The sequence below is a fragment of the Streptomyces drozdowiczii genome (assembly GCF_026167665.1).
GTDB lineage: Bacteria > Actinomycetota > Actinomycetes > Streptomycetales > Streptomycetaceae > Streptomyces > Streptomyces drozdowiczii_A.
This window is the reverse complement of record NZ_CP098740.1, coordinates 1087794-1318479: the sequence shown is the minus strand read 5'-3', so window position 1 is coordinate 1318479 and position 230686 is coordinate 1087794. Positions and strand designations below refer to the sequence as shown.

The following is a 230686-nucleotide window of genomic DNA, read 5'->3' as shown; positions in this document are numbered from 1 at the left end:
TGAAGGCGTAGCCCCAGCCGTTGGTCTCCGTGTAGTCGTAGCCCCAGACACGCGGGTCGTACAGACCGGACGGCAGCCGCCAGTCGCCCTTGGCGTCCTTGCCCTGGAAGAAGCCGGCCTTGTCGTCGAACAGCTCCACGTAGTCGCGGGCCCGGTTCATGAAGTACTCGGACTCGTCCTTGTAGCGCTGCTCGTGCGTCTTCTTGTAGAGCGCCTCGCCCATCTTGGCGATGCCGTAGTCGTTGACGTAGCCCTCCATCGACCAGGACATGCCCTCGTGGGTCGTGGTGTCGGCGTACCCGGTGAAGGGGGACGTCTCCATGCCCTTGCGGCCCACGCCGGAGGACGGCGGGACGACCGTCGCGTTCTTCACGGCCGCGTCGTACGCCGCCTTCGCGTCGAAGTCCACGCCCTTGACGTACGCGTCGGCGAACGCCACGTCCGAGGAGGTGCCGGTCATCAGGTCCGCGTAACCCGGCGAGGACCAGCGGGAGATCCAGCCGCCGTCCTTGTACTGCTGGACGAAGCCGTCGACCATCTCACCGGCCTTCTCGGGCGTCAGCAGCGAGTACGCCGGCCAGGTCGTCCGGTAGGTGTCCCAGAAGCCGTTGTTGACGTACACCTTGCCGTCCACGATCTTCGCGCCGGTGTGCGTCGGGGTGTCCGAGCCGGTCTGCGGCGAGAAGGGGGAGGCGTACTTGTCCTTGCCGTCCACCCGCTCGGACCCCGAGTTCGGGTAGAGGTAGAGCCGGTACAGGCTGGAGTACAGCGTGGTCAGCTGGTCGGCCGTGGCGCCCTCGACCTCCACCTTGCCCAGCAGGTCGTCCCAGGCGTCCTGCGCCTTGTCCTCGACCCGGCCGAAGGAGCGCGAGGCGGGGATCTCGGCGGCCAGGTTCTTCTTCGCCTGGTCGATGCTGATCAGCGAGGTCGCGAGGCGCAGGTTCACCGTGCGGTCCTTGCCCGCGTCGAAGCTCAGGTAGCCGGATACATCGTCACTACTGCCTCCGCCGCCGCCCGAGAGCTTGCCGCTCGCGGTGACCGGCGCGTCGAAGACGCCGTACACGAACAGCCGCGTCGCCCCGGTGGAGCCGCCGCTCTTCACGTCCGAGAAGCCGGTGAACGAGCTGGTCGCCGGATCGAGGGTGAGCCCGCCGTCGTTGGAGACGTTGTCGAAGACGATGCTCGCGTCCTTGCCCGGATACGTGAACCGCATCCGCGCCGCGTGATCGGTCGGCGTCATCTCGGCCTTGAGGCCGTTCTCGAACGTCACGCCGTAGTAGTGCGGCCGCGCGGTCTCGTTCTCGTGCTTGAACGGCAGCGCGCGGGCGGTCCGCGAGGCGTCCGGGGTGCCGGAGGCCGCCGACGGCATCAGCTGGAAGGTCTGCCGGTCGCCCATCCAGGGGCTGGGCTCGTGGCTCGCGGCGAACGCCTGGAGCGTGGGCAGGTTGTCCTCGTTGTTGCCCCGCGCGTAGTCGTAGAGCCAGCTGGTCGAGCCGGCGTTGGTGACCGGCGTCCAGAAGTTGAACCCGTTGGGGACGGCCGTCGCGGGGAAGTTGTTGCCGCGCGAGAAGGAGCCGCTGGAGTTGGTGCCCCGGATGGTGGAGGCGTAGTCCGAGAGGTGCGCCTTGCGCCTCTCCGGCTTCGTGGGCGCGATCTTCAGGTCGTCGATCCAGCCCTGGAACTTGGCCGTGCCCTTGGGGGAGTCGTACGCGACCAGGATGCGGTCGATCGTCTTGCCCGCCGCGACCGTGCCGATGCCGGCCTCGACCTTGTTCCACTGGTTGACGTAGAGCCGCTTGGCGTCCGCCTGGCCCTGCGGCGTCAGCAGCCCGCCGTTGGTGTCGGTGGCGTGCAGGTCGCTCAGGTAGGTGCCGTCCGTGAAGGCCAGGTCCACCGCGACGTGCGTGGCCGGGTAGGACAGGTCCGTCTCGCCCATCTGCGGGTAGACCAGGTAGGACAGCTCGGTGTCCCGCTCGACGCGCGTGTTGACGTCGAACACCTTGTTGTACGAGTACGCCCGGCCGTCCGCCTTGTGGGTGCCCGCGTACCGCAGCGCCTTCTTGCCCGTGAAGCCCGCGCCGGACTTGGCGGTGGGGGAGCCGGAGGGGCCGTTGCTGATCTGCGTGAGCATGTCGGAGGGCGCGGGGGCGGAGGTGTCGCCGTCGGAGAACTGGACGTCGGCGAGCTGGGTGGCGTCGGTGGCGCCGTTGTTCTTGGTGATGTTCAGGCGGAAGTGCTGGTACGCCTTGTCCGCCTCGAAGTCGTACGACTTGGTCTGGAAGCGCTCGCTGAAGGTCTGGCCGGTCCGGGTGTCCAGGTCCGTCCAGGTCTTGCCGTCGTCGGAGCCCTGGAGCGTCCAGTCCTTGGGGTCGCGCTCGTCGTGGTCGTCGGCGGAGGTGAGCGCGTACGTCACGACCTTCACCGGCTCGGTGAGGTCGAACTCCAGCCAGGCGGTGGGCTCGAACGACAGCCACTTCGTACCGGATTCGCCGTCCACGAGGTTTTCCTTCACCTCGCCGCCGCCGGTGTTCTCGTCGCTGGCGCGGACGTCGGTGACCCGGTCGGTCACATTGCCCGGTATTCCGGAGGAGAATCCGCCATCGACACCCGATGACCGCTTCTTTCCGTCAGGGCCCTCTTCCACTGAATTGCGCCAGTCCGGCTGCTTTTCGTCTTCTTCGAAGGACGTGCTGAACGTCCGTTCACCCGTGGGCCTTTGGCCTCTCGGGCCAGACCCGGCCGATTGAGCGGCGGCCGCCGTGGGGGCTGTCACGACCAGGACCAAAGAGGCCGCGATCAGCGCTGCCGTGCTGCTTCGTCTCGTACGAGAACGGTGTCGGGGGTGCATGCCGAGCCATTCCTCCCGGGGAAGTGTGCGCTTGGACAACGTTGTCAGAAGATGCGCAGGAACAAGTAGGGAGGCAAGTGGCTGATGGTGTCAAGGGAGTTGGATCGGGGCCACCGCCGAATCGACCGGAATGCGGAAATCGTTACATCCGAAGGAGGGTCCGGAGTGTCGAGGTATCCGCGAGGTCTCAACTCGGGAAAGACTGCCGTGCAACCTTGCTTTCGATCTTGCTCAGTTGGCGGCAAGTGGACTATACCTGTCGGCGTCCGCACAGCTGGTTCACCGGTTGTGCGGCTGGGGGACACGGGGGCAGGACAACGCGACGCCGCAGGTGCGTCGGCTGTTCGGTCCCCCGGCGCCCCCCACGGCAATCGTTAGCCTGAAATCTGTACCACCCAAGCGCAACTGACCGCGGTGGCGGGGCCCTTCGCTGAGGCGAATTACGACGGGGCGACCGGTACACACCGCCTGAGTCCTGGAGAAGGCGAGGACTTGAGCATGGGATCCACCTCCGCCCACAACAATGAGGGCCTTGGCCGTCGCGATGTGATCAAGCGTTCTGCCGCACTCGGTCTGATCACCGTTCCGACCATGAGCTTCCTGTCCGCCTGCGCGAGCGGCGACAGCGGCGGCGACGAGCCCGTCAAGAAGGGCAAGACCAGCGCGAAGAACCCGCTGGGCGTCAACGAGAGCGCCGCGCTCGACGTGGTCATCTTCAACGGCGGATTCGGCGACCAGTACGCCAAGGACGCCGAGAAGAAGTACGGCGAGGCGTTCCCGAAGGCCAAGGTCAAGCACACCTCGACGCAGAAGATCCAGTCGCAGCTCCAGCCGCGCTTCAACGGCGGCACCCCGCCGGACCTGATCGACAACTCGGGCGCCGAGCAGATGGACATGGGTGTCCTCGTCGGCAAGAAGCAGCTGCTCGACCTGACCCCGCTGATGGACGCCCCGTCCTACGACGACCCGAACAAGAAGGTCCGCGACACGCTGCGTCCGGGCGTCCTGGAGATGGGCCAGTTCGAGGGCGACCCGGTCTGGATCATGTACTACGCGTACACCGTGTACGGCGTGTGGTACTCGCAGACCAACCTGGAGAAGCTGGACGCGGAGTACCCCGAGACCTGGGACGACATGCTCGCCCTCTGCGCCAAGGCGAAGAAGCAGGGCATCGCGGGCTGGACGTACGCCGGTAAGTACCCGTACTACCTGCCGTTCTCCCTCTACCCGTTCATCGCCAAGATCGGCGGCCGGGAGGTTCTCGACAAGATCGACAACCTGGAGCCGAACGCGTGGAAGGACCCCGCCGTCAAGGCGGCCTTCGAGGCGTACTACGAGCTCTACAAGAAGGGGTACATCCTCAAGGGCACCCCGGGCCTGACCCACATCCAGTCGCAGACCGAGTGGACCAAGGGCAAGGCGCTCTTCATCCCGAACGGTTCGTGGGTGGAGAACGAGGCGGCGCCGACCACGCCCAAGGACTTCAAGATGATGGTCGCGGCCCCGTCCAGCCTGGACTCGTCCGACAAGATGCCCTTCGGCACCATCTGGGCGTCCGGCGGCGAGCCCTTCGTCGTCCCGGCCAAGGCGGCCAACCCGCAGGGCGGCATGGAGCAGCTGCGCATCATGCTCTCCGAGGAGTCCTCGAAGAACTTCACCAAGCAGGTGAAGTCGCTGAGCGCCTTCAACGGCGGCACCGACGGCCTGACCCTCTCCACGGCCATGCAGTCCGGTGTCGACGCGCTGAAGAAGGCCGGCGACAACGTGGTGAACCCGCGCCTCCAGGACTGGTACGTCAAGCTCCAGAAGGAGCAGATCGGCACCGCCGGTCTCGGTGAGATGATGGCGGGCCGCCTGACCCCGGCCGAGGCCATCAAGAAGATCCAGGCCTACGCGGACGCCGCGGCCAAGGACCAGTCCATCAAGCACTACAAGCACCAGTGAGCAACCGTCACCAGCGGCGGCACCCGCGGAAAGATCGGGGTCGGTAAACGATGCAGCACGGCAAGTACCGGTTCATTGTGGGGTTCCTGGTAGTCCCCTTGGTGTTGTATGCGGTCTTCGTCATCTGGCCGTTCATCCAGGCCATCTACTATTCCTTCACGGACTGGACCGGACTGAGCCCCGACTTCAAGATGGTCGGCTTCGGCAACTACTCCAGGATGCTGAAGGACGACATCTTCTGGAAGTCGCTCCAGCACAGCGTGATTCTCGTGCTGGTGCTGCCGCTGGTGACGCTGGGCCTCGCGCTCTTCTTCGCCTTCATGCTCAACGTCGGAGGCCGTCGGCGTAAGAACGCCGCGGTCGCCGGCGTGCGGGGATCGGGCTTCTACAAGATCGCCTATTTCTTCCCGCAGGTCCTGTCGATCGTCATCGTCGCCCTGCTGTTCCAGTTCGCGTACAACCCGCGTTCCGGCATGATCAATTCGGCGCTCGAGGGCATCGGCCTGGACTCCGTCCAGCCGGAGTGGCTGGGCGATCCGAACCTGGCGCTGATCTGCGTCATGGTGGTGCTGGTCTGGTCGACGGTCGGCTTCTTCGTCGTCCTCTTCTCGGCCGGAATGGCGTCCATTCCCAAGGACTTCTACGAGGCCGCGCTCCTGGACGGGGCGAACCGCATCACGACGTTCTTCAAGATCACCGTCCCGCTGCTCTGGGACACCATCCAGTCGGGCTGGGTCTACATGGGCATCCTGGCCCTCGGCGTCGAGGCGTTCACGGCCGTCCAGGTCATGACGGTCGGCCCCGGCGGTCCCGACTACTCGACCTCGATCCTGCCGCTGTACGTCTACCAGACCGCCTTCCGCGACGGTCAGGCCGGATACGCGACGACGATCGGTGTCGGACTGCTCATCGTCACCATGGCGTTCGCCGCCGTCGTGATGCGGCTGGGCCGGCGCGAGCGGCTGGAGTTCTGATGCCGCGCTTCCCGGGGCGCGTTCCCCGGACCCCCAGCAGGCAAGACAGCCCGGCCGCGGCGGCCGGCTCGACAGTAGTACGAGGTGAGCACGCGTGAAGGCCACTGAAACCCCTCCCGCGGTCGCGGCGACGGATCCGGCCCCCGTGTCCAAGTCGCCCGCCCCGGCGGGCAAGGAGAAGAGCAGCGAGGGGAAGACCCTCAACGTCTTCTCGCACGGTGTGCTGATCATCTGGGCGATCCTGGTGGTGCTGCCGCTGCTCTGGGCGATCATGTCGTCGTTCAAGACCGACGACTCGATCCTGTCGACGCCGTGGAAGCTGCCGGACAAGCTCCACTTCGAGAACTGGTCGCGCGCCTGGAGCCAGGCGCACATGAGCGATTACTTCTTCAACACGATCGTCGTGGTGGGCTGTTCGCTGATCGGCACGCTGCTGCTCGGCTCGATGGCGGCCTATGTGCTCGCCCGGTTCGACTTCCCGGGCAACCGCTTCATCTACTACCTGTTCATCGGCGGGATGAGCTTCCCGATCATCCTGGCGCTGGTCCCGCTGTTCTTCGTGATGAACAACATGGGGCTGCTGAACACGCGGCACGGGCTGATCCTGGTCTACATCGCGTACTCGCTGCCCTTCACCGTCTTCTTCCTCACCTCCTTCTTCCGGACGCTGCCGGGGTCGGTGGCGGAAGCGGCGATGATCGACGGGGCCTCGCACACCCGGACGTTCTTCCAGGTCATGCTGCCGATGGCCAAGCCCGGCCTGATCAGCGTCGGCATCTTCAACTTCCTCGGCCAGTGGAACCAGTACATGCTGCCGACGGTGCTGAACACCGACCCGAAGTACCGGGTGCTCTCGCAGGGCCTGGTCGAACTGGCAAGCAGCCAGGGCTACAAGGGCGACTGGTCCGGCCTCTTCGCCGGTCTGGTGATGGCGATGCTGCCGGTCCTCGCGGCCTACATCATCTTCCAGCGCCAGGTGGTGGCGGGGCTGACCGCGGGAGCGGTGAAGTAACGCCCCGTACACCCTGAACGCACTTCACGAACAAGCGAACCGCCCGCCGGCATCCCAGCCGGCGGGCGGTTCGTCTGCGTACGGGGGAGTTCGCCCGGGGGCGGGGTGGAGGAGCGGTGCTCATCGGTGGCTCCGACTGCTCAAGGTCTTGACGGGGCCCGCCGGAAAACGGTCAGCTTAGAGTTCACATGTTGGAGAATATGGCAGGAGTGAGTGAGTCGATGGAGACTCCGGGGTCGCAGACGTCTCTGCATCGCGCCAACCTTGAGCGGGTTGTCCGCGCCGTACGCATGGCTGGTTCGCTCACCCAGGCGGAGATCGCCAGGAGTACGGGTCTCTCCGCGGCCACCGTCTCCAATATCGTTCGCGAACTGAAGGAAAGCGGCACGGTCGAGGTGACCCCCACCTCGGCGGGCGGCCGCCGGGCCCGCAGCGTCTCGCTCAGCGGCGACGCGGGCATCGTGATCGGCGTCGACTTCGGCCACACCCACCTGCGCGTGGCCGTCGGCAACCTGGCCCACCAGGTGCTCGCCGAGGAGTCCGAGCCGCTGGACGTCGACGCCTCCTCCGCCGAGGGCTTCGGACGGGCGGAACAGCTGGTCAACCGGCTGATCGAGACCACCGGGATCAGCCCCGGCAAGGTCATCGGGGTGGGCCTCGGTGTACCCGGCCCGATCGACGTCGAGTCCGGCACCCTGGGCTCCACGTCGATCCTGCCGGGGTGGACGGGCATCAACCCCAGCGAGGAGCTCGCCGCCCGCCTCGGCGTGCCGGTCTACGTGGACAACGACGCCAACCTCGGCGCCCTGGGCGAGCTGGTGTGGGGGAGCGGCCGGGGGGTCAGGGACCTCGCGTACATCAAGGTCGCCAGCGGGGTCGGCGCCGGTCTGGTGATCGACGGGCACATCTACCGGGGCCCGGGCGGCACGGCCGGCGAGATCGGCCACATCACCCTGGACGAGTCGGGCCCGGTCTGCCGCTGCGGCAACCGCGGCTGCCTGGAGACCTTCACGGCCGCCCGCTACGTCCTGCCCCTGCTCCAGCCCAGCCATGGCCCCGATCTCACCATGGAGCGGGTGGTCCAGCTGGCGCGCGAGGGCGATCCGGGGTGCCGGCGGGTGATCGGCGACGTCGGGCGCCACATCGGCAGCGGGGTGGCCAACCTGTGCAATCTGCTGAACCCGAGCCGCGTGGTGCTGGGCGGCTCGCTGGCGGAGGCCGGGGAGCTGGTCCTGGGGCCCATCAGGGACTCCGTGTCGCGTTACGCCATCCCCAGCGCGGCCCGGCAGCTCTCCGTGCTTCCGGGGGCCCTGGGGGCCGTGCGGAGGTGCTGGGCGCCCTGGCGCTCGTGCTGAGCGAGATGGGGGATTCAACCCTTTTGGAGAGCACCCTCCCCGCGGCCACTCCTGCCTTCACTTAGATAACGAATGGCACCGTTGTCATCTCGTTAAGGATTTACTCCTTGACGCCGCCCCCGCGGCCGAGTTGACTTCCAGCCACCTCGGCCGCGACGTTGCGGCCTCGTCAGGGAGGCAAACCCCCAATGAACGCAATGACGCGACGCATCGTCATAGGCACGGCCGCCGTTTCGATGGCCGTCTCCCTCGCCGCTTGCGGCAAGGCCGGCGACGACAAGAAGGACTCGGCGGACTCGGGCAGCAAGACCAAGATCGGTCTCCTGCTCCCGGAGAACAAGACCGCCCGCTACGAGACGCTGGACAAGCCGCTGTTCATCGAGGCGGTCAAGAAGGACTGCGCCGACTGCGAGGTCGTCTACAACAACGCGGCCGGTGACGTCGGCCAGCAGAAGCAGCAGTTCGAGCAGCAGATCGCCGACGGCATCAAGGTCATCGCGATCTCCTCGGTCGACGCCGAGAAGTCCGCCGCCTGGGTCGAAGCCGCGCACAAGAAGGGCGTCAAGGTCGTCGCGTACGACCGCGCCATCGCCGGTGCCGACGCCTACGTCAGCCACGACAACGAGAAGATCGGCCGCCTCCAGGGCCAGGCCGTCCTCGACGCCCTGGGTGCCAAGGCCGCCAAGGCCAACCTCGTCATGATCAACGGCGACGAGAAGGACCCGAACGCCGGTCTGTTCAAGAAGGGCGCCCACGCGTCCCTCGACGGCAAGATCAAGATCGCCTACGAGGCGTCCGGCGAGTGGGACCCGAAGATCGCCGGCGAGAAGATGACCGCCGCCATCTCCTCGGTCGGCAAGGGCAAGATCGACGCCGTCTACTCCGCCAACGACGGCATGGCGGGCGGCATCATCACCTCGCTGAGCAACGCCGGCATCAAGGACATCCCGGTGGGCGGCCAGGACGCCGAGCTCCCCGGCATCCAGCGGATCATCGCCGGTACGCAGACCTTCACGATCTACAAGTCGCCGAAGCAGCTGGCCCCCGCGGCCGCCCAGTTCGCCGTCAACCTGCTCCAGGGCAAGGACATCGGCGCCCAGGGCGAGACGGACGGCGTTCCGTCCACGCTGCTCGAGCCGACCGTGGTGAACAAGGACAACATCCAGTCCACCGTGATCAAGGACGGCATCTACAAGGTCGCCGACGTCTGCGTCAAGGACATCGCCGCCAAGTGCACCGCGCTGGGCATCAAGTAGTCCCTCCTCGCGCCAGGGCCGGCCGGCCCTGGCGCGTGCGGGTCTGATTCCGCCCCGCACGGCGGAATCCGCCCGCCCCCCATGACTGTCCGGCCCCGGCCGGCTCACACCCCGCTTCCGGCCGGGTGCCGGACACTCTCCCCCCCAGTGCTTCCCGTATGTCGACGCTGCCCTCGCGGCGCGGCGTCTCCGCCGGTCAGGCGGCACATCCCCGCCGGTCAGGCGGCGAAGGAGATGGTTCACGTGTCACAGACGCCCGTGCTGGCGTTGCGTGGAGTCTTCAAGCGATTCGGAGCGGTCCAGGTCCTCTCCGGTGTCGATCTCGAAGTCCACGCCGGAGAAGTGGTCGCCCTCGTCGGCGACAACGGTGCCGGAAAGTCCACGCTGGTCAAGACGATCGCCGGCGTGCACCCCATCGATGAGGGCGTCATCGAGTGGGAGGGCGCGAAGGTGGACATCAGCCGTCCGCACGACGCCCAGAACCTCGGCGTCGCCACCGTCTACCAGGACCTCGCGCTCTGCGACAACCTGGACGTCGTCGCCAACCTCTTCCTCGGTCGCGAGATCAAGAAGGGCGGCGTCCTCGACGAGGTCGCCATGGAGAAGCGGGCCCAGGACCTCCTGTCCACCCTCTCCATCCGCATCCCCAGCGTCCGCATCCCGGTCGCCGCGCTCTCCGGCGGTCAGCGCCAGGTCGTCGCCATCGCCCGCGCCCTGGTCGGCAACCCCAAGATCGTGATCCTGGACGAGCCCACCGCGGCCCTCGGCGTCGAGCAGACCGCGCAGGTCCTCGACCTGGTGGAGCGGCTGCGCGAGCAGAACCTCGGCGTCATCCTCATCAGCCACAACATGGCCGATGTGAAGGCCGTGGCCGACAAGGTCGCCGTGCTGCGACTCGGCCACAACAACGGCGTCTTCCCCGTGGCCACGACCAGCCACGAAGAAATCATCGCCGCGATCACGGGCGCCACGGACAACGCCGTGACCCGCCGCAAGTCGCGCAGCGCGGAGGCATCCAAGTGAGCAACACCAACGAGACCTCGGCCAAGATCCCGGCCCAGGCGGAGACCACCGAGGCCCCCGAGACCACCGAGGCCCCCGCGGCGGCCGAGGGCGCGGTGCGGGTCGTCGACCCCCGGCTGCTCGTCCGCGAGCAGGGCTTCAAGGGCTACTGGACCGAGTTCAAGCGCAAGGTGCGCTCGGGCGAGATCGGCTCGCTGCCCGTCGTGGTGGGCCTGATCATCATCGGCATCGTCTTCCAGGCCGAGACCGGCAACTTCCTCACCTCGTACAACCTCGACCAGATCACGCTGTACGCGGCGGGCCCCGGCATCATGGCCGTCGGCATCGTCTTCGTCCTGCTGCTCGGCGAGATCGACCTCGCGGTCGGCTCCGTCGCCGGTCTCGCGGGCGCGGTCTGGGCCGTCCTCGGCTCGGACATGCCCGACGGCCTCGCCATCCTGCTCGGCATCCTGTCCGGCACGGTCATCGGCGCCTTCCACGGCATCGTCTTCGCCAAGATCGGCGTGCCCGCGTTCGTCGTGACCCTGGCGGGCTTCCTGGGCTGGGCCGGCATGCAGACCTGGGTGATGGGCGAGAAGTCCACCATCACCACCCCGCTCGGCAGCTTCGTCCGCGACCTGACCAGCTACTACTTCGAGGACGTCGCCGCCGCCTACGGCCTCGCCATCGTCGTGATCGTCGCCTTCTACCTCACGCAGCTGCGCGACGCCCGGCGCCGCAAGGCCGCCGAGCTGCCGGCCCGCCCGCAGAGCGAGATCATCCTGCGCACCGCGCTGCTCGCGATCCTGTCGCTCCTCGCCGCGTACGCGTTCAACCAGGAGCAGGGCCTCCCGCTCTCCCTGGTGATCTTCCTCGCGATCCTGGTCATCACCGACTTCGTGCTGCGCCGCACCACGTACGGCCGTCAGGTCTTCGCGGTCGGCGGCGGCGTCGAGGCCGCGCGCCGCGCCGGTATCAACGTCTCCTGGATCCGCATCTCGGTGTTCATGATCTCCGGCACGCTCGGTGCGGTCGGCGGCCTCTTCCTGGCCTCCGCGACCGGCGGCGCCGACCGCTCGCTCGGTGGCGGCAACCAGCTGATGATGTGCATCGCCGCCGCCGTCATCGGTGGTACGTCCCTGTTCGGCGGACGCGGCAAGGTCTGGTCGGCGCTCCTCGGCATCCTGGTCATCCAGTCGATCGTCCAGGGCCTCAACCAGATGAACCTGTCGTCCAACGCGATCCAGTACATGATCACCGGTGCGGTCCTCCTCATCGCTGTGATCATCGACTCGGTGTCCCGCAAGACGCAGAAGACCGCCGGGCGCGCCTAGCGGCCCGGTCGCGACACGCAACACCGCAGGCCGCGCGCCGTACGCACCACCCGCCGGAGCCCGGCGCCCCCACGGAGGGCGCCGGGCTCCGGCACGTACCGGCACGGAAGGGGCAGCACGCCCCGACTCCCGCTTCGGGGGGAGGCCGTTAGACTCATCGGATCGGCATGCTCGACCAGCACAATCGCAAGGAGGCACGGTGACTCAGCCGCGCGAAGCGCGTCACGCACGGGCGGTGGTGGGCGACGGATGGGATCTGCTGACCCGCATCGGCGGACCGCGTGACCTCGACCGGCTCACTCCCGAGCAGCTGGACCAGCTCGCCGAGGAGATCCGGACCTTCCTGGTCGACGCGGTCTCCAAGACCGGCGGACACCTCGGACCCAACCTCGGCGTGGTCGAGCTGACCATCGCCCTGCACCGGGTCTTCGACTCGCCGAAGGACAAGGTCCTCTTCGACACCGGCCACCAGAGCTACGTGCACAAGCTCCTCACCGGCCGCCAGGACTTCAGCAGGCTCAAGAGCAAGGGCGGCCTCTCCGGCTACCCCTCGCGCGCCGAGTCCGAGCACGACGTCATCGAGAACTCGCACGCCTCGACCGTCCTCGGCTGGGCCGACGGCCTCGCCAAGGCCAACGAGGTCCGCGGCAGGGACGACCACGTCGTCGCGGTCATCGGCGACGGCGCCCTCACCGGCGGCATGGCCTGGGAGGCGCTGAACAACATCGCCGCCGCCAAGGACCGCCCCCTCGTCATCGTCGTCAACGACAACGAGCGCTCCTACGCGCCCACCATCGGCGGCCTCGCCAACCACCTGGCCACCCTGCGCACCACCGACGGCTACGAACGCTTCCTGGCCCGCGGCAAGGACCTCCTGGAGCGCACCCCCGTCGTCGGCAAGCCGCTCTACGAGACCCTGCACGGCGCCAAGAAGGGCCTGAAGGACTTCATCGCCCCGCAGGGCATGTTCGAGGACCTCGGCCTCAAGTACGTCGGCCCCATCGACGGCCACGACATCGAGGCCCTGGAGTCCGCCCTCCAGCGCGCCAAGCGCTTCGGCGGCCCGGTCATCGTGCACTGCCTCACCGAGAAGGGCCGCGGCTACACCCCCGCCCTCCAGGACGAGGCCGACCGCTTCCACGCCGTCGGCAAGATCCACCCCGACACGGGCCTGCCCGTCGCCACCTCCGGCCTCGACTGGACCTCGGTGTTCGGCGAGGAGATGGTCAAGCTCGGCCACGAGCGCGAGGACATCGTCGCGATCACCGCGGCCATGCTCCAGCCGGTCGGCCTGACCGGCTTCGAGAAGGAGTTCCCGGACCGGATCTACGACGTCGGCATCGCCGAGCAGCACGGCGCGGTCTCCGCGGCCGGCCTCGCCACCGGCGGCCTCCACCCGGTCTTCGCGGTGTACGCCACCTTCCTCAACCGCGCCTTCGACCAGGTCCTGATGGACGTCGCCCTGCACAAGTGCGGGGTCACCTTCGTCCTGGACCGGGCCGGGATCACCGGCACCGACGGCGCCTCGCACAACGGCATGTGGGACATGTCGATCCTCCAGGTCGTGCCCGGCCTGCGGATCGCCGCCCCGCGCGACGCCGACCAGGTCCGCGCCCAGCTGCGCGAGGCCGTCGAGGTGGACGACGCACCCACGGTCGTCCGCTTCTCCAAGGGCGCGGTCGGCCCCTCGGTCAAGGCAGTCGGCACGGTGGGCGGCATGGACGTGCTCCGCGAGCCCGGCACCGCCCGGCCCGACGTGCTCCTCGTCTCCATCGGCGCGCTGGCCCCGATGTGCCTGGAGATCGCCGACCTGCTCGACGCCCAGGGCATCTCCACGACCGTCGTGGACCCCCGCTGGGTCAAGCCCGTGGACGAGGCCCTGGCCCCGCTCGCCGCGCGCCACCGGGTCGTCGTCACCGTCGAGGACAACAGCAGGGTCGGCGGCGTCGGTTCCGCGGTCTCCCAGGCGCTGCGCGACGCGGACGTGGACGTACCGCTGCGCGACTTCGGCATCCCGCCGGTCTTCCTCGACCACGCCTCCCGCAAGGAGGTCATGGCCGAGATCGGGCTGACCGCCCCGGACATCGCCCGCCAGGTCACCGGCCTGGTCGCCAAGCTGGACGGGCGCTACGAGCCGGGCGCGGAGGACCGCACCGTCGCGGAGCGCGTCCGGGACTGACCCGTAGCGAATCGGCCGAACGGGCCGGTCGGACCACCCGTAACGGGTGGTCCGACCGGCCCGTTCGCGTGAAATCCGGCCGCGGCAGGCGTGCCGCGCAGGAGTGGTGGGGCCGGGTCCGGAACATGGCACGCACGACGAGTGCGTGGAGGTACGCCGGTGAGCACGCAGCAGGACCTGCCCCGAGCGGGAACGGGCTGTTCAGGACCAAGACGGTCGAGCAGTCCATCCGCGACACCGAGGAGCCGGAGCACGCCCTCAAGAAGTCACTCTCCGCCCTCGACCTCACGGTCTTCGGGGTCGGCGTCGTCATCGGCACCGGCATCTTCGTCCTCACCGGCAAGGTCGCCAAGGAGACGGCGGGCCCGGCCACCGCCCTCGCCTTCGTCGTCGCGGGCGTCGTCTGCGCGCTGGCGGCCCTGTGCTACGCGGAGTTCGCGTCCACCGTGCCGGTCGCGGGGTCCGCGTACACCTTCTCGTACGCCTCGCTCGGCGAACTGGTCGCCTGGATCATCGGCTGGGACCTGGTGCTGGAGTTCGCGCTCGGCACGGCGGTGGTCGCGGTCGGCTGGTCCGGTTACGTCCGCTCGCTGCTCGACAACGCGGGCTGGCACCTGCCGGACGTGCTGGCCGGGCCGGACGTGGCGGACGGCTTCGGCTTCGACATCCTGGCGTTCGCCCTGGTGCTCGTCCTGACCGTGATCCTGGTGCTGGGCATGAAGCTCTCCGCCCGGGTCACCACGGTGGTGGTCGCCGTCAAGATCGCGGTCGTCCTGATCGTCATCATCGCGGGCCTGTTCTTCATCGACACCGGCAACTACTCGCCGTTCATCCCCCCGGCCGAGCCGCAGCCCTCCGGGTCCGGGTTCGACGCCCCGCTGGTCCAGCTGATCTTCGGCTACGCCCCGACGAACTTCGGCGTCATGGGCATCTTCACCGCCGCCTCCATCGTCTTCTTCGCCTTCATCGGCTTCGACGTCGTCGCCACGGCCGCGGAGGAGACGAAGCTGCCGCAGCGCGACATGCCGCGCGGCATCCTGGCCTCGCTCCTCATCTGCACCGTGCTCTACGTCGCCGTGTCGATCGTCGTCACCGGCATGCAGCACTACACCGAACTCTCCGTCAGCGCCCCGCTCGCCGACGCCTTCAAGGCCGTCGGGCACCCCTTCTACGCGGGTGTCATCAGCTTCGGCGCGGCCGTCGGCCTCACCACGGTCTGCATGATCCTGCTGCTCGGCCAGACCCGGGTGTTCTTCGCGATGAGCCGCGACGGCCTGCTGCCGAGGTTCTTCTCCAAGACGCACCCGCGCTTCCACACCCCGTACCGGCCGACCATCCTGCTCGGTGTGATCATCGCCGTCGTCGCCGGGGTGACCAGCATCAACGAGCTCGCCACGCTGGTGAACATCGGCACCCTCTTCGCCTTCGTGGTCGTCGCCCTCGGCGTCATCGTGCTGCGCCGCACCCGCCCGGACCTGCACCGCGCCTTCCGCACGCCGTGGGTGCCGCTGGTCCCGATCGCGTCGGTGGCCGCCTCCGTCTGGCTGATGCTCAACCTGCCGGCCGAGACCTGGCTGCGGTTCGCGGTCTGGATGGTCATCGGGGTCGTCATCTACTTCGCGTACGGCCGCTCGCACAGCCGGGTCAACCGCGAACGGGCCTGACCCTCAGGCCCCCGGCCGCACCGTACGCGGCCCCACGCACCGCGCCCCGTGCGCCTCGACCCGCCGGCGCAGCTCCCGGTCCGCGGTGACGACGACGCAGGGGCGCGGCGCGGCCTCCGCGGCAAGCTCCGCGATCAGGTCGTCACCGCTGCCCGGGGCCGCCTCCACCCGCACCCCGGGAACGGGCGCGACGTCCCGGGCCCGCCCCTCCACCACCAGCACCAGCTCGACGGGGCCGGGCGTACCGGGCAGGCCGTCGGAGGCGTAGGGCACCAGCGCGTCGCGCAGCTGCTCGGCCGCGCCCCGCCGGTCGCGCCACCAGCCGTCCGGGACGGATCCGACGACATTGGCGGCGTCGACGATCACCAGGGGCAGCGGATTCGACATGGGGCCACCCTGTCATGTCCGAGGTGTGCCGAAGTGCCGCGCAAGCGGTGCGGACGCGGTGATTCCAAGGGTTCGAACGGTGATTCTATGATGGGTGCTCCCCGCCTTCCGGATGCCGGTCGTGACACAAAGCCGCAGATCGGGGGCGGACCATCACGGAAGGAAGACGCCACGACATGCGAGTCAGGTCGAGACGTGCCCAGGGGAGCGCCTCGGGCAAGGGCGACGACGCCCTGCGAGACGTCGAAAGCACCCGTGGGACCGGCGAGACCCCGGTCGACGGACACTGGCTCGTACGTGGCAAGGACGGCAGGCTCACCGCCTACGCCCGCAACGAGGACGGGCTCCTGCGCTGGACCGAGGAGCGCCCCGGCGGCCCCGGCTGGGAGGGCCCCGACTTCTTCCCGGTCCCGGACCTGACCCACCTCGGCCTCGCCCAGGGCCCGGACGGCTACGTCCACTTCATCGGCCGCCGCACGGTCCACGGCGACGAGGAGCAGCCGCAGGTCGACCTCGTGCACGCCATCCAGTACCAGACGGGCCGCCCGGTCACCGCGTGGCGGACCGTGGGCAATCCGTACAAGGACGGCGACGAGCGCGCCGCGCGCATCGGCCCGCCGGCCGCCGCCGTCGCCCCGACCGGCATGGTCCACGTCTTCGTCCGCAACGCCAACGGCGGCATGATGCTGCGCCGCGAGGCGAAGAACGGCAAGTGGGAGGGGTGGAAGGACCTCAGGGGCACCCTCGGCAAGGAGACGATGGCCGTCGCGGTCGCCGAGTCGGGCCGCATGGAGCTCCTGGTCCCCGGCACCAACAAGGCCATGCGGTGGGCCCAGGCCGAGCCCGGCGGCGCCTTCCAGAAGGGCGACAACCTCACCGTCAAGATCGCCGGCGGCGCGGTGAGCGTGCTGGAGACCGCGCCCGACCGCAACACCTTCTACTGGACCGACGCCACCACCGGCACCCTGGTCGCCCACCGCCTCGACACCCCGCCCATCACGATCGGGGACACCCCGGCCGACGGCCCGGTCGCCGTGCTCCGCGCCGAGCTGGACGACTACGACTGCACGGTGCTCGCCCACCGCACCCGCGACGGCCGCGTGCTGCTCGCGGCCTGCGGTACGGAGAACGAGGCGGGCGGCCTGTGGTGGGCGGCGACGGGCGAACGCACCTCGGCGCCACCGGCGTTGGCGCTCGACGGCCAGGGGCGCGTGGTGCTCGCGATGATCGGCGAGCGCGGCGGGCTGTACGTGGCCCGGCAGAACGACGAGCCCGGGCTCGCGCTGGGGCCGGCCCAGCGGGTGTGAACCACCACGGCCCCGGGAGCGTTCCCGGGGCCGTGGTCGTGCCGTCCCGGTCAGCCCTGGCCGAGCGCCGGGGACTTCTTGGCGGACTCGGGGATCGGGGTGTCCTCGCGGATCGCCTTCCACAGCGCGTCCGCCCGCGACTTCACGGCCACGACGCGGTTGTGGTCGATCTTGTCGTACTCGACGGGGAGCATGACCGTCTCCATCGTGTCCGGGTCGACCCCGTTCATGGACCGGGCGAACTTCGCGAGCGAGGTGAGCGAGGCCAGCTCGTCGTCGGTGGTCAGGGCCGCCGTCGCGGAGTTGGCGATCTTGTAGGCGCTCGTCGGGCTGCCGAGCAGGTCCTGGCTCTTGACCTCCTTGAGCAGCGCCATCAGGAACTGCTGCTGGAGGCCGATGCGGCTGAGGTCGGTGCCGTCGCTGAGGCTGTACCGGGTACGGACGAACTTCAGGGACTCGGTGCCGTCGAACTTGTGCGGTCCGGCGTCGACGTTCAGCCCGGTCTTCTTGTCGTGGATGGGCTCCTTGACGTCGATGTTCACGCCGCCGATGGCGTCCACGAGCCCCTTGAACCCGGCGAAGTTGATCTCCAGGTAGTGGTCGATGCGCACCCCGGACATCTTCTCGACGGTCTTGACCACACAGGCCGGACCGACCTGCGAGTAGACCGAGTTGAACATCACACGGTCCTTGCCCGCCACCGTGGATCCGTCGCCCTTGGTGCAGTCGGGCCGGGTCACCAGGGTGTCGCGCGGGATGGACACGGCGACGGCCTTGTCCCGGCCCTCCGGAATGTGCACGACGAGCGCCGTGTCGGACCGCGCCCCGCTGACTCCGACCGCGCCGCCCAGCTTCTTGTTCTCCGCACCGGCCCGCGAGTCGGACCCCAGGACCAGCAGGTTCTGCCCGCTGGTGGGCAGCTTCTCGGGCCGGTCCTCACCGAGCGCCTTGTTGATGTCGACGCCCTTGATGTTGCCGTTGAGGTGGCTCCAGAACCACCACGCGGTACCGCCTGCGGCGACGACGAGCACCAGGGCCGAGACCAGGATCACCCGTCGTATGCGCTGGCCCCGCGTCCGGACACGCTTGCGCCCGCGGCGGCGGGGGGTCTCCGGGGAGCTCCCCTGGCCGGGGGCGGTGTCGTCTTGGCTCATCCTGAGTGAGTCCTCACAGCTTGTGGCCTGGTCAGGGCGCAGGTGATGGGGGTGGGACTCGGGTGGGGGGTGGAGCCGGTCCTCGTTTTCCCGGGATGAGAACTATAAACAGTCGATCAGGTGTACGTACGAAGGCTGTGGCGTAACTGTGACAGACCGGGCGGTCCGGGGCGGGGTGTTGCTGACCGGTCGAGGGCGAAAACGATCATGTATGACGGAATCCGGCGGACATCGCAGCACTATGGGTGGATTTCCTGACCGGGGCGAGAGTGCATATCTTCTTGTGAGCCGGGATGTCCATCAGCCCGGCTCCACACACGAGGGGGCGCAGCGCATGGCACGCAGAGGGGAGCGCCGGTCGGAGCGCCGCCGGCCGGCACGCGACCGCGTGCGCACGGCCCGGGCCGGTGACGCGGGTGGCGTGGCGATCGTGGTCGCGACGCCGGGGGACGCCGTGGAGCCGCTGGCGCTGCAACGGCCGGCCGGTCCGGTGGTCGACGTCGTCTGTGCCCAGCCCGGCACTCCGGACGAACGGGCCGCGTTCGGCCGTGCCGTGGCCGAGGCCGCGGCACGCGGGGTCCGGGTGGCGGACGAGCCCTGGGTGATCGACGCCGAACCGGGCAAGATCACCGCTTCCGTGCTCGACGCCCTCCGCGAGCTGCGGCCGCTGCTGGTGACCACCCTGGACCCGGACCCCGGGCACTCCTCGATCGACCTGGAGGCCAACCGCCCGGTCGTCACCGAGCCGCCGCTGCGCGGCAGCGTGGCGCGTGCCACGGTCTCCGCCGCGCGCACCTACCAGCGGGAGTGCGGGACCCCGGTGTTCGTCCGGTGCCATCGTGCCGGGGCGTCGGCCTCGCTGGGGGTTCGTGCGAGTGCCCGTCACCCGCTGCCGCTGCGCTGGCTCGTCAGGGGGTGGACGGGCGGCTCTCCGCCTACCTGCCGTCGGCGGCCGGGGTGCTGCGCTGGACCGAGGCCCGCGCGGGCGCCGACGAGTGGACCGGTCCCGAACTCCTCGACGGACCCGACCTGCTGCCCGGCCTGGACGTCGTCCAGGACGCCCAGGGCTATGTGCACCTCTTCGGTCTGCGCCGCCGGAAGCGCCCGGACGGCGAGAGGTTCGTCGAGATGGCCCACGCGACCCAGTACCAGAGCGGGCGCCCCCTGGGCCCCTGGCACTCCGCGGGCAATCCGCACGGAAACGACCCGGCCAAGAGCCGCCAGGCCGGTTTCCCCGCCGCGGCCTTCGACGCCGAGGGGGGCCTCCACGTCTTCGTGCGCAACGTCGGCCACAGCATCAGTACCCGACGCCAGGGGGCGGACGGCCGATGGAGCGCCTGGCAGCACCTGCGCGGCGTCATGGTCGCCGACGAGCTGGTCGCGCTCACCGGTGACGCGGGGGTCCCCGAGGTCTGGGCCCGGGTCAGGGACGCGGCCGCGGCCGTCCGGTGGCACCGCGCGACGCCGGGAGGCGAGTGGGCGGCGGACGCCACGGGCGCGGTCAGCCCGGCCCCCGGCAGCCTGTCGGCGGCCCCCGAAGCGGGGACTGTGCGCTACCGGTACGCGGGGAGCAACGAGGTCTGCGTGCAGGTGCCGGGGGCCGGTGCGGTGAGCCTGGGAGGGCCGGACGGTACGGGGCCGGTGGCCGGGGTCGCCGGTGTGGACATCCAGGGCTGGGACTGCACGGTGCTGGTGCGGTCGGGGGAGTCCGGTGCGTGCCTGGTGGGCGCGCACGCGGACGGCCGGCCGGAGAGCGGCGTGTGGTGGTTCGACGCGGGGGAGACCTCGGTGGTGCCGCCGGCCGTGGCGGTGGACGGCCTCGGCCGGGCGGTCGTCGCGGTGCTGGGGGACGACGGGCGGCTGAGGATCACCCGTCAGGTGCAGGGGGACGCCGGCCTCGTCTTCGCCCGGTGGACCGTGGTCGGGGAAGGCTGACCTGTGGCCCGGGGGCGGTCGCGCGAGCCTGCCTGATCATGATTGATGGTTTCGGGATCAACCTTGATCTTGGTAGGGTCTAATCCTGTCTTTATGTGGATCACAGGTGAAGCTCCTGTGTCCATTATGTGAACGCCCCTTGATTGCGACTTTTTGCAGGCCGATGGGGCCGCGTTGACCGCGTGAGTCGTGTTTGTCTGAGGGGTTATGGGGAAGCTGTCGCTGCGCGCCGTTCAGAAGCTGACATGCAAGAAGCGCGATGCATGGTGGACCGTCCTGCTGGTCGACCCCGTCGCCACGCGCATGCTGATCGGGATGGCCAAGTTCAGATTCATCACCCCGAACCGCGTCACCTGGTCCGCTCTCTTCGTCGGCCTCGGCTCCGCGTACTTCTTCCTCAAGGGCGACACCCCCTCGCTCGTCATCGGGGCGGCCCTCTACCACCTGAGCTTCATCCTCGACTGCATCGACGGCAAACTCGCCCGCCTCAAGGGCAACGGCACCGTCTTCGGCGGCTGGCTCGACTACGTCTTCGACCGCATCCGGGTCCTCTTCTGCGCGCTCGCCCTGATGGGCGGCCAGTACCTGCGCACCCACAACGAGCTCTACCTGCTCGCCGCCCTGGCCGTCGTCTTCCTCGACATGCTCCGGTACGTCGACGCCCTGCAGATCTACAAGATGCGCATGTCCATGCGCATGAAGATCGAGAAGGTCACGCTGGAGCGCAAGGCGCTGGAGGACGAGCAGGCCCGGCGGGAGGCGGCCGAGACGGCCGACCAGCCCAAGGTGGTCTTCATCGAGGACCTGCTCCGGGAGAACCCGGGCGTCGAGGCCGAGGTCCTCAAGCAGCAGGCCGGTGAGGTGGTCGACCTGCACGCCCAGTTCCGCAACCGCTTCCCCTGGTACACGCGGTTCCGCCAGGCCCTGCTGCGCAGCCGCATCCGGCCGCACCTGATCAGCGGCATCGAGTTCCAGATGTTCATCTTCATCGTGGCGCCGCTGATCGGCCAGATCCTCTGGACGACCGCGATATCCGCCGCCGCGCTCGGCCTGTTCGAGCTCGTGATCATGTACAAGTTCTGGCTGTCCACCCGTGACTTCACGCGGCTCATGGACGAGCTCGCCACCGAGCCCTCGCAGGCCGGCGTCATCGCCGAGCACCTGCACCGCGGACGCCACCGCAGGGGCGGGGACGCCGCCGACGAGCAGGCCCAGGCCCTCACCGAGAAGTTCCCCCTGCCCGAGCAGGACGACGACCTCGGCTTCCAGCCGTACCCCCGGCCCTACACACCGCACCCGTCCGACATCGAGACGCAGCAGCTCCGCGCGCTGCCCTACTGGGCCGAGAGCGAGGGGTCCGTCCGATGACCTCGCCCGCCGACCCCTCGCTGTACACCGTGACGATCGTGGTGCCCGCCTACAACGCGAGCGCCACCCTCGGCCGGGCCCTCCAGTCCGCACTGGCCCAGACGCACCGCGCCGTCGAGGTGATCGTCGTGGACGACGCGTCGGCCGACGGGACCCTCCAGGTGGCACGCGAGTTCGCGGCCGGCGACCGCCGCGTCCGGATCGTCGAACGCCCGCAGAACAGCGGCGGCGTGGGCGCGCCCCGCAACAACGGCATCATGGCCGCGACCGGCCAGTACGTGATGTTCCTCGACGCCGACGACGAACTGCCCCTCAAGGCGTGCGAGACCCTGGTGGCCTCCGCGGTCGCCACCGGCGCGGACATCACCGCCGGGCGCGCGCTCCGGGTGAACCTCGCCAAGGACGAGATCACCATCTGGCAGCCCCAGCTCTACGGGACCGACCGCGCGGTCGACGGCGGCCTGCGCGCCATGCCCGACCTGCTGCAGGACCCGATCGCGGCGGCCAAGCTGTACCGGCTGGACTTCCTGCTCAACCATGGCATCCGCTTCCCCGAGGAACTCTTCTTCGAGGACACGTACTTCTCGACCGTCGCCTGGTACTCCGCGCGTTCCGTCACCCTGCTCGCCGCCCCCGTCTACCGGTGGATCTGGGAGCGCGAGACCGACACCCCCTCCATCACCAACCGGCGCGGGGAGCTGCGCAGCATCCGGGACCGGGTCCTGGTGCACCAGTACGCGGACGCCTTCCTCATCCAGCAGGGCGAGCAGGAGCTGCTCGCCCACAAGGCCGCCAAGTTCCTCTCGCACGACCTGCGGCTGTACACCCCCGAGCTGCGCACGGGCGACGCGGAGTTCCGGGCAGGATTCGCCGGCTTCGTGGCCCCGTACCTCCGCACGCTGCCGTCCGAGGTCTACGACCTGTGCGGGCCCCTGGAGCGCGTACGGGCGTTCTGCCTGATGCACGGCCGGGTGGACCTGGCGCTCAGCGTCTCGGACTACGCCCAGCGCCGCAGCGTGCTCAGCTCCGACCTGGTGCGCCGGGACGACAAGGTCTACTGGTCCGCCGCGCTGCTCGGCCGGCCGGACGCCGAACGCTTCCTGGACGTCACCGACCTCGACCTGACCGGCAACAGCCTCTCCGACTCCCGGCTGTTCAACCAGGCCACCCTCGTGGAGATCCGGGACAGCACCCTCCACGTCACCGGCTACATCCGCAACCAGTTCGCCAGGGTCGGACCGAAGGACAAGCTGGAGCTCACCGCGGTGCTCCGCCGCCGCAGCACCAAGGCCGACCACTCCTTCGAGGTGACCGGCGTGGACGTGGACGAGGAGTTCATCCGCTACCACACGACGGTGGACCTGGCCGCCACCCTGGGCGCGGCCGACCGGGCGGGCAACTGGAACCTCTTCGTACAGCTGCGGCACGGCGGGGAGCGGGCCACCACCACCGTCGCGGTCACGGGCCTCGACATCGCGCGCGAGCGCTACCACGGGCCCCGGGGCACGTACGAGATCTACGAGACGGTCAGCGGCAATCTCGCGCTGCGCCCGGAGACGACCGAGCAGCAGACCGTCGACCGCCCGCGCGGCACCCCCTGGCTGTGGTGGCAGAACAGCCCGGCCGCGGAACCGGCGACCGTCCCGGAGTCGTACGAGGCCGCAGTCGTGGTGCACTGCCACAACGACGAGTACCACCTCTACGAGTTCCTCAGCTCCCTGCTCGCCCAGCGCGAGTTCGCCGCGGTCCAGGTGATCCTCGTCGACGACGGCTCCACCGACGCCACCTCGGAGCAGCTGGCCCAGTTCGCCGCGTACCACGGCAACGTCGAGGTCGTCCCGCAGATCAGGCTCGGCGCGCGCTCCAGCTACGACAACGGCCTGCGCTACGTGCACGCGCCGTACGTCATGTTCACCAGCGCCCAGGACATCCTCGGCGAGAACTGCCTGGGCCGGCTGGTGGCCGCCGCCCGCCGGTGCGACGCCGACGTGGTGGTCGGTGACCAGGACAACTTCCCCGGGCCGCGCAGCAGCGCGGACGCGCCCTGGAAGCGCTACTTCGGAGCCGACGCGCCCCGCGTCGAACGGCTGCACAAGGCGCCCTACCTGATCTTCTCCGCCGAGCTGGGCACCAAGCTGTTCCGGACCTCCCTGCTGCGCCGGTACGCCCTGCGCACGGGCCACGGCCCCGGCTACGAGGGCGCCTGGCTCACCGTGCCCGCCCTCCTGCACGCCGGTACGGTCACCACCGCACCCACCGCCACCTCGTTCGCCCGCGACCCCGAGCGACGGGACTCGCTCTTCGACCTGGCCTGGAACGACCCCGTCAAGACCCAGGAACTCATCCGCCTCTGCCGCCACGTCATCCGGCTCGCGGAGCGGCTGGACGACCGGGCCGGACGGCTGGCCATGCGCTTCGTGGTCCGCTCCATGCAGCCGCACCTGCGCAACATCCACCGGATCATGAGCCGGGCGGAGATCGCCGGGATCTTCCCCGCCCTGGTCGATGTCTACCGGCCGATACCCGACGATCTGATCCTCCAGTACGCGGGCGTGCCGATGTCGCGCCTCCAGCACCACGCCGTGCGCACCGGCAACTTCGAGCTGTTCTGCGACCCGCACACCAAGCCCGCCTACCTGCCCCGGCTGTTCGTCGACGACGACGGGCTGCACCGCCGCCTCGACGCGGACCGCACGCCGACCGCGCTGCTGCGGGTGGACCGGCAGAAGGCCGTCCTGGAGACCTTCGTCCCCGACGGCGACCACCTGCACTTCGAGGGGCTGCTCGTCCTCTCCGGAGTCGACATCGCCCAGTTGTTCGGCAACCGCCTGGAACTCGTCCTCGGCGACGGCCACCGGGAGACCGCCCTGCCCATCGAGCAGGTCTACCGCCGCGACCGTTGGCGCGCCCGCAAGGAACAGGACTGGTACGCGGGCTGGCGGGCCACCGCCCGCCCCGGCGACCTCGCCTCGCTCTCCAACAAGAATCTGACCCTCCGGGTCCGTGTCCACGACGCGGAGCGCAGCCACGACATCGCCGTCGAGGCCCGCCAGATGCTGCACCGCTTCAAGGGCGTGCACCGGTCCGGCCGGTCGCGGGTCCGGCTGAGCATCGCCGCCGACGAGTCCGTGACCCTGCGCCGGATCACCGGCCCGCTCCGCAAGGCGGGCCACCGGCTCCGCCGCCTGCGCGAGGAGGTGCGCAACTCGCTGCCCGGCCGGTCCGGCTGGCGTACCCGGCTGCTGTACTGGCTGACGTATCCGCGACTGCACCGCAAGAACATCTGGATCATCGGCGAGCGCGAGGACACGGCCCAGGACAACTCGTACCACCTGTTCAAGTGGATCAGGGAGAACGAGCCGAAGCGCAAGGTCTTCTACGCGATCAACGGCGACGCCGAGGACCGCGCGAAGGTCGACCACCTCGGCCAGGTGGTCGACCGCCTCTCCTGGAAGTACCGCGCCTACCTGCTCCACGCCAGCAGGCTGATCAACGCCTACGACCTGGAGGCGTACCTCGGCTTCCCGGGCCTCTCGAAGCGGGCCTTCCTGCGGGGCTACGGCGACCTGCTGCGCTACAAGCGCGTCTTCCTCCAGCACGGCGTCGTCTACAACGACGTCGTGCAGTCCATCCACGCCCAGGTCACCAACGTGGACATGGTCCTCACCACGGGCCGCAGCGAACGCGCCTACTACGCCGAGCACTGCGGGTACGGCTACGACCGCGTGGCCGCCACCGGACTGCCGCGCTACGACGCGCTCAAGCCGATCGACGGCCCGCGCAAGGTCCTGGTCATGCCCACCTGGCGCCGCGACATCGTGGCCCCGTCGTACAACAAGGCGGCCAAGCCCGAGATACCGTTCGCCGCGTCCGAGTACTACCGCTTCTTCTCCGCGCTGCTCCGGGACGAGAGGCTGCTCAAGGCCCTCCAGTACTACGGCGTGGAGCTTGAGTTCATGCCGCACTACGAGATCCGCCCGTACCTGAAGCACTTCCGGATCGACCACCCGTCGATCACCGTCTCCTCGACGGGCCGGGACGTGCAGCTGGCCATGCGCGAGTGCGCCATGCTCGTCACCGACTACTCGTCGGTGTTCTTCGACGTCGCGTACATGGGCAAGCCGATCGTCTACACGAACTTCGACGACGAGGCGTTCTACAGCAAGCACTACAAGCGGGGCTACTTCGACCTGGCCCGCGACGGCTTCGGCCCCGCCTGCGGGACCGTGGACCACGCGGTGGACGAGATCATCGCCTCCATCGCCCGCGGTTTCGAGGTCGAGCCCGAGTACCGCCGCCGCGCCGAGGAGTTCTTCGTGCTGCGGGACACCAACAACTGCCGGCGGGCCTTCGACGTCATCGACACGATGAACGCCACCGCGGGCGGCGACCCGGGCCGGATGTCGGTGCCGCTCGTGATGGGGCGGCCGGGGGAGCAGGAGCGCGAGCGCGCGTGAGAATACGGGCGGGGGAGCCCGGGGCTCTCCGCCCCGAATTCCCCCGCCCGTTCCCTCAGTCCAGTGTGATGCTTCCGGCGGCGGCCGAGAACAGGGACCCACCGGTGCTCAGCGAGATATAGACCTCGTACACGCCCGGTGCGGCCTTTTGCAGATCGACGCCCTTGTACCCCGACGTCGCGAAATAGGCGAAGTCGTAGTTCCCGAAATCGCCCCGCCGGACGTGCTTGCGGATCGCCGCCGCCTTGCTCGACATTCCGAGCCGGAACGAGTGCGTGGAACCCTGGCCCTGGAGCACCAGATAGTACTGGCCGTGCCCCCGGTCGCCCGCCTCGATTCCATGGACGAAGAGCGCGCCCTCCACATGGAGCGTCCGGTCCTTCAGCCAGGAGGATTCCAGCGAGAAGACCGTCTCCGGTGAGAACTGGCCGACAATGGGGCGGCGTATCAGACGGACCCGCTTTCCGTCCCCGATCAGAACAGCCTCATTCCCACCGACCGGCCGCCTGATGTCGAAGGGGCGGCGAGCCACCAGAGCGGTCCGCCTGTCTATCCCCTCGGCCGGACTCGTCACACGCACGGAAAGGTTGTACGTACCTACCGGGAGCCCCTTCATGGAGATCCCCGAAGGCGATTCCGGCTCGAACCCCCCGTTGGGGTAGTCGCAGGAGAACCGGTCGAAGTACTGGCTGTACAGGTACTTCGCCTCGGTCGTGGCCAAGGGGTATTCGAAGTGACGGCTCCCGCTCTCCATGATGAGGCTCTTGGTCGTCATGGAATGCGAATAAGGAGACTCCCCGGGTATGAAAGCGTCTCCGGAGAGGATGATGTTCGCGCCGCGGATGTCCTGTTTCTTCACCACGGCCGTCAGCGCGTCCGATGCCCGCACCTCGTACAGGTAGGACTGCCGCTCCATCTCGTTGACCTGCTGTTTGCCGTTCTCCACGAACCCCAGCCGCGGGTCCGCCCCCTCCGTGAGGGCCGACAGCACACCGGCGATGAGCGGCATGTTGTATCCGGACACCTCGCCGTGCTGGCGCACCATCGGGGAATCCGTGCGGATAAAGTTGAAGTTCTCGCAGGCCCAGAACAGCTGCAGGTGCGGGTTGATCTCCGTCTCGTACTGCTCGTCGGCCTCGGAGGTGAACAGGTAGATGTTGTGGCCCTGACCACCGCGTGCCTTGAGCATGTCCGGCACGGCGCCGTCGAGCACATCCACGTTCTGCTGCGGCATCGATTCGCCCAGCATGTACTGACCCGTCACCGGCCTGTCGCGCACATAGCTGCCGATCAGGAACTGCGGCACCACGGTGACGATATTCCGGTATCCGTACCGCAGGCCGTAATAGAGAGCCGCGCTGCCGCCCTTGGAAACGCCCAGGAGGCTCACCCGGTCCCGGCCGAGCCCGAGACGGGCGAGTGTGCGCTCGATGACTCCGGCAACCGACGCCTCGATGCCGAAATCCATGTTCCGGCACATGTAATAGCTGTAATGGCCGTCGAAGTCGTCCCGAATCCACAGGATGTTCGCGCGCAGCTCCATCAGGGATTTACCCGCGAAATGATAACCGTTGGGCGCGCCGAGCCCGGAGAACACGACGATCAGGTGCTGGGCGTCACCATCGGCCGGCCGGAATCGGTACTCGACGGGAAAAGGACCCGAGGTGTCCGTCTCGGTGACCACCCGGCGCCGGTCGGTGGCCGCGCGATTCGGAACGAGAGGAGGAAGTGCTGTGGTCATCGAGATACGCTGCCTGCTCCTGTGTGATTCCGGACACGGCCCCCGACGGAAGCCGTCCGAGTCTATCCGGCCCTCGCGCCACCAGTCGAGCCCGAATTCATCACGAATGGCCCGACCGGTCTCGGACGCGTTGTTGATAGCATCCGAACCGTCATATGGCTGGTATCCAAGGCGAATCCCCGCGCGGTGCCCGGACAGAGCCCTGTTCGTTGTCCGGGGGCAGGGGAGTGGGACATGAACGGACGACGGGCCGCGCGGACACCGGCGCTCCTGCTCGCCCTCCTGACGGCCGCGTGCACCGCGCGGACCGGTGCGGCCCCGGACGACGGCGGGGCGAGGGCGACCCACCCGTCCGCGGACAGCGCGCAGCCGGCGGAAGACCTCCCCGACGGCATCACGTTCCGGCAGTCCGTGCGCAGGCTGGCCGACGGCAAGCCGGTCCGGGTCAGTGTGCTCGCCGTGGCGCCGGACGCCCGGGCCGACGTCCGCACCGAGCACGGCAGCGCGGTGGCGACGACCGACACGGTCTTCGACCTCGCCCGCAGGGCCCATGCGGTCGCCGCGGTGAACGGCACCTACTTCGACTCGGACTCCGCGCGCTACAAGGGCGACCCCCTCGGCATCTACGTCTCCGACGGCGCCTTCCTCAGCGAGGCCACCAACGGGCGCACCGCCCTCGTCCTGCCCCGGCGCGGCGAGCGCCCCCGGATCACCGAGCTGCGGTCCGCCACCTACGTCACCTCGTCCGACGGTGCCCGCGCGGTCGTGGACGGCACCGACCGGGTGCCGGGGCGGATCGTCGGCTGCGGGGGCGTCGGCGGGGACCGGCGCACGGACACCGGCGCACTGACCGTGGACCCGCTGCCCGGACGCGTCTGCTCCGACCCGGACGAACTCGTCGACTTCCCCGCCCCCTGGGGTGCCCGCACCCCGGCCGCCGGCCGGCACAGCGTCGAGGTGGTGCTCGACGCGAAGGGCACCGTGAAGACCGTGCGCAGCCCTTCGGGCGGCAAGGTCCCCGCGGGCTGGCGCACCCTGGTGGGCACCGGGTCCGCGGCCGGCTGGCTCCGGGAGCACGCCGCCGAGGGCCGCACCCTCACCGTGGAGTCCCGGGTGACGGACCCGGAAGGCCGGACGGTGGACACCTCCGGCGCCTCGGTCGTCGGAGCCGGACCCGCGCTGGTGCGCCACGGCCGGGTCTGGATCAACGCGGCGGCCAACGGGGTCTCCAAGGCGGCCGTCAGCAGCCGGTCGCCCCGCACGGTCGCCGGCATCCGGCCGGACGGAACCCTCCTGCTCGTCGTGTTCGACGGCCGCCGGCCGGGCGTCAGCGAGGGGGCCACCCTCACCGAGGCCGCCGGAATGCTGGTGGACCTGGGCGCCGAGGACGCCATCAACCTCGACGGCGGCGGGTCGAGCACCATGGTGGTCGGGGACAAGGTCCGCAACAGCCCCTCGGACCCAGGGGACACGGACGAGGCGCGCCAGCGCAAGGTCTCCAACGCGATCGTCGTCGTCCCGCGCAGCCCGGCCCCCTGACGCCGGGTACGGGAACGGGCCGTACGGATCGATCCCGTACGGCCCGCCGCCCCTGAGGCGAATGCCCTGCTACGCCGGAACGCTCGCCACGCCCGCCGCCAGGAACTTCTTCCCGTTCACGCGCTCCGAGACGCCCTCGCGGTCCAGGTACGGCGTGATGCCGCCCAGGTGGAAGGGCCAGCCGGCGCCCGTGATCAGGCAGAGGTCGATGTCCTGGGCCTCGGCCACGACGCCCTCGTCCAGCATCAGGCCGATCTCCTGGGCCACCGCGTCCAGGACGCGGTCGCGGACCTGCTCCTCGGTCAGGACGGTGTCGCCCTGCTTGAGGAGGGCGGCGACCTCGGGGTCCAGCTCCGGCTTGCCGGAGTCGTAGACGTAGAAGCCGCGCTTGCCGGCCTTCACGACGGCCGCCAGGTTCTCGGAGACGGTGAAGCGCTCCGGGAAGGCGCGGTTCAGGGTCTCGGAGACGTGCAGGCCGATCGCCGGGCCGACCAGCTCCAGGAGCACCAGCGGGGACATCGGCAGACCGAGCGGCTCGATGGCCTTCTCCGCGGTCTCGACCGGGGTGCCCTCGTCGATGACGTTCTGGATCTCGCCCATGAAGCGGGTGAGGATGCGGTTGACGACGAACGCCGGGGCGTCCTTCACCAGCACCGCGGTCTTCTTCAGCTTGCGGGCCACACCGAAGGCGGTGGCCAGCGAGGCGTCGTCCGTCTGCTCGCCGCGCACGATCTCCAGGAGCGGGAGGATCGCGACCGGGTTGAAGAAGTGGAAGCCGACGACCCGCTCGGGGTTCTTCAGCTTCGACGCCATCTCGGTGACCGAGAGGGACGAGGTGTTGGTGGCGAGGATCGCGTGCGCCGGGGCGACCGCCTCGACCTCCGCGAACACCTGCTGCTTGACGCCGATCTCCTCGAAGACCGCCTCGATGATGAAGTCGGCGTCGGAGAAGCCCTCCGCCTTGTCCAGCACACCGGAGACCAGGGCCTTCAGGCGGTTGGCCTTGTCCTGGTTGATGCGGCCCTTGCCGAGCAGCTTCTCGATCTCGGCGTGGACGTAGCCCACACCCTTGTCGACGCGCTCCTGGTCGATGTCGGTCAGCACGACCGGCACCTCCAGGCGGCGCAGGAAGAGCAGGGCGAGCTGGCTGGCCATCAGGCCCGCGCCCACCACGCCGACCTTGGTGACCGGGCGCGCCAGGTTCTTGTCCGGGGCCCCGGCCGGGCGCTTGGCGCGCTTCTGGACCAGGTTGAAGGAGTAGATCCCGGACCGCAGCTCGCCGCCCATGATCAGGTCCGCCAGGGCCTGGTCCTCGCGGTCGAAGCCGGCGGACAGGTCGCCGTCCTTGGCCGCGGCGACGATCTCCAGCGCGCGGTAGGCGGCCGGGGCCGCACCGTGCACCTTGGAGTCGGCGATGGCCCGGCCGCGCGCGACGGCCTGGTCCCAGGCGTCCCCGCGGTCGATCTCGGGGCGCTCCACCGTGACCGTGCCGTTGAGCACGCCCGCCGTCCAGACGAGGGACCGCTCCAGGAAGTCCGCGCCCTCGAAGAGCGCGTCCGCGATGCCGAGCTCGAAGACCTGCTTGCCCTTGAGCTGGCGGTTCTGGTTCAGCGAGTTCTCGATGATCACCGAGACCGCGCGGTCGGCGCCGATCAGGTTCGGCAGCAGCACGCAGCCGCCCCAGCCGGGGACCAGACCGAGGAAGACCTCGGGCAGCGAGAACGCCGGCAGCGCCTTGGAGACGGTGCGGTACGAGCAGTGCAGCCCGACCTCGACGCCGCCGCCCATCGCCGCGCCGTTGTAGTACGCGAACGTGGGCACCGCGAGACCGGAGAGCCGGCGGAAGACGTCGTGGCCGCCCTTGCCGATGGCCAGCGCGTCCTTGTGCTCCTTGAGCAGCTCGACGCCCTTGAGGTCGGCGCCGACCGCGAAGATGAACGGCTTGCCGGTGATGCCGACGCCGGTGATCGCGCCGTCGGCGGCCTCCTTCTCGACCTGGTCGATCGCGGCGTTCAGGTTCGCCAGCGACTGCGGTCCGAAGGTGGTCGGCTTGGTGTGGTCCAGGCCGTTGTCCAGCGTGATGAGGGCGAAGCGCCCCGCACCGGCCGGCAGGTCCAGGTGGCGTACGTGCGCCTGGGTGACGACCTCGTCCGGGAACAGCTCGGCCGCACCCTTCAGAAGCTCGGTGGTGGTGCTCACTTGTCGCCTCCGGCGTTCTCGAAGTGCGGGTTCTCCCAGACGACCGTGGCGCCCATGCCGAAGCCGACGCACATGGTCGTGAGGCCGTAGCGGACCTCGGGGTGCTCCTCGAACTGGCGGGCCAGCTGCGTCATCAGCCGGACGCCGGAGGAGGCCAGCGGGTGACCGTAGGCGATCGCGCCGCCGTACTGGTTGACCCGGGCGTCGTCGTCGGCGATGCCGTAGTGCTCCAGGAAGGCCAGCACCTGTACGGCGAACGCCTCGTTGATCTCGAAGAGACCGATGTCCGAGATGGAGAGACCGGCCTGGGCGAGGGCCTTCTCGGTGGCCGGGATCGGCCCGTAGCCCATGACCTCCGGCTCGACGCCCGCGAAGGCGTACGAGACGAGGCGCATCTTGACCGGGAGGCCCAGCTCGCGCGCGACGTCCTCGGCGGCGAGCAGCGAGGCGGTGGCGCCGTCGTTGAGCCCCGCGGCGTTACCGGCCGTGACGCGGCCGTGGGCGCGGAACGGGGTCTTCAGGTTGGCCAGGGACTCCATGGTGGTGCCCGGGCGCATCGGCTCGTCGGCGGTGACCAGGCCCCAGCCGGTCTCACCGGCCTCCGCGTTCGTGCGGCGCACCGAGACCGGCACCAGGTCCTGCTGGATCTTGCCGTTGGCGTACGCCTTGGCGGCCTTCTCCTGCGACCGCACCGCGTAGGCGTCGGCGCGCTCCTTGGTGATCGTGGGGTACCGGTCGTGCAGGTTCTCCGCGGTCATGCCCATGAACAGGGCGGACTCGTCGACCAGCTTCTCCGACACGAACCGCGGGTTCGGGTCCACGCCCTCGCCCATCGGGTGGCGGCCCATGTGCTCGACACCGCCGGCGACGACGACGTCGTACGCGCCGAAGGCGATGGAGCCGGCCGTCGAGGTGACGGCGGTCAGGGCGCCCGCGCACATGCGGTCGATGGAGTAGCCCGGGACGGACTGCGGCAGACCCGCCAGGATGCCGGCGGTACGGCCGAGGGTCAGACCCTGGTCACCGATCTGCGTGGTCGCGGCGATGGCGACCTCGTCGATCTTCTTGGGGTCCAGGTCCGGGTTGCGGCGCAGCAGCTCCCGGATGGCCTTCACGACGAGATCGTCGGCGCGGGTCTCGTGGTAGATGCCCTTCGGGCCCGCCTTGCCGAACGGGGTGCGGACGCCGTCTACGAAGACGACGTCCCGGATGGTACGAGGCACGATGGCTCTCCTCCAGGGTGCGGGATGGCACTGCTGCGGGGCGCGCCCGGAGGCACGCCGCTCCGGTCATGCTACTTGCGGGTAACCAGACTGCCCACCCCCTGGTGCCGGAGCGGCGAAGGTCACACGCGGAAACTGCCCGGAGAGCACCCCTCCGCACACGGCGAATGGCCCGGACGGACTCGTTTTCGAGTCCGTCCGGGCCATTCCCGCTCCACGCGGGACCGCGCGGAACGTGGCGTGATTACGCCCCTGTCCTATGCCGTTACGCGGCCGACGTGCCGTTACGAGGGCTGTGTGAGCGCCCGGTACAGCAGCGGGGCCACCTGCTCGATCTGCCAGTGCCGCGCGCCGTACCCGGCGAGCGCCGACTCCACCGTCTCCGGCGTCGGGTTCTTCGGCGGCTCCCAGCAGACCCGCCGCACCGTGTCCGGCGTGATCAGGTTCTCCTGCGGCAGGTGCAGCCGCTCCGCCAGCGCGGAGACCGCGGCGCGGGCCGCCGAGAGCCGGGCGGCGGCGGCCGGGTCCTTGTCGGCCCAGGCGCGCGGCGGCGGGGGGCCCGCGAGGGCCTGGCCGGGCTGCGGCAGCTCCGTGTCGGGCAGCGCCTTGGCCCGGTCCACGGCGGCCTGCCACTGCTCCAGCTGGCGCCGGCCCATGCGCGGACCGAAGCCGGTGAGGGCGGTCAGCGCCTGCGTGTTGGCCGGAAGGGCGAGCGCGGCCTCGATGATCGCCGCGTCCCCGAGCACCTTGCCGGGCGAGATGTCGCGCCGCCGGGCGATCTGGTCCCGGGCGTTCCACAGCTCCCGGACCACCGCCATCTGCCGGCGGCGGCGGACCTTGTGCATCCCGGAGGTGCGGCGCCACGGGTCCTGGCGCGGGGGAGCGGGCGGCGCCGACGCGATGGCGGAGAACTCCTCCTGGGCCCATTCCAGCTTGCCCTGCCGGTCCAGCTCGTCCTCCAGCGCGTTGCGCAGGTCGATGAGGAGCTCGACGTCGAGCGCGGCGTAACGCAGCCAGGGCTCGGGGAGCGGGCGGGTGGACCAGTCGACGGCGGAGTGGCCCTTCTCCAGCGAGTAGCCGAGGACGTTCTCGACCATGGCGCCGAGGCCGACGCGCGGGAAGCCGGCCAGCCGTCCGGCGAGCTCGGTGTCGAAGAGCCCGGTCGGCGTCATCCCTATCTCGCGCAGACAGGGCAGGTCCTGGGTCGCCGCGTGCAGGATCCACTCGGTGCCGCGCAGGGCCTCGCCCAGCCCGGACAGGTCGGGGCAGCCGACGGGGTCGACGAGCGCGCTGCCCGCCCCGTCGCGGCGCAGCTGGACGAGGTAGGCGCGCTGGCCGTAGCGGTAGCCGGACGCCCGCTCGGCGTCCACGGCCACCGGGCCCGAGCCGGCGGCGAATGCGGCGATCACCCCGGCCAGGGCGTCGTCGGACGCCACCACCGGCGGAATGCCCTCGCGCGGTTCGAGCAAGGGGATCGGCGCCGGGGCGACGTCGTCCGGGGGAGCGCCCCCGGTGGTTCGCAGTGATGTGTCTGCTGCGGTCTCTTGGGCGTCGGTCACGCGTCAAGGGTATCCGTGTGTGCACGGCGGCTGCCGACGGAACGTTCCGTCGGCAGCCGCCGTGCACATAATCCAGCCGGATCCATGCGCCGGCCGGGGCGGGGTGTCAGTGGATGATGCCCGTCCGCAGGGCCACCGCGACCATGCCGGCGCGGTCGCCGGTGCCCAGCTTGCGGGCGATGCGGGCGAGGTGGCTCTTCACGGTCAGGGCGGAAAGCCCCATGGAGACACCGATGGCCTTGTTGGACTGGCCCTCGGCGACGAGCCGCAGGACCTCCACCTCGCGGCCGGACAGTTCGCGGTAGCCGCCCGGGTGGCTCGGGGTGCCGGGGGGCCGGCGGTGCATACGGGCGGCGGTGGCGCCGATGGGGGCGACGCCGGGACGGGCCGGGTGGCCGATGTTGGTACGGGTGCCGGTGACGACGTAGCCCTTGACGCCGCCCGCGAGGGCGTTGCGCACGGCGCCGATGTCGTCGGCGGCGGACAGGGCGAGGCCGTTGGGCCAGCCGGCGGCTCGGGTTTCGGACAGCAGGGTCAGCCCGGAACCGTCGGGCAGGTGGACGTCGGCTACGCAGATGTCGCGCGGGTTGCCGACGCGGGGACGGGCCTCCGCGATGGACGACGCCTCGATGACGTCACGAACTCCGAGTGCCCACAGATGGCGGGTGACGGTGGAACGGACGCGCGGGTCGGCCACGACGACCATGGCCGTCGGCTTGTTCGGGCGGTAGGCGACCAGGCTTGCGGGCTGCTCGAGGAGAACGGACACCAGGCCTCCTGGGGAGTGGCGGGACGGGCCGGCTCGGGGATGAAGCCGGGGCGAACCGTGCTTGAAGGGTCATTGACTCCTTCGGCAGCAGACCCCTGCTCCTTTAGGGGAAGATCACGATTTGTTGAGTAACAATTCGGGCAAATGGGGTGTTCGGTCGATCCGGGAGGGTGTTTTCCGCTGGCCGAAAGTGATCGCATGACACGGCGTCACGGAAAATCGCACGACCCGACGGCACGAAAAGCGGGGCGGCCCGGAGGCCGCCCCGCTCGTCCCGCTCACGGCGGGGCTACGGCCCCTGCGGGCCCCGGCGCTGTGGGAGCGTGACCACCGCCGCGTCGAGAGGGCCCGACGGCGGCAGGCCCGCGATCTGGCAGAGCAGGTCCCCCCACGCGACCAGGTGCGCCGCCGCGTCCGGCGCCCCGCCCAGGCCCTCGCGCGGGGTCCAGGAGGCCCGGATCTCGATCTGCGTCGCGGGGCGCCGGGTCTCCAGCGCGCCGAAGTAGTGCGAGCCCGCCATCGTGACGGTGCCGCCCGCCTCCCCGTAGAACAGGCCGCGGGCCTCCAGCGCGCCCGTCAGCCAGGACCAGCAGACCTCGGGGAGCAGCGGGTCGGCGGCCATCTCCGGCTCCAGCTCGGCCCGGACCAGGGTGACGAGCCGGAAGGCGCCCTGCCACGCCTCGTGGCCGGCCGGGTCGTGGAGCAGGACGAGCCGCCCGTCCGCGAGGTCGTCCTCGCCGTCGACGACCGCCGCCTCCAGCGCGTACGCGTGCGGGGCGAGCCGCTTCGGCGGCCGGGTCGGCTCCACCTCCAGCTCGGGACGGAGCCGCGCCGCGCGCAGCGCGTCCACCGCCGAACGGAACGCGGACGGGACGGCACCACCCTCCGCGCCGTCCGTGCCGTCAGCGCCATCGGATTGACCGGAGATGTGTCCCTGAGCCGCAGCCATGCGGGGAAGAGTAGGCGGAACGGGAGCTCCGCGCGCGGAAGGACACCCGTGCGGGGCCGGGCTCGTTGCCCACGCGTGCGAAGATTCTGTGCGTGAGTGCCAACGACCGCCCCTCCGGGCCGCAGACGAAGACTTCCGCCACCTACGACTCGGCGTTCCTCAAGGCGTGCCGGCGCGAGCCGGTCCCGCACACGCCGGTCTGGTTCATGCGCCAGGCGGGGCGCTCGCTGCCCGAGTACCTGAAGGTGCGCGAAGGCATCCCGATGCTCGAGTCCTGCGCGATGCCGGAGCTGGTCGCCGAGATCACGATGCAGCCCGTCCGCCGCCACAAGGTCGACGCCGCCGTCTACTACAGCGACATCGTCGTCCCGCTCAAGGCGATCGGCATCGACCTCGACATCAAGCCCGGCGTCGGCCCCGTGATCGCCGAGCCGATCCGCACCCGCGCCGACCTCGCCCGGCTGCGCGACCTGACCCCCGAGGACGTCCCGTACGTCACCGAGGCCGTCCGGCTGCTCACCGCCGAGCTGGGGGAGACCCCGCTGATCGGCTTCGCGGGCGCGCCGTTCACCCTCGCGAGCTACCTCGTGGAGGGCGGGCCCTCCCGCAACCACGAGCACACCAAGGCCATGATGTACGGCGACCCGGAGCTGTGGGCCGACCTGCTCGACCGGCTCGCCGAGATCACCGGCGCCTTCCTCAAGGTCCAGATCGAGGCGGGCGCCTCGGCCGTCCAGCTCTTCGACTCCTGGGTCGGCGCGCTGGCCCCCGCCGACTACCGGCGCTCCGTGCTGCCCGCCTCCGCGAAGGTCTTCGACGCCGTCGCCGGGTACGGCGTCCCCCGCATCCACTTCGGCGTCGGCACCGGGGAACTGCTCGGCCTGATGGGCGAGGCCGGGGCGGACGTCGTCGGCGTCGACTGGCGGGTGCCGCTCGACGAGGCCGCGCGCCGCGTCGGCCCCGGCAAGGCGCTCCAGGGCAACCTCGACCCGGCGGTGCTCTTCGCGCCGACCTCCGCGGTGGAGGCCAAGACCCGGGAGGTGCTGGACGCGGCCGCCGGTCTGGAGGGCCACATCTTCAACCTGGGCCACGGCGTCATGCCGAACATGGACCCGGACGCGCTCTCCCGCCTCGTCGAGTACGTCCACACCAGCACCGCCCGCTGAACCGCGCGGAGGCGGGCGCCGCTCAGTCGGTGCCCGCCTTCCGCAGCACCGACACGGTCTTGCGGGCCGCCACCAGGACCGGGTCCCAGACCGGCGAGAACGGCGGTGCGTAGCCCAGGTCCAGGGCGGTCATCTGCTCGACCGTCATCCGGGCGGTGAGCGCCACCGCCGCCACGTCCACCCGCTTGCCCGCGCCCTCGCGGCCCACGATCTGCACGCCGAGCAGCCGGCCCGTGCGGTACTCCGCGATCATCTTCACCGTCATCGGCCGTGCGTCCGGGTAGTAGCCGGCCCGGCTGGTCGACTCGATCGTCGCCGTGACGTACCGCAGGCCCACCGCCCGGGCGTCCTTCTCGCGCAGCCCGGTCCGCGCGATCTCCAGGTCGCACACCTTGCTCACCGCCGTACCCACCACGCCGGGGAACGTGCCGTAGCCGCCGCCGACGTTGGAGCCGATGACCTGGCCGTGCTTGTTGGCGTGCGTGCCGAGGGCGATGTGCCGGGTGTGGCCCGCCACCAGGTCCAGGACCTCCACGCAGTCGCCGCCCGCCCAGATGTTCTCGTGCCCCTGGACCCGCATGGCCAGGTCGGTGAGCAGCCCGCCGTGCGGCCCGAGCGGCAGTCCGGCCTCCCGGGCGAGCGCCGTCTCCGGCTCGACGCCGATGCCGAGCACCACGATGTCCGCCGGATAGCTCGCCCCGTCCGTGACGACCCCGGTGACCCGGCCGTCGTCGCCGGTCCGGATGGCGGTGACCGCCGCCCCGTTCACCGTGGTGATCCCGAGCCCGTCCATCGCGTCGTGGACCATGCGCCCCATGTCCGGGTCGAGCGTGGCCATCGGCTGCTCGCCCCGGTTGAGGACGGTCACCTCGAAGCCGCGCTTCAGCATCGCCTCGGCCATCTCGACGCCGATGTACCCCGCCCCGACGACGACCGCGCGCCGGCCCTCCGTCCGGTCCAGGCTGTCCAGCAGCGCCTGCCCGTCGTCCAGGGTCTGCACCCCGTGCACCCCGGCCGCGTCCATGCCGGGCAGGTCGGGGCGGACCGGGCGGGCCCCGGTGGCGATGACGAGCTTGTCGAACCCGGTCCAGTACCTCTCGCCGGACTCCCGGTCCAGGGCGCGCACCCGCCGCCCCGCCACATCGATCTCCGTCACCTCGGTGCGGGTGCGCAGGTCGATGTCGCGGGCCCGGTGCTCCTCGGGCGTACGGGCGATGAGGTCGTCCCGCTCGGTGACGTCGCCGCTGACCCAGTACGGGATGCCGCACGCGGAGTACGAGGTGAAGTGGCCCCGTTCGAAGGCGGTGATGCTCAGTTCGTCCGGGCCCTTGAGCCGCCGCGCCTGGGACGCGGCGGACATGCCCGCCGCGTCCCCTCCGATGACCACCAGTCGTTCCGCCGCCATGCCGGTCCCTCCGAACGTCTCCGAAAGGGCCCACGCTACGGCGCGGGCAGCCCCGGTGGCGTACTCACTCGCCCTTCGCGCCCCGGCGGCGGTGTAGCAGCCGCCACAGCACGGCCAGGAGGGCCGCCACGGCGAGGAACGGGGCCGCGGCGCCGACCGCCATCGCCAGCCAGCGCAGCATCGTCAGGAAGGCGTGCCAGCCCCCGGCGACGGCGTCCGGGAAGCCGGCGTCGTCGTCGGCCTCGGCCGCCGTCTCCGGCTCCACCAGGTCGAGCGTGACGGTCGCCAGCGTCGTACGGTCCTTCAGCGACGCCTGCTGCGCGAGCAGCGACTCCAGCTCGGCCTGACGGCTGCTCAGCTCCCCTTCCAGTGTGACCACATCGGCCAGTTTGTCGGCCCGGTCCATCAGCTCGCGGACCCGCGCCACGCTCGCCCGCTGGGTGGCGATCCGGCTGTCGGTGTCCACCACCTGATCGGTGACGTCCTTGGCCGCCGAGGTACGGGAGACCAGCTTCCCCGCCCCGGACAGCTCCCGCAGCACCTCGTCGTACGCCTCCTGCGGGACGCGCAGCACGAGGTGAGCGGACTCCCGCGTGGCGTCGATCCGCTCGGTGGTCTCCTTCTCGACCAGCCCGCCCGCGCCCTGCGCCGCCGCCCGGGCGTTGGCGGCCGCCTTCGACGTGTCCTTCACCTCGACGGAGAGCGATGCGGTGCGGATGACATGGGTCGCGGACGGTTTCGGGTTCTTACGTGTCCGCTCCGGCCGCTCCGCGTCGGCCGCCGGCGCACCGGCCTTGCCGCTCTTCTGCTGTTGCGCCCCGGCGACGCCCCGGTCGGCGCTCGCACTCGAATCCTCGCCGGACGCGCCGCAGCCGCTCAGCGCGAGCACGGCGGCCAGCAGCACGGCGGCCGGTCCGGACACGCGCCTGCCGGTGCGTACGAAAGGTGCTCCTCGCATAACTGTCCCCCCAGGACGGGTGATTGATGTCGGCGGTGGGACGTGCGAAAGGGTGCGCGCGGACCCGGTCATCCGGTTTCGAACCGGTCACGGTCGGGACTCGGAACCGGTTTGAGAGAGTGGAGCCATGCAGCCATCCACACACCGCGCGGACCGGGCCCCCCGCCATGTCGTCGTCATCGGCGGCGGCATCGCCGGACTCGCGGCCGCCCACCGGCTCGTCGGCGCCGGGCTGAGGGTCACCGTCCTGGAGGCGACCGACCGGCTCGGCGGCAAGCTCATGACCGGAGAGGTCGCCGGGGTCCGGGTCGACCTCGGCGCCGAGTCCATGCTCGCCCGCCGCCCGGAAGCCGTCTCCCTGGCCCGGGCCGTGGGCCTCGGTGACCGCCTCCAGCCGCCCGCCACGGCCACCGCCGCGCTGTGGACGCGCGACGCGCTGCGCCCGATGCCCAAGGGCCATGTGATGGGCGTCCCGGGCGACCCGTCCGTCCTGGGCGAGGTGCTGTCGGCCGAGGGGCTGGCCCGGATCGCCGAGGACCGCGAACTGCCCCCGGTGGCGGTCGGCGAGGACGTCGCGGTCGGCGCGTACGTCGCGGACCGGCTGGGGCGCGAGGTCGTGGACCGGCTGGTGGAGCCGCTGCTCGGCGGGGTGTACGCGGGCGACGCCTACCGGATCTCGATGCGCGCCGCCGTACCGCAGCTCTTCGAGGCCGCCCGGGAAGGCGGCTCCCTGCTCGACGGGGTCACCCGGCTCCAGGAGCGGGCCGCCGCCCGGCAGCAGACCGGGCCCGTCTTCCAGGGCATCGAGGGCGGCATCGGCACCCTGCCCGGGGCCGTGGCCGACGCCGTGCGCGCCGGGGGCGGCGAGATCCGCACCGAGACGCCCGTGCTGGGCCTGGCCCGTACCGCGGGCGGCTGGGACATCCGCACGGACACCGGGGTCGTCTCCGCCGACGGCATCGTCCTCGCCGTGCCCGCCTGGTCCGCCGCCACGCTGCTCGCCGCCGAGTCACCGGGGGCGTCGGCCGAGCTGGCCGGCGTCGAGTACGCGTCGATGGCACTGGTCACCATGGCGTTCCGGCGCTCCGACGTGACCGGCACGGCCTTCGACGGGCGCTCCGGCTTCCTCGTACCGCCGGTCGACGGGCACACCATCAAGGCCGCCACCTTCTCCACGCACAAGTGGCAGTGGGTCGCCGACGCGGCCCCGGACCTCTTCGTGCTGCGGACCTCGGTCGGCCGGTACGGCGAGGAGGAGCACCTGCACCGCGAGGACGTCGAGCTCGTCGGCGTATCGCTGCGCGACCTGGCCGCCGCGACCGGACTCACCGCCCACCCCGTCGCGACCGAGGTCACCAGGTGGATCGGCGGACTGCCGCAGTACCCGGTGGGCCACCTCACCCGGGTCGCCCGCATCCGCGACGAGGTCGCCAAGCTGCCCGCGCTGCGGGTGTGCGGCGCGGTGTACGACGGGGTCGGCATCCCGGCCTGCGTGGCGAGCGCCCACCGGGCGGCGGACGAGATCGCCGGGGACCTCGGAGGGGGTCCCACCGGGGAGATCATCGCCACGCCGACCCTGGTTCAGGGCACTCGGAGCGAGGCGGGACAATAGCCGTATGAGTGCACCCGAGACTGCGACATCAAGCAAGGCTCCGAACGCCGGCAAGAAGGCCAAGGACCTCAACGAGGTCATCCGCTACACGCTGTGGTCGGTCTTCAAGCTGCGCGACGTCCTGCCCGCCGACACGGACCGCGCGGCCGTGGCCGGTGAGGTCCAGGAGCTGTTCGACCAGCTCGCCGCGAAGGACATCACCATCCGCGGCACGTACGACGTCTCGGGCCTGCGCGCCGACGCCGACCTCATGATCTGGTGGCACGCGGAGACCGCGGACGAGCTCCAGGAGGCGTACAACCTCTTCCGCCGCACCCGGCTCGGCCGCCACCTGGAGCCGGTCTGGTCGAACATGGCGCTGCACCGCCCCGCCGAGTTCAACAAGTCGCACATCCCGGCGTTCCTCGCGGACGAGACGCCGCGCAACTACGTCAGCGTCTACCCCTTCGTGCGCTCGTACGACTGGTACCTGCTGCCCGACGAGGACCGCCGCCGCATGCTCGCGGACCACGGCAAGATGGCCCGCGGCTACCCCGACGTGCGCGCCAACACCGTCGCCTCGTTCTCGCTCGGCGACTACGAGTGGATGCTGGCCTTCGAGGCGGACGAGCTGTACCGCATCGTGGACCTGATGCGTCACCTCAGGGCCTCCGAGGCGCGGATGCACGTCCGCGAGGAGGTCCCCTTCTACACCGGCCGGCGCAAGTCGGTCGCGGACCTGGTGGCCGGGCTCGCGTAGCGAGCGGGCTTCCGACCACCCCAACCCGGAAGATCAGACGGCGGGCATACGGCACCTCGTGCCGTCCGCTGGTCCAGCGACACCGGGTTCGGCTCAGCGGTGCGGCGCGCTTCCCGCGCGCCGCACCGTTTGTCATTCGCGGCTGCCCAGCAGCTTCCGTCCGCCCGATCGGCTGGTCAGCGCCGCCCGCAGCGCCGGGTCGTCCACCGCGTCCACCCCGCGCACCGCGACCGTCACCAGCGTGTCGCCCGCCGCGCCGTCCCCCGGCACCGCGCACGCCGCCAGCAGCCGCCGCCCGTCCGGGGAGGCCCACGCGCCGTAGGGGTGCGCCTCGACCCGGGCTATGGCCAGGCACCCCAGGGTCAGGGCCAGCGGCAGCGCGAACCACACCGGCATCGGGGCCGTGCCCCCGCCGTCGGGCGCGAGCAGGGCGGCGGCGCCCAGCGCGGCCACCAGCAGCGCCGCCCCGCGCACCGCCCGCACCGCCGAGGCGACGTCCGCCCCGCGCGGGACCGCCAGACCGGCCGCGACGAGCCGGTCGGCCACCGCGCGTACGGCATCGGCCGCGGCGGCCGACGCGCGCACCGGCGCTATCGGCGACTGGCCCTCCGGCCCTATGGCCCGGATCACGGTACGTTCCACCTCGTCGCGGCCCTCGGGGTCCACGACCGTGGCCCACCCGGTGTGCGCCAGCAGCAGCCGGCGCCGCAGATGCATGGAGACCAGCGCCAGGTCGGCGACCCGGCCCGGCCCGCCCGCCAGGAACGCCGCCTCGTACAGCGTGAGTTGCCGTCCGCGCCCCCCGGTCGCGGCCACCGGCCGCCGGGCCGCGCGGGCACCGGCGAGACAGAGCCGGGCGCAGGAAAGACCCGCCGCACCCCATGCGACCAGCAGCAACAGAAACGGCACCATGCCGGTGTTCTATGCCAGGGCCGCCCGTGGCGCCATAGCTCGTCCAGTAAGTGGACGGCCGTCTCAGGAACTGCTGCCGCAGCTCGACCCGCCACCGCAGCTGGAACCGCCGCCGCAGCTGCTGCCGCCCCCGCAACTCGATCCGCCCCCACCGCAGCCGCTGCCGCCGCCACAGCTCGACCCGCCCCCGCAGCCCGAACCGCCGCCCCCACCGCAGCTGCTGCCCGAGGAGCTGCCGCAGCCGCCGCCCGGACTCGCCCCCGCACACCACACGGCCGGCGCGACCAGCAGCGCCGAGGAGCCGTACGGGGTGTACGAGGAGGCGGTGGGCCGGGTCCGGGCCGCCGCGATCAGGTGCGTCCGCAGCTCCGGGTCCGGGACGCCGCGCAGCCCCCGGGTCGCCACCAGGAACCCCGGATCGGTCCGGTGGGCGTGCGCGGCCCCGAACTCCGCCGCCGCCCTGCGCCCCGCCCGGGTGATCCGGGACCGGGCCACCGCCGCGCAGACCAGGCCGGACACGAAGCCGATGACGACGGCCGGGATCATCGCCACCGCGAACGGGTAGCTCCAGCCCGCACCGTCGTCGCCCTCCATGAACCGGGCGATGGCCATACCGATGGTGACCGGGCCGGACGCGAGACACAGAAGCGTCTGCAACAGGCCCCAGATGCGCCACCTGGCACTCGCCCCGGGCGGGGCCAGCAGTCCGCGCGCCGCGAGACCGTCGCCGGTCTCCTGCACCGCCGGATGCCGCATCACGGCCGCCCGCAGCGCCGGCAGCGCCCCGCTCGGCGCGGCCGCCAGCTCGTGCAGCACCGCCCGCTCCACCGGGTCGTAGGCGACCGGCCGGAGCACCGCCACGATGCCGGGCCCGCCGATGGCCAGCCGCCCGTCCGCGTGCATGGCGGCCAGCGCGGTGTCGACCACCCGGCCGGGCCCGCCGTTCAGGAACGCCACCTCGGACAGGTCGTGCGCCGGACCGCCCACCCCCGGCGGGACCGGGCCAGGCCGACGATCAGCACGGTGAACGAGGCGATCACCGCGAGCGTGAGGAACACCAGCATCCCGTCCATGCCGGTCACCGCCCCACCAGTACGGAGCGGGCGGCCCGGGCCAGCCGGGTCGCGCGGCCGGGCGGCCGGGGTGCGGCCCGGTCCCGCCACCACCGCGTCAGGCGGCGGCGGGCCGCGTCGTCCGCCGGGCGGCCCCCGATGAGCAGGTGCTCGGCGAAGTCCAGGGCGTCGCGCCGGTATCCCGCCGCCATGGGCCGCGCCCCGGCGTACGCGAGGAACGCGGCCCGGTAGCCGTCGCCCAGGATCTCCGGCAGCTCGGGCGCCACCTTGGCCACGACATCGGCGCGCTTCGCGGCCAGGGCCCGGCCCTGCACCCGGAGCCGGGCCGCGTCGAACCCCTCCGGCGCGGGTGTACCGGCGACCAGGGCGGACAGCAGGGCGGTCTCGGCCACCGCGACCCCGTCCCGTACGGACTCCGCGACCGCCGGGGCGGACGGCACCTCCCGGGCGGTCCAGGCGGCCGAGGCGCCCCCGCCCTTCTCCAGCACCCCACGGATCGCGTCCAGCTCGCCCGCCAGCTCACCGGCCGGCGGGAACGCCTCGTCCCGCTCCAGCAGCACCCCCGGCGGGTCCACCCGGGAGCGCAGCTCCGCCAGCACGTCGAGCACCGGGGCGGTCACCGGGTGGGCGTGCGTGTCGTGCCACACGCCGTCCTTCTCGACCCCGCCCGCCACATGCACGTACGCGATGGCCTCCACCGGCAGCCCGTCCAGCGCGGCCGCCGGGTCCTCGCCCCGGTTCACCCGGTTGGTGTGCAGATTGGCCACGTCGATCAGCAGCCGCACCCCGGTCCGCTCGACCAGCTCCGCCAGGAACTGCCCCTCGGTCAGCTCCTCGTCCGGCCAGGAGATGAGCGCCGCGATGTTCTCCAGCGCCAGCGGCACCGGCAGCGCGTCCTGCGCGATGCGCACGTTCTCGCACAGCACGTCCAGCGCCGCCCGGGTGCGCGGCACCGGCAGCAGATGACCCGCCTCCAGCACCGGCGACCCGGTGCGCGCCCCGCCCGCCCGTACGAAGGCGATGTGCTCGGTCACCAGCGGCGCGCCGAGCAGTGTCGCCCGGGCGGCGAGGTCCGCGAGCTTGCCCGGGTCGGGGCGGTCGGCGCCGCCGAGGCCCAGCGAGACGCCGTGCGGGATCACGGTGACCCCGCGCTCCCGCAGACGTACCAGGGAATCGGGCAGGTGGTCGGCGCAGAGGTTCTCCGCGACCGCCTCCACCCAGTCGATCCCCTCCAGCGCCTCCACCTCACCGGCGATCTCCGGCCGCCAGCCGATCCCGATACCCAGCCTCATACCGTCCCCCATGTCGCTTCCCCCTCGTTCCGTGCAGGGGTGATGGCCCCGGAGCGCGGTCCCGAATCCGGAAGGGGAGACGTTCAGAGCTTCATTTGAGGTTCCGCGGGCCCTCGCTCCGCTCAGCGGCGGCGCCGCAGCGCCGGATGGTCGGCGACCACCGTGCACGACCCCGGGGCGATCTCCGTGAAGCCCGCGTCCCGTACGACCGGCAGCCCGCTCACCGTCAGCTCCGCCCAGCGGCCCGGCTCCGCCGTGGCCACCGAGAGCGGGAACCCGGCCTCGCGCCACGCCTTGCGCTCCGTCTCCGACAGCTCCCACCAGGCGAGCTGCGCCCCGTGCCCGACCTGCGCCATCTCCTTCCCGGCCGACATGCCGAGGTCCGGGTTGAGCCAGAGCACCGGATGCGCCGGGTCGGGCGCGGCGGGCGGCTCCGGGTCGTCCAGGTCCGTGCCCGACACCTGGAGCTTGGCCAGCTCCTTCGGCCAGCCGTCCAGGGGGACCGGCGGGAAGACCCGCACCTCCGCCTCCTCGCCCGTCACCGTGATCCCGGGCAGGGCCGACGCCTTGCGCCACTCCGCGCCCCGGGCCCGCCGGACCACCTTGCGGATGCGGGCGTCCTGCCAGTCCCGCATCACCCGCGCCCACTCGCCCTCGCCCACCGACCGCTCGTCGGACAGCATCACGAGCACCGCGCGGGCGGCCGTGCGCAGGGCGTCGGTGCGGGCCGGGGGCGCGGCCTTCTCGATGTGCACCACCAACGGCAGTACGTACTGCGGTGCTTCGTCCCGGTCCGTGCGCTCGGACCGGAAGGGGCTGTCCACCGGCACGGAGGCCGGCTCGGCGGACGGGGACGCGGGGATGTCGTTGCTGCTCACCCGCCCAGTCTGCCAGCCGCCCCGGACACCGTTCTTGGCGGAACGGAGGGCTCCGGGCGAGGATGCCGTCCATGAAGAGCGATCTCTTTTCCAGCGAGCACATGGCCGAGCAGGCGACCGTCCCCGGGATGACCCTCCAGAACGCCAAGTCCATCAAGTACGCCGTCAACGGGGAGATGCACGCCCGCCAGGGATCGATGGTCGCCTTCCGCGGGAACCTCCAGTTCGAGCACAAGAGCCAGGGCATTGGCGGCCTCCTCAAGCGGGCGGTCACCGGCGAGGGGCTGCCGCTGATGGCCGTGCGCGGCCAGGGCGAGGCGTGGTTCGCGCACGAGGCCGCGAACTGCTTCATCGTGGAGATGGAACAGGGCGACGCCCTCACCATCAACGGCCGCAACGTCCTGTGCTTCGACGCCTCGCTCGCGTACGAGATAAAGACCGTCAAGGGCGCCGGGATGGCCGGCGGCGGCCTCTTCAACAGCGTCTTCACCGGCCACGGCAAGCTGGGCCTGATGTGTGACGGGTATCCCATCGTCATCCCCGTCACCCCGCAGCAGCCGGTCTTCGTGGACACGGACGCCGTCGTCGGCTGGAGCGCCCAGCTGAACACCTCGCTGCACCGCTCGCAGAGCGTCGGCTCGATGATCCGGGGCGGTTCGGGCGAGGCCGTCCAACTGCGCCTGGACGGGCAGGGGTTCGTGATCGTACGGCCCAGCGAGCTGAAGCCCGAGAAGGCGTCGTCCCACTGAGCACCGGTACGGAGGTCCTGCGGCTGCGGGGAGCCGGGCGGCGGTACGGGCTCACCACAGGCCCCTGGGTGCTGCGCGGGCTCGACCTCGTCCGCGTCGAGGGCGCCAACGGCACCGGCAAGTCCACCCCGCCGCCGTGACGGCCGCCGCGTTCGCGCTCGTCTGCCGGCTCACTTCGGTACGGGGCTGAGTAGGCTCGTACGTATGAGTGAGGAATCGGGGCCCTACTGCGAGACGCCGCCCGCCGAGTCGCCGGAGCGGGCCGAGGGGCCGCCGTACGCCGAGTGCGTGCTGTGCCGGAAGCCGACCGAATACGCCGAGTCGGTCAAGGGGATCACGCTGTGCCCGGTGTGCGAGTGGCAGGAGGCCCAGCGCACGGCCTGCTCGGGGTGAGCCCGTTCAGCCGGCCATCAGCTCGGACACCTTGACGAAGCGGTATCCGCGCTTCCGTAGCTCCGGCACGACCTGGCGGACCGCGTCGGCGGTGACCGGCGCCGCGCTGCGGGTGCAGTGCATGACGACCAGCGAGCCGGACCGCACCCCGTCGAGCACCTGCTCGGCGACCGCGTCCGCGTCCGTCGCGAAGGCGTCGCCGCTGACGACGTCCCACTGCACGGCGGTCACCTTCTCCGGCCCGAGGGCGCGCAGCGTGGCGTCGTCGTAACAGCCGCCGGGGAAGCGGAAGTACGGCACCACATTGCGGGCGCCGGCCGCCCGGATCGCCCCGAAGGCCCGCTGGACCTCCTCGCGCACCGTGCCCTCCTCCACCGTCGGCAGCCCGTAGCAGGGCGTGGTGAACGCGTAGTGGCTGTAGGAGTGGTTGCCGATCTCGAAGAGGGGGTCGGTGCCGATGGAGCGGGCCTGGTCCGGATACTCCTCGGCCCAGCGCCCGGTCATGAACACCGTCGCGGGCACCTTCAGGCGGCGCAGCAGGGCGATCAGTTCCGGGTTGTCGAAGTGCTCACCGGCCGCCGCGCGCGGCCCCTCGTCGGCCGTCATGTCGGCGTCGAAGCTCAGCGCGACGACCTTCGCGGCGCGCTGCGGCCCGCGCATGAAGACGGGAGTCAGGCCGCCGGGGCCGGGGGCCATGGCGGGGGGCTTTCTCGCGGGCTTCTCCGTGGCGTGCGGGGCGGGCGGCCGTTCGACGGCGGTACGCGTCGGCTGGGCCTGGCCGCAGCCGACGAGTACCGCACCCAGCACCCCCAGTGCGGCTGCCTTATGCGTAAATCCGATCATTTCCGGAAGGTAGCCGACCGGCCGGAGGGTGCGCGGGGGCGGCGCGCTAGACCGGCGGCGCCCCACGCAGATGGCGCATCAGCTGTTCCAGGGCCGCCCAGCTCTCGGCGGTCTCGCCGTCGCCGAGCGGGTAGTAGTAGCCCGGTCGGCCCCCGGGACCCACCCGCACCGGCGCCGCCTCGAGCGGAGTCCGCGAGGCGGTGTCGCGCCCCACCTCGGCCACCTCGGCGGAGCCGAGTGCGAAGGAGTACGGGAGCGGGGGGCGTTCGAAGCGGGGCGGGGCGTTCAGGTCGCGGCGGCCCTCGGCCAGCTGGCACAGCATGGTCCGCAGCCCGTGCCGGGTCACCAGCTCGTCGGCGAGCCCCGGCAGCGCGTCCAGGGCCGGTGACTCGTCGGGGCCGTAGCCGAGGACGAGGGTGATGTCCTCCTCCACCCCGTCCGAGGTGCGGTTCACCTGGAGCGTGGCGACGGCGGGGCGGTCCGGGCTGCCCACGGCCACCAGCCAGGTCGGCCGGGGCGCGCGCTCGTACGCCAGGTCGGTCAGCCGCCGCCGCGACCAGGTGAGCCCTGCGGGCTCCGAGGTCCCCCAGCCGGCCGGGGGCGCGCCGGTCAGCGCCTCCCAGGCGGCCTCCAGGGCGCCGCCGAGCACAAGGTCGGCGGTGGGGCGGTGCACGGTCCGGAGCGAGATGACGAGCTGCCGCTCACCGGCGGGCCCGGCCTCGGTGAACGCCTCCGCCACCGGGGTCTGCCCGTCCTCGCGGCGGTCCGGTGCGAACGTGTCGTCCTGCCAGCGGAGTACGGCGCCGGTCAGCCCGTCGTAGTAGCCGCAGCGCTCGTCCTGGACGACCCAGCGGGAGGAGGTGGACTGGAGCAGCAGCCGCGTCGGCAGGGAGAGCGTGCAGTGGGGCGGGGTGACGATCTGGAGCGACCGCTCGCTCTCCACGGTGGCCCGCAGCGCCTCCGTCAGCCAGCTCGTCATGGGGACGACCGGGCGGTCCTGGAGGACGACGGCCGCCTTGTCGGTGAGCATGTCGACGGCGGGCTGCGCGGCGGCGGGGGAGGGCACGGCCGTGATGCCCGAGACGTCGAGGGGCGGGCGGCGCCGGTGGTGCCGGGGGCGTCGGCCGGCCAGACCCTGCCGCCGAGCAGCAGCGTGAGCCGCGCGGCGAAGGCCCCGGCCAGCTCCTCGGCCCGGTCCACCCCGGCGGCGGCCCGCGCCTCGACCCACCACCAGGGCCCGTCCCCCTCCGGCGCGGCCTCCGCCCCGAGCAGCCGCACGGCCTCCCCGGGCACCTGGATCAACAGCGGCACCTCCACGGACACGAGCGGCCGCCCCTCGTCGTCGCACAGCTGCACGACGGCCCCTTCCCCGGTCGTCCCCACCCGCAGGTCGGGCCCGCCGGCGAGCAACCCGGCCAGCACACTGAGCGAGTCGGGCATCCGCCGGGTGAGTGCGACGACGTCCTGGGTCATGCGGGGTCCTTTGGGTGTGGTGGGGTTCGATGACGCGGACCTGGCCGCCGCGCTCGGCGATCCAGGCCACGATGTCGGGGCCGGTGAGCTTCCGGGTGCCCTCGCCGCCGACCACCGTGACCGGCCCGAAGGCCGTGCCGGTAAGGCCGCGTACGAGCGTGGTGTCGTCCACGGTGACCTTGAACGTGTTGTGGAACAGGACGGCGTCCGTCAGGTCCGCGCCCCGCAGGTCGACGTGGTGCAGCGAGGCGCCCATGATGCGCGCCCCGCGCAGGCTCGCCCCCGACGCGTCGACATCGTGGAGTGACGCCCTGACCATGTCGGCCCGGTCGAGCCGGGCGGACCGGAGCACGGCCCTGTCGAGCTTGGTCCGGACGAGGTCGGCCCCGACCAGATTCGCCCCGGTCAGGTTCGCCCCGCTGAGGTCCGCACGGTAGAAGGACGCCGACTCGAATTCCACGCCCGCCAGCACCGTGTCGATGAGCCACGCGCCGGAGAAGTCGCCGTCCGAGAGACCGGCGCCCCGGAAGTCGTGCCCGATGCCGTACAGGGCGTAACTCGCGTCATCGAGCCATTCTCTGAGCTGCCGCGCCGCCGCCGGGTCGGCGGGGAACGCGGCAGGCTGCCAGGGAACCGACTCGCTGGACGGCGTCTCCGTCACCGCGAGCCTTCGAACGCCTCGCGGACTTCCGTCCGTACGCGCTCGACGCGGTCGTGTTCCTGGTCCAATCGGTCCTCTTCCTCGAACTAGCCCGGGGGCATCGGCTGTTCCGGCGCATCGCCGAACAGATAGTCGTACATGTCCCGAAGGTAGGCGTGCAGGGTCTCCCGGTCGGGGAACTCGATGTCGGTCAGCCGTTCGTACTCGGCGGGGCCGAAGTTCTCATCTGCCATGATCTGCTCGAATCCGGAGCGGATCAAGTCAATGTAGGAGTCGCTGAAGCTCCACAACGTGGGCCTCAAGTCGCCCAGGATTTCATATCCGCGCTCAAGATCGAGTTGAGTTCTGAAGAAATTTCTGAAGTCCGGGTCCGTTTGAATCGGCTCGCTCAAGGCGTACCTACCGCCGGTCGGCGCGGCGGGATCACCTGAACCTGCCCGCCGCGCGCACTGATCCAGGCTTCGAGTTCCGCACCGCCCACTTGGTGCGAGGAGTCGTCGCTGATGACGGCGATCGGCCCGAATACCGTGCCCGTCAAGCCGCGAAGAACTGTAGTGTCGTCGACCTTGATCTCGAAGTAGTTCTCCTCGACCACGGCATCGGACAGGTCGCTGCCCCTCATGTCGGTGTCGAGCAACTCCGCACCGATGAAACGTGTTCCGCGAAAACTGGCTCCCCTTGCGTCCGCGTCGGACAACGAGGCCCCGACCATGTCCGCTCCGTCAAGCACTGCCGACCGGAGAACGGCCTTGTCAAGGTTCGTCTTCACCAGGTCCGCCGCCGTCAGGTCCGCGCGTGTCAGGTCCGCCGACTGGAGATCGGCACGGTAGAAGGAAGCTCCGACGAGCCGTACACCGACGAGGATGGCGTCGGTGAACCAGCAATTCGAGAAATCCCCACCCGAGAGGTCCGCGCCCCGGAAATCTCGTTCCATCCCGTTGAAGTTGTAGCAGGCGTTGCCGAGCCACTTCTCCAGCCGACGGGCTGCATCCGCCTCGACAGGGAAAATGGCTGGGCTCCAGCTCCGAGGAATATCGGCTGGCATGATCACCTGTATATATTGGTGAGGGTGGGAGTCGCTCGCGACAGGTCTATTCGGGAGGCAGCGGCTGTTCCGGTGCGTCGTTGAAGAGGTAGTCGTACATTTCCCGCAGGTAGGTGTGCAGTGTCTCCTTGTCGGGAAACTCGATATTGGTGAGTCGCTCGTATTCTGCGGGTCCGAAATTTTCGTCCGACATGATCTGCTCGAAACCCGAGCGGATGAAATCCACGTAGGAATCTCTGAAGCTCAACAAGGTGGGCCTCAGTTCGCCGGTGTTCTCGTATCCCCGCTCGAGATCAAGGTGAGCGCTGAAGAAGTTCCTGAAGCGCGGGTCGGATGTAATGTCCACTGCGGGTTTGCTCCTCATGGATAGCGGCCGGGTGCAGGATTGGCGTACATGGTGTGCAGGCGGTATTTTCCGTTGGGCATCAAATGGTAAACCGGTCGAATGGTTCCGCCTTCGAAGTCAACTGGTTTGAATTTGTCGATGTTGGCAGGGTCGCGATAATAGCCTGTGAACCTGTCGTAGGCGTCGGGGCCGAGTACATCCTCGATCGGTGTCTCTATCGCATCTTCGCCTGTCCGTTCCATCTCGGCGCGGAAGTATGCGTCGGCGCGCACCATGTCTTCTGCGTTGTCAAAGCGTGTTGCGAATGCGCCGACCCGGTGAGCGCGCCCACTCACACCATCCGTAGTCGTGCCGGTCAACGGGTCGATGTTGTTTTCGGACTTGACGAGTCCTGGGTAGGCCGAGTTCGGCCCGTACATCTTCGGGTTCCCGTTGCTATCGCGGAGCACCGTGCCCAGTCGGTCCACGAGGGCCTGGTCGTCCGGGGTGAGATGGCGGCCTGGTGCGTGGCCCTCGCCGCCCTGTCGATCGTCCAGTTCCTTGATGCGCTCGGCAACCTTGGGGTCCACCGGTTTCCCGGCAGCGGTGGTGTCAGTCGCGCCATCCTGGCTGCTTGTGTCAGAGCCGTTGGCATCATGGTGAGACCCGCTTGACGCCGTGCTGTCGGTGTCGCCGCCGCCCGGCGTCTCGCCGCCGTCGCCGTGGCCGGTCGGTTCGTGGCTGCCGTGGCCACCGCTGCCATGGCCCCACCCCCGTGGCTCGCAGGCGTATGCGACCCTCCACCCCCGCCCGACCCCGTCGGATGCTCCGTCACATGCCCGCCCGTGGACGGGGTCGTGTGGTGCGTCGTGCCCTCCGGCGAGGAGTGCGGCGGCTTCGCGGAGTTCTCCACGCGGCTCGGGCCCCCCGCGCCCTCCAGGACCTTCCCGTGGTCCGGGACGCGCTCGTGCGTGTCCGGGAGTTCGTTCTTGTGGGGCTCCGGGACCGGCTCGGTGTCCGGCACGGGGTTGCCGTGTTCGTCGCGGATGACCGCGTCGTCGCCGACCACGCGGGGGTTGCCGTTGTGGTCGGTGTAGTGGAAGCCGGGGGTCTCGGTCGTCGGGTGCGGGGCCGTGCCGGACGGGGCCGTACGGGCCATGTCGTCCACGCCCGCGGAGCCCGCCCTCAGGCTCTCCATCAGGTCGCCGACCTTGATCTTGGTGACGCCCGCCGCCTTGCCGAGGTAGCTCATCGGGTCGACCAGCGTGCCCGCCCTGCCCGCCACCGACGCCGCGTCCGCGACCACGCCCAGCTTGCCGGCCTTGCCCAGCTTCAGCAGCGAACCGGAACCGATGGTCACCACGTTGAACAGCACCGAACCGAAGGCGCGTGACGGGTCGTGGCCCCACTCGTCCCACGCGACCAGCGACTTGCCGAAGTTGCGCAGGGCCGCCTTCTGGCGGTCGCTGTCGCTGTGGTCCGCCGGGCCGAACATCTTGTCCATCGCCCAGTCGTACGGCGTCATGATGTACGCGCTGATGCCGCCGAAGACGTCCCCGATGCCCGACCAGGTCTTCTTGAAGTTGTCCCAGTCGAAGACGTTGACCATGCTGCCGAGGCCCTTGATCGTGCCCCAGACGCCGTCGACGAAGAAGCCCTTCAGCGCACCGCCGACGTTGTCCTTCGTCCACTCCCACGCGGCCCGCAGGCCCGTGTACTCGCGCTCGTCCACCGTGCCCCACGGCGTCTCACCGGCGTCCTTGACGTCGTCCGCCTTGAAGCCGTACATCCCGGCCTTGTGCGAACCGTCGTCCACGACGAAGTGCGTCCCGCCCACCAGCGCCGTGATCTTGTTGGCCGCGTCGCGCTCGGCGCCCTGGAAGGCCACCCACGTCGTGCCGACCTCGTGGACCAGGCGGGCGTTCTCGTCGATCTTGTCCTGGTCCTGCTGCCAGTCGTCGTCCCTGTTCTCCGCGACGAACCGCGCCGCGTCCTCCCGGAGCCGGTTCATCCGGGCCACTAGCGGCCGGGCCGCCGTCGCGAAACCCGAGAGCGCCCCGCTCACCGACTCCAGCTTGTCCGCGAACGCGTCCGCCTTGTCCCGTACCGGAATCGTGGAGTCGAGCAACTCCTCCTGCTCCGGGGCGTCATAGACCGGGTCCAGCGCCTGGAAGGCCTTGTGGACGTCCTTGCCCGTGGTGCGGATGTCGGAGGCGGTCGTCTTCAGCGTGGCCGCGTGCTTCTCCAGGGCCTCCAGATTGCCGGTGAAGAAGGGGACCTTCGCCAGGTCGATCACTTCTTGGGACCCTTCCCCTTCAGCTCCTCCGGGGTCGGCGCCTTGGAGTACTGCTCCTGCTTGTTCTTGGCCATGTCCAGATCGCCCGCGAGGTACGCCTCAGTGGCGAGCCGCGCCCCCGTCATGGACTTCGCCGCCCGCACCGGAAGGAACTTGAGGTCGTCGAGCGTGTGCTCCTGGAACTCCTGCAACGCCTGGGCCACCGGCCCGAACGCGCCCCCCTTAGGGATCTCGGTCCCGCCCAGCACCATCGTGCCCGCCGAGGTCGCCGACCCCACCAGGTCGTCGTTGTAGGAGGTGAACTCCTTCTCGAACTCCCCGCCGACCTCGGCGGTATTCTTCAGGACTCGACGAACCCCGTCCGGGTCGATGTCCCACTTGGTCACGGTGCCCCCCCCGTCAAGAATCGCTTCCGCTGAGCGTCCGGGCGCCGGCGCGCCGAAGCGCGGGCGCACCGAAGCACACCCCGCCATCCTGCACCGGCACACCCGGATGGATCAAACCCCATGTTGCCGTCTGCAAAGACGCGGCGGGGTGCGCCGCGGTTCCGCTCAGTACGTCAGCGCCACGGACCCGTGATCGCGAACGTGGTGCCCGGTGTGTAGACGTTCACGTACATCGTCCCGTAGTCCGGTGCGAACGTGACGCCCGCGAACTCGCCCCACTCCGGTTCCTCCGGCGTCCCGATGTTCTGCCGGCCGCGCGCCATGGGGTAGACCTCGCCGCGCCGGGTCAGGCCGAACACATGCTGGGCGCCGCCACCGTCCTCACAGACCATCAGGCCGCCGTCGGGGGCCAGGGTGATGTTGTCGGGGACTCGCCGGGGAGCTGGAGGTCGGTGTCCGGGCCGAAGACGATGACCAGGGTGAGCCGGCGGCGGTGCGGGTCGTAGCGCCAGACCTGCCCGTAGTGGTCCGCCGCCGAGCCCTCGTCGCGGTGCGCGAAGCTGGAGACGAAGTAGACGGACGAGCCGCCCCAGTAGCAGCCCTCCAGCTTCTGGCCGTGCGTGATGCCCTTCCGGCCGAAGTCCTGGAAGCGGATGGGGGTTTCGGCGGCCTGCGGGTCCGGTACGGGCACCCACTCGACGCCCTCGAACACCGTCCCGGTCTCCCGCACGGCCGAGAGGTCGGGCACCCCCGGCACCCGCATGGCCTCCAGCCGGCCGCCCGCCCGCAGCGAACCCGTACCGCCCAGCGGCTTCTTCGGCAGGAAGCGGTAGAACAGCCCGAAGGGCTTCTCGAACGCGTCCTCCGTCTCGTACACCGTCCCGTCGCGCGGATCGATCGCGACGGCCTCGTGCTGGAAGCGGCCCATCGCGGTCAGCGGCACGGCGCCGGTGCGGCGCGGATCGGCGCCGTCCACCTCGAAGATGAAGCCGTGGTCCTTGGTGTAGCCGTTGGTGCCGGCCTTGTCCTCGGTCTCCTCGCAGGTCAGCCAGGTGTTCCACGGGGTGCGCCCGCCCGCGCAGTTCACCGCTGTGCCGGCGATGGCGACGCGCTCGGACAGCACCCGGTTGTGGCCGTCCAGCTCCAGGGTCGTACAGCCGCCCTTGCCCATCGGGTCGTACGTCAGCCCCTCGACCGCGGGCACCGGAATCGCGGCGTCCACCCGGTTCTCGTGATTCCGGACCAGCCGTACGTGCCCGCCCCGGCCGCCGAACGCGGCCATGCCGTCGCAGTGGCTGGGCACCTGGCCCTCGCCGGAGCGGAGCCGGTCGCCCTCCCGGGACAGCACCCGGTAGTGGAAGCCCTTGGGCAGGTCGAGCAGGCCGTCCGGGTCCGGCAGGAGCGGGCCGTAGCCCTCGTGGCCGCGTGCGGCGGAGCTGCCCGCGAAGAGTTCGGTGAACGCGCCGGTGAAGGCGATCGAGACGGCGGCGCCCGCGGCAAGAACGTTCCGCCGGGAGGCGGTGGGACGAGGTGCGACAGACATGGGCAACTCCCTGCTGGGGGACAGGTGACATGGCTTCGTCAAGAGCAGCCTTGCCCATCCGAGGCCATCCGTGAACGTTGTCACGCCACGCTTTACGGACCCGCGCCGACGCTCCGGGGTAGGGCCGGACGGAGACCGCGGCCGGTGTGAAACAGCTGTGTCCCCGGACCGGCGGCCCGGGGACACAGCGGGAGAGCGATCAGCCGAGCGACGCGCTCAGGGTGATCGTGGTGCCGGAAAGCGCCTGGCTGACCGGGCAGTTGGCCTTGGCGTCCTCGGCCGCCTTGACGAAGTCGGCCTCGTCGAGGCCCGGCACCTCGCCGACGACGGTGAGGTGGATGCCGGTGATGCCGGTGCCGGGCTGGAAGGTGACGTCGGCCTTGGTCTCCAGCCGGGCCGGCGGAGTGCCGGCGCCGCTCAGGCGGTGCGAGAGCGCCATCGAGAAGCAGCTGGAGTGGGCCGCGGCGATCAGCTCCTCCGGGCTGGTCTTCCCGTTCGCCTGCTCGGCGCGGGACGGCCAGGAGACCGGGTAGTCGCCGATCCCGGAGGAGTCGAACGTGACGACGCCCGAGCCCTCGGCCAGATTGCCTTCCCAGACCGTGTGAGCCTGACGCGTGGTAGCCATGCTGGTTCCCTTCGAACGGAATGCGCGGTGGTACGGGGACGGCGGGACACCGCGTCGTGCGCCGCCGGTGGTACGTCCTTACGCCCCCGAACCTACTGCGCCACCAGCCCCTTCGCGTCACGCGCCAGCGCCGTGAGACGGGAGATCGCCCGGAAGTACTTCTTCCGGTACCCGCCGTTCAGCATCTCGTCGCTGAACAGCCGGTCGAAGGGCAGTCCGGCGGCGAGGACCGGCACCTCCCGGTCGTACAGCCGGTCGGCGAGCACCACGAGCCGCAGCGCGGTCGACTGGTCGGGCACCGCCCGCACCTCGGTCAGGCACACCGCCTTCACCCCGTCCGTCAGCGCTCCGTACCGGCTGGGGTGGACGCGGGCCAGGTGGTCGAGGAGTGCCGGGAAGTCGTCCAGGCTGGCGCCCGGCGTGGCGTACGCGGCCTTGGTGACCTGCTCGTCCGAGAACGGCGCCGGGGCCTCGGGCAGACCGCGGTGGCGGTAGTCCTCGCCGTCGATGCGCAGCGGGCGGAAGTGCGCGGACAGGCCCTGGATCTCGCGCAGGAAGTCGGCGGCGGCGAACCGGCCCTCGCCGAGCTTGCCGGGCAGCGTGTTGGAGGTCGCGGCCAGCGCCACGCCCTCCTCGACCAGCCGGCTGAGCAGCGAGGAGACCAGCACGGTGTCGCCCGGGTCGTCCAGCTCGAACTCGTCGATGCACAGCAGCCGGTGCCCGCTCAGCGTCCGCACGGTCTGCTGGAAGCCCAGCGCGCCCACCAGGTTCGTCAGCTCCACGAAGGTGCCGAAAGCTTTCAGCGAGGGCGCGGCCGGGGTGGCGTGCCAGAGCGAGGCGAGCAGATGGGTCTTGCCGACCCCGTACCCGCCGTCGAGATACACCCCGCGCGGGCCGGACGGCTTGGTCTCCGCCTTCCGGCCGAACCACTTGCGCTTGCCGGAGCCCGAGGCGTGCGCCCCGCCGAGCCCGGCGGCGAAGTCGCTCAGCACCCGGACCGCCTCGGTCTGGCTCGGCTGGTTCGGGTCGGGGACGTACGTATCGAAGCGCACGGAGTCGAAGCGCGGCGGCGGCACCATCTCGGCGACCAGACGGTCGGCGGGGACGTGCGGCTCGCGGGCGCACAGGGACAGCGGGGCCGTTTCGGCTATGGGGCTGGACCCCGGCACGGCGTGGGAGGACGACACAACCGTCAAGCTTACGACCCGTGCCAGACTGCCGGACATGCGACGCCTGTTCCCCGTGACCGACCTGACCGCGGCCGACACCTCCGGCGAATGGAGCCTGGACCGCCTCGCCGACGCCTACGCCTACCCTGCCGCGGACGGCCCCTGGCTGCGCGCCAACATGGTGTCCACGCTGGACGGGGCCGCCCAGCACGACGGCCGCTCGCAGCCGATCTCCTGCGAGAGCGACATGCGGATCTTCGGCACCCTGCGCGGCCTCGCCGACGTGGTGATCGCGGGCGCCCAGACCGTACGCCAGGAGGGTTACCGCCCGGCCAGGGCGCGGGACGCCTTCGCGGCGCGCCGGGCGGCGGCCGGGCAGACCCCGGCCCCGGCCGTCGCCGTGGTCAGCGGCAGCCTGGACCTGGACTTCTCGCTCCCGCTCTTCGTCTCGCCGCTGGTCCCGACGCTCGTGCTGACCGGTGCGGGCGCGCCCCCGGACCGGATCGCGACGGCCCGGAAGGCGGGCGCCGAGGTGGTGATCGCGGGGGAGGGCTCGCGCGTCGACCCGGCCCGCGCCGTGCGGGAGCTGGCCGACCGGGGGCACCGGCGGCTGCTCACGGAGGGCGGGCCCCGGCTGCTCGGCCAGTTCGTGGCGGAAGGCGTGCTGGACGAGCTGTGCCTGACCGTCGCGCCGCTGCTCACGGCCGGTGACGCCCAGCGGATCGCGGGCGGGCCCGCCGTCGAGGTGCCGAAACGATTCGCCCTGGCCTCGCTGCTGGAGGAGGACGGCTTCCTCTTCACCCGCTACCGCCGGCCCTGAGGCCCCGCCGCACCCGTACGCCCCAGAGCTCTCCCCGTACGCCCCGTGCGGTGGCAATGAGCGGAATATCATGTTCCGGTTAGCGTTCCGTGGGCAGAATGGATCTCGCAGACCCCGTGCGAGCGCGGGGAAGGATGGTTTCGGCAGCGACCGGCGAACGGTCGCTGAAGAGAAGGGCTCCGTGGTGTTCACCAGCGTTTTGATGATCGAGAAGGCCCTCACCGCCGGGGACGTCGAATTCGTCACCACCCTGCACGGGGAGGAGCGCACCTCCTTCGTCGTCCTCATGCAGCCGCGCGGCGACCAGGCGGACGTCCTGCTGCGGGCCATCGACGACCTGGCGATGGGCGAACTGAAGGAAGCGGCCCGCGAGAGCGAGGAGCCCGAGGGCAGGAGCGCCAGGGAGTCGGCCGGGCTCGCCCTCGAAGTGTCCCTGGAGGCCCTGCGCCAGGCGGGCTCCGAGGCCGTCGGCCAGGTGATCGAGAGCCACCCCCTGGACAAGCTCACCTCGGTGGTCGAGGAGTCCCGGGCCGACGAGGTCATCGTGCTGACCGCGCCCCACTACGTCGAGGAGTTCTTCCACCGCGACTGGGCGTCCCGCGCCCGGCACAAGGTCGGCGTCCCGGTGCTCAAGCTCTTCGCGCACAGCGAATAGGCTGGGAGTCCCTACCCGTACGCACCTGGGAGAGACACGTATGGCACCCGGCATCCCCGCCGCCATGGAACGACCGCACTTCATCGGCATCGGCGGCGCCGGAATGTCGGGCATCGCCAAGATCCTCGCCCAGCGCGGCGCGAAGGTCGCGGGCAGCGACGCCAAGGAGTCCCCGACGGCCGAGGCGCTGCGCGCCCTGGGGGCGACCGTCCACATCGGGCACGCCGCCGGGCACCTGGCCGACGACGCGAGCTGTGTGGTCGTCTCCAGCGCCATCCGCGCCGACAATCCGGAGCTGGTGCGCGCCGGGGAGCTGTCGATCCCCGTCGTGCACCGCTCCGACGCCCTGGCCTCGCTGATGGGCGGGCTGCGCTCCATCGCGGTGGCCGGCACCCATGGCAAGACCACCACCACCTCGATGCTGGCCGTTGCCCTGAGCGAGCTGGACCTCGACCCCTCGTACGCCATCGGCGGCGACCTGGCCGGGCCCGGCACCAACGCCACGCACGGCGAGGGCGACATCTTCGTCGCCGAGGCCGACGAGAGCGACCGCAGCTTCCAGAAGTACGACCCCGACGTCGCGATCGTCCTCAACGTCGAGCTGGACCACCACGCGAACTACGCGTCGATGGACGAGATCTACGAGTCCTTCGAGACCTTCGCCGGGAAGATCGTCCCCGAGGGCACGCTCGTCGTCTCCGCCGACCAGTCCGGCGCCGTCGAGCTGACCCGCCGGGTCCGCGAGGCGCTGCCCGCGCTCACCGTCGTCACCTACGGCGAGTCGGAGACCGCGGACGTGCGCGTCCACAAGATCGCCCCGCGCGGCCTGACCAGTGAGGTCACGGTGATCCTGGGCGGGAAGTTCCTCACCTTCACGGTGTCCGTGCCCGGCCGCCACTACGCGCTCAACGCGGTCGCCGCCCTCGCCGCCGGCATCGCGCTCGGCATCCCCGCCCACAACCTCGCCTCGGCCCTCGGCACGTACACCGGGGTCAAGCGCCGCCTCCAGCTCAAGGGCGAGGCGGCCGGCGTCCAGGTCATCGACAGCTACGCGCACCACCCCACCGAGATGACCGCCGACCTGGAGGCCATGCGCGGCGCCGTCACCGACGCCCGCCTCCTCGTCGTCTTCCAGCCGCACCTGTTCTCGCGCACCCAGGAGCTGGGCACCGAGATGGGCCAGGCCCTCGCCCTCGCCGACGCCTCCGTGGTCCTGGACATCTACCCGGCCCGCGAGGACCCCGTCCCCGGGGTCACCAGCGCCCTGATCATCGACGCCGCGACCGCCGCCGGGGCCGACGTCACCGCCGTCCACGACAAGGACCGGGTCCCCGAGGTCGTCGCGGGAATGGCGACCCCCGGCGACCTCGTTCTCACCATGGGAGCGGGCGACGTCACCGACCTCGGCCCGCGAATCCTGGACCACCTGTCGAGCTGAAGGAGCCACCGTGCCGTACGACGTCGAGAAGCCGGACGAACAGTGGCGGGAGGAGCTCACCCCCGCCGAGTACGCGGTGCTGCGCAAGGCCGGCACCGAGCCCGCGTTCGTCGGTGAGTACACGGACACCAAGACCGAGGGCGTCTACTCCTGCCGGGCCTGCGGCGCGGAGCTGTTCCGCTCCGACACGAAGTTCGAGTCGCACTGCGGGTGGCCGTCCTTCTACGACCCGAAGGACACCGACGCGGTCGAGCTGATCCAGGACCGCAGCCACGGCATGGTCCGCACGGAGGTCCGCTGCGCCCGCTGCGGCTCGCACCTGGGCCACGTCTTCGAGGGCGAGGGCTACCCGACCCCGACGGACCAGCGCTACTGCATCAACTCGATCTCACTGCGGCTGACGCCGGACGCCTGATCCCGCTGGACAGGCCCTAGGTGTATTGACCACCAGCGTTAACAACGCTCGTGGTCAATACACCTAGGGCGTGTCCGCGAACCAGGAGCGGCCCTGGGCCCAGTGGGTCACCCAACCGAGGAAACCAGGCGTGCCCGGCATCAGGGACACGCCTGGTCGGGTGCCGAAGGGTATCGCGCCGTTCTCGTCGATCAGCCAGACGTGACCGCGCTGCGGACCGGTGACGATCAGGTGCCAGTACATGCCGCAGCCATCGGTGCCCAGCAGCAGTGAGCCGTGGTCGTACACGGGGGCTGCCAGGTCTTCGAACTCCTGATCGGACAGAGTCGCCTCGTCGTCCTCCGCCTCCCACAGCCACGCCGTCGTGAGAGGAAAAGGTTCTGCAAGCAGGCGCTCGGGGCGGTCCGAGCCCCAGTCCTCGGGCGTTTGCGCGAGGGGCAGCAGACCGTAGTAGGGCGGCCCGGCGCGCAGTCCGTCGCTGACCTCCGCCACGAATGTGCGGTACGGCTCCGGAAGCAGGATGCCGTGTTCCTCCTCGAAGGACCGCACCGCGACCGAGCCGATGGGCGGCAGCGCCTCGGGACGGGACAGGAAGATCTCGCGAAGGGCGGCCAACTCGGCTGGGTCACAGGCTTCCGTGTTCATGCCGATCATCATGCAAGGTCCGACAGAGACGGCCTAGAGGCGGCAGCTAATCTCCATGCCGTCGCCACGGGGAAGGTGACGCTGTGGTAGCCGTTGGCCGTGGCGCGCACATGGGCCAGGTAGGTGGCGAGATCGTCGGCCACGACGAGGGTGCCAGGAGCAAGGCGCGGCTCGAGAAGCTGAAGGACGGGCAGGCACAGGTGTTTCCAGCCGTCGAGGAACAGGAAGCCGCTCCGTGCCCTCCCGCCCGCCATGCTGTTGCCGTCAGGCGGTGTAGGCGCCCGCGTCGATGTCCTCGATGAGGCTGGGGCCGCTGGGCTGCCAGGACAGCAGCTGCCGGGTGGTCGTGCTGGTGGCGGTCATCGTCGACGCGAAGAAGTGCCCGACGAACCCGAAATGGGGCCCGGCGTCCTCGGGTGCGACGGAGACGACCGGAAGGCCGAGGCTGCGGCCGATGGCTTCGGCGATCTCCTTGGTGGTGACGCTCTCCTCGGCCACGGCGTGCAGACGCGTGCCGGCGGGGGCCTGTTCCATGCCGAGGCGGATGAGGCGGGCGGCGTCGGTGCGGTGCACCGCCGACCAGGTGGTGGATCCGTCACCGATGTAGCCCGAGGCGCTCTGCTTGCGGGCGGCGGCGGTCAGGAAGTTGACGAATCCCCAGTCGCCGCGGCCGTGCACGCTCGGCGCGAAACGTACGATCACCGTCCGCACGCCCTGGGCGACGTAGTCGAGGGCGAGGTTCTCGCTGCCGCCGCGGTTGGAGTCGGGACCGACGGCGGGTGAGGCGTCGTCCTCGGTGGCCGGCCGGCCCTCCACGAGACCGGACAGCGCGGACGCGACGAGCAGGGGCCGGTTGCTCCCGGCCAAGGCGTCCCCGAGCGCGGCGACGGCGGCGCGCTCGGCGCGGTCGGACTCCGCCGGGTTGCCCCAGTCGTGCTTGTTGGCGAGATGGATGACGGCGTCGGCGTCGGCCGCGCCGCGCCGCAGAGCGTCGAGGTCGTCGAGGTCGCCGCGCAGAGCAGCCGCGCCCTTGGCGGTCAGCTTCTGCTCGCCTTCCGGCGACCGGGTCAGACCGACGACCTCGTGGCCGGCGGCGAGGAGCTCGTCGACGACGGCGGATCCGATCCAACCGGTCGCTCCAGTGACAAACGCACGCATGAGCGTGGCCTCCTTTGCCCCCTGCGGGGGCTGTTGCGGGTGATGAGATGAGGAATCACCCCGGGCACGGCGTTGGCCGTACGGCGAACGGGGTGGCTGCTTCGCGCTAGAGCCGCGCTGCTTCGCGGCCGCGGCGGGCGCCTGCGACAACGAGGGCTCCTGCGAACAGGACGATGAGGGCAGCGGCACGCAGGGCGGTGTCGGCTCCGTGGGTGAAGGCCTGGCTGATGGCGGTGTGGTCCGACGGTGCGAGGGTGAGCGCTTCCTTGACGGTGCGCGGGACGGGCGAGTGTGCCTGGAGCGCCGCGGGGAGGCTGTGGGTGAAGCCGGCGGTCAGGATGGTGCCGACGACGGCCACGCCCAGGGCGCTGCCCAGTTCTCGGGTCGCCGACTGCAAGCCTCCGGCGATACCGGCCCTCTCCACGGGCAGGGCCGAGGCGATCTGCGCGGTCAGGCAGGGGGCGGCCAGCATGATGCCCAGACCGATCACGACCAGCGCGGCCGCGTAGACGGGGTAGGCCATGGTGGAGGCGTAGGAGAGCCAGATCAGGCCGGCGCTGCCCAGCAGGAAGGCCACAGCGAGTGTGGCGGCGGCTCCGAAGCGGCGTATCAGGGAAGGCACGTAGCGGGTGCCGACCAGTAGGGGGATGGTCAGCGGCATGATGCCGAGGCCGGTTTGCAGGACGGAGAATCCGCGGCCGTACTGCAGCAGTGAGGCGTTGACGTAGAAGAGGCCGAAGTTGCCGAAGAAGACGACCGTCATGCCGAGGCTTGCGCTGCTGAGTCCGGGGTTTCGGAAGAGCCGGGGGTCGAGCATGGGGTGTGCGACGCGCAGTTCGACCAGCACCCAGCTCACGCCCAACACCACGCTGACGGCGAAGGCGGTGAGCACGACGGCACTGCCCCAGCCCTGTTCCGGTCCTTCGATGATGCCGATGAGCAGGGCCACCACGGCCGCCACGAACAGCAGGGTGCCCGGCAGGTCCAGGGTGCGTTCGTGACGCGGGCTGCGCGGCGCTGACCGTGCCGCCCAGGCCAGGCAGGCCGCGGCGGTGACCGCGACGGCGATGAACAGAGTGCGCCAGGACCCGGCGGTCAGTACGGCACCGCCCCCGACGTTGCCGACGACCCCGCCGATACCGGAGGCCGCCGCCCAGACGGCCAGGGCGTGGGTGCGGCGCTCGGGGCGGTGGCGTGCAGCAGGATGCCGACGCAGTTGGGCAGGACGCACGCGGCACCGAGGCCGGTGACCGCGCGGCCGATCAGCATGACGGCCACGTTCGGCGCGGTGGCCGACACGATGGCCCCGGCCGCGAATACGGCGAGCCCGGTCAGGAGGGTTCCCTTGCGGCCGAGCTTGTCGCCGGCCGCGCCGGCGGGGATGACCAGGCAGGCGAAGATCACCACGTAGGCGTCGACGATCCACAGCAGGTCCGACGAGGTCGGCCGCAAAGCACTCGCCGCCAGTTCGGGAACGGCCAGGTTGATCGCCGCGACGAAGCCGACCACCAGGGCGGTGCACACGCTCATGCACGCGAGGACCGGCCCGGACCTCTGTATCGGGCGCGCAGGACTTTCCAGCGCGGTGGAAGCCATGGCTCTCATTCCTTCTCGGATTCGGTGAACGGAGCACGGCGCAAAGCGCAGGTCGGAGGGTTCGAGAAACATTATTTCGAGGCACCGTGCACCGTAAAGCTAACACATGTGGGACACGGTGTCTCGTTTATAGTGGGGCCATGGTGGAGAGCAACGGCCGGGGACGGCCACGCAGCGAGAGCGCACGGACCGCCGTGCTGCACGCCGTCGACGACCTCCTGGTCGAGGTCGGATACGCGGCACTGACGATGAAGGGCATCGCTGAGCGGGCGGGCGTGGGCCGCCAGACCGTCTACCGCTGGTGGTCGAACAAGGCGGAGGTGCTGTACGAGGCGAGCGTGCTCGACGCCCAGCACGAGCTCGCGGCGCCCCTGAGCGGAGATGCCCGCGAGGATGTGAGGGCCTACCTCGACGCTCTGGTCACCTTCTTGACCCGTTCCCACGCCGGGGCGGCTTACCGGGCCCTTCTGGGAGAGGCGCAGCACGATCCGGACGTCGCCCTCCTGCTGGCCTCCCGCGACGTCCTCGAAGACAGTGCGGCAGGGGTCGTGGACGCCGTACGCACGGCCAGTGGCACGACCCTCTCCACCCAGCAGGCGACCGCGCTCCTGATCGGGCCGCCCTTCTTCCGCATCCTGTCCGGCCATGACGCGAGCGACATCGACACCGGGACTCTGGCCGACCGGTTCATGCGGGTTATGGGCTGTCCCTGACCAAGGCAACAGGCCGCACCCGTACCGGATCCGCCTGATCGGCTGCCCAGCACCACCGAAGGACAAGGAAGAACCCCATGACAGAGCTGCTGGGCTTCATCGCGGCCTCCCTGCTCATCATCGTGGTACCCGGCCCCGACCTGGCTCTGCTCCTGGGCAATACCGCCAGATCCGGTCAGCGCGCCGGAGTCGCGACAGCTGCGGGGATCATGCTCGGCCACGCCGTTCTGGCCGCGGCCGCCGTGGCGGGGCTCACGGCTTTGTTGACCGCCTCGGAAATCGGCTATGCGGCTGTGCGCCTGGCCGGCGCCTTCTACCTCATCCACCTCGGGCTCAAAGCCCTGATCGGATTCGTCCGCATGCGGCGCAGCAGTGCCGAGAGGAGAACGGCCGGCCACGACGCCCGGCCCGCCCGGGCGGTGACGGGACGCACCATGCGCGTCTGTGTGCGGCAGGGACTGATCAGCAACCTTTTGAATCCCAAGGTGGCGGCCTTCTACCTGTCACTCTTTCCCCAGTTCGTCCTGCCGGGAATGAGCACGACCGCGAACCAGAGCACGCTCGCGGGCGTCTTCTGGGTCCTGTGCCTGCTCTGGTTCGCGCTGGTGCTCACGCTCCTCGCCCGCATCAGGGCCCTGCTGCGCCGTCCTGGCGTCGAGCAGGGCCTTGCCGGAGTGTCGGGCGTGAGCCTGATCGGCCTCGGGACCGCTCTGGCTCTGCGCGGCTGATCCCGCGCCCAGGGCCTTTCGTTTGGATCAGGCTAGGCCCGCCGCACCCGCCCCGCGAGGCGGCGGCCCAGGCGGCCCAGGGTGCCGCGCTCGCGGCGGTTCCAGTCGCGGAAGGCGTCCGCCCGGCCGCTGCTGCCCGAGCGGGCGACCGCGTCCGCGACCGCCGCCACCCGGTCCGCGGGCAGCCCCCGCACCACCGGACGCAGCACCTCGTCGAGGAGCCCGGCGGCGGCCTCGGTCCACGTCGCGCCGGCGTGCGGGTGGGCCGTCCACACGGTGAAGCAGTCGGCCGCGTAGGCCGGGTCGGCGGCCAGCCGGGCCCGGACGCCGTCACCGCGCGCGGTCCGGGCGTAGGCGGCGATCAGGTCCGCGTCCCCGCTCCGCACGAGGGCGTACAGCTCCTCGTCGGGCCGCTCCGGCGCCAGCAGCCGCCCGGCCACCGCGTCGCACGCCTGCCCGAGCACGCCCGGCTCCACCGGCTCCGCCTCCGCGCGCAGCGCCCGCACCCGTTCGGCCCAGTCCGGCTCCGCCGCGCCCGAACGCACCTCGTCGGCGAATTCCAGTAGCTGGAGCGCCGCGCGCACCCGGCCCCCGGTCTCCTGCGGGAAGCCGCGCAGCAGGTCGTGGGCCAGCTCCGGGGCCGCCCCGTCGTCGGCACCGGCCGCGAGCGCGGCGGCCACCAGGAGCGACCAGGTGCCGGCCGCCCGGTGCGCGTCCGAGGTCGCCGCCTCAAGGAGCTGCCGGGCCTCGGCGGCCGTCGGCGCCTCCTCGTCCCAGACCAGGCCCACCGCCGTCCGCAGCACCAGCGGCTCCGCAAACGGGGAGACTCCGCCCGCCCGCAGGATGCGCTGGAGCGTCGCGACCCGGTCGTCGCCGCAGTCCGTCCTGGCCTCCGGCGCCCCGGCGCACATCCGCAGATGCGGCAGCGCCTGCGTGCCGGTGAACGGCAGCGGCACCCGGCTCAGCAGCCGCGCCACGTCGGCCGGGTGGTCCGGCGCGATCCGGTCGAGCGCGCCCAGCAGCGCCGTGCGCACATCGAACTGTTCGTCCATCAGCTCGAGCAGCGCGGGCGCCCAGCCCGGGGCGCCCTCCTCACCGCCCGTCAGCAGCGCGGGCGCGAGCCGGTCCACCACGGAGGGCAGCAGCTCGGCGCAGTCCACCCCGAGCAGCCGGGCCACCCGCAGCAGCTGCACCGTACGGGCCACGTCCAGGCCGACGCCCGCACCGCCCAGCTCGGTCACGATCTCGGGCCCCAGCACCCCGGCGACGGCCGCGCCCTCCGGGCCGCTGAACGCGGTGCGGCCGGGCAGCTCCAGCGAGCCGTTGCCGCCGCGCACCGCCTCGGTCACCAGCATCGCGGCGAGCGGGGCGGTGGTCGTCGCGGGGGAGCGGCCGTCGAGCGCCGCGAACAGCCGCCCGGCGGCGTCGAATTCGGGCCCCGAGCGGTCGTCGGTACCGGGCGCGGTCAGCGCCTCGACCAGCCGGCGCGTCCGGGCCCCGTCCAGGGCGTACGGCCGCTCGGCGGCCCAGTCCGCGGCCGCCGCGCGCTCCTCGGTGCCGAGCGGTATGCCGGCGCACAGGGCCGTCACCGCCAGCGGGCCCGCCGCGAACGGCTCCCCGGGCAGATCGGCGGCCTCCCGGAACAGCTCCGGCGCCCGGCCGCGCCAGACCCGGGCCGCCGTCTCGGCCCAGATGTCGCCGACGGGCCCCTCCGGGCGCGGACCGGTGCACAGGTGCACGCGCAGCCCGGAGTCCGTCAGCTCCTCGGCGTCCTCGGGCAGCACCCCGACCACCCGCTGCGCGGCCTCGCGGGGCGGCGGGTGTACGTGGTGAAGGTCAGCTGCTCGGCGAGCCCGTCCGGCAGGGCGAGCCCGGCGAGCGCGATCCACCGGGCGACGTCCGCGCTCTGCCGCTCGGCCAGCACGACCCGCTCGGGCCCGTCCGGGCCGTGCAGGCGGCGCAGGTCGGACAGCACACCGGCGAGCCAGGGGCCGCGCGAGACGGCGAAGTCGTTGAGCGCCTCGCGCTCCCGGGCCTCGTGTCCGGCCGGGGCGGGCAGCGCGGCGAGCGGGCCGGGCAGCGGGCGGTCCGGCGTCGCGGCGGCCCAGCGGGCGGACCGGCAGGCGGTGAGCGGGAGGGTGCCCTCGGGGAGCCGGGTGCCGGGGGGCAGGTGGACCGCGTGGGCGTGGAAGCGGACGGCGGAGGTCCGGGGGGAGCGCACCGCGACGGTCCGGGCCAGCAGCCCGCTGCCGTCGGAGAGCACGCTGAAGCTGTACGCCTCGGGCAGGGCGCGCAGGGCGGTGTCCGTGAGCCGGTCCGGTGTGCCGCGCGGCGCCTCGTACGCCAGCAGCGGTCCCGCCTCGGTCAGCACGGACGCGGGTATGGAGGGGTCGACCGAGGTGAAACGGGCGGCGGTCGGCCCGTCCTCGCTGGTCCCGTCCCCGTCCGCGGAGGTGTAGTGCAACTGCGCGAGGCTCATGCGTCGGCTCTCTTCGTCCCTGCCTGAAGATCCCCTGCCACCCGCACCCGCCCTCGCGGTGGCAGCGCCGTCCCGGCAGAGAGCGGCGACCCCGGCGGGGAGTGCTCCGCAGTCGCTGGGGCGACGCTATCAAGGAGCGACACGCCCTTGTGCCCCTGCGGGCCGGAAGCCCGGGGGCGCGGGACCGCCGCCGGGTCGCGCGGTCCGCCCGCGATCTGCGGGACCCTGCGCGAAACCGGCGCCGAAAAGAGAGGTCGGCCCGTTCCCGCCCCCTCCGGCCCTCCGCGGCAGCGTGACTGAAAGCATCTGCCCATGGACATGGACACGTTCGCGGACCGACTGGACGCCGGGTGGGCATGGTGGGATGCGGCCGTCGAAGAGGCACAGCAGGGGCGGTGGGTCCGTGACGCCGTGGAGCGGCAGGTGATCCTGGACATCGGCGCCGCCACCAACCCACTTCATGGTGGGCGGGCGGCCCCGTTCACGGAGGACTCGTGGCACGTACGCCTGGGGAGGATCGCGAACTGGGCCGGAGTGCTGCGGCTCGCGGCCCGGGCGGGCGGCTGGGTGCTCCAACCGGTCGTCGGGCGGAATCCGCCGCCCCGTGCCGGAATGGCCGCATTGCTGTCCGGTATCTACGTGGTAGCCGAGCAGGGAGAGATCTGGATGGGCCGGCTCTTGGCGGGCGAACTGCCTCCGGAGTACGAGGTGTCCAAAGCCGAGGCGTTCTTCAACGGGCCCGGATCCGTCGAGGACCTGGAGCTCTTCTTCTACGACTGAGAGGCCGTCGGGGACCGCCGGAGACCGTCGTTGAATACGGCAGCGGGCCGCCCGGCCCCGGTAACCCGGAATTCATCCGAGGCCGAGTACCGGGCGGCTACCCCTGTCCGGTCACCGCCCGAGGGTGACTTCGGCTCAGACGGATTGCGGGTGACCGCCGTCGCCCTCGACCACGAGCCGGTCGGTGCCGGGAGCTTCTGCCCCCTCGACCACGGTCACATCGACCACTCCGTCACCGGTGGTGTCGAACTGGTAGAGGTCGGCTTTGCCGTCACCGGTGGTGTCCGTCATCCACACGTCGGGCCTGCCGTCTCCGTTGGTGTCGGCGCTGAGGAGGACATGGTGCTCGTCTCCCTGCGTAGGAACCACTTCCGCACTTCCCTCATTGGCGTCCATGAACGCCGGTTGCCCCTGCGCCGCCTTCCGAAACCGCGGCGTACGCAGGCGGTCGGCCGGGCTACTCGAAGCGCGAGATGTCGCCGGCTCCCCGGCGTACGATCTCCAGCTCGCCGCCCGAGAAGTCGATGACCGTCGTCGGCTCCGTACCGCAGTCGCCGGAGTCGATGACGATGTCCACCTCGTGGTCCAGGCGCTCCTTGATCTCCCAGCCCTGGGTGAGGGGTTCGGCCTCGTCGGGCAGCAACAGCGTGCTGGAGAGCAGCGGTTCGCCCAGCTCGCCCAGGAGCGCCTGCACGACCGGGTGGTCGGGGATGCGGACGCCCACGGTCTTCTTCTTGGGGTGCAGCAGCTGGCGCGGCACCTCCTTGGTGGCCGGCAGGATGAAGGTGTACTGGCCGGGCGTCGACGCCTTGACCGTACGGAACACGTCGTTGTCGATGTGCACGAACTGCCCGAGCTGGGCGAAGTTCTGGCACATCAGCGTGAAGTGGTGGCGGTCGTCGAGGTTGCGGATCGCCCGGATGCGGGACAGGCCGTCCCGGCTGCCGAGCTGGCACCCGAGTGCGTAGCAGGAGTCCGTCGGATACGCGACGAGCGACCCGGAGCGGATGCTTTCGGCCACGTTGGTGATGGTGCGCTGCTGGGGATTTTCGGGGTGTACGTCGAAATACTTCGCCATCCGGCGAGTCTACGGCCGGGTGCGCGAACGGTTCCCGGGGAAGCGGATTGTCCGGCGCCGGGGCGGGCAGGACAACCGTTTCGAGTGGCGGCCGCCGCTCAAACCTTCCGGCCGCTTCCGGCCGCGCGATGCTCGTTGTGCATCATGCATGATACGTGCATCGTGCACACATTCCGTGGTATATGTGTACAGAGAGGTCGCCGGCCCGGTGGGGGAGGCGCACCGCAGTCGTAGGGAGCCGTGCGTGGACATGCCTGTGGACCGGATCGAGTTCGAGACGATGCTGCTCGGCCGGCACATGAGCCTGCTCACCTCGCGCGGCGGCGGGCGGCTCGACCGGAGCGCGTACATCCTCCTCAGCCGCATCCGGGTCCAGGGCCCGATGTCGATCGGCCAGCTGCACGACGCGTTCGGCCTCGACACCTCGACGCTGAACCGGCAGACCGCCGCGATGCTGCGGGCCGGAGTGGTGGACCGTATCGCCGACCCGGACGGCGGGATCGCGCGCAAGTTCGTCATCACGGACGAGGGCGAACGCCGCCTCGACAAGGACCGGGCCGAGAACCGCGAGGGGCTGCAACGGGTCCTCGCCGAGTGGACCCCGGAGGAGGCCGCCCGCTTCGCGGACGACCTGGCCCGCCTCAACCGCGACATCGAACGCCTGGACGGACGGCCCTGGCCGCGCGACTGAGCCGTACGGCGGAAGCCGCACACGGTGTGAAGCGGAGCTGCGGTCCCGCTTAAGAAAACCTCGATGGACCTGGGGCGCGGGGTACGGCAGATTTCTCCGTGACGGCGGAGGATGGTGCGCGGCAGCCGGAGCGAGCGCGCTGCCATGCCGTCCCTCTCATCCTTCCCCGGGCCGCAGGCTTCCTCAGGCATGCCCCCGGCCCGGGGAGCTCAACGCCGTACAGGGAGCCGCAGCCGTGAAGGCACTCGTGAAGCAGAAGGCCGAGCCCGGGCTCTGGCTGATGGACGTCCCCGAGCCCGAGACCGGCCCCGGCGACGTACTGATCAAGGTCCTGCGCACCGGCATCTGCGGGACCGACCTGCACATCCGCAACTACGACGGCTGGGCGCAGCAGGCCATCACCACCCCGCTCGTCCTCGGCCACGAGTTCGTCGGCGAGGTCGCCGCGATCGGCTCCGACGTGGTGGACATCGCCGTCGGCGACCTGGTCAGCGGCGAAGGCCACCTCGTCTGCGGCAAGTGCCGCAACTGCCTGGCCGGCCGCCGCCACCTCTGCCGCTCCACGCTGGGCCTCGGCGTCGGCCGCGACGGCGCCTTCGCCGAGTACGTCGCGCTGCCCGCCTCCAACGTGTGGGTGCACCGGGTCCCCGTCGACCTCGACGTCGCCGCGATCTTCGACCCGTTCGGCAACGCCGTGCACACCGCGCTGTCCTTCCCGCTGGTCAGCGAGGACGTCCTGATCACCGGTGCGGGCCCGATCGGCATCATGGCCGCCGCCGTCGCCAAGCACGCCGGCGCCCGCAACGTCGTCATCACCGACGTCAGCGAGGCCCGCCTCGAACTGGCCCGCAAGGTCGGCGTCAGCCTGGCGCTCAACGTCGCCGACTCGACCATCGCGGACGGCCAGAAGGAGCTGGGCCTGCGCGAGGGCTTCGACATCGGCCTGGAGATGTCCGGCCGCCCCGAGGCGATGCGCGACATGATCGCGAACATGACGCACGGCGGCCGGATCGCCATGCTCGGACTCCCCTCCGAGGAGTTCGCCGTGGACTGGGCCCGGATCGTCACCTCGATGATCACGATCAAGGGCATCTACGGCCGCGAGATGTACGAGACCTGGTACGCCATGTCCGTCCTGCTGGAGGGCGGCCTCGACCTCGCCCCCGTGATCACCGGCCGGTACGGCTACCGCGACTTCGAGGCGGCCTTCGACGACGCGGCGAGCGGGCGCGGCGGCAAGGTCATCCTCGACTGGACCGTCTGACCTCCTCACCTCTTTAAGGAACCGGCATGTTCGACTCCGTACGCGACGACCTGCGCACCACCCTCGAAGAGATCGAGGCGGCCGGGCTGCACAAGCCCGAGCGCGTCATCGGCACCCCGCAGTCCGCGACCGTGGCCGTCACCGCCGGGGGCCGCCCCGGCGAGGTGCTGAACTTCTGCGCCAACAACTACCTGGGCCTCGCCGACCACCCCGACGTGATCGCCGCCGCGCACGAGGCGCTGGACCGCTGGGGCTACGGCATGGCCTCGGTCCGCTTCATCTGCGGCACCCAGGAGGTCCACAAGGAGCTGGAGCAGCGGCTCTCCTCCTTCCTGGGCCAGGAGGACACGATCCTCTACTCCTCCTGCTTCGACGCCAACGGCGGCGTGTTCGAGACGATCCTCGGCGCCGAGGACGCGGTCATCTCCGACGCCCTCAACCACGCCTCGATCATCGACGGCATCCGCCTGTCCAAGGCCAAGCGCTTCCGCTACGCCAACCGCGACATGGCCGACCTGGAGACCCAGCTCAAGGAGGCGTCCGGGGCCCGGCGCCGGCTGATCGTCACCGACGGCGTCTTCTCCATGGACGGTTACGTCGCACCGCTGCGCGAGATCTGCGACCTGGCCGAGCGCTACGACGCCATGGTCATGGTGGACGACTCGCACGCCGTCGGCTTCGTCGGCGCGGGCGGACGCGGTACGCCCGAGCTGCACGACGTGATGGACCGCGTCGACATCATCACCGGCACCCTCGGCAAGGCGCTCGGCGGTGCCTCCGGCGGTTACGTCGCGGCCCGCGCCGAGATCGTCGCCCTGCTGCGCCAGCGCTCGCGCCCGTACCTCTTCTCGAACTCGCTCGCCCCGGTCATCGCCGCCGCCTCCCTCAAGGTCATCGACCTGCTGGAGTCCGCCGGCGAGCTGCGCGAGCGGCTGAACGCCAACACCGCGCTCTTCCGTACCCGGATGACCGAGGAGGGCTTCGACATCCTGCCCGGCGACCACGCCATCGCCCCCGTCATGATCGGGGACGCGGCGAAGGCAGGCCGGATGGCGGAGCTGCTCCTGGAGCGCGGTGTGTACGTGATCGGGTTCTCGTACCCGGTCGTCCCCCAGGGCGCGGCCCGCATCCGCGTCCAGCTCTCCGCCGCGCACTCCACGGCGGACGTGAACCGCGCGGTCGACGCGTTCGTCGCCGCGCGCGCCGAGCTGGAGGGCTGAGGACGGTCCCAGGACGGTCGCGGGGGCGGTCAGGGCGCCCCCGCGACCTGGGACAATAGGTCACATGATCGATGCCCGGCGGCTGCGCGTGCTGCGCGCCGTGGCGGACCACGGCACGGTGACCGCCGCGGCCGCCGCCCTGTACCTGACCCCGTCCGCCGTCTCCCAGCAGCTCGCCGCCCTGGAGCAGGAGACCGGCCACCGGCTCGTGGAACGCGGCTCGCGCGGGGCCAGGCTCACCCCGGCCGGCGAGATCCTGCTCACCCACACCAACGCGGTCCTGGCCCAGCTGGAACGGGCGGAGGCCGAGCTGGCCGCGTACGGCTCGGGCGAGGCCGGTACGGTCACGGTCGCCGCGTTCGCCACCGGCATCGGCCTGGTGCTCGCCCCCGCCATCGCCGCGCTGAGCCGGACCGCCCCCGGCATCAAGGTCCGCGTCCAGGACGCGGAGGGCGACGCGAGCGTCCCGATGGTCCTGGACCGCCAGGTCGATGTCGCCGTCGCCGTCGAGTACCGGGGCGCCCCAGGCGAGGACGACCGCCGCCTCACCCGCGTCCCCCTCTACTCGGAACCGTTCGACGCGGTGCTCCCGGTGGGGCACCGGCTGGCCGGCCAGGAGCAGGTGGCCGTCGCCGAGCTGGCCAAGGACGCCTGGATCGGGCCCTACCCCGGCAACCCCTGCCACGACGTGGTGGTCCTGGCCTGCGAGTACGCCGGATTCGCCCCGAACCTCGAACACTCCTCGGACGACTTCCACGCGGTCGTCGCCCTGGCCGGCGCGGGGGCCGGAGTGGCCCTGGTGCCGCGCACCGCCCTCCAGGGCATGCCGCTGACCGGCGTGGTGGTCCGCCCGGTGCGCGGGACCGCCCCCACCCGCCGGGTGTTCGCGGCGGTCCGCCGGGGCGCGGAGGCCCACCCGCTGATCGCACCGGTCCTGGAAGCGCTGGCGGGCGCGGCGGGCTGAGGGGCGGACCCCGCCCCCGTCACGCCGGCTGGAGCAGGTCCCAGCGGTTGCCGTACAGGTCCTCGAAGACCGCGACCGAGCCGTAGGGCTCGTGGCGCGGCTCCTCCAGGAAGCGCACCCCGGCCGCCGTCATCCGGGCGTGGTCGGCGTCGAAGTCCTCCGTGTGCAGGAAGAAGCCGACCCGGCCGCCGGTCTGGGCGCCGACGCTCGCCGCCTGCGCCTCGTCCTTGGCGCGGGCCAGCAGCAACCCCGTACCCCCGGTACCGCGCGGCCGCACCACCACCCAGCGCGAGCCGTCGCCCCGGTCGGTGTCCTCGACCAGCTCGAAGCCGAGGGCGCCGGTGTAGAAGGAGAGGGCCTCGTCGTAGTCGCGGACGACCAGCGTGACCAGGGCGATGTGCGGCATGGAACTCCTCGCGGTGCGGCAGGGCGGCAGGGCGCCGGCCCCGGGCGCGACACTATCCGCATGGACCTCCCCGACCTCACCGCCCGCGCGCACCGCCTCGCCCGCACCGGCGGTCGGCGCGTCCTCGGCATCGCCGGGCCGCCCGGAGCCGGCAAGTCGACCCTGGCCGGGCGGATCGCCGAAGCGCTCGGCCCGCTCGCCGCCCTCGTCCCCATGGACGGCTTCCACCTCGCGCAGGCCGAACTCGAACGGCTCGGGCGGGCGGACCGCAAGGGCGCGCCCGACACCTTCGACGCCGCCGGATACGCCGCCCTCCTGCGCCGGCTGCGCGCCCCCGAGCCCGGGACCGTCGTCTACGCCCCCGCCTTCGACAGGTCCCTGGAGGAACCGGTCGCCGGGGCGATCCCCGTACCCCCGGAAGTCCCGCTCGTCATCACCGAGGGCAACTACCTGCTGTACGGGGACGGGCCCTGGGCCCCGGTGCGCGGGCTGCTGGACGAGACGTGGTACTTGGACCCCGACGACGCGGTCCGCGTGCCCCGGCTCGTCGCGCGGCATGTGCGGTACGGGAAGGCGCGGGCCGACGCCGAGCGCTGGGTGGCGCGGTCCGACGAGGCCAACGCCCGGCTCGTCGCGGCCGGCCGCGACCGGGCCGACCTCGTCGTCCGGTGACCCGTTCGCGCGCGCACCGGCGGGCGGGCAGGATGAGAGGGCCGTTCCGCGCCGTCAGGAGGACCCGCATGTCCACGAACCAGCCCGCGCCGTTCACCGCCGACGACTATCGGGCCCGGATGGCGCGGGCCGCCGACACCGCGGCAGCCGCCGGGCTCGCCGGGGTGCTGGTCGCGCCGGGGCCCGACATGGTCTACCTGACGGGCTACGCGCCGCCCGCCGACACCGAACGCCTCACCCTCCTCGTCCTCGCGGCGGACCGGGACCCCGTCCTCGTCGTACCGACCCTGGAGGCACCGGACGCGGAGAAGGCCGTCGGCGCCCCGGCCATGACCCTGCGGGACTGGACGGACGGCAAGGACCCGTACGAGGTCACCGCCCCGCTGCTGGACGGGCGGGGCCGCTTCGGGATCAGCGACAACGCCTGGGCGATGCACCTGCTCGGCCTCCAGCAGCGGCTGCCCGACAGCTCCTACGCCTCGCTCACCCAGGCGCTCCCGATGCTGCGCGCGGTGAAGGACGCCCACGAGCTGGAACGGATCGCCGCCGCCGGGGCCGCCGCCGACGCCACCTACGAGGAGATCCTGAAGGTCCGCTTCGCCGGCCGGAAGGAGACCGAGGTCGCCGCCGACCTCGCCCGGCTGCTCACCGAGCACGGCCACTCCCAGGTGGACTTCACCGTCGTCGGCTCCGGCCCCAACGGAGCCAACCCGCACCACGAGGCGGGGGAACGCACCATCGAGCACGGCGACATGGTCGTCCTCGACTTCGGCGGCCTCAAGCACGGCTACGGCTCCGACACCTCCCGTACCGTCCACGTCGGCGAGCCCACCGCCGAGGAGCAGCGGGTCCACGACATCGTGCGCGAGGCGCAGCAGGCGGGCTGCGCGGCGGTGCGCCCCGGTGTCGCCTGCCAGGAGATCGACCGGGCCGCCCGCGCCGTCATCACCGAGTTCGGCTACGGGGAACGCTTCATCCACCGCACCGGCCACGGCATCGGCGTCACCACCCACGAACCGCCGTACATGATCGAGGGCGAGGAGCAGCCGCTGGTGCCCGGCATGTGCTTCTCGGTGGAGCCCGGCATCTATCTGCCGGGCCGGTTCGGCGTCCGCATCGAGGACATCGTGACCGTCACCGAGGACGGCGGGCGCCGGCTCAACGCCACCGCCCGCGAACTCGCGATCGTGGAGTGACGCCGGTCAGTCGTCGGCCAGCACCACGCAGGACTCCGGCGGCAGGTGCAGCATCCCGTCCGGGCCCGGCGGGTCCACCGGCAGCCACGCGGCAAGCACCCGCCCCGGACCGCCCCGGTGCCGCCCGTTGCCCAGCGGGATCGCGGCCGGCTTCGCGTCGAGGTTGACCGCGATCCGCAGGTCGCCCCGGCGCACCGCGAGCCACCGCGCCCCGTCGTCGTACGCGGCCTTGACGCTCGCCAGGTCCGGGTCGCGCAGGTCCGGCAGGGTGCGGCGCAGGGCGATCAGCTCGCGGTACCAGGCGTACAGCCGGGCGTGCGGCTCGCGGTGCAGCTCGTCCCAGTCCAGGCAGGAGCGCGCCCGGGTGGCCGGGTCCTGCGGGTCCGGGATGTCCTCCTCCGCCCAGCCGTGCGCCCCGAACTCCCGCCGCCTGCCCGTGCGTACGGCCTCCGCCAGCTCCGGGTCCGTGTGGTCGGTGAAGAACTGCCACGGGGTGCGGGCGCCCCACTCCTCGCCCATGAACAGCATCGGCGTGAAGGGGCCGGTCAGCACGAGGGCCGCCGCGCAGGCCAGCAGCCCGGGGGAGAGGGAGGCGGCGAGCCGGTCGCCGAGGGCCCGGTTGCCGATCTGGTCGTGGGTCTGGGCGTAGCCGACGAAGCGGTGGGCGGCGCTGCGGGCGACGTCGACGGGGCGGCCGTGCGTACGGCCCCGGAAGCTGGAGTACGTGCCGTTGTGGAAGAAGGCGCTCGTCATCGTCTTGGCGAGCCCGGCCAGCGGGGCGGCCGCGAAGTCCGCGTAATAGCCCTGCGATTCGCCGGTGAGCGCGGTGTGCAGGCAGTGGTGGAAGTCGTCGTTCCACTGCGCGTGCAGCCCGAGCCCGCCCTCCCCGCGCGGGGTCGTGGTGCGCGGGTCGCACAGATCGGACTCCGCGATCAGCGGCAGCGGGCGCCCCAGCTCGGCGGAGAGCGCGTCGGCCGCCGCGGACAGCTCCTCCAGATACGTCAGCGCCCGGGTGTCGGCCAGGGCGTGCACCGCGTCGAGCCGCAGCCCGTCGAGCCGGTAGTCCCGCAGCCAGGCGAGCGCGCTGCCCAGCAGATACGCCCGCACCTCGTCCGAGCCCGGCGCGTCCAGGTTGACCGCCGCGCCCCACGGGGTGTGGTGCGTCTCGGTGAAGTACGGGCCGAACGCGGGCAGGTAGTTCCCGGACGGGCCCAGGTGGTTGTGGACGACGTCCAGGACGACGGCGAGCCCGAGCCCGTGCGCCGTGTCGACAAAGCGCTTGAGTCCCTCGGGCCCGCCGTACGGCTCGTGGACGGCCCACAGCGACACCCCCTCGTACCCCCAGCCGTGCACCCCCGGGAACGGGCAGACCGGCATCAGCGACACATGGGTGACCCCCAGCTCCGCGAGATGGCCGAGCCGGGCCGCCGCCGCGTCGAACGTGCCCTCGTCCGTGAACGTGCCGATGTGCAGCTCGTACAGGACCGCCCCGGGCAGCTCGCGCCCCGCCCACTCCGAGCGCCAGGCGTACGCGTCGTGGTCGACCACCGCCGACTCGCCGTCGGGGCCGTCCGGCTGGCGGCGCGAGCGGGGGTCGGGACGCACCGGACCGCCGTCCAGGGCGAAGCCGTACCGGTCGCCGTCCCCGGCCTCCGCCTCGGCGGTCCACCAGCCGGGCCGCTCCGGATCGGGCTCCATGGGCCGCAGTTCGCCCGCCAGCCGCAGCGCGGCCGACCCCGCGTCGGGTGCCCATACCTCGAACAACATGCAGCACTCCCTCGGTCCCGGGGCCGTGCGCCCCGGGACCATCGTGCTACGAGGACGCGGCGCCCGTCAGGCGTCCCACACCATGTCGAAGGCGCGCTCGAAATTGACGTAGCCCAGCCGGGCGAACGCCTTCGCCATCGGCACGTTGCCCAGATCCGTCGCCGCCCGGATGCGCTCGACCCCGTCCTGCGCGGCCAGTATCCGCGTCCCCTCCGCGAGGATGTCGTCGATGTAGCCGTGACCGCGGTGGGCGGGCAGCACACCGATGTACGCGATGATCGGGTTGTAGCTGTTGCGGGCCGGGATCACGAAGCCGACCGGCTCGCCGTCCGGGAGTTCCGCGATACGCCACCACTCACGGGGCGTGGCGTACCCGGCCAGCTCCTCGTCGTAATGCTTCTCGGCGGCCAGACGCGGCGTCAGGCCGGACGCCAGGTCCGCCTGCCCGTGCGCGTCGAGGGTCCCCTCCATCACGGGCATCATCAGCGCGAGCAGGTCCTCGCGCCCCTCCACCGCCCGGAACCGCAGCCGCCCGCTCGCGGCCGGCACCGGAGTCCCCGCGCGCCACTCCAGGCGCAGCCGCTCCACGAGCATCCGGGCGCCGGTGCGCTCCATGACCCGGATCCGGGCCTCGACGGCCTCGCGGACCGCCGGGTCCGCACGCCAGTCGGGCGGCACGAACCGCCCGTACTCGGGGCGCGGCGCCCCGGCCGGGACCACGGCGGCCGTCGCCGTTTCGACCAGGCGCAGCCCGGCCTCCTCGCGCTCGGCGGGCGGCAGGGTGTCGTCCAGGTCGAAGAAGTCGAGCAGCAGCGGCGCCGCGCCGTCCCTGCTCCACCAGGCGATCCGCGCGACCACGCGGTCGCCGCGCAGCGCCACCCACATCCATTCCGGGCGGCGGCGACCGGTGTCGAGGTCGTCGGCCAGCTCGTGGTCGAGGACGTAGGGCAGTTCGAGGAAGAGTTCCAGCTCCTCGGGGCCGGTCAGCGGACGGATGGTCAGATCGAGCGGTGCGTCGGGCACTGAACTCCAAGGACGAAGGGGCGCGTCACGGCGTTCTCCGGACGGCAGCGGCCGACCCTAGCAACGTTCCCCACGGGTCGCCCCTGGTTATCCGGTGCAGGTCAGAGGGGCCGGAAACCGGGGTTCTTCTGGACACCCCGGTGCCGTCGGACCGACAATCGAGCCGTGACGTCCCCGTTCGAGTACCACACGCCCACCGCGCGCCTGTCCGACGCGCAGCGCGACCGTGTTCTCGGTGTGCTCAGGGAGGGCGCCGCCCAGGGCAGGCTCTCCCAGGACACCTTCATGCAGCGCATGGAGGTGGCGCTGACGACCAGCCGCCCCGAGGAGCTGGAAGCCCTCACCAAGGACCTGGAACGCGAAGGCCGTTGGTCGCGGCAGCTGCTGCGCGTCGTCGGCGGGGTCTCCGGCTTTCCCGAGCGGGTGCGCCGGGCCTGGCGGGCGGAGCGGCTGCCCAAGCTGCTGCTCCCCGCCCCAAGCCCGCACCCCCTGCTCATCGGCCGAGACCCGGGCAACGGCCTGCGGCTCAGCCACGAGACCGTCTCCCGGATGCACGCGGAGCTGACCGCCCACGGCGACCGCTGGCTGCTGCGGGACCTCGGCTCGACCAACGGCACCTGCGTCAACGGGCAGCGCGTCACCGGCACGGTCCCGGTGCGCGAGGGGGACCAGGTGAGCTTCGGCCGCATGATGTTCCGCCTCTCCGCGCCGGCCCTCCGGCCGCCCGCGTAGGTCCGGCTTCCGGGTGCGCTGCGCCATGGAACCGCTCGCGGACGGCGACCCGTTCCTCGGCCCCGTGTCACCTGAACGGCCGCGCGCCGACTGCGACGCGACCGTTCAGGTGATGCCCTGAGGGGGACCGCGCCGTTCACCGGCGTACCGACTCGCCCGGGGGAACCGCCATGCAGGCAGACGCGCCCCGAGACATACCGGCCCCGACCACCTCGCCCGAGCCACGGGCCCGCGCCACCCGATCCGCCAGGTCCCGCAGGACCGGCAGGCCCTGCACCGGGCCCAGCCTCCTCGCGCGCGGCGCGGCCCGGGACCCGTACCGCTTCTACCGGATGCTGCGCGAGCAGTACCCGCTCAGCTACGACGCGCCTCTCGGCGCCTGGCTGGTCAGCCGGTACGACGATGTGACCACCGCCCTCACCGACCCCCGGTTCACCGGCTTCCCGCAGGACGGGGCGCCCCGGGGCGGGCCCGCGCCGCTCGGCCTGTGCCACGGCAGCCCGCGCTGTCTGCCCGCCGACCGCTACACCGTGGTGACCGGCACGGTCCCGGACCGGCTCGCCGACCGCGTGGAGCGCACCGCCTATGTGCTCGCCCGGCGCATCGCCCGCTCCTCCCGGGCCGACCTGGTCGAGGAGTTCTGCCGCTGGCTGCCCGCCGCGCCGGCCGGTGACGGGCCCTGCGCCCGCGACACCGCGCTGCGCCGGACCGTGCTGGCCTCGCTCCTCGCCAACCTGCTGGACGACCCCGATCTGCTGGCCGCCCTGCGCATCGAGCCCGCGCTCACCGGCCGGGCCTGGACGGAGTCGCTGCGGCGGGACCCGCCGGTCCAGGTCGTCCTGCGCCGCACGGTCTCCGAGGTCGCCCTCAGCGGCGGCACCCTTCCCGCGCGGGCGCCCGTCGCCTGCCTCGTCGGGGCCGCCGCGCGCGACCCGGGGCGGTTCGCGGCCCCGGACGCCTTCGACCCGTTCCGCCCGGACCAGGACCGCACGCTGACCGGCCCGGCGGGCTGCCCGGCCGTGGCGCTCAGCCGCCTGGAGGCCGAACACGGGCTGCGCGCCCTGCTCGACGCGATGCCCCGGCTCCGCTGGGCGGAGGGCTTCCGCCCGGCCGCCACGGGGCTGCTCACGCGAGGACCGCGCTCCCTCCTGGTCCGACCGGGCTGAGCCTCACCCCCGTACCAGCAACGCCACCGGCCGGTCCGCGAACAGTTCCGCCATCTCCGCCGTGCCGCCCGTGAACTCGCGGCCCGGCGCGAGGAGGTCCCGCCACACGCCGTCGTCCGGCAGGGCCAACCGCGTCCCGCGCCAGCCGCCCGACTCGGCGAGCCGCAGAGACAGCCGGGTCACCGCCGTCACGACCTCGCCGGACCGGCAGAAGGCCACGCAGTTCGAGGCCGCCGGGCCCGAGGCGCGCAGCGGGGCGTACGTGCCCGACTCGCCGAACACCGCGGGCCGCTCCCGCCGCAGCCGCAGCGCCGCCCGCGTCAGCTCCGCCTTCTCGTCGGCGGGCGCGTCCGGCGACGGCTCCGCGAACGGCCGCCGGTTGTCCGGGTCGACCAGCGCCAGATAGGCGCGCTCGGTGCCCTGGTAGAGGTCCGGCACCCCCGGCATCGTCAGGTGCACCAGCGCCGCGCCCAGCGACTGCGCCCGCACATGGGCGGCGAGCGGGGCGGCGAATTCCTCCACGAGGGACCGCACGGGACCGGTGTCCGCGGCGGGCCCGGCGGCGACGAAGTCCGACGCCAGCCGCTCGTACACCGGATCGGGCTCCGTCCAGCTCGTGAACAGCCCCGACTCGCGCACCGCCTTCAGCAGCGCCGGCTCCAGCCGCGCCGCCCGCTCCTCCGCCGGCATGCCCGCGCAGCCGACCGCCGTCTGCCACGCCTGCCAGGCCAGCTGCGGATCGGGCGCGGCCTGGGCGGACCGCCCGAGCCCCGCCACCAGACCTGCCCACCGCCCCGGGCACTGGGACAGCACCGCGATGCCCGCCCGCACCTCGGCGCTGCGCTTCGTGTCATGCGTCGTCAGGGCCGTCCCGGTGGCGGGCCAGTCGCGGGCGATGCGGGTGCAGAAGGCGTGGAAGTCCTCCGGCTCGACCGCCGGGTGCCCCGGGTCGCCGCCCACCTCGTTCGCCGAGATCAGCGGCAGATAGCGGTAGTACGCGGTGTCCTCGACCGCCTTCGCGCGCAGCGCGGACGAGGTCTGCGCGAACCGTGCGCAGAACGCCTCCCGGTCCCCGCCGCCACCGAGCCGCCCGAGCGCCAGGTCCCGCACCACGTCGACGGCCGACGCCTCGTCGCGTACCGCGAACGCCGCCTTGGCGTCGCTCACCGCCGTCGCGTCGAGCGTCGCCTCGGCCGCGTCGGTGCAGGGGCCGCCCGCCGTCACGTACGGGCGGTAGACCGGGACGCGAACCAGCAGCTCGCGGACGGCGGTGCGCAGCGCCCAGGGGGCGTGGTCGCGCAGCGCGGGGTCCCCGGCGCAGATCCGGGAGGCGAGGCGGGTCAGCACCTCGGTCTCCGCCGCCAGTTCATGGGTGACGACCCGGTACGCGGCCCGGCGCACGGTCGCCGCCCAGTGACCGCCCCGGTCGTCGGCCGGGGACGCCGCCTCGCGGTAGTGGCCGAGCAGCTCGGCGGCGCCCTGGGGGTCGGTGAAGAGGCCGTCGATCCGGTACAGCGCGTCGTAGCCCGTGGTCCCGGCGACGGCCCAGCCGCCCGGCAGCGGTTCGGCGCCGGTGAGGATCTTCTCCACCACCGTCCACACCCCGCCGCTCTCCTCGGAGAGCCGTTCCAGATAACCGGCCGGGTCGGCGAGGCCGTCCGGGTGGTCGATGCGCAGGCCGTCCACCACCCCGTCCCGGACCAGTTCGAGGATCTTGCCGTGGGTGGCGGCGAAGACCTCCGGGTCCTCCACCCGCACCCCGATCAGCTCCGAGATGGTGAAGAACCGCCGGTAGTTCAGCTCGGTGCGGGCCAGCCGCCACCAGCCGAGCCGGTAGTGCTGGGCGTCCAGCAGCTCCGGCAGCGGGAGCCCTGCGGTGCCCTCACGGAGCGGGAACTCCTGCTCGCCGTAGCGCAGCACCTCGCCGTCGACCCGCATCCGCGCCAGCTCGTCGCCGATCCGGCCGCCCAGCACGGGCAGCAGCACCCGCCCGTCACCGGCCGCCCAGTCGATGTCGAACCAGCGGGCGTACGGGGAGTCCGGGCCCTCGCGCAGCACCTCGCGCAGGGCGTGGTTGTGGACGGGGTCGGCCGCCATGTGGTTGGGCACGATGTCCAGGACCAGGCCGAGCCCGTGCTCCCGCGCGGTGCGCGCGAGCCGCCGCAGGCCCTCCTCACCGCCCAGCTCCTCCCGTACCCGGCCGTGGTCGGTGACGTCGTAGCCGTGCCGGGAGCCCGGCACGGCTTCCAGGACCGGGGAGAGATGCAGATGGGAGACGCCGAGCGAGGCGAGGTACGGCACGGCGTCCTCGGCGGCGCGGAACGGGAACTCCGGCTGGAGCTGGAGCCGGTACGTGGCGGTAGGCGTCATGGAAAGCTTCGTACCCACATCGGGGCCGCCTCTGTCACCCCGCCGGGCACAACGCCACGACGGGGTGACAAAGGCGGCCCTGTGCGACCGGTCAGGCCGGGCGTTGCAGCACCACCATGCTGCGGCCCACCAGCGTCACCCGATCGCCCGCCGCCACCTTCGGCCCGGCCCCGGGCAGCACCCCGGCCGGGCGCGCGGTGTCCACCACGGCGTGCCACTGCCGGCCGTGGTCGACGGGCACCGCGAATTCCAGGGTCTCGGCGCTCGCGTTGAACATCAGCAGGAACGAGTCGTCGGAGATCCGCTCCCCGCGCGGCCCCGGCTCCGAGATGGCGCTCCCGTTCAGGAACACCGTCAGGGCCTTGGCGTGGGCGGCCTGCCAGTCCCGCTGGGTCATCTCCTGGCCCTCGGGCGTGAACCAGGCGATGTCGGACAGCTCGTCGTGCGTGCCCTCCACCGGGCGGCCGTGGAAGAACCTGCGGCGGCGGAAGACCGGGTGGTCGCGGCGCAGCCACACCATCGCCCGGGTGAACTCCAGGAGGCTCATGTCCTGGGCCCCGCCGTCCGGCCCGTCGTCCTCGTCCCCGCCGTCCTCGCCCACCGCGGCGGCGGGCTCGGGCCAGTGCACCCACGCCAGCTCGTTGTCCTGGCAGTAGGCGTTGTTGTTGCCCTGCTGGGTGCGCCCGAACTCGTCGCCGTGGCTGAGCATCGGCACGCCCTGCGACAGCATCAGCGTGGCGATGAAGTTGCGCATCTGACGCTCGCGCAGCTCCAGCACCTCGGACCGGTCCGTCTCGCCCTCGGCGCCGCAGTTCCACGACCGGTTGTGGCTCTCGCCGTCCCGGTTGCCCTCGCCGTTGGCCTCGTTGTGCTTGTCGTTGTACGAGACCAGGTCGTGCAGGGTGAAGCCGTCGTGGCAGGTGGTGAAGTTGATCGAGGCCAGCGGGCGCCGCCCGTCGTCCTGGTACAGGTCCGAGGACCCGGTCAGCCGCCCGGCGAACTCGGCCAGCGTCCGGGGCTCGCCCCGCCACAGGTCGCGGACCGTGTCCCGGTACTTGCCGTTCCACTCGGTCCACAGCGGCGGGAAGTTCCCCACCTGGTAGCCGCCCTCGCCCACGTCCCACGGCTCGGCGATCAGCTTGACCTGGCTGACCACCGGGTCCTGCTGCACCAGGTCGAAGAAGGACGACAGCCGGTCCACCTCGTGGAACTGCCGGGCCAGCGTGGCCGCCAGGTCGAAGCGGAAGCCGTCCACATGCATCTCGGTCACCCAGTACCGCAGCGAGTCCATGATCATCTGGAGTACGTGCGGCGACCGCATGAGCAGCGAGTTCCCGGTGCCCGTGGTGTCCATGTAGTACCGCTGATCGTCGGTCAGCCGGTAGTACGAGGCGTTGTCCAGCCCCCGGAAGGACAGCGTGGGCCCCAGGTGGTTGCCCTCGGCGGTGTGGTTGTAGACCACGTCGAGGATGACCTCGATGCCCGCCTGGTGCAGGGCGCGCACGGCCTGCTTGAACTCCAGGACCTGCTCGCCCCGGTCGCCCCAGGAGGCGTACGCGTTGTGCGGAGCGAAGAAGCCGATCGTGTTGTAGCCCCAGTAGTTGGCGAGCCCCGCGTCCGCGAGGCGGTGGTCCTGCACGAACTGGTGCACCGGCATCAGCTCGATCGCCGTGACGCCCAGCTCCGTCAGATGGGCGATGATCTCCGGATGCGCCAGCCCGGCGTACGTGCCGCGCAGCTCCTTCGGCAGCCCCGGATGGAGCATCGTCAGGCCCTTCACATGGGCCTCGTAGATCACCGTGCGGTGGTAGTCCGTACGGGGGCGCCGGTCGTCGCCCCAGTCGAAGTACGGGTTCACCACGACCGAGCTCATGGTGTGCGGGGCGGAGTCGAGGTCGTTGCGCGCGTCCGGCTTCCCGAACGGGTAGCCGTAGACCGCCTCGCCCCACTTGATCTGCCCGGACACCGCGCGGGCGTACGGGTCGAGGAGCAGCTTGGCGGAGTTGCACCGGATGCCGTGCTCCGGTTCGTACGGTCCGTGCACGCGGAAGCCGTAGCGCTGACCGGGCATCACCCCGGGCAGATACGCGTGCCGGACGAACGCGTCGGTCTCTCTCAGCTCCACCGCCGTCTCGGAACCGTCGTCGTGCAGCAGGCACAACTCGATTCGGTGGGCGGCCTCCGAGAAGACCGCGAAATTGGTCCCGGCGCCGTCGTACGTGGCACCGAGCGGGTACGCCTGTCCCGGCCACACCTGCATGGATTCGACTCTTCCCGTCCTGCCGCGGTCGCCCTGGGGAATGCGGGCCGCCTCTCCCCGGGCCAGATCTTCCCCGAAAGAGCCTCCCTTACCTAGGACGTCGGCCGGTCGGTCAACCTCGTGCCTCTCCGTGTCGCCCGGATCCGGCCTCCTGGCGCACCCCCGTCCGAGCTGTCCGGTTCGCGGTCCTCACTGGGGTGTTTAATCACTATGAATCCGCTCACTCCCGTCGAACCCGCCGACCGGAACAGGTTTGATTCCATGGGGAGTTGGTAAAGGAGCCTGCGCATCCGGCTGCACCGGCTCCCGCTCCCGGAGTACCCTTCCTTGATCGTTGGTGGGGAGTGGAAGGCGGTGCGTGGGTGAGCTCGGGAGGGTTCGAGCTGCCCCCGGGTGACGCGGGTCACGAGGGGACGTGGCCGAGGTCCCGCCCGGGGCGGTATCGCTGGCACAGCCCCTGGAGATCGGTGCGGAGCTGGACTGGGACGCCGACGCCTGGAGCGAGGTGCGCACGCGCGCCCAGAGGGCCGGGCGCGCCTATATCTGGCTGAATCTCGTCGAACAGCGGCTGCGCGCCGTCGTCGCCGCGGTGCTGCGGCCGATCTACGAGCCCGTCCACGGCGAGGACTGGGTGGTGGCCGCCGCCGGGCCCGCCGGACAGGAGTGGGTGCAGCGCGCGGTCGCCGTGCGCGAGGTCTCCCGCCGCAAGGGCTATCTGCTCGACCCGGCCGACGACAACGTCCTCAGCTTCCTCACGCTGCCCCAGCTCCGCGAGCTGATGGTCCAGCACTGGCCTTGCTTCGAGCCGTACTTCGACGACCGCCGCGATGTCGAACTGGCGCTCGATGAGCTGGAGGTCGCGCGCAACGTCGTCTCCCGCAACCGCGCGCTCAACGAGGCGGTGCTCGCCCAGGCGGAGCGGGCCTCGGCCCGGCTCCTGGAGATGCTGGGCAGCGGCGCGGGGGTGCCCTCCGCGGACCGGCTGCCCGTCGACGCGGTCGAGGAGCTGGTCGGCGACCGGTACGCGGACGTGGTCTCCGTCCACTCCGACCGGGTGCGCCTCCAGCGCCAGCTGCCCGCCGAGGACCTGTTCGGCGGGGCCCGCCGGCTCGACGCGATCGGCATCGGGCTCAACCTGCTGGTGCAGAACTTCTCCGGACGCCGCCTCATCCGGCTCGCCGAGTCGGGCTGCCGGATCCGGCTGCTCTTCATCAACCCGGCCAGCAGCGCGGTCAAGCGCCGCGAGCGGGAGCTCGGCCTGAAGAAGGGCGAGCTGAGCCGGGCCGTCGAGATGAACATCCTGCACACCCGCCGGGTGCGCGCCAAGCTCCGCGACCCGGACGCCTTCCAGATCCACGTCTTCGACGAGACCCCGCGCTTCACGGCCTACCTGGTGGACGGCGACGGGGCCGACGCGGTCGGGGTCGTCCAGACCTATCTGCGCCGGGCGCGCGGCATGGAGGCACCGGTGCTGGTGCTGCGCGGCGGCGGGCGTGCGGTGGTCCGGGCGGGGCAGGGTTACGAGCACGGGCTGTTCGAGACGTACCGCGAGGAGTTCGAGTCGGTGTGGGCGGACTCCCGGCCGGTCTCCTGAGCGGCGTTGTCAGTGGCCCGTGCGAGGGTGGTCGTCATCCGGGGGAGCACCATGAAGGAGGTACGGGATGAGCTGGCACCGGCACGCGCTGGTCGGCTTCGATCTGGAGACGACGGGGACGGACCCGCTGGAGGCCCGGATCGTCACGGCCGCGGTCATCGCGGTGGACGACCGGGACGGTGAGCCGACCGCCCGGCACACCTGGCTGGCCGACCCGGGCATCCGCATCCCCGCCCAGGCGTCCGCGATCCACGGCATCAGCAGCGAGCGGGCCGCGTCGGAGGGCCGGCCCGCGCGCGAGGTGGCCGACGAGATCGCCGACACGCTGGCCGGCTACTGGCGCCGGGGCGTCCCGGTCGTCGCGTACAACGCCGCGTTCGATCTGACGCTGCTCACCGCCGAGTTGCACCGCCACGGGCTGCCGCCGCTCGCCGACCGGCTGGACGGCGCGCCCGTCGGCCCCGTCATCGACCCGTACACCATCGACCGCGCGGTCGACCGCTACCGCAAGGGCAAGCGGAATCTGGAGGCGGTCTGCGTCGAGTACGGCGTGGTGCACGGCGGCGCCCACGACGCGACGGCGGACGCGCTGGCCGCGGTCCGCGTGGCGTACGCGATAGCCGCCCGCCACCGCGTGGTGGCCGAACTCCCGGCGGACGCCCTGCACGCCCGCCAGATCACCTGGCACGCGGAGTGGGCGGCGGACTTCCAGAACTTCCTCCGCCGCAAGGGCACCCCGGACGCGGTGGTGGACGGCCAGTGGCCGGTACGACAGCCGGTCCGCACGAACGCCTGACCCGCGTGTGTCCTCAATCGCCGGACGGGCTCGGGTTTCTGCCCGGGGCCCGGACGTCGGCGCCATCAAGCCCGTCCGGCGATTGAGGACACAACGCTGGTCCGGCGCGCCGGGCACCCCAGCCGACTCAGAACGGATACCACCGCACCGAGGGGTCACCCTCCCGCAGCGACGCCACCCGGCGCCGGAACTCCGCGAGAGCGGCACCGTTCGACGGCGCATGCTGTGCCACCCACGCACAGCTCGCCGTCTCCCGCGCCCCCCGCAACACCCCGCACCCGTCCCACTCCCGGACATCCCACCCGTACGCACCGGTGAACGCGTCATACGCGTCCGCCGCCAGCCCGTACCGGTCCCGGGACAGCGCCAGGACCACCAGATCGTGTTCGCGCAGATCGGAGGAGAAGGTCTCCAGGTCCACCAGGACCGGCCCGTCCGGGCCGACATGGACGTTGCGCGCCAGCGCGTCCCCGTGGATCGGACCCGGCGGCAGATGCGGGACCAGCGCCGCGGCCGCCGCCGCGAAACCGTCGCGCCGCTCGCGCAGATACGCCGCGTCGGCCGGATCGATCGCGTCGCCCGCCAGCCGCAGCCACCGCTCGACGCCGCCCAGCAGCTCCCGGCGCGGCAGCGCGAAGCCCTCCGGCACGGGCAGCGCGTGGACGGCGGTGAGCAGCGGCGCCAGATCGCGCGGCTCGGCGGGCCGCACCGCCTCTGGCAGCCGGTGCCACACGGTCACCGGATGGCCCTGGACCAGCCGCGCCCCGTCCTCGGCGGCCCGCACGGCGGGGACACCGGACGCCGCGAGCCACCGGGCGACGGCCACCTCGCGCTCGGCCCGCTCCAGCAGCTCGGGGTGGCGCACGGCGTCCCGGCCGACCTTGACGACGAGGCCGTCGGCCGTGAACACCGCGTTCTCGCCGAGCGCCAGCAGCTCCGCGCCCCCGGGGAACCCGGCGGCGACCAGCACCTCGCGCGCTTCCATCTCGTTCATGGTCCGATTTTCGCATCCGCGCAGCTCGCCTTGACGAACCGGCGGCCCGTCAGCACGATGACGGAGGCCACCTGAGCGGCCGGAACGGCAAGTAGCCGGTCGAACGACGCAAAGGGGGCGTAAGCATGACATTGGCGAGTGCAACCGCACGGGCCGGGCGCGACGGACCGTCCGGCAAGCACACCGACGGGCGGCTCGACCGGGGCGCCGGGACCTGGTTCCTGGTGCTGCCCGCCCTCATCCCGATCCTCGTCCTCAGCGTCGGCCCGCTGCTCTACGGCATCGCGCTCGCCTTCACCGACGCCCAGTCCGGCCGCACCCGCGCCACGCAGTGGATCGGCACGCTGAACTTCCAGGACCTGCTGCACGACGGACTGTTCTGGGAGTCGTTCCGGATCGGCCTGGTGTGGGCGGTCGGCGTCACCGTCCCGCAGTTCGTCCTGGCCCTCGGCCTCGCCCTGCTGCTCAACGAGAACCTGCGGATGCGCTGGCTGGCCCGGGCCCTGGCGATCATCCCGTGGGCGATGCCCGAGGTCGTCGTCGGCATCATGTGGCGCCTCGTCTACAACCCGGACGCCGGCATCCTCAACGAGACCATCCGCGACCTCGGGCTCGGGGACGGCCGAGACTGGCTCACCGGGCTCGCGACCGCGCTGCCCGCCGTGATCGTCGTCGGTGTCTGGTCCGGCATGCCGCAGACCACGGTCGCCCTGCTGGCCGGGCTCCAGAACACCCCGCACGAGCTCCACGAGGCCGCCGCGCTGGACGGGGCGGGCGCCTGGCGCCGCTTCCGTACGGTGACCTGGCCCGCCATCAGACCGGTCGCCCTCTCCATCACCGCGCTCAATTTCATCTGGAACTTCAACTCCTTCGCCCTGGTCTACGTCCTGACCAACGGCGGCCCCGGCGGCCGCACCCGGCTGCCGATGCTCTTCGCGTACGAGGAGGCGTTCCGCTACGGGCAGTTCGGCTACGCCGCCGCGATGGGCTGCGTCATGGTCGCGGTGATCTCCGTGATCCTCGCCGTGTATCTCGCCGGGCGGCTCAGGGGAGGCGACGACCGATGAGCATGCGTACCAAACGGTCCGTGCGCGCCGGGCAGTACGCGGCGCTGCTGTGCTACCTGGTCTTCCTCGCGTTCCCCTTCCTGTGGCTGATCTCCACCGCCTTCAAGCCCGCCCCGGAGCTGGGCTCCCTGCACCCGACCTGGATTCCGCAGCACCCGACGCTGGACAACTTCCGGCAGGCGTTCGACGAGCAGCCGCTGCTGCGGGCCACCGCCAACTCGCTGATCGCCGCGCTCTCGGCCGGGCTGATCGCCGTGCTCATCGCGACCCCGATGGCCTATGTGATGGCCCGCCACCGCACCCGCCTCGCCACGGCCGCCACCGGCTGGGTGATCGTCAGCCAGGCGTTCCCCTTCGTCCTGCTGATCATTCCGCTCTTCCTGGTCCTGAAGAACCTGCACCTGATCAACACCCTCGGGGGCCTGATCCTGGTCTACGTGGTGTGGGCCCTGCCCTTCGCGCTGTGGATGCTCGTCGGTTACGTACGGGCCGTGCCGCGCGAGCTGGAGGAGGCGGCGGCGGTCGACGGGGCCGGGCGGCTGCGCACGCTGGTCTCCGTCACCGCCCCGCTGCTGGCCCCGGGGATCGTCGCCACGGCCCTCTTCGCGTTCATCACCGCGTGGAACGAGTTCTTCTTCGCGCTCGTCCTCCTCAAGACCCCGGAGAAGCAGACGTTGCCGGTCGTACTGACGCACTTCCTCGGCGCCGAGGGCGCCAGCGACCTCGGGCCGCTCGCCGCCGCCGCGTTCCTCGCCACCCTCCCCTCGCTCGTGCTGTTCGCCGTGATCCAGCGGCGGATCACCGGCGGCATGCTGGCCGGGGCGGTGAAGAACTGATGCGCGCGCTGGTACGCAACGCTGCCGCGACGGCCACCGCGCTCGCCCTGCTGCTCACCGGCTGCGGCGGGGGCGACCACGGCGACGCCGACGGGAGGATCACCCTCCGCTTCCAGTCGCTGGCCTGGCAGAAGGAGTCCGTCGACATCAACAAGCAGCTGGTGAAGGAGTGGAACGCGGCCCACCCCGACATCCGGGTCGAGTACGTCCAGGGCAGCTGGGACAGCGTCCACGACCAGCTCCTCACCTCCTTCGAGGGCGGCGAGGCGCCCGACATCATCCACGACGCCTCCGACGACCTCGCCGACTTCGCGTACGGGGGCTATCTCGCCGACCTCCACCCCCTCCTCCCGGACGCGCTCACCGAGGGCATCCCGCGCAACAGCTGGGAGACGGCGACCTTCGACGGCGGGGTGTACGGCGTCCCCTTCCTCCAGGAGCCCCGGGTCCTGATCGCCAACACCAAGATCCTTAAGGAGTCCGGGGTCCGCATCCCGACCCCCGAGAAGCCCTGGAGCTGGACGGAGTTCCGCCAGGTGACCGAGGAGCTGACCGGCAAGGGCCGTTACGGGGTCGCCTGGCCGCTCAAGGAGCCGGTCTCCGTCACCCTCAACCTCGGCCTCTCGGCGGGCGGCGAGCTCTTCCACCGGGGCGCCGACGGCAAGGTGACCGTCGCGATGGGGGAGGGCGACCAGGTCGTCCCGGGCACCATCCACGACCAGGTCAACACCGACCACAGCGCCGCCCGCACCGCGCTCGGCATGGGCGGCGGCGACACCCTGCCCGGCTTCTTCGGCGGCAAGTACGCGATGGTCCCGCTCGGGTTCTCGTACCGCCAGCAGATCGTGGAGCAGGCCCCGAAGGGCTTCGAGTGGTCGGTGCTGCCCGCCCCGGCGGGCCGGGACGGGCTCGCGCAGGGGGTGAGCCCGCAGACCCTGTCCGTCGCCGAGGACAGCCCGCACAGGAAGGAGGCGGTGGAGTTCATCGACTTCCTGCTCAGGCCGGCCAACATGGTGCGCCTGGCCAAGGGGGACTGGATGCTGCCCACCGGAACCGAGGCGCTGGCCGACCCCTCGCTGCACACCGCGGACCGGGGCTGGGCGACCGGCGCCGCGCTCGCCGGGGCACTGCGGTCCGCCCCGGCCCAGTCGGTGCGCGGCTACCCCGAGTGGAAGGACAAGGTGGCGACGCCCGCGCTCCAGGAGTACTACAGCGGAGCGATCGACGCGGCCGAGCTGAAGAAGCGTCTGGTGACCGACGGCAACCGGGTCCTGGCCCGCTACCAGCGCTGAACACGAAGGTCCCTCCTGCCGGCGTCCGGGAGGAGGGACCGCGTGATGCAGGGGGTCAGACGCCGACCCGCTCCGGCTCCTCGCCGCCGCGCGCCGGTGCGGACACGGCCGGCTCGTCCTCGTACGACTCGTCGTGCGTCATGTCCGGCAGCCACCGCAGCCACTTCGGGAAGTACCAGTTGCGGTCGCCCAGCAGGGCCATCACGGCCGGGAGCAGCACCCCGCGGATGATCGTCGCGTCGATCAGCACCGCTGCCGCCAGGCCGACGCCCATCTGCTTCATGGACTGCATCGACAGCGTCCCGAAGATCGCGAACACGGCGACCATGATCACGGCGGCGCTGGTGACGACCCCGGCCGTGGTGACCACGCCGTGGGCGATGGCGTCCCGGGTCTCGCGGCCCTGGAGGCGGGCCTCACGGATCCGGGAGACCACGAAGACGTGGTAGTCCATCGAGAGCCCGAAGAGGATCACGAAGAGGAACAGCGGCAGCCAGGAGATGATCGCGCCGACGCCCTCCGCGCCGACCAGCGAGGCGCCCCAGCCGTGCTGGAAGACCGCCGTCAGGATGCCGTAGGCGGCGCCCACCGAGAGCAGGTTGAGGACGATCGACGTGATCGCCACGGTCAGCGAGCGGAAGCAGAGCAGCATCAGCAGGAAGGCGAAGACGACCACGAAGGCGAAGACCGGCACCACCGAGCCGACGATCTGGTCGTTGAAGTCCTTCGACCCGGCGACCTGCCCGGTGACCGGCGCCTCGACCCCCGCGACCTTGCCGAGCGTCGCCGGACGCACGGTGTCCCGCAGCAGTTCCAGGCTCTTCTCGGCCTCGGCCTGGTCCGAACCGCCGACCAGCGGTACGTCGATGACCGCGACGTTCTCCGCGTCGTGCGTCACGATGTCCACCGGGCCCTTCGAGGCGCCCGAGGAGACGGCCTGCCGGCGGAAGTCCTCCAGTGCCTTGCGTACCGGCGCCGCGCCGATGTCGTCGGCCTTCACCACGACCTGCGCCGGGTCGGCGCCCCCGGGGAACGCCTCGTTCAGCCGGTCGTAGGTCCGCACGATCGGCAGCGAGTCGCCGAACTCCTGGTCCAGGGTGAGGTTCTGGGTGTGCATGCCGAGCGCCGGCAGGGCGATCGCGGCGAGCGCCCCGGCGGCGACCACCAGCGCGGTCCACGGGCGGCGCAGCACGGCGGTGAGCACCGCACGCCACACGCGGCTCTCGCCGTCGGCGCCGCCCCGCTTCGAGCGCTTCAGACGGTTCAGGAACGGCACCCTGCCCTTCTCGACCCGCTCGCCGAGCAGCGAGAGGAGCGCGGGCAGCACGGTGACCGAGCCGACCATGGCGACGGCGACGACCATCAGCGAGGCCAGGCCCATCGCCTCGAACTCCGCGATGCCGGTGAAGAGCATGCCCGCCATCGCGACGCAGACCGTCACCCCGGAGACGACGATGGCGCGCCCGCTGGTCGCGGCGGCGATCATCAGCGCGGTCCGGGCGTCCCGGCCCTTGGCGCGCTCCTCGCGCTCCCGGCGCAGATAGAAGAGGCAGTAGTCGACGCCGACGGCCAGACCCACCAGCAGCATCACCGAGTTGGCGGTGTCGCTCATCGGCTGGAAGTGGCTCACCACACCCATCAGGCCCATCGTCGCCATGATCGCGGTGAGGGCGAGGGCGACCGGGAGCAGCGCCGCGACCAGCGCGCCGAAGGCGATGAGCAGGATGCCGAGCGCGACCGGCACGGCGGACAGCTCGGCCCGCTGGAAGTCGCTGCCGAAGGCGTCGTCGAAGGTCTTGCCCATGCTGGCGCCGCCGATCTCCTCGATCAGCAGCCCCTCGTGCGCGCCGTCCACCTTCTCGACGGCCTTCAGCACGGGGGCGACGCGCTCGCTCGCCGTCTCGGGGTCGCCCCGCATCTCGAACTGCACGAGCGCGCTGTGCCCGTCGGCCGAAATGGTCCTGGTGGTGTACGGCGAGCTGACGGCGGTGACCTCGCCGGTCCCCTGCACGGCCTCGATGACGTCCTTGACGGCCGCCCGGAACTCGGCCGACCCGGCCACCGCCCCGTCCGCGCCCTCCGACTGGATGAGCACGGTCTCCCCGGCCGGGTCCTTGAGCCCCGCGTCCTCGATGATCCGCACGGCCCGGCCCACCTCGCCGGACATCTGCTCGCTCTCCTTGACGTCGACCCGGCCGGCCGCTGAGCCGAGCCCCATGGCCAGGACGACGAACAGCACCCAGATCGTCACCGCCGCCCAGCGGTGCCGGGCGCTCCAGCCGCCCGCCCGGGCTGCGACGCCCCGCACCCGCGGCCCTCGCGCCGCATCCACATTCCCCATGACGGGCCTGCCCCCTCGTGACCGGCACCGGCCCACCGCCGCCGCCTCCCGATTCGAAGGTAGGGGCGGCATAAAGCCAGTTCGTCATGCTCTCCGGCGAGCCGGGAGCGGCCCCTCTCCGCCCTGGGGACGGGGCTTGCCCCCGAGAAGGAGCATCGAAGCCCCTTACACGTAAAGGTGATCGGCGCATCGAGGGGCTCCTGCGACCGTCCTGTGACGAAAAGTTGGTGAGTGCGGCGGAGCTGTAGGGAGGTCTTGATCTGCGCGCGTCAATCGGTCAGGGTTTCGAGCCAGCCCCCGGAGATTTTCCGGCCGGGGGCCAATCCCCCCACAAAGAATGACGAGGAGACCCCTCTTCATGGCCATTCACAAGCGCGCACGCCGGTTCAAGCTGACCGCCTCCATCACCGCGGTCGCGGCCGCCGCCGGCGTCACCCTCCTGGGCACCCCGTTCGCCGGAGCGACACCCGCTCCGGCCATGGGCAAGGTCTACGGCGCCGACGCGGCGACCGCTGTCTCCGGCAGCTACATCGTGATGCTGGACCAGAAGGCGGACAAGGCCGAACTCGCCAAGGAGTACGGCGGAAAGCTGAAGCGCAACTACAGCTCCGCCATCAACGGCTTCTCCGCCAGCGGCCTTTCGGAGACCGAGGCCAAGCGGCTCGCCGCCGACCCGGCCGTCTCCAAGGTCGTCCAGAACAAGAAGTTCCACATCGACGCCACCCAGGACAACCCGCCGTCCTGGGGCCTGGACCGCATCGACCAGACGGAGACCGCCGGCGACAACGCGTACACCTACCCGGACAGCGCGGGCGAGGGCGTCACCGCGTACGTCATCGACACCGGGGTCCGCACCACCCACGAGGAGTTCGGCGGCCGCGCCAGCTCCGGCTTCGACGCCGTCGACAACGACGACAGCGCCGACGACGGCAACGGCCACGGCACCCACGTCGCCGGCACCATAGCCGGGTCGACCTACGGCGTCGCCAAGAAGGCGAAGATCGTCGCCGTCCGCGTCCTGGACGACTCCGGCTCCGGCACCACCGAGCAGGTCGTCGCCGGCATCGACTGGGTCACCGAGCACCACCAGGGCCCGTCCGTCGCCAACATGAGCCTCGGCGGCGGCGCCGACGAGGCGCTCGACGCGGCCGTGAAGAAGGCCATCGCCTCCGGCGTCACCTTCGCGGTCGCCGCCGGCAACGAGTCCAGCGACGCCGGTGAGGGCTCCCCGTCCCGTGTCCCCGAGGCCATCACCGTCGCCTCGTCCACCGTGGACGACGAGCAGTCGTCGTTCTCCAACTACGGCTCGGTCGTGGACATCTACGCACCGGGCTCCGACATCACCTCCTCCTGGAACGACAGCGACACCGGCTCCAACACCATCTCCGGTACGTCGATGGCCACCCCGCACGTCGTCGGCGCCGCCGCCGTCTACCTGGCCGGGCACCCGGACGCCACCCCGGACGAGGTCGCCACGGCCCTGACCGACGGGGCGACCCCGGACGCCATCGGCAACGCCACCGAGGGAACGGCGAACAAGCTCCTGAAGATCGTCGAGTAACAGCGCAACGGGCCGGCGGCCACCGCGCTCTCCCCCACGGGGCGCGGCGGCCGCGCGGTCCGCCGTCACCGTCCTACGCTTGCCCCATGACAACCGTTGCGGGCGGGAGGCGGGCATGACCGGACCGGCACCGGGGGTGGACGCGGCCATCGAAGGGGAGCTCCGGCTCCTGGACCCCCTGGTCCGGGCCTCCGCCGACCTCCTCGACCAGGTGCTGCACCCCGACTACCGCGAGGTGGACACCACCGGCCGCCACTGGGACCGGGACACCATCATCGACCTGCTCGTCTCGGGGCGGGCCCCGGCTCCCGGCCGGCTCACCGCCTCACGCATGCGGGGCGTGCACCTCGCCGACGGACTCGTCCACCTCACCTTCGACACCGAGGCCAGGAACAAGCGCGCCCACCGCAGTTCGCTCTGGCGGCTCACCCGGGCCGGCTGGCTCCTCTACTACCACCAGGCCACGCCCTTCGAGCTCAGCCCCGGGCCGTCCGCCGCGCCCGGGCCGCCCACCGGCCGTCCGTCCGGCTGATCGCGACCGGGTGGCCGAAGCACTCGCTGACCAGCTCCGTGGTCAGCACCTCGTCCGCCCCGCCCGAGGCCAGGCACCGCCCGCCGCGCAGCAGCATCGCGTGCGTGGTGGAGGCGGGCAGCTCCTCCAGATGATGGGTGACCAGCACGGTCGCCAGCTCCGGATGCTCCTCGCGCAACGCGTCCAGGCTGTCCAGCAGCTGTTCCCGGGCGGCCAGGTCCAGCCCGGTCGCCGGCTCGTCCAGGAGCAGCAGCCGGGGCTGCGGCATCAGGGCCCGGGCGATCAGCGTCCGGCCGCGCTCACCCTGCGAAAGGGCCGGCCAGCGCGAGCCCGTCTTGCCGCCCATGCCCAGCATCTTCAGCAACCGCTCCGCCCGCTCCCGCTGCCCCGGACCCGGCGACCAGCGCGGCATCGGCTCCACCGAGTTCGTCAGCCCGGTCAGCACCACCTCGCTCACCGTCAGCGGGGAACGCAGCGGATGGCGCGGATTGACATGGCCGAGGAGCGTGCGCAGCTCCCGGAGGTCCACCCGCCCCAGCGTGCGGCCCAGCACCTCGACCGAACCCCGGGTCGGATGCGTCACCGCCCCGAGCAGCCCGAGCAGGGTGCTCTTGCCCGCCCCGTTGGCACCGAGCAGCGCCCAGTGCTCCCCGCCGCGCACGGTGAGCGAGACCGCGTCGAGCAGGACGTTCCCGTCGCGTACGAGAGAGACCTCGTCGGCCCGGATGACGGGGACCGGGGCCGCGACGGCGGCGGCGGACAGGGGTGCGGTGGCGGTCACTGTGCGGCTGCTCCTTCGTACGGGCGCGAGCGGCTTCCTGCGCACCGGCAAGCCTATCCGTGCCCCGTACACCCTCCTCGTCCGGCACCTGTCGCCTTTCTTCAATACCGGCCGGGCGCGCAAACCTAGGTTGGGGTGCATGAAGACCGAGCACGCCCATATGACCGAATGCGCCGCCGAGGCCGCCCGCGTGGCCCGCGGCGTCACCGCCGCACAGCTGGACTCCGCCGCCACCCCCTGCGCGGGCTGGGACCTGCGCACCCTCGTCAACCACTGGGTCCTCTACACCTCGCACGGCATGGAGCACCGAGCCCGGCGCACCGAGCTTCCCGAGGAGCTGATCGCCCGTGACTTCACCGCCGACGCCGACTGGGCCGAGCGGTACGCCGCCCAGCTCGACCGGGCCGTCGCCGCCTGGTCCGACCCCGCCGCCTGGGAGGGCACCATCGGCGAGGGCGACTCCGCGTCCCCGGCCGCCGACACCGCCGCGATGCTCATCGAGGAGATCGCGCTGCACGGCTGGGACGTGGCCCGGGCCACCGGCCAGGAGTTCCGGCTCTCCGAGGAGGCCGCCGGATACATCCTGGCCACCGTCGAGAAGACCGCCGCGCTCTACCGCCAGTACGAGGGCTTCACCGACGAGGTGGACGTCCCCGGCGCCACCGGCTTCACCCGCGCCCTGGCGCTGAGCGGGCGCGATCCGCAGTGGACCGCGGGCTGAGAATGGCCCAGGCGCGCGGGTGCCGAATGGCCCGGGGGAGTGCGCCACCGGCTGGCTAGGCTCGCCCCATGACCACTCACCCCGCCCCGGAACCGGGCAGGCCCGTCGTCGACTTCTACTTCGACCCGGCCTGCCCGTTCGCCTGGATCACCTCCCGCTGGATGCTGGAGGTGGAGCAGCACCGCGACATCGAGCTGCGCTTCCACGTCATGAGCCTCTACCTGCACAACATCGGCAACGAACTTCCCGACTGGTACCGGGATCTGGTCGACCGTTCGATCGGCCCCGTCCGGGTCGCCGCCGCGGCGGCCGAGGAGCGCGGCGAGGAGGTCCTGCGCGCTCTCTACACCGCCCTCGGCAGCCGCATCCACCAGCAGAAGAGCGAGGACTTCGACCAGGTCGTCGCCGAGGCCCTGGCCGAGCTGGACCTGCCCGCGTACCTCGCGGAGGCCGCGCACAGCGAGGTGTACGACGACGCTGTGCGCCGCAGCCACGAGGCCGGCCGGGACCCGGAGGCGGGCGGCTACGTCGGCACGCCCACGATCCACGTCGACGGCACGGTGTGGTTCGGGCCGGTGCTGCGGGCGATCCCGCGCGGCGAGGAGGCGGCCCGGCTGTTCGACAGCTTCCGGGTGCTCGCCGGCCACGCCGACTTCTTCGAGCTCAAGCGCACCCGTACCGGCGGCATCGACGTCGGCTGAGCGGGCCCGCCCGACTCAGGCGCTGACCGGCTCAGGCGCTGGCCGCGACCGGTCGCGACGCGGTCGCGGTGGCCTCGTCGTACCGGTCGAGCAGCAGCCGCGCCAGCTCCGGGGCCGGCCCCAGCACCCCGGCCAGCACATCCGCGCCGGCCTCGGCCGCCCCCGCCGCGATGCGGTCCGGGAGGCGGCCGGGCGCGATGACGTACGGAGCGACCGCCACCCTGCGGACGCCCTCCGCCCGCAGGGCCCGTACGGCGTCCTCGGTACGGGGAAGGGATGCGGAGGCGAACGCAGGCCGCACGGAACACCAACCGGTGTGCCGCAGCTCCCGCGCGATTTCAGCGATCACTGCGATCGCCTCCGGGTCTGACGAGCCCGCCGAGGCCAGGACGAGCCCGGTCGAGCTTCGGTCGCCGGGGCGCACCCCGGCCTCGTACAGCCGCCGTTCCAGCGCGGCGTTCAGCAGCGGCGACGGGCCGAGCACCTCGGCCTGCCGGACCCGCAGCCGGGGCAGCGCCGCGCGCGCCTCGCGCAGCACCGCCGGGATGTCCGACTTGGCGTGGAACGCCCGGGTGAGCAGCAGCGGCAGGGCCACCACCTCGGGCGCCCCCTCGGCGGCCAGCCGCTCCAGGAGCCTCGGCACCGAGGGCGCGTTGAAGTCCAGGAACCCCGTCTCCACGCGCAGCCCGGGCCGCAGCTCCCGTACCCGCGCGGTCAGCGCGTGCACGGTGGCGGCGTGCCGCGGATCACGGCTGCCGTGGGCGATGACGAGGAGGACCGGAGAGGACATGGAAGCGCTCAGTTCTTGACGAGGAGACCGCGGCTGCGCAGCACCCACCGCTCCAGCGGGCTGAAGATGAGCAGGTCGATGGCGATGCCGACGAACAGGATCAGGAGGATGGCGAGGAAGATCCCCGGCATGTCCGCGTTGTTGCGGCCGTTCTCCAGCAGCTGGCCGAGCCCGAGGCCGAGGTCCGGCGACGAGGCGATGATCTCGGCGGCCATCAGCGAACGCCAGGAGAACGCCCAGCCCTGCTTGAGGCCCGCCAGATAGCCCGGCAGAGCGGCCGGCATGACGATCAGCCAGGTCCCGCGCAGCCCGGTCGCGCCGAGCGTGCGCCCGGCCCGCAGGAAGAGCGGGGGCACCTGGTCGACGCCCGAGACGAGCCCGTTGGCGATCGAGGGCACCGCGCCGAGCAGGATGACCGCGAACATCATCGAGTCGTTCAGCCCGAGCCAGATCACCGCCGGCGCCACCCAGGCCACCGAGGGCAGCGACTGGAGCCCGGACAGGATCGGGCCGATCGCGGCCCGGACGAACTTCACCCGGGCCACCAGCAGCCCCAGCGGCGTACCGATCGCGACCGACAGCAGGAAGCCGAGCAGACCGCGCGAGATGCTGGTCCACACCACGTCGAGCAGCGTCCCCTGGAGCCACATGTCGTGGGCGCTGTCCCAGACGGCGGACGGCGCGGGCAGCTTGTAGTCCTCGGTCACCTCGCCCCAGACGAGCAGCTGCCAGACGACGAGGACCAGGGCCACCGCGAGCACCGGCGGCAGGACCTTGCGCAGCAGGACCTCGCGCACCGGGGTGCGCTGCACCTGCACCGCGTCCAGGGCGTCCAGACCGGCTTCGAGACCGGCCAGGTCGTCCGGCTTCCGGCCGGACCCCGCCTCGTCCGACTTGATGTCAGTGCTGGCCATGACGGCGGATCTCCCCACGCAGTTGTTCGGTGATCTCGACGGACAGTTCCGCGACGGCGGTGTCCTCGATACGGCGCGGCTGCTCGATGTCGACCGTCCACTCACGGGCGATCCGGCCGGGGCGGGACGAGAGCAGCACCACGCGCTCGGCGAGGCGGACGGCCTCGCGCACGTTGTGTGTGACGAAGAGGACCGAGACGTTCGTCTCGCGCCAGATCCGGGTCAGCTCGTCGTGCAGCACATCGCGGGTGATGGCGTCGAGCGCGGCGAACGGCTCGTCCATCAGCAGCAGTTGGCTGTCCTGGGCGAGCGCGCGGGCCATCGCCACGCGCTGCCGCATCCCGCCGGACAGCTCGTGCACCCGCTTCCCGTACGCCCCGCCGAGCCGGACCAGCTCCAGCAGCCGTTCCGCCTCGGCGCGGCGCTGCGACTTGGGCACCCCGCGCAGGCGCAGGGCCAGTTCGATGTTCTTGCCCGCGGTCAGCCACGGGAACAGGGCGTGCTCCTGGAACATCAGCGCCGGGCGGCCGCCCGGGGTCTCGATGGTCCCCGCGGTCGGCCGGTCCAGGCCGGCCACCAGGTTGAGCAGCGTGGACTTGCCGCACCCGGAGGCTCCCAGGAGGGTGACGAACTCGCCCGGGGCGACATCGAGCGTGATGTCGTCCAGGACCAGCTGCGTTCCCGCGGGCCCGGCGAAGGACTTCGAGACGTGCGCGATACGGGCGGCGTGCCCGACCGAGACACGGTCCTCGGCCTTGGTGAGGGTGTTCGCCATGGTCGTCACCTCCTGGGAGTCTTCGGGCGGCTGGTTACTTGACGCCGAGACCGGCGTCGTCGGCCTCGGGCTCGCCCGCGGCCTTGAGGATCTTGTTGAGCGGCTTCAGGTCGTAGATGCCCTTGAGGTCGGGCTTCTCCAGGAGACCGGCCTTGACCGCGTGCTGGGCCTGCGCGTCGAGCGTCGCGGCCAGCGGGTCGTCGGTGATCTGGATCGACTTCCAGGCGGGGTCGATGACCTCGGCGGGCAGCTCCTTGCCGGTGAGCTTCTTCAGCGCGGCGTTCGCGGAGGCCTTGGCCTTGTCCGGGTTGGCGTTGATCCAGGCGTTGGTCTTCACCGAGCCGCGCAGGACGGCCTCGACGACGTCCGGGTGATCCTTGAGGAACTTCTGCGACACGATGATGTTGGTGATCACGAACTTGTCGTCCGGCCACAGCGTCGACTCGTCCAGCAGTTCCTTCGCACCCTCGGCGACCAGCTTGGAGGCGGTCGGCTCGGGGACCCAGGCGCCGTCGATGGAACCGGACTTGTAGGCATCCGGGGTCACCTTGTTGTCCGTACGGACGACGGAGACGTCGCCCTTGCCGCTCTGGGCGTCGACCTTCCAGCCCTTCTCGGAGATCCAGTTGAGGAACGCCACGTCCTGGGTGTTGCCGAGCTGCGGGGTGGCGATCTTCTTGCCCTTGAGGTCGTCCAGGGTCTTGATCTTCTTCGGGTTCACGACGAGCTTGACGCCGCCGGACGCGGAGCCGCCGATGATCCGCAGGTTCTGGCCCTTGGACTTGGTGTAGCCGTTGATGGACGGCGAGGGGCCGATGAAGCCGATGTCGATCGAGTTGGCGTTCAGCGCCTCGATCTCGGACGGGCCGGCGTTGAAGGTGGCCGTCTTGAGCTGGGTGCCGCCCAGCTCCTTCTGGAACAGACCCTCCTGGTCGCCCACGAGCGCGGTGGCGTGCGTGAGGTTCGGGAAGTACCCGATGCGCACGGTGTCGGCGGAGAGCTTCTTGCCACTGGCCGCGTTGACCTTCTTGGCGTCGTCCGCCGAGTCGGAGCCGTAGCCGCAGGCGGTCAGCGCCACGGCCAGCAGGGGCAGGGCGGCGACGGCGGCGATGTTGCGGCGCAGCGTGGTACGGGGGGCAGGCACGGGAGGTCTTCCTCTCGGAGGCCCGGTGCTCACGCCCCTCGTGCGTGCGGGGGCGCGGCCGGGAAGTCGGCAGGTCTTCGTCTGAACAGGCGGTGCGTGCGGTGCTGGTGGTGCTGCAGGGCGCGCGGGCAGTGCGCGTACGTCATCGCGCACATCGCCCGACACCGCCCTGACCGCTGCCCAGCGCGCCGCTGCCGACGCGGCCGCCCTCCTTGGCGAAGGTCGAGAAGAAGTCCGTGCTCATCAGAAGTCCCACTCCGCGTCGTCGTCCGCGGCCGGCGGCTCCTCGGCGGCGGCGAACGAGGCGCCCGCCATGCCCGCCGAGAGGGTGGTGCCGTCCGCCGGGTCGATCAGCAGGAAGGAACCGGTGCGGCGCGAGTCGGCGTACGCGTCGAGCGCCAGCGGCTCGGCGGTCCGGACCACGACCCGGCCGATGTCGTTGGCGACCAGCTTGCCCGGGGCCGGGTGCTGCGAGAGGTCGTCCAGGGTCAGCCGTGAGGGGATGTCCTTGACGATCGCCTTGACCGTGCGCGTGGTGTGCTTGAGGAGCACCCGCCGGCCCACGGTGAGCGGTTCGTCCGCGACATGGCAGACGGTCGCCTCGACGTCCTGGGTGACGGCCGGCGCGTCGTCCACCGGCGCGATGAGGTCGCCGCGCGAGACGTCGATGTCGTCCGCCAGGCGCAGGGTCACCGACTGGGGCGCCCAGGCGATGTCCACGGGCTCCCCGAGCAGGTCGATGCCCTCGATCGTGGAGGTACGGCCCGAGGGCAGCACGGTCACGGACTCGCCGACCCGGAACACGCCGGCGGCGATCTGGCCCGCGTAGCCCCGGTAGTCGGGGTGCTCCGCGGTCTGCGGCCGGATCACGTACTGGACCGGGAAGCGGGCGTGGCAGCCGGTCAGGTCGTGGCTGACCGGGACGGTCTCCAGGTGCTCCAGGACCGTCGGGCCGCCGTACCAGTCCATGTGCGCGGACGGCTCCACGACGTTGTCGCCGGCCAGCGCGGAGATCGGGATCGCGGTGATCTCGGGGACCCCGAGCGATGCCGCGTACGCGGTGAACTCCTCGGCTATCGCGGCGAACACCGGCTCCGCGTACTCCACCAGGTCCATCTTGTTGACGGCCAGGACGACGTGCGGGACGCGCAGCAGGGCGGCGACGGCGGCGTGCCGGCGGGTCTGCTCGACCACCCCGTTGCGGGCGTCGACCAGGACCACGGCCAGCTCGGCCGTGGAGGCTCCGGTGACCATGTTGCGGGTGTACTGCACATGGCCCGGGGTGTCGGCGAGGATGAACCGGCGCCGGGGCGTCGCGAAGTAGCGGTAGGCCACGTCGATGGTGATGCCCTGCTCGCGCTCGGCGCGCAGCCCGTCGGTGAGCAGCGCCAGGTCCGGCGCCTCCTGGCCCCGGTTGCGCGAGGCGTGCTCGACGGCCTCCAGCTGGTCGGTGAGGACCGACTTGGAGTCGTGCAGCAGCCGTCCCACGAGGGTGGACTTGCCGTCGTCGACGGAGCCGGCGGTGGCGAAGCGCAGCAGGGTGGTGGCGCTCAACTGCTCAGCTGTGGTGGTCATGGGGGCCTCTCGTGTGGATCAGGCCGGATCAGGGAGCGGGGTCTGGTGCCGTGCGTCGCAAGGCGGAGGATTGAGGCAACGCCGAGCGTTGGCGATGGACGACAACGCGGCGAGGTGCGGAGCCAGGCCGCGCGAGCCCGGCATGGTCCACGCGAGAGGCCCTCAGAAGTACCCCTCGCGCTTACGGTCCTCCATCGCGGCCTCGGACATCTTGTCGTCGGCGCGGGTCGCGCCCCGCTCGGTGAGCCGGGAGGCGGCGATCTCGGTGATCACGGCGTCAAGGGTGGTGGCGTCGGAGTCGACGGCGCCGGTGCACGACATGTCGCCGACCGTGCGGTAGCGCACCTGCCGGGTCTCCGTCTTCTCGTGCTCCTTGGGGCCGCCCCAGTCGCCCGCGGTCAGCCACATGCCGTTGCGGTTGAACACCTCGCGCTCGTGGGCGAAGTAGATCTCCGGCAGCTCGATCCCCTCGCGCTCGATGTACTGCCAGACGTCCAGCTCGGTCCAGTTGGAGATCGGGAAGACCCGGACGTGCTCGCCGGGCGCGTGCCGGCCGTTGTACAGCTGCCACAGCTCGGGGCGCTGGCGGCGCGGGTCCCACTGGGAGAACTCGTCGCGCAGCGAGAAGACCCGCTCCTTGGCGCGCGCCTTCTCCTCGTCGCGCCGGCCGCCGCCGAACACCGCGTCGAAGCGGTGCTGCTGGATGGCCTCGGTCAGCGGCACGGTCTGGAGCGGGTTGCGGGTGCCGTCGGGGCGCTCGCGGAGCTTCCCGGCGTCGATGTACTCCTGCACGGAGGCGACGTGCAGCCGCAGCCCGTGCTCGGCGACCACGCGGTCGCGGTAGGCCAGCACCTCGGGGAAGTTGTGCCCGGTGTCCACATGCAGCAGGGCGAACGGCACCGGCGCCGGCGCGAACGCCTTGAGCGCCAGGTGCAGCATCAGGATCGAGTCCTTGCCGCCCGAGAACAGGATCACCGGCCGCTCGAACTCGCCCGCCACCTCGCGGAAGATGTGCACCGCCTCGGACTCCAGCGAGTCCAGGTGGCTCAGCGCGTACGGATGGTCGGTGCCCTCATGCACGGTCGCGACGGTCGTCATGCCGCACCCCTCTCGCTCAGCAGCGCGTACAGCTCCGCCGCGGACTCCTGCACGGTCTGGCGGTGCGACTCTATCCGCAGATCCGGTGACTCCGGCGCCTCGTAGGGGTCGTCCACCCCGGTGAGGCCACTGATCTCGCCCGCCGCCTGCTTGGCGTAGAGACCCTTCACATCGCGCTCCGAGCACACCTCGACCGGAGTGGCGACGTGCACCTCCAGATACGCGGTGCCCTCGGCCTGGTGCCGCTTGCGGACGGCGTCCCTGCTGTCCGCGTACGGGGCGATGACCGGGACCAGCACCTTGACGCCGTTGGCCGCCAGCAGCTCGGCGACGAAGCCGATCCGCTGCACGTTGGTGTGCCGGTCCTCGCGCGAGAAGCCGAGGCCCGCCGAGAGGAACTCGCGGATCTCGTCGCCGTCGAGCACCTCCACGCGGTGGCCCTCGGAGCGCAGCCGCCCGGCGAGTTCATAGGCGATGGTGGTCTTGCCGGCGCTCGGCAGACCGGTCAGCCAGACGGTGGCCCCCGTCTCCGTCACGCTCATCGAAGTCTCCTGATCAGTCGTCATCAGCCGTGCAGCCCGCACTCGGTCTTGCCGCGCCCGGCCCAGCGGCCGGCCCGGGCGTCCTCGCCCTCCAGCACCCGGCGGGTGCAGGGCGCGCAGCCCACGGAGGCGTAGCCGTCCATCAGCAGCGGGTTGGTGAGCACTCCGTGCTCGGCGACGTAGGCGTCCACGTCGTCCTGGGTCCAGCGGGCGATCGGCGAGACCTTCACCTTCCGGCGCTTCTCGTCCCAGCCGACCACCGGGGTGTTCGCCCGGGTCGGGGACTCGTCGCGGCGCAGCCCGGTCGCCCAGGCGGCGTATCCGGTCAGGCCCTCTTCCAGCGGCTTGACCTTGCGCAGCTTGCAGCAGAGGTCGGGGTCGCGGTCGTGCAGCTTCGGCCCGTACTCGGCGTCCTGCTCGGCGACCGTCTGCCGCGGGGTCAGCGTGATGACGTTGACGTCCATGACGGCGTCGACCGCGTCCCGGGTCCCGATGGTCTCCTCGAAGTGGTAGCCGGTGTCGAGGAACACCACGTCCACGCCGGGCATCACCCGGGAGGCGAGGTGGGCGACGACCGCGTCCTCCATCGAGGAGGTGACACAGAACCGGGGCCCGAAGGTGTCGGCGGCCCACCTGAGGATGTCGAGGGCGGAGGCGTCCTCCAGCTCGCGCCCGGCCCGCTCGGCCAGCTCCCGCAGGTCCTCGTCGGTGAGCGTGTCGATGTTCTGGGTGACCGTCATATCCCGTCCCCTCCAACGTTGTTGGGCGTCAGCCCCCGGCTCAGCAGGCCCAGGAACTTCAGCTGGAACGCTCGATTGCAGGAGGCGCATTCCCATGCCCCGTGCCCGGCCTCGTGCGGGCGCAGGTCCTCGTCGCCGCAGTAGGGGCAGTGGAACGGGGCGGCGCGCTCGCTCATGACAGCGACTCCGCACTGGCGCGGGCCGCCCAGGTCGCGAAGCGCTCGTCGGCCTCGCGCTCCTCCTGGAACCGGCCGAGCACCCGCTCGACGTAGTCGGGCAGTTCGGCCGAGGTGACCTTCAGGCCGCGCACCTTGCGGCCGAAGCCGGCCTCCAGGCCGAGGGCGCCGCCCAGGTGGACCTGGTAGCCCTCCACCTGCTCGCCGTTCTCGTCCAGGACGAGCTGGCCCTTGAGGCCGATGTCCGCGGTCTGGATGCGGGCGCAGGCGTTGGGGCAGCCGTTGATGTTGATGGTCAGGGGCTCGTCGAAGTCGGGGAGCCTGCGCTCCAGTTCCTCGATGAGCGAGGCGCCCCGCGCCTTGGTCTCGACGATCGCCAGCTTGCAGTACTCGATGCCGGTGCAGGCCATCGTGCCGCGCCGGAAGGTCGACGGCTTCACCTGGAAGCCGAGCGCCTCCAGACCGGCGGACAGGGACTCGACGCGGTCCTGCTCGACGTCGAGGATGATCATCTTCTGCTCGACGGTGGTCCGGACCCGGCCGGAGCCGTGCGCCTCGGCCAGCTCCGCGATCTTGGCGAGCGTCGAGCCGTCGACCCGGCCCACCCGGGGGCGAAACCGACGTAGAAGCGGCCGTCCTGCTGCTGGTGGACGCCGATGTGGTCGCGCCACCGGCTGCGCGGCTCGGCCGGGGCGGGGCCGTCAAGGAGCGGGCGCTTCAGGTACTCGTCCTCCAGGATCTGGCGGAACTTCGCCGGACCCCAGTCGGCCATCAGGAACTTCAGCCGCGCCCGGTTGCGCAGCCGCCGGTAGCCGTAGTCGCGGAAGATGCCGACGACGCCCGCCCAGACGTCCGGCACCTCGTCCAACGGCACCCAGGTGCCGAGGCGTTCGGCCAGCCGGGGGTTGGTCGAGAGCCCGCCGCCGACCCAGAGGTCGAAGCCCGGTCCGTGCTCGGGGTGTTCGACGCCGACGAAGGCGATGTCGTTGATCTCGTGGACCACGTCCTGGACCGGGGACCCGGAGATCGCGGTCTTGAACTTGCGCGGCAGGTTGGAGAATTCGGGGCTGCCGATGTAGCGGGAGTGGATCTCGTCGACCGCCGGGCTGCCGTCGATGATCTCGTCGGCCGCGATACCCGCCACGGGTGAGCCGATGATGACGCGGGGGCAGTCGCCGCACGCCTCGGTCGTGGAGAGCCCCACGGCCTCCAGCTTCTGCCAGATCGCCGGGACGTCCTCGATCCGGATCCAGTGCATCTGGACGTTCTGCCGGTCGGTGATGTCCGCGCTGCCCCGCGCGTACTCCTGCGAGATCTCGCCGATGACGCGCAGCTGCTCGGTGGTCAGCTTCCCGCCGTCGATGCGGACCCGCATCATGAAGTACTTGTCCTCCAGCTCCTCCGGCTCCAGCACCGCGGTCTTGCCGCCGTCGATGCCGGCCTTGCGCTGGGTGTAGAGCCCCCACCAACGCATGCGCCCACGAAGGTCGTTGGGGTCGATCGAGTCGAATCCGCGCTTGGAGTAGATCGTCTCAATGCGTGTCCGCACGTTGAGACTGTCGTCGTCCTTCTTGAACTGCTCATTGCCGTTGAGGGGGGTGTAGTGCCCCAGCGCCCACTGGCCCTCGCCGCGGTGGCGGCCCACCTTGCGGCGGGGCGCGGCGGGCGCGGGCTTTTCCGGGGTTGCGGCCATGACGGTACGTCCTTCGGGACTGCGGGAGGGCGGCTCTGAACTGCACACTCGCGTGAGGCGCGGCGGTGCGCAGGGGTAGCGGAGAAAGAAAGGGATCGCGGCGGTGCTGGGACTCTCAGCTCGCCGGACAGATGGCGCTGGACATGCGGCCGAGGTCGACGTGGCGTCGACTCACCAAGGCAATTCCAGTTCCGGACATGACGGAAGCGTGTCATGGGGATCTCGCGGCAGTCCACCACTATCCATGATGTGGACGGCGTGGTCCCGCCTAGTGAGACGCTGTGGCGCCCGTCACGCACGGGGCGGACGCCGGGTGGAGCGTAAAACCGGACAACCAAGGGGATTTGCCGCGGAAACGGCTACGGCTGCGCGCGGGGCACCGCTCAGCGGCCGGAGCCCGGCCACGGGCCGGGGGTGTCCACCGGCTCCTCCAGCTCGGTCCGGGTGTCGAAGAGCCGGAAGCCGCGCCTCAGGTAGTTGTCCATCGCGTGCGGACCGTCCTTTGAGCAGGTGTGCAGCCACACCCGCTTCGTCGCCGGCCGCTCGGGCCACCGCTCGCCCAGGTCCCAGGCGCGGGCCGTGCCGTACGACAGCAGATGACCGCCGATCCGCCGCCCCCGGAAGGCCGGGATCAGCCCGAAGTACATGATCTCGACGACCCCGTCGTCCTGCGGGTCCAGCTCGACGTAGCCCGCCGGGGTGCCGTTCGCGTACGCCACCCAGGTCTCCGCGCCCGGCCGCTCCAGGGCCTCCTGCCACTGCGCGTACGTCATCCCGAGGCGGTCCGTCCACCGGATGTCTCCGCCCACCGCCGTGTACAGGAAGCGGCTGAACTCGGGCAGCGGCACCTCGGACCGCACGATCCGGACCTCCGCGTCCGGCACGGCGGACGGCCGCAGATCATCGGGGGAGGTCTGCTCCAGGGACCAGATGGTCACCTCTTCGGAGGCCGGCGGTGCGGGACGTGCGGGGTCGCTCATGGCTGCCAGACAACCATGCCCCGCACCCCTCGCCCCACCCGGCCCCAGGTCACCGGGGCTCCGGCGCCTCCCGCTCCCGCGCCTCCCGCTCCCGCGCCTCGCGCGCCGCCGCGACCACCGGGGCCTGCGAGCGCGGCAGCAGATCGGCCGGGTGCTCCGGGTGGATCACCTCCACCTCCACGCCCTCGCCGAACCGGTACGGGCGGTGCGCCAGCACCTCGGCCAGATGGCGCCGCAGCCGCGATATCTCGGCCCGCACCGTCACCGTCCTGGTCGCGTCACCGAACAGGTCCTGGGCCAGCTCGGACGCCGTACGCCCCTCCCGGTGCACCGCCAGCGCGTACAGCAGCTCGGCGTGGCGCGGGGAGAGCCGCTGGGTCCAGGTGCCCACCGGGCTCACCACGTTCACCGCGAGCGCGCGCGGCCGGCTCAGATCGAGGACCACCCGGCGCGGCGGGCTGTCCATCGCCCCGTCCGCGACCTGGACCAGCCAACCGCCCGGCAGCGGCTCCACCCGGCACATCCCCAGCGACGGCAGCCACACCCGGCCCGGCCCCAGCGACTTCGGCAGCGGCAGCCGGTCCACCGGGGCATCCCCGTCACCGCCGCCGTCCAGCCGTGTCCGTCCACCGCCACCGCCCGGCCGCCGATCCGGCTCAGCACCGGCGCGGCCACCGCCCGCAGCCGGTCCACCGCCTCCAGGTGCCGCACCCGGATCTCGCTCTCCGCCAGCCGGGCCACCGACCGCACCAGGGCCAGCGTCGTCGGGTGGAAGGTGGACGCGGGCCCGCTGATGTCCACGATCCCCATCAGCCGGCCGTCCCGGGGATCGCGCACCGGGGCCGCCGCGCACGTCCAGCCGTGCAGGGTGCGCACGAAGTGCTCCGCCGAGTGCACCTGCACCGGGGCGCGGGACGCCAGCGCCGTGCCGATCGCATTGGTGCCGGTGATCTCCTCGGACCACGCGGCGCCCTCCGCGAGGCAGATGTCGTCGGCCCGGCGCAGCACCCCCGTGTTGCCCTCGCGCCACAGCACCCGGCCCTCCACATCGGTGACGACCATGATCTGCTGCGAGGCGTCCGCGATGCTCGTCAGCCCGTCGCTGAGCAGCGGCATCACCTCGCCCAGCGCGGAGCTGCGGCGCCGGTGCTCGATCTCGTCCGCCTCCAGCAGCCTGCTGTGCGTCGTCTGTTCGGGATCGATGCCGCTGCGCAGCACCCGGTCCCAGGAGGCGCCGATCTCCGCCCGGGGCACGGCGGGCATCCGGTCGCCCGCCATCCGCGCCTCACGGGACCGGTGCACCTGGCGTCTGGCCTGCGCGCTCTCCCGCGCGGCCGGCCGCAGCACGTCGGCCGGAGTCGTCTCCATGCCGGTCCCCCTCACCCAGTGCCGGCCCGGTGCGCGGGCCGAGCCCCCATCCTGCCGCCGCCCGGGCCGCGATACCGCAACTCCACACAATGGTTGCAACCCTCTGCAACTCTGGCGAGGGTCCCCGGACCGTACAAGAGTGGCGGCACACCGCACCGCGGGGCCCCCGGCCTCACGCGCGGTGTGTACAGCATGGGGGGTGGTGCCGTGTCGGCGCAGCACCACCCCCCGTCGCTGTGCCGGCGGCACACCGCCCCCGTCGCTGTGGCCGGTCAGGAATCCACCGGCCGGGCCCGGGCCACGACCGACGCCAGATCCAGGGTGTGCGGCAGGGTCCCGAAGGCCGCGCCCCCGTCCCCGCCCAGGCGCGAAGCGCAGAAGGCGTCCGCCACCTCGGGCGGCGCCCAGCGCACCAGCAGCGAGCCCTGGAGCACCAGCGCGATGCGCTCCACGACCCGGCGCGCCCGCGCCTCGATCCCCGCCAGGTCGGCCAGCTCCGTCAGCATGTCCCTGATCGCCGCGTCCAGCCGGTGATCGGCGCCCCGCGCCCGCCCGACCTCCTGGAGGAACGCGTTCAGCGCGAGCGGTTCGCGCCGCAGCACCCGCAGCACGTCCAGCGCCTGGACGTTCCCGGACCCCTCCCAGATGGAGTTGAGCGGCGCCTCCCGCAACAGCCGGGGCATCCCCGACTCCTCGACGTAGCCGTTGCCGCCCAGGCACTCCAGCGCCTCGCCCACCAGCGGTGTGCACCGCTTGGTCACCCAGTACTTCGCCGCCGGCACCGCGATCCGCAGGAACGCCGCCTCGCTCTCGCCGCCGTCGTCGTACGCCGCCGCGAGCCGCATCGCCAGCACGGTCGCCGCCTCCGACTCCACCGCGAGATCGGCCAGCACATTGCGCATCAGCGGCTTGTCCACGAGCGGCCCGCCGAACGCGGAGCGGTGCGTCGTGTGGTGGACCGCCTGCGCCACCGCCTGCCGCATCAGCGCCGCCGAACCGGTCACGCAGTCCAGCCGGGTCGCCGCCACCATCCCCATGATCGTGCGGACGCCCTGCCCCTCCTCACCGATCCGGCGCGCCCACGTCCCGTCGAACTCGACCTCCGCCGACGCGTTGGACCGGTTGCCCAGCTTGTCCTTGAGCCGCTGGATCGCGAACGGGTTGCGGGAGCCGTCGGGCAGCACCCGGGGCAGCAGGAAGCAGGTGAGACCGTCCGGGGCCTGCGCGAGGACCAGGAAGCCGTCGGACATCGGCGCCGAGCAGAACCACTTGTGCCCGGTCAGCAGGTAGGCGCCGTCCTCGGCCAGCGGCTCGGCGCGCGTGGTGTTCGTCCGTACGTCCGAGCCGCCCTGCTTCTCCGTCATGCCCATCCCGAGCAGCGCCCCCGCCTTCTGCCCGGCCGGCCGCAGCCCCTCCTCGTACACCCGCGAGGTCAGCAGCGGCTCCCACTCGGCGGCCACCTCCGGCTCGGCGCGCAGGGCCGGCACCGCCGCGTGCGTCATGGAGAGCGGGCAGCCGTGGCCCGCCTCCGCCTGCGTCCACACCAGGAAGCCCGCCGCCCTGCGGACATGCCCGCCCGGCCGGTCCCAGGCGCCGGTCAGCCCCGCGCCCACGGCGTGCCCGAGCAGCCGGTGCCAGGCCGGGTGGAAGTCGACCTCGTCGATGCGGTGCCCGTAGCGGTCGTGGGTGCGCAGCCTCGGCGGGTTCGCGTTGGCCTCGGTGCCCCAGGACGCCGCCTGCGCGGAGCCGGCCGACCGGCCGAGTGCGGTGAGCCCGTCCCGGGCCTCGTCCAGGACCTCGGGCGGAAGATGGCGTTCCACGGCCTCGCCGAGCGCCCGGTCCGCGCCGAAGACGTCATAGCCGAGCAGGGGAGGGGCCTGGTTGGACACGGTGTGGGTGGTGGTCGCCATGCCGATACGGTAAGGACGTGCAGGCAGCAAACGAAACACCCGAGCGGCCACCGGGCCGGCTCCACCGGGCCCGAGTGCTCTACCGCAACGTCTCCAAGCGGCAGCTCGCCTGGCAGCTGCTCAAGGACACGGTCAACTCCTGCATGGAGTACCGCATCCTGGGACTCGCCGCCGAGGCCGCGTTCTTCACCCTGCTGTCCCTGCCCCCGCTGCTCCTCGGCCTGATCGGCCTGCTCGGTTACGTCGACGAGTGGACCAGCACCACCACGGTCGCGTCCATCGAGCGCAACATCCTCAGCGCGGCCCACACCATGCTCTCCGAGCGCGGCGTCAACGACTTCGCCAAGCCGCTCCTGGCCGACGTCACGACCGGCGCCCGGCCCGACGTCATCTCCCTCGGCTTCGCCATCGCCCTGTGGTCCGGCTCCCGCGCGGTCAACGTCTTCATCGACACGATCACCGTCATGTACGGGCTCGACGGCCAGCGCGGCATCGTCAAGACCCGGATGCTCGCCTTCCTGCTGTACGTGGTGGCGCTCCTGCTCGGCGCGGTCGTGCTGCCGCTGCTCGTGGTCGGCCCGGACCGGGTCGTGGAGCTCATACCGTGGGGCACCGAAGTCATAAGCGTCCTGTACTGGCCGCTGGTCATCGTGCTCTCGGTCGCCTTCCTGACGACCCTCTACCACGTCTCCGTGCCGGTCCGTTCGCCGTGGATCGAGGACATGCCGGGCGCCCTGGTGGCCCTGGCGATGTGGGTGTTCGGCAGCTTCCTGCTCCGGATCTACCTGACCAGTACGGTCGAGGGCCCCACGATCTACGGATCGCTGGCCGCCCCCATCGCGGTGCTGCTGTGGATCGGCGTCTCCGCCTTCGCGGTGCTGGTGGGCGCCGCCGTCAACGCCGCCATCGACCGGGTATGGCCCTCGGTGGCGACGGCCGCCGCCCGCGCCGCGAACGACCGGGTGCGCGCCGCCCAGGCCGCCGAGTTCGTCGCCCGCACCCAGGCGGAGAGCTGGCACGGCGGCCCGCACGACGACGAGGACGACGAGGACGAGGGCGACGAGGGCGACAGCCCGTACATGCCCTCCGAGTTCCCCGAGCGCTGGTCGCGGTTCCTGCCCCCGGACGACGTGAAGTCCCGGCTCCAGAAGCCCGGCCGAGAGAAGGACCCGGACCGGTCCAACCCGTACGACGAGTGAGCGCTCAGTCGGCGGCCGGCGCGCTCTGCGACCCCGGGGACCAGGACAGCTTCACCGTCAGATGGCCCTCCAGCGCGCTCTTCGCGATCACCGCGCCCGCCTCCGAGGTGATCTTCACGCCGAACTCCAGCTCCACCCCGTCCGGCTTCAGCCGCCCGTCCCGGAACACGGCGAGCGCCGACTCGGCCGCCGACCGGATGCCTTCCAGCGCGCTGTCGAAGGTGCGCCCCGCCCTCGCCAGGGCGTGCTGCCCGTCCCGCGAGACCAGCTGCGCGCCCGGCGCGTGACGGTCGACCTCCACGGTCACCGTCGCCCCGTTGTCCGTGGTGAACTCCATCAGTGCCGCCATGACCGCCCCCGTAGCCGATTGCGTACGCCGCCGTGTCCGTCGACGACACTAATGGCATGGGCGACAGCTATACAGAGTGCGCGTCCCGGCTGGACGGCGCGCGGGTGTGGACCCTGACCGTCGAGCCGGGCACGGACCATCCGGTGCTGCCCGACGGCTGCATGGACCTGCTGTGGAACGGGGACCGGCTGCTCGTCGCCGGGCCGGACACGCACACCGCGCCCGCCACCAGCACCGGCGGCAGCTGGGCCGGGATCCGCTTCGCCCCCGGCACCGCCCCCGCCCTGCTCGGCGTCCCCGCCGACGAGCTGCGCGACCTCCGGGTCCCGCTCGCCGCGCTGTGGCCCGGGGCCCCGGTCCGCCGCCTCACCGAACGCCTCGCCGAAGCGCCCGACCCGGCCGCCGCCCTGGAGGGCATCGCCCTGGACCTCGCTGCCCGCACCGAGCCCCCGGACCCGGTGATGCGCGCGGTCGCCGCGCGCCTCGAGGCGGGCGGCAGCGTCGCGGAGGCCGCCCGGAGCGCCGGACTCGGGCCCCGCCAGCTGCACCGACGCTCGCTGACCGCGTTCGGCTACGGGCCCAAGACCCTGGCCCGGGTGCTGCGCCTCCAGCGGGCCCTGGCGCTCGTGCGCGCGGGGCTGCCGTACGCCGACGCGGCACTCGCGGCGGGCTGCGCCGACCAGGCCCATCTGGCGCGGGACATGCGCGACCTGGCCGGCACGACGCTCACTGCGTACTTCGGCCGCGCCTAGGCAGCGAGCGGCGCGAACAACGACACCGCGCAGTCGTCCGGGTCGAGGACGACGGCGTACCGCTGCCCCCACACCGCGTCCCACGGCTTCAGATGGCCCCGGTAGCCGGCGCCGGTCAGGTCCGCGTAGACCGCGTCGACCTCCGCCCGGCTGTCGCACAGGAAGGCGAGCCCCAGCCGGTCCCCGCCGGACGGCGGGTTCCAGTCGGGGTCGAAGGAGCGGACGACCTCCTCCGTGTCCCACATCAGGCGCCCGCCGCCGGGCAGGGCCACCTCCACATGGGGAGCGGACTCCGCACCGGCCGGGATGTCGAGCCCCAGCCGGCGGTAGAAGGCGAGGGAGGCGGGCAGGTCGGCGGCGGTGATACCGATCGCGTCGAGTCGTGGAGTCATGGACCGAACGTAGGCGGGGCCCCGGCCGGCCGTCTTGTACGAATCGGTCACGGCCCGGTCCGCGCCCGGGCGGACCTCCGTCACGGCGCTCCGAGCACATCCTCCGGTGACGTCCCCGGGTCCGTCAGCGCGAGCCCCAGCGCCGCGCGCTCCGTGACCCAGCGCGTCGGGCGGTGGCGCGGGTCGCCCGTCGACGCGTGCAGCGCCCGGTGCAGTTCCAGCATCCGGACCGCGCCGACCCGGTCGCCCCAGGCCAGCGGGCCCACCGGATAGCCGAGCCCCGTCGTGACGGCCACGTCGATGTCGGCCGGGGCGGCGAGCGCGCGCTCCGCGATCGACGCGGCGACCGACACGATGGAGGCCAGCAGCCGCTGCGCGACCGAGCCCGCGGTGTCCCGGACCACCGACACCGCGAACGGCTCCTCCCCGTCCGCCGCCCGGGCCAGCACCGCGCGGGCGTCCCGCGCCGCCCCCGCCTCCGCCGCCGGGGTCACCGCGAGCACGCGCCGCCGCCCCGCCGCGGGCAGCGGGTCGACGCCGAAGGCGCGCCCGGCGGGCAGCCCGTGCGCGGCGACCGCCGAGGAGACCGGGGTGCCCCAGACCGGGACCAGGACGACCGCCGCCCCGGACGGCCGGTCCCCGCTCTCCACGGCGGCGCCCGCCGAGGCCAGCGCCTCGCGGAGGACGGCCGCGTCGGCCTCCCGCGCGGGGTCCGGGGCGAAGACGTGCACCGGGCGGTCCGCGTTCCCCGCGACCGGCGGCTCCGGCGCGGGCCCGGCGGCCTCGGGGCCGTACGCGTACCAGCCGCGGCCGGTCTTGCGGCCGTGCAGCCCGGCCGCCACCCGGTTCGGGGTGAGGAAGGAGGGGCGGAGCCGGTCCTCGTAACGGAACCCCTCCCAGATCGAGTCGATGACGGCGGCCGTCACATCGAGCCCGGTGAGGTCCATCAGCTCGAACGGGCCCATCCGCAGCCCCAGCACCTCGCGCGCGATCCGGTCGATGTCCGCGGGCTCCCCGACGTTCTCCTCCAACAGTGCGAGCGCCTCCGTGACCAGGCCGCGCCCGGCGTGGTTGATCAAGAAGCCCGGGGTGTCCGCGACCGTCACCGCGCGGTGGCCGCAGCCCTCCACGAGCGAGGCGAGCAGCGGCGGGATCTCCGGCCGGGTCGCCGCGCCCGGCACCACCTCCACGATCCGCATCAACGGCACCGGATTGAAGAAGTGCAGCCCGGCCAGGCGCGTCGGGTCCTTCAGCGCGGCGGCGATCCGGGTGACCGAGAGCGAGGAGGTGTTGGTGGCGAACACGGCCGAGTCGGGCAGCGCCTGCTCCAGCCGCCCGAACACCTCGGTCTTGGTCGCCAGGTCCTCGCGTACGGCCTCGATCACCAGCTCCACACCGGGGCCCGCCGCCCACGGGTCGTCCAGCGGGACCAGCCGCTCCACCGCCGACTCCGCGTCCGCCGCCGTCATCCGCCCCTTGGCCACGGCCCGGTCCAGCATGGAGCGTACGAAGGCGACGGCGTCCGCCACCGCCTCGGCGCGTACGTCGCACAGCTCGACGGTGTGTCCGGCCGAGGCCGCCCACTGGGCGATGCCGCGCCCCATGGCTCCGGCGCCGACGATCCTGATACGCATGCGGGTCACGGTCCTCTCACTGGGGCGGGCCGGATGCCCGCGCTGCCGACGCTTTCAGTGGCTTTGATCGCCGTCCAATACCGAATTAGGCTCGGACCGAGACGCCTGACGACTCAATGATGAGCGCGAACCGGGGGAGGGGACGGCATGGAGCTGCGCCACCTCGCCGCGTTCCTCGCCGTGGCGGAGGAACTGCACTTCGGCCGCGCCGCCAAACGGCTCCGGATGGCGCAGCCGCCGCTGAGCCAGCAGATCCGCCGCCTGGAGAGGGAACTCGGCGTCCAGCTCTTCGAACGCAACACCCGCTCGGTGCGGCTCACCAGCGCCGGGGAGTCCTTCCTCCAGCCGGTGCGGACCGTGCTGGACGATCTGGACACGGCGGTACGGGCCGCGAGGGCGGCCGGACAGGGCGCGTACGGGAGGGTGCGCATCGGCTTCGCGGGCGCGTCCAGCCACGAGACGCTGCCGCTGCTGACCCGGGCGGTGCGGGCCGCCCACCCGGGCATCGAGCTGGTCATGACCGGCCAGACCTACGCCGACGTGGCGCTCGCCCGGGTCGCGGACGGCTCGCTCGACCTGGGCTTCGTCCGGCTGCCGGTGACCGCGCCGGGCGTCAGCTGCCGGGTGATCGACGAGGAGGAGCTGGTGTGCGCGCTGCCCCTCGACCATCCGCTCGCCGACCGCCCGGAGATCCCGCTCGACGCGCTGTCCGGCGAGCCGTTCGTCGCCTTCCCCGCCAACACGGGCTCCACCGTGCGGGATGCGATGACCGAGGCGTGCGAGGCGGCCGGGTTCACCCCGCGCGTGGTGCAGGAGGCGCCGGACTCGTACACCATCCTGGCGCTGGTCGCGGCGGGCGTCGGGGTGACCCTGACCGTCACCTCCGTCCAGCACATCCAGCTCAGCGGCCTGGTCTACCGGCCGCTCGCCGGGCCGCCGATCCGACGGCAGCCCGCGCTCGCCTGGCGGACGGACAATCCGTCGGCCGCCCTGCGCGCGGTGCTCGACGTCGCGGAGCGGGCGCTGCCCACGCCATTGAGACGCGGCGCGTCTTGAATCGGAGCGCATTGCGTATTGGACCGGCTCAGTCGCCGGGTGCGAGGGTCGGACCACAGCTCCGCTCATCTCCCGGAAAGGCCCCGCCGTGCCCGACGCCCTCGATGTCGTGATCTGCGAACCCCTGCGCACCCCCATCGGCCGCTTCGGCGGGGTGTTCGCCGGGGAGCGGCCGGCCGCCCTCGCGGCCCGGGTGATCGCCGAGGTCGTCGCCCGGACCGGCATCGACCCCGACCGGGTGGACGAGGTGATCCTCGGCCACTCCTATCCCTCGGCGGAGGCCCCCGCGATCGGCCGGGTCGCCGCCCTGGACGCCGGGCTCCCGCAGTCGGTGACCGGCCTCCAGACCGACCGCCGCTGCGGCTCCGGGCTCCAGGCGGTCCTGGACGCGGCCATGCAGATCCGGGCCGGGTTCAGCGAGGTCGTGATCGCGGGCGGCGTCGACGTGATGAGCGGCGCCCCGTACTACACGCACGACGGGCGCTGGGGCATCAAGGGCCCCGGCCTCCAGCTCCACGACGCGCTCGCCCGGGGCCGGGTCACCGCGGGCGGCGTCCACCACCCGGTGCCCGGCGGCATGATCGAGACCGCGGAGAACCTGCGCCGGACGTACGGGATCAGCCGCGAGGACCAGGACGCGCTGGCCCTGCGCTCGCAGCGGCGGGCGGGCCTGGCCGCCGCCGAGGGCCGGTACGAGAAGGAGACGGTCCCGGTCACGGTGAAGACCAGGAAGGGCGAGACGGTGATCTCCGCCGACGAGCACCCCCGCCCCGACACCACCGCCGAACAGCTCGCCGCGCTCCGCCCGGTCATGCTGAAGTCCGATCCGGAGGCCACCGTCACCGCGGGCAACGCCAGCGGCCAGAACGACGCGGCCGCCGCCTGCCTGGTGACCGGCGCCGCCACCGCCGAACGCCTCGGCCTCACCCCGCTCGTCCGGCTGGTCTCCTTCGCCCGGGCCGGGGTGCCCGCGGCGACCATGGGCCTCGGCCCCGTCCCCGCGACCCAGGCCGCGCTCGGCCGCGCCGGGCTCACGCTCGCCGACCTCGACCTGATCGAGCTGAACGAGGCGTTCGCCGCCCAGGTCCTGGCCTGCACCCGCGAGATGGGCCTCGGCGAGAAGGACCACGAGGAGCGGATCAACGTGAACGGCTCCGGCGTCTCGCTGGGCCACCCGGTCGGCGCGACCGGCGCCCGCATCCTCGCCACGCTCACCCGCGAACTGCACCGCCGCGAGGCCCGCTACGGCCTGGAGACCATGTGCATCGGCGGCGGCCAGGGCCTCGCCGCGGTCTTCGAGCGCGTCGCGCCCTGAGCGGACGGCTGTCCGGGGCGCCCGGCGACCGGTACGTACAGGAAGCCGGACACAAAAGGTCCGGCCGGACAGCTCAGGGCTGTCGGGCCGGACCTTTTCGTGCTCGGGGAAGCGTCAGCTCACTTCTTCGCGGCGCGGGCGCGGCGCATCAGCAGGCCGCCACCGAGCACCAGCGCGGCGCTGGCGCCACCGGCGATGCCCAGGTTCTCGTTGGCACCGGTGTGCGCCATCTGCGGCGGCTTGTGGTGCTTCGGAGGCGTGTGGTGCCAACCGGTGTGGGTCGGCGGGTTGTGCGTGGGCGGCTCCTCCGTGGGAGGGGTCGGCGGGTTGTGGTGGTGAGTGGGCGGGCAGTCGTCGTTGTGGTGGTGCACCGGCGGCTTGTGGGGCTTCGGCGGCTTCGGGTGGTGCGGCTTCGGCGGGTTGTGGTGGTGGCTCGGCGGGCAGTCGTCGTCGTGGTGGTGCACCGGGGGCTTGGGGGGCTTCGGCGGGTGGTGCGGCTTCGGCGGGTTGTGCTCGTGGCCGCAGTGGCAGTCGTGGTCGTGGTGACCCTTCGGCGGCTTGTGGTGCGGCGGCTTGTGCGGCGGGTGCTCCGTCGGCGGCTCCTCGGTGGGCGGGTTGCCCTCGTCGCCACCGCCGTTCTCGCACTTGTTGCCGGCGGCCGGGTTCAGCAGGCCGACCACGTTGACGCTGTTGCCGCAGACGTTGACCGGGATGTCGACCGGGGCCTGGACCACGTTGCCCGAGAGCACGCCGGGGGAGCCGGCGGCCACGCCCTGGGCGCTCGCGCCGGAGCCGCCGTTCTCCGAGCCGCCGCCCTTGTTCTCGCACTCGTTGCCGAAGGCGGGGTTCAGTGCGCCGATCACGTTGACCGTGTTGCCGCACACGTTGACCGGCACATGCACCGGGACCTGCACGACGTTGCCCGAAGCGACGCCGGGGGAGCCGACGGCCGCACCGTCGGCCGTGGCATCGGCGAAGGCATAGCCGCCGGAGGCGGTCAGGATGCCTGACGCCGCCGCCATGACGAGCATGCTTTTACTCAAGGCTTTTCGCATTGGTGCCCTTCCTTGGACCATTTCTCGCGGGCGCACGGCCCGCAGTTCGTTCATCAGGCGGTGCAGCAGCCGTCGGACCCGCCCATCCAGGCGCGGCCCTCCTGGCGGAGCGGCTTGACGACACGACACCCATAACGACGTCCGCGTGCATGGGAAACGTGAATGCGGTGAATTTTCTGTGCGCACGCGGCGGGGCTACGAGTGAACGTTTCGTCTCTCGATTTCCGACAGTATTACTCGATCACTTTCGTACGGACGTCCGTGTCTTCCAGGCATTCGGGTGAATGGCGATAACCAAACGTCGGCCCGGCAGTTGATCAGGGCGCTCCGGCTACGGGGTATCCAGTACGAGAAGGGTTCATCGTGATCAAGAAGGTCCTGGCTACGGGTGCCGTCGCCGCCTCCATCCTCGGGCTCGGCGCCACGCAGGCGATGGCCATCGGCAACGACGGCGGGACGACCTCGGTCAACGGCAACGGTGCCTCGCAGTCGTTCGGCAACGCCGTGACCAAGGGTGACGGCAGCCCCCAGTTCGACCTGGTCCAGGGCTCGCTGAACAAGCCCTGCGTCGGCCTGCCGCTCAAGGCGAACGTCGGTTCGCTCATCGGCCTCGTCCCGATTACGGTCCAGGACGTCAACGTCCTGTCCAACCCGCAGAACCAGCAGTGCACCGAGAACTCCACCCAGGCCAAGGGCGACGAGCCGCTGTCGCACATCCTGGACGGCATCCCGGTCCTCTCGGGCAACGGCGCCGGCAACAGCTGATCCGGCCCCGCCCCCGGGCCCGGGCCATCGGCGTTCCTCCTCCGAGCGGCCCGGGCCCGCTGCCGCCTCGCGCGCGTCGGGCGGGAACGCGGTCGGCTGACCGAAACTGCATCATTCGGGCGGTATTCGAGCAATCTGCTCGCTGAGCAGTGTCGCATATCGTCCGAAATCGTTACGAATGAGAGTGGCGGAGTTACGAGCGATCAGGTCCGCGCTCGTGCGGCACGAAAGCCGTGGCCGCTCCGGACTCCGCACAAGAAAGGGTCTCAAGTGAAGTACACCAAGATCGCCGCTGTCGCCGCCGGTACGCTCATGGCCATGGGTGCCGCCGCCCCGGCCTTCGCCGACTCGGGCGCCGAGGGTGCCGCTGTCGCCTCCCCGGGCGTCATCTCCGGCAACACCATCCAGGTGCCGGTGCACATCCCGGTCAACGCCTGCGGCAACACCATCGACGTCATCGGCCTGCTGAACCCGGCCTTCGGCAACGCCTGCGTCAACGACTGATTCACCCCGCCGAATTCTCTCGGCTCGAAAAGCCCCGGCCCCCGCGCATGCGGTGGCCCGGGGCTTTTCCCGTGCCCGGAACCCGCCCGCGCCGGAATATTTCCGTACCCGCGCCCCGAGAAATCCCGCGCCCTCCAGTTTCCCTGCCGTATCCGGTTCGTTAGCCAGGGAAAGGGCGGCCGGAACACGGCCAAAGAAGGCCCGTGCGGCGCGGGGACGCGACCGGAACGGCCGCCGCTGAGAAGGGAACCCGAAAGTGAAGTACGCGAAGTCCGCCGCGCTCCTCGCCGGTTCCGTGGTCGCACTCGGCACGGCTGCTCCCGCCTTCGCCGTCACCACGCCCACGGCCCCCAACTTCAGCCTCGACGGCGGCGTCAACCAGGTGACGGCAGCCGCTCCGCAGGTGGTCGACACCGTCAGCGGCGCCGCCGAACGCCTGCACGAGGACGGCACCGTCGCGAAGGTCGCCGGCCAGGCCACCGGCGCGGCCAAGGGCGCGGCCCCGCTCCTCGGCGGCCTGCCCCTCTCGAACTGATCCGCACCTTTCGGGTGATGTGCCGGAACCATTCCCGCCACGCCGAGTTGATCAGTGCGCTCGGCACCGGCGGGCAACCAGAGAAAACCAGAAGGGCAGTTTCATGATCAAGAAGATGATGGCCTCGGCGGCCGTCGCCGCATCGATCGTCGGCGTCTCCGCCGCGGTCGCCCCGTCGGCCATGGCCATCGGCAACGACCAGGGCACCACCAGCGTCAACGGCAACGGTGCCATGCAGGCGTATGGCAACTCCGCCACCCACGGTGACTGGAGCCCGCAGTTCGCGCTCATCCAGGGCTCGCTGAACAAGCCCTGCATCGCCCTGCCGGCCAAGGCCAACGTGGGCTCGCTGCTCGGCGTCGTGCCGATCTCGGTCCAGGACATCAACGTCCTGTCCTCGCCGCAGAACCAGCAGTGCACCGAGAACTCCACCCAGGCCAAGGGCGACGAGGCTCTGTCGCACATCCTGGACGACATCCCGATTCTCTCGGGCAACGGTGCCGGCAACAACTGACCGGTACTGACGGCGCACCACACGCGGCCCGGCGGTCGCCCGAAAGGGCGGCTCGCTGGGCCGCTTGCCGTAGTACGGGCGGCCGTTTCCCGCCGCAACGGGTAGGGCCTCCGCATGGACCAGCACCACAGCCGGCACCCCGACAGCCCCACCCCGATCTACGACCGGCTCCTCGCCGAGTGGCGGGCCGCCCACGCCGAACCGGCCCCGGACCCCGGCCCCGCCCACCCGGTCGGACTCGTGCCCCCGGCGCGCACCTCGGCCGAGGCGGGCGGCCGGGGCTGACGCGAGGCCGTCGAACTCATGCGGGATCGAACCCATTTGGGTGGATCAGCGGAACCGAAGCGTCCGCAAGGGGTTGATCAATACGTTCCAGACGGAACGCTCCGAAAGGTGAAGCGTGATGAAGAAGATGATGGCCGGCGCGGCAGTGGCCGTGTCCCTGGTCGGCCTGTCGGCCGCCGCGGCCCCCTCGGCCATGGCGATCGGTAACGACGGGGGCACCACGACCCTCAACGGCAACGGCGCCGCCAGCTCGTACGGCAACGCCGAGACCCAGGGCGACGGCAGCCCGCAGGCGCAGCTCATCCAGGGCTCCCTCAACGACCTGTGCCTGGGCGTCCCGGTCAAGGCCAACGTCGGTTCGCTGGTCGGCCTGCTCGTGCCGGTCACGGCCCAGGACATCAACGTCCTGTCCAACCCGCAGAACCAGCAGTGCGCCGACAACTCCACCCAGGCCAAGGGCGACGAGCCCCTGTCGCACCTGGTGGACGACATCCCGGTCCTCTCCGGGAACGGCGTCGCCAACGACTGATCGCGTGCCGCGCCCGCGTCGTCCGTCCTGTGCGGCGCGGGCGCGTACGGCATGACGGAGGCCCACCACCCTCGCCGGGTGGTGGGCCTCTTGTGTGGGCCGGGTCAGCCGAGACTGCGGACCGGGAGGACGCAATGCGCCGAGGTCGCGATGGTGTCCGGGTCGCCCGCGAAGGCCCGCAGCTCCGCCTCGCCGATGGGGAGCCCGGGCGCGCCCTGCGGCCAGGGGCGGGTCGCGAACATCGCGTGCACCTCGCCCTGTTCGTTCGCCGCCGCCAGCCACTCGGGCGGCACCGGGTACTGCGCCTTGAAGTGCGGCAGCGTCAGCACGGCCTGGCCGGCCTGGACGAGGAGCTTCACGGGGAGCCCCGGCGTCTCGTCGGCCCGCACCGGCTCACCGCCGACGGTGAGCCCGCTGCGCTGCAACGCGAGCCGCATCGCGTGCTCGCCGGCCGCCGGTCCGTCCGATCCGTCGCCCAGCGAGTAGGCGAGCAGGAAGGCGGCGTCGCGCCCGCTCTGCCGGTACTCGCCGCTCCAGCCGATCAGGATGAGGGTGCCCAACTGGGCCTGGGTGAACGTGCCGTTGGCTGTCTGGGGGGAGGTCATGTGCGGCACCCTAACCGTCCGCGACCGGTCGAACTCCATGCGTATCACCCGATCGGGGGACGACTGCCTCAACCGGGTCCGCGCGAATAATCCGTTGAGCCCCCGGACCGGCGGGGGCTATGGTGTGCGACGAGACGGACGGCGGACCCGCTGCCCGGACGGACCTGGACGAATGCGGAGGTGAGGACATTGACGACGGTCGTTGCGGTGGGCGCTGCCCACGAGTCGAAGTTCCTCTCTGTCACCTCCGTGGCCACCGGCTGACCTCTTCGCGCCCTCACGCGCACCGCCGGGCCACCCTGTGAAGGGTTTCCCTTGTCTCTCCCGTCCTTCTCCGCTCTCCCCTCCTCCCTCTCCACCACCGCGCACCCGCTCGCCGCCTACGGCTGGGACGACGACTGGGCCGCCGAGTTCGCCCCGTACGCCGCCCAGGGGCTGGTGCCCGGACGCGTGGTCCGCGTGGACCGCGGGCGCTGCGACATCGTCACGCCCGAGGGCACGATCTGGGCGGACACCGCCTTCGTCGTGCCGCGCGACCCGATGCGGATCATCTGCACCGGCGACTGGGCGGCCGTCGACGCCGACGGCGACCCGCGGTTCGTCCGTACGCTGCTGCCGCGGCGCACCGCCTTCGTACGCTCCACCTCGTCCAAGCGCTCCGAGGGCCAGGTGCTCGCCACCAACGTCGACCACATCGTCATCTGCGTCTCGCTGGCCGTGGAGCTGGACCTGGGCCGCGTCGAGCGGTTCCTGGCCCTCGCCATGTCCAGCTCCGCCGGTGACGCCCTGCTCGGCGACGCCGCCGGGGCCGGTGAGCGGACCGCCGAACCGGTCGTCGTCCTCACCAAGGCCGACCTGGTCCCGGACGCGGTCACCCTCTCCCACCTCGTCCAGGACATCGAGCGCATCGCGCCCGGGGTGCAGGTGCTCCCGGTCAGCTCCGCCACCGGCGAGGGCATCGACGTGTTCTCCGCGATCGTCTCCGGCGGTACGAGCGTGCTGCTCGGGGCGTCCGGAGCCGGCAAGTCCACCCTCGCCAACACGCTCCTCGGCCAAGACGTGATGGAGGTCCAGGCCGCCCGCGACGTGGACGGCAAGGGCCGGCACACCACCACCACCCGCAACCTCCTCGTGCTGCCCACCGGCGGGGTCCTCATCGACACCCCGGGACTGCGCGGGGTCGGCCTCTGGGACGCCGGGGTCGGCGTCGGCCAGGTCTTCTCCGAGATCGAGGAGCTGGCCGAGGACTGCCGCTTCCACGACTGCGCCCACGAGGCGGAGCCCGGCTGCGCCGTGCGGGAGGCGATCGAGGACGGCACGCTGCCCGAGCGCCGCTTCGACAGCTACCGCAAGCTCCAGCGCGAGAACCAGCGCATCGTCGCCAAGACCGACGCCCGCGTCCGGGCCGAGATCCGGCGCGACTGGAAGCGGAAGGGGGCCGAGGGCCGGGCCGCGATGGACGCCAAGCGCGGCCGCATCCGGTAGCCGGGCCCCTGGTCGACGTCCGAAAACCGCGAGTGACGGTGCCCTGCGGGGCGCACACTGGACGGTGTGATGGACGAAGAGACCAGGTACGAGGCGGTGAGCAGCCGCGACGCCCGTTTCGACGGCGAGTTCTTCTTCGCCGTCGAGACGACCGGCATCTACTGCCGGCCGAGCTGCCCCGCCGTCACCCCCAAGCGGAAGAACGTCCGCTTCTACCCCACGGCGGCGGCCGCCCAGACCCACGGTTTCCGGGCGTGCCGCCGCTGCCGCCCGGACGCCGTCCCCGGCTCAGCCGAGTGGAACGTCCGGGCCGACGTCGTCGGGCGCGCCATGCGCATGATCGGCGACGGCGTGGTGGACCGGGAGGGCGTCCCCGGCCTCGCCCACCGGCTCGGCTACAGCTCACGCCAGGTGCAGCGCCAGCTCAACGCGGAACTGGGCGCCGGACCCGTCGCCCTGGCCCGCGCCCAGCGCGCCCACACCGCCCGGATCCTGCTCCAGACCACCGCCCTGCCGGTCACCGAGATCGCCTTCGCGGCCGGATTCGGCAGCCTGCGCCAGTTCAACGACACCGTCCGGCAGATCTACGCCCGCACCCCGAGCGCCCTGCGCGCCGAGGCCGGTACGGGGCTGGGCATCGCGGTCCGCCAGGCCGGCACCACGGGCATCCCGCTCCGGCTCGCCCACCGGGGGCCGTACGCCGCCGGTGACGTCTTCGACCTGCTCGCCGCCGGAACGGTCGCCCGCGTCGAGGAGATCACGGGGGAGCCCGGCCGCCGCACCTACCGGCGCACGCTGCGCCTCCCGTACGGCACCGCCGTCACCTCCGTGGACGAGCGGTCCGCCGGGAACTGGCTGGACGCCCGCATCCACCTCACCGACCTGCGCGACCTGACCACGGCCGTCCAGCGGTTGCGCCGGCTCCTCGACCTGGACGCCGACCCGTACGCCGTGGACGAGCTGCTGTCCGACGACCCCGCGCTCGCCCCGGACGTCGCGGCCCGGCCGGGCGTGCGCTCGCCGGGCTCGGCCGACGCCGAGGAGTTCGCCGTGCGGGCGCTGGTGGGCGACGCGGCGGCGGGGGAGCTGGTCGAGACGTACGGCAAGGCGCTGGACGTGCCGTGCGGGGCGCTGACCCACGTCTTCCCCGAGCCGGCCGTGCTCGCCGACGCGGCCGGTGACCCGGACCTGCGGGCCCTGGCGACCGCGCTCGCCGACGGCACCGTACGCCTGGACGCGGGTGCCGACCGCGACGAGGCCGAGCAGGCGCTTTGCCGGCTGCCCGGCATCGGCCCGACCACCGCCGCGCTGATCCGGATGCGCGGCCTGGGCGACCCGGACGTGGACCCGTACGGCACCCCGGGCGCGAGCGGCTGGCGCCCCTGGCGCTCGTACGGGGTACGGCGGGCGCGGCGCGCGGCTCAGCCCCAGATCAGCGCGGCCAGCCAGGCGCCCGTCACCAGCAGGCACGCGAAGAGCTCCACGAGCACCGAGTAGCCGGTCGCCCGCATCACCGAGCGGACCGACGCCCAGCCCGCGCCCCGGCTGCCGAGGCGCAGCCGCTCCGCCCCGAAGATCACCCCGACGTACCCGACGACCGCCCCGACGACGGGCAGCACGAAGAACCCGACGATCGCGCCGAGCCCGCCCAGCAGCAGCGTCCGGCGCGGGGCCCCCGACTCACGGGGCCGGCGCGGCGGCAGCAGCGGTTTGAGGGCCTGGTTGAGCAGGAGCAGCGCGGTGGCCCCGATCAGTACGGCCCAGGCGACCGGGGTCGTGTCGGTGAACGCCCACCACAGGACGGCGGCCCAGACGATCGCCTGCCCCGGCACGCCCGGTACCAGCACACCGATCAGGCCGAGCAGCATCACCAGTCCGACGGCGACGAGCTGCCACACACTCATCTGACCAGCGTGCCGGAGTCCATCCGATCCCGCCCGTTCTGACCAGGGCCCCAGCGGGCTCAGCGGGCCACCCAGCCCCGTTCGTACGCGTGCCAGCCGAGCTGGAGGCGGGTGGAGACGCCGGTCAGCTCCATCAGGCCCTTGACCCGGCGCTGCACGGTCCGCAGGCCCAGGTCCAGCTGCTTGGCGACGCTCGCGTCGGTCAGGCCGGCCAGCAGCAGCGACAGGATCTCCAGATCCGTCGGGTCCGGGCCGCCCGGCTCCGCCACGACCGCGCCGCTCTCGCCGAGCCGCAGCGGCATGGCCTCCCGCCACACCGCCTCGAAGAGCCCGGTCAGCGATTCCAGCAGCCCCGAGGCGTGCACGACCAGCGCGGCCGGCTCCGCGCCCCGGCCGGTCAGCGGCACCATGGCCAGCGCCCGGTCGGCGATCACCAGCTTCGTCGGGACCCGGGGGACGACCCGGCACTGCTCGTCGCGGCTGAGCGCCGCGGACAGCTCCGTGATCCCGGACTCCAGGCCCAGCACCTCGCGTTCCACGACCACCCGGAACGAGACGCCGCGGGTGGCCGCCTCCTCCTCCGACTCGTTCTCCAGGCCGCTGACCGCGATCGGCTTTCCGGTCACCAGCGCGCAGACCTCGCTCGTCGCGCCCAGCTGGAGCTGGTGGAAGCGGTGGGCGACCGCGCTCGCCCCGGTGACCACCTCGACCAGGTCGTGGACGGCCGGTTCGGCGGCGTCGGCGCGGTACTCCTCGGCCAGCAGCACGGCCGCCAGCTCGGCCTGTTCCAGCTGGTGGCGCTGCTGGGTGAGCAGGGCCCCCAGGGCGACGCCGGGCGGGGCCGCGACCCAGCGGCCCGTGCGGGCGGAGGACTGGGCGGCCAGGCCGTGCTGCTCCAGCCGGCGCAGCGCCCGTTCGGTGTCCGGCTCGGGGAGCGCCAGCCGGTGAGAGAGGTCGGACACCTCGGCGGCGCCCAGCGCCACCAGAGCCCGGTAGGCCGATTCCTGCCGCTCGTCGAGACCTATGGCTGCCAGCATCCCCGACCCCTCCCCGGACCAGTGCGTACGCGTACGGCGCACCCCGCGTGGCGAAAAGTCGCCACGGCGTGATCTCGCCACGGCACATCATCGCCGTACCGTGCGCCACTCTGCCAATGTGGCGGCACAGCGGGACCGGCGGCCTTGTCCGGTACCCGCTCCCCGGACCGGTCTGCCGGGCGTCCTTCCCGTGGGGGGTGGGGGCGCCCGGCGGACCCATTTTCCGGATGCCCGTTTTCGTACGGCCCCCGCGGTCGACAATAAGGACATGAGTCAGCAGGGGGAGAGGCCCGCGGCCCACGAGGACGACTGGTGGCGCAGGCTGTACGACGAATCCGCCCCGGACGCGGGGGCGGCCCAGGCCGCCGACAGTCTCGACGACCGCTTCGACTCGGCGTCGGACACGGTGGCGTCGGAGAGGGGCGCGGCCTACCGGACGCCGGGGGAGATACCGGGGCCCAGGGAGGAGCCGGCACCGGTGGAGCCGCCTGCGTTCACCCGGTCGGCGGACCCTCGGCCGCCCGTCCCGGGACCGGCGGACCCGGGGCCGGTGCGCACGGCGCCGGACACCTCGACGGGCGTGGGAGCGCGGCCGCCGGGGGAGAGGCCGCCGGAGCCGCCCGCCCGCGCGCCGTGGGAGCCGATGACCGGGCCCGCGCTCCCGCGCACCTTTCCGGGGCCACCGGCCCCCGAGCCGCCCGTCCAGGAGGACCCCCGTGTTCTCGCCGGGCACGAAGCGCCTCCGCTGCCCAGGCGGCCCGTCGGGGAGCGAGCCGGGGCGGACGGACCCGCCCCGGACGAGGCGCCGCCCGCCCCGGACGAGGCGCCGCGGCCCCGGGTCGCCCATGTCGGGGCCCGGCCGCCCACCTACGACGCCGAGCCCACGGCGCTGCCCGCCACCGACCCGTACGCACTCGACCGCGTCGTCCCGGACACGGTGCTCGACGGTGCCACGTACGGGACGTACACGCTGCGCGCCGCGTCCGTACGCGGTGACTCGGCCCGGTTCCGGGGCGAGCCGCGCCGGGACGCGCTGCTGACGGCGCGCTTCGGGAGCGGGGAGAGCGCGCTGGTGCTGGTGGCCGTCGCGGGCGCGTCCCGGGGCGCGGAGGGAGCGCACACGGCGGCGGCGGACGCCTGCCACTGGATCGGCGAGGCGGTCGGGCGCAGCCACGCCCGGCTCTCCGACGACATAAGGGCGGGCCGCCGCGCCGACCTGAAGTCCGGGCTCCACCGGCTCACCGACCGCGCCTTCGGCAAGCTGCGCGCCCGCGCCGCCGAACTGGGCCTGGAGCCGGACGCGTACACCGCGAGCCTGCGCTGCCTGCTGCTGCCCGCCGACCCCGACTGCCGCACCCGGGTCTTCTTCGGCATCGGCGCCGGCGGCCTCTTCCGGCTGCGCGACGGCAGCTGGCACGACCTGGAACCGGCGCTGCCGCCACTCGCCGCGCTGAGCGGGGAGCCGGTGGTCGGCTTCGGCTCCTCCGCCCCGGAGAGTCCGCCCGAGAGCGGGCCCGACGGCGACCGGCTGACCATGGACCTGGACATCGTCACCGGCCCCGCCCCCTACGTCGAGGACCCGCTGCCGCCTCCTGCGGAACCGTTCCGCTTCCGCGCCTCCGTCGCCCGGCCGGGGGACACCCTGCTGCTGTGCGGGGCGGGCCTCGCCGAACCGCTGCGCGGCGAACCGGAACTGGCCGCCGAGCTGGCCGCGCGCTGGTCGCCGGTGGAGGCACCGGGGCTCGGGGCGTTCCTCGCGGACGCCCAGATCCGCGTCAAGGGGTACGCGGACGACCGGACGGCGGTCGGCGTCTGGGAGGCGTAACCGCGCACGCCATGGGTTGATGGATTCCGGATACCCGTCCGGGCCCGGGGTTTGACGCCCCGCGTCCCGGACAGCCGGACGTGCACGGAGCACAGGCAGAGGGAGTGCGTCACCCATGGCCAAGCAGAACGTGTCGGAGCAGTTCGTCGACATCCTCGCCCGCGCGGGCGTCAAACGCCTGTACGGCGTCGTCGGGGACAGCCTCAACCCGGTCGTCGACGCCGTGCGGCGGCACAAGGACCTCGAATGGGTCCAGGTCAGGCACGAGGAGACGGCGGCCTTCGCGGCCGGTGCGGAGGCGCAGATCACCGGGGACCTGGCGGCCTGCGCCGGGTCGTGCGGGCCCGGCAACCTGCACCTCATCAACGGCCTGTACGACGCGCACCGCTCCATGGCCCCGGTGCTCGCGCTGGCCTCGCACATCCCGTCCAGCGAGATCGGTCTCAATTACTTCCAGGCGACCCACCCCGAGCTGCTCTTCCAGGAGTGCAGCCACTACAACGAGATGATCTCCAACCCGCAGCAGATGCCCCGGCTGCTCCAGACCGCCATCCAGCACGCGGTCGGCCAGGGCGGGGTCAGCGTCGTGACCATGCCGGGCGACGTCGCCGGGCAGCCGGCGCCGGAACGGTCCGCCGAACACGCCCTGGTCACCTCGCGCCCCACCGTGCGCCCCGGTGACGCGGAGATCGAGAAGTTGTGCCGGATGGTGGACGAGGCCAAACGGGTGACGCTGTTCTGCGGCAGCGGCACGGCGGGCGCGCACGCCGAGGTCATGGAGTTCGCCGAGCGGATCAAGTCCCCGGTGGGGCACGCCCTGCGCGGCAAGGAGTGGATCCAGTACGACAACCCGTACGACGTCGGCATGAGCGGGCTGCTCGGCTACGGCGCCGCCTACGAGGCCACCCACGAGTGCGATCTGCTGATCCTGCTCGGCACCGACTTCCCGTACAACGCCTTCCTGCCGGACGACGTGAAGATCGTGCAGGTCGATGTGCGGCCGGAACACCTAGGCCGGCGCACCAAGCTGGACCTGGCCGTCTGGGGCGACGTCCGCGAGACGCTGCGCTGTCTCACCCCCCGGGTGAAGGCGAAGACCGACCGCAAGTTCCTCGACCGGATGCTCAAGAAGCACGCCGACGCGCTGGAGGGCGTGGTCAAGGCGTACACCCGCAAGGTCGAGAAGCACGTCCCGATCCACCCGAGTACGTGGCCTCGGTGCTGGACGAACTCGCCGACGACGACGCCGTGTTCACCGTGGACACCGGTATGTGCAACGTCTGGGCGGCCCGCTATCTGACGCCCAACGGCAAGCGCCGGGTGATCGGTTCGTTCAGCCACGGCTCGATGGCCAACGCGCTGCCGCAGGCCATCGGCGCGCAGTTCACCGACCGCAACCGGCAGGTCGTCTCGATGTCGGGCGACGGCGGATTCACCATGCTGATGGGCGACTTCCTGACCCTGGTGCAGTACAACCTGCCGGTGAAGGTCGTCCTCTTCAACAACTCCTCCCTCGGGATGGTCGAGTTGGAGATGCTGGTCGGCGGGCTGCCGTCCTTCGGGACGACCAACAAGAACCCGGACTTCGCGGCCGTGGCGCGCGCGGCGGGGGCGTACGGCGTCCGCGTCGAGAAGCCCAAGGAGCTGACGAGTGCGCTCAAGGACGCCTTCAAGCACAAGGGTCCGGCGCTGGTCGATGTCGTCACCGACCCCAACGCGCTCTCCATCCCGCCGAAGATCAGCGCGGACATGGTGACCGGCTTCGCCCTGTCCGCCAGCAAGATCGTGCTCGACGGCGGAGTCGGCCGGATGCTCCAGATGGCCCGCTCCAACCTCCGGAACATGCCGCGCCCTTAGGGCCTGTCCGGCGGATCTTCGCGGGCACGCCCTCAGAGCAACCGCAGCGCGTCCGGCCCCGCCCGGTCCCGGATGATCGCCACCAGCCGGTCGAACAGGGTCGGACCGCGCCCCGCAGCCGCCTGCGCGTACTCCTCGCGCAGGCGGCTCCGGTTGCTCTCATGGGCGCGGGCGACCAGCCGGTCCAGATAGCGGGCCGTCTCCGGATGCCCCAACGCCCTTGCGGACACGGTGTGATCACGCCACTCGAAGACGAAGTCGCCGTCGTCCGGCGTGCCCATTCCGCCGCTGAGACAGTCCGCGAAGGCGTCGAGATTGCGGCCGAAGTAGCCACCCGGCCCGTTCACCGCCTCACCGACGACGGACCAGAAGCTGTCCGGGCCGGTGATCCGGGAACCCTCGATCACATAGGTCACGGTCATGGGGACGACCCTACGGGCACAGCTCAGCAGCCGTGGTCCACCAGGTCGAACGTCTCGTAGTGGTCGGCGGTGTAGTAGTCCTCCTGGCTCTCCTCACCCGTGACGATGCGCCGCGCGCCACGCGTCGACGAGCCGGGGGTGATGACGGTGTACTCGTGGTAGTAGCCGGTGTCCTGCGCGGGCAGCACGCCCTCGCGGTTTTGGAAGACGGTGCCGTCCTGGTCGTACGGGAACGGGCCGCCGGAGTCGATGAGGTCCAGGGTGTCGTGGGCCTGGGACGGCAGGTCCGAGTAGCAGACGCTGCCGACCGAGGCGGACGTGGCCGAAGCGGTCGCCGTGACCGGGCCGCCGACGAGGAGAGCGGACAGAAGGGCGGCCGCGCCGCCGAGCGTGGTGATCCGTGGGGGGATTCGCATGCTCCATGATGACGCGCGTAGACAGCCGCCCGTCAACGCCAACTCGGGTGAATTCTTCGAGAGTTAACCGTGGAGAGGGAACACATCCCGTTCCGTGGACCACCGGAGTGCCACGACCGTGCCGCGCTCGAACGGATGTCCCTCGTCGGCTTACGGGCTGACGGAGCGCCAGATGTGGTCCGGGACCGTCCGGATGGCCTCCTCGATGTCGATGTCACCCACCGCGAGCCAGCGCCGTGCGATGCCCGTCACCGGCCCCAGGATCAGCGACTCCAGGACCGGCAGCGGCAGCGCGGCCAGTTCGCCCGACTCCCGGTGGGCGTGGAGCCAGTCGGCGAGCGGGGCGATCCGGGCCTCCTGGGCGCCCCGGAGCTGCCGCGCGTTGGTGATCGCCTCGCGGTCCGCGGTGACCGAGTGCATCAGCCGGGCGGCGTCCGGATGTTCCTGGATGAAGCGGAGGTAGGTCTCCGTCAGCGCCCGGACCCCGCCCCGCGCGTCCGTGACCTGGTGCAGCGCCCCGACCACCTCGCCGAGGAGGCGGCCCAGCCAGGACTGCGCGAGAGCGAGGACCACACCCTGAAGGCTGCCGAAGTGGTGGTAGATGCTGCCCGCGCTCACCCCGCTGGCCGAGGTGATCGCGTTCAGTGTCAGGCCGGCCTCACCTCGGGCCGCATACAGCTCCAGGGCGCAGTCGAGCACCTGGGCGGCCGTGGCCTCCCCGCGCTGTTGCTTCGGACTCATCACGCGGCCCCCGCTTCCGGAATCTATGGCTCCTGATGGTGCCATCGGGGACAGCGTAGAAGAAGGTTCCGGAATTGTTTCCGGAAGTTGTTCCAATTAGCGCCCCCGTTGCTTCACACTGAACGTTTGACGCGCCAAGTCGCGGCTGTATACGGGGACTTCAGGAGAGCGGCGTGAACAACGACGACCACGCGGACAACGAGGACTACCTCGACGGAGGCATCAAACCGCTGACACCGACGGACCCGGTGCGCGTCGGGCCCTATCTCCTGCTGGGCCGGCTCGGCGCGGGTGGCATGGGCCGGGTCTACCTCGCCCGCTCCGAGGGCGGCCGCACCGTCGCGGTCAAGGTGGTGCACGCGGAGCACGTCGCGGACCCGCAGTTCAGGGCCCGCTTCCGGCGCGAGGTGGAGGCGGCGCGGCGCGTCGGCGAGCGCTGGACCGCGCCCGTCCTGGACGCGGCGCCGGACGCCGAATTCCCCTGGGTGGCCACGGGTTACGTCCCCGGGCTCTCCCTGGAACAGGTCGTGCGGGGCCACGGTGCCCTGCCCGCCGCCTCGGTGCGGGCGCTCGCCACGGGGCTGCTGCACGCGCTGAAGGACATCCACGCGGCGGGCATCGTCCACCGCGACCTCAAGCCGTCCAACGTGATGCTCACGATGGAGGGGCCCAAGGTCATCGACTTCGGGATCGCCCGCGCCGTCGGAACCGCCGTCGAGTCCCTGCTCACCAGCACCAACATGATGATCGGCTCGCCCGGTTTCATGGCCCCGGAGCAGGTGCTCGGGGAGAGCGCGGTACCGAAGAGCGACGTCTTCACCCTCGGCTGTGTCCTGACGTACGCGGCCACCGGCACGCTCCCCTTCGGGCACGGGGCGAGCAACCAGCACGCGATCATGTACCGGATCGCCGAGGCCGAGCCCGAGCTGAAGCGGGTCCGGGACGCGGATCTCAAGGCGCTGATCGCCCGGCTGCTGGTCAAGCCGATCGAGGACCGGCCCTCGGTGGACGAACTGCTGGCCGAGCCGGAGCGCGCGGCCGAGCCCGCCGCCTCCTCGTGGCTGCCGGCCGCCGTCGTGAGCCATCTGGCCCGCCAGTCGGCGCAGTTGCTCGACGCGGAGGCGGCGCCGCTGCGGCAGGAGGGCGACCGCCCGACGGTCGACCTCCGGTCGGCGCCCGAGGTGGCGGCGGCGGTGGACGGCGCGAGGGCGGCGGACAAGGAGAAGCCGAAGCGCCGCCGCCCCTGGCTCGTCGCCGTGCCGCTGGTGGTCGTCCTCGGCGGTGGGGGCGGCACGCTGGTCATGCTCCAGCCGTTCAGCCATGACGGCGGCGACGCGCACGCGGCGCCCCCGATCGCCACCTCGACCGGCCCGACCGCCTCCCCGGAGCCCTCGGCGGCCGGCAGCGCGTCCCCGGCCGGCAGCAAGAGCCCGAAGCCGTCGCCCAGCAAGAAGAAGAGGAAGGCGGACGCCGCCAAGGACGGGCAGGACGGCAAGGACGGGGAGCCGGGCAAGGACGGTCGGGACGCCGGCAGTCCGGGCGGCGGAGGCTCCTCCTCCACCGGCGGAGGCTCGTCATCCACCGGGGGCGGCTCCTCCACGGGCGGCGGCGGTTCGTCCTCCACCACGACCAGCGGCGGCGGTTCGGGCGGCAGCAGCACCGGCGGCTCCTCCACGAGCACGTCCGGCGGCGGTGGCTCGTCCAGCACCTCGGGCGGCTCCTCGACCGGCGGCTCCTCCACCGGCGGCTCGGGTGGCGGCGGCACCACGGTGCCGGCGGCGTTCGTCGGCACCTGGAAGTACGCGGAGACGTACAACCCGGGCCAGCCCGGCACCGTCACCATCTCCAAGAACGGCGTGGTGCGCCTCAGCGACTACGTGTACAACAACTGCCCGTACGAGGGGAAGGTGACGTCCAGCACCAGCAGCCGGCTCAATGTGGGCACCCTCAAGCTCGTCGGCCCCAACCCCGGCTACTGCTACACCGCGACGGGCGCGACCTTCTTCGTCACCAACGGCAGCGGCATCCAGCACGACGTCAGCGGAATGAAGTACTACTACAAGCGGGCCTGAGCCCCGCACGATTCCCTCCGGTACGAAGGGCTCCGCAAGCGTGACAGCCGGTAGGCGGGGCATGCATTGCGTGAGCACCTTCGAGACAGGGGGCGAATGACCGTGTGGGCGGGGGAAACGATGGAGCGTCACGAAGAGGCCCGGATGCATCGCAGAGTGGACCGGGCCGATCTCGCAGCCGTGGGAGAAGTCCGCGGCGCGGTGCGGGAGTTACTGCGTTACCGGTGGAAGGAGGAACCGGCGCAGGTCGCCGAGTTGCTGCTCAGTGAGCTGGTGACCAACGCCCTGGTGCACACGGACGACGGCGCGGTCGTCGCCGTGAGCGTCGCACCCCGCCGCCTGCGCGTGGAGGTGCGGGACTTCGTCCCCGGGATGGACTCCGAGCCGCACGTACCGCCCGCCGACGACGGTACGCACGGCCGGGGCCTGATCCTGGTGGAGAGCCTGGCCGACTCCTGGGGGATCAGCCCCCGTTCGCTGGGCAAGGTGGTCTGGTTCGAACTGGACGGCGAACGACTCTGACCGCTCTTCCGGACGGTCAGAGCCGTTCGCCCGCAACCGCTGTCCCGCCTCAGCCGAACTGCTGCTCCAGGTCCTTGAGTTTCTGCTCCAGCGAATCGAGCCGGGGCAGGGCCTGGGTGTCGTCGTCGGCGAGCGGATCGGCCGGGGCCGACTCGCTCGCGCCCAGTTCAGGGACGCTCGCCGAGTTCGAGTGGTTCACGGCTTGCAGGGATGGCCGGGGTCGCAGGGGCAGCTGACCCGGCTCCGATATGGCGGGCTCCGCGACGGACTGCGCGGAGCCCGTCGCCGGGGCCAGGGCGGCCACCTCGACCGGGGCGCCACCCCGTCCGAGCCGCCCCCAGGCCCGGTTCTGCCGGTTCAGGGCCTTGATGTGCGCCCGGTCCAGCTTCTCCTGGTCCTTTCTGCGGAGACGGTTCTGCTCTTTCTCCCTGCGGTCCTCGCGTACCTCGTCGACCGCCTCGTCCAGCGTGCGTACGCCTTCGAGGAGCATCAGCGACCAGGCGCCGAAGGTCTCCCGGGGTGCGCGCAGCCAGCGCACGATCCGGATCTGCGGCAACGGGCGGGGCACGAGGCCCTGCTCGCGCAGCGCGGCCCGGCGGGTCTGCTTCAGCGCGCGGTCGAACAGCACGGCGGCCGAGAGCGACATGCCCGCGAAGAAGTGCGGGGCCCCCGCGTGGTTGATGCCGCGCGGCGCGTGCACCCAGTTGAACCAGGCGGCGGCACCGGCGAAGGTCCACACCAAGAGGCGCGAGCCGAGCGCCGCGTCCCCGTGGCTGGCCTCCCGTACGGCCAGGACCGAGCAGAACATCGCCGCCCCGTCCAGGCCGAAGGGCACCAGGTACTCCCAGCCGTCGGAGAGGCCGAGGTTCTGCTCGCCGAAGCCGACGAGCCCGTGGAAGGAGAGTGCGGCGGCGACCGCCGCACAGCAGAACAGCAGCACGTACGAAGCGGTGGCGTACAGCGCTTCCTTGCGTCTGCGCCGCTCCTCGCTGCGTTCCCAGCTGTCGTCGGCCGAGGCTGCTGTGTCAGAGGCGCGCCTTCCACGCGCGACCACCGCCACCGCCGCCATGACCCCCACGAGCAGCACGGCGCCCGGAAGCAGCCAGTCAAGCGATATGTCGGTCAGTCTCATGCGCGGTCCCTTGCGTCACGTAGGGCGTTTCGGGCGCCATCGTGGCGGAAATCCCGTCACGGCCAGGCGCTTTCGGGGCAAGAGAACGCCAAAGGGGTGCGGGAGGCCGCCGATATGGACGTTCTGGTCGAACGCCCGTCAGCGGTTTACGCATGATGTTCGAATACGTGCCACCCGTCCGGGCGGTGTGGAACGGCGTACGGATCAGAGGGCGGGCGTCAGCTTGCGGACGCGCTCCTCGTCGCACGTACGCGGGCACGTCACGCAGGTGTCCTCGGGGCGCAGTGTGTAGAACAGGCAGCAGCTCGCCCGGTCCCGGGTCGGCAGCGACTCCCCGTTGGGGCCGGTCAGCTCGCGGAAGCCCGCGGTGCCGACGTACGGCGCGGTGGTGCCCGGCAGCAGCGCCTCCAGCTCCCTCATGGCGCGCCCCTCCTCGCCCAGCAGATGGGCGACGTACCACAGGCCCTCGACGATCTCGTCGGTCGCCATCCCCCACAGGGCCCGCTTGCCGCGCCGCATCCGCGGCCGGAAGCCCTCGAGGACCGGGCCCAGGTGCTCGGCCACCGCGTCCAGCACCTCGGCCCGCAGCGCCGCCTCGTCGGCCACCACCCGGGCCCCCGGCAGCCCGGCCGCCGGGTCGTCCGGCAGGCAGGCGAACTCCCGCACCCGCAGCGTCAGATGGCCCAGCGCCCGCTGGAACGAGACGTCCTCGACCGGGACCCGGGGCACCCGGCGGTGCAGGAACCACGGCACGGTCACCAGGAGGCAGGCCGGCCAGGCGTACCGGTGCAGTCCGAAGCTGGCGATCACATCGGGCCGACCCTCCTGGCCGTAGTCCCGCCGCACCTGCTCGGCGTCGAAGGCGAGGAACGTGTCCAGCGCCGCGCCGCCGGCCGCTAGCTCGTGCGCGCCCACCCAGCCGGGGCCGCCGGGGGCGCTCTCGCCCTCGGCGAGGATCTCGGCGCGCACCCCGGGGAAGACCTCGGTCAGGCGCGCGTAGGCGTCGGCCACGGGCGAGGCCGTCACTGCGGGGAGCAGGGCGGGCATGGTCATACGGGGACCACCGATTCACGATCGTCAGCAGGTAAGCCTTACCTTACCCTGCCGGATCGATGTTTGAACTGGGGGCCCTTGCGCCTATCGTGCACTCAGGGCGCCGCACGCGCGAGCGCGCCCGCGACCGGCCGAGGAGGTGCCCGTGGAACAGGGCGGAGCGCGCGGGGAGGTGCGTCCCCCGTACGGCGGTACCGCGGCCGTCCGGGTGCCCGAGCAGGCCCGCGGCGAGCACACCCACGGGGAGCACCCGCACGAGGCCCCCCGCGTCCAGGTGCGCCGGCACTCCGTGCGCGGCCAGATCCTGGAGGCCCTGCGCACCGCCCTGGTCGACGGCGAGCTGGTCCCGGGACAGGTCTACTCGGCGCCCGCCCTCGGCGCCCGCTTCGGCGTCTCCGCGACCCCGGTGCGCGAGGCGATGCAGCGGCTGGCCACCGAGGGGGCCGTGGAGGTCGTGCCGAACCGGGGCTTCCGGGTCGCCGAGCGCGGACCGCGCGAGCTGGCGGAGCTGGCCGAGGTCCGTGCCCTGATCGAGGTCCCGGTCATGCTGCGGCTCGCCCGCACCGTCCCGCCCGCCCGCTGGTGCGCGCTGCGCCCGCTGGCCGACGCCACCGTGGCGGCGGCGGCCGTCGGCGACCGGGCGAGCTACGCCGAGGCGGACCGGGCCTTCCACGGCGCGGTGCTCGCCCTCGCCGGGAACCACAGCCTGGTGGCCGTCGCCGACGACCTGCACCGCCGCTCCCAGTGGCCCCTGGTGGACAACCCGGTCACCCGGCGCGCCGACCTGCTGGCCGACGCCTCCGAGCACACCGCGCTGCTCGACGCGCTGATCGCCCAGGACGTGGCGGTGGTCCAGTCGCTGGTACGCGAACACTTCGCGGGCGCCGACGGCTGACCCCCGTAAGCCCTGGCGCGTACGGGGACGGGCCGGCGCCCGGTCTCAGTTCGCCTCGACCGTCTCCGGCGGGGGCTGGTCCAGGTGGGGGCCCAGCCAGGTCGGGACGCCGCCCAGCAGCCGGAAGAGCCGGGCCGCCTCGGCGCGCAGCCGGGTCGCGGCCTCCACTTCCGGCTCGGCGTCGGCCAGCGCGATGAGCGCCGGGGCCGTACCGACCAGGTAGCCCAGCTCCTCCCTTATCCGCAGCGACTCCGCGAAGCCGTGCCGGGCCTCCGCCAGCTCGCCCTCGCGCAGCGCGATCAGGGCGAGATGGCGCCAGGTCGAGGAGAGCAGCAGCGCGTCGCCCTGCGCGGTGGCGCCGGCGTGGGCCCTGCGGTAGGCGGCCCGGGCGGCCTGCGGGGAGTCCGCGATGTTCTGCGCGATCAGGCCGCGCCGGAAGTCGAGCAGCGGCCGGCCCTGGGCGACGGGGGAGAGCAGCGCGGCGGCCCGGCCCAGCGCGACCCGGGCCTCGTCCGCCCGGTCCCGTACGCCGAGGAGGGTCGAGGCGTAGGCGAGGTAGCCGCGCTCGCAGGCGGCCGCGCCGCGTTCCTCGTCGTCGTGGGCCATGGCCTCGGCGGTGCGCAGGGCGTCCTCGGCGTCCGTCCAGCCCTGCCCGGTGTACAGGCACCGCTCGGTCAGCAGGGCCGTCCGCTGGAGGGCCGCGGCGGGGTCGGTGGCGGCGTCGTGTTCCAGCAGGGCCGCGGCGTCCGTCCAGCAGGCGCGTGAGCGCAGCCGCCATACCGCGGTCTGGAGCGGAGGATCGTCATCTGCTGTCGTTCCGGAACCAGACATGGCGGTATGCGCCACATTGCCCTCCCCGAGCGCGCCGTCGAGCTGTTGAGTATGGGCCGCATCACAGCACGGAATGGCACGCCGGGCCAAGAGGTCGAGGCAATGTCAGGTGAAACTTTTCACAATCGGCCGCGCGGGGCCGGTCGCCCCCAGGGCCCTTGCCCGGCCCGGGATTTCAGCTCATCCGGAGGGCCAGGAAGAAATCGAGCTTGTCCTCCAGGCGCGCCAGATCACGCCCCGTCAACTGCTCGATTCGCCCGACCCGGTAGCGCAGCGTGTTGACGTGCAGGTGCAGCCGGGCCGCGCAGCGGGTCCAGGAACCGTCGCAGTCCAGGAAGGCTTCCAGGGTCGGGATCAGCTCCGCGCGGTGGCGCCGGTCGTACTCGCGCAGCGGGTCCAGCAGCCGCGCGGTGAACGCCCGGCGCACGTCGTCCGGCACGAACGGCAGCAGCAGTACGTGCGAGGCCAGCTCGTGGTGGCCGGCCGCGCAGACCCGGCCGGGCCGGGCCGCCGCCACCCGGCGCGCGTGCCGGGCCTCCTCCAGCGCCCCGCGCAGCCCCTCCGCCGAGTGCACCGAGGCGCTGACACCGAGTGTCAGGCGGCCGTCGTCGCCGAGCCCCGCGGAGAGCGGGGCGCGCACGGCGGCGAGCAGCGCGTCGGCGTGCAGGGCGGGGTCCTCGCCCTCGGTGCCGCTGTCGTCGGAAGGCCCCTCGGCCGCCGCGCCGTCCGCCCGCTCCGGGGCGGCGGGCAGCGGCACCAGGGCGATGGCCTCGTCACCCGTGTGGGCGACGGCGATCCGGTCCGCCGAATCGGGGCCGGTCACCGCCGGGTCGACCAGGATCTCCTCCAGCAGCGCCTGGGCGACCGGGCCGCCCCGGACCCCGGACCCGCCGTCCTCGTCCCACTCGACCCGGGCCACCACGACCTGCCAGTGCGGGGCGGTGCCGAGGCCGGGGAGCAGGACCGGCGTCGCCACCCGCAGCCTGGCCGCGATCTCGGCGGGCGCGGCGCCCGCCTGGACCAGCTCCAGGACCTCCTGGGCGAGCCGGCGGCGCACCGTGCGGGCCGCGTCGCGGCGGTCGCGCTCGACCGCGATCAGCTGGGTGACGCCCTGGAGGAGGTCCAGCCGGGCGGCCGGCCAGTCGCTCGCGTCGGCCTCCACGGCGAGCAGCCAGTCCGAGAGCACCGACTCCCGGACGTCGCGGGCGGGCGGCACCGCGCCGCCCCGGCCGTTGTTCCGGATCGGGAAGAGCGAATAGGTCGTACCGCCGAGGGCCGCCCGGTGCGGGGCGCGGCGGCCGGAGCGGACGGCGGCCAGATGCAGCCCGGCCAGCTCGGCCCCGGCGGCGGCGGGCAGCGGGGCGCCCGCGCCCGCGATCTGCCGCCCGGTGGGGGAGAGCACCCAGGCGTGGAGGTCCAGGTCGGAGCCCAGGAGATCGAGGACCACCTCGGGGCCGCCGCCGGTCGGGCCGGAGGTCATCAGCCTGCGGTGCCGGTCCACCACGGCCGCCAGGTCGCCCGCCCGCTCGCCGGACACCTGGCGCACCACGTACTCGGTGATCGTTGCGAACGCGACCGTCTCGTGGACCGCGAACAGCGGCAGCCGGTGGTGGCGGCACGCCTCCACGAGATCGTCCGGGATGTCGCCCAGCTCCGCCTCGCCCGCGGCGAGACCGGCCACCCCGGCGCCCGCCAGGATGCGCACGAACGGCTCCGAGTCCGCGGCGTCCCGGCGCCAGGCCAGACCGGTCAGGACCAGCTCGCCGCCGGTGAGGTAGCGGCTCGGGTCGCGCAGGTCGGTCGTCATCACACCCCGGACCGACCGGTCCAGCTCCTCGTCGCCGCCGAGCAGCCGCAGGCCCAGCGCGTCGTTCTCCAGCAGTGCGCGCAGCCGCATCGGGTCGCCGCCGATCTGTCTCGTTGGTACGGGTGAAGTCTGGGTGTTGCGGTGAGGCTGTTGGGTCCCACCATTCGTTCGAATCTACAAGACATGAGCGGAGACCAGCCAACCGCTTCATGGGTTCGGTGACTGCACCAGGTGGAGCAGGGCTTGTGTACTGGGCCACACACCGCGTGAACAAGACATGAACAAGTTCGAGGGCCGGCCGTCACCCAGCCCAGCGTGAAAACCCGATTGAGAAGAAGAGAGCCACCATGGACTTCCTTCGCCCCGCAAGCTGGGAGGAGGCGCTCGCCGCCAAGGCCGAGCACCCGACGGCTGTGCCCATCGCCGGGGGCACCGATGTGATGGTCGAGATCAACTTCGACCACCGGCGCCCCGAATACCTCCTGGACCTCAACCGCATCGGTGACCTCACCGAGTGGGAGGTGGGCCAGGAGAACGTGCGGCTCGGCGCCTCGGTCCCGTACAGCCAGATCATGGAGCACCTGCGGGCCGAGCTGCCCGGACTCGCGCTCGCCTCGCACACCGTCGCGTCCCCGCAGATCCGCAACCGCGGCGGCGTCGGCGGCAACCTCGGCACCGCCTCCCCGGCCGGTGACGCCCACCCGGCCCTGCTCGCGGCCGGCGCCGAGGTGGAGGCCGAGTCCGTACGCGGCAGCCGGATGATCCCCATCGACGCCTTCTACACCGGCGTCAAGCGCAACGCCCTCGAACCGGACGAGCTGATCCGGGCCGTGCACATCAAGAAGGCCGACGGGCCCCAGCAGTACTCCAAGGTCGGCACCCGCAACGCGATGGTCATCGCCGTCTGCGCCTTCGGCCTCGCCCTGCACCCCGAGACCCGCACGGTCCGCACCGGCATCGGATCGGCCGCCCCGACACCCGTACGGGCGAAGGAGGCCGAGGAATTCCTGAACGCCGCGCTGGAGGAGGGCGGGTTCTGGGACAGCCGCACCATCATCACCCCGTCCGTCGCCCAGCAGTTCGCCACGCTCGCCGCCGGCGCCTGCAACCCGATCGACGACGTGCGCGGCACCGCGAGCTACCGCCGCCACGCCGTCGGCATCATGGCCCGCCGCACCCTCGGCTGGGCCTGGGAGTCCTACCGCGGCAACGGCCGCAGCACCGAAGGAGCCGCCTGATCATGCGCGTCAATTTCACGGTCAACGGCCGCCGCCACGAGGCCGACGACGTCTGGGAGGGCGAATCCCTCCTCTACGTCCTGCGCGAGCGCATGGGCCTGCCCGGCTCCAAGAACGCCTGCGAGCAGGGCGAGTGCGGCTCCTGCACGGTCCGCCTCGACGGCGTCCCGGTCTGCTCCTGCCTGGTCGCCGCCGGCCAGGTCGAGGGCCGCGACGTCGTCACCGTAGAAGGTCTCGCCGACTTCGCCGCCCACCGCGCCGAGGCCCACCCCGGCACCGGCTGCGCCTCCGGCGCCTGCGGCACCTCGCTGGACCGGGCCAAGCGCTGGAAGGCCGAGCCCGCCGCGGGCGACGAGACCCGCGACACCGGGGAGCTGTCCCCGATCCAGCAGGCGTTCATCGACGCCGGGGCCGTCCAGTGCGGCTTCTGCACCCCCGGCCTCCTGGTCGCGGCCGACGAGCTCCTGGAGCGCACCCCGCAGCCGTCCGACGCGGACATCCGCGAGGCGCTCTCCGGCAACCTCTGCCGCTGCACCGGCTACGAGAAGATCCTCGACGCGGTCCGCCTGGCGGCCGCCCGCGCGGAAGAGGCGGTCTGAGCCATGGGCGTCACCGGTTCCCCCACCAACATCAACCAGGGCAGCCGCACCAAGGGCGGCATCGGCGAGTCCACGCTGCGCCCCGACGGCATCCTGAAGGTCACCGGCGAGTTCGCGTACTCCTCGGACATGTGGCACGAGGACATGCTCTGGGGCCACACCCTGCGCTCCACCGTCGCGCACGCCGAGATCGTCTCCATCGACGTCTCCGAGGCGCTGGCCACCTCAGGCGTCTACGCGGTCCTCACCTACGACGACCTGCCGGCCGAGATGAAGAACTACGGCCTGGAGATCCAGGACACCCCCGTCCTCGCCCACGGCCGGGTCCGCCACCACGGCGAGCCCGTCGCACTCGTCGCCGCCGACCACCCGGAGACGGCCCGCCGCGCCGCCGCGAAGATCCGGATCGACTACCGCGAGCTGCCCGTCGTCACCGACGAGGCGTCCGCGACCGCCCCCGGCGCGCCCCTCATCCACGAGGGCCGCGACGACCACCACATCGGCCATGTGCCGCACCCCAACATCGTCCACCGCCAGCCCATCGTCCGCGGCGACGCGGACGCGGCCGAGGCCCGGGCCGATGTGATCGTCAAGGGCGACTACTACTTCGGCATGCAGGACCAGGCGTTCCTGGGCCCCGAGTCCGGCCTCGCCGTACCCGCCGAGGACGGCGGTGTCGACCTGTACGTGGCCACCCAGTGGCTCCACTCCGACCTGCGTCAGATCGCGCCCGTCCTCGGCCTGCCCGAGGACAAGGTCCGCATGACGCTCTCCGGCGTCGGCGGCGCCTTCGGCGGACGCGAGGACCTGTCGATGCAGATCCACGCCTGCCTGCTCGCCCTGCGCACCGGCAAGCCCGTGAAGATCGTCTACAACCGCTTCGAGTCCTTCTTCGGGCACGTCCACCGCCACCCGGCCCGCCTCCACTACGAGCACGGCGCCACCCGCGACGGCAAGCTCACCCACATGAAGTGCCGCATCGTCCTGGACGGCGGCGCCTACGCCTCCGCCTCCCCGGCCGTCGTCGGCAACGCCTCCTCGCTGGCCGTCGGCCCGTACGTCATCGACAACGTCGACATCGAGGCCATCGCCCTCTACACCAACAACCCCCGTGCGGCGCCATGCGCGGCTTCGGCGCCGTCCAGGCGTGCTTCGCCTACGAGGCGCAGATGGACAAGCTGGCCGCCGAGCTGGACATGGACCCGGTCGAGTTCCGGCAGCTCAACGCCATGGAGCAGGGCACCCTGCTGCCCACCGGACAGCAGGTCGACTCGCCCGCCCCGGTCGCCGAACTGCTGCGCCGCGTCAAGGCCATGCCGCTGCCGCCCGAGCGCCAGTGGGAGAGCGCCGGCGAGCACCCCGACGTCCGCGCCCTGCCCGGCGGCCTGTCCAACACCACCCACGGCGAGGGCGTCGTACGCGGCATCGGCTACGCGGTCGGCCTGAAGAACGTCGGCTTCTCCGAGGGCTTCGACGACTACTCCACCGCCCGGGTCCGCATGGAGGTCATCGGCGGCGAACCCGTCGCGACCGTCCACACCGCCATGGCCGAGGTCGGGCAGGGCGGCGTCACGGTGCACGCCCAGATCGCCCGTACCGAACTCGGCGTCTCGCAGGTCACCATCCACCCCGCCGACACGCAGGTGGGCTCCGCCGGATCGACCTCCGCGTCCCGTCAGACGTACGTCACCGGCGGCGCGGTCAAGAACTCCTGCGAGGCCGTCCGCGAACAGCTCCTGGAGCTCGGCCGCCGCAAGCTCGGCACCTACCACCCCGCCTGGGCCACCGCCGAACTCCTCCTGGAGGGCGGCAAGGTCGTCACCGACGGCGGCGAGGTGCTGGCCGACATCGCGGACGTCCTGGAGGACGAGGCGATCGACATCGAGCTGGAGTGGCGCCACCGGCCCACCGAGCCCTTCGACCTGCGCACCGGACAGGGCAACGGCCACGTCCAGTACTCCTTCGCCGCGCACCGCGCGGTGGTCGAGGTCGACACCGAACTCGGCCTGGTCAAGGTCATCGAACTGGCCTGCGCCCAGGACGTCGGCAAGGCGCTCAACCCGCTGTCGGTCGTCGGCCAGATCCAGGGCGGCACCATCCAGGGGATGGGCATCGCCGTCATGGAGGAGATCATCGTCGACCCGGTGACCGCGAAGGTGCGCAACCCCTCCTTCACGGACTACCTCCTCCCCACCATCCTCGACACGCCGACCATCCCGGTCGACGTGCTCGAACTCGCCGACGACCACGCCCCGTACGGGCTGCGCGGCATCGGCGAGGCCCCGACCCTGTCGTCCACCCCGGCCGTCCTCGCGGCGATCCGGAACGCGACGGGTCTGGAGCTCAACCGGACGCCGGTCCGGCCCGAACACCTCACCGGCGTCTGACCGGGGCTCCGCCCCCACCGCTCTCCGGGCGGTGCGCGCCACAGGCGAACGTCACACTTCCCGGCCCGCACCGCCCGGAGGCCCAGGGTCCCGCCCCGCTCGCGGCCCCGCACCCCCCGCACCGGAACAGCACCACCCGTTCCGTCCCTTCCTGCATGAACAGTTCGTCTCGGGCCGTCCCCCGGGTCGTGCCGCCAGCGCAGTCATCCCAAATCCCGCATTTCGATTCTTCATCGCGGGTGCCCCTGTGAACCTTGGGAGTCAGGCATCATGACCCAGCAGTCAGTGCAGCCGAAGACCGGTGCGGAGGACGCGGGCCCCGGCTCGCGCGTCCCCGCCGGCAGATCGTGGCTCGACCGGTACTTCCACATATCCGACCGCGGTTCGACCGTGGCCCGGGAAGTGCGCGGCGGTGTCACGACCTTCATGGCCATGGCGTACATCCTTCTGCTCAACCCGCTGATCCTCGGCGGCAAGGACGTCGACGGCAATCTGCTCAGCCAGCCCGCGCTGATCACCGCCACCGCGCTCGCGGCGGCGGCGACCACCCTGCTCATGGGCTTCGTCGGCAAGGTCCCGCTCGCGCTCGCCGCGGGCCTCAGCGTCTCCGGCGTCCTGTCCTCGCAGGTCGCCCCCGAAATGACCTGGCCGCAGGCCATGGGCATGTGCGTGATGTACGGCGTGGTGATCTGCCTCCTGGTGGTCACCGGGCTGCGCGAGCTGATCATGAACGCGATCCCGCTCCCGCTGAAGCACGGCATCACCATGGGCATCGGCCTGTTCATCGCCCTGATCGGGCTCTACAAGGCCGGTTTCGTCGGCAAGGGCACCGCGACCCCGGTGACCCTCGGCCCGGCCGGTGAACTCGCCGGCTGGCCCGTCCTCGTCTTCGCGGTCACCCTGCTGCTGATCTTCATGCTCCAGGCCCGCAACATCCCCGGCGCGATCCTCATCGGCATCGTCGTCGGCACCGTGGTCGCCGTCGTCATCAACAAGGCCGCGGACGTCGACCCCAAGATCTGGAGCAGCGGCCCGCCGGAGCTGAAGGGCTCCGCGGTCTCCTCGCCCGACTTCTCGCTCTTCGGCGACGTCGACTTCGGCGGCTGGGGCGACGTCGGCGCGATGACCGTCGGCTTCATCGTCTTCACCCTGGTGCTCGCCGGCTTCTTCGACGCGATGGCCACCATCATCGGCGTCGGTACGGAGGCCGGGCTCGCCGACGACAAGGGCCGGATGCCGGGCCTGTCCAAGGCGCTGTTCATCGACGGCGCCGGCGGGGCCATCGGCGGTGTCGCCGGCGGTTCGGGGCAGACGGTCTTCGTGGAGTCCGCGACCGGCGTCGGCGAGGGGGCCAGGACCGGCCTCGCCTCCGTCGTCACCGGCCTGTTCTTCGCCGCCTGCCTCTTCTTCACCCCGCTCACCGCGATCGTGCCCGCCGAGGTGGCCTCCGCCGCTCTCGTCGTCATCGGCGCGATGATGATGCAGAACGCCCGGCACGTCGACTGGAGCGACCGCTCCGTGGCCATCCCGGTGTTCCTTACGGTGGTCCTGATGCCGTTCACGTACACCATCACCACCGGTGTGGCGGCGGGCGTCATCTCGTACGTCGCCATCAAGGCCGCCCAGGGCCGGGCCCGCGAGGTCGGCGCGTTCATGTGGGGCCTGACGGTGATCTTCGTCGTCTACTTCGCCCTGCACCCGATCGAGAGCTGGCTCGGCGTCAGCTGACCCGCCCCCACCCGCCAAGGAGACCGAGATGCTGGACATCGCCGAAGAGCTCGACCGCTGGGCCGGGCAGGGACGCGATTTCGCCGTGGCCACCGTCGTCGCCGTCGGCGGCAGCGCGCCCCGCCAGCCGGGGGCCGCGCTGGCCGTCGACCGGGACGGCACGGCCATCGGCTCGGTCTCCGGCGGGTGCGTGGAGGGCGCCGTGTACGAGCTGTGCCAGGAGGCGCTGGACGACGGGCTGACCCGCCTCGAACGCTTCGGCTACAGCGACGAGGACGCCTTCGCGGTCGGCCTGACCTGCGGCGGCGTCATCGACATCCTGGTGACCCCGGTCCGGGCGGACGACCCCGCCCGCCCGGTGTACGCCGCCGCCCTCGCCGCCGCCGTACGCGGCGAGGCGGCAGCGGTCGCCCGGATCACCGACGGGCCCGCCGAACTCCTCGGCCGGCCGCTCCTGGTCCACCCCGACGGCCGTTACGAGGGCGGGCTCGGCGGACACCCCGAGCTGGACCGCACCGCGGCGGCCGAGGCCCGCGCCCTGCTGGACCAGGGCCGCACCGGCACCCTCACCATCGGCGCCGACGGCTCGCGCTGCGGGCAGCCCCTCACGCTGCTCGTGGAGTCGAGCGTGCCGCCGCCCCGGATGATCGTGTTCGGGGCCATCGACTTCGCCGCCGCCCTGGTCCGGGCCGGCAAGTTCCTCGGCTACCACGTCACGGTGTGCGACGCGCGGCCCGTCTTCGCGACGGAGGCCCGCTTCCCGGACGCCGACGAGCTGGTCGTGGACTGGCCGCACCGCTATCTGGCCGAAACCGCGGTGGACGCCCGCACGGTCCTGTGCGTCCTCACGCACGACGCCAAGTTCGACGTGCCCCTCCTGGAGGCGGCGCTCAAGCTGCCCGTCGCGTACGTCGGCGCGATGGGCTCCCGCCGCACCCACCTCCAGCGGAACGAACGGCTGCGCGAGGCCGGGGTGACCGAGCTGGAGCTGACCCGCCTGCACTCGCCGATCGGGCTCGACCTCGGAGCCCGTACGCCCGAGGAGACGGCCCTGTCCATCGCCGCCGAGATCGTCGCCGTGCGGCGCGGCGGCAGCGGCGCACCGCTGACCGGCGCGCACACCCCGATCCACCACCCCGGCGGGCTGCCCCCGGCGGGCCGCATCGGCTCGGTGGCCTGAAGCAGCCCTCGGAGGCGGGGCGTCCACCACCGGCGGTTAGCCGCCACGGCACATTCGCGCCAGGCGCGGACCGTCCCACGGCGGCGGGTTTACCGGTAGATCATCACCCATGACTTTCTCCCCCTCCACCGCGACCGGCCGGGCGAGACCCGCACGCGCCGGGCGACGCACCCTCGTCATAGCCACCGCCGCGGCCCTGATGAGCGGCGCGCTGCTGCCCGTCACGGGCGCCGCCTACGCCGCCCCCGCTTCCCCCACCGCGGCAACCACCCCCGCCGCGAAGCCGGTTCACCGCTACGACATCACCCTCGTCACCGGCGACGTCGTCCACTACACCGACGGCACGGGCAACCAGGACACCGTCACCGTGGACCGCCCCGAGGGTGCCACCGGCGGGGTCCACGTCCAGCAGGCCGGGGACGACGTCTACGTCCTGCCCGACGAGGCGCAGGGCCTCCTCGCCGCCGGCAAGCTGGACCGCCGCCTCTTCAACGTCACGGCGCTCGCGAAGATGGGCTACGACGACAAGAGGACCGGCGGCATCCCGCTGATCGCGACCTACCCGGCGTCCAAGGCCCGTTCGCTGCCCGTCGCCCCGCGCGGCAGCACGTCCGTACGGCAGCTGGAGTCCATCCACGGCGCCGCGCTCAAGGCCGGCAAGGACACCGCCCGCGCCTTCTGGAACGACATCGCGCGCACCGCCACGGCCCGCTCGCTGGACAACGGCATCGCCAAGCTCTGGCTCGACGGCCGCGCCGAGGCCGCGCTCAAGGACTCGGTGCCGCAGGTCAACGCCCCGCAGGCATGGGCCGAGGGCTACGACGGCAAGGGCATCAAGGTCGCCGTCCTGGACACCGGCATCGACGAGGACCACCCGGACGTCAAGGACCGCATCCTGGAGACGAAGAGCTTCGTCCCGGGCGAGGAGGTCGACGACAAGAACGGCCACGGCACGCACGTCGCCTCCACCATCGCTGGTTCGGGCGCCGCGTCCGACGGCGTCAACAAGGGCGTCGCCCCCGAGGCCGGGCTGCTCGTCGGCAAGGTCCTCAGCAACGAGGGCTCCGGCGCCGACTCCGGGATCATCGAGGCGATGGAGTGGGCCAAGGCGGAGGGCGCCGACGTCGTCTCCATGAGCCTCGGCTCACCGGTCGCCGACGACGGCACCGACCCCATGTCCCAGGCCGTCAACACCCTCTCCGCGGACGGCGGCCCGCTCTTCGTGATCGCCGCCGGCAACGCGTACGGCGCCGGCACCATCGGCTCGCCCGGCTCCGCCGACCGGGCGCTCACCGTCGCCGCCGTCGACAAGCAGGACGGCCGCGCCGACTTCTCGTCCATGGGCCCGCTGGTGCGCAGCTACGGCCTGAAGCCGGACCTGTCCGCGCCCGGCGTCGACATCAACGCCGCCGCCTCGCAGTCGGTCCCCGGCATCGAGGGCATGTACCAGTCGATGTCCGGTACGTCGATGGCCACCCCGCACGTCGCGGGCGCCGCCGCCATCGTCAAGCAGCGCCACCCCGACTGGTCCGGCCAGCGCATCAAGGACGCGCTGATGACCTCGTCCAAGGTGCTGCCCGACTACACCCCGTACGAGCAGGGCACCGGCCGCCTCGACGTGAAGGCCGCGATCGACACGACCGTCGAGGCCACGGGCTCCGTCGCGGTCGCCGCGTACGACTGGCCGCACAGCGCCTCCGACCCGGTCACCGAACGCACCCTCACCTACCGCAACACCGGCACCGCCGACGTCACCCTCGACCTGGCGACCGACAGCGCGTCGGACGCGTACACGCTCTCCGTGAAGCGGCTGACCGTCCCGGCCGGCTCCACCGCCGAGGCCGTCCTCACGCTCGACCCGTCGAAGGTGGACGCGGGCACCACGTTCTCCGGCCAGGTCGTCGCCAAGGACGCCTCCGGCGCCGTCGTCGCGCACACCGGCTTCGCGCTCAACAAGGAGCAGGAGCTCTACGACCTCACGCTCCGGCTCCGCGACCGCTCCGGCAAGCCCATGGACGGCACCGTCGTCCTCGGCGCCCTCGGCGACCCGAACCTGTCGCCGGTCGCGGTGTCCGGCGAGACCACGCTGCGGCTGCCCCCGGGCAACTACACCGCCTGGACCGCCGCCGACATCAAGGGCGACACCGCCGACTCCAAGGCGATCGCCTTCCTCGCGGCCCCCGAGATCATCCTGAACAAGCCGGTCACGGCCACCCTCGACGCCTCCAAGGCCCGCAGGATCAGCGTGCGCACGCCCAAGGAGACCGAGACCCGCCAGCTGCGGTACGACATGGCGCGCACCGCACCCGACGGCACCGTCCAGCGCGACGCGTACCAGATCCCGCTGACGTACGACCAGCTGTGGGCGGCCCCCACCAAGAAGGTCACCCAGGGCGACTTCTCCTTCCTGACCCGCTGGCGCCAGGGCGAGAAGCTGCTCGACCTGACCGCCGACGGCCGGGACGTCCCGGCCACCGTGCAGAACGGCTCCCCGGTCGCCGAGGACAGCCGCGCCAAGCTCCGCGGTGTCTACGCGGGCACCGGCTCCGCCGCCGAGTACAAGCACCTGGACGCCAGGGGCAAGGCCGTCGTGATCCGCAGCAGCGACACGGTGGCCCCGGCCGACCGGGTCGCCGCCGCCGTCGCGGCCGGCGCGAAGGCGCTGTTCGTCGTCAACCAGGGCGACGGCCGGCTGATGGAGTCCTACGGCGAGTACGGCACCACGCTCGCCCTGCCGGTCGCCACCGTCCAGCGGATCGCCGGCGAGAGCCTGATCAGGGCCGCCCAGCGCGGCAGGAAACTGACCGTCGAGCAGCACAAGTTCGCCGACTACGTCTACGACCTGGTCGACCGCCACAACGGCACCGTCCCGGACCGCTCGCTCGCCTTCGCCCCGGCCACCCGTGACCTGGCGAAGATCGAGAACACCTTCTACGGCCACCAGGACGTCGTCGGCGGCGGCTTCCGCTACGACATCCCCGAGTACGGCCCCGGGCTCGGCTTCGACGAGTACGAGAAGTTCCCCGGCACCCGCACCGAGTGGGTCAACCCGCTGCCGGGCGACTCCTTCTGGTACGAGAACCACTCCCAGTTCAACGCCGAGGGCACCGACACCGCGCTGGAGGAGCGCGGCGGCGAGATGGACTACCGGGCCGGCTCCACCAACAAGGCCCAGTGGTTCGCGCCCGTCACCCGGCCGCGCCTCGGCACCGCCTTCTGGGGCCCCAACCGCTCCCAGTACGGCGACATCCAGTACAACATCACCCCCTGGACGGACGGCGGGGCCGGCCACTCGGGCTCCATGCCGGACAAGGAGTACGACACCGGCAAGGTCGCCGTCTACCAGGGCGACAAGCTGCTCGACGAGTCCCCGGGCCGCGCCGGCTACATCGGCGACCTGCCCGACGAGAAGCTGCCCTACCGCCTGGTCCTCGACGCCTCGCGCGACGCGGACACCTGGAAGACGTCGGTCCGCACCCACTCGGAGTGGTCGTTCGTCTCGGGCGCCCTCGACCCCGAGGGCCCGTACCAGGTCGACATCCCGATGCTCCAGCTCGACTACGACGTCGCCACGGACCTCGCCGGTGACGTCCGGGCCGGCAAGTGGACCGAGATCGGTCTCTCGTCCACCACGCAGGAGTGGCTGGACGGCGCGGTGAAGGCCACCAAGGCTTCCCTGTCGGTCAGTTACGACGACGGGAAGACCTGGAGCGCGGTGTCGCTCAAGAAGGACCGGACGGGTTCCTGGACCGCCCGGTTCAAGACCCCGAAGAAGGGCGCCACGGCGGTCTCGCTCAAGGCCCACGCCGAGGCCGCCGGCGGCCTCGCGGTGGACCAGGAGATCATCCGGGCGTTCGGCCTGAAGTAACGTGCGCGAGGCGGCCGTTCATCCCCCCCGGGGTGGACGGCCGCCTCCGTGCGTCAGACCGCGTCCACCGCTTCCGTCCCGGCCCGGGCCCGCCGGACACCAGTGCCCAGGACCGCCGCCGCGCACAGCAGCGCCGGGGCCGCCGCCACCGCGCAGCACAGGGCGAGCGGCAGCCGGTCCACCAGCAGCCCCACCGCCGCCGTGCCGCCCGACGAGCCCGCGTTGAACGCGGTGTTGACCCAGGCGCCCGCCCGGGTGCGCCGGGCCGCGTCCGCCGACTCGTCCGCGATCAGGTACGCGGTGGTGAGCGCCGGCGCGACGAACAGCCCGGCCGCGCCGACCACGGCGGCTAGCACGTACACGTTGCCGGCGAGACCGGCCGCCGCCACCGCCGCGCCGAGCCCGGCGGCCATGACCGGCAGCCGCACCCCGAGCGGGGCCCGCCACCGCAGCGCCCCGTAGGCCAGTCCTCCCACCGCGCTCGTCGCCGACAGGGCGGCCAGCACCCAGGACACCGCCGACGCCCGCTGCATCGCCTCGGTCAGGGCCACCGCCAGCAGGTCGAGGGCCCCGAGGCAGAGCCCCACGGCCGCCGTCACCAGGACGGCGCGCCGCAGTGGGGGCACGGTGCTCAGCCGCAGGCCGGGGGCGGCTCCGCCGTCCGCCCCGGCGGAGTGGTCCGGCTTCCCGCGCGGCACGGCGGGCGAGGTCACCAGCGCCCCCGCCCCGGCCGCGATCAGCACCGCACCGGCCAGCACGGCGACGGCCGGCCCGGTGGCCGTCACCGCGACGCCCACCAGCAACGGCCCGGAGACGTACAGCAGTTCCTCCGCGACCCCGTCCAGGCTGTACGCGCGGCGCAGCAGCTCCCGGTCGGGGACCAGCTCGCTCCACAGCGTCCGCATGACCGGGCCGAGCGGCGGTGTGCAGGCCCCCGCCGCCGTGGCGAGGACCCCGAGGAACAGCGGGGGCGCGCCCGGCCGCCAGGTGACCAGGGCGAGGGCGGTGAGCAGCACCGCGTACAGACCGGCCATCGGCGGCAGCGCGCGGCGCGCCCCGTACCGGTCGATCAGCCCGGCACGGGCGGGGGACAGGAACACACTGGCGGCCCCGAACAGGGCCATCACGGTGCCGGCGGCCGAGTAGGAGCCGGTGGCGTCCTTGACGGCGAGCAGCAGGGCGAGCGGGGCGATTCCGTAGGAGAGCCGCCCGGTCAGCGCGGCGGCGAAGGCGCGCGCGGCGTGCGGCACGCGCAGGACAGCGGCGTACGAAGGAGTGGACACGATGGTCTTCCTCGGGAAGGTGGCGCGGACTCACCGCGCCACGGGCATGCGGGGACACCGGAGCGCCGCACCCGGTACGCCGGGCGCGGTCTCGACGGGGTCCTACGCACGAGGAAGAGACACGCGGGCAAGGTAGCAGAGCGCACCGCTACTCGACGACCTCCGGGTTGGCCGCCAGGATCTCCTCCGTGACCGTCCACAACCGGGGCACGAAGCGCAGCACCTCGTCGCGGCGGGCGAGCAGGTCCCCGGTGCGCGTGATGCCGGTGAGATCGGCGACCGCCTCCCGGAAGGCCGGGAGCCGGGCGGTGTGCAGCGCGGGCGCGTCCACGGCCAGCACCGTGTGGCAGCGGGCGAAGGTCGCCAGGATCCAGAACACCGCCTCCCGGTGGTCGCCCCGGTCGATCAGCTCCCGGCTGCCGTCGACCGCGACGGGCCGCGCCCGCTCCGTGAGGTCGCTGCCGAAGAAGAACGGCGTGCGCGCGACCGGGACCGTGGCGTCGAACGTCCGTGTCAGCGCGTCGAGATGGTGCCGCACCAGCGGCGCGGACACCTCCGCGCAGCCCAGGAGCCCCAGCAGTTCGGGGTACAGCGCCTCCTGCCCGTACGCGGTCAGCACGTCCCGCACGGCGGGGTAGCGCAGCCGGACGGTCGGGTTGCGCAGGGCGGCCACCAGCGGGAGGTGGGTGGTGACGCCGGTGGGGAAGAGCCAGCCCAGCACCCGGGCGGCGTACGGCCCCGTGGGGTCGAGGGCGGCGAGCCGGCTCTCGACGCGGTGCCGGGCGTCCAGGCACCGGCGCCGCACCTGGTCCCGCCGGGCGAAGCGCGGCGCGATGTACGTGTGCAGGGCGCGCAGCCGCCCCGTGGGGTCGTCGATGACGGTGTCCCGGCGGAAGCCGCCCGCCAGGTGGTACGCGCCCAGCACCGCTTCCGGGTCGGCCAGCAGCGACCACGGCTCGTAGGTGATCTCCAGGAGCGCGCCCCGGTGCAGCAGCTTGCCGGGCTTCGCCGGCGCCTCGGCCCCCTCCGTCACCACGACCACGTCCACGTCCGAGGAGACCGGCAGCTCCGCGTCGTCCGGCCGCCCGACCGTGGACCCGCTGAAGTAGGCCCCCAGATAGCCCGGCGCGGGGCGGGCGTGCGCGGCCACCCAGTGCGCGGCGGCGGCACGCGCCTCTCCGAGTCTCATGCCCCGACACCTACGCGCCGGTCCGGCTCGGCGTCAAGCCGGGGCGGCCCGCCGCCGGTAACGTCGGCGGCGTTCACCGCCCCGTCCCCGAACGCCCGGTGAGGTACCCCATGCGCAAGATCATCTACTGGATGTCGATGTCACTCGACGGTTTCATCGAGGGTCCGGACCGGAACATCGACTGGCACACGGTGGACGAGGAGCTGCACAGCTACTTCAACGAGCAACTGGCCGGTATGGGCGGCATGCTGGACGGCCGCGTCACCCATCAGCTGATGGCCGACTTCTGGCCCACCGCCGACCAGGACCCGGCCAACGAGGGCCCGATGGCCGACTTCGCCGTCATCTGGCGGAACATGCCGAAGTACGTCTACTCGCGGACGCTGGAGCACGCCGACTGGAACACCACCATCGTCCGCGAGGTGGTCCCCGAAGAGGTCAGGGCCCTCAAGGAGCAGCCGGGCGGCGACCTCGCCCTCGGCGGCGCCGATCTCGCCGCGTCCTTCGCGGCGCACGACCTGATCGACCAGTACCGCGTCTACGTCCACCCGGTCCTCATCGGCCGGGGCAAGCCGATGTTCCCGGCGGAGGAGACCCTGCGGCCCCTTCGCCTCACCGGCACCCGCACCTTCGGCACCGGGGTCGTGGAACTCTGTTACGACCGCGCCGACCGGTGACACCCCGGGGCGGCCCGGCTCAGCCCGTCGGGGTCTCGCCGCCCGTCCCGCTGCCGGTGACCAGCTCCATGTAGCGGTCCCAGTCCCAGTACGGGCCGGGGTCCGTGTGGTCGTTGCCCGGGGCCTCGCTGTGCCCGATGATGTGCGCCCGGTCCTTCGGGATGCCGTACCTGTCGCACAGCGAGGCGGTCAGCGCGGCCGAGGACCGGTACATCGCGTCCGTGAACCAGGTCGGGTCGTCGATGAAGCCCTCGTGCTCGATGCCCAGCGCCGAGGCGTTGGCGCTGCGCGCGTGGTACGCGGTGTCGGCGTCCCGCACCATCTGGGTGATCTGCCCGTCCGACGACCGCACCACGTAGTGCGCGCTCACCTCGGACACGGGGTCCTGGAACCAGCTGATCGAGCCCGCGTACGAGCCCTGCGTGACGTGGACGATGATCTTGTCGATCTTCGCGGTCCGGCCGGTGGTGTAGTTGTTCGGGTCGGCCGGGACCCAGAGCGCGGCCGGGTAGTCGGCGCTCCGCGCACCGGAGTCCGCGGGCCCCACCCCGTCCCGTTCCGGGGAGACCGGCCGCCCGGTCACCGTGATGCGCTCGCCGTCCGGGGTGAGCGCGTCGAGCCCGGTGGCCAGGAAGGAGTAGACCGTGTCGGCGTAGAGCGCGGCGGCCGTGCCCCGCGCACCGCTGTAGTGCGCGACGGCCGGATACCAGGCGTCGATGTCGTCGCGGTCCGTGGCGTCCAGGCCCAGCCCGTCCGCGTAACCGCGCAGCAGTGCCGCGCCGCCCAGGATGTTGGCGGCGGTGTCGGTGCGCAGGGCGGCGACCGGTTCACCGGTGAGGGCGGCGGCCCGTTCCAGGGTGTGGTGCGTGGGGTTGCTGATCAGGTGCATCACGCCGAAGCCGCCCGCCTGGCTGGGGCGTCCGGCGTGGCCGTCGAGGCGGGTCTCGCCGTACCCGACGGCGGCGAGCAGATCGCGGGGCACGTCGAACGCCTCGGCGGCCCGCGTGAACGCCCGGCCCATCGGGTGGCCGGGCTCCGCCGCCGCGAGGGCCGGGGTGCCGGCCGCGGCGAGGACGGTGGCGGTGAGGGTCGCGAGAAGGGCTGCGCGGGTCCGGGCGGCGCGTGTGGGCATACCTGCTCCTGCTGTGTGGGGGAGGGCCGGCCGACGGGGCCGGGCGGCCGCGAAGCCTGCTCACGATAGAGAGCCACCCTGGGTATGACAATCAGCCCGCAGGCGTGTCGAAGCGCGTGCACTCCAGCGGAGTTGACGCCCCGTGAGCCGACGGACGCCGCGCCGGATTCGTACACCTGGACGGCAGCCCACCGCACGGGGGAACGCGGACCGGGCCCGCCGCCGCCAGGGCGTATAACAGAGAACTCCGGACCGGCCGGCGTCCCCGATGGCACTCACATCTCACGCGGCAAGGCGTCACCGCGTACGACAGCGGAGAAGTGCCCGATGAGCATGAGCACGGCAGACGAGATCAGCACCTTGCTGACGGCGAACTTCGGAACCGACCCCGTGGCGATCCGCCCCGACGTGCCGCTCAGGCAGCTCCGGCTGGACTCGCTGGCGCTGGAGGAGCTGCGGCTCCTCATCGAGGACCGGCTCGACGTCGATCTGGACGACGTCCAGCTCACCTCGCGCGACACCGTGGGCCAGCTGGTCGACGCCGTACAGCGCAAGGCCGCCGCGTGACGGCCCCCCACCGCCTGCCGCCGTTCGCCGCGGCCGTCACCGGAATCGGCCTCGTCACCTCGGCGGGCGTCGGCGCCGACGCCACCTGGCGCGCGGTGAACGACCCCGGAACCGCGCCCTGCGTACCGCACCGGCCCGAACTGGCCGGTCTGCCCTGTGACTTCATGTACAGCGTGACCGGCCTCGACACCCGGGACGTGCTCGGCGTCGCCGCGCACCGGCTGATGGACCGCTTCTCGCACCTCGCCGTCATCGCCGCCCGCGAGGCCGTCGCCGACGCCGGACTGGACCCCGCCGTCTGGGACAGCGGCCGGGTCGCCGTCGTCATCGGCTCCGCCCACGGCGGCCTGCCCTTCTACGACGAACAGCACACCGCCCTCACCGAACGCGGCGCCCGCCGCGTCTCGCCCAAGCTCGCCCCGCTCACCGTCGTCAACGGCGCCGCCAGCAGCGTCGCCACCGACCTCGGCGCCCACGGCCCCAGCCAGGCCGTCTCCACCGCCTGCTCCTCCGGCACCGTCGCCATCGGCACCGCCCACCAGATGCTGCGCACCGGCGCCTGCGACATCGTCGTCGCCGGGGGCGCCGAGTCCGTCTGCTCCCGGCTCCTGATCGCCAGCGCCTGCCGGCTGAAGGCCGTCTCCACCCGCATCGACGACCCGCAGGCGGCCTGCCGCCCCTTCGACGTCCACCGCGACGGCTTCGTCGTCGGCGAGGGCGCCGGGCTCCTCGTCCTGGAGCGCCCCGAACACGCCCGCGCCCGGGGCGCCACCGTCCGCGCCCACGTCACCGGCTACGGCTCGTCCAGCGACGCCTACTCGGCCGTCGCCCCCGACCCCGACGGGCTCGGCATCGAACGGGCGCTGCGCACCGCCCTCGCGGACGCCGGGATCGACCCGGCCGCCGTCGGCCACGTCAACGCGCACGGCACCTCCACCGTCTCCAACGACCTGATCGAGACGGCCATGCTCCGCCGGGTCCTGGGCGGACAGCCCCTGGTCACCTCCACCAAGGCGATGACCGGCCACACCCTCGGCGCCGCCGGAGGCATCGAGACCGCGCTCACCGTCCTCGCACTCCAGCACCAGCTCGTCCCGCCCACCGCCAACCTCGACGCCCCCGACCCGGACATCCCGGTCGAGGTGGTGAGCAAGGAGGCCCGGCCCGCCGCCTTCGACGCGGCCGTCAAGACCTCGCTCGGCTTCGGGGGCCACAACGCCGCCCTCGTACTCACCAGGTGACCGAAGCTCATGACCGATGAGATCATCCGCACCCTCACCGTGGCCGGCCTGCGCTACCGCTACCGCCTCCTGCCGCAGCCCGCGCCCCGCACCGAACCGGTCGTCGTCCTCGGCGGCGCCCTCCAGGGCATCCACGGCTGGCCGCAGATGGACGAGCACCTCGGCCCGCACGCCTCCGTCATCACCCTCGACCTGCCCGGCATGGGCGGCGCCGACCCGCTGCCGCCCGGCACCGACGACGGCCTCCTGTGCGGAGCCGTCACCGGCGTCATGGACGACCTGGGCGCCGACCGGGTCAACCTCTTCGGCTTCTCCTACGGCGCGTCCATCGCCTTCGGCTGCGCCCGGCGCGACCCCGGCCGGATCGCCCGCCTGGTCCTCGGCGGCGTACCGTCGCATCTCAGCGACGCCCAGCGCGACGCCTGGGGGCAAGGGCTCGGACGGCTGGAGGAGGGCGACGCGGAAGGGCTCGCGACCCTCTCCGCCGAGGCGCTGATGTGCCTGGACCCGGAACGGCCGGTGCACCGCCGGGAGCTGGCCCTGCGCTATGTGCGCCGCTCCTTCGCGCACGCCCTCACGCACTCCCCGCACGCGGAGCGCTCGCTGCGCCGCTCGCTGGAGCACCGCCCGGACTTCTCCGGCGGGCTGACCGGGGTCCCGGCGCTCGTCTTCGCGGGCGAGCACGACACCGTGACCTCGCCGGAGCGCCAGCGGGCCTTCGCGGCGACGATCGAGGGCAGCCGCTTCCTGACCGTCGGAGAGTCGGACCACTGGGTCGTCCTGGAACGCCCCGACGACGTGGCGGACCTGGTGGCGCGCTTCCTGACCGACCGGCCGCTGGAACCCGCCCCCGCGCTGCGGCCGGTCGCCCCGCTGCCGCGCCCGCGCACGGAGGCGGCGGACGCGGTGTCGCCGCGGGCGGGCGGCTGAACCGCCCGCCCGCGTGCCGGGTCAGTGGTGCCCGTGGTGCCCGCCGTGGTCGTGCCCGTGCCCGCCGTGCCCGTTCCCGTGCTCCGGGGCGTTCACGTCGACGCGGACGATCTGCGGATCGTGGTCGCTCGCCTGGTCCGCGAACTCCGCGTTGATGTGCACCACGTCGTAGTCGAAGCGGCGCACACCCGGGCTGGTCAGGATGTGGTCGAGGGTCTGCGAGTTGCCCTCGTACACATAGCTGTACTGCTCGTTCTTCGGCAGCGTGGTGATCAGCGGCTTGAGGACCTTGCCGTCGGTCAGCGCGCCCACGGTCGGTGAGAAGGCGAAGTCGTTGAGGTCACCGAGGACCACGACGCGCGCCGACTTGTCCGCCGCGAGCAGCGACTTGACGAAGGTGTTGACCTCCTTCGCCTGCTGCACGCGCTTGGTCTCCGAGCTGCGCACCGGCTCCTGGTAGCGGCCGTGCAGCGGCTGGTCGCCGCCCTTGGACGCGAAGTGGTTGCCGACGACGAAGACGGACTTCCCGTGGAAGCGGAATTCACCCACCAGCGGCTTGCGGCTGTCGTCCCAGGCCGCGCTCGCGGGCGCGATCCGGCCCGGCGACACCGACAGCGTGACGCCCTTCCTCGTCCTCACGGCCGCGACCGGGGTCGTCGCGTCACCGCCCGGACGGTCCACGAAGTCCACGCGCTTCGGGTTGAAGAGGAACACGTTGCGGATGTTGCCGCCGGGCTCGCCGCCGTCCTTCCCGTCCTGCGGGGCGACATAGCGCCACGAGTAGCGCGGGCCGCCCGCCGCGACGATCGCGTCCGTGAACCGCTTCAGCGTCGCCTCGGAGCCCACCGTGCCGTCGTTGACCGCGCCGTTGTCGTCCTGGATCTCCTCCAGCGACACGATGTCCGGCGAGGACAGGTTGACCGCGACGCCCTCGGCCAGCGTGTCGAACTTCGCTTGGTCGTCGAGCGCGTCGAGGTTCTCCACGTTGTACGTGGCGACTGCGAGCTCCTTGCCCTTCTGCTTGCGCGTGACCTCGCGCTTCAGGTGGTGGTCGGTGACCTTGCCGAGGGCGGTGGCCTGGAGGTTGTAGCCGCCGTACGAGTCGTAGTCCAGGACGCCCGACGTGGTGCCGGCGAGCACGTCGCCCACGTTCGCGGTGGGCACCTGCGCCGCCGGGTCCAGCGACATGACCTTGATCCGGCCGGAGTTCTGGTCGGTGTACGAGGCGTAGAGCGTGCCGCCGCGCCGGGTCGGGTTCTGCTTCGGCACGACCGTCACCCAGACCTCGTGGTACGCGGTCGTCGCGCCGGTCACGCGGGTGTCGGCGATCTGGACCCGGGTGCCCTCCAGGGACTCGTACAGGTCCAGCGCGTACGTCGACGGCTCCAGCGGCAGCGCGTCGATCGAGCCGCCCCCGGCCGAGGGCACGTACGCCGACGGCACCGCCCTGGCGTCGAGCACCACCGGCGCGGGCAGCGCGTTGCCGGAGGAGACGACCGTGACCTTCGGGGCGGTGATCTCGGTGACCGACTGGGTGGTCGTCGACGGGTAGTACTCGTCCACGGTCCCGCTCACCAGCACCGAGTCGCCCACCTGGACGGCCGGGGCGGCGGAGCCGGTGTATACGAAGACGCCCTCGCCGGTGCGCGGGTCGGCGTCCGGGGCGGTGTCCTGGATCCAGAAACCGCGCGAACCCGAGGTGCGGACCGCCGTGACGACGCCGGGCACCCCGGTGACCGCCTTGCCGTCCAGCGGGGAGACCCGGGTGGTGCCCTGGATGTCGTGGATCCGCACGGTGCCGGGCTCGGTGGGGTTCCCCGGGTCGCCCGGGTCCTCGCCGCCGCCGGAGGTCTCGCCGGCCGCGTTGACCGGGGACGGGGCCGCCGCGGTGAGGTCGGCGGCGTTGTCGTCGGTGTCCGCGAGGGAGGCCGCCCGCGCCACGGAGGCGGTGGCGGAGGCGCCCTTGGCCGGTCCGCTGCCTTCCCGGACGACCGCGGTGCCGTAGCCGACCAGGTCCACGATCCGGGTGTCGGCGGCGCAGTCGGCGGCCGTCTTGCAGGTCAGCGGGGCCGTCCCGGAGACCAGGGCCACGGTGCCGGCCGTGGCGGACATCGCGACGGTGCCCGTGGCGTCCGGGGTGGGCAGGGCCACCGTGCCGCCGGTGCCCGCCGCCTCCGCGACGAGATAGCGGCCGCCGGGCGCGACGGAGCCGGTCAGCGCGGACACCTGCCACAGCGAGCCCGCCGACGGGGCGCCCGGCAGGTACTGGACGCTGAGCCCGTCCAGCCCGTACGCGGCCGAGCCGGCGTTGGCCAGCTCGATGAAGTCACGGGTCAGCGTCGCACCGGAGTTCCCGCCGCCCCCGTACACCTCGGAGATCACGGCGGTCGCGGACGGGGCCGCGAAGGCGGCGGGCAGCGCGGTGGCCGAGAGCGTCACGGCGACCGCGCCGGCCAGCAGGGCGGAACGTGTGGTGGATATACGCACGGAGAATGCCCCTCAGAGTGTGGTGAGGGAGCACAAGCTATGCGCGTAGAACAGACGATGACAAGGCATCAGGGGTGAATTCCGGAAAACGTTCGGTGACGAGCGGAGCTGTCCAGGATGCGGCGATGGTTTGACCGGGTTGAGCCGGTCCGGCTACGTTGCGCGGCATGCAGCGATCCGCACACCTCACGACGCGGGGTCACATCGACCTCAAGCGGGTGTGCTCCGCCGTGTGTCACCGCGCCTGAGGCACCACGCCCGCGCCCTCCGCGCCCCCGGCCCCGCGCCTCCGCCGAGCAGACACCGCGCCCATCGCCGCCCCCGAGGTCTGGAAGACACGGTGAAAAGTCTCTCCGCCCCCGCCCGCCGCCCCCACGAGACCCGCACCACCCCGCCGCGCCGCGCCGACATACCGGCCCCGGTGCCGGGCCGCCGCCCGACCGGCACCGGCTCCGTCCTCGGTGCGATCCTCGACCACGGCCCCGTCGCCCGGTCCACGGTCGCCCGCCTCACCGGCCTCTCGCCCGCCTCCGTCAGCGGGCACGTCGGCCGCCTCCTCGCCCGCGGACTGGTCCGGGAGAGCGCCGAGACGGCCGGGCCCAAGGGGCTCGGCCGTCCGCACATCCCGGTCGAGATCGACACCGGGAGCTATCTGGTGGCCGGGGCCCACATCGCCGTCGCCCACTCCACCCTCTCGCTGATGGACCTGCGCGGCCGGATCGTCGCCCAGGACCGCCGGCCCCACGGCACCACCGACCCCCACGGCCTCCTGAACCAACTCGCCGCCCGGCTGCCCGCGTTGGTGGACGCGCACGCCGAGGGGCGGACCGTCCTCGCCCTCGGCCTGGCCACCGGCCACCGCGTCGACCCGGTCGGCGGGGCCGTCGTGGCCCATCCGCAGCTCGGCTGGCAGGACGTCCCGGCGCGCGACCTCCTCGCCGCCGCGACCGGGCTGCCCGTCCATGTGGACAGCCACTCCCGCGCCCTGGCCCGGGCCGAGCAGCTCTTCGGCCAGGAGTCGACGCGGGCCAGCACCGTCCTGCTCTTCGTCGGCGCGGTCGTGGACGCCGCCTTCGCCACCGAGGGCGCCCTGCACCGGGGACCGCGCTCCGGCGCCGGCAGCGTCGCCCATCTGCCGCTGGGCGCCGGGGGATCGGGCGGTGCCGAGCCGTGCTCCTGCGGGCGCTCCGGCTGCCTCCAGTCGGAGGTCTCCGAGCGGGCCATGGTGCGGCGCGCCGCCGCCCAGGGTCTGGTGACCGGCTCCTTCCCGGAACTGCTCGACCGGGCGCTCGCCGGGGACGCGGTGGCGGTGGCGCTGTTCCGTCGGCGGGCCCGGCTGGTCGGGCGGGCGGCGGCCCTGCTCCTCGACATGTTCGACCCGGAGGTCCTGGTCGTGGTCGAGCCGGGGGCCGGGCGGATGCCGGAGTGCCTGGCCGATCTGCGGGCGGAGGTGGCCGAGCGGTCGGTGGTGTGCGACGACCCCGAGCGGGCCGTGGTGCCGAGCAGCTTCACCGGGTCGGTCCTGGCCGTCGCTGGCGGGGCGGTGGCCCTCGGCTCGCTGTACACGGACCCGCTGGGGCCGTGGCCGGCGCTGCCCGCGGTGTCCTGACAGCGGACCCGCCGCCCCTCTTCCGTAAGCCGACTTAATTCAGTCAGTTGCATTGTTGACCGGCCGCGAACGGCCACGGGATGATGGATTCATGACCAGCCGACAGCGGAATTCAGCGAAAGCGTCCTCGGTGACGCCGCGGTTCCGCTCGTCCCTGCCCGCCGCGCCGCGTTCCTGTCGCGGCCGCTGTCCGGGCCTCCGGTAAACACCCGCTGATATCCGGCGAACGTTCCGCGCGCCCGCGCGCGCCTCGCTGTGCTTATTCGCGCCTTCGCGCAATTCCAGCCGCCTTTTTCGTGCTGCCCTTTTCGGGCTTTCCACCTCCGGGAGACACGTTGACCGTCACTGTGCCCTCGTACGCGGCCCCGGCCGCCGCCCCCGCTCCGGCGGGGATCGCCCCCGACCGCTTCCGGCAGGCGTTCCGCCGCTACCCCGCCGGGGTCGTCGTCATCACCACCGACTCCGGCCGCGGCCCGGTCGGCTTCACCGCGACCTCGCTCACCTCGCTCTCGCTGACCCCGCCGCTGATCTCGTTCGGCATAGGGACCACCACCTCGTCGTGGCCGCACTTCGAGCACGCCCGTACGGCCGTCGTGCACTTCCTCGGCGCCGAACAGCAGCCCCTGGCCAAGACCTTCGCCACCAGCGGCATCGACCGCTTCGCCGCCCCCACCCGCTGGCACCGCCTGCCCGGCGGCGAGCCCCTGCTCGACGGGGTGGCCGGCCATCTGCGGGTGGAGACCGAGCAGATCGTGCCGGCCGGCGACCACCGCATCGTCATCGCCCGGGTGGTGGACGCCCAGCTCGACGAAGGCCGCAGCCCGCTGCTCTTCCACGACGGCGCCTACCTCTCCCTCTGACCGGATCAGGACCTCTCCCATGCCACGCCACCACGCATCCCCGAAGCTCGGCCGCCGCTCGTTCCTCGCCCTCGGCGGCACCGCCCTGATCTCCACGCTCGCCGCCTGCTCGCCGCAGACGAAAACCGCGGCGAACGTCGAACCGGCCGGAAAACTCCCTTCGGGGGCGCCGCCACCTGGTACGAAACTTTCCGTCGCCGTCCGTTCCACCCGCCTCCAACTCGGCCCCGCCGGACTGGAGAAGGACCTCCCCTTCACCGTTTCGCAATGGCCCAATCTGAGCGCGGGCCCCGATATCATCCAGGGATTCCGGGCCCATTCCATCGACCTGGCCGTCAACGCCGGAATTCCGCCGATCCAGGCCCACGCCATCGACGTGGGCGCGAAGATCGTCGCCGTGCAGGTGCGGAACAACCCCTCGTACGTCTTCGCCACCGCACCCGGCTCCGACATCCGGACCGTGGACGACTTCCGGGGCAAGAAGATCGGGTTCTCCCAGGGGCAGGCCCAGGGCGTCGTCGTACTCCGGGCGCTGAAGCAGGCGGGCATCGCCAACAAGGACGTGGAGCTGGTCGCCCTGCCCAGCACCCAGTTCCTCACCGCCCTCCAGTCCCAGCAGGTCGACGTCGCCCCGCTCGGGGAGCCCACCCTCACCAAGTACCTCAGCCAGTACGAGAAGGACGGGGCACGCGGCGTGAAGACCGACGTGGTGGACCTGCTCTCGGTGCTCTGGGCGCCCAACGAGGTGCTGAACGACCGGGCCAAGGCCGCCGCCGTCCGCAGCTTCATCCCGCTGTGGGCCCGGGGCCAGGTCTGGGCGTGGGAGAACACCGACGAGTGGATCGACACGTACTACGTCAAGGACCAGGGCGTCTCCCGGGAGGACGGCAAGCGCATCGTCGCCTCGCTCAACAAGCCGCTGTTCCCCGCCTCCTGGGACGAGGCCATCGCCTGGGAGCAGGAGACCGCCGACCTGCTCGCCGCCGGCGGATTCGTACCGGAGCAGGACGCCTCCGAGCTGTTCGACCGCCGCTTCGAGGCGCTGGCGGCCCAGGCCGTACCCGCCGAGTACCGGGAGAAGTCATGACCGAGCTGCTGACGCACACCACCCGCCCCGCACCGCCGCCGACCGCGGCCGCCTCCCCGGCGAAGGCACCACCGGCGGCACCGAGGGGCACCCGCAGACGCCTCGGCCCCGGCCGGACCGTCCCCTTCGGGCGGCTCATCGGCCCGGTCCTGGTCATCGCCCTGTGGTGGGCCGCGTCCGCCACCGGCTATCTCGACCCCCGGATCCTCTCCGGCCCCGGCACGGTCCTCTCCACCGCCTCGGACCTCGTCTCCAGCGGACGGCTCCAGGACAACGTCCTCATCTCGCTCCAGCGCGCCGGGCTCGGCCTCTTCTTCGGGGTGACCGCCGGAGTCCTCCTCGCCGTCGCCGCCGGACTGAGCCGGACCGGCGAATACCTCCTCGACGGCCCGCTCCAGATCAAGCGCGCCATCCCCTCGCTGGCCATGCTCCCGCTGCTGATCCTCTGGCTCGGCATCGGCGAGCAGATGAAGGTCACCGTCATCGCGCTCGGCGTCGCGGTGAACATGTACATCAACACGTACGCCTCGCTCACCGGCATCGACAGCCGTTACGTCGAACTCGCGGAAGGGCTCGACCTGAGCCGCGCGCAGTTCATCCGCAAGGTCGTCGTCCCCGGCTCGCTGCCCGGCTTCTTCGTGGGGCTGCGCCTCGGCGTCACCGCGTCCTGGCTCGGCCTGATCGTGGTCGAGCAGATCAACGCCACCAGCGGCATCGGCTACATGATGTTCCAGGCCCAGCAGTACGCCCAGTCCGACGTGATCATCGTGGGCCTGGTGGCCTACGGGATCTTCGGCTTCGCGTCGGACGCGGCGGTACGCGCCGTCGAGAGGAAGGTCCTGTCATGGCGACGCACCCTGGCGGGCTGACCGCCCCCGGCGCGACGGCCCTCGCGCACCCCGCCGTCCGCACCCGGAAGCTGGTCCGCCGCTTCGGCGACCGCGACATCCTCAAGGAGCTCGACCTCACCGTCGCCCCCGGCGAGTTCACCGCACTGCTCGGCCGCAGCGGCTCCGGCAAGTCCACCCTGCTGCGTGCCGTCGCCCGCCTCGACCACACCGTCGAGGGCTCCGGCGAACTCACCGTCCCCGACCGGGTATCGCTCTCCTTCCAGGACTCCCGGCTGCTGCCCTGGCTCCGGCTCATCGACAACGTCACCCTCGGCCTGCGCGGCCCCGGCGCCCGGGAACGCGGCCTCACCGCCCTGGCGGAGGTCGGCCTGGAGGGCCGCGACCGCTCCTGGCCGCACGAGCTGTCCGGCGGCGAGCAGCAGCGTGCCGCCCTGGCCCGCGCCCTGGTCCGCGAACCCGAACTCCTCCTCGCGGACGAGCCGTTCGGCGCCCTGGACGCGCTCACCCGGATCAAGATGCACGACCTGCTCCGCGAACTCTACGAACGCCACCGCCCCGCGGTGCTCCTGGTCACCCACGACGTGGACGAGGCGGTGGAACTGGCCGACCGCGTCCTGGTCCTGGAGGACGGCCGGATCTCCGTCGACCTCACCGTCGACCTCCCGACCCCGCGCTCCCGCCGCGACCCGCGCTTCCAGGAGTACCGCGACACCCTGCTCACCGCGCTCGGGGTCACCCAGCCCCAGCCCCTCACCGAAGCGAAGAAGGACTCCCGATGACCCGCACGCCCGAGCGCAAGCAGCTCCACCTCAACGCCTTCCTCATGTCCACCGGCCACCACGAGGCGTCCTGGCGGCTGCCCGAGAGCCCGGCCGAGGCCAACTCCGACATCGAGCACTACAAGAACCTCGCCCGGATCGCGGAACGCGGCCGGCTCGACTCGCTGTTCCTCGCCGACAGCCCCGTCCTGATGGGCGACCCCGGCCGCCGCCCCGCCGCCAAGCTGGAGCCGACGGTCCTGCTCACCGCCCTCGCCGGGGCCACCCGCCACATCGGCCTGATAGCCACCGCGTCCACCAGCTACAACGAGCCGTACAACCTGGCCCGCAGGTTCGCCTCCCTCGACCACGTCTCGGGCGGCCGGGCCGGCTGGAACATCGTCACCACCGCGGGCGCCGACGCGGCCCGCAACTTCGGCCTGGACGACACCCCGCTGCACCGCGACCGCTACCGGCGCGCCGGCGAGTTCGTCGAGGTGTCCACCAAGCTCTGGGACAGCTGGGCCGACGACGCGGTCATCGCCGACAAGGAGCGCGGGGTGCACGCCCTGGCCGAGCGGGTCCGGCAGATCGATCACCGGGGCGAGTTCTTCCGGGTCGACGGACCGCTCAACGTACAACGCCCCCCGCAGGGGTACCCGTTGCTCGTGCAGGCCGGGTCCAGCGAGGACGGCAAGGACTTCGCGGCCCGGTACGCGGAGGCGGTGTTCACCGCCCAGCAGACCCTGGAGGAGGGCATCGCCTTCTACAAGGACGTCAAGGAGCGCGCCACCGCCCTCGGCCGCAACCCCGACGGCATCAAGATCCTGCCCGGCATCGTCCCCGTCATCGGCGACACCGAGGCCGAGGCGCTGGCGCTCGACGAGGAGCTGGAGAACCTCATCGTCCCCGAGTACGCCAAGATCCAGCTCGCCAAGCGGCTGAAGATCGCCCCCGACGACCTCGACCTGGACGCGGAGCTGCCCGAGGACATCCCCACCGAGGACGACATCGAGGGCGCCAAGAGCCGTTACACCCTCATCGTGGAGCTGGCCAGGCGCGAGAAGCTGACCGTACGTCAGCTCATCGGCAGGCTCGGCGGCGGGCGCGGCCACCGCACCTTCGCCGGGACCGCCGAGCAGGTCGCGGACACCATCGAGCACTGGTACGAGAGCGGGGCCGCCGACGGCTTCAACATCATGCCCGCCGTGCTCCCCTCCGGCCTGGAGGTCTTCGTGGACCGGGTGGTGCCGATCCTCCAGGAGCGCGGCCTGTTCCGCACCGAGTACACCGCGAGCACCCTGCGCGGCCACTACGGGCTGCCGCGCCCCGCCAACCGCCTCTTCGACGACATCGTCCGCGGCGCCGGCGACTACGGCATCGGTCTGGCGGAGGCCCGGTGACGGACTGTCCGCATCCGGGGACCGGGACCGGCACGGCCCGGCAGCCGTCGCAGCCGCGGCCCGGCTGGGCGCGGCGGCTGCTGGGCTACTGCCTGCGCCACCGCACCGATCTCCTCATGGCCTTCGGCGCCGCCGTGACCGCGGCCGTCGCCACCGCCACCCTGCCCCTCGTGCTGCGGCACGTTGTGGACGGGGTGGCGGCCGGCACCACCGCCTCGCTCGTCCCGTGGACCGGGCTGCTCGCCGCACTCGGCGCGCTCCGGTTCGGCGCGAGCTTCACCCGCCGCTACCGCTCGGGACGGCTCTCCCTGGGGGTCCAGTACGACCTGCGCAACGACGCGTTCGCCGCGCTGCTCCGGCTCGGCGGCGCCCAGCAGGACGATCTGCGCACCGGGCAGGTGGTGAGCCGGTCCATCTCCGACATCACCCTCATCCAGACCCTGCTGCAATTCCTGCCCAACCTCACGGGCAACGCCCTGATGTTCCTGTTCTCGCTGGCCGTCATGGCGTTCCTGTCACCGCTCCTGACCGTCGTGGCGCTCGTCGTCGGTCCGCTGCTCTGGCTGATCGCGCTCCGCAGCCGCCGCGACCTGTTCCCCGCCAACTGGCACGCCCAGCAGGAGGCCGCCGAGGTCGCCTCCACCGTCGAGGCGACCGTCACCGGCGTCCGCGTGGTGAAGGGCTTCGGCCAGGAGCACCGCGAGCTGACCGGCCTCGAACAGCGCGCCCGCCAGCTGTTCGCGTCCCGGCTGCGCGTCGTCCGCTTCACCAGCCGCTACAACCCCGCCCTCCAGGCGGTCCCCGCGCTCGGCCAGGTCGCCGTGCTGGCGCTCGGCGGCTGGATGGCCCTGCACGGCCACATCTCGCTCGGCACCTTCCTCGCGTTCACCACCTACCTGGGCTCCTTCGTCACCCCCGTACGCCAGGTCGCCACCCTGCTCACGGTCTGGCAGCAGGCCCGGGCCGGCGCCGAACGAGTCCTGGAGGTCGTGGACGAGGCCCCCGTCATCACCGACGCCCCGCACGCCCGCGCACTCCCCGACGAACCCCCGGCCCTCTCCTGGGACGACGTCACCTTCGGATACGGCGACGGCGCCCCGCTCCTCGACGGCTTCACCCTGGACATCCGCCCCGGCGAGACCCTGGCCCTGATCGGCCCGGCCGGCTCCGGCAAGTCCACCGCCGCCGCCCTGCTGCCCCGCTTCTACGACGTGCCCTCCGGCGCGGTACGGGTCGGCGGCACCGACGTCCGCGACCTGGCCCTCGCCTCGCTGCGCTCCCGGATCGGCTACGTCTTCGAGGAGAGCCTGCTCCTCTCGGACACCGTGCGCGCCAACATCGCGTACGGGAAGCCGGACGCCACCGACGAGCAGGTGCGCGCGGCGGCCCGCGTCGCCCGAGCCGACGAGTTCATCGAACGGCTCCCGCAGGGCTACGACACCCTGGTCGGCGAACAGGGCCTCACCCTCTCCGGCGGCCAGCGCCAGCGCATGGCGCTCGCCCGCGCCCTGATCGGCGACCCGGCCGTGCTCGTCCTGGACGACGCCACCTCCGCCATCGACGCCCGGGTGGAGGCCGAGATCCACCACCGGCTGCGCGCGGACGACCGCCGCCGCACCACGCTGATCATCGCCCACCGCCGCTCCACCCTGGAGCTGGCCGACCGCGTCGCCATCCTCGACGGCGGCCGGGTCACGGACACCGGGACGCCCGACGAACTGCGCGGCCGGTCCGCCCTGTTCCGGGACCTCCTGGCCACCGACGACCGCGCCGACGACCGCCCGGACGACGCCCTCGCGCCCGACCCCGGCTGCCCCACCCCGCACCTGTGGCTGCGCCCCGAGGTGGACGAGGACGAGCAGCTGGAGGGCACCGCGGTCCGGGCCGCCCAGGCGCTCGCCGAGGCCGCCGCCACCTCCGGTCCCGGCCGCGCGGGACCCGGCGGCGGGGTGCTCGGCTCGGCCCCGCCCAGCCCCGAACTCCTCGCCGGACTCGCCCGCCTCCCGCTGCCCGCCGCCGACCCCGAGGTGCCCACCGAACAGGCCGTCGCCGCCGACGCGCGCTTCGGGCTCGGCGTCCTGCTGCGGCCCTTCCGGCTGCCACTGCTCCTCGGCCTGCTGCTCGTCGCGCTCGACGCGGGAGCCCAGATCACCGTGCCGGTGCTCGTCCGGTACGGCGTGGACCGGGGCGTCGCCCACCACGCCGGGCACGTCCTGCTCGCCGCGGCCGCTGCCGCCGGGTTCGTGGTGGCCGCGAACTGGCTGATCGGCGTGGCCCAGGTGCGCACCACCGGGCGCACCGGCGAACGCCTCCTCTACACCCTGCGGGTGAAGACCTTCGCCCAGCTCCAGCGCCTCGGCCTCGACTACTACGAGCGCGAACTCGGCGGCCGGATCATGACCCGGATGACCACCGACGTGGACGCCCTGTCGAACTTCCTCCAGACCGGCCTGATCACCGCCGTGGTCAGCCTGCTCACGGTCTCCGGGGTGCTGGTCGCCCTGCTGGTGATCGACGCGCGGCTCGCCCTGGTGCTGCTCGCCGCGCTCCCGGTGCTGATCGCGGCCACCGCCGTCTTCCGCCACTACTCGGTCCCCGCCTACCGCGAGGCCCGGGAGCGGATCAGCGCCGTCAACGCCTGCCTCCAGGAGAACGTCACCGCGATCCGCGTCACCCAGGCGTTCCGCCGCGAGCAGCGCAACGCCGCCGACTTCGCCGTACTGGCCCGCGCCTTCCGCGATTCCCGGCTGCGCGCCCAGCGGTACATGGGCACGTTCTTCCCGTTCGTGGAGTTCCTCGGGACGCTCTGCTCGGCGGCCGTGCTCACCGTGGGCGCCGCCCAGGTCCGCTCGGGCGAGCTGAGCGCCGGAACGCTGATCGCGTTCCTGCTGTACGTGGAGCTGTTCTTCTCGCCGATCCAGCAGCTCTCGCAGGTCTTCGACGGGTACCAGCAGGCGGTCGTCGGCCTCGGCCGCCTCCGCGCCCTGATGAACACCCCCGCCGGCACCCCGCCCGCCGAGCGCCCCCGACCGGTGCCCGCCCTGCGCGGCGAGGTCGAGTTCGACGCGGTCTCCTTCGGTTACGCGGGCGGCGGGGGCCACCAGGTCCTGCACGGGGTGACCCTGCGCATCGAACCGGGCGAGACCGTCGCGCTCGTCGGCGCCACGGGCGCGGGCAAGTCCACGGTGGTGAAGCTCCTCGCCCGGTTCTACGATCCCTCGGCGGGCGCGGTCCGGGTGGACGGGCACGACCTGCGCGACCTGGACCTGGCCGCCTTCCGGCGCAGGCTCGGCGTGGTCCCGCAGGAGGCGCACCTCTTCAGCGGCACCGTCCGCGACGCCATCGCCTACGGGCGGCCCGACGCCACGGACGCCGAGGTGGAGCGGGCGTCCCGGGCGGTCGGCGCGCACGAGATGGTCGCCGGGCTCCGGCTCGGCTACCTCACCCCGGTGGGGGAGCGGGGCCGCAACCTCTCCGCCGGACAGCGCCAGCTCCTCGCGCTGGCCCGGGCCGAACTGGTCGACCCCGACGTGCTGCTGCTCGACGAGGCCACCGCCTCGCTGGACCTCGCCACCGAACGCCGGGTCGCCGCGGCCACCGAGTCCCTGGCCCGCCGACGTACGACCGTCGTCGTCGCCCACCGGCTGACCACGGCGGCCCGCGCGGACCGGGTGGTGGTGCTCGACGCGGGAACCGTGGTCGAGACCGGCACCCACACCGAACTGCTCGCCGCCCGGGGCCCCTACCGAAGGCTGTGGGACGCCTTCCGGGAGACCGGCCCCGGCGCGGCCGTCGACCACCTGAATGCCAGTCAACTCGTCAAGGAGAACGCACGATGACGCAGTACCGCGATTTCGGCCGCACGGGCGTGAAGGTCAGCCCGCTCTGCCTGGGCACCATGATGTTCGGCGCCCGCGGCAACCCCGACCACGACGACAGCGTCCGGATCATCCACCACGCCCTGGACTCCGGCATCAACTTCGTGGACACCGCCGACGTCTACTCGGCCGGTGAGTCCGAGACCATCGTCGGCAAGGCCCTCGCGGGCGGCCGCCGCGACAACGTCGTGCTCGCCACGAAGTTCCACGGCAGCCTCGGCGACGACCCCAACGAGCAGGGGAACAGCCGCCGTTGGATCATCCGCGAGGTGGAGAACAGCCTGCGCCGGCTGGGCACCGACTGGATCGACCTCTACCAGGTGCACCGCCCGGAGCCCGGCACCGACTTCGACGAGACCCTGGGCGCCCTCTCGGACCTGGTCCACCAGGGCAAGATCCGCTACATCGGCACCTCGACCTTCGAGCCCTCCGCCATCGTGGAGGGCCAGTGGACCGCCGAGCGGCGCGGCCGCGAACGCGTCGTCGCCGAGCAGCCGCCGTACTCGATCCTCGCCCGGGGCATCGAGCGCGAGGTGCTGCCCACCGCCCGGCGCTACGGCCTCGCCGTGCTGTCCTGGAGCCCGCTGGCCGGCGGCTGGCTCTCCGGCCGCTACCGCAAGGGCGCCGGCCAGCCGGACTCCAGCCGCGCCGCCCGCCAGGCCGGGCGCTTCGACATCGCGTCCCCGGAGAACGCGGCCAAGCTCGAAGCCGCCGAGGCCCTGGCCCAGCTGGCCGACGAGGCCGGGCTCACCCTCGTCCAGCTCGCCCTGGCCTTCGTGCTCGAACACCCCGCCGTCACCTCGGCGATCATCGGCCCGCGCACCCTGGAACAGCTGGAGGGCCAGCTCGGCGCGGACCGGGTGCGGCTGAGCCAGGACGTGCTGGACCGGATCGACAAGATCGTCCCGCCCGGCACCAACCTCTCGTCCCGGGACGCCGGTTACCACCCGGCGGACCTCACCGACCCGGCCCTGCGCCGCCGTTCGCACCCCGCCGCGTGATCAGGCGGCCGGCACCCGGTCCAGGAAGCCGCTGACCGAGGCGATCCGGCCGTCATCGGCCAGCGTCGCCACATCGAAACCGGCGACGGGCGCCGAGCCGTCGGGCGCGACCAGCTCCCACCCGAAGCGGACCAGCGCGTGATGCCCGTCCACCGCGCCGAGCGGCCGGAACGTGAAGCCGGGGAACTGCTGCCGTGCCCCCGCGATGGCGGCCGTCAGCTGCTCGTGGCCCCGTACGTCGGCCAGCGGGTCGGTGTACGCGGCCTCGTCGGTGAACGCGGCGGCGACGGCCTTCTCCAGCTCGTCCGGACCGGCGTTCCAGGCGGCGAAGTAGCGCTGCACGGCGTCGTCATACGTGGTCATCGTGGGTCCCTCCGGTATGGCTTCCGGCCGGGGGCCGGGAGCGCTGTGCTCGTGGGGAACACGATGTCCGAGGCCGCGCGGGGCGTCGATTACCTCCGAGGTAAGGGGGCCGGGCCGCCCTATGCCTCGTCCGCGATGACGTGCACCGCGGCCTCCTCGGCGGAGGCGGCGGCGCCGTCGATCCCGACGTCCTCGCCCGCCGTGCTGTCCGGCTCGTCGATGTCCAGGTCCCGGGTGAGCCGCCCCGCGCGCACGGTGCCGACCTCGCCGTCCCACGGTTCGCCGTCCCCGTCCGCGACATCGCCCACCCCGTCCCCGGGCGGGCCGTCGTGCTCGGGGCGCTCGCGCGCGAGGCGGCTCTCCAGGGACTCGCCCCGGTGCTGCTCGGCGGCGGTGGTGCCCACGTCGTCCACCGCGTAGGGGCGCTCGGGCGGTGAGTAACCCCGGTCCAGGACGTCGTCCACGTCCGGGTCGTCCAAGGTGTCCTCCGTGTCGAGCTGCTCGACCGGATCGGATGCCTCCGACTCCTGCTGGGGCTGGTAGACGTCGTCGCCCAGACCGGCCTCGTCCATGGCGCTTCCCTTCCCGCGGCGGGGCTCTCCTTCAGCATAGGCAGCCCCCGCCCCGGCCCGCAGGACGCGCCCGCCCCTGCATCCGGCCCGGGTCTGCGCGACCATGGAGGGTGCAGGCCGGGCGCGCGCCCGAGAGGCCGGCCCCGGGAAAGTCGTCTGGAGAGCCCGTCATGGATTACCCGGAAAGCTACGAGCTCGTCTTCCAGTCCTCGGCCGTGGAGGACGACGCCGTCACCGTCCACCGGACGGCACAGAGCGGTGCGGGCGGACACCCCGTCTACGAGGACGACACCGGCATCGTCCGCGCCGAGATCAGCGACCACGCGGAGGTCCGCATGCTCGCCAGCGGCGGCCACCAGCACCTGGGAGCGCCGATGGTGGTGCGCGAGGACGCCGCCTGACACGGCTGACAACCGACGCCCGGCCCACCCCGGACCGGGCGTCATCGGCGTGCCCGTATCACGGGGACACGTACTCGTACATCATGCCGAGGCAGGACAATCCGGCCGGGCACCTCCCACACTTGGTCGAAATTTTGCCCCTGGTGAGGGGTAGCGGGAGGACACCAGGCAGACTCACCCTGTAGGAATCTCGCCACGAAGAGGACCACGAATGATCACGTTGAAGAAGGAAGACGGCCCGGCGGACCTGGACGGGGTGACCCACCTTTCCATCGGCGTCTCCTGGGACCCCACCGTCGGCAGCAGTGGCGGGCTGTTGGGGAAGCTGAAGCAGAAGAAGGGCACCGACCTCGACCTGATCGCCATCGCGATGCAGGGCGCGGACCCGGTGCGGCTGGCCGGCCTGGACTCCCTGGACCCGCTGGGCAACGGCTCGCTGGTGCACAGCGGTGACAACCAGACCGGCAAGGGCGACGGCGACGACGAGACGGTCACCGTCGACTTCGCCCGGATCCCCCGAACGTCACGGCGGTCGTCTTCGTCGCCGCCGCGTACAAGAAGGGCAGCTCCTTCCAGAACGCGCGCAACGTCAGCATCAAGGTCTACGACGCCACGGGCGGCAGCAGCCAGCAGGTCGCCGACATCTGGCCGTCCCTGCTCACCAGCGACAACGGCTGCGCCGTGGCGAAGGCCATGCGCGTCGGCGCCGGCTGGAAGCTCCAGGTGATCAACGAGACCGGCAAGATCAAGCAGGGCGACGAGCACGCCCTGATGCGCTTCGCGATCAGCAAGTAGCCGCGCGTACGGCTTGGCCCCGGTCCGTGCCCGTCCGGTCAGTCGACCCGGCGCGCGCGGGCCGGGGCCGCCGGGTTCCCGGTGGCCAGCGGCGACCGCGCCAGCTCCACGCACCCCGCCGCGATCAGGCCCAGCGCCAGCAGCTCGGGCAGCACCCACCAGCCGGTGCGCACCTCCTCGCCGAACAGCGTCACCCCGTACAGGATGCTGATCAGGGCGTCGCCCAGCGTCAGACACGGCTGTACGGCGACGAGCGTGCCGGCCTGCAGGGCGTTCTGGAGCAGGAACAGCGCGCCGACCCCGCCGCCGCCGTCGCGTACAGCTGCCAGGAGCTGAACAGCGCCCCCGCGCCGCCCGTGTCGAGCCGGGCCATCGCGTCCTTCATCAGCGCGGCGGTCAGCGCGTAACCGCAGGCGGCGGCCGTGGCCAGCAGGGCGGCCCGGACATTGCCCCGGGTGCCCAGCGCGCCCGCGATCAGCAGCGCCTCGAAGACGCCCGTCAGGATCAGCGCGGGCACCCACGCCGCCCCGTGCACGGTGTCGCTGCCGCCGCCCGGCGCGGCCGTCGCCATCCCGAGGGCCAGCCCGGCCGTCACGGCGGCGACCCCGAGCCAGACCGTCCGGGGCAGCCGCGCCCGCATCATGAATCCGGCCAGGAGCAGGGTCGCCGGGAGCTCGATCACGAAGATCGGCTGCACCACGGAGATCGGTCCGGTGGCCAGCGCGACGGCCTGGCAGACGGCGGCGACGATCACCAGGGCGATCCCCGCGAGCCACACCCTCTGGCGCAGCAGATGGCCGATGAGCGACACCCGCATGGCCTCGGTCTGCGGCACGTCGAGGGCGGCCCGGCGCTGGAGCACGGAGGCGGAGCCGTTGCTGAGGGCGGTCAGGACGGCGAACAGGACGGCGATCACGGGACCATGATGCGGGCGGTCCCGCCGCGATCCCGGCTTCGCCGGGGGGAGGGGCGTGGCGCCGCCGAGGTCGCCCATCAGGACCGAATCCGGCCTCATCTCCCCGTAGCGTGCCGTCATGGCCGTGAAGAAGAAGCCCGCCGCCGGCGCCGTCCCCGTCCCCGTGCTCACGCCCAGGGCCCTCGGCCGGGCGACCCTGGACCGCCAGCTCCTGCTGCGCCGGACCGCGATGAGCGCCAAGGACGCCGTCACCCACCTCGTCGGCCTCCAGGCGCAGAACACCAAGCCGCCGTACTACCAGCTCCTGGCCCGGCTCCGGGGCTTCCGGCCCGCCGACCTGTCGTCGCTGATGGAGTCCCGCGAGGTCGTCCGCATCGTCTCCCTGCGCTCGACCATCCACACCCACACCGCCGAGGACGCCCTGTCCCTGCGCCCCCTGATGCAGCCCGCCGTCGACCGCGAACTCAACATGTTCCGCAAGCGACTCCCGGGCGTGGACCTGGACCGGGTGCGCGAGCTGAGCCGGGCGTACGTGGAGGAGGCGCCGCGCACCCCGAAGGAGATCCGCGAGCGGCTGCTCACCGAGTGGCCCGACGCGGACCCGCAGGCCCTCGGGATCGCCGCCCGCTGCCTGCTGCCCCTGGTCCAGGCGACCCCGCGCGGCCTGTGGGGCATCAGCGGAGGCGTCTCGCTCACCACCGTCGAACGCTGGCTCGGTTACGCGGGGGAGGCGGCGCCCGACATCGAGCGCGCCGTGCTGCGCTACCTCGGCGCGTTCGGCCCCGCATCGGTGAAGGACATGCAGGCATGGGCCGGGCTGACCCGCCTGAAGGAGGTCTTCGAGCGGCTGCGGCCCCGGCTCGTCACCTTCCGCGACGAGCACGGCACCGAACTCTTCGACCTGCCCGACGCCCCGCGCCCCGCCGAGGACACCCCGGCCCCGCCCCGCTTCCTGCCCGAGTTCGACAACGTCCTCCTCGGCCACGCCGACCGCACCCGGGTCATCCCGGCGCCCCTCAAGGGCCTCAACGGGGTGGGCAACCAGACCTACGGCAGCGTGCTGGTGGACGGGTTCTTCGCGGCGGTCTGGCGGCTGGACACACCGCGCGACGCCCCCGCCGCCGTCACCGTCCAGGAGGTACGCCCGCTGACGGCCGCGGAGCGCGACGCCCTGACGGGGGAGGCGACGGACCTGATGGCGGCGATGACCTCGGCGACGGAGCACGACGTCCGATTCGGGTCGTTCGTGGACCTGGGGCGCTGACGGGGGCGCGGATGCGGGGGGACGGTTTACGGGGCGGGGGCGCCCTACGGCGTCGGGGGCTCTACGGCGCGGGGCGCCGCCCGACGGCGCGGGGCACCCTCCACGGCGCGGGACGCGCCTACGGCAGGAGCCCCGCACGCCGGGCCGCCACCACCGCCTCCAGCCGGGTGTGCGCCCCCAGCCTCCGCATCGCGGACCGCAGATAGCCCTTCACCGTCTCCGGGCGCAGCCCCAGCCGGTCCGCCGCCACCGCGTTGGTGGCACCCGCCGCGACACAGGCCAGCACATCCACCTCGCGCGGTGCGAGCCGGACCTCCCGCGCCCCGGGCTCCCGGGCGCCCGTCGCCGAGGCCAGCCGCCCGCACACCGCGAGCAGCTCGTCCCGGAGCGCCGGGTCCAGCACCTTCGGCATCAGGGCGCGCAGCTCGCGGTGCGCCTCCCGGACGTCCTCCCAGGCCGCCGCCGCTCCAGGCGCGGCGTCCGGCTCCGGGCGGCCCGCCGCCAGCAGCTGCCGCACCTCGTCCCGGACCACCAGCGCCTGCTCCACGTCACGGGCGGCGGCCACCGCCGCGTCGAACGTGCGGTCCCCCAGCGTGAGCGGCTCACGCAGCGCCCCGTACAGCACCCCCCGCACCTCGCGCCGCACCACGACGGGCACGGCGACCACCGAACGCAGCCCCTCCGCCGCGACGGCCGTGTCGTACTCGTGGCTGATGTGGCGCGAGAAGCGGTAGTCGGTCACCGCGCACGGCCTGGACAGGGCCATGGACTTGCCGCCCAGGCCGCTGCCCGACGAGATGACCAGGCCGCGCAGCGCAGCCGTACGCGCCCCGTTCACCTCGGCGATCCTGGCGTGCCGGCTGTCCGACAGCAGCCCGCCGAACGCCACCGGCAGCCCGCTCGTCCGGCGCAGCCGCAGCAGCGCCGCTTGCATCTCGACCGCCTCGACGGATTCCGGCACCCTGCCGCCTCTCTGCCCGGCCCCCGATGGAATGGCGGCCCCGCGACACCCCCGTCCGGGGGTGGTGAGACCTGGGTCACTGTTTACATCATGTGAGGAGCCGGAGGACCGGCCGGGTCGGTAAAGAGGAGGGCACATGCCGGAAACGAGTGCGACGGAGACGTTCCGGGCGGCCCGGGACTTCCTGCTCCGGCACCGCGAGGACTACACCGCCGCCTACGACGGCTTCCGCTGGCCCCGCGACGACCACTTCAACTGGGCGCTCGACTGGTTCGACGTCATCGCCCGGGACAACGACCGCACCGCCCTGCACATCGTGGAGGAGGACGGCACCCGCACCGAGGTGTCGTTCGCCGAGATGTCCGCCCGCTCCGACCGGGCCGCGAACTGGCTGCGCGCCCAGGGGGTGCGCGAGGGCGACCGCGTCCTCGTCATGCTCGGCAACCAGGTCGAGCTGTGGGAGACCGCGCTCGCCGCGATGAAGCTGCGCGCCGTCGTCATCCCGGCGACCCCGCTGCTCGGCCCCGCCGACCTGCGCGACCGGGTGGAGCGCGGCCGGGTCCGGCACGTCCTGGTCCGCGACACCGACACCGCGAAGTTCGCCGAGGTGCCCGGCCGCTACACCCGTATCTGCGTCGGCGCCCCGACCGAGGGCTGGCTCGACTACGCGGACGCCGCCGGGGCCCCGCGCGCCTTCACACCGGACCGCGAGACCGACGCGGACGAACCGCTGATGCTCTACTTCACCTCCGGCACGACCGCCAGCCCCAAGCTGGTCGAGCACACCCATGTCTCGTACCCCGTGGGCCACTTGGCGACGATGTACTGGATCGGGCTCAAGCCCGGCGACGTCCACCTCAACATCTCCTCGCCCGGCTGGGCCAAGCACGCCTGGTCCAACCTCTTCGCTCCGTGGAGCGCCGAGGCGACCGTCTTCATCTTCAACTACACCCGCTTCGACGCCGGCCGCCTGATGGCCGAGATGGACCGCTCCGGCATCACGAGCTTCTGCGCCCCGCCCACCGTGTGGCGCATGCTCATCCAGGCGGACCTGACCCAGCTGAAGACGCCGCCGCGCGAGGTGGTCGCCGCCGGTGAACCGCTGAACCCCGAGGTCATCGAGGCGGTCCGGCGCGCCTGGGGTGTCACCATCCGCGACGGCTTCGGCCAGACGGAGACCGCCGTCCAGGTCGCCAACACCCCCGGCCAGGTCCTCAAGCCCGGTTCGATGGGGCGGCCCAGCCCCGGCTTCCGGGTGGTCCTGCTCGACCCGGTGAGCGGGGAGCCCGGCGCGGTCGAGGGCGAGATCTCGCTGGACCTGTCGACGCACCCGGTGGGCCTGATGACCGGCTACCACGGCGACCCGGAGCGCACGGCCGAGGCGATGGCCGGCGGCTACTACCGCACCGGTGACATCGGCTCCCGCGACGAGGACGGCTACATCACCTACGTGGGGCGCGCCGACGACGTCTTCAAGTCCTCCGACTACAAGATCTCCCCGTTCGAGCTGGAGAGCGCCCTGCTGGAGCACGAGGCGGTGGTCGAGGCCGCCGTCGTCCCGGCCCCCGACGAGGTCCGCCTCTCCGTCCCGAAGGCATACGTGGTGCTCGCAGACGGCTGGGAGCCCGGCCCCGACACCGCCAAGGTGCTCTTCGCCCACTCCCGGTCCGTGCTCGCCCCGTACAAGCGGGTGCGGCGGCTGGAGTTCGCGGAGCTGCCCAAGACCGTCTCCGGCAAGATCCGCCGGATCGAACTGCGCGAGCGCACCGCCCAGGGCGGCGGCACCGAATACGTCGAGGGGGACCTGGCATGACCGAGCTGTCCTACGCACACGGCACGGGCACCACCGCCCTGCTCGGCGACACCATCGGACGCAACCTCGACCGGGCCGTCGCCGCCTGGCCCGACCGGGAGGCACTGGTCGACGTACCGTCCGGCCGGCGCTGGACGTACGCGGAGTTCGGCGCGGCCGTGGACGAGCTGGCGCGGGCCCTGATGGCGTCGGGCGTGGCCAAGGGCGACCGGGTCGGCATCTGGGCGGTCAACTGCCCCGAGTGGGTGCTCGTCCAGTACGCCACCGCCCGCGTCGGCGCCATCATGGTGAACATCAACCCGGCTTACCGGGCGCACGAGTTGGAGTACGTGCTGAAGCAGGCCGGGATCTCCCTCCTTGCCGCCTCCCTCACGCACCGCACCAGCGACTACCGGGCCCTGGTCGAGGAGGTCCGCGCCAACTGCCCCGATCTGCGGGCGGTGCACTACATCGGCGACAGCTCGTGGGAGGAACTGCTGGCGGTGGCAGACCAGGTGACAGGCGATCAGCTGACCGCCCGCGAGGCGGAGCTGTCCTGCGACGACCCGATCAACATCCAGTACACCTCGGGCACCACCGGCTTCCCCAAGGGCGCGACCCTCTCCCACCACAACATCCTCAACAACGGCTACTTCGTGGGTGAGTTGGTCGCCTACACCGAGCAGGACCGGGTCTGCCTCCCGGTCCCCTTCTACCACTGCTTCGGCATGGTGATGGGCAACCTCGGCATCACCTCGCACGGCGCCTGCATCGTGATCCCCGGCGGCTCGTTCGAACCGGCGGCCGTGCTGAGCGCCGTGCAGCAGGAGCGCTGTACCTCGCTGTACGGGGTGCCCACGATGTTCATCGCCGAACTGAACCTGCCGGACTTCGCCTCGTACGACCTGTCCTCGCTGCGCACCGGGATCATGGCCGGGTCGCCGTGCCCGGTCGAGGTGATGAAGCGGGTGGTGGCCGAGATGCACATGGAGGAGGTGTCCATCTGCTACGGCATGACGGAGACCTCACCGGTCTCCACGCAGACCCGCCGCGACGACGACCTGGAGCGCCGCACCGGCACCGTCGGCCGCGTCATGCCGCACATCGAGGTCAAGGTCGTCGACCCGGCGACGGGGGTGACCCTGGAACGCGGGCAGTCCGGCGAGCTGTGCACCCGGGGCTACAGCGTGATGCTCGGCTACTGGGACCAGCCCGAGCGGACCGCCGAGGCCATCGACGCGGGGCGCTGGATGCACACCGGGGACCTCGCGGTGATGCGCGAGGACGGCTACGTGCAGATCGTCGGCCGCATCAAGGACGTGATCATCCGGGGCGGCGAGAACATCTACCCGCGCGAGATCGAGGAGTTCCTGTACCGCCACCCGAAGATCGCCGACGTGCAGGTGGTCGGCGTGCCCGACGAGCGCTACGGGGAAGAGGTGCTGGCCTGCGTCATCCCCGCCGACCCGGCCGACCCGCCGGCCCTCGACGACGTACGGGCCTTCTGCGAAGGGCAGTTGGCGCACTACAAGATCCCGCGCCTGCTCCAGATCCGGGAGACCTTCCCGATGACGGTCAGCGGCAAGGTCCGCAAGATCGAGCTGCGGGAGACCTACCGGGGGTAGCCGCGTCAGGCGGCCTCGATGACGTCCCCCGCCGCCGTCCCGCGCGTCGCGGCCGCCCACTCGATGAGTAGCACCTCGTACGCGGCGGACTCCACGGGGGACCACTCCTGCCCCGCGCGGGCGTCCACGAACGCCCGGATCGCCTCATTGGCCTCCAGGGCGGCGCGGCCCGAGAGCGCGGGGGCGTGCGCGGGCGTGTCCGAGGGTGGTGAAGTCCGTGGAGTTAAGACCATGCGTTCCACTGTAGGGCCCGCCACTGACAACGGACCGCACATCGGGGGCCGTTGGCCAGAACGTGACGGATCACACGCAGGGTGGCCGGTCGGTTTCCGTGAGGCACGACACGTCGCCCGGCCCGTGTGTCCGATTCTGATGGGTTGCGAGCGGTCAGGCGCCGGTGCTGACGAGCTCGTCGGCCGCGCCGTTCACCGGCTGCGGCGTGCCGGTGAGGTCCAGGACGAACAGCGGCACGCATAAGGTGTCCGCGCGCTTGCGGGCCTCCGGCGTATAGCCCGCGAGCGAGAACAGCACCCCGCGCACCGAGCCGTTGAGCGCGTTGAGCCACAGGCACTCGACGTCGCGGAGCGCGGTCGGCCGGGTCGTGGAGTCGACCTCGGCGATCAGCCCGGCCGCCCGCACGTCGATCCGGGACGCCGGCCGGTTCACCGGGTGCGTCACGTCCCGGAAGCCCAGCCAGGTCAGATAGAGCGCCGCCGCCGCGACCGCGTCACGCGCGGTACGGATGGTCAGCGGGCGGAACGCCGGACGCGGCGCCGCCGCCGTGCGCGGCAGCGGTATGTGCGCGGGCCGGACCGCCCCGGCGGACGCCACCGGCCGCACCGGCACCCGCAGCACCGCGCCGCACGGGCAGCACAGCTCGGGCTGCGGCCACTGGTCGTGCCGCCCGCAGCCCCGGCACCGTACGGTCACCCAGTCGTCGTTCCAGGTGCGATGGGTGATCGGGACGACGGGTGCGCCGCGCAGCAGCGGCGGGGCGGTCGGCTCCCCGCACGGGCACGGGTAGACGGGGGTCACGTACGCATGGTCGCGGCGACAGGCCGGGCACCGTACCGGCACTGACTCCACCCCGTGCTCCCTCCGTACCACTTCCGTAATCCCTCCATGCTCCCCCAAGAGCCCGCCGCCGGGAGCGGAATCGCCTCACTCGGCGCCCTTCTCCGTGCCGCTCCCCGCTCCCTTGACGGCGGTCCGGACGGCGCTTAGATTTGCTTCCACATAACAGAAGAAGTTTTCCGCAATGCGGAACCGGTGATGTGGTGCTCTCAGGTGGCGCGACAGAGCCCGACTCCATCCCCGACTCCACCCAGGGACGAGCAGGAGCACTCAATGCCTCGTATGACCGCTGCCCGCGCGGCAGTCGAGATCCTCAAGCGCGAAGGCGTCAGCAACGCGTTCGGTGTGCCCGGCGCCGCGATCAACCCCTTCTACGCGGCCCTCAAGGCGGCCGGCGGCGTCCACCACACGCTCGCCCGCCACGTCGAGGGCGCCTCCCACATGGCGGAGGGGTACACCCGGGCCCGCCCGGGCAACATCGGCGTCTGCATCGGCACGTCGGGGCCCGCCGGCACCGACATGATCACCGGCCTGTACTCCGCGATCGCGGACTCGATCCCGATCCTGTGCATCACCGGCCAGGCGCCGACCGCCGTCCTGCACAAGGAGGACTTCCAGGCCGTCGACATCGCCTCGATCGCCGCCCCGGTCACCAAGGCCGCCACCACCGTCCTGGAGGCCGCGCAGGTCCCGGGCGTCTTCCAGCAGGCGTTCCACCTGATGCGCACGGGGCGCCCCGGCCCGGTCCTCATCGACCTGCCGATCGACGTGCAGCTCACCGAGATCGAGTTCGACCCCGACCTGTACGAGCCGCTGCCGGTGCACAAGCCCGCCGCGTCCCGCAAGCAGATCGAGCGCGCCCTGGAGATGCTGAACGCCTCCGAGCGCCCGCTGCTCGTCGCGGGCGGCGGCATCATCAACGCCGACGCGTCGGAACTCCTGGTGGAGTTCGCCGAGTTGACCGGTGTCCCGGTCGTCCCGACCCTGATGGGCTGGGGCATCATCCCCGACGACCACGAGCTGAACGCCGGCATGGTCGGCCTCCAGACCTCGCACCGCTACGGCAACGCGAACTTCCTGGAGTCCGACTTCGTCCTCGGCATCGGCAACCGCTGGGCCAACCGCCACACGGGCAAGCTGGACGTCTACACGGCCGGCCGCACCTTCGTCCACGTCGACATCGCGCCCACCCAGATCGGCAAGATCTTCGCCCCGGACCTTGGCATCGTCTCCGACGCGAAGGCGGCCCTGGAACTGTTCGTGGAGGTCGCCCGCGAGTGGAAGGCGGCGGGCAGGCTGGCGGACCGCTCGGCCTGGGCGGCGTCCACCCAGGAGCGCCGCGCGACCCTGCAACGCCGTACGCACTTCGACAACGTCCCGCTGAAGCCGCAGCGGGTGTACGAGGAGATGAACCGCGCGTTCGGCCCGGAGACCCGGTACGTCACGACGATCGGCCTCTCCCAGATCGCGGGCGCCCAGATGCTCCACGTCTACCGCCCGCGCCACTGGATCAACTGCGGCCAGGCGGGCCCCCTGGGCTGGACGATCCCGGCGGCGCTCGGCGTCGCCACCGCCGACCCGGAGGGCTCGGTCGTCGCGCTCTCCGGCGACTACGACTTCCAGTTCATGCTGGAGGAGCTGGCGGTCGGCGCCCAGCACCGCATCCCGTACGTGCACGTCCTGGTCAACAACTCGTACCTCGGCCTGATCCGCCAGGCCCAGCGCAACTTCGACATCGACTTCCAGGTCAACCTGGAGTTCGAGAACCTCAACTCCCCGGAGCTGGGCGTCTACGGCGTGGACCACGTCAAGGTGGTCGAGGGCCTAGGCTGCAAGGCCATCCGCGTCACCGAACCGGACGCCCTCCTCCCGGCCTTCGAGGAGGCCAAGAAGCTCGCCGCGGAACACCGCGTCCCGGTGGTGGTCGAAGCGATCCTGGAACGCGTCACGAACATCGCGATGAGCGGTTCGGACATCGCCTCGGTCAACGAGTTCGAGGACATCGCGACGGACCCGACGCACGCCCCGACGGCGATCCGGCCGTTCGCGGAGGCGTGATCGTCCAGGTCCTGTGACCCCAGCCCCGGAGAGCGCCTGCGGATCCTGGCAGGCGCTCTCCGTTGTCCTGGGAAACTCGACCGGGTCGCCGCTCGACCCGGCAACAGGGCCTGCTGTGCCCGCGGCGCGGGCGGTGGTCCGAGGGTGAACACGCGGGTGGCCGGGTCGACCCGGGCCGGCAGCACCGTCCCCTGTGCGGCGTCCGCGAAAAGGTACGCCAGCAGGACGCACGCGACGAACACCGCCACCAGGAAGAGCCCGGCGACAGGCCCTAGCCCACCTCCACCCGCTTGCGGTCTCGCCGAACCCAGAGACGGTACGGACCGCGACATACACTGCGGCCCCACCCGAACCCAGTAGCAGACTCGCACCCACGGTGGCGGTGAGCTGTCGTCGTGGGGTGCGTGAGGTCCGGAGGGCAGCGGGCGGACGCCGCACGGGCGTGACGCCGGCGGGCGCGAACGGCAACCGTTCACCCGCTCTTCACCCTGTCGGCTGAGGAAGGGGGCCCGGAGACGGTTGGCGTGTGCATGCTCTGACCGCACCGCCACCGTCGCCATCCCCTCACCGGAGGTCTGCAGTGCCCGGCAGAAACGTGTACCGCCGCAGTCGTGCCGTCGTGGCAGCCGCTCTCGCGTTCACCGCGGCAGCGGCCGGGATCTGGACCGGCTTCGCCGGCTCGGCCCCGCGCACGCCGCGGCGGCCGTCCCGACCCCGGACCACGTCGTGGTCGTGGTCTTTGAAAATCACGCGTACAGCCAGGTGGTCGGCTCCTCCAGCGCTCCCTACATCAACTCGCTCAAGGCGGGTGGGGCCAACCTCTCCCAGTCGTATGCCGAGACGCACCCGAGCCAGCCGAACTACTTCGCCCTGTTCTCCGGCTCCACGCAGGGGATCACGGACGACAGCTGCTACACGCCCGGCTTCTCCTCCGCGCCCAACCTCGCCTCCGAGCTGATCGCCAAGGGCAAGACCTGGGGCAGCTACAACGAGACGCTGCCCAGCCAGGGTTCGACGACCTGCAGCAGCGGCGACTACGCCCGCAAGCACAACCCCTGGTTCGGCTTCAGCAACGTCCCCACGTCCAGCGCCAAGACGTTCGCTCAGTTCCCGACGGACTACTCGACGCTCCCGCAGGTCTCCTTCGTCGTCCCGAACCTGTGCAGCGACATGCACGACTGCTCGGTGTCCACCGGTGACACCTGGCTGAAGAACAAGCTCGGCGCCTACGCCACCTGGGCAAAGACCCACAACAGCCTCCTCGTCGTCACCTTCGACGAGGACAACCGGCTCGCCGGGAACAAGATCCCGACGGTCCTCTACGGCCAGCAGGTGACCCCGGGGTCCTCCTCGGCCACCACCTACAACCACTACGACCTGCTGCGGACGCTGGAGGACATGCACGGCCTCACGCACGCCGGCAACGCGGCCTCCGCCAAGGATATTACGGGCATCTGGACGTCCTGACATGTACGTAGCGGACAGCCGGGCCGGCACGCCCGAGACCCCGGCGGCGGCCCCGTCCGCGGACGGCGCCACCCGGCCCCGCGCCGGGCGGCGCCGTCCCGCGGTCGCGCCCACGGTGCTGGCCCTCGGCGCGGTCAGCCTGATCACCGATGTCTCCTCCGAGATGGTGACGGCGGTGCTGCCGTTGTACCTGGTGGCGGGCCTCGGCCTGTCCCCGCTGGGCTTTGGGCTCCTCGACGGGATCTACAACGGCTTCTCGGCCTTGGTCCGCCTCGTCGGCGGACACCTCGCCGACCGGGGAGGCGGGCGCCACAAGTGGGTGGCGGGGGCCGGGTACGCCCTCTCGGCGGCCTGCAAACCCCTGCTCCTGATGGCGCAGACGCTGACCCCGATCGGCCTGATCCTCGCAGCCGACCGCACCGGCAAGGGCCTGCGTACCGCCCCGCGCGACGCCCTCATCTCCCTGTCGAGCACCCCGGAGAACCGCGGCCGAGCCTTCGGAGTGCACCGTGCGATGGACACGGCGGGCGCCCTGCTCGGCCCCCTCGTCGCCCTCCTGATCCTCCGCGCCACCGTCGACGGCTACGACGCCGTGTTCACGGTGAGCTTCTGCGTGGCCGTGGTGGGCGTACTGGTGCTGGTGCTGTTCGTACCGGGGGGTGCGGGCACGAAGGACGGCGCCGGGCGGCCGACAGGCGCCGATGCCGAAACGGGCCGAGCCGGGGAGCCCGGAGCCGGGACTCCGGCCCTCCCGGCCGCCGCACCGCGCCCCACCCTGCGCGCTGCCCTGGCTCTCCTCCACCACCCGGAGCTACGACGTATCACTGTCTGCGCCCTGCTGCTCGGGCTCGCCACAGTCAGTGACTCCTTCGTGTTCCTGCTCCTGCAGCGGCGCCTCGGGGTGCCGGACCGCTGGTTCGCGCTGCTGCCCCTCGGCACCGCTGCCGCTTTCCTGCTCCTCGCCGTCCCGCTCGGCCGACTCGCGGACCGGGCAGGCCGGTGGCAGGTGTTCCTCGGCGGACACGGCGCCCTGCTCCTCGCGTACGCCCTTCTGCTCAGTTCCTGGCAGGGCACGGCGGCGGCCTGCGCCGTACTGCTCCTGCACGGCGGTTTCTACGCGGCGACCGACGGCGTGCTGATGGCGGCTGCCTCGGACAGCGTGCCGCGCGAGCTGCGCTCGTCCGGGCTCGCGCTCGCCCAGACGGGCCAGGCGCTGGCCCGGTTCTCGTGCTCGCTCGGCTTCGGCGCGGCCTGGACGGCGTGGGGCGACCGGACGGCGCTCACGGCGTCGGCCGTCCTGCTCGCCCTGTGCGCCGTGTTCGCGCTGCGCCTCCGCCCGATCCGCCCCACCACTTCCTCAGAAAGCCTCGTATGACGCTGCGCAACCGCATCCTGGTCCTGGTCTGTGCCCTGGCCGTCCTCGCGGGCGTCTCGGTGGCCTCCGTGCTGCACGCCTCGGCGCGCGCGGACCGCAGGAACCAGGCCCGGCCGGGCGGCCCCCGGATCACCGCCGGACCCGTGTCCCTGACCGCATCCCGGCGGCTGGTGTTCCGCAACATGGCGTGGGGGCCGCACCGCGACGAGCTGACGTCCGTCCCGGCGTCGGACCCATCGGGCCCACGGGTCGCGTCGGAGGTCAAGTGCCTCCGCTTCTACGCCGCTTCGGGTACCGGCGTGTGCCTCCAGGCGAAGCACGGCGCCGTCCAGGAGACCTACCAGGCGGTGATCCTCGACGCCGGACTGCGCGAGCGGGCCCGCTACGACATGCCGGGGATCCCGTCCCGGGCCCGGGTCTCGCCCAGCGGGCGGTACGCGGCCTGGACGGCGTTCGTCGGCGGCGACTCCTACGCGGGCACGAACTTCTCGACGCGGGCGGCGATCGTCGACACCCGCACGGGGCGCCTGACGCCGTCGCTTGAGGCGTACCGCGTCATCAAGGACGGCCGGACCTATCGCGCGGCGGACATCAACTTCTGGGGCGTGACGTTCGCTTCGGACGACCGCACCTTCTACGCCACGATGGCCACGCACGGCTCGACCTACCTGGTCCGCGGCGACCTGCGGGCCCGTACCGTCACCACCGTGCACACCAACGTCGAGTGCCCGTCCCTCTCCCCGGACGGCACGCGCGTCGCCTACAAGAAGCGCGTCACGGGCCTCCCGGCGGACGCCCCGTGGCACCTGTACGTCCTCGACCTCCGCACCGGCCGCGAAACGGCCGTGTCGGAAGCCCGCAGCGTCGACGACCAAACGGTCTGGCGCGACAACCACACCCTGACCTACGCCCTGCCGGGCGACTACGGAGCCGACCTCTACACGATCCCGTCCGACGGCACGGGCACACCCCGACGCATCAGCACGGCGGCGGTGTCCCCGGCGTACATCGGCTGAGCGGACCGGTCCTACGGTGTCGCTCACGGGGGCGGCGCCCGTTTCGATGCCCTGAGACCGGGAGACCCGGTCGACGCCGTGCTCGGAGTGACGGCCGACAGAGGCACTCGCCCAGGCCGTTCCACCCCTTGTCGCGCCGGGCCCCGAAATCGCGAAGGGCGGGACGGGGTCGGCAGGATCCGAAAGGCGCGACATGGATCAGCTCGCGTGACCGGCCGGCGCGGCGGTGGCGAGGCGCGCCAGGCGGCGCGGGCCACATGGGACTTTCCGGACGCGCCCCTAGTGCTGCGTCAGGCAACGTCCGCCCTGTCCGCGAGAGCTTGACCGCAGATGTCACTGTGGTTGTGTGCTTCGTCCCGGACCGGCGGCCGGACATTGACGCTCTGCGTGTCGGGGGTCTCCGCGTCACGACCAACCGCGATCATCCCCTGGCGGTGAGCGAACCACGCAAGGCCAGGTCCCGGGTCAGGTCGCCCGTTGATGTCAGGCGCGCTTGGGGGCGATGCTCACCGCGCGGTAGTCGTAGCCGTCCTGCTTGAAGCCGGGGGCCTCCCAGGTGAGCTCGACCTTCTGCCCTGGTGACAGCGTGCGGAAGCCGGGCGCCTGGATGTTGGAGTAGTGGCCGAAGCACCCTCCGGGAGTCTCGGGTGAGTCGAGGACGCCCCATCCCTCTTCGTCGCTCCACTCGCGCACAGTCGCGGTCACGACTGCCGGGTCCTTGCGGTGACGTTCGCGACGGCCCATGTGCCGCTCCCTTCGCTCGTAGCCGCAGGCGTCGGCCACGCGGTGATCATTCCAGCTCTCCTGGCGTCGCGGGACCCATTTCCTCGGCCCAGCGCCGACTCCAGGTGTCCAGCGGGCTCAGCGCCTCGACAAGATCGCGGCCGAGCCGGGTGAGGCGGTAGCCGTCGCCGTCCAGGACCAGCAGGCGGGCGGTGGACAGCTCCTCGATCCGGGTGCTGAGCACGCTGGAGGACATGCGCTCGCACCGGCGCTGCAACTCGCGGAAGCCGCAAGGGGCTTGGCTCAGTTCCCACAGGATCCGCATCGTCCACCTCCGTCCGAGCAGGTCGAGTGCGGCCATCACCGGGCGTCCCGATGCGGACCCCCGTACCGGCTGACCAGGACGTGGCGCTTCGGCTTCCATGCTCACTCCTTGCGCTTCGGTTTTCGAAGCATATAGTGGTTCGAAAATCGAAGCATGAGGTGCCGACATGCCCCGCATCGAACCGCTCACCCCGCCCTACACCGCCGACGTCGACCGGGCGCTCCGCCGCTGGATGCCGCCGGGTGTGCCGCACGAGCCGCTCACGCTGTTTCGGGTCCTGCACCGCAACCCGGAGCTGGCCTCACGCATGTTCGCCCTCGGCGCCGGGCTGCTGGGCCATGGACTCTTGCCCGCCATGGACCGGGAGATCGTCATCGCCCGCGTGACCGCGCGATCCGACTGTGCCTACGAATGGGGCGTCCACGCCGCGACCCTGGCGCCGCAGGCCGGACTGGCCCCCGAACTGCTCCGGGCAACTGCCCAGCCCGACGCGGTGGCCGGCGCCTCATGGTCGCCACGCCATACGGCGCTGCTCCAGGCGGTTGACGAACTCAACGACACAGCGCGACTCACTCAACCCACCTGGGATGCCCTGCGCGCGCACTACGAAGAGACTCACGTACTCGAACTGCTCGTACTGGTCGGCTGGTACCGGACCGTCAGCCTTCTGGCCAACGGGCTTCTCCTGGAAGAGGAGCCCTGGGGTGCCCGTTTCCCCGAGGCCACCCCGTAAGCCGGACACACTCACCACCGCACACAGGAGATGCCATGCCCAAGGGTTACTGGGTCAGCGTCTACCGCACCGTTTCGGACCCCGAGAAGCTGGCCGCCTACAACAAACTGGCCCCTCCGGCCGTCAAAGCCGGGGGCGGCCGGGTCCTCTCCCGCGGCACTCGCGTCGAGGCATACGAGGAGGGAACCGCCGAACGCACCGTCCTGGTCGAGTTCGACACCTTCGACCAGGCCGTCGCGGCCCGCGAGAGCGCCGCCTACCAAAAGGCCTTGGCCGCACTTTCCGGCGGCGTCGAGCGCGACTTCCGCATCATCGAGGGCATCGACTGACCAAGAGCCGGCGCGCCTTCGCTGAAGCTCCTTTGAGTACTTCGCCAAATCCGCGATTGCCCGAGACCTCACCATGTGGGGGCGGAGCTGCGCCAGGCAGCGGTGGGCGTGATACTCGGCGGTCGGATAGTCGCCCAGCGCCAGGTACGCGGAGAGAGCCAAGGAGTCCAGTTCAGCCTGGTCATAGAACGCGAGCAGCCAGTCCGGCCGGTGGTCAGCGGGATCTGCGCGCAGCATGGCGTCCTGTGCCTGCTCGAACGCGCGACGGGTCTCGGTCCGGTTCTGGGCAGTGCCGTGGCTGGCCCCCTGGCGGGCCAGGCCAAGGGACGCGAAGAGCGGGTCGCGGCGGGTGAGGTGCAGGTTGCGCCTGGTCGCCCGACATCTCCGCGAGGGCTTGCGCCTCGCGCATGTGAGCCTTCGCTGCCTCGTCGCGCCGGCCGTCGATGGCCGCCCACATCGCAGATGATCGGAACGCGGCTCCAGAGGCGTAAAGACTGGCGTACTTGCTGCGTTGCACTGCCCGCGTTCTGGAGATTGAGCGCCTCGACGGCGAGCGCGGTGGCCTGCTCCTCGGTGCGGGGTTGCCCGCCGTGGCGGTGGTCATTGGCGACGATGTCGGCGAAGCGCTTGTTCAGCCGGTTGACGTCGCTCATGCCGATCCGGCGTGGTGACGCGGTCCCCGGGGCTGCCGCTGCGGCAGCTGCCACAGCGATGCCGCCGACGAGGGTGCGGCGCTTCATGTCGAACTCCTTTTGCTGCGATGACGTGGGGTGCGCGAGTACCGGCCCGTGGCACGAACCCTAAGAACTCCTAACGGAATGACCTCGCCGGGTTTGCCGGTGAGCGCGGTTGGTACTGTCCGGCCGTGACCCTGACGGACCTTCGAGACGGATTCCGCGACGCTGAGCAGCGGCAGTGTGTCCAGGCGATGATCGCCAGTCGCCTGGCCGATGATCGCGAGCCGCAGGAGTGCCGGTATCTCATCCGTTTCTGGTGGCAGCTGAGCATGCCGTATCGGGAGGTATCGGTTGCGGAACTACGCCTGAATGTCGGCCAGCAGAAGCTGGACGTCGTCATGGAACTGGTCAGCGCCATCAGGTCGTCCCACGAAGAGATCGACGCATGGCTGTCCGGCGCAGTGCAGACGTTCCCGGTGCTTCAGGACCATGGCTTCAGCGCCACCGTAGACAGCCGCGATTGAGACTAAGGGCTGTCCCGCAAAGATCTTGGCTGCGGGTCCGGAGCGGTCTGAACAGCTGGTGGGGTGCTCAGCTGGTGGTTCGTGAGGTGCTCAGGGACCGGGCGAAGCCGGCGAGCGTGTGGAAGTCGTTCTCCCGGAGGCCGATCCGTGGGTTGACGTGGTGCAGGAGCCCGGTTCCCTGGTGGTGGGCGGTCACGTACGTCTGGTCCAGCTCGCTCTGCTCGTCGTCCACCCAGGCGAAAGGACGGCCGTCTGCGTAGTTCACCAGCGGTCCGGTCTTCCAGTGGACTCCATCGGGGCGTTCTTGGAGTAGAACGTCACCGAAGTCGACGAAGGGAAGTTCCCGAAGGCCGAGGACCGGTGCGATCCACCGGTTGGCGTCGTCCATCCATGTAGTGGCCCAGCACAGCTCGAAGCCGAGCTGGATCAGGTTTCGCCCGTGCTCTGGGTTGAGCCAGACCCGCAGGGGGCGCCGTCGGGACGAGAGGCCCCTGTCGTCTCCATGGGCGTCGTTCCTGGGAATTCGAATTGTGGTGTAGCCGTCGGGACGTCTCTCCGGCTTGGCTGCGTAAGGGTTAAGGGGCCCGTCCACGTCGAGGAACAGCAGCGGTCGGTTCATGGTTTCCCCCGGTCTTACTGACTGTGGACTGCCCTGGTCAGCGTAGCTGCGGGATTGTCACGGCATGGAGCCAGCCTGGGTAATGATCATGAAGTGGCGAGTGTGATCACGGCTTCGGAGCCGTCCTGGATAGCCCCGTTTGCGGGACTGACCCCGCGCTGCTTCGGCAAGCTGCTGACCATGCTGCGTCGGGATGGAGGAGATGTGGTCCACCGAGGGCGGCCGTGGAGTCTGCCGCTGGAGGACAGGGTTCTGCTGGTCACGGCATACTGGCGCACCAATCTGACGTTGAGGCAGCTCGCCCCGCTCTTCGGCATCTCGAAGTCCACGGCCGGCCGGGTCATCAACCACCTCGGCCCCCTGCTGGCGCTCCGGTCTCGCGAGCGGTTCGCCAAGAACACCGTGCTCACCGTGGATGGCACCCCGGTCCCCACCCGGGACCACACCATCGCCGAGCGGTCGAAGAACTATCGGTACTCCACCAACCACCAGGTCGTCATCGACGCCGACACCCGTCTGGTCGTCGTGGTCGGCCGGTCCCTGGCCGGGAACCGCAACGACTGCAAGGCATGGGAAGAATCCGGCGCCAAGGCCGCCGTCGGCAACACTCTCACGATCGCCGACGGCGGCTACCCGGGCGCCGGACTCGTCATTCCGCACCGTCGCAGGCGCGGCCAGATCGAACTACCAGCCTGGAAAGAGGAACACAACAAGTCCCACAAGCAGGTCCGCGCCCGCGTCGAGCACGTCTTCGCCCGCATGAAGACCTGGAAGATACTCCGCGACTGCCGCCTGAAAGGCGACGGTGTCCACCACGCCATGCTCGGCATCGCCCGTCTACACAACCTCGCCCTCGCCGGATAGGTCGTACGCGGCACGGTGGGCCGCTACGTCCGGCGACTCCAAGATCCTTACGGGACAACCCTTAGAGCTTCGTCAGGCGTCGCCAGCAGATCAGTGCGCATCCGAGGGTGAGGAAGGGTTCGTGGATGTCGTCGCGGATCTCCCAGCGGATTCGTAGGCGACGGAACGAGTGCAGATGCGCGAAGGCACGCTCCACGACCCAGCGTTGGGCGCCCAGCCTTGAGCCGTGCTCGGTGCCCCGGCGGGCGATGACTGGCTTCACGCCGAGGGCCCAGACGAGGCGGCGGTACTTGTCATGGTCGTAGCCGCGGTCGCCCAGCACGATGTCCGGGCGGCGCCGGGGCCGGCCCCGCTTGCCCCGCACGGGCGGCACCGCTTGGAGGAGTGGGATGAGCTGGGTGACGTCGTTGCGGTTGCCGCCGGTCAGCGTGGCGGCGAGCGGGATGCCAGTGGCATCAGTGATCAGATGATGCTTGCTGCCGGTTCTGCCCCTGTCAACAGGGCTTCGTCCCGTCTTGGCCCCCCTTTAGCGCCCGAATGTGGGAGCCGTCGACGGCCGTCCGGGAGAAGTCCAGCGCGTCCGCGCTGCGGAGTCTGGCCAGGAGCCCTTGGTGCAGTCGGGGCCACACCCCGGCTTCGGTCCACGCGGCCAGACGGCGCCAGCAGGTCATGCCAGAGCCGACGCCGAGTTCCTGCGGCAGGTGTTCCCAAGCGATCCCGGTGTGCAGCACGAACAGGATGCCCTGAAAGACCAGCCGGTCCGGATGCCGCTTCCGCCCCGGATGTCGGACCCGCCGCTCCCCCTTCGGCAGCAGCGGCTCGACCACCGCCCAGAGCTCGTCATCGACATCCCACGGCTTCGGCCGAGCCACCCCACACCCCCAGATCATTGCTCCTGGAGTGATCCAACCACCTCGAAGATCATTTCGTCAGGAGTTCTAAGAGCTCGTAACACGATCATGAGCGGGGTAGTTCGGTACCCTCGTGGGCTGGGCGCCGCGACGGGCGTGGCATCGTCGTGCAGATGAGCCATGTGAACAACGTTGCCGGTTCCTCCGAAGGCGCCTGGATCTTCGGTCTGGAGGAGATTTCCGCAGCTGACGCGAGCGAGGACGGCGCGATGCATCCTCCCGTCTTGGGCAGGGCTCTGATCAGGGCACCCGAGGACACGCCACAGGCTTTGCGATGGGCAGCGGAGGAATTCGTTGACCAGTGTGGGCCCGACTGGGCAGTCTCGTCTGTCCTTCTGCGATGGCTCAAGATCGAGGCTGGCGACGAGCTACTACTGGGCGTGGAGAGCTGTGTCCTGGAGCGCGTCTCTGACGATCAGATTCGCCTGCACGCCAACTACAACCAATGGGACGATCTGGTCGTCCCTATCTCGGTTGTTCGACGCATGCTGGTCGACATGGCGTACTTCATCGTCATGGAGGCCCGCCACCCGCTGCCTGCCTGGCGGATCAGGCGACTGGGAGAGCGGGACTGGAGCCGCAGGCGCAACGCTGAGTAGGTCGGCATGCGCAACCTGGGTCACATTCTTCCCATCGTGGTGCTCACTCAGTTGTCTTCTTGAGCCGCCGCCGGCAGATGAGGCTGCAGTCGAGGGAGAAGAAGGCGTCATGGAGTTCGGTGCGACGTTCCCAGCGGATGGCGAGGCGTTTGAAGTGGTTAAGAGCTCGTAACACGATCTTGTGACCTCAGATTGCATCGTTGTCACACGGCTGCCTGCTCGCTCGCGATACTCGGACCGTGGACAGCTACGAGGGCACCGCGACGCTTGAGTGGTGGGCCAATCGATCGACCTGTCTGGGCAGGCTTCGTGTGCAGGTCGCGGTCCGTTCCGCCGGAGACACCTGGACGTCCGAGGCGACCCTCGAATCTCCCCTGGACGCGGAGGACAGGGAGAGCTTCAACTTCCTGATGCAGCTCGATCCGCACTTCACCCTGCGTTTTGATGACGCGAGCACGATGCTGGTCAAGGTCGTCGAAGCAGGAGTCGAGGGACGGCTCATCCTCACCGCGGCCGAGACAGACACTGCAGAGCCGCCCAGAACCAGGCAAGCACCGCACCAGTAGCACCAGGGCCTTTTCGAGGTGCTGTGCTGCCTATGATCGCTTGGGCGCGATCAGATTCCGGCGAGGTCGGCGCGACGCGCTCGCACAGATGACGCAATGTCGAAAGGGCGCGGAGTACGGGACCGTATCCGTACTCCGCGCCCTGGTTCAGGGAAGAACAGGGGCCGCGGCAGTAGCGCGAAGGGGGGCTGCACGGGCCTTCAGGTCTGGTGACCGGGCCGCCCTCCACGTACCACCGCACTGGCATCGCGCCACCGCCGCGGCCTCGTCCTGCCCGTGCCGTGCGATTACCCCTCATCCGGGTGGACGCGTCGGCGCGGGCAGGGTTCGGGGGTGAGGTCAGTCCTCGCGGAGGGCGCGGACCGCCTCCTCCACGCGCTTGCCGTACTCGGGGTCGGCCGCGTGGAAGTGGGCGAGGTTCTTCTCGATGACGTCGTCCCGGGAGACCTGGGACAGGCCGCCCGCGATGTTCGCGATCAGGCGGTCCTTCTCGTCGGCCGTCATCAGGCGGTACAGCTCGCCGGCCTGGAAGAAGTCGTCGTCCTTGGTGTGGAGGGGCGCCTCGTGGGTGCCGGTCCAGCCCTGGACGGGGAGCGGGGCGGAGAGCGCCGTGTCCGTCTGGGCCGGGCCCGCGTACGAGTTGGGCTCGTAGTTCTTGTCGTGGCGCGAGCCGTACCGTGTGGCGTGGAGGCCGTCGCGGCCGTAGTTGTCCGCGGTGGCGGCGCGCGGCGCGTTCACCGGGAGCTGGGTGTGGTTGATGCCCAGGCGGTAGCGCTGTGCGTCCGCGTAGGCGAACAGGCGGCCCTGGAGCATCTTGTCCGGGGACGGGCCGATGCCGGGCACGAAGTTGTTCGGCGAGAACGCCGCCTGCTCGACCTCGGCGAAGACGTTGTCCGGGTTGCGGTCCAGCACCAGCCGGCCCACCCGCTGGAGCGGGTAGTCCGCGTGCGGCCACACCTTGGTGACGTCGAACGGGTTGAAGCGGTAGTCCGCCGCCTCGGCGGCAGGCATGAGCTGCACGTACAGCGTCCAGGACGGGTTCATGCCGCGCTCGATGGCCTGGAGCAGGTCCGTCTGGTGCGAGTTGCCGTCCTTGCCGACGAGCTCGGCGGCCTGGTCGGCGGAGAGGGAGCGCACGCCCTGGTTGGTCTTGAAGTGGTACTTCACGAAGTACGCGTCACCCGCGGCGTTCGTCCACTGGTACGTGTGCGAGCCGAAGCCGTTCATGTGGCGGTACGAGGCGGGGATGCCCCGGTCGCCCATCAGCCAGGTCACCTGGTGCGTGGCCTCGGGGGAGTTCCCCCAGAAGTCCCAGACGTTGTCCGGCTCCTGACGGCCCGTGAACGGGTCGCGCTTCTGCGAGTGGATGAAGTCGGGGAACTTGATCGGGTCCTTGATGAAGAACACCGGGGTGTTGTTGCCGACGAGGTCGTAATTGCCCTCGTTCGTATAGAACTTGACGGCGAAGCCGCGCGGGTCGCGCACCGCGTCCGCGCCGCCCAGCGAGTCGGCGACGGTGGAGAAGCGGAGGAACGTCTCGGTGCGGCGGCCCACCTCGGAGAGGAAGTCGGCGCGGGTGTACGCGGTGACGTCGTCGGTCACCTCGAAGTAGCCGTACGCGCCGGAGCCCCGGGCGTGCACCACGCGCTCCGGGATGCGCTCCCGGTTGAAGCGGGCGAGCTTCTCCAGGAGGTGCCCGTCCTGGAGGAGGATCGGGCCTCCGGCACCCGCGGTGGCGGAGTTCTGGTTGTCGGCGACCGGGGCGCCGGACTCGGTCGTAAGCACACGCTGCGTCATGGTGTCGGGGCGACCTTCCGTACGGGGAGCTGCTGAACTGCGACGGCTCGGGGCTCCAGGAGCGTAGGTACGCTCCGAACCTGACGTCAACAGTTTGTTGAAATTCGTGGTGGGAGGGTGTTCCGGACGGTGCCGGCGCCTGGGCGCGACAGGACAGGTGTCAGCGACGGCACCGTCCGGAAGTCTGAGGGGAGAAGGGGAGGGTGGAGCGGGCCGGGTCAGTCCTTGACGGGCTGACCCGACAGGCGCTCGACCGAGCGCAGCAGCGCCGAGTGGTCCAGGCCGCCGTCACCCTGCGCGCGCAGCGAGGCGACGAGCTGGGCGACCACACCGCCGACCGGCAGCGCCGCACCCACGTTGCGGGCGGCGTCCGTGACGATGCCCATGTCCTTGTGGTGCAGGTCGATCCGGAAGCCGGGCGCGAAGTCCCGGTTCAGGAAGTTGTCCTTCTTGCGGGTCAGCACGGTCGAGCCGGCCAGGCCGCCGTTCAGCACGTCCAGCGCGGCGGTGAGGTCCACGCCGGACTTCTCCAGGAAGACCACGGCCTCGGCGCACGCCTGGATGTTCACCGCGACGATCAGCTGGTTCGCGGCCTTCACCGTCTGGCCGGAGCCGTGCGGGCCGCACAGCACGATGGTCTTGCCGAGCGCTTCGAGCAGCGGCTTCGCGGCGTCGAAGTCCGCCTGCTCGCCGCCCACCATGATGGAGAGCACGGCCTCGATCGCACCGGCCTCACCACCGGAGACGGGGGCGTCCAGGACCCGGATGCCCTTCTCGGCGGCGTTCTTCGCGAGGTCCACGGAGGTCTGCGGGGTGATCGAGGACATGTCGATCAGCAGCGCGCCGCGCTTCGCGTTCTCCAGGATGCCGTCGGGGCCGTACGAGATGGCCTCGACCTGCGGCGACGCGGGCACCATCGTGATGACCACGTCCGCGTCCTCGACCGCCTCGGCGATCGAGGAGGCGCCGGTGCCGCCGGCCGCGGCCAGGCGGTCGACCTTGTCCTGCTCCAGGGTGTAACCGGTGACGTCGTAACCGGCCTTGATCAGGTTCTCCGACATGGGCGAACCCATGATGCCGAGACCGATCCACGCAACCTTGGGGAGGTTGTTGCTCATGAGGGTGCCTTCCGATCAGCGTGTACAGGGGCTCCTGGGAAGCCTCAGCGGGCGGGCCGCGCGGCGGCCGGGAGCCAGTCGAAGGAGTCGGCGCTCGGGCGGTCGCCGGGCTTGTACTCCAGCCCGACCCAGCCCTCGTAACCGGCCTTCTTCAGCTCGTCCAGGAGCTGCTCGAGGGGGAGCGAGCCGGTGCCGGGCGCGCCGCGGCCCGGGTTGTCGGCGATCTGGACGTGCCCCGTCCGGTCGGCGTAGGCGGTGATGACCTGGCTGAGGTCCTCGCCGTTCATCGACAGGTGGTACAGGTCCAGCAGGAACTTCGCGTTGCCGAGGCCGGTGGCGGCGTTGACCCGGTCCACGACCTCGACCCCGGCCGGTGCGCTCACCAGCGGATAGCGCGGGGACTCCGGCGCGTTCAGGGTCTCGATCAGCAGCACCGCGCCGATCCGGTCGGCGGCGCGGGCCGCCAGGACCAGGTTCTCCAGGGCGAGTTCGTCCTGGGCGGCGGGGTCGACGCCGTCGACCCGGTTGCCGTACAGCGCGTTGAGCGCCTTGCAGCCCACCGAGGCGGCGAAGTCGGCCGCCACCTCGATGTTGGCCCGGAACCGCTCCGACTCCGCGCCGGGCACGGAGAGCGCGCCGCGGTCGGGGCCGGGGAGCTGTCCGGCGTAGAAGTTCAGGCCCACCAGCTGGGTGCCGGCGTCGTCGAGCGCCTTCTTGAGGGCGTCGAGCTCGGCCTGCTCGGGGGTGGGGGTCTCGATCCAGGGCCACCACAGCTCGACCGCCGTGAAGCCGGCCGCGGCGGCTGCCGCGGGACGCTCCAGGAGCGGGAGTTCCGTGAAGAGGATCGAGAGGTTCACATCGAAGCGCTGGTCCGGGTAGCCCATGAGGGTTTCGGCGCTCCTTCCGTATTGCGGAAGTTTGTTTCTGCTTAATGGAAGATTGCCCGGAGGGTGGCGGGGCTGTCAAGGGGGTGTCCGGAATTCGTGCCGGTCAGGGAGGCGGCGCACCCCTCGGAGAGCGCGCCCCTCGGAGAGCGCGCCCCTCGGAGAGCGCGCCCCTCGGAGGGCACGCGAAAAGGCGGGGCGGGGCCCGTCGGCCCCGCCCCGCCCGTGTCTCCGCTACCGGGTCACCCGGCCGGAACCGTGTCCTGGAACGTCGTCCCCGCCGCGCGCAACGCGGCGACCTTCGCGTTCACCTGCGAAGGCGTGAGGACCTTGTCCTTCACATGCAGGACGTAGTCGACCTGCTGGTCGTACGCGCGCGGCGTGGTGCTCGTCTGCCCGGCGAGGTCGATCAGCCACTGGTTGAAGTTGATCGACATCCCGCGCTCCGGCAGATAGGCCGCGCCGTGCGTGCCGAAGAGCTGGCCGTCGATGTAGTACGTGATGGCGTTGTTGTCGATGGTCACCACCAGGTCGTGCCAGCCGGCGTAGCTCTGCCGGGACTCGGTGTGCTGGTTGACGGCCTCCCACGGGTCGGGCCGGTAGGTCTCCCACGAGGTCGTGTAGAGGATGTTGCCGCTCTCGCCCCAGCCGCCGTTGGGCAGGTACTCGAAGTCGTACTCGGCGTAGTCGTCCGCCATCGGGGCCTTGAGGTCGTTGATGGTGAAGAACGTCTGGACGAGGTGGTCCCCGTCCGGGCCCGACTTCGGCGCGTCGTTGAACTTGACCCGCGCCGCGTAGGTGCCGTTGCGGAACTTCATGGACTGGGTCAGGATCTCGGTCTGCTTCGTGGACTCGCCGGTGCCCGCGGTCGACGTCTCCAGGTTCATGATGGAGTTGCCGCTCTGCGTGGCGAACGTGACCTTGTCCGGCGCCCAGGTGGCGCCGGGCACGCCGGGCCCGCCCGCGTTGGAGCGGACGCTCCAGCCGTGCGCGGCGATCTGCGGGTCGCTGTGGCTGCTGTAGTTGAAGTCGTCGAAGAGCGTCGGCCCGTTCTCGCCCGGGTCACCCGGGTCGGTCGGGTCCGTGGGGTCGGTCGGATCGGTGGGGTCGGTCGGGTCGTTGCCCTCCGGCGCCGTGCCCCAGACCTTGGTGCCGCCGAGCTGCGCGGTCACCTTCGTCCAGTCGGCGTACGAGGTCGCGCCGGCGCCGAACGAGTAGTCGTCGCTCTGCACCAGCGGCTGCCAGTTGGACCGGTAGAACCGCAGCTGCATGTCACCGGTGTCGGCACCCGGTGCCAGGGAGCCCGCGCCGGAGGTGAAGCCGATCTCCAGGTAGCGGTCGGCGGTGGCGGTCGGCTTCGCGAGCGTGCCGAACGTCCCCGTGATGTTCCCGCAGCCCTTCACCGCCCAGGAGCAGGCGAACCGGTAGACCTCGCCGACCGCGTCGCCCTTGAAGTAGTAGCGGATCTTCACGTTGCTGAGCTGCACGGACTGGCTGCCGGTGTTGCGCACCTTCAGCCACGGCTCGCTCTGGTCGGCGCTCGCGCCGGACGCGCCGGTGCGGTACTGCACGGCGATCGGCTCGCCGGCGGCGCTCGCCGTCGTGGGGACGGCGGCCAGGGCCGTACAGCCGAGCGCCACGGTGACGGCGGCCGCCGCGGCGGCGCGCAGCCGGGTCTTCGCGTGTGACTTCATGCGTCTGTTCCTTCCGGGAACGTCGTGGGGGAGCGGGGGATTCACGAAGTTGGCGCTGTTCCTGGGGACGCCGCGGTGAGCGGCCTGGGGGTCAGGGGGCGGTAGCGGACGCCCAATGCGTCCAGGCGGGTGGTGTGGTGGCCGAGGCGGGCGAGGAAGCCGGGCCAGCCGTCGCCGCCGCCGGACCAGGCGCGGTCCGCGAGGGCGCACAGCCTCGGATACGTCTGGTACTCGATCCGGTCCGGAGTGGGCGCGTACTCCGTCCACAACTGGGCCTGTGTGCCCAGGAGTCGGACCGCGTCGCCCGGCTCCCAGTCGTCGGTCAGCGAGCGGTCGCCGTGCACCGTGCGCAGCTCGACGGGCGGACCCGGCTGCGTGAGCGGTTCGCCGGGGGCGTCCGTCTCGGCGTAGTCGAGGTAGGTGGCCCGGTAGTGGGCGGCGACCACCTGGTGGCCGCGGCGGGCGGCGGCGCGGGCGTGGGCCGGGTCGCGCCAGGTCATCACCGTGAATTCGGGCGGGAGTTCGGTGCCGGTCTCGGCCCAGCCGACCGGGATGCGGCCCCGCTCGGTGACGTGCGCCCCGATGCGGCCCATGAACCAGCCGTGCAGGGCCCGCGCGTCGGGCAGCCCCTCCGCGGCGGCCCGCTCCCGGGCCGCCGGGCTGTTCTCCCACTCGGTGGTCGGGCACTCGTCGCCGCCGACGTGGATGTACGGCGACGGGAAGACGTCCATGACCTCGTCAAGGACCGTCCGGCAGAAGTCGAAGACCTCCTCGTGGACGCCGAACACCGTGTCGCACACGCCCCACTTGGTCCACACGCCCAGCCGCCGCGACGGGTCGTTGCCCAGCTCCGGATGGGCGGCGAGAGCGGCCCTGACATGGCCGGGCATCTCGATCTCCGGCACCACCCGCACCCCGCGCGCCTCCGCGTACCGGACGAGGTCGCGCAGCTCCTGAGTGGTGTACGCCCCCGAGTGCGGGACTCCGTCGAAGCTCTCGACCGGGCCGCCCGGCGGACCGGCCATCGACTGGCTGCGGTGACCGCCGATCCCCGTCAGCTTCGGGTAGGCCGCGATCGGCATCCGCCAGCCCTGGTCGTCGGTGAGGTGGAGGTGCAGCGTGTTCAGCTTGTGCAGGGCCATCAGGTCCACGTAACGACGCAGGTAGGAGACCGGCTGGAAGTGCCGGGCCACGTCGAGCATCGTGCCGCGCCACGGATGCGCCGGGACATCGCTGATCTCCACGCACGGCAGGGTCCAGGCCCCGCCGCGCCGGGCCCCCGCCGACAGCGCCTCGGCGGGCAGCAGCTGGCGCAGCGTCTGGACCCCGCACAGCAGGCCGGGCAGCCTGGCCGCCCGCAGCAGCACCGTGTCCGGGCCGATGGTGAGCCCGTACCCCTCCTCGCCGAGGCCGCTCAGCTGCGGGTCCAGGGCGAGCACGATGCGGCCGGTGGCGGAGGGCGCGAGGGGGAGCCCGGTGCCGGGCGCGAGCAGGGTGCGCAGCAGGTCGGCGGCGCCCTCCGCGCCGGGGTAGGCGCGGATGCCGGTGTCCGGGGTCAGAGTGAAGCGGCCGGGGCGCGCGGAGACCTTGCGGGGGCGGGGGACGAGGGAGTGTTCGGGGCGGGGTGCGGGCATGCGGGGCCTCCGGGAGGGGAGCGGGGGACGGTCAGCCCTTGACGGCGCCGGCCGCGAAGCCGGAGGTGACATGGCGCTGGAGCAGCAGGAAGACCACCAGCGCGGGCAGGGCGAAGAGGGTGGAGGCGGCCATCGTGGCGCCCCAGTCGGTGCCGAAGGTGTTCTGGAAGGACGACAGCCAGACCGGCAGCGTGCGGCTGTCCTGGTGCTTGATGATCAGGAAGTTGGCGTACGCGAACTCGTTCCAGGCGGTGATGAATCCGAAGAGCGAGGTGGCCAAGAGACCCGGCGCGAGCAGCGGCAGCGCCACTTTCCGGAACGCGGCGGTCCTGGTGCAGCCGTCGACCTGCGCGGCCTCCTCCAGCTCCGGCGGAATCGTCCCGATGAACCCGCGCAGCACGATCACCGAGAACGGCAGCGTGACCATGAAGTAGACGAGGGTCAGCGTGGGCAGCCGGTCCAGCATGTCCGTGTCGCGGGAGATGATGTAGATCGGGATGATCAGCGACTCCCAGGGCGCCATCTGCGCGATGAACACCATGAGCATGAATTGCCGCCGCCCCCTCCAGCGCAGCCTGGCCACCGCGTACGCCGAGGCCAGGGCGACGATCAGGGCCAGCAGGATCGAACTCACCGTCACCAGCACGCTGTTGCGCCAGAACATGCCGAAGCCGTCGGCCTGCACGGCGGTGCGGAAGTGGTCGAGCGTCCAGGTGCGCGGGAAGAGCTGCGGGTCGGAGGACTGGATGTCCTTGGACGGTTTGAACGCGGTGGAGATCATCCAGTAGACGGGGAACAGACAGATCAGGACGGTCAGCGCGGCCGCGGCGTTCAGCGGAAGCCGCCGCAGTCGGGCGCTACGGAGACGGCTCATCGGATCTCGTCCTCCTGGCGGAGCATCTGGCGGAAGTAGAGGACGAGCACCCCGGACATCAGGACCACGGTGACCATCGAGGCGGCCGAGCCCAGGTCGTAACGCTGGCCGGAGAGCGCGGTCTGCACCGCGTACACGGGCAGGATCGTGGTGGCGTCGCCCGGGCCGCCCCGGGTCATCACCCAGATCTGGACGAACGCCTTGAACGTCCAGATCACCTCCAGCGAGAACACCAGCAGGAAGATCGGCCGGAGCACCGGCAGGGTGACCGAGCGGAAGATCCGGGCACCGCTCGCCCCGTCCAGCCGCGCCGACTCGTACAGCTCGGTCGGGACCGTGGTCAGCCCGGAGTAGAGGGTGATCGCCGCGAACGGCACCGACTGCCACACGACCAGCAGCACCAGGATGGCGAAGGCGGCGGTGCCGTGCGCGAACCACGGATACCGGTCGAACGAGGAGAAGCCCGCGCCGGTCAGCAGGTGGTTGACGATGCCGAACTCGGAGTGGAACAGCCACTGGAAGACCGTGGTGGCCGCGATCACCGGCATCGCCCAGGCCAGCACCAGCGAACTGAGCACCACCGTCCGGGCGATCCTGCCCAGCCGCTCGGTCATCAGGGCGACCAGCGTCGCGATCGCCATGATCAGGACCACGTTGACCGCCATGAACAGGAAGGTGCGCCGGACCACCTCCCAGAACCGCGGATCGCTCAGCAGCGTGCGGTAGTTGCGCAGTCCGACGAACTCCGCGTCACCCGTGATCAGCTGCCGCAGCCGGAAATCCTGGAGCGAGATCAGGACCGCCCGCAGCAGCGGATAGACCAGCAGGTAGAGCATGCCGCCGACGGCCGGTGCGATCAGGGCGTACGGCCAGAGGCCGCGCGGTTCCCCGGACCGCCGCCGGCGGGGCGGCGGTCCGGACGTGCCGGGAACGGCCCGGCGCTTGGGACTGGGGGGTGCGGTCCGTTCCCGGATGACCGACACGGCACGCCTCCTCTCGACGGTGCGGGTGTGAGCGAACGGTGCGGGCGGGGGTCAGGAGCCGGAGTTCATGGCCCGGGTGATGTCGGCGGACGCCTTGGCGGCCTCCTTCGCCGGGTCACCGCCGGTCAGGACGGCGGTCATGTAGTCCTTGATCGGGTTCTCCGCCTCGACCGCGGCCCAGCTCGGGGTGTTGGGCGTGGCGTGGCCGTTCGCCGCGCCGACCGCCATCGCGGCGGCGCCCGGATCGGCGGCCACGGCGGAGGCGAGCGTGGTCCGGTTCGGCACGTAGCTCATGGCGACGGCGAGCTTCTTCTGCCAGGCGTCACCGGTGAGTTCCTTGATGAAGGTGAGCGCGGCCTCCTGCTTGCCGGAGGCGGTGGGGATCACCAGATCGGAGCCGCCGGTGAAGACCGCACCCGGGGTGTCCGCGGTCTTGCCGGGGATCGGGAAGAAGCCCAGCTTCCCCTTCAGGTCGGGGTTCTTCTCGATGACGACGTTGGCACCGCCCGGCGTCGAGATGACCTGCGCGACCTTGCCCTGCGCCATCACGTCGGCCTGCGGCGGGTCGGCCTCGTCGGCGTCCTTGGGCCCCTTGCCGAGCGCCTGGAGCTGCTTGTAGAACTCCATGCCGCGCAGCGCTTCCGGGGTGTCCAGGGCGCCCTTCCACTTCCCCCGGACTCGGCGGCCAGGTCGCCGCCCTCGTCCCAGACGAAGCCGGCCAGCGCGTACCAGGTCTGGCCCGGCAGGTAGATGCCCTGGTTGCCGCCCTTGTTGAGCTTCTCGGTGGCGGCGATCCACTGGTCGCGGGTCTTGATGGTCTTCGCGTCGATGCCGGCCTTCTCGAAGAGGTCGGTGCGGTAGATGACCACGCGGTTGGCCGCGTAGTACGGGATGCCGTACTGCTTGCCCTCGTACGCCCCCGGCTCGGCGAGGCCCTTGAGCCAGTCCTTGCCGTTCAGCTCGTCCACCTTGTCGCTGAGGTCGAGCAGCCCGCCGCTCTGCGCGAACTGGGCGACCTGCGTGTTGCCGCTCTCGATGACGTCCGGGGCGTCGTTGCTGGCGAGCGCGGCGGTGATCTTCTCGCCGATGCCGTCCCACTCCTGGATCTGGACCCGGGCCCGGATGTCGGGGTGCGCCTTCTCGAAGCCCTGGACGAACTCCTTCTGGAACTGCGCCGAAACGCTGTCGCGCATCAGCCAGACGTCGATGCTGGTCCGGCCGTCGCCGGAGGAGTCGGACGAGTCGTCGGACGAGCCACAGGCGCTGAGGACGGCGGCCAGCACGAGCGCGGACCCACCGGCAAGCAAGCGGTACTTCACGGTTCACCTCTGGGAGAACAGGACCTGACCACCTGACCAGTGAAGGCCGCTGGACAGCTCACCTCTTGTTGGTGGATGAAGGTGGCATGGACCAATGGAGCCGTCAAGCCCCTTGTATTCAACGGATTTTGGCGATCTCCCGGAGAGATGGCTCGGGAAAGCGGCTACACTCCACCTGACCAGTGGTCCAGTGGTCAGGTACCTAACCCGCCAGAAGGGGGCAGCGCATGGACGCCGACGCATCGGGGACGGTGCTCAAACGGGAGCGGGCCCGTGACGCCATCCTGGAAATGATCGAGTCCCGGCGCCCCGGCGACGCGATCCCCTCGGAGCGGTCCCTGTGCGCCACGCTCGGCGTCTCCCGGCCCACCCTGCGCGCCGCGGTGGACGAGCTGGTCGCGACGGGGCTCCTCGTGCGGGAGCACGGCCGGGGCATGTTCGTCGCGCCCGAGAAGATCACCCAGGAGCTGATCTCGGCCGACCTCGCCCTGTCGGTCCCGCAGGCGGCCGGGGCCTGGTCGAGCCGGCTCCTGGAGTTCACCACCGTCCAGGCCGGCGCCCGGGTCGGCCGCAAGCTGCGCATGTCACCGGCGGCCGACATCGTGTACGTCGCCCGGCTCCGGCTGGTCGACGGCGCGCCCATGGCCATCGAGCACCTGCACATCCGGGCCGAGCTGGTGCCCGGGCTCTCCGCCGAGGAGCTGGAGAGCGGCGACCTGTACGAGCACCTGCGCGAGCGCCACGACGTGCACGTCCACGAGGCGGTCCAGGCGATCGAGCCGACCGTGGTGACCCGGGCCGAGGCCCGCCTCCTGGACGTCCCCGAGCTGTCCCCGGCCCTGCTCTTCGAGCGGCTGACCTCGGACACCACGGGGCGCCCCGTCGAGTACGTGCACTCGCTCTACCGGGGCGACCGCTACCGCATCGTGTCCCGGCTGGCCCTCGGTCCGGCCGCCGCCGTCGAGCCGGTCGAGGGCGGCCACCATCCGGGCATCCCGCCGGGCGACTTCGCGCAGCGTGAGCCGATCACGTCCTCGACGCGGGGGGACATCCAGTCCGGTGACTGAGGGGGCGGGTGGGGCGACGGTCCGCCGTGCGCCGGCCCTCGCCCAAGCCCGCACGGGCGCCATCGCGTTGCGCCCTGCGCAATGGCCGGTGCGCCTCTTGCGTCGTGCCCCGGGGAGGGCCACTGTGGCTGCGACATCCGACGCAACCGACCCCACGAGGTGCCTCGCATGACGTCCCCCACCAGCCGCCGCACCCTGCTCGGAGCCCTCCTGGCGGGCGGTGCCCTCGCCGCCGCCCCCAGCCTCCCGCGCTCCGCGCACCGCCCCGCGCCCCACCACCCCCACCACCCGCCGCACCCCGCCCACCCGGCGACCCGCGCCACCCGCACCCTCTACCTCGGCACCTACACCTCGACCAGCCCCGGCGGCACCGGCGTCGGAGTCGCCGCGTACGACCCGGAGACGGCGGGCATCACCGCCCGCACCGTCGTCACGGGCGTCGAGAACCCCTCGTACCTCGCCCTCCACCCCACCGGCGGCACGCTCTACGCCGTGGACGAGCAGCAGAACGGGGGCGTCACCGCGATCGCCCTCGCGGACGACTTCCGAGTGCTCGGCACCCGGTCCACCGGCGGCGCCGGACCCTGTCACCTCTCCGTCCACCCGGGCGGGCGGTGGCTGCTCAGCGCCAACTACACCTCCGGCAGCGTTGCCGTACACCCGCTGGCCGACGACGGGTCGGTGGGGGAGCGGACCGACCTGGTCGCGCACAGCTCGCCCGCCCCCGGACCGGGGCAGGACGGCCCGCACGCGCACCAGATCATCACGGCCCCCGACGGCGACCACATCCTGGCTGTCGACCTGGGCAACGACACGGTCTACACGTACCGGCTCGACGAGACGGACGGCACCCTGGAGCAGACCTCCTACGCCGCGCTGCGGCCGGGCGCCGGCCCCCGCCACCTCACCTTCCACCCCGACGGGCGCCACGCCTACCTGGCCTGCGAGCTGGACAACACGGCGGTGGTCTGCGGTTACGACCCCGCTACGGGCGTGCTCACCCCGGGGGACCCGCAGTCCACCGGCACCGGCTCCGGCACCAGCTACCCCGCGCAGTTCCTGGTCACCGGCGACGGCCGGTTCGCCTACCTCGCGAACCGGGGCCACAACAGCATCACCCGGTACGCGATCGAGGACGGCGGGGCCGCGCTGAGCCTGCTCGACACCGTGCCCGTGGGCGGTGACTTCCCCCGGCACACCGCGCTCTCGCCGGACGGCACGCTGCTCTTCGCCGCCAACCAGAAGTCCGGCACGGTCACCGCCTTCCGGGTGGACGCCGCATCCGGCTCCCTGACCTCGGTCGGGACCCCGTACGCGGCCCCGGCGGCGGTCTGCGTGCTGCCGGTGTAGGGCGTTAGGGTCGAGCCCGAGCCGCAGGTCGCACCGGACGCGGTGCGACGTATGAGGGAGGCACCATGCGCTTGAGAGTGGAGTTCACCACCGAGCCCTTCGATCTGGACGAGGCGCCCGCGCACGCGGTCGTGGCGCGCGAGGTCATTCAGGGGGCCGAGCTGGACGCCGTCGACGTCGGCCCGTTCGGCAACACGGCGGAGGGCGGTGCCGACGAGGTGCTCACCGCGGTCGACAGCCTGCTGCGGCAAGCGCTGGCATCGGGTGCCACCCGGGTCTCGCTCCAGGTCAACGTCATCGGAGAGGACCCGAAGTGACCGGACCGGTGGACCACCCCCTCGTCACCGCCGTGAAGCCGCTCGTGGACGCCATGGGTGCCGAACTCGTCGGACCCGGTGAGGCGCACCCCGACGACGTGGTGCTGGCCTGGGAGGGCGAGGACGTCGTGGCGGTCCGGCTGCCCCAGCTCTCGGAGTCGCTGGACCACATCCTGGCCGCGATGGAGCGCCGGCACGGCATGCCGCTGGCCGAGCTGGACCGCAAGGCCAAGCAGGAGGCCGTCCGGCTCTTGGAGGCACGCGGTGCCTTCTCCGTACGCCATGGGGTCGAGACCGTGGCGGGGGCGCTGGGCGTCTCCAGGTTCACCGTGTACAACTACCTGAACAGGGAAAACGGCGCCAAGAGCGGGTAGTTGGGTCACCCGCGCCCTGGCTGCCGATGCATGATCGATCAAGCCGCCGCCCGTACCACCGGGCGGCGGTTTTTTCTGTATACGGAATTTCAACAAACTGTTGACGTCGTGTTGCGGAGGGCGTTAGCTATCCGCAGCCCGACCAACGCACAGCGAAGAACAGCCACGGAGGCTCCCGTGACTTCGAGCTCCACGCCGGGCCTCGCCCGGTTCAACACCCAGGCGGACGCCGAGGCGGCCGCCGCACTGCACGAGGTGTGTGCCAGTGCGGCATGGGGACGAGCGGTCCTCGCCCACCGCCCGTACGCCACCACCGAAGCCCTGCTCTCCGCGAGCGACACCGCCACGGCGGCACTCGACGCGGAGGACCTGGCGGAGGCCATGGCCGGTCACCCGCCGATCGGCCGCCCGAAGCCCGGGGACCCGACCTCCTCCCGCGAACAGCGGGGAATGGCCGGGGCCTCCGAGGAGCTCAAGGCCGAGATGCTCGAACTCAACCTGGCCTACCAGGAGCGGTTCGGACATGTCTTCCTGATCTGCGCCACCGGCGCCACCGGTGAGCAGATGCGCGACGCGGTGAAGTCCCGGATCGGGAACTCGCCCGAGCAGGAGCGGGGGATCGTGCGCACCGAACTGGGCAAGATCAACCGCATCCGCCTCACCCGCCTCGTCACGGAAGACGCGTAACACAAGGAGAGTCTTGAGCACCTTCGCCACCGCATCGGTGTCCACCCACATCCTGGACACCAGCATCGGCCGCCCCGCCGCGGACGTCGCCGTCTCGCTCGCCGCCCGTCAGGGTGCCGACGCCGAGTGGGTGACGCTCGGGGGCTCCGCGACCGATGCGGACGGGCGCTGCAAGGACCTGCCGGCCCTGCCGGAGGGCACCACCCACGTACGGCTCGACTTCGAGACCGAGCCGTATTTCACAGCCAAGAAGCAAGCCGAGGCGCAGCAGGACGCCCCCGCGTAAGGGACAGCGGCGCGTTCTTCCCCGAGGTGGCGATCACTTTCGCCGTCACCCCGGGCGAGCACTACCACGTACCGCTGCTGCTCAACCCGTTCGGCTACTCCGTATACCGAGGGAGCTAGCAGACACATGCCCACGATTCTCGGCCAGAACCAGTACGGCAAAGCAGAGAACCGCGTCGTCAAGATCACGCGGGACGGCGACACCCACCACATCAAGGACCTGAACGTCTCGGTCGCGCTCTCCGGCGAGATGGACGACGTCCACTACTCCGGCTCCAACGCGCACGTCCTGCCCACGGACACCACCAAGAACACGGTGTTCGCGTTCGCCAAGGAGCACGGGATCGAGTCCGCCGAGCAGTTCGGCATCCACCTCGCCCGCCACTTCGTGACCTCGCAGGAGCCGATCAAGACGGCGCGCATCCGCATCGAGGAGTACGCCTGGGAGCGCATCGCCACCTCGGACGCGAACTCCCGCTTCATCGGGTCCGACGAGGTCAAGCACTCCTTCGTCCGCAAGAACCAGGAGATCCGCACCGCCCAGATCACCTTCGACGGTGAGAAGTGGCAGGTCGTCTCCGGGCTCAAGGACCTGACCGTGATGAACTCGACCAACTCCGAGTTCTGGGGCTACGTCAAGGACAAGTACACGACGCTCAAGGAGGCGTACGACCGCATCCTCGCGACCGACGTCTCCGCCCGCTGGCGCTACAACTGGACCAGCGACGAGCAGCGCATGCCGAACTGGGAGAAGTCCTACGAGCAGGCGCGCAAGCACATGCTGCACGCCTTCGCCGAGACCTACTCGCTCTCGCTCCAGCAGACCCTGTACCAGATGGGTTCGCGCATCATCAACAACCGCAGCGAGATCGACGAGATCCGCTTCTCGCTGCCGAACAACCACCACTTCCTTGTGGACTTGGAGCCGTTCGGCCTCAAGAACGACAACGAGGTGTACTTCGCGGCCGACCGTCCGTACGGGCTCATCGAGGGCACCGTGCTCCGGGACGGCGTCGAGCCGCAGATCCCGGTCGACATGACCAACCTCTGACGCGGCGCCGCGCCGGTGCCCGCCCGCCCACGACGGCGGCCGGGCACCGGCCGGGCCGGAGGGAACCCTCATGGCACAGCCAGCATCCGGGCCCGCGGAAGCAGAAGGCCCCTGTTCCACCCCGCCGGAGCGTGCGGTGCACCCGGTGGACGAGAAGCTCACCCCCTCGCGGCTCCTGCCGGCCGCCCTCCAGCACATCGCCGCCATGTACGCCGGTGTCGTCACCCCTCCGCTGATCATCGGCCAGGCCGTCGGCCTCGACGCGGCGGGCATGACCCGGCTCATCGCGGCCAGCCTCCTCATCGCCGGCTGCGCCACCCTGCTCCAGACCCTCGGCATCGGCGGCCTCGCCGGCAACCGGCTGCCGTTCGTCAACGCCGCGTCCTCCGCCGGTATCGCCCCGATGCTCGCCATCGCCGAGACCAACGCGCCCGGACACCAACTGCCCGCGATCTACGGCGCGGTGCTCGTCGCCGGAGTGTTCTGCCTGGCCGTCGGGCCGTTCTTCGGCAGACTCCTGCGCTTCTTCCCGCCCCTGGTCACCGGCGTCGTGATCACCCTCATCGGGGTCACCCTGATGCCCGTACCGGTCTCCTGGGCGCAGGGCGGCGACAAGACGGCCACCGACTTCGGTGACATGAAGTACCTCGCGCTCGCCGCGTTCACCCTCGTCGTCATCCTGCTCATCCAGCGCTTCGGACGCGGCTTCCTGCGCCAAGTCGCGCTGCTCATGGGGCTGTTGATCGGCACGCTGGCCGCCGTGCCGTTCGGGCTCGCCGACTTCTCCTCGCTGCGCGACGCCCCGCTCGCCGCCGTACCCACGCCGTTCGCCTTCGGGGCGCCGGAGTTCCAGCCGGCCGCGATCCTCTCGCTGTGCATCGTGATGCTCGTCCTGATGACCGAGTCCTCCGCCGGGATGCTGGCCGTCGGTGAGATCTGCGACCGCCGCACCGACGGACGCACCCTCACCCGCGGCCTGCGCACCGACGGCATCGCCACCCTGATCGGCCCGGTCTTCGGCGGCTTCCCCACCAGCGCCTTCGCGCAGAACGTGGGCGTCGTCTCGCTCACCAGGGTCCGCAGCCGTTACGTCGTCGCCGCGGCCGGAGCCGCGCTGCTGGTGCTCGGCCTCTTCCCGGTGCTCGGCGCGGTCGTCTCGCTCGTCCCGATGCCCGTGCTCGGCGGCGCCGGCATCGTCCTCTTCGGCTCGATCGCGGTCAGCGGCATCCGTACGCTCTCCGAAGCCGGCCTGGACGACAGCTCCAACATCATCCTGGTCGCCGTGGCCCTCGGCGCGGGCATCGTCCCGCTCGCCGCGCCCGGCTTCTACGCGGACTTCCCGTCCTGGGCCCAGACCGTCCTGGGCTCCGGAATCAGTGCGGGGGCGCTCGTCGCGGTCCTGCTCAACCTGTTCTTCCACCATCTCGGCACCCACGGCCGCACCGCCGTGGCACTCAAATCCTCCTAGGGTCCTGCCGTGCCCACATCCCAGATGAGAGAAGGAAGCACCATGGCAGCACCGGCAGCCCCCGACCGGGTGGAGCGCATCGTCATCGAGAACTGCTCGATCGCGACCGTCGACGCCGCCGACACCGAGTACGCCTCGGGCTATGTCGTCGTCGCCGGGAACCGCATCGAGTCCGTCGGCGCCGGCCGGGCACCCGAGGGCCTGGAGAACGTCGTACGCCGGATCGACGGAACCGGCCACCTGGCAACCCCCGGCCTGATCAACACGCACCACCACTTCTACCAGTGGATCACCCGGGGCCTGGCCACCGACCACAACCTCTTCAACTGGCTGGTCGCGCTGTACCCGACGTGGGCGCGCATCGACGAGCCGATGGCCCGCGCCGCCGCGCAGGGCTCGCTCGCCATGATGGCGCTCGGCGGTGTCACCACCGCGATGGACCACCACTACGTCTACCCGAAGGGCTCCGGCGACCTGTCCGGCGCCATCATCGGGGCCGCCCGCGACATGGGCGTACGCTTCACCCTCGCCCGGGGCTCCATGGACCGCAGCGAGAAGGACGGCGGGCTGCCCCCGGACTTCGCCGTGGAGACCCTGGAAGGCGCGCTCGCCGCCACCGAGGCGACCGTCGACGCCCACCACGACGCCTCCTTCGACGCGATGACCCAGGTCGCCGTCGCCCCCTGCTCGCCGTTCTCCGTATCCACCGAACTCATGCGCCAGGGCGCCGAACTGGCCCGGCGCAAGGGCGTGCGGCTGCACACCCACGGCTCGGAGACCGTGGAGGAGGAGAAGTTCTGCCACGAGCTGTTCGGCATGGGCCCCACGGACTACTTCGAGTCCACCGGCTGGCTCGGCGAGGATGTGTGGATGGCGCACTGCGTCCACATGAACGACTCGGACATCGCGGCCTTCGCCCGCACCGGCACCGGCGTCGCCCACTGCCCGTCGTCCAACGCCCGCCTCGCCGCGGGCATCGCCCGCGTCCCGGACATGCTCGCCGCCGGGGTCCCGGTCGGCCTCGGCGTCGACGGCACCGCGTCCAACGAGTCCGGCGAGCTCCACACCGAACTCCGCAACGCCCTCCTCATCAACCGCCTCGGCCCGCACCGCGAGCGCGCCCTGAACGCCCGTCAGGCGCTGCGCCTCGGCACCTACGGCGGCGCCCAGGTCCTGGGCCGCGCCGCGCAGACCGGCTCGCTGGAGGCCGGCAAGCTCGCCGACCTGGTCCTCTGGAAGCTGGACACCCTCGCCCACGCCTCCATCGCCGACCCGGTCACCGCGCTCGTCTTCGGCGCCGCCGCCCCGGTCACCCTGTCGCTGGTCGACGGCAAGCCGGTCGTGGAGTCCGGCCGCCTGGTCACCGCGGACGAGGACGCCATCGCCCGCGCCACCCGCGACGAGGCCCGCCGCCTCGCCCAGATCGCCGCCGGAGCCTGACGGCCCGGCGGCCCCGAAAGCGGCCGGACGAGGGGGACGGCCCTCGGCCCGGCCGCCGCGGACCCGAGCGGGGTCCGCGGCAACCGGCGCGGGAGGCGCGCCGCCCACGCGCACGCGCCTCCCGCACCGGCGATCCCGGCTGCCCGCACCAGCCGTTCGACCTGCCTCACCGCACCACCGCAGCACACGGGGCCCGGTCCGGCGGACCGGCCCCGGCACCACCTCCCTGAACCCCACGTCACCGCCGACGTGTAACCGACCGGAGGAACCGCCGTGGCAGCTACGCCCAGGTTTCGCGACGACGCAAGTGCGACCCCCCACACCGACGGTGCGCCGGAGACGGCCCCGTCCGACCGGAAGCATCCGGTCGACGAGACACTCCCCCCGCTGAAGATGTTCACCAGCGGCCTCCAGCACGTGGCCGCGATGTACGCGGGCGTGGTGGCCCCGCCCATGATCGTGGGGCCCGCCGTGGGCCTCAGCCCCAAGGAGACCGCGTTCCTGATGGGGGCGAGCCTGTTCACCGCGGGCATAGCCACCCTGCTCCAGACGCTCGGCTTCTGGCGCATAGGCGCCCGGCTGCCGTTCGTCAACGGCGTCTCGTTCGCCGGGGTGACCCCGATGGTGGCGATCGGCAAGGACCGGGGCCACGACGGGATCGCCGTCATCTTCGGCGCGATCATCGTGGCGAGCCTCCTCGGCTTCGTCCTCGCGCCCTACTTCTGCAAACTGGTCCGCTTCTTCCCACCCGTGGTCACCGGCACCGTCATCACCCTCATCGGTGTCTCGCTGCTGCCGGTCGCCTTCAACTGGTCCCAGGGCGGCAACGCGACCGCCCACGACTACGGCTCCACCACCAACATCACCATGGCGGCGGTCACCCTCGTCATCGTGCTGGCCCTGCGCAAACTGCTGCGCGGCTTCCTCCAGCAGATCGCCATCCTGCTCGGCTTGATCATCGGCACGCTCATCGCGATCCCCGTCGGCATCACCGACTTCGGCGCGATCAAGAACGCCGACGCGATCGGCTTCCCCACCCCGTTCCACTTCGGCGCCCCGCAGTTCGAGATCGCCGCGATCGTCTCGATGAGCATCGTGATGCTGGTCTGCATGACCGAGTCCACGGCGGACATGCTGGCCCTCGGCAAGATCGTGGACCGCCCCGCCGACGAACGGACCATCGAGGGCGGGCTGCGCGCCGACACCCTGGGCAGTGCCATCAGCCCGCTGTTCAACGGCTTCATGTGCAGCGCCTTCGCCCAGAACATCGGCCTGGTCGCGATGACCAAGGTCCGCAGCCGCTTCGTCGTCGCGGCCGGCGGCGGCATCCTGATCCTGCTCGGCCTGGTCCCGGTGGCCGCGTCCGTCATCGCGCTGGTGCCGCTGCCGGTGCTCGGCGGCGCGGGCATCGTCCTGTTCGGCTCGGTCGCGGCCAGCGGCATCCAGACCCTGGCCGGCGCCGCGCTGGAGAAGGGCGAGAACGCGCTGATCGTCGCGGCGGCCGTCGGCGTCGGGCTGATACCGATCGCGGCGCCCGACTTCTACCACGCCTTCCCGAAGGACCTCCTGGTCGTCCTGGACTCCGGCATCTCGACGGGATGCGTGGTGGCGATCGTCCTCAACCTGGCCTTCAACCACCTCGGCCGCAAAGCCGACACGGACGAGGCGGGCACCGCACCTGGCGGCCACGACCCGGTCAAGGCGATGGAGGTCGCCGCTCACTGACGTACGGTCAGCACAGCGTGGCGCGTACGGGGTTGGCCGTACGCGCCACGAGTGGTTCCGCCGGTGCTCAGCCGATGTGGAAGCTGTCCCCGTACACCTTCCAGTCGAGCGGCGGGTCCAGGTTCAGATTGCCGTTCCGCAGGAAGACCCGCTGGGCGGTGTCCACCCGGCTGGTGTCCGAGTGGGCCTCCTCCTGCTCCATGGCCCAGACCCGCGCGTCCAGGAAGGCGTCGAGGTAGGCCACCTCGTCACCGCCCTGGGCCGGCGGCTTCGCCTGTGCCAGGGCCCGCTGCCGGATGGACCCGAAGCTCGTGCTGTCGCCGCCGTCGCCGTGCATCACGATGGCGTCGTAGTAGGCGAACTGGCCGAGCGTGCCCAGGCCGTCGCTCTTGGCCCGGCCGACCGCCGGGTCGAAGTACACCCGGTCGCGCTCGTCGTTCTGCGCCTGCTGGAAGTCCGGATCCTGGGCGGCCGTCTCCCAGGCGTCCTGGAAGCCCGGGTCCAGACCGTCGTGCGAGTCGCTGCCGTCCACCTCGCGCAGGGCCGGCAGATACCCGGCCAGTACGTTGTCCGGCTTGCGCCGCGTGTACAGCTCCACCAGGTCGAGCATGTCGCCGGTGCCGGAGCAGAAGCCGATGATGCCCGCGGTGTAGCCGCGGCCGTCGCCGATGTCCTCGATGTAGCCGTACTGCGCCTTCCAGTCCAGCGTGGAGTTCTCCGCGCTGGAGACCAGTTGCATGGCGATGTCCTTCTTCGCCGGATCGTCGAGACCGGCCAAGGCCGCCTCCTGCTGGTGAGCCGCCGTGGGGACGGGCGTGGTGCCGGCGAAGGCGGTGGCGGGCACCGCCGTGAGGGTCAGTCCGACCGCGACGAGCGCGAGGCGCACGGATCGGGTGGTGCGACGTGCGGTGCGCTTGTGGGGAGCGTACACCTGTCCTCCAAAGGAGTTCGTCGTTCCGCTGTTCTGTTAGGAAGCTTTCCTATCAGGCGCGAACGGTGGTCGTACACCCCTTCGACACGGGCGAGTTGAGGAACGTTACCCGGGCTAGGAGCTCTTGATCTCGTAGCTGTCGCCGTACACCTTCCAGGCCAGCGGCGGGTCCAGATCGAGGTTGCCCTCGTCCAGGAAGACCCGTTGCGCGGTCTCGACCCGGCTGGTGTCGCTGTGCGAGGGCTCCTCGCGGATCGCGTCGACCCGGGCGTCGAGGAAGGCGTCCAGATACGCGGTCTCGTCACCCCCGTCCGCGGGCGTCCTGGCCGCGTCGAGCGCCTGGCTCCGGATCGTGCGGAAACCGGTGGTGCCGTCCGCGTCGGCCTCGCCGTGCATGACGTACGCGTCGTAGTACGCGAACTGGCCCAGCGTGCCCAGCCCGTCCCGCTTCGCCTGCCGTACCGCCGGATCGAAGTACGACGCGTCCCGCTCGGCGTCCTGCGCCTCCCGGAACTTCGCGTCCTTCGCCGCCTCGGCCCAGGCTCGGGCGAACGGGGAGCCGAGCCCCGTGTGCGCGTCGCTGCCCTTCACCTTCCGCAGCGCGGGCAGGAACCGCTCCAGCGCGTTGCCCGGCCGGGACTTCGCGTACCGCTCCACGACCCGGAGCATGTCCCCGGTGCCGGAGCAGAAGCCGATGATGCCGCCCGTGTAGCCGCGCCCGTCCCCGATGTCCTCGATGTAGCCGTACTGCGCCTTCCAGTCCAGCGTGGAGTTCTCCGCGCTGGAGACCAGTTGCATGGCGATGTCCTTCTTCGCCGGGGCGGCCAGCCCGTCCGCCGCCCCCTTGCCGGAGGAGCCACCGGCCTGGGCGCAGCCGGTGAGCGTGGTGGCGGTCATCAGGAGGGCGGCGAAGGGGGTGACCAGGGCGCGCGTGGTGAGCTTCACCGGTCCAGCCTGCCAGGCCAGAGGCGTGATACCGGCGCATTCGGCGGTAGCGTCGGGGGCATGGATGATCAGTCTGTGGTGGATGTCGGCGACGTGCGGCTGGCGTACCGGACCTGGGGTGACCCGTTCGGGTCGCCCGTCGTACTGCTGCACGATCTCGGCGCGAGCGCGGCGAGCTGGGAAGCGGCCGGGAGCCTGCTGGGGCGGGAATGGCGGGTGTACGCAATCGACCTGCGCGGCCACGGGGAGAGCGACTGGCCCGACGAGTACGACCTGGAGCTGATGCGCGACGACGTGCTCGGCTTCCTGGACGAGTGCGAACTCGACCGGGCGGGCGTGGTCGGCCACGGCATGGGCGGGGTCGTCGCCCACCTCCTCGCGCAGGAGCACCCGGACCGGGTGGAGCGGCTGGTGCTGGTGGAGACCCCGCCGCCGTTCCCCGGGGCGGCGGGCCCGGCGGTCGAGCCGGACGGGCCCGCCGATTACGACGAGGCGGCGCTCGCCCCGGTGAACGGCGAGCTGGCGGACCCGGATCCGGCGTGGGCGCGGGGTCTCGGGGAGATCGTCGCGCCGACGCTGTTGCTCGCGGGCGGACCGACGAGCACGATGCCGCAGGGGCGGCTCCAGGACATGGCCTCGATGATCCCGGACTGCCACCTGGTCACGATGGGCGGCGGTCACCGCCCGCACGAGGCCGATCCGGAGCAGACGGCGCAGCGGATCACGGAGTTCTTCACGAGCTGAGGGGCGCGCGCTCCGGCGGCCCCGCCCCTCGTCAGCTCCCGGGCCGCCAGTCCGGCCGCCGTCCGCCCCGCGCCACCGCCCGGTCCAGCAGCGGCGCATCGTCGGCGACCGGAACCGGCGGACCGAACGGCGAGGGGTCGTCGCCCTGGTCCGCCAGCAGCGCGAGCGTGTTGCGCAGGTGGGCCTCCTCGGCGTCGAAGGGCTGCCCGGTCGCCTTCGCGAGGTCCCAGCCGTGCAGGACCAGCTCGTTGAGCGCGACCATCCCCGCCACCTGGCCGGGCAGGTCGATGCCGCCCGCCCTGGTCATGCCCTCCCAGGCGTCGGGGGAGCGCCAGGCGGCCACCATCCCGTCGAGCGCGGCGGGCAGCGTGGTCCGCCAGCCGGATGCGAGGACGCCGGACTCCACGTCGGGCGCCGAGTCGGTGACGGGCCCCGGCTCCTTGCGGGCGGCGTCGCGGAAGGCGACGGCCAAGCCCTCGATATGGGCGAGCAGGGCGCCCACGGTCACGCCGGGGCACGGTGTCACGGCCCCCAGCGCCCCGTCGTCCACGGCGTCGAGCTGCGCGGTGATCCGGCGCGCGGCCGGTTCCAGGTCGAGCGGTTGTGTGTCCATACCAGTGCAGACTGCCCGACCGCCGACGGCTCATCGGTCAGCGCACCACCTGCCCCCGCAGAATGATCCGCCGGGGGTGGTCCAGCGCCACCGGATCGGCGGTCGGATCGGTGTCGTACGCGACCAGGTCGGCCGGTGCCCCGTCCACCAGACCCGGCAGGCCGAGCCAGGCCCGCGCCGTCCAGGACGCCGCGCCGAGCGCCGCATCGGCCGGCAGCCCGGCCCTGAGCAGCCAGGACGCCTCGCTCGCGACGGTCCCGCAGGGGAACGAATCGGTGCCGGCCAGCACCGTGACGCCCGCCTCGTGGGCGGCCCGGACGTTGCCGAACATGGTCTCCCAGCCGGCCAGCCACAGATCGCGGCGCGCACTCGGCTCCCGGGCCCGCATCGCGTCCACGCCCTTGCCGAAGGCCGCCAGCGTCGGCACGAACGCCGTGCCCTGCGCCGCCATCCGGTCCAGCAGCCCGGGGTCCAGATGCATGCCGTGCTCCAGGCTGTCCGCCCCCGCGAGGACCGCGTTCCGCGTGCCCTCGGCGGTCTGGCAGTGCACCGCGACTTTGCCGCCCGCCGCGTGGACGGCCGCGACCACCTCGGTGAGCAGGGAGAGGGGCACCGGGGGCTCGTCCTGGCGCCAGTCCCCGACGACCTTGCACCAGCCGGAGGAGGCCGCCGACTCCTCCACGGCGGCCCGCACGAGCTGCGCCTCGGTCACGTCCCGGCCGAAGCCGGGGATGAACCTGCCGGGGGTGGCCAGCCACCGGCCCGCCGATGTGACCCGGGGCAGCTCCCGGTCCTCGTCCACCCAGGCCGGCATCCGCGCGGCCGTGCCCGGGGTGCGGACGGCGAGGACCCCGGCGTCCCGGTGCGCGCGCAGCTGTTCGCGCAGCAGCTCCTCGCTGAACGGCTCGCTGGTGTCGGTGGCCCCGGGGTGCGTGTGTACGTCGACGAGCCCGGGCAGCAGCCAGCCGCCGTCCACCACGGTCTCGGCGTGGCGCCCCGCGAATCCGCCCGGCGGGGCACCCTCGCGCAGCACCTCGCCGTCGATCCAGAAGGCCCGCTCCTCGCGTTCCGGCAGCACCACACCTCGTACGCACAGCATCCGCCGACGGTACGTCAGGCGCCGCGCGGACCAAGGGGCGGGGGCACACCGGCACATTGCGGAAGGTTCCGCTCCGTCGTTCCGTCGACCCTCTTGTCCGCGACCCCCGACCCGTGCGATACAGGTCTGGACCATTGCTCCCGGATGGAAGGCAAGACCGTGCGATCCCCCCACACGCATGCCGCGTTGGCCTGCTCCGCCGCCCTGCTCCTCGCCGCGCTGACGACCGCCTGTGGCTCCGAGGCCCACGCGGACACCAGCGAGCCGACCGCGCCGCGCGGGGTGACCGCGCAGGCGAGCAGCGCCACCTCCGCGCACGTCATGTGGGAGGCCGCCACCGACGACACGGCCGTCACCGGCTACGACGTCTACCGCGAGGGCAAGAAGGTCAAGTCGGTGGCCGCGAGCCGGGTGATGATCGACATCGACGGGCTCACCGCCTCCACCGCCTACACCTTCACCGTCCGGGCCCGCGACAAGGCCGGCAACCTCTCCGCGCCGAGCGCCGCCGCCTCCGTCACCACCCCCGCGCCGACCCCCGCCGACCACAAGCCCCCGACCCGGCCCGGCAAACCGCGCGGCAAGGCGGACGGCAGCCGCGCCGCCACCCTGTCCTGGGGCGGCTCCACGGACGACGTCGGCGTCACCGCGTACGACATCTACCAAGAGGGCTCCCGCATCCACAGCGTGCCCGGTACGCAGACCACCGCACGGCTCACCGGACTGCGCCCCGGCACCATCTACACCTTCACCGTGCGGGCCCGGGACGCGGCCGACACCTCGTCGCCGGACAGCGCGAGCCTCGACCTCACCACCGCGTCGGCCCCCGGCGCGCCCGCCTCCACCGCCCCGACCGACCTGCGGATCACCAACCGGGCCGAGGGCAAGGAGCACACCGTCGAGCTGGACTGGAAGCAGCCCGAGACGGGCGGCAAGATCCCCGCGTACCAGCTCTACATGAACGGCAGGCTGACCACCACGATCGTCTGGGGAGGCGAGCCGCCCGCCGGCCGGGCGCACTACGAACTGACCGTCAACGACCCCCGAGGCACCCGCTATGCGATGAAGCTCCGCGCCAAGCTGCCGGACGGCAAGTGGGGCGACTTCTCGGCCGCCCGCACGGTCGTGCTGGGCGACTAGGAGGGGACCCGGACCGTCTCGATCCACGACGGCGGCTGCGGCGCGTCCGGCCCGATGAGCGCGGCGACGAGCCGGCACGAGGGCGACTCGTCGGGCCACGGGGTGTGCCCGTCGGTGAGGACCACCACGATGCCGGGGCGCTCCGGGGCGGCCAGCGCCCGGGCGATGCCCACCCGCATGTCGGTGCCGCCGCCCCCGCCCAGCGCGACCTGGTCGGCGGAGGTCACCCGGGACACGGCGTGCACATCGGCGTCGCAGGCCAGCACGGCGACCCGGTTGCCCCGGATGCCCACCTCCCGCAGCACCCCGGTGACCTCGCCGAGCGCGGCGGCCAGTTCGTCGTCGCCCATCGAGCCCGAGGTGTCGACCACGACGGCCACCCGGGGCAGCGGGCGGCGCAGCGTCGGCAGGACGACACCGCGCAGGGCCGCGCCGCGCCGGGACGGGCGGCGGTAGGTGTAGTCCACCGCCCCGGAGGCCCAGGCCGCCGCCTCCCGTACCGCACCGGCCAGCGCCTGCCGCCAGTCCACCGTCGGTTCCAGGATTTCCTCGGCCCACCGCCGCCAGCCCGCCGGAAGGCTGCCCCGGGTGCGCTGATGGGCGCGCATCGACTCCGCCGTACGCCTCCGCAGCGCCTCCGCCTCCGTGGCGCCCAGCGGGGACGGCCCCTCCGAACCGGGCAGCTCCCACGGCTCGGGGCGGCCGTGTGCGCCGGAACCGCAGTTGTGCCGCGGCGGACCCGGCGGCAGCGCGGGCAGGTACGTCTCGAAGAGCTGACCGGACGGCAGCCCGAAGAGCCCCGGTTCCATCCGCCCCTCCGGCAGCGCCAGCCCGTCGCTGATCAGGTCGTCGTTGATCTCGCAGTCCTGGGCGACGTTGACCCGGTGCGCGTCGCGCTGGTCGGCCGCCGGGAGCCGGGCGGCCCGGCCGTGGTGGTCGCGCAGCAGATGCGCGACCTCGTGCACCCACACCCCGGCCAGCTCGGCGACCGGCGTCCGCTCCACGAAGTCGGGCGACACATAGCAGCGCCAGTGCCGGTCCACGCCCATGGTCGGCACCCGGTCGCTCGCCACCACCGACAGCGCGTACAACGCCGTGGCGAGATAGGGCCGTTCGCTCGCCGCCCGGTAACGCGCCGCCAGCAGCTTGGTGTGGTCCAGCGTGAGCCGCGCGGGTACGGACACGGCCTCAGGCGCTTCCCGGCAGCGCGCCGGAGAGCTGGAGGAGTTCCAGGAAGGCGTCGATGCCCTCCGGGACCGGCCAGTCGGTGTCCCGCATCGCCGCCAGGTCCATCGCCGCCCGGGCCGCCACATCCGGCACGCCCGCTGCGACGGCCTTCGCCAGCACCGCCCAGCCCGCCTCCCAGCGCGGGCGGGTCGGCTCGGCCTGCACGGCGGCCACCACCGCGATCAGGAACGCCAGTTGCCGGTCGCCGCGCTCGGGCAGCGCGAAGGCGTCCGGATCGGCCAGCACCCGGTCCGGGTCGGGAAGGTCCAGATTCTCCAGGTACGAAAGCAGCTCGATGCCCGCCCCGTCCCCGACGGCCCCCGTCAGGGCGGCGGCGACGGCGTCCCGGCCGGTGCCGGTCGCGTAGCCGGCGGCGAGCAGCCGCAGCGCCATGTCCCAGGTCCGGGGTGACGGCCAGGCCCTGCCCCGGCCCTCCGCGTCGGCGGGGAGGTGGTGCACCAGACCCGGGCGCGCGGTGAGGAACCCGGAGACCGCGCCCCGGGCCCTGGCCACCGCACCGGCGGTCCGGGCGGGATCGACCACGGGGACGGGCGCCTCGGGCCAGGTGCCGGCCATGCCGCGTGCCACGGTGCGCGGGTCGTGCGTCCAGTGCAGGTGCACGAAGCGGTTGGCGAGCGGGGGGCTCAGGTGCCAGCCGTCCGCCGCGCTGGACGGCGGATTGGCCGCGGCCACGATGCGTACGGCGTCGGGGAGGGTCAGGCTGCCCACCCGGCGTTCCAGGACGACGCGGAGGAGGGCGGCCTGCACGGCCGGGGGAGCGGAGGACAACTCGTCGAAGAACAGCAGCCCCTGGCCCTTCCGGGCGAGCCGGACCGCCCAGTCCGGCGGCGCCATCGGGACCCCGGTGGTGGCCGGGTCGTCCCCGACGACGGGCAGCCCCGCGAAGTCCGACGGCTCGTGCACGCTGGCGATGACGGTCTCCAGGCCGAGGCCGAGGCCCGCCGCGAGCTGTTCGAGCCCCGCCGACTTCCCGATGCCCGGCTCGCCCCAGAGCAGCACCGGCTGATTGGCGGTCACCGCCAGGGCCAGCGCTTCGAGCTGCGGGTTCGCCACGGTCTCGGTCCGGGTGGCGCGCAGCCGCCCGTTGAGCGCGTCGGCGGCGTCCAGGGGGTGCGGCGCCTGTGCGGGGATGCGGGGAGCGGCGGTGCTCACGCGTCGTCACCTTCCTCGTCGTCGTAGCCGTCGTCCTCCGCGTCCTCGTCCCACTCGTCCCACCACTCCGAGCCGGCGTCCGGGTGCTCCTTCAGCACCCGTTCCGCGAGGAACCGCAGATCGGTCCGCCGGTACTTGCGGATCATCTGCTCCAGCGAGAGCTCCGTCTGGTCGCTCACGTCGATCCGGGCGCCCGCGTCGAGCAGGTCCCGGACGAGCGCCGCCGTCCCGCGCCCCGACACGGCGGCGCTCAGCGGGGTGCGCTCGCGGTGGTCCCTGGCCTCCAGGTCGAGGCCGGCCGCCAGCAGCCGGGGGAGCAGCACGGTGTGGTCGAGCAGCGGCAGGACGTGGAGCAGCGTGTGTTTGCCGCCGTCCCGGACGCGCGGATCGACGCCCGCGTCCAGCAGCGCCACGACCCCCGCCGTGTCCCCGTGCTGGGCGCGCAGGAAGAGGTCGCGCCGCTGGGCGGCCAGCGCCCTGGGCAGCCGGCCCGTCCCGGTGAGGCAGGCGTGCTCGACGGCGAAGCAGCCGGTGACCGCCCCGCCGAACGCGCGCAGGGCGCTCTCGCGCTGCCGCTCCTGCGCGGTGTGCGGAGAGGTCAGCGTCCCGTCCCGGAAGCCGACCTCGTGCCACTCGCCCCGGCAGCGCACCCGGACCGGAGCGGGCGGCGTGACCCCGGGCGGCCCGAACGGCCCCTCGTGGTCCGGGAAGAGCGACCGGGCCACCAGGGGATGCAGGTCCGTGGGGGTCAGGACGCCGTCGGCCAGCAGCTCCAGGTCGGGCATCCTGCGCCAGACCGCCTCGGGCAGGAAGACCGCGCCGTCGGCCGCCTCGCGGTTGACGAGCCTGATCCGCAGCCGGCCGCCGAGGCCGGGGCCGGTGAAGTCGAGCCGGACCCGCGCCCGCCAGTCCTGGCCGATCTGGAACACCTCCGCCCCGACGAGCTCCGCGAACCGGCGCACCTCCGCCTCCAGCCGGGGCACGTCCAGCGCGAGACCGGCCACGATCGTCTCCGGGGTGGTCCGGTAGTACGAGGGCATCTCCGGCGGCGTCGGGTCCCACTCGATCCCGGCCGCCGCCAGCGCGTCGGCGATCCGCTCGTCCGCGTACAGCAGATGGATCCATTCGGCGCGGGCCACCGGGTCGCCGCTGCCCGGGTCCTCGTCCGGCGGCAGCAGGTCCGCCGGGAGCGGGGTGCCGTCGGCCGCGAGGAACGGCAGCCGGTCCGCGCCGCCGGCCCGTGCGCGCAGCCCACCGGCCTCGCTCGCGCGCCACAGGTGCCCGAGCGACCGCCAGTCGTCGGTGAGTCCGTACCCGGCCCGGCGCTTCGGCGGGCCGAAGCGGAGCGGGAGGCGCTGGGGGCCGTCGACCATGGCCGGGGTGGACAGCTGGAGATAGGCGCCGGGCGCGGAGCCGTAGCCCGCGAGGAGGACGGTCCGGTCGGTCGCCAGGGTCGAGCGGCCCGCCAGGATCCGGGGCAGGTGCCAGCGCACCAGGTCCGGCACCAGGTCCCGGAGGTCGGCGAGGAGGGCTTCGGCGGTCTCGGGGCCGTACCGGGCGGAGACCTTGTCCGGGTCGATGCGCACCTCGAAGCCGGCCGCCGCGCAGGCCCCGCGCCAGTCGCCGGCCTCCCGCAGCGCGGCCGACTCCTCGATGACGGCCCGTGGCACGGCGTAGCGGCGGACCTGGCGCCAGCTCGCCGCCTGCTCCGACGACAGGAACAGAGCGGTGTCCCGCCGGCTCATCGGTACAGGCTCCTGACCGCGCGCAGATCGGCGTGGGCCCCGCCGTCCGGGCGCAGCAGCGTCGCGAAGGAACGCTTCACCCGGCGCGGCAGCCCGGGGCCCAGGCCCACGTACTCCAGCCGGGACCCGGGGGCGACGGCGGCGAGCAGGGTCTTCGCCCCGCGCCCGGTCAGCCCGGTGTGGCTGAGTTCGAGGCGGCGCAGCGGGCTGCCGGGCAGCGCCTCGGCCAGCGCGTGCGCCCCGAGGTCCCCGGTGGCGTTGGGCGGGGCGCCCAGGGAGCGTTCCGAGGGCGGCCGGCCCAGGTCGAGCGCCTCGATCCCGTCGAGCGCACCGGCCAGGGCGCGGGCTCCCTCGGGCCCGATGCCGTTGCCGCCCAGGCCGAGCCGGATGGGGCGGGACGGGTCGGCGGCGCCCGCGAGGACGGCGGCGCCCTTGTCGCCGAGGTGGTTGGACGGCAGGTACAGCTCCCGCACCCCGGCGTCCAGGATCAGCCGGGCGAGCAGCGGCGCGGCGTCGGCGCCCAGCCCGTTGCCGCCGAGGAAGAGCCGCTCGACGGGGCGCGGCCGGGTGCTCAGGACGTCCAGCAGGGCGGCGAGTCCGTCGGCCGTGACCCCGGTGTTGACCAGGTCGAGGGTGCGCAGCGCGGTGTTGCGCCGGAGCATCGGGACCAGGGCGCGGACCCCCGCGTCGCCGAGGGGGTTGCGCTTGAGCCAGAGGGCCCGGACGGTGGCGTCGTCGGCCAGGGCGGCGGCGAGGGCGGCGGTCCCTTCGGCGCCGATGCGGTTGCAGCCGAGGTAGAGGGTGTGCAGCCCGTGGTCGGCCCCGGCCGTCGCCGCCGCCACGGCTCTCGCGCCCTCGTCGCCCAGGGAGTTGGTGCCGAGCAGGACGTGGGTGGCGTGCGGGGAGCGGGCGACGGCGGGCATGACCCGGGCGGCGCCGGCCGCGCCGAGCCCCTGCTTGCAGAGGTCGACGCGTCCGTCGGCGCGCAGCGCGCCCAGCGGGAACGCCTCGTCGGCCGCGACGGGCTCCTGCGCCGCCAGCCGGTCGAGCAGCGGGCCCAGCGACGCCGGGTCGGCGAGGGGCAGGTCCGGATGTTCGATGGCCGGACAGCGCACCGGTGTCGGCTGCGTCATCTCTTACCCCCGCGTCTGAGAAAAGGTGGCAAGGCCGGTCGGATTCGAACCGACGTCCTCCAGCTTGCAGCTAGGGCGCGACGACCTCTGCGCTACAGCCTTGCCGTCGGTGATCCTAACCATGGCGGCGATCAATTCGCACACCTGCACCACCAGTTGCGCGGGCACCGGCGGTGGCGCCCGGCCCCCGGGCAGTTCGCGGAGGAGGCCGGCACCCGGGGCTACGCGAACCTCATCGGCGCCTGTCCGGCGATGACGGTCCATCACGACGAACAGTCCGTCTCCACGTACGGCTACACCGGCAGCCAGTGGTGGTCGTTCGACGACACCTGTCCATCGGCAGGAAGACCGACTACGTGAAGGACAAGGGGCTGCTGAAGTAGCCCCTCACTGGTTGATTTCCCTCAAATCGAGACTTACCGCCCATAGCGGTAGGCTGGTCGCGGCGGTGCCCCCCGTGGCACCGCCGTGCCTCACCACCGGACCCCGCTACGGGTCCGGCCCCAGCCGTTCGATGCGCGGGAGGAAACCATGACCAGCCCCGAGCAGGACCCGAACCAGCAGGAAGGCCCCGCGGACGGCGGCGCGGCGGGCACGCCGGGCGTCCACGACGGCGGCGCCGACGGAGGGGCCGAGGGCCCCGCGGACGGCGGCGCGGCCGGTACGCCGGGCGTGCAGGACGGCGGTGCGGACGGCGGGGCCGAGGGCCCGGCCGACGGCGGCGCGGCCGGTACGCCGGGCGTCCACGACGGTGGCGCGGACGGTGGCGCCGAGGGCCCGGCCGACGGCGGCGCCGCGGGCACCCCGGGCGTCCAGGACGGCGGGGCCGACGGCGGCGCGGACCGTTCTTGAGCACAACCCCGACCGGCACCCAGGACCCCCCGGCCGCGACGGCGGCCCCCGGGGTCCTGGAGTCGCGCCTGACACCAGGCACGAGCCTGGACACGTTCGCCCGCGACTTCTGGGGCCGCGAGGCCCTGCTCACCCGCCGGGCCGGTGACTTCTCCGACCTCTTCCCGGCCGCCGCCGTGGACGAACTCGTCTCCCGGCGCGGACTGCGTACGCCGTTCCTCCGCGTCGCCAAGAACGGCGCCACGCTGCCCGACGCCTCGTTCACCTCGCCCGCCGGGGTCGGCGCCACCATCGGCGACCAGGCCGACGACACCGCGCTGTGGCGGGAGTTCGCCGACGGCGCCACGCTCGTCCTGCAAGCGCTCCACCGCACCTGGGCCCCGGTCGGCGACCTCACCGCCGTGCTCGGCGCCGAACTCGGCCACCCGGTGCAGGCCAACGCCTACGTCACCCCGCCGCAGAACCGCGGCTTCGACGCCCACTACGACGTCCACGACGTCTTCGTGCTCCAGACCGAGGGCACCAAGCGCTGGATCGTCCACCGCCCCGTGCACCCCGACCCGCTGCGCGACCAGCCCTGGACCGACCACCGCGACGCCGTCGCCGAGGCCGCCGCGGCCGAGCCGTATCTCGACACCGTGCTCGCACCGGGCGACGTCCTCTACCTGCCGCGCGGCTGGCTGCACGCCGCCGAGGCGCAGGGCGAGGTCTCCGTCCACCTGACGCTCGGCGTCCACACCTGGACCCGGTACGCCCTCGCCGAACAGCTGATGCGCGCCGCGCTTGCGGAGCTGCGCGACGACCCCTGGATGCGCGCCTCCCTGCCGCTGGGCGTGGCCGGCCCGGACGAGGAGGCCGCTCCGGTACGCGAACGACTCGCCGCGGCCCTCACCGGCGCCGACCCCGCCCCGCACTTCCACCGCACCCGGCGCGCCCAGGCCCGCCCCGCACCGCTCGGCCCACTCGCCCAGCTCGACGCAGTCAACGGACTCGCCCCCGGCACCCCGGTCCGCCTCCGGGGCGCGCTGGAAGCCCGCCTGGAGGGCCGTCGCCTGGTCACCCGGGTCGGCTGGCTGGACTTCCCGGAGGCCGATCTGCCGGCCCTGGCCCGCCTGCTCGCCGGTGAGGTGCGCACGGCCGGCGACCTCGGCCTCGCCTGCGCGGGGAGGCTGCTGCGCGCCGGTGTCGTCGTCCCGGCCGCCCGGTGAGCGCGGAACGCCTCCGGTGACGGCGGAACGCTTCTTCTGCGCCGACGCCGCCCGGGCCCGCGGCGACGCGCTCCCCGGCACCGCCCCGTACGGCCTGGTCTGGGTCCTCGTCGAACACCACGCGCCCTGGCCCGCCAACGGCTACGACGGCCTCGCGCTGGACCCCGTGACGAAGTCCCTGCTCTACGAGGCGGCGCGGGCGGTGCGCGCCCGCATCCTCCTGATCCGCCGCCACGGCCGCCGCCCCGAGGACGCGGGCCCCCGGCGCTGGGCCGTCCTGCGCTACGACGGCACCGGCGCGCACCGCCAGACGTGGGGGACCTGGGAGCGCGACGAGGACCTGGCCCTCGCCGCCGCCGCGCTCGGCGCGCCCGGGGAGCCCGGACACCCGCCGGTCGTCCTCGTCTGCGCCCACGGCCGGCACGACACCTGCTGCGCCCTGCGCGGACGTCCGGCGGCCCGCGCGCTGGCCGAGCGGTGGCCGGACCCGGTGTGGGAGTGCACCCATGTGGGCGGCGACCGCTTCGCCGCCAACGTGCTCATCGCCCCCGACGGCGTCTACTACGGCGGCCTGGACGCCGCTTCGTCCGTCGCGGTGGTCGAACAGCACCTCGCCGACCGCGTCCACGCCACCCACCTGCGCGGCTACACCGACCTCTTCCCGGCCCAGCAGGCGGCCGTCGCGGCGGTGCTCGCCCGCTTCGGCCCGGCGGGCCGCCACGACTACACGGTCACCGGCACCTCCCGGGCCGGCCAGGACTGGCTGATCCGCCTCACCGGCCCCCGCCCCACGCGACGGCGTACGACGTGGAGGTCACCGCTCACCGCGCCCCACCGCACCAGCTGACCTGCAACGGCCCGGCGACGAGCGCGGCCATGGTCCACGAGGTCACCGCGATCCGCGTCGCCTGAACGCGGAAACCCCGCCCCCGGACGCGTACGCCAGGGAGGCGGGGTTCCGTGC

At 72.1% G+C, this 230686-nt stretch carries 189 protein-coding genes, 1 tRNA gene and 21 pseudogenes (1 of these 211 running past the window's edge); 110 read left to right on the top strand and 101 right to left on the bottom strand.

The genetic code is table 11. The features are described 5' to 3' along the window. Nucleotides 1-2569, bottom strand: the 5' portion of a protein-coding gene (locus NEH16_RS05915) for a GH92 family glycosyl hydrolase (protein WP_265539848.1). Its footprint begins 1007 nt before the window's first position; only the first 2569 of its 3576 coding nucleotides appear in the window; it begins with the start codon at nt 2567-2569; its stop codon lies beyond the left edge, outside the window. Between the two features lie 777 nt (nt 2570-3346). On the opposite strand from NEH16_RS05915, the gene ngcE reads away from it, so the two are divergent. The 9 genes and pseudogenes from ngcE (at nt 3347) to NEH16_RS05870 (ending at nt 15568) form a co-directional block, all read left to right on the top strand. Then, nucleotides 3347-4792, top strand: coding sequence for an N-acetylglucosamine/diacetylchitobiose ABC transporter substrate-binding protein (ngcE, locus tag NEH16_RS05910; protein WP_265539846.1), 1446 nt, complete (start codon nt 3347-3349; stop codon nt 4790-4792). Nucleotides 4793-4842: 50 nt separating this feature from the next. Further along, nucleotides 4843-5766, top strand: coding sequence for a carbohydrate ABC transporter permease (locus NEH16_RS05905; protein WP_265539845.1), 924 nt, complete (start codon nt 4843-4845; stop codon nt 5764-5766). 94 nt (nt 5767-5860) lie between these two features. Continuing rightward, a complete protein-coding gene (locus NEH16_RS05900; RefSeq protein WP_265539843.1) occupies nt 5861-6778 on the top strand; it encodes a carbohydrate ABC transporter permease in 918 nt (305 codons plus the stop codon). Nucleotides 6779-6999: 221 nt separating this feature from the next. Beyond that, nucleotides 7000-8198 (top strand): annotated as a pseudogene (locus NEH16_RS05895) (ROK family transcriptional regulator). A gap of 123 nt (nt 8199-8321) precedes the next feature. Beyond that, nucleotides 8322-9389 (top strand): sugar ABC transporter substrate-binding protein, encoded by a 1068-nt coding sequence (locus tag NEH16_RS05890; protein ID WP_073966150.1) that lies wholly within the window; start codon nt 8322-8324, stop codon nt 9387-9389. Between the two features lie 234 nt (nt 9390-9623). Continuing rightward, nucleotides 9624-10412, top strand: coding sequence for an ATP-binding cassette domain-containing protein (locus NEH16_RS05885; RefSeq protein WP_063822575.1), 789 nt, complete (start codon nt 9624-9626; stop codon nt 10410-10412). After that, a complete protein-coding gene (locus tag NEH16_RS05880; protein WP_073966149.1) occupies nt 10409-11725 on the top strand; it encodes a sugar ABC transporter permease in 1317 nt (438 codons plus the stop codon). Before NEH16_RS05885 ends, NEH16_RS05880 begins: the two co-directional genes overlap by 4 nt. Before the next feature lie 256 nt (nt 11726-11981). Continuing rightward, nucleotides 11982-13904, top strand: coding sequence for a 1-deoxy-D-xylulose-5-phosphate synthase (gene dxs / locus NEH16_RS05875; protein ID WP_265547079.1), 1923 nt, complete (start codon nt 11982-11984; stop codon nt 13902-13904). A gap of 125 nt (nt 13905-14029) precedes the next feature. Beyond that, nucleotides 14030-15568: an amino acid permease gene (locus NEH16_RS05870; protein ID WP_265539841.1), complete on the top strand. Its 1539-nt coding sequence runs from the start codon at nt 14030-14032 to the stop codon at nt 15566-15568. A gap of 3 nt (nt 15569-15571) precedes the next feature. On the opposite strand, the gene NEH16_RS05865 is transcribed toward NEH16_RS05870, so the two are convergent. Then, the gene (locus NEH16_RS05865) at nt 15572-15955 is read right to left on the bottom strand and encodes an NTP pyrophosphohydrolase (RefSeq protein WP_265539839.1); all 384 of its coding nucleotides are present in this window, start codon (nt 15953-15955) and stop codon (nt 15572-15574) included. A gap of 176 nt (nt 15956-16131) precedes the next feature. On the opposite strand from NEH16_RS05865, the gene NEH16_RS05860 reads away from it, so the two are divergent. Continuing rightward, a complete protein-coding gene (locus NEH16_RS05860; RefSeq protein WP_073966145.1) occupies nt 16132-17262 on the top strand; it encodes a hypothetical protein in 1131 nt (376 codons plus the stop codon). 50 nt (nt 17263-17312) lie between these two features. Here NEH16_RS05860 and NEH16_RS05855 read toward each other — a convergent pair whose 3' ends face one another. Continuing rightward, complete coding sequence (locus tag NEH16_RS05855; RefSeq protein WP_265539836.1) at nt 17313-18416, bottom strand: LCP family protein; 1104 nt, start codon at nt 18414-18416, stop codon at nt 17313-17315. Nucleotides 18417-19331: 915 nt separating this feature from the next. Here NEH16_RS05855 and NEH16_RS05850 point away from each other — a divergent pair. The 3 genes from NEH16_RS05850 (at nt 19332) to NEH16_RS05840 (ending at nt 26176) form a co-directional block, all read left to right on the top strand. After that, a complete protein-coding gene (locus NEH16_RS05850; RefSeq protein WP_265539834.1) occupies nt 19332-20351 on the top strand; it encodes a hypothetical protein in 1020 nt (339 codons plus the stop codon). 207 nt (nt 20352-20558) lie between these two features. After that, entirely contained in the window at nt 20559-21719 is a 1161-nt protein-coding gene (locus NEH16_RS05845) for a CDP-alcohol phosphatidyltransferase family protein (protein ID WP_265539831.1), read from the top strand. Next, nucleotides 21716-26176, top strand: a complete 4461-nt coding sequence (locus tag NEH16_RS05840; RefSeq protein WP_265539828.1) for a bifunctional glycosyltransferase/CDP-glycerol:glycerophosphate glycerophosphotransferase — start codon at nt 21716-21718, stop codon at nt 26174-26176. The genes NEH16_RS05845 and NEH16_RS05840 overlap by 4 nt, the downstream gene beginning before the upstream one ends. Before the next feature lie 55 nt (nt 26177-26231). Here the strand turns inward: NEH16_RS05840 and NEH16_RS05835 are convergent, their stop codons facing one another. Further along, entirely contained in the window at nt 26232-27917 is a 1686-nt protein-coding gene (locus tag NEH16_RS05835; RefSeq protein ID WP_265539826.1) for a hypothetical protein, read from the bottom strand. Between the two features lie 234 nt (nt 27918-28151). On the opposite strand from NEH16_RS05835, the gene NEH16_RS05830 reads away from it, so the two are divergent. Next, complete coding sequence (locus NEH16_RS05830) at nt 28152-29456, top strand: phosphodiester glycosidase family protein (RefSeq protein WP_265539823.1); 1305 nt, start codon at nt 28152-28154, stop codon at nt 29454-29456. Nucleotides 29457-29525: 69 nt separating this feature from the next. On the opposite strand, the gene NEH16_RS05825 is transcribed toward NEH16_RS05830, so the two are convergent. The 5 genes from NEH16_RS05825 to NEH16_RS05805 form a co-directional block, all read right to left on the bottom strand. After that, nucleotides 29526-31655, bottom strand: a complete 2130-nt coding sequence (locus tag NEH16_RS05825) for a 3-hydroxyacyl-CoA dehydrogenase NAD-binding domain-containing protein (protein ID WP_265539821.1) — start codon at nt 31653-31655, stop codon at nt 29526-29528. Then, the gene (locus tag NEH16_RS05820; protein WP_073966137.1) at nt 31652-32878 is read right to left on the bottom strand and encodes a thiolase family protein; all 1227 of its coding nucleotides are present in this window, start codon (nt 32876-32878) and stop codon (nt 31652-31654) included. Before NEH16_RS05820 ends, NEH16_RS05825 begins: the two co-directional genes overlap by 4 nt. A 284-nt stretch (nt 32879-33162) precedes the next feature. Beyond that, nucleotides 33163-34437, bottom strand: a complete 1275-nt coding sequence (locus tag NEH16_RS05815; RefSeq protein ID WP_079192903.1) for an HRDC domain-containing protein — start codon at nt 34435-34437, stop codon at nt 33163-33165. A 106-nt stretch (nt 34438-34543) separates the two neighbouring features. Beyond that, nucleotides 34544-35206, bottom strand: a complete 663-nt coding sequence (locus tag NEH16_RS05810) for a helix-turn-helix transcriptional regulator (RefSeq protein WP_018100712.1) — start codon at nt 35204-35206, stop codon at nt 34544-34546. A gap of 289 nt (nt 35207-35495) precedes the next feature. Continuing rightward, nucleotides 35496-36155, bottom strand: coding sequence for a DUF3000 domain-containing protein (locus NEH16_RS05805; RefSeq protein ID WP_265539805.1), 660 nt, complete (start codon nt 36153-36155; stop codon nt 35496-35498). Nucleotides 36156-36247: 92 nt separating this feature from the next. Here NEH16_RS05805 and hemE point away from each other — a divergent pair, with 92 nt between their 5' ends. Next, nucleotides 36248-37321, top strand: coding sequence for a uroporphyrinogen decarboxylase (hemE, locus tag NEH16_RS05800; RefSeq protein WP_265539803.1), 1074 nt, complete (start codon nt 36248-36250; stop codon nt 37319-37321). 22 nt (nt 37322-37343) lie between these two features. Here the strand turns inward: hemE and NEH16_RS05795 are convergent, their stop codons facing one another. Both NEH16_RS05795 and NEH16_RS05790 read right to left on the bottom strand, forming a co-directional pair. Further along, on the bottom strand, nt 37344-38726 hold the full coding sequence (locus NEH16_RS05795; protein ID WP_265539802.1) for an FAD-dependent oxidoreductase: 1383 nt from the start codon (nt 38724-38726) through the stop codon (nt 37344-37346). A 64-nt stretch (nt 38727-38790) separates the two neighbouring features. After that, nucleotides 38791-39684 (bottom strand): DUF4349 domain-containing protein, encoded by an 894-nt coding sequence (locus NEH16_RS05790; RefSeq protein WP_265539799.1) that lies wholly within the window; start codon nt 39682-39684, stop codon nt 38791-38793. Between the two features lie 127 nt (nt 39685-39811). Between NEH16_RS05790 and hemG the strand changes: the two genes are divergently transcribed. Both hemG and hemQ read left to right on the top strand, forming a co-directional pair. Next, nucleotides 39812-41296 (top strand): protoporphyrinogen oxidase, encoded by a 1485-nt coding sequence (gene hemG, locus NEH16_RS05785; protein ID WP_265539797.1) that lies wholly within the window; start codon nt 39812-39814, stop codon nt 41294-41296. 4 nt (nt 41297-41300) lie between these two features. Then, on the top strand, nt 41301-42035 hold the full coding sequence (gene hemQ, locus NEH16_RS05780; RefSeq protein WP_073966130.1) for a hydrogen peroxide-dependent heme synthase: 735 nt from the start codon (nt 41301-41303) through the stop codon (nt 42033-42035). 132 nt (nt 42036-42167) lie between these two features. Here hemQ and NEH16_RS05775 read toward each other — a convergent pair whose 3' ends face one another. The 4 genes and pseudogenes from NEH16_RS05775 to NEH16_RS05760 all read right to left on the bottom strand — a co-directional run bounded on the left by NEH16_RS05775 (nt 42168) and on the right by NEH16_RS05760 (nt 46190). Continuing rightward, nucleotides 42168-42947: a TIGR04222 domain-containing membrane protein gene (locus NEH16_RS05775; RefSeq protein ID WP_265539791.1), complete on the bottom strand. Its 780-nt coding sequence runs from the start codon at nt 42945-42947 to the stop codon at nt 42168-42170. Between the two features lie 63 nt (nt 42948-43010). After that, nucleotides 43011-44110, bottom strand: a pseudogene (locus tag NEH16_RS05770) (TIGR04222 domain-containing membrane protein). Beyond that, nucleotides 44026-45312 carry a DUF692 domain-containing protein gene (locus NEH16_RS05765; protein WP_265539789.1) on the bottom strand — a complete coding sequence of 429 codons (1287 nt, stop codon included), beginning with the start codon at nt 45310-45312 and terminating at the stop codon, nt 44026-44028. Before NEH16_RS05765 ends, NEH16_RS05770 begins: the two are co-directional and overlap by 85 nt. Before the next feature lie 122 nt (nt 45313-45434). Continuing rightward, a complete protein-coding gene (locus NEH16_RS05760; protein ID WP_265539787.1) occupies nt 45435-46190 on the bottom strand; it encodes a peptidyl-tRNA hydrolase in 756 nt (251 codons plus the stop codon). A 71-nt stretch (nt 46191-46261) separates the two neighbouring features. On the opposite strand from NEH16_RS05760, the gene NEH16_RS05755 reads away from it, so the two are divergent. Next, on the top strand, nt 46262-46939 hold the full coding sequence (locus NEH16_RS05755; RefSeq protein ID WP_161206685.1) for an AIM24 family protein: 678 nt from the start codon (nt 46262-46264) through the stop codon (nt 46937-46939). A gap of 204 nt (nt 46940-47143) precedes the next feature. Then, nucleotides 47144-47332 (top strand): hypothetical protein, encoded by a 189-nt coding sequence (locus tag NEH16_RS05750; protein ID WP_265539785.1) that lies wholly within the window; start codon nt 47144-47146, stop codon nt 47330-47332. A 6-nt stretch (nt 47333-47338) separates the two neighbouring features. Here the strand turns inward: NEH16_RS05750 and NEH16_RS05745 are convergent, their stop codons facing one another. After that, nucleotides 47339-48175, bottom strand: coding sequence for a polysaccharide deacetylase family protein (locus tag NEH16_RS05745; RefSeq protein ID WP_265539783.1), 837 nt, complete (start codon nt 48173-48175; stop codon nt 47339-47341). Nucleotides 48176-48221: 46 nt separating this feature from the next. Continuing rightward, nucleotides 48222-49648, bottom strand: a pseudogene (locus tag NEH16_RS05740) (DUF6177 family protein). Nucleotides 49649-49667: 19 nt separating this feature from the next. Here NEH16_RS05740 and NEH16_RS05735 point away from each other — a divergent pair. After that, nucleotides 49668-49955, top strand: coding sequence for a hypothetical protein (locus NEH16_RS05735; protein WP_265539780.1), 288 nt, complete (start codon nt 49668-49670; stop codon nt 49953-49955). On the opposite strand, the pseudogene NEH16_RS05730 reads toward NEH16_RS05735, so the two are convergent. The 10 genes and pseudogenes from NEH16_RS05730 to zapE form a co-directional block, all read right to left on the bottom strand. Further along, nucleotides 49911-50309: pseudogene (locus NEH16_RS05730) on the bottom strand (pentapeptide repeat-containing protein); the annotation flags it as partial. The gene NEH16_RS05735 and the pseudogene NEH16_RS05730 overlap by 45 nt on opposite strands. Nucleotides 50310-50395: 86 nt before the next feature. Next, entirely contained in the window at nt 50396-50701 is a 306-nt protein-coding gene (locus tag NEH16_RS05725) for a hypothetical protein (RefSeq protein ID WP_265539779.1), read from the bottom strand. Next, nucleotides 50698-51354, bottom strand: coding sequence for a pentapeptide repeat-containing protein (locus tag NEH16_RS05720; protein ID WP_265539777.1), 657 nt, complete (start codon nt 51352-51354; stop codon nt 50698-50700). The genes NEH16_RS05725 and NEH16_RS05720 overlap by 4 nt, the downstream gene beginning before the upstream one ends. Nucleotides 51355-51400: 46 nt before the next feature. Continuing rightward, on the bottom strand, nt 51401-51700 hold the full coding sequence (locus tag NEH16_RS05715) for a hypothetical protein (RefSeq protein ID WP_265539776.1): 300 nt from the start codon (nt 51698-51700) through the stop codon (nt 51401-51403). 14 nt (nt 51701-51714) lie between these two features. Beyond that, entirely contained in the window at nt 51715-52059 is a 345-nt protein-coding gene (locus NEH16_RS05710) for a hypothetical protein (RefSeq protein WP_265539774.1), read from the bottom strand. Further along, nucleotides 52056-53975, bottom strand: coding sequence for a hypothetical protein (locus NEH16_RS05705; protein ID WP_265539772.1), 1920 nt, complete (start codon nt 53973-53975; stop codon nt 52056-52058). The genes NEH16_RS05710 and NEH16_RS05705 overlap by 4 nt, the downstream gene beginning before the upstream one ends. Then, entirely contained in the window at nt 53972-54361 is a 390-nt protein-coding gene (locus NEH16_RS05700) for a DUF6507 family protein (protein ID WP_265539770.1), read from the bottom strand. The genes NEH16_RS05705 and NEH16_RS05700 overlap by 4 nt, the downstream gene beginning before the upstream one ends. A gap of 173 nt (nt 54362-54534) precedes the next feature. Beyond that, a pseudogene (locus NEH16_RS05695) lies at nt 54535-55904 on the bottom strand (alkaline phosphatase PhoX). Nucleotides 55905-56103: 199 nt separating this feature from the next. Beyond that, nucleotides 56104-56529: an OsmC family protein gene (locus tag NEH16_RS05690; RefSeq protein WP_265539768.1), complete on the bottom strand. Its 426-nt coding sequence runs from the start codon at nt 56527-56529 to the stop codon at nt 56104-56106. A gap of 92 nt (nt 56530-56621) precedes the next feature. Beyond that, the gene (gene zapE / locus NEH16_RS05685) at nt 56622-57716 is read right to left on the bottom strand and encodes a cell division protein ZapE (RefSeq protein ID WP_265539766.1); all 1095 of its coding nucleotides are present in this window, start codon (nt 57714-57716) and stop codon (nt 56622-56624) included. 37 nt (nt 57717-57753) lie between these two features. On the opposite strand from zapE, the gene NEH16_RS05680 reads away from it, so the two are divergent. The 4 genes from NEH16_RS05680 (at nt 57754) to msrB (ending at nt 61026) form a co-directional block, all read left to right on the top strand. After that, entirely contained in the window at nt 57754-58518 is a 765-nt protein-coding gene (locus NEH16_RS05680; protein ID WP_265539764.1) for a pyrimidine reductase family protein, read from the top strand. A gap of 202 nt (nt 58519-58720) precedes the next feature. Further along, nucleotides 58721-59173: an indole-3-glycerol phosphate synthase gene (locus NEH16_RS05675; RefSeq protein WP_265547077.1), complete on the top strand. Its 453-nt coding sequence runs from the start codon at nt 58721-58723 to the stop codon at nt 59171-59173. Between the two features lie 40 nt (nt 59174-59213). Then, a complete protein-coding gene (murC, locus tag NEH16_RS05670; RefSeq protein WP_073966117.1) occupies nt 59214-60611 on the top strand; it encodes a UDP-N-acetylmuramate--L-alanine ligase in 1398 nt (465 codons plus the stop codon). Between the two features lie 10 nt (nt 60612-60621). Next, entirely contained in the window at nt 60622-61026 is a 405-nt protein-coding gene (gene msrB, locus NEH16_RS05665; RefSeq protein ID WP_161208250.1) for a peptide-methionine (R)-S-oxide reductase MsrB, read from the top strand. A 63-nt stretch (nt 61027-61089) separates the two neighbouring features. Here msrB and NEH16_RS05660 read toward each other — a convergent pair whose 3' ends face one another. From NEH16_RS05660 to NEH16_RS05650, 3 genes and pseudogenes are all read right to left on the bottom strand, one after another. Next, nucleotides 61090-61683 carry an SMI1/KNR4 family protein gene (locus NEH16_RS05660; RefSeq protein WP_265539761.1) on the bottom strand — a complete coding sequence of 198 codons (594 nt, stop codon included), beginning with the start codon at nt 61681-61683 and terminating at the stop codon, nt 61090-61092. A 252-nt stretch (nt 61684-61935) separates the two neighbouring features. Further along, nucleotides 61936-62829 carry an SDR family oxidoreductase gene (locus NEH16_RS05655; RefSeq protein ID WP_265539759.1) on the bottom strand — a complete coding sequence of 298 codons (894 nt, stop codon included), beginning with the start codon at nt 62827-62829 and terminating at the stop codon, nt 61936-61938. Nucleotides 62830-62935: 106 nt separating this feature from the next. Beyond that, a pseudogene (locus NEH16_RS05650) lies at nt 62936-64359 on the bottom strand (MFS transporter). A gap of 206 nt (nt 64360-64565) precedes the next feature. Between NEH16_RS05650 and NEH16_RS05645 the strand changes: the two are divergent. Continuing rightward, nucleotides 64566-65138 (top strand): TetR/AcrR family transcriptional regulator, encoded by a 573-nt coding sequence (locus tag NEH16_RS05645; RefSeq protein WP_265539757.1) that lies wholly within the window; start codon nt 64566-64568, stop codon nt 65136-65138. 77 nt (nt 65139-65215) lie between these two features. Beyond that, on the top strand, nt 65216-65866 hold the full coding sequence (locus NEH16_RS05640; RefSeq protein WP_265539755.1) for a LysE family translocator: 651 nt from the start codon (nt 65216-65218) through the stop codon (nt 65864-65866). A 32-nt stretch (nt 65867-65898) separates the two neighbouring features. Here NEH16_RS05640 and NEH16_RS05635 read toward each other — a convergent pair. Beyond that, nucleotides 65899-68345, bottom strand: a pseudogene (locus NEH16_RS05635) (GTPase-associated protein 1-related protein). 312 nt (nt 68346-68657) lie between these two features. Here NEH16_RS05635 and NEH16_RS05630 point away from each other — a divergent pair. Continuing rightward, nucleotides 68658-69125 (top strand): hypothetical protein, encoded by a 468-nt coding sequence (locus tag NEH16_RS05630; protein ID WP_265539753.1) that lies wholly within the window; start codon nt 68658-68660, stop codon nt 69123-69125. Nucleotides 69126-69260: 135 nt separating this feature from the next. Here NEH16_RS05630 and NEH16_RS05625 read toward each other — a convergent pair whose 3' ends face one another. After that, a complete protein-coding gene (locus NEH16_RS05625; protein WP_073966109.1) occupies nt 69261-69521 on the bottom strand; it encodes a hypothetical protein in 261 nt (86 codons plus the stop codon). A gap of 61 nt (nt 69522-69582) precedes the next feature. Continuing rightward, nucleotides 69583-70203 carry an L-threonylcarbamoyladenylate synthase gene (locus NEH16_RS05620; RefSeq protein ID WP_073966108.1) on the bottom strand — a complete coding sequence of 207 codons (621 nt, stop codon included), beginning with the start codon at nt 70201-70203 and terminating at the stop codon, nt 69583-69585. 244 nt (nt 70204-70447) lie between these two features. Between NEH16_RS05620 and NEH16_RS05615 the strand changes: the two genes are divergently transcribed. The 4 genes from NEH16_RS05615 to NEH16_RS05600 all read left to right on the top strand — a co-directional run bounded on the left by NEH16_RS05615 (nt 70448) and on the right by NEH16_RS05600 (nt 74342). Beyond that, a complete protein-coding gene (locus tag NEH16_RS05615; RefSeq protein WP_265539748.1) occupies nt 70448-70894 on the top strand; it encodes a MarR family winged helix-turn-helix transcriptional regulator in 447 nt (148 codons plus the stop codon). Nucleotides 70895-71129: 235 nt separating this feature from the next. Beyond that, the gene (gene tdh, locus NEH16_RS05610) at nt 71130-72158 is read left to right on the top strand and encodes an L-threonine 3-dehydrogenase (RefSeq protein WP_265539746.1); all 1029 of its coding nucleotides are present in this window, start codon (nt 71130-71132) and stop codon (nt 72156-72158) included. 26 nt (nt 72159-72184) lie between these two features. Continuing rightward, nucleotides 72185-73378, top strand: a complete 1194-nt coding sequence (locus NEH16_RS05605; protein ID WP_265539744.1) for a glycine C-acetyltransferase — start codon at nt 72185-72187, stop codon at nt 73376-73378. 64 nt (nt 73379-73442) lie between these two features. Continuing rightward, nucleotides 73443-74342 (top strand): LysR family transcriptional regulator, encoded by a 900-nt coding sequence (locus tag NEH16_RS05600; RefSeq protein WP_265539742.1) that lies wholly within the window; start codon nt 73443-73445, stop codon nt 74340-74342. Between the two features lie 19 nt (nt 74343-74361). Here the strand turns inward: NEH16_RS05600 and NEH16_RS05595 are convergent, their stop codons facing one another. Continuing rightward, nucleotides 74362-74748, bottom strand: a complete 387-nt coding sequence (locus NEH16_RS05595; RefSeq protein ID WP_265539740.1) for a VOC family protein — start codon at nt 74746-74748, stop codon at nt 74362-74364. Nucleotides 74749-74808: 60 nt separating this feature from the next. Here NEH16_RS05595 and NEH16_RS05590 point away from each other — a divergent pair, with 60 nt between their 5' ends. Beyond that, entirely contained in the window at nt 74809-75420 is a 612-nt protein-coding gene (locus NEH16_RS05590) for a nucleoside/nucleotide kinase family protein (RefSeq protein WP_265539738.1), read from the top strand. Between the two features lie 68 nt (nt 75421-75488). Beyond that, the gene (locus NEH16_RS05585; RefSeq protein WP_265539736.1) at nt 75489-76616 is read left to right on the top strand and encodes an aminopeptidase P family protein; all 1128 of its coding nucleotides are present in this window, start codon (nt 75489-75491) and stop codon (nt 76614-76616) included. A gap of 6 nt (nt 76617-76622) precedes the next feature. On the opposite strand, the gene treZ is transcribed toward NEH16_RS05585, so the two are convergent. Together treZ and NEH16_RS05575 are read right to left on the bottom strand one after the other, a co-directional pair. Next, nucleotides 76623-78383 carry a malto-oligosyltrehalose trehalohydrolase gene (gene treZ / locus NEH16_RS05580; RefSeq protein WP_265539734.1) on the bottom strand — a complete coding sequence of 587 codons (1761 nt, stop codon included), beginning with the start codon at nt 78381-78383 and terminating at the stop codon, nt 76623-76625. Between the two features lie 66 nt (nt 78384-78449). Beyond that, complete coding sequence (locus NEH16_RS05575; RefSeq protein ID WP_265539731.1) at nt 78450-79406, bottom strand: GNAT family N-acetyltransferase; 957 nt, start codon at nt 79404-79406, stop codon at nt 78450-78452. 165 nt (nt 79407-79571) lie between these two features. Between NEH16_RS05575 and NEH16_RS05570 the strand changes: the two genes are divergently transcribed. After that, the gene (locus NEH16_RS05570) at nt 79572-80138 is read left to right on the top strand and encodes a DUF1707 and FHA domain-containing protein (RefSeq protein WP_265539729.1); all 567 of its coding nucleotides are present in this window, start codon (nt 79572-79574) and stop codon (nt 80136-80138) included. Between the two features lie 170 nt (nt 80139-80308). Next, complete coding sequence (locus tag NEH16_RS05565) at nt 80309-81304, top strand: cytochrome P450 (protein WP_265539727.1); 996 nt, start codon at nt 80309-80311, stop codon at nt 81302-81304. Nucleotides 81305-81307: 3 nt separating this feature from the next. On the opposite strand, the gene treY is transcribed toward NEH16_RS05565, so the two are convergent. Further along, on the bottom strand, nt 81308-83674 hold the full coding sequence (treY, locus tag NEH16_RS05560) for a malto-oligosyltrehalose synthase (protein WP_265539725.1): 2367 nt from the start codon (nt 83672-83674) through the stop codon (nt 81308-81310). A 91-nt stretch (nt 83675-83765) separates the two neighbouring features. Next, nucleotides 83766-85934: a glycogen debranching protein GlgX gene (gene glgX / locus NEH16_RS05555; protein WP_265539723.1), complete on the bottom strand. Its 2169-nt coding sequence runs from the start codon at nt 85932-85934 to the stop codon at nt 83766-83768. Between the two features lie 362 nt (nt 85935-86296). Between glgX and NEH16_RS05550 the strand changes: the two are divergent. Both NEH16_RS05550 and NEH16_RS05545 read left to right on the top strand, forming a co-directional pair. Further along, nucleotides 86297-87528, top strand: a pseudogene (locus NEH16_RS05550) (SAV2148 family HEPN domain-containing protein). Nucleotides 87529-87595: 67 nt separating this feature from the next. Continuing rightward, nucleotides 87596-88324 (top strand): 3'-5' exonuclease, encoded by a 729-nt coding sequence (locus NEH16_RS05545; protein ID WP_265539721.1) that lies wholly within the window; start codon nt 87596-87598, stop codon nt 88322-88324. A gap of 127 nt (nt 88325-88451) precedes the next feature. Here the strand turns inward: NEH16_RS05545 and NEH16_RS05540 are convergent, their stop codons facing one another. Further along, entirely contained in the window at nt 88452-89318 is an 867-nt protein-coding gene (locus NEH16_RS05540) for a phosphotransferase enzyme family protein (RefSeq protein ID WP_265539719.1), read from the bottom strand. A 125-nt stretch (nt 89319-89443) separates the two neighbouring features. Between NEH16_RS05540 and NEH16_RS05535 the strand changes: the two genes are divergently transcribed. The 3 genes from NEH16_RS05535 to NEH16_RS05525 are packed head-to-tail and all read left to right on the top strand — an operon-like array spanning nt 89444 to nt 92513. Further along, nucleotides 89444-90385 (top strand): carbohydrate ABC transporter permease, encoded by a 942-nt coding sequence (locus tag NEH16_RS05535; protein ID WP_265539717.1) that lies wholly within the window; start codon nt 89444-89446, stop codon nt 90383-90385. Beyond that, entirely contained in the window at nt 90382-91221 is an 840-nt protein-coding gene (locus NEH16_RS05530; protein WP_265539715.1) for a carbohydrate ABC transporter permease, read from the top strand. The genes NEH16_RS05535 and NEH16_RS05530 overlap by 4 nt, the downstream gene beginning before the upstream one ends. Next, nucleotides 91221-92513, top strand: coding sequence for an ABC transporter substrate-binding protein (locus NEH16_RS05525; protein ID WP_265539713.1), 1293 nt, complete (start codon nt 91221-91223; stop codon nt 92511-92513). The genes NEH16_RS05530 and NEH16_RS05525 overlap by 1 nt, the downstream gene beginning before the upstream one ends. 55 nt (nt 92514-92568) lie before the next feature. Here NEH16_RS05525 and NEH16_RS05520 read toward each other — a convergent pair whose 3' ends face one another. Continuing rightward, a complete protein-coding gene (locus NEH16_RS05520; protein WP_265539711.1) occupies nt 92569-94854 on the bottom strand; it encodes an MMPL family transporter in 2286 nt (761 codons plus the stop codon). 358 nt (nt 94855-95212) lie between these two features. On the opposite strand from NEH16_RS05520, the gene NEH16_RS05515 reads away from it, so the two are divergent. Together NEH16_RS05515 and NEH16_RS05510 are read left to right on the top strand one after the other, a co-directional pair. Beyond that, complete coding sequence (locus NEH16_RS05515) at nt 95213-96415, top strand: S8 family peptidase (RefSeq protein WP_073966087.1); 1203 nt, start codon at nt 95213-95215, stop codon at nt 96413-96415. A gap of 115 nt (nt 96416-96530) precedes the next feature. Further along, on the top strand, nt 96531-96947 hold the full coding sequence (locus tag NEH16_RS05510) for a nuclear transport factor 2 family protein (RefSeq protein WP_265539707.1): 417 nt from the start codon (nt 96531-96533) through the stop codon (nt 96945-96947). Here the strand turns inward: NEH16_RS05510 and NEH16_RS05505 are convergent. Further along, entirely contained in the window at nt 96892-97728 is an 837-nt protein-coding gene (locus tag NEH16_RS05505) for an ABC transporter ATP-binding protein (RefSeq protein ID WP_265539705.1), read from the bottom strand. The genes NEH16_RS05510 and NEH16_RS05505 overlap by 56 nt on opposite strands. Nucleotides 97729-97867: 139 nt before the next feature. Here NEH16_RS05505 and NEH16_RS05500 point away from each other — a divergent pair, with 139 nt between their 5' ends. Both NEH16_RS05500 and NEH16_RS05495 read left to right on the top strand, forming a co-directional pair. Next, on the top strand, nt 97868-98449 hold the full coding sequence (locus NEH16_RS05500; RefSeq protein ID WP_265539703.1) for a TIGR03086 family metal-binding protein: 582 nt from the start codon (nt 97868-97870) through the stop codon (nt 98447-98449). 68 nt (nt 98450-98517) lie between these two features. Beyond that, nucleotides 98518-99150, top strand: coding sequence for a DsbA family protein (locus tag NEH16_RS05495; RefSeq protein ID WP_265539701.1), 633 nt, complete (start codon nt 98518-98520; stop codon nt 99148-99150). Between the two features lie 31 nt (nt 99151-99181). Here the strand turns inward: NEH16_RS05495 and NEH16_RS05490 are convergent, their stop codons facing one another. From NEH16_RS05490 to NEH16_RS05430, 14 genes and pseudogenes are all read right to left on the bottom strand, one after another. Continuing rightward, nucleotides 99182-99940: a sirohydrochlorin chelatase gene (locus tag NEH16_RS05490; RefSeq protein ID WP_265539699.1), complete on the bottom strand. Its 759-nt coding sequence runs from the start codon at nt 99938-99940 to the stop codon at nt 99182-99184. An 8-nt stretch (nt 99941-99948) separates the two neighbouring features. Beyond that, nucleotides 99949-100854, bottom strand: a complete 906-nt coding sequence (locus NEH16_RS05485; protein WP_265539697.1) for an ABC transporter permease — start codon at nt 100852-100854, stop codon at nt 99949-99951. Continuing rightward, nucleotides 100841-101629, bottom strand: a complete 789-nt coding sequence (locus NEH16_RS05480) for an ABC transporter ATP-binding protein (RefSeq protein ID WP_073966080.1) — start codon at nt 101627-101629, stop codon at nt 100841-100843. Before NEH16_RS05480 ends, NEH16_RS05485 begins: the two co-directional genes overlap by 14 nt. A 34-nt stretch (nt 101630-101663) precedes the next feature. Continuing rightward, the gene (locus tag NEH16_RS05475; protein ID WP_265539695.1) at nt 101664-102773 is read right to left on the bottom strand and encodes an aliphatic sulfonate ABC transporter substrate-binding protein; all 1110 of its coding nucleotides are present in this window, start codon (nt 102771-102773) and stop codon (nt 101664-101666) included. A 243-nt stretch (nt 102774-103016) separates the two neighbouring features. Beyond that, nucleotides 103017-104348: a sulfate adenylyltransferase subunit 1 gene (locus tag NEH16_RS05470; RefSeq protein ID WP_265539693.1), complete on the bottom strand. Its 1332-nt coding sequence runs from the start codon at nt 104346-104348 to the stop codon at nt 103017-103019. Nucleotides 104349-104510: 162 nt separating this feature from the next. Beyond that, on the bottom strand, nt 104511-105446 hold the full coding sequence (gene cysD / locus NEH16_RS05465) for a sulfate adenylyltransferase subunit CysD (RefSeq protein ID WP_265539691.1): 936 nt from the start codon (nt 105444-105446) through the stop codon (nt 104511-104513). Beyond that, complete coding sequence (cysC, locus tag NEH16_RS05460; protein ID WP_242442059.1) at nt 105443-105988, bottom strand: adenylyl-sulfate kinase; 546 nt, start codon at nt 105986-105988, stop codon at nt 105443-105445. The genes cysD and cysC overlap by 4 nt, the downstream gene beginning before the upstream one ends. 23 nt (nt 105989-106011) lie before the next feature. Further along, nucleotides 106012-106728: a phosphoadenylyl-sulfate reductase gene (locus tag NEH16_RS05455; RefSeq protein WP_073966075.1), complete on the bottom strand. Its 717-nt coding sequence runs from the start codon at nt 106726-106728 to the stop codon at nt 106012-106014. Then, nucleotides 106725-106904, bottom strand: coding sequence for a hypothetical protein (locus tag NEH16_RS05450; RefSeq protein WP_073966074.1), 180 nt, complete (start codon nt 106902-106904; stop codon nt 106725-106727). The genes NEH16_RS05455 and NEH16_RS05450 overlap by 4 nt, the downstream gene beginning before the upstream one ends. Further along, nucleotides 106901-108597 (bottom strand): annotated as a pseudogene (locus NEH16_RS05445) (nitrite/sulfite reductase). Before NEH16_RS05445 ends, NEH16_RS05450 begins: the two are co-directional and overlap by 4 nt. Nucleotides 108598-108712: 115 nt before the next feature. After that, entirely contained in the window at nt 108713-108796 is an 84-nt protein-coding gene (locus tag NEH16_RS33605) for a putative leader peptide (protein ID WP_309486338.1), read from the bottom strand. 184 nt (nt 108797-108980) lie between these two features. Then, a complete protein-coding gene (locus tag NEH16_RS05440) occupies nt 108981-109577 on the bottom strand; it encodes a GNAT family N-acetyltransferase (RefSeq protein ID WP_265539687.1) in 597 nt (198 codons plus the stop codon). A 49-nt stretch (nt 109578-109626) separates the two neighbouring features. After that, nucleotides 109627-110945, bottom strand: a pseudogene (locus NEH16_RS05435) (GAF domain-containing protein). Between the two features lie 272 nt (nt 110946-111217). Continuing rightward, nucleotides 111218-112855: an acyl-CoA dehydrogenase family protein gene (locus NEH16_RS05430; protein ID WP_265539685.1), complete on the bottom strand. Its 1638-nt coding sequence runs from the start codon at nt 112853-112855 to the stop codon at nt 111218-111220. Between the two features lie 74 nt (nt 112856-112929). Here NEH16_RS05430 and NEH16_RS05425 point away from each other — a divergent pair, with 74 nt between their 5' ends. After that, nucleotides 112930-114054, top strand: a complete 1125-nt coding sequence (locus tag NEH16_RS05425; protein WP_265547075.1) for a YihY/virulence factor BrkB family protein — start codon at nt 112930-112932, stop codon at nt 114052-114054. A 4-nt stretch (nt 114055-114058) separates the two neighbouring features. Here NEH16_RS05425 and NEH16_RS05420 read toward each other — a convergent pair whose 3' ends face one another. After that, a complete protein-coding gene (locus tag NEH16_RS05420) occupies nt 114059-114403 on the bottom strand; it encodes a CU044_2847 family protein (RefSeq protein WP_073966068.1) in 345 nt (114 codons plus the stop codon). A 56-nt stretch (nt 114404-114459) separates the two neighbouring features. Between NEH16_RS05420 and NEH16_RS05415 the strand changes: the two genes are divergently transcribed. Then, nucleotides 114460-115155 carry a DUF6597 domain-containing transcriptional factor gene (locus NEH16_RS05415; protein ID WP_265547073.1) on the top strand — a complete coding sequence of 232 codons (696 nt, stop codon included), beginning with the start codon at nt 114460-114462 and terminating at the stop codon, nt 115153-115155. Here the strand turns inward: NEH16_RS05415 and NEH16_RS05410 are convergent. Continuing rightward, on the bottom strand, nt 115152-115547 hold the full coding sequence (locus NEH16_RS05410) for a VOC family protein (RefSeq protein ID WP_265539683.1): 396 nt from the start codon (nt 115545-115547) through the stop codon (nt 115152-115154). The two genes, NEH16_RS05415 and NEH16_RS05410, sit on opposite strands and share 4 nt — an antisense overlap. 80 nt (nt 115548-115627) lie before the next feature. Then, on the bottom strand, nt 115628-117181 hold the full coding sequence (locus tag NEH16_RS05405) for a 3-hydroxyacyl-CoA dehydrogenase (protein WP_265539681.1): 1554 nt from the start codon (nt 117179-117181) through the stop codon (nt 115628-115630). A gap of 147 nt (nt 117182-117328) precedes the next feature. Between NEH16_RS05405 and NEH16_RS05400 the strand changes: the two genes are divergently transcribed. Beyond that, nucleotides 117329-118237: a LysR family transcriptional regulator gene (locus tag NEH16_RS05400; RefSeq protein ID WP_265539679.1), complete on the top strand. Its 909-nt coding sequence runs from the start codon at nt 117329-117331 to the stop codon at nt 118235-118237. 88 nt (nt 118238-118325) lie between these two features. Next, nucleotides 118326-119552: an acetyl-CoA C-acetyltransferase gene (locus NEH16_RS05395; protein ID WP_265539677.1), complete on the top strand. Its 1227-nt coding sequence runs from the start codon at nt 118326-118328 to the stop codon at nt 119550-119552. Nucleotides 119553-119671: 119 nt separating this feature from the next. On the opposite strand, the gene NEH16_RS33560 is transcribed toward NEH16_RS05395, so the two are convergent. Then, nucleotides 119672-120583 (bottom strand): chaplin, encoded by a 912-nt coding sequence (locus NEH16_RS33560; RefSeq protein ID WP_276105045.1) that lies wholly within the window; start codon nt 120581-120583, stop codon nt 119672-119674. 387 nt (nt 120584-120970) lie between these two features. On the opposite strand from NEH16_RS33560, the gene NEH16_RS05380 reads away from it, so the two are divergent. The 6 genes from NEH16_RS05380 to NEH16_RS05355 all read left to right on the top strand — a co-directional run bounded on the left by NEH16_RS05380 (nt 120971) and on the right by NEH16_RS05355 (nt 123739). Then, nucleotides 120971-121372: a rodlin gene (locus tag NEH16_RS05380; protein ID WP_073966062.1), complete on the top strand. Its 402-nt coding sequence runs from the start codon at nt 120971-120973 to the stop codon at nt 121370-121372. Between the two features lie 270 nt (nt 121373-121642). Further along, on the top strand, nt 121643-121876 hold the full coding sequence (locus NEH16_RS05375) for a chaplin (RefSeq protein ID WP_276598383.1): 234 nt from the start codon (nt 121643-121645) through the stop codon (nt 121874-121876). Nucleotides 121877-122132: 256 nt separating this feature from the next. After that, on the top strand, nt 122133-122411 hold the full coding sequence (locus NEH16_RS05370) for a hypothetical protein (RefSeq protein WP_265539674.1): 279 nt from the start codon (nt 122133-122135) through the stop codon (nt 122409-122411). A 103-nt stretch (nt 122412-122514) separates the two neighbouring features. Next, a complete protein-coding gene (locus tag NEH16_RS05365) occupies nt 122515-122925 on the top strand; it encodes a rodlin (protein WP_073966060.1) in 411 nt (136 codons plus the stop codon). A 114-nt stretch (nt 122926-123039) separates the two neighbouring features. Further along, entirely contained in the window at nt 123040-123210 is a 171-nt protein-coding gene (locus NEH16_RS05360; protein ID WP_265539671.1) for a hypothetical protein, read from the top strand. Nucleotides 123211-123328: 118 nt separating this feature from the next. Then, nucleotides 123329-123739, top strand: coding sequence for a rodlin (locus NEH16_RS05355; RefSeq protein WP_276104737.1), 411 nt, complete (start codon nt 123329-123331; stop codon nt 123737-123739). 104 nt (nt 123740-123843) lie between these two features. On the opposite strand, the gene NEH16_RS05350 is transcribed toward NEH16_RS05355, so the two are convergent. Beyond that, entirely contained in the window at nt 123844-124344 is a 501-nt protein-coding gene (locus NEH16_RS05350; RefSeq protein WP_265539667.1) for a DUF5949 family protein, read from the bottom strand. 315 nt (nt 124345-124659) lie between these two features. On the opposite strand from NEH16_RS05350, the gene rsgA reads away from it, so the two are divergent. Together rsgA and NEH16_RS05340 are read left to right on the top strand one after the other, a co-directional pair. Continuing rightward, the gene (gene rsgA, locus NEH16_RS05345) at nt 124660-125829 is read left to right on the top strand and encodes a ribosome small subunit-dependent GTPase A (protein ID WP_073966057.1); all 1170 of its coding nucleotides are present in this window, start codon (nt 124660-124662) and stop codon (nt 125827-125829) included. 69 nt (nt 125830-125898) lie between these two features. Beyond that, nucleotides 125899-127326: a DNA-3-methyladenine glycosylase 2 family protein gene (locus NEH16_RS05340; RefSeq protein WP_265547070.1), complete on the top strand. Its 1428-nt coding sequence runs from the start codon at nt 125899-125901 to the stop codon at nt 127324-127326. On the opposite strand, the gene NEH16_RS05335 is transcribed toward NEH16_RS05340, so the two are convergent. After that, nucleotides 127251-127733, bottom strand: coding sequence for a DUF456 domain-containing protein (locus NEH16_RS05335; protein ID WP_073966055.1), 483 nt, complete (start codon nt 127731-127733; stop codon nt 127251-127253). The genes NEH16_RS05340 and NEH16_RS05335 overlap by 76 nt on opposite strands. Before the next feature lie 59 nt (nt 127734-127792). Next, nucleotides 127793-128770, bottom strand: coding sequence for a helix-turn-helix transcriptional regulator (locus tag NEH16_RS05330; RefSeq protein ID WP_265539665.1), 978 nt, complete (start codon nt 128768-128770; stop codon nt 127793-127795). Nucleotides 128771-129038: 268 nt separating this feature from the next. Here NEH16_RS05330 and NEH16_RS05325 point away from each other — a divergent pair, with 268 nt between their 5' ends. Continuing rightward, a complete protein-coding gene (locus NEH16_RS05325) occupies nt 129039-130595 on the top strand; it encodes a protein phosphatase 2C domain-containing protein (RefSeq protein ID WP_265539663.1) in 1557 nt (518 codons plus the stop codon). 115 nt (nt 130596-130710) lie between these two features. Next, nucleotides 130711-132452 (top strand): annotated as a pseudogene (locus tag NEH16_RS05320) (pyruvate dehydrogenase). Between the two features lie 32 nt (nt 132453-132484). Here NEH16_RS05320 and NEH16_RS05315 read toward each other — a convergent pair. From NEH16_RS05315 to NEH16_RS05305, 3 genes are all read right to left on the bottom strand, one after another. After that, nucleotides 132485-132874 (bottom strand): barstar family protein, encoded by a 390-nt coding sequence (locus tag NEH16_RS05315; RefSeq protein WP_265539661.1) that lies wholly within the window; start codon nt 132872-132874, stop codon nt 132485-132487. A gap of 23 nt (nt 132875-132897) precedes the next feature. Further along, nucleotides 132898-133290, bottom strand: coding sequence for a ribonuclease domain-containing protein (locus NEH16_RS05310; RefSeq protein WP_073966050.1), 393 nt, complete (start codon nt 133288-133290; stop codon nt 132898-132900). A gap of 150 nt (nt 133291-133440) precedes the next feature. Then, nucleotides 133441-134031, bottom strand: a complete 591-nt coding sequence (locus NEH16_RS05305; protein ID WP_265539658.1) for a TetR/AcrR family transcriptional regulator — start codon at nt 134029-134031, stop codon at nt 133441-133443. Nucleotides 134032-134204: 173 nt separating this feature from the next. On the opposite strand from NEH16_RS05305, the gene NEH16_RS05300 reads away from it, so the two are divergent. Both NEH16_RS05300 and NEH16_RS05295 read left to right on the top strand, forming a co-directional pair. Further along, on the top strand, nt 134205-136103 hold the full coding sequence (locus NEH16_RS05300) for a serine/threonine-protein kinase (RefSeq protein WP_265539656.1): 1899 nt from the start codon (nt 134205-134207) through the stop codon (nt 136101-136103). 156 nt (nt 136104-136259) lie between these two features. Further along, a complete protein-coding gene (locus NEH16_RS05295; RefSeq protein ID WP_308286045.1) occupies nt 136260-136625 on the top strand; it encodes an ATP-binding protein in 366 nt (121 codons plus the stop codon). A gap of 49 nt (nt 136626-136674) precedes the next feature. On the opposite strand, the gene NEH16_RS05290 is transcribed toward NEH16_RS05295, so the two are convergent. Then, nucleotides 136675-137757 (bottom strand): DUF2637 domain-containing protein, encoded by a 1083-nt coding sequence (locus tag NEH16_RS05290; protein WP_265539652.1) that lies wholly within the window; start codon nt 137755-137757, stop codon nt 136675-136677. 204 nt (nt 137758-137961) lie between these two features. Beyond that, complete coding sequence (locus NEH16_RS05285) at nt 137962-138810, bottom strand: (2Fe-2S)-binding protein (RefSeq protein ID WP_265539650.1); 849 nt, start codon at nt 138808-138810, stop codon at nt 137962-137964. A 145-nt stretch (nt 138811-138955) separates the two neighbouring features. Here NEH16_RS05285 and NEH16_RS05280 point away from each other — a divergent pair, with 145 nt between their 5' ends. Further along, nucleotides 138956-139705 (top strand): GntR family transcriptional regulator, encoded by a 750-nt coding sequence (locus tag NEH16_RS05280; RefSeq protein ID WP_265539648.1) that lies wholly within the window; start codon nt 138956-138958, stop codon nt 139703-139705. 45 nt (nt 139706-139750) lie between these two features. Here NEH16_RS05280 and NEH16_RS05275 read toward each other — a convergent pair whose 3' ends face one another. Next, nucleotides 139751-140536, bottom strand: a complete 786-nt coding sequence (locus NEH16_RS05275) for a hypothetical protein (protein WP_073966043.1) — start codon at nt 140534-140536, stop codon at nt 139751-139753. 175 nt (nt 140537-140711) lie between these two features. Continuing rightward, nucleotides 140712-142433: a PucR family transcriptional regulator gene (locus tag NEH16_RS05270; protein WP_265539646.1), complete on the bottom strand. Its 1722-nt coding sequence runs from the start codon at nt 142431-142433 to the stop codon at nt 140712-140714. A gap of 257 nt (nt 142434-142690) precedes the next feature. Between NEH16_RS05270 and NEH16_RS05265 the strand changes: the two genes are divergently transcribed. From NEH16_RS05265 to NEH16_RS05240, 6 genes and pseudogenes are all read left to right on the top strand, one after another. Further along, entirely contained in the window at nt 142691-143581 is an 891-nt protein-coding gene (locus NEH16_RS05265) for an FAD binding domain-containing protein (RefSeq protein WP_073966041.1), read from the top strand. Between the two features lie 2 nt (nt 143582-143583). Next, nucleotides 143584-144180 carry a (2Fe-2S)-binding protein gene (locus NEH16_RS05260; RefSeq protein ID WP_018100576.1) on the top strand — a complete coding sequence of 199 codons (597 nt, stop codon included), beginning with the start codon at nt 143584-143586 and terminating at the stop codon, nt 144178-144180. A 3-nt stretch (nt 144181-144183) separates the two neighbouring features. Continuing rightward, a pseudogene (locus tag NEH16_RS05255) lies at nt 144184-146567 on the top strand (xanthine dehydrogenase family protein molybdopterin-binding subunit). A 270-nt stretch (nt 146568-146837) separates the two neighbouring features. After that, entirely contained in the window at nt 146838-148295 is a 1458-nt protein-coding gene (locus tag NEH16_RS05250) for an NCS2 family permease (protein WP_073966039.1), read from the top strand. Between the two features lie 28 nt (nt 148296-148323). Next, complete coding sequence (locus NEH16_RS05245) at nt 148324-149475, top strand: XdhC family protein (RefSeq protein ID WP_265539642.1); 1152 nt, start codon at nt 148324-148326, stop codon at nt 149473-149475. Between the two features lie 109 nt (nt 149476-149584). Continuing rightward, the gene (locus NEH16_RS05240; RefSeq protein ID WP_265539639.1) at nt 149585-153343 is read left to right on the top strand and encodes a S8 family peptidase; all 3759 of its coding nucleotides are present in this window, start codon (nt 149585-149587) and stop codon (nt 153341-153343) included. A gap of 53 nt (nt 153344-153396) precedes the next feature. Here the strand turns inward: NEH16_RS05240 and NEH16_RS05235 are convergent, their stop codons facing one another. Together NEH16_RS05235 and NEH16_RS05230 are read right to left on the bottom strand one after the other, a co-directional pair. Beyond that, a complete protein-coding gene (locus NEH16_RS05235) occupies nt 153397-154626 on the bottom strand; it encodes an MFS transporter (RefSeq protein ID WP_265539638.1) in 1230 nt (409 codons plus the stop codon). Between the two features lie 148 nt (nt 154627-154774). Beyond that, nucleotides 154775-155815, bottom strand: a complete 1041-nt coding sequence (locus NEH16_RS05230) for a hypothetical protein (RefSeq protein ID WP_265539636.1) — start codon at nt 155813-155815, stop codon at nt 154775-154777. Between the two features lie 110 nt (nt 155816-155925). Here NEH16_RS05230 and NEH16_RS05225 point away from each other — a divergent pair, with 110 nt between their 5' ends. Beyond that, the gene (locus tag NEH16_RS05225) at nt 155926-156492 is read left to right on the top strand and encodes a dihydrofolate reductase family protein (protein WP_265539634.1); all 567 of its coding nucleotides are present in this window, start codon (nt 155926-155928) and stop codon (nt 156490-156492) included. A gap of 22 nt (nt 156493-156514) precedes the next feature. Here the strand turns inward: NEH16_RS05225 and NEH16_RS05220 are convergent. After that, nucleotides 156515-157624 (bottom strand): annotated as a pseudogene (locus NEH16_RS05220) (N-acetylmuramoyl-L-alanine amidase); the annotation flags it as partial. Between the two features lie 333 nt (nt 157625-157957). Here NEH16_RS05220 and NEH16_RS05215 point away from each other — a divergent pair. Genes NEH16_RS05215 through NEH16_RS05205 form a run of 3 tightly spaced genes read left to right on the top strand, consistent with a single transcriptional unit; the run spans nt 157958 to nt 160362 of the window. After that, nucleotides 157958-158191 (top strand): phosphopantetheine-binding protein, encoded by a 234-nt coding sequence (locus NEH16_RS05215; RefSeq protein WP_073966278.1) that lies wholly within the window; start codon nt 157958-157960, stop codon nt 158189-158191. Further along, the gene (locus NEH16_RS05210) at nt 158188-159432 is read left to right on the top strand and encodes a beta-ketoacyl-[acyl-carrier-protein] synthase family protein (RefSeq protein WP_265539628.1); all 1245 of its coding nucleotides are present in this window, start codon (nt 158188-158190) and stop codon (nt 159430-159432) included. The genes NEH16_RS05215 and NEH16_RS05210 overlap by 4 nt, the downstream gene beginning before the upstream one ends. A gap of 9 nt (nt 159433-159441) precedes the next feature. Then, nucleotides 159442-160362 (top strand): alpha/beta fold hydrolase, encoded by a 921-nt coding sequence (locus NEH16_RS05205; protein WP_265539627.1) that lies wholly within the window; start codon nt 159442-159444, stop codon nt 160360-160362. A 21-nt stretch (nt 160363-160383) separates the two neighbouring features. Here the strand turns inward: NEH16_RS05205 and NEH16_RS05200 are convergent, their stop codons facing one another. Further along, on the bottom strand, nt 160384-162849 hold the full coding sequence (locus tag NEH16_RS05200; protein WP_265539625.1) for an endonuclease/exonuclease/phosphatase family protein: 2466 nt from the start codon (nt 162847-162849) through the stop codon (nt 160384-160386). Between the two features lie 340 nt (nt 162850-163189). Here NEH16_RS05200 and NEH16_RS05195 point away from each other — a divergent pair, with 340 nt between their 5' ends. The 8 genes from NEH16_RS05195 (at nt 163190) to NEH16_RS05160 (ending at nt 174296) form a co-directional block, all read left to right on the top strand. Continuing rightward, complete coding sequence (locus NEH16_RS05195) at nt 163190-164458, top strand: ROK family transcriptional regulator (protein WP_265539623.1); 1269 nt, start codon at nt 163190-163192, stop codon at nt 164456-164458. A 335-nt stretch (nt 164459-164793) separates the two neighbouring features. Then, nucleotides 164794-165318 carry a flavin reductase family protein gene (locus NEH16_RS05190; RefSeq protein WP_265539620.1) on the top strand — a complete coding sequence of 175 codons (525 nt, stop codon included), beginning with the start codon at nt 164794-164796 and terminating at the stop codon, nt 165316-165318. Between the two features lie 19 nt (nt 165319-165337). Beyond that, the gene (locus NEH16_RS05185; protein WP_265539619.1) at nt 165338-166405 is read left to right on the top strand and encodes an ABC transporter substrate-binding protein; all 1068 of its coding nucleotides are present in this window, start codon (nt 165338-165340) and stop codon (nt 166403-166405) included. Beyond that, a complete protein-coding gene (locus NEH16_RS05180) occupies nt 166402-167274 on the top strand; it encodes an ABC transporter permease (RefSeq protein WP_265539616.1) in 873 nt (290 codons plus the stop codon). The genes NEH16_RS05185 and NEH16_RS05180 overlap by 4 nt, the downstream gene beginning before the upstream one ends. Next, nucleotides 167250-168035: an ABC transporter ATP-binding protein gene (locus NEH16_RS05175; RefSeq protein WP_265539614.1), complete on the top strand. Its 786-nt coding sequence runs from the start codon at nt 167250-167252 to the stop codon at nt 168033-168035. Before NEH16_RS05180 ends, NEH16_RS05175 begins: the two co-directional genes overlap by 25 nt. After that, nucleotides 168032-169417, top strand: coding sequence for an LLM class flavin-dependent oxidoreductase (locus NEH16_RS05170; protein WP_265539612.1), 1386 nt, complete (start codon nt 168032-168034; stop codon nt 169415-169417). Before NEH16_RS05175 ends, NEH16_RS05170 begins: the two co-directional genes overlap by 4 nt. After that, complete coding sequence (locus NEH16_RS05165; RefSeq protein ID WP_265539610.1) at nt 169414-173256, top strand: ABC transporter ATP-binding protein; 3843 nt, start codon at nt 169414-169416, stop codon at nt 173254-173256. Before NEH16_RS05170 ends, NEH16_RS05165 begins: the two co-directional genes overlap by 4 nt. Further along, on the top strand, nt 173253-174296 hold the full coding sequence (locus tag NEH16_RS05160; protein ID WP_265539608.1) for an aldo/keto reductase: 1044 nt from the start codon (nt 173253-173255) through the stop codon (nt 174294-174296). The genes NEH16_RS05165 and NEH16_RS05160 overlap by 4 nt, the downstream gene beginning before the upstream one ends. On the opposite strand, the gene NEH16_RS05155 is transcribed toward NEH16_RS05160, so the two are convergent. Continuing rightward, nucleotides 174297-174659 (bottom strand): nuclear transport factor 2 family protein, encoded by a 363-nt coding sequence (locus NEH16_RS05155; protein WP_265539606.1) that lies wholly within the window; start codon nt 174657-174659, stop codon nt 174297-174299. It lies immediately after the preceding gene. 119 nt (nt 174660-174778) lie between these two features. Next, nucleotides 174779-175231, bottom strand: coding sequence for a DUF5709 domain-containing protein (locus NEH16_RS05150; RefSeq protein WP_265539604.1), 453 nt, complete (start codon nt 175229-175231; stop codon nt 174779-174781). A gap of 170 nt (nt 175232-175401) precedes the next feature. Here NEH16_RS05150 and NEH16_RS05145 point away from each other — a divergent pair, with 170 nt between their 5' ends. Further along, nucleotides 175402-175632 (top strand): DUF6296 family protein, encoded by a 231-nt coding sequence (locus NEH16_RS05145; protein ID WP_018100553.1) that lies wholly within the window; start codon nt 175402-175404, stop codon nt 175630-175632. Nucleotides 175633-175843: 211 nt separating this feature from the next. Continuing rightward, nucleotides 175844-176427, top strand: a pseudogene (locus NEH16_RS05140) (TerD family protein). 38 nt (nt 176428-176465) lie between these two features. Here the strand turns inward: NEH16_RS05140 and NEH16_RS05135 are convergent. Then, nucleotides 176466-177343: pseudogene (locus NEH16_RS05135) on the bottom strand (DMT family transporter). Between the two features lie 118 nt (nt 177344-177461). On the opposite strand from NEH16_RS05135, the gene NEH16_RS05130 reads away from it, so the two are divergent. Beyond that, nucleotides 177462-178607: a winged helix DNA-binding domain-containing protein gene (locus NEH16_RS05130; protein WP_265539601.1), complete on the top strand. Its 1146-nt coding sequence runs from the start codon at nt 177462-177464 to the stop codon at nt 178605-178607. Between the two features lie 118 nt (nt 178608-178725). Here the strand turns inward: NEH16_RS05130 and NEH16_RS05125 are convergent, their stop codons facing one another. Then, the gene (locus NEH16_RS05125) at nt 178726-179568 is read right to left on the bottom strand and encodes a response regulator transcription factor (protein ID WP_265539599.1); all 843 of its coding nucleotides are present in this window, start codon (nt 179566-179568) and stop codon (nt 178726-178728) included. A gap of 136 nt (nt 179569-179704) precedes the next feature. Here NEH16_RS05125 and NEH16_RS05120 point away from each other — a divergent pair, with 136 nt between their 5' ends. Then, a complete protein-coding gene (locus NEH16_RS05120) occupies nt 179705-181381 on the top strand; it encodes an AMP-binding protein (protein WP_265539597.1) in 1677 nt (558 codons plus the stop codon). Next, complete coding sequence (locus tag NEH16_RS05115) at nt 181378-182985, top strand: AMP-binding protein (RefSeq protein ID WP_265539595.1); 1608 nt, start codon at nt 181378-181380, stop codon at nt 182983-182985. The genes NEH16_RS05120 and NEH16_RS05115 overlap by 4 nt, the downstream gene beginning before the upstream one ends. Before the next feature lie 5 nt (nt 182986-182990). Here the strand turns inward: NEH16_RS05115 and NEH16_RS05110 are convergent, their stop codons facing one another. Both NEH16_RS05110 and NEH16_RS05105 read right to left on the bottom strand, forming a co-directional pair. Next, on the bottom strand, nt 182991-183218 hold the full coding sequence (locus NEH16_RS05110) for a hypothetical protein (RefSeq protein WP_073966014.1): 228 nt from the start codon (nt 183216-183218) through the stop codon (nt 182991-182993). 154 nt (nt 183219-183372) lie between these two features. Further along, complete coding sequence (locus NEH16_RS05105) at nt 183373-184071, bottom strand: hypothetical protein (protein ID WP_265539593.1); 699 nt, start codon at nt 184069-184071, stop codon at nt 183373-183375. A 270-nt stretch (nt 184072-184341) separates the two neighbouring features. Here NEH16_RS05105 and gcl point away from each other — a divergent pair, with 270 nt between their 5' ends. The 4 genes and pseudogenes from gcl (at nt 184342) to NEH16_RS05085 (ending at nt 189975) form a co-directional block, all read left to right on the top strand. Then, the gene (gcl, locus tag NEH16_RS05100; protein ID WP_073966012.1) at nt 184342-186117 is read left to right on the top strand and encodes a glyoxylate carboligase; all 1776 of its coding nucleotides are present in this window, start codon (nt 184342-184344) and stop codon (nt 186115-186117) included. Nucleotides 186118-186712: 595 nt separating this feature from the next. Continuing rightward, a pseudogene (locus NEH16_RS05095) lies at nt 186713-187584 on the top strand (alkaline phosphatase family protein). Nucleotide 187585: 1 nt separating this feature from the next. Next, the gene (locus NEH16_RS05090) at nt 187586-188959 is read left to right on the top strand and encodes an MFS transporter (RefSeq protein WP_265539590.1); all 1374 of its coding nucleotides are present in this window, start codon (nt 187586-187588) and stop codon (nt 188957-188959) included. Continuing rightward, on the top strand, nt 188956-189975 hold the full coding sequence (locus tag NEH16_RS05085) for a TolB family protein (RefSeq protein ID WP_265539588.1): 1020 nt from the start codon (nt 188956-188958) through the stop codon (nt 189973-189975). Before NEH16_RS05090 ends, NEH16_RS05085 begins: the two co-directional genes overlap by 4 nt. A gap of 483 nt (nt 189976-190458) precedes the next feature. Here the strand turns inward: NEH16_RS05085 and NEH16_RS05080 are convergent, their stop codons facing one another. Continuing rightward, nucleotides 190459-190719 (bottom strand): cold-shock protein, encoded by a 261-nt coding sequence (locus NEH16_RS05080; RefSeq protein WP_265539586.1) that lies wholly within the window; start codon nt 190717-190719, stop codon nt 190459-190461. A 46-nt stretch (nt 190720-190765) separates the two neighbouring features. Continuing rightward, on the bottom strand, nt 190766-191122 hold the full coding sequence (locus tag NEH16_RS05075) for a winged helix-turn-helix transcriptional regulator (protein ID WP_308286027.1): 357 nt from the start codon (nt 191120-191122) through the stop codon (nt 190766-190768). A 67-nt stretch (nt 191123-191189) separates the two neighbouring features. On the opposite strand from NEH16_RS05075, the gene NEH16_RS05070 reads away from it, so the two are divergent. Together NEH16_RS05070 and NEH16_RS05065 are read left to right on the top strand one after the other, a co-directional pair. After that, complete coding sequence (locus NEH16_RS05070) at nt 191190-191756, top strand: carboxymuconolactone decarboxylase family protein (RefSeq protein WP_265539582.1); 567 nt, start codon at nt 191190-191192, stop codon at nt 191754-191756. 35 nt (nt 191757-191791) lie between these two features. After that, the gene (locus tag NEH16_RS05065; RefSeq protein ID WP_265547068.1) at nt 191792-192085 is read left to right on the top strand and encodes a DUF1330 domain-containing protein; all 294 of its coding nucleotides are present in this window, start codon (nt 191792-191794) and stop codon (nt 192083-192085) included. On the opposite strand, the pseudogene NEH16_RS05060 reads toward NEH16_RS05065, so the two are convergent. After that, nucleotides 192041-192738, bottom strand: a pseudogene (locus tag NEH16_RS05060) (hypothetical protein); the annotation flags it as partial. The gene NEH16_RS05065 and the pseudogene NEH16_RS05060 sit on opposite strands and share 45 nt — an antisense overlap. Nucleotides 192739-192950: 212 nt before the next feature. On the opposite strand from NEH16_RS05060, the gene NEH16_RS05055 reads away from it, so the two are divergent. Continuing rightward, nucleotides 192951-193286, top strand: a complete 336-nt coding sequence (locus NEH16_RS05055) for a hypothetical protein (RefSeq protein ID WP_265539580.1) — start codon at nt 192951-192953, stop codon at nt 193284-193286. A gap of 67 nt (nt 193287-193353) precedes the next feature. On the opposite strand, the gene NEH16_RS05050 is transcribed toward NEH16_RS05055, so the two are convergent. Further along, nucleotides 193354-193905, bottom strand: a complete 552-nt coding sequence (locus tag NEH16_RS05050) for a hypothetical protein (RefSeq protein ID WP_265539578.1) — start codon at nt 193903-193905, stop codon at nt 193354-193356. 93 nt (nt 193906-193998) lie between these two features. Here NEH16_RS05050 and NEH16_RS05045 point away from each other — a divergent pair, with 93 nt between their 5' ends. After that, nucleotides 193999-194769: a transposase gene (locus tag NEH16_RS05045; protein ID WP_265539576.1), complete on the top strand. Its 771-nt coding sequence runs from the start codon at nt 193999-194001 to the stop codon at nt 194767-194769. A 61-nt stretch (nt 194770-194830) separates the two neighbouring features. Here the strand turns inward: NEH16_RS05045 and NEH16_RS05040 are convergent. Further along, a protein-coding gene (locus NEH16_RS05040) for an IS5 family transposase (RefSeq protein WP_430523742.1) occupies nt 194831-195659 on the bottom strand; the annotation gives its coding sequence in 2 pieces (ribosomal slippage) (nt 194831-195296 and nt 195295-195659; 831 coding nt in all). 134 nt (nt 195660-195793) lie between these two features. Between NEH16_RS05040 and NEH16_RS05035 the strand changes: the two genes are divergently transcribed. Beyond that, entirely contained in the window at nt 195794-196279 is a 486-nt protein-coding gene (locus tag NEH16_RS05035; RefSeq protein WP_265539573.1) for a hypothetical protein, read from the top strand. Nucleotides 196280-196518: 239 nt separating this feature from the next. Then, the gene (locus NEH16_RS05030) at nt 196519-196845 is read left to right on the top strand and encodes a hypothetical protein (protein WP_265539571.1); all 327 of its coding nucleotides are present in this window, start codon (nt 196519-196521) and stop codon (nt 196843-196845) included. A gap of 339 nt (nt 196846-197184) precedes the next feature. Here NEH16_RS05030 and NEH16_RS05025 read toward each other — a convergent pair whose 3' ends face one another. From NEH16_RS05025 to NEH16_RS04990, 8 genes and pseudogenes are all read right to left on the bottom strand, one after another. Then, the gene (locus tag NEH16_RS05025) at nt 197185-198642 is read right to left on the bottom strand and encodes a catalase (protein ID WP_073966005.1); all 1458 of its coding nucleotides are present in this window, start codon (nt 198640-198642) and stop codon (nt 197185-197187) included. Nucleotides 198643-198860: 218 nt separating this feature from the next. Further along, complete coding sequence (locus tag NEH16_RS05020; RefSeq protein ID WP_265539570.1) at nt 198861-199760, bottom strand: 2-hydroxy-3-oxopropionate reductase; 900 nt, start codon at nt 199758-199760, stop codon at nt 198861-198863. Between the two features lie 44 nt (nt 199761-199804). After that, entirely contained in the window at nt 199805-200644 is an 840-nt protein-coding gene (locus tag NEH16_RS05015) for a TIM barrel protein (protein WP_073966003.1), read from the bottom strand. 242 nt (nt 200645-200886) lie between these two features. After that, complete coding sequence (locus tag NEH16_RS05010) at nt 200887-202338, bottom strand: cellulose binding domain-containing protein (RefSeq protein WP_265539567.1); 1452 nt, start codon at nt 202336-202338, stop codon at nt 200887-200889. A 41-nt stretch (nt 202339-202379) separates the two neighbouring features. Next, nucleotides 202380-203972, bottom strand: coding sequence for a beta-N-acetylhexosaminidase (locus tag NEH16_RS05005; protein WP_265539564.1), 1593 nt, complete (start codon nt 203970-203972; stop codon nt 202380-202382). Nucleotides 203973-204003: 31 nt separating this feature from the next. Further along, nucleotides 204004-204846, bottom strand: coding sequence for a carbohydrate ABC transporter permease (locus tag NEH16_RS05000; RefSeq protein WP_265539562.1), 843 nt, complete (start codon nt 204844-204846; stop codon nt 204004-204006). Beyond that, on the bottom strand, nt 204843-205829 hold the full coding sequence (locus NEH16_RS04995; RefSeq protein WP_265539560.1) for a carbohydrate ABC transporter permease: 987 nt from the start codon (nt 205827-205829) through the stop codon (nt 204843-204845). The genes NEH16_RS05000 and NEH16_RS04995 overlap by 4 nt, the downstream gene beginning before the upstream one ends. Nucleotides 205830-205880: 51 nt before the next feature. Then, nucleotides 205881-207148, bottom strand: a pseudogene (locus tag NEH16_RS04990) (extracellular solute-binding protein). Between the two features lie 227 nt (nt 207149-207375). Here NEH16_RS04990 and NEH16_RS04985 point away from each other — a divergent pair. The 10 genes and pseudogenes from NEH16_RS04985 (at nt 207376) to NEH16_RS04940 (ending at nt 216912) form a co-directional block, all read left to right on the top strand. After that, nucleotides 207376-208215, top strand: coding sequence for a GntR family transcriptional regulator (locus tag NEH16_RS04985; protein ID WP_265539558.1), 840 nt, complete (start codon nt 207376-207378; stop codon nt 208213-208215). Nucleotides 208216-208383: 168 nt separating this feature from the next. After that, on the top strand, nt 208384-209565 hold the full coding sequence (locus NEH16_RS04980) for a lactonase family protein (RefSeq protein WP_265539556.1): 1182 nt from the start codon (nt 208384-208386) through the stop codon (nt 209563-209565). Nucleotides 209566-209630: 65 nt separating this feature from the next. Further along, nucleotides 209631-209882 (top strand): hypothetical protein, encoded by a 252-nt coding sequence (locus NEH16_RS04975; RefSeq protein ID WP_265539553.1) that lies wholly within the window; start codon nt 209631-209633, stop codon nt 209880-209882. Beyond that, on the top strand, nt 209879-210256 hold the full coding sequence (locus NEH16_RS04970; protein WP_265539551.1) for a helix-turn-helix domain-containing protein: 378 nt from the start codon (nt 209879-209881) through the stop codon (nt 210254-210256). Before NEH16_RS04975 ends, NEH16_RS04970 begins: the two co-directional genes overlap by 4 nt. A 177-nt stretch (nt 210257-210433) precedes the next feature. Continuing rightward, complete coding sequence (gene uraD, locus NEH16_RS04965) at nt 210434-210943, top strand: 2-oxo-4-hydroxy-4-carboxy-5-ureidoimidazoline decarboxylase (protein ID WP_265539549.1); 510 nt, start codon at nt 210434-210436, stop codon at nt 210941-210943. A gap of 13 nt (nt 210944-210956) precedes the next feature. Beyond that, nucleotides 210957-211348: pseudogene (gene uraH / locus NEH16_RS04960) on the top strand (hydroxyisourate hydrolase). Between the two features lie 7 nt (nt 211349-211355). After that, nucleotides 211356-212279, top strand: coding sequence for a factor-independent urate hydroxylase (gene pucL, locus NEH16_RS04955; RefSeq protein WP_265539547.1), 924 nt, complete (start codon nt 211356-211358; stop codon nt 212277-212279). Between the two features lie 70 nt (nt 212280-212349). Then, nucleotides 212350-213747, top strand: a complete 1398-nt coding sequence (locus tag NEH16_RS04950; protein WP_073965990.1) for a nucleobase:cation symporter-2 family protein — start codon at nt 212350-212352, stop codon at nt 213745-213747. Nucleotides 213748-213789: 42 nt separating this feature from the next. After that, on the top strand, nt 213790-215187 hold the full coding sequence (locus NEH16_RS04945) for an 8-oxoguanine deaminase (RefSeq protein ID WP_073965989.1): 1398 nt from the start codon (nt 213790-213792) through the stop codon (nt 215185-215187). Between the two features lie 273 nt (nt 215188-215460). Continuing rightward, nucleotides 215461-216912, top strand: coding sequence for a nucleobase:cation symporter-2 family protein (locus NEH16_RS04940; RefSeq protein WP_158070798.1), 1452 nt, complete (start codon nt 215461-215463; stop codon nt 216910-216912). A 67-nt stretch (nt 216913-216979) separates the two neighbouring features. Here the strand turns inward: NEH16_RS04940 and NEH16_RS04935 are convergent, their stop codons facing one another. Both NEH16_RS04935 and NEH16_RS04930 read right to left on the bottom strand, forming a co-directional pair. Further along, nucleotides 216980-217843 (bottom strand): chitosanase, encoded by an 864-nt coding sequence (locus tag NEH16_RS04935; RefSeq protein ID WP_265539545.1) that lies wholly within the window; start codon nt 217841-217843, stop codon nt 216980-216982. A 114-nt stretch (nt 217844-217957) separates the two neighbouring features. Continuing rightward, nucleotides 217958-218788: a chitosanase gene (locus tag NEH16_RS04930; protein WP_265539543.1), complete on the bottom strand. Its 831-nt coding sequence runs from the start codon at nt 218786-218788 to the stop codon at nt 217958-217960. Between the two features lie 60 nt (nt 218789-218848). Here NEH16_RS04930 and NEH16_RS04925 point away from each other — a divergent pair, with 60 nt between their 5' ends. Then, on the top strand, nt 218849-219532 hold the full coding sequence (locus NEH16_RS04925; RefSeq protein ID WP_265539541.1) for an alpha/beta fold hydrolase: 684 nt from the start codon (nt 218849-218851) through the stop codon (nt 219530-219532). Between the two features lie 31 nt (nt 219533-219563). Here NEH16_RS04925 and NEH16_RS04920 read toward each other — a convergent pair whose 3' ends face one another. Next, complete coding sequence (locus tag NEH16_RS04920) at nt 219564-220145, bottom strand: TIGR03086 family metal-binding protein (RefSeq protein WP_265539539.1); 582 nt, start codon at nt 220143-220145, stop codon at nt 219564-219566. 37 nt (nt 220146-220182) lie between these two features. Continuing rightward, on the bottom strand, nt 220183-221244 hold the full coding sequence (locus NEH16_RS04915; protein ID WP_265539537.1) for an amidohydrolase family protein: 1062 nt from the start codon (nt 221242-221244) through the stop codon (nt 220183-220185). Between the two features lie 144 nt (nt 221245-221388). Here NEH16_RS04915 and NEH16_RS04910 point away from each other — a divergent pair, with 144 nt between their 5' ends. Next, complete coding sequence (locus NEH16_RS04910; RefSeq protein ID WP_265539535.1) at nt 221389-222384, top strand: fibronectin type III domain-containing protein; 996 nt, start codon at nt 221389-221391, stop codon at nt 222382-222384. Here the strand turns inward: NEH16_RS04910 and NEH16_RS04905 are convergent. The 5 genes from NEH16_RS04905 to NEH16_RS04885 form a co-directional block, all read right to left on the bottom strand. Next, a complete protein-coding gene (locus NEH16_RS04905) occupies nt 222381-223568 on the bottom strand; it encodes a vWA domain-containing protein (RefSeq protein ID WP_265539533.1) in 1188 nt (395 codons plus the stop codon). The two genes, NEH16_RS04910 and NEH16_RS04905, sit on opposite strands and share 4 nt — an antisense overlap. Before the next feature lie 4 nt (nt 223569-223572). Further along, entirely contained in the window at nt 223573-224784 is a 1212-nt protein-coding gene (locus tag NEH16_RS04900; protein WP_265539531.1) for an AAA family ATPase, read from the bottom strand. Then, nucleotides 224781-226529 carry an ankyrin repeat domain-containing protein gene (locus tag NEH16_RS04895; RefSeq protein ID WP_265539529.1) on the bottom strand — a complete coding sequence of 583 codons (1749 nt, stop codon included), beginning with the start codon at nt 226527-226529 and terminating at the stop codon, nt 224781-224783. Before NEH16_RS04895 ends, NEH16_RS04900 begins: the two co-directional genes overlap by 4 nt. Then, nucleotides 226526-227662 carry a gala protein gene (locus NEH16_RS04890; RefSeq protein WP_265539527.1) on the bottom strand — a complete coding sequence of 379 codons (1137 nt, stop codon included), beginning with the start codon at nt 227660-227662 and terminating at the stop codon, nt 226526-226528. Before NEH16_RS04890 ends, NEH16_RS04895 begins: the two co-directional genes overlap by 4 nt. Nucleotides 227663-227688: 26 nt before the next feature. After that, nucleotides 227689-227764: transfer RNA gene (locus tag NEH16_RS04885), tRNA-Cys, on the bottom strand. An 81-nt stretch (nt 227765-227845) separates the two neighbouring features. On the opposite strand from NEH16_RS04885, the pseudogene NEH16_RS04880 reads away from it, so the two are divergent. The 4 genes and pseudogenes from NEH16_RS04880 to NEH16_RS04865 all read left to right on the top strand — a co-directional run. Beyond that, nucleotides 227846-228039, top strand: a pseudogene (locus NEH16_RS04880) (glycosyl hydrolase family 18 protein); the annotation flags it as partial. 154 nt (nt 228040-228193) lie between these two features. Next, nucleotides 228194-228514: a hypothetical protein gene (locus NEH16_RS04875; protein WP_265539525.1), complete on the top strand. Its 321-nt coding sequence runs from the start codon at nt 228194-228196 to the stop codon at nt 228512-228514. Then, nucleotides 228511-229722: a cupin domain-containing protein gene (locus NEH16_RS04870; RefSeq protein WP_265539523.1), complete on the top strand. Its 1212-nt coding sequence runs from the start codon at nt 228511-228513 to the stop codon at nt 229720-229722. Before NEH16_RS04875 ends, NEH16_RS04870 begins: the two co-directional genes overlap by 4 nt. A 16-nt stretch (nt 229723-229738) precedes the next feature. Then, nucleotides 229739-230634, top strand: a pseudogene (locus tag NEH16_RS04865) (sucrase ferredoxin). Nucleotides 230635-230686: the final 52 nt, after the last annotated feature.

What these genes read in the sequence shown, in the direction of transcription:
- NEH16_RS05245 (WP_265539642.1), top strand. Translation starts at nt 148,324, where the DNA reads ATGCTGGACATCGCCGAAGAGCTCGACCGCTGGGCCGGGCAGGGACGC.
- NEH16_RS05840 (WP_265539828.1), top strand. Translation starts at nt 21,716, where the DNA reads ATGACCTCGCCCGCCGACCCCTCGCTGTACACCGTGACGATCGTGGTG.
- NEH16_RS05335 (WP_073966055.1), bottom strand. Translation starts at nt 127,733, where the DNA reads ATGAGTGTGTGGCAGCTCGTCGCCGTCGGACTGGTGATGCTGCTCGGC.
- NEH16_RS05630 (WP_265539753.1), top strand. Translation starts at nt 68,658, where the DNA reads ATGGACATGGACACGTTCGCGGACCGACTGGACGCCGGGTGGGCATGG.
- NEH16_RS05535 (WP_265539717.1), top strand. Translation starts at nt 89,444, where the DNA reads ATGACATTGGCGAGTGCAACCGCACGGGCCGGGCGCGACGGACCGTCC.
- NEH16_RS05420 (WP_073966068.1), bottom strand. Translation starts at nt 114,403, where the DNA reads ATGGCGGCACTGATGGAGTTCACCACGGACAACGGGGCGACGGTGACC.
- NEH16_RS05010 (WP_265539567.1), bottom strand. Translation starts at nt 202,338, where the DNA reads ATGAAGTCACACGCGAAGACCCGGCTGCGCGCCGCCGCGGCGGCCGCC.
- cysD (WP_265539691.1), bottom strand. Translation starts at nt 105,446, where the DNA reads ATGACGACCGTCGCGACCGTGCATGAGGGCACCGACCATCCGTACGCG.
- NEH16_RS05470 (WP_265539693.1), bottom strand. Translation starts at nt 104,348, where the DNA reads ATGACCACCACAGCTGAGCAGTTGAGCGCCACCACCCTGCTGCGCTTC.
- NEH16_RS05510 (WP_265539707.1), top strand. Translation starts at nt 96,531, where the DNA reads ATGACCGGACCGGCACCGGGGGTGGACGCGGCCATCGAAGGGGAGCTC.
- NEH16_RS05290 (WP_265539652.1), bottom strand. Translation starts at nt 137,757, where the DNA reads ATGAGACTGACCGACATATCGCTTGACTGGCTGCTTCCGGGCGCCGTG.
- NEH16_RS05750 (WP_265539785.1), top strand. Translation starts at nt 47,144, where the DNA reads ATGAGTGAGGAATCGGGGCCCTACTGCGAGACGCCGCCCGCCGAGTCG.
- NEH16_RS04975 (WP_265539553.1), top strand. Translation starts at nt 209,631, where the DNA reads ATGCGCTTGAGAGTGGAGTTCACCACCGAGCCCTTCGATCTGGACGAG.
- NEH16_RS04980 (WP_265539556.1), top strand. Translation starts at nt 208,384, where the DNA reads ATGACGTCCCCCACCAGCCGCCGCACCCTGCTCGGAGCCCTCCTGGCG.
- NEH16_RS05410 (WP_265539683.1), bottom strand. Translation starts at nt 115,547, where the DNA reads ATGACTCCACGACTCGACGCGATCGGTATCACCGCCGCCGACCTGCCC.
- NEH16_RS05325 (WP_265539663.1), top strand. Translation starts at nt 129,039, where the DNA reads ATGAGTCAGCAGGGGGAGAGGCCCGCGGCCCACGAGGACGACTGGTGG.
- NEH16_RS05160 (WP_265539608.1), top strand. Translation starts at nt 173,253, where the DNA reads ATGACGCAGTACCGCGATTTCGGCCGCACGGGCGTGAAGGTCAGCCCG.
- NEH16_RS05400 (WP_265539679.1), top strand. Translation starts at nt 117,329, where the DNA reads ATGGAGCTGCGCCACCTCGCCGCGTTCCTCGCCGTGGCGGAGGAACTG.
- NEH16_RS04945 (WP_073965989.1), top strand. Translation starts at nt 213,790, where the DNA reads ATGGCAGCACCGGCAGCCCCCGACCGGGTGGAGCGCATCGTCATCGAG.
- NEH16_RS05490 (WP_265539699.1), bottom strand. Translation starts at nt 99,940, where the DNA reads ATGTCCTCTCCGGTCCTCCTCGTCATCGCCCACGGCAGCCGTGATCCG.
- NEH16_RS05515 (WP_073966087.1), top strand. Translation starts at nt 95,213, where the DNA reads ATGGCCATTCACAAGCGCGCACGCCGGTTCAAGCTGACCGCCTCCATC.
- NEH16_RS04910 (WP_265539535.1), top strand. Translation starts at nt 221,389, where the DNA reads ATGGAAGGCAAGACCGTGCGATCCCCCCACACGCATGCCGCGTTGGCC.
- NEH16_RS05795 (WP_265539802.1), bottom strand. Translation starts at nt 38,726, where the DNA reads ATGGCGGCGGAACGACTGGTGGTCATCGGAGGGGACGCGGCGGGCATG.
- NEH16_RS05130 (WP_265539601.1), top strand. Translation starts at nt 177,462, where the DNA reads ATGGCCGTGAAGAAGAAGCCCGCCGCCGGCGCCGTCCCCGTCCCCGTG.
- NEH16_RS05765 (WP_265539789.1), bottom strand. Translation starts at nt 45,312, where the DNA reads ATGAGGCTGGGTATCGGGATCGGCTGGCGGCCGGAGATCGCCGGTGAG.
- NEH16_RS05855 (WP_265539836.1), bottom strand. Translation starts at nt 18,416, where the DNA reads ATGAGCCAAGACGACACCGCCCCCGGCCAGGGGAGCTCCCCGGAGACC.
- NEH16_RS05525 (WP_265539713.1), top strand. Translation starts at nt 91,221, where the DNA reads ATGCGCGCGCTGGTACGCAACGCTGCCGCGACGGCCACCGCGCTCGCC.
- NEH16_RS05655 (WP_265539759.1), bottom strand. Translation starts at nt 62,829, where the DNA reads ATGCGTGCGTTTGTCACTGGAGCGACCGGTTGGATCGGATCCGCCGTC.
- glgX (WP_265539723.1), bottom strand. Translation starts at nt 85,934, where the DNA reads ATGCAGGTGTGGCCGGGACAGGCGTACCCGCTCGGTGCCACGTACGAC.
- NEH16_RS05240 (WP_265539639.1), top strand. Translation starts at nt 149,585, where the DNA reads ATGACTTTCTCCCCCTCCACCGCGACCGGCCGGGCGAGACCCGCACGC.
- NEH16_RS05620 (WP_073966108.1), bottom strand. Translation starts at nt 70,203, where the DNA reads ATGGCGAAGTATTTCGACGTACACCCCGAAAATCCCCAGCAGCGCACC.
- NEH16_RS05405 (WP_265539681.1), bottom strand. Translation starts at nt 117,181, where the DNA reads ATGCGTATCAGGATCGTCGGCGCCGGAGCCATGGGGCGCGGCATCGCC.
- NEH16_RS33560 (WP_276105045.1), bottom strand. Translation starts at nt 120,583, where the DNA reads ATGCTCGTCATGGCGGCGGCGTCAGGCATCCTGACCGCCTCCGGCGGC.
- NEH16_RS05605 (WP_265539744.1), top strand. Translation starts at nt 72,185, where the DNA reads ATGTTCGACTCCGTACGCGACGACCTGCGCACCACCCTCGAAGAGATC.
- pucL (WP_265539547.1), top strand. Translation starts at nt 211,356, where the DNA reads ATGCCCACGATTCTCGGCCAGAACCAGTACGGCAAAGCAGAGAACCGC.
- NEH16_RS05090 (WP_265539590.1), top strand. Translation starts at nt 187,586, where the DNA reads ATGTACGTAGCGGACAGCCGGGCCGGCACGCCCGAGACCCCGGCGGCG.
- NEH16_RS05230 (WP_265539636.1), bottom strand. Translation starts at nt 155,815, where the DNA reads ATGAGACTCGGAGAGGCGCGTGCCGCCGCCGCGCACTGGGTGGCCGCG.
- NEH16_RS05260 (WP_018100576.1), top strand. Translation starts at nt 143,584, where the DNA reads ATGCGCGTCAATTTCACGGTCAACGGCCGCCGCCACGAGGCCGACGAC.
- NEH16_RS05215 (WP_073966278.1), top strand. Translation starts at nt 157,958, where the DNA reads ATGAGCACGGCAGACGAGATCAGCACCTTGCTGACGGCGAACTTCGGA.
- NEH16_RS05790 (WP_265539799.1), bottom strand. Translation starts at nt 39,684, where the DNA reads ATGCGAGGAGCACCTTTCGTACGCACCGGCAGGCGCGTGTCCGGACCG.
- NEH16_RS05755 (WP_161206685.1), top strand. Translation starts at nt 46,262, where the DNA reads ATGAAGAGCGATCTCTTTTCCAGCGAGCACATGGCCGAGCAGGCGACC.
- NEH16_RS05520 (WP_265539711.1), bottom strand. Translation starts at nt 94,854, where the DNA reads ATGGGGAATGTGGATGCGGCGCGAGGGCCGCGGGTGCGGGGCGTCGCA.
- NEH16_RS05455 (WP_073966075.1), bottom strand. Translation starts at nt 106,728, where the DNA reads ATGACGGTCACCCAGAACATCGACACGCTCACCGACGAGGACCTGCGG.
- NEH16_RS05690 (WP_265539768.1), bottom strand. Translation starts at nt 56,529, where the DNA reads ATGGCTACCACGCGTCAGGCTCACACGGTCTGGGAAGGCAATCTGGCC.
- murC (WP_073966117.1), top strand. Translation starts at nt 59,214, where the DNA reads ATGGCACCCGGCATCCCCGCCGCCATGGAACGACCGCACTTCATCGGC.
- NEH16_RS05675 (WP_265547077.1), top strand. Translation starts at nt 58,721, where the DNA reads ATGATCGAGAAGGCCCTCACCGCCGGGGACGTCGAATTCGTCACCACC.
- NEH16_RS05865 (WP_265539839.1), bottom strand. Translation starts at nt 15,955, where the DNA reads ATGTCGAATCCGCTGCCCCTGGTGATCGTCGACGCCGCCAATGTCGTC.
- NEH16_RS05495 (WP_265539701.1), top strand. Translation starts at nt 98,518, where the DNA reads ATGACCACTCACCCCGCCCCGGAACCGGGCAGGCCCGTCGTCGACTTC.
- NEH16_RS05775 (WP_265539791.1), bottom strand. Translation starts at nt 42,947, where the DNA reads ATGGTGCCGTTTCTGTTGCTGCTGGTCGCATGGGGTGCGGCGGGTCTT.
- NEH16_RS05350 (WP_265539667.1), bottom strand. Translation starts at nt 124,344, where the DNA reads ATGACCTCCCCCCAGACAGCCAACGGCACGTTCACCCAGGCCCAGTTG.
- NEH16_RS04890 (WP_265539527.1), bottom strand. Translation starts at nt 227,662, where the DNA reads ATGACGCAGCCGACACCGGTGCGCTGTCCGGCCATCGAACATCCGGAC.
- NEH16_RS05305 (WP_265539658.1), bottom strand. Translation starts at nt 134,031, where the DNA reads ATGAGTCCGAAGCAACAGCGCGGGGAGGCCACGGCCGCCCAGGTGCTC.
- NEH16_RS05225 (WP_265539634.1), top strand. Translation starts at nt 155,926, where the DNA reads ATGCGCAAGATCATCTACTGGATGTCGATGTCACTCGACGGTTTCATC.
- NEH16_RS04985 (WP_265539558.1), top strand. Translation starts at nt 207,376, where the DNA reads ATGGACGCCGACGCATCGGGGACGGTGCTCAAACGGGAGCGGGCCCGT.
- NEH16_RS05120 (WP_265539597.1), top strand. Translation starts at nt 179,705, where the DNA reads ATGCCGGAAACGAGTGCGACGGAGACGTTCCGGGCGGCCCGGGACTTC.
- NEH16_RS04925 (WP_265539541.1), top strand. Translation starts at nt 218,849, where the DNA reads ATGGATGATCAGTCTGTGGTGGATGTCGGCGACGTGCGGCTGGCGTAC.
- NEH16_RS05085 (WP_265539588.1), top strand. Translation starts at nt 188,956, where the DNA reads ATGACGCTGCGCAACCGCATCCTGGTCCTGGTCTGTGCCCTGGCCGTC.
- treZ (WP_265539734.1), bottom strand. Translation starts at nt 78,383, where the DNA reads ATGTTGTTCGAGGTATGGGCACCCGACGCGGGGTCGGCCGCGCTGCGG.
- NEH16_RS04875 (WP_265539525.1), top strand. Translation starts at nt 228,194, where the DNA reads ATGACCAGCCCCGAGCAGGACCCGAACCAGCAGGAAGGCCCCGCGGAC.
- NEH16_RS04895 (WP_265539529.1), bottom strand. Translation starts at nt 226,529, where the DNA reads ATGAGCCGGCGGGACACCGCTCTGTTCCTGTCGTCGGAGCAGGCGGCG.
- NEH16_RS05035 (WP_265539573.1), top strand. Translation starts at nt 195,794, where the DNA reads ATGAGCCATGTGAACAACGTTGCCGGTTCCTCCGAAGGCGCCTGGATC.
- treY (WP_265539725.1), bottom strand. Translation starts at nt 83,674, where the DNA reads ATGACGCCTACCGCCACGTACCGGCTCCAGCTCCAGCCGGAGTTCCCG.
- NEH16_RS05050 (WP_265539578.1), bottom strand. Translation starts at nt 193,905, where the DNA reads ATGAACCGACCGCTGCTGTTCCTCGACGTGGACGGGCCCCTTAACCCT.
- NEH16_RS05600 (WP_265539742.1), top strand. Translation starts at nt 73,443, where the DNA reads ATGATCGATGCCCGGCGGCTGCGCGTGCTGCGCGCCGTGGCGGACCAC.
- NEH16_RS05545 (WP_265539721.1), top strand. Translation starts at nt 87,596, where the DNA reads ATGAGCTGGCACCGGCACGCGCTGGTCGGCTTCGATCTGGAGACGACG.
- NEH16_RS05150 (WP_265539604.1), bottom strand. Translation starts at nt 175,231, where the DNA reads ATGGACGAGGCCGGTCTGGGCGACGACGTCTACCAGCCCCAGCAGGAG.
- NEH16_RS05485 (WP_265539697.1), bottom strand. Translation starts at nt 100,854, where the DNA reads ATGGCCAGCACTGACATCAAGTCGGACGAGGCGGGGTCCGGCCGGAAG.
- NEH16_RS05205 (WP_265539627.1), top strand. Translation starts at nt 159,442, where the DNA reads ATGACCGATGAGATCATCCGCACCCTCACCGTGGCCGGCCTGCGCTAC.
- NEH16_RS05585 (WP_265539736.1), top strand. Translation starts at nt 75,489, where the DNA reads ATGTCCACGAACCAGCCCGCGCCGTTCACCGCCGACGACTATCGGGCC.
- NEH16_RS05330 (WP_265539665.1), bottom strand. Translation starts at nt 128,770, where the DNA reads ATGCTGGCAGCCATAGGTCTCGACGAGCGGCAGGAATCGGCCTACCGG.
- NEH16_RS05155 (WP_265539606.1), bottom strand. Translation starts at nt 174,659, where the DNA reads ATGACCACGTATGACGACGCCGTGCAGCGCTACTTCGCCGCCTGGAAC.
- NEH16_RS05365 (WP_073966060.1), top strand. Translation starts at nt 122,515, where the DNA reads ATGATCAAGAAGATGATGGCCTCGGCGGCCGTCGCCGCATCGATCGTC.
- NEH16_RS05885 (WP_063822575.1), top strand. Translation starts at nt 9,624, where the DNA reads ATGGTTCACGTGTCACAGACGCCCGTGCTGGCGTTGCGTGGAGTCTTC.
- NEH16_RS05015 (WP_073966003.1), bottom strand. Translation starts at nt 200,644, where the DNA reads ATGGGCTACCCGGACCAGCGCTTCGATGTGAACCTCTCGATCCTCTTC.
- NEH16_RS05720 (WP_265539777.1), bottom strand. Translation starts at nt 51,354, where the DNA reads ATGCCAGCCGATATTCCTCGGAGCTGGAGCCCAGCCATTTTCCCTGTC.
- NEH16_RS05115 (WP_265539595.1), top strand. Translation starts at nt 181,378, where the DNA reads ATGACCGAGCTGTCCTACGCACACGGCACGGGCACCACCGCCCTGCTC.
- NEH16_RS05175 (WP_265539614.1), top strand. Translation starts at nt 167,250, where the DNA reads ATGGCGACGCACCCTGGCGGGCTGACCGCCCCCGGCGCGACGGCCCTC.
- NEH16_RS05660 (WP_265539761.1), bottom strand. Translation starts at nt 61,683, where the DNA reads ATGATGATCGGCATGAACACGGAAGCCTGTGACCCAGCCGAGTTGGCC.
- NEH16_RS05565 (WP_265539727.1), top strand. Translation starts at nt 80,309, where the DNA reads ATGCAGGCAGACGCGCCCCGAGACATACCGGCCCCGACCACCTCGCCC.
- NEH16_RS05905 (WP_265539845.1), top strand. Translation starts at nt 4,843, where the DNA reads ATGCAGCACGGCAAGTACCGGTTCATTGTGGGGTTCCTGGTAGTCCCC.
- NEH16_RS05020 (WP_265539570.1), bottom strand. Translation starts at nt 199,760, where the DNA reads ATGAGCAACAACCTCCCCAAGGTTGCGTGGATCGGTCTCGGCATCATG.
- NEH16_RS05170 (WP_265539612.1), top strand. Translation starts at nt 168,032, where the DNA reads ATGACCCGCACGCCCGAGCGCAAGCAGCTCCACCTCAACGCCTTCCTC.
- NEH16_RS05440 (WP_265539687.1), bottom strand. Translation starts at nt 109,577, where the DNA reads ATGAGCGACCCCGCACGTCCCGCACCGCCGGCCTCCGAAGAGGTGACC.
- NEH16_RS04950 (WP_073965990.1), top strand. Translation starts at nt 212,350, where the DNA reads ATGGCACAGCCAGCATCCGGGCCCGCGGAAGCAGAAGGCCCCTGTTCC.
- NEH16_RS05340 (WP_265547070.1), top strand. Translation starts at nt 125,899, where the DNA reads ATGGACGAAGAGACCAGGTACGAGGCGGTGAGCAGCCGCGACGCCCGT.
- NEH16_RS05870 (WP_265539841.1), top strand. Translation starts at nt 14,030, where the DNA reads ATGGCACGCACGACGAGTGCGTGGAGGTACGCCGGTGAGCACGCAGCA.
- NEH16_RS04920 (WP_265539539.1), bottom strand. Translation starts at nt 220,145, where the DNA reads ATGGACACACAACCGCTCGACCTGGAACCGGCCGCGCGCCGGATCACC.
- NEH16_RS05005 (WP_265539564.1), bottom strand. Translation starts at nt 203,972, where the DNA reads ATGCCCGCACCCCGCCCCGAACACTCCCTCGTCCCCCGCCCCCGCAAG.
- NEH16_RS05025 (WP_073966005.1), bottom strand. Translation starts at nt 198,642, where the DNA reads ATGACGCAGCGTGTGCTTACGACCGAGTCCGGCGCCCCGGTCGCCGAC.
- NEH16_RS05540 (WP_265539719.1), bottom strand. Translation starts at nt 89,318, where the DNA reads ATGAACGAGATGGAAGCGCGCGAGGTGCTGGTCGCCGCCGGGTTCCCC.
- NEH16_RS05845 (WP_265539831.1), top strand. Translation starts at nt 20,559, where the DNA reads ATGGGGAAGCTGTCGCTGCGCGCCGTTCAGAAGCTGACATGCAAGAAG.
- NEH16_RS05315 (WP_265539661.1), bottom strand. Translation starts at nt 132,874, where the DNA reads ATGACCGTGACCTATGTGATCGAGGGTTCCCGGATCACCGGCCCGGAC.
- NEH16_RS33605 (WP_309486338.1), bottom strand. Translation starts at nt 108,796, where the DNA reads ATGTCCGGAACTGGAATTGCCTTGGTGAGTCGACGCCACGTCGACCTC.
- NEH16_RS05285 (WP_265539650.1), bottom strand. Translation starts at nt 138,810, where the DNA reads ATGACCATGCCCGCCCTGCTCCCCGCAGTGACGGCCTCGCCCGTGGCC.
- NEH16_RS05835 (WP_265539826.1), bottom strand. Translation starts at nt 27,917, where the DNA reads ATGACCACAGCACTTCCTCCTCTCGTTCCGAATCGCGCGGCCACCGAC.
- NEH16_RS05310 (WP_073966050.1), bottom strand. Translation starts at nt 133,290, where the DNA reads ATGCGAATCCCCCCACGGATCACCACGCTCGGCGGCGCGGCCGCCCTT.
- NEH16_RS05185 (WP_265539619.1), top strand. Translation starts at nt 165,338, where the DNA reads ATGCCACGCCACCACGCATCCCCGAAGCTCGGCCGCCGCTCGTTCCTC.
- NEH16_RS05250 (WP_073966039.1), top strand. Translation starts at nt 146,838, where the DNA reads ATGACCCAGCAGTCAGTGCAGCCGAAGACCGGTGCGGAGGACGCGGGC.
- NEH16_RS05500 (WP_265539703.1), top strand. Translation starts at nt 97,868, where the DNA reads ATGAAGACCGAGCACGCCCATATGACCGAATGCGCCGCCGAGGCCGCC.
- NEH16_RS04915 (WP_265539537.1), bottom strand. Translation starts at nt 221,244, where the DNA reads ATGCTGTGCGTACGAGGTGTGGTGCTGCCGGAACGCGAGGAGCGGGCC.
- NEH16_RS05070 (WP_265539582.1), top strand. Translation starts at nt 191,190, where the DNA reads ATGCCCCGCATCGAACCGCTCACCCCGCCCTACACCGCCGACGTCGAC.
- NEH16_RS05595 (WP_265539740.1), bottom strand. Translation starts at nt 74,748, where the DNA reads ATGCCGCACATCGCCCTGGTCACGCTGGTCGTCCGCGACTACGACGAG.
- hemQ (WP_073966130.1), top strand. Translation starts at nt 41,301, where the DNA reads ATGAGTGCACCCGAGACTGCGACATCAAGCAAGGCTCCGAACGCCGGC.
- NEH16_RS05860 (WP_073966145.1), top strand. Translation starts at nt 16,132, where the DNA reads ATGCGAGTCAGGTCGAGACGTGCCCAGGGGAGCGCCTCGGGCAAGGGC.
- NEH16_RS05680 (WP_265539764.1), top strand. Translation starts at nt 57,754, where the DNA reads ATGCGACGCCTGTTCCCCGTGACCGACCTGACCGCGGCCGACACCTCC.
- cysC (WP_242442059.1), bottom strand. Translation starts at nt 105,988, where the DNA reads ATGAGCGTGACGGAGACGGGGGCCACCGTCTGGCTGACCGGTCTGCCG.
- hemG (WP_265539797.1), top strand. Translation starts at nt 39,812, where the DNA reads ATGCAGCCATCCACACACCGCGCGGACCGGGCCCCCCGCCATGTCGTC.
- NEH16_RS05110 (WP_073966014.1), bottom strand. Translation starts at nt 183,218, where the DNA reads ATGGTCTTAACTCCACGGACTTCACCACCCTCGGACACGCCCGCGCAC.
- NEH16_RS05415 (WP_265547073.1), top strand. Translation starts at nt 114,460, where the DNA reads ATGGGCGACAGCTATACAGAGTGCGCGTCCCGGCTGGACGGCGCGCGG.
- NEH16_RS05145 (WP_018100553.1), top strand. Translation starts at nt 175,402, where the DNA reads ATGGATTACCCGGAAAGCTACGAGCTCGTCTTCCAGTCCTCGGCCGTG.
- NEH16_RS05270 (WP_265539646.1), bottom strand. Translation starts at nt 142,433, where the DNA reads ATGCGGCTGCGCGCACTGCTGGAGAACGACGCGCTGGGCCTGCGGCTG.
- NEH16_RS05480 (WP_073966080.1), bottom strand. Translation starts at nt 101,629, where the DNA reads ATGGCGAACACCCTCACCAAGGCCGAGGACCGTGTCTCGGTCGGGCAC.
- NEH16_RS05530 (WP_265539715.1), top strand. Translation starts at nt 90,382, where the DNA reads ATGAGCATGCGTACCAAACGGTCCGTGCGCGCCGGGCAGTACGCGGCG.
- NEH16_RS05265 (WP_073966041.1), top strand. Translation starts at nt 142,691, where the DNA reads ATGGACTTCCTTCGCCCCGCAAGCTGGGAGGAGGCGCTCGCCGCCAAG.
- gcl (WP_073966012.1), top strand. Translation starts at nt 184,342, where the DNA reads ATGACCGCTGCCCGCGCGGCAGTCGAGATCCTCAAGCGCGAAGGCGTC.
- NEH16_RS05080 (WP_265539586.1), bottom strand. Translation starts at nt 190,719, where the DNA reads ATGGGCCGTCGCGAACGTCACCGCAAGGACCCGGCAGTCGTGACCGCG.
- NEH16_RS05355 (WP_276104737.1), top strand. Translation starts at nt 123,329, where the DNA reads ATGAAGAAGATGATGGCCGGCGCGGCAGTGGCCGTGTCCCTGGTCGGC.
- NEH16_RS05805 (WP_265539805.1), bottom strand. Translation starts at nt 36,155, where the DNA reads ATGGCTGCGGCTCAGGGACACATCTCCGGTCAATCCGATGGCGCTGAC.
- NEH16_RS05000 (WP_265539562.1), bottom strand. Translation starts at nt 204,846, where the DNA reads ATGAGCCGTCTCCGTAGCGCCCGACTGCGGCGGCTTCCGCTGAACGCC.
- NEH16_RS05640 (WP_265539755.1), top strand. Translation starts at nt 65,216, where the DNA reads ATGACAGAGCTGCTGGGCTTCATCGCGGCCTCCCTGCTCATCATCGTG.
- NEH16_RS05645 (WP_265539757.1), top strand. Translation starts at nt 64,566, where the DNA reads ATGGTGGAGAGCAACGGCCGGGGACGGCCACGCAGCGAGAGCGCACGG.
- NEH16_RS05590 (WP_265539738.1), top strand. Translation starts at nt 74,809, where the DNA reads ATGGACCTCCCCGACCTCACCGCCCGCGCGCACCGCCTCGCCCGCACC.
- NEH16_RS05275 (WP_073966043.1), bottom strand. Translation starts at nt 140,536, where the DNA reads ATGTCTGGTTCCGGAACGACAGCAGATGACGATCCTCCGCTCCAGACC.
- NEH16_RS05430 (WP_265539685.1), bottom strand. Translation starts at nt 112,855, where the DNA reads ATGGCGACCACCACCCACACCGTGTCCAACCAGGCCCCTCCCCTGCTC.
- NEH16_RS05180 (WP_265539616.1), top strand. Translation starts at nt 166,402, where the DNA reads ATGACCGAGCTGCTGACGCACACCACCCGCCCCGCACCGCCGCCGACC.
- NEH16_RS05075 (WP_308286027.1), bottom strand. Translation starts at nt 191,122, where the DNA reads ATGGAAGCCGAAGCGCCACGTCCTGGTCAGCCGGTACGGGGGTCCGCA.
- NEH16_RS05065 (WP_265547068.1), top strand. Translation starts at nt 191,792, where the DNA reads ATGCCCAAGGGTTACTGGGTCAGCGTCTACCGCACCGTTTCGGACCCC.
- ngcE (WP_265539846.1), top strand. Translation starts at nt 3,347, where the DNA reads ATGGGATCCACCTCCGCCCACAACAATGAGGGCCTTGGCCGTCGCGAT.
- NEH16_RS05625 (WP_073966109.1), bottom strand. Translation starts at nt 69,521, where the DNA reads ATGGACGCCAATGAGGGAAGTGCGGAAGTGGTTCCTACGCAGGGAGAC.
- NEH16_RS05360 (WP_265539671.1), top strand. Translation starts at nt 123,040, where the DNA reads ATGGACCAGCACCACAGCCGGCACCCCGACAGCCCCACCCCGATCTAC.
- NEH16_RS05890 (WP_073966150.1), top strand. Translation starts at nt 8,322, where the DNA reads ATGAACGCAATGACGCGACGCATCGTCATAGGCACGGCCGCCGTTTCG.
- NEH16_RS05745 (WP_265539783.1), bottom strand. Translation starts at nt 48,175, where the DNA reads ATGATCGGATTTACGCATAAGGCAGCCGCACTGGGGGTGCTGGGTGCG.
- NEH16_RS05450 (WP_073966074.1), bottom strand. Translation starts at nt 106,904, where the DNA reads ATGAGCGAGCGCGCCGCCCCGTTCCACTGCCCCTACTGCGGCGACGAG.
- NEH16_RS05830 (WP_265539823.1), top strand. Translation starts at nt 28,152, where the DNA reads ATGAACGGACGACGGGCCGCGCGGACACCGGCGCTCCTGCTCGCCCTC.